At 60.3% G+C, this 229985-nt stretch carries 216 protein-coding genes, 7 tRNA genes and 3 pseudogenes (1 of these 226 running past the window's edge); 109 read left to right on the top strand and 117 right to left on the bottom strand.

Translation table 11 applies throughout. The features are described 5' to 3' along the window. The 10 genes from AC19YS_RS12850 to AC19YS_RS12805 form a co-directional block, all read left to right on the top strand. Positions 1-510 carry the 3' portion of a KpsF/GutQ family sugar-phosphate isomerase gene (locus AC19YS_RS12850; RefSeq protein WP_106578683.1) on the top strand. Its footprint begins 465 nt before the window's first position, so 510 of the gene's 975 nt are visible here — the last part of the coding sequence; its start codon lies beyond the left edge, outside the window; the stop codon is at positions 508-510. Continuing rightward, positions 511-1035 (top strand): KdsC family phosphatase, encoded by a 525-nt coding sequence (locus AC19YS_RS12845; protein WP_106578682.1) that lies wholly within the window; start codon positions 511-513, stop codon positions 1033-1035. 8 nt (positions 1036-1043) lie between these two features. Further along, positions 1044-1616 (top strand): LPS export ABC transporter periplasmic protein LptC, encoded by a 573-nt coding sequence (lptC, locus tag AC19YS_RS12840; protein WP_200624376.1) that lies wholly within the window; start codon positions 1044-1046, stop codon positions 1614-1616. Continuing rightward, entirely contained in the window at positions 1603-2178 is a 576-nt protein-coding gene (gene lptA / locus AC19YS_RS12835) for a lipopolysaccharide transport periplasmic protein LptA (protein ID WP_119736616.1), read from the top strand. The genes lptC and lptA overlap by 14 nt, the downstream gene beginning before the upstream one ends. Continuing rightward, positions 2178-2903, top strand: coding sequence for an LPS export ABC transporter ATP-binding protein (gene lptB, locus AC19YS_RS12830; RefSeq protein WP_016974288.1), 726 nt, complete (start codon positions 2178-2180; stop codon positions 2901-2903). Before lptA ends, lptB begins: the two co-directional genes overlap by 1 nt. 184 nt (positions 2904-3087) lie before the next feature. After that, complete coding sequence (locus tag AC19YS_RS12825) at positions 3088-4581, top strand: RNA polymerase factor sigma-54 (RefSeq protein WP_106578679.1); 1494 nt, start codon at positions 3088-3090, stop codon at positions 4579-4581. Between the two features lie 75 nt (positions 4582-4656). After that, a complete protein-coding gene (gene hpf, locus AC19YS_RS12820) occupies positions 4657-4962 on the top strand; it encodes a ribosome hibernation-promoting factor, HPF/YfiA family (RefSeq protein WP_106578678.1) in 306 nt (101 codons plus the stop codon). A gap of 9 nt (positions 4963-4971) precedes the next feature. After that, positions 4972-5436: a PTS IIA-like nitrogen regulatory protein PtsN gene (gene ptsN, locus AC19YS_RS12815; RefSeq protein WP_058419319.1), complete on the top strand. Its 465-nt coding sequence runs from the start codon at positions 4972-4974 to the stop codon at positions 5434-5436. 2 nt (positions 5437-5438) lie between these two features. After that, on the top strand, positions 5439-6296 hold the full coding sequence (gene rapZ / locus AC19YS_RS12810) for an RNase adapter RapZ (protein WP_106578677.1): 858 nt from the start codon (positions 5439-5441) through the stop codon (positions 6294-6296). 16 nt (positions 6297-6312) lie between these two features. Then, positions 6313-6585: an HPr family phosphocarrier protein gene (locus AC19YS_RS12805; protein WP_106578676.1), complete on the top strand. Its 273-nt coding sequence runs from the start codon at positions 6313-6315 to the stop codon at positions 6583-6585. A 97-nt stretch (positions 6586-6682) separates the two neighbouring features. Here the strand turns inward: AC19YS_RS12805 and AC19YS_RS12800 are convergent, their stop codons facing one another. The 6 genes from AC19YS_RS12800 to pmbA all read right to left on the bottom strand — a co-directional run bounded on the left by AC19YS_RS12800 (position 6683) and on the right by pmbA (position 11950). After that, on the bottom strand, positions 6683-7576 hold the full coding sequence (locus AC19YS_RS12800) for a ZIP family metal transporter (RefSeq protein WP_200624375.1): 894 nt from the start codon (positions 7574-7576) through the stop codon (positions 6683-6685). A 32-nt stretch (positions 7577-7608) separates the two neighbouring features. Then, complete coding sequence (locus AC19YS_RS12795; protein WP_106578674.1) at positions 7609-8220, bottom strand: superoxide dismutase; 612 nt, start codon at positions 8218-8220, stop codon at positions 7609-7611. Between the two features lies 1 nt (position 8221). Then, the gene (locus AC19YS_RS12790; protein WP_124416444.1) at positions 8222-8665 is read right to left on the bottom strand and encodes a DUF2753 family protein; all 444 of its coding nucleotides are present in this window, start codon (positions 8663-8665) and stop codon (positions 8222-8224) included. Between the two features lie 27 nt (positions 8666-8692). Beyond that, positions 8693-10069: a class II fumarate hydratase gene (locus AC19YS_RS12785; RefSeq protein WP_200624374.1), complete on the bottom strand. Its 1377-nt coding sequence runs from the start codon at positions 10067-10069 to the stop codon at positions 8693-8695. Further along, positions 10062-10457, bottom strand: coding sequence for a FagA protein (locus AC19YS_RS12780; RefSeq protein WP_119736607.1), 396 nt, complete (start codon positions 10455-10457; stop codon positions 10062-10064). Before AC19YS_RS12780 ends, AC19YS_RS12785 begins: the two co-directional genes overlap by 8 nt. 146 nt (positions 10458-10603) lie before the next feature. Continuing rightward, positions 10604-11950: a metalloprotease PmbA gene (gene pmbA / locus AC19YS_RS12775; RefSeq protein ID WP_200624373.1), complete on the bottom strand. Its 1347-nt coding sequence runs from the start codon at positions 11948-11950 to the stop codon at positions 10604-10606. Between the two features lie 108 nt (positions 11951-12058). Here pmbA and yjgA point away from each other — a divergent pair, with 108 nt between their 5' ends. Next, a complete protein-coding gene (gene yjgA / locus AC19YS_RS12770; protein WP_083360139.1) occupies positions 12059-12580 on the top strand; it encodes a ribosome biogenesis factor YjgA in 522 nt (173 codons plus the stop codon). A gap of 45 nt (positions 12581-12625) precedes the next feature. Here yjgA and tldD read toward each other — a convergent pair whose 3' ends face one another. The 8 genes from tldD to mreB all read right to left on the bottom strand — a co-directional run bounded on the left by tldD (position 12626) and on the right by mreB (position 23848). Beyond that, positions 12626-14068 carry a metalloprotease TldD gene (gene tldD, locus AC19YS_RS12765; protein ID WP_106578669.1) on the bottom strand — a complete coding sequence of 481 codons (1443 nt, stop codon included), beginning with the start codon at positions 14066-14068 and terminating at the stop codon, positions 12626-12628. 16 nt (positions 14069-14084) lie between these two features. Beyond that, positions 14085-14933 (bottom strand): carbon-nitrogen hydrolase family protein, encoded by an 849-nt coding sequence (locus tag AC19YS_RS12760; RefSeq protein ID WP_367242486.1) that lies wholly within the window; start codon positions 14931-14933, stop codon positions 14085-14087. Between the two features lie 48 nt (positions 14934-14981). Next, complete coding sequence (locus AC19YS_RS12755) at positions 14982-18797, bottom strand: YhdP family protein (RefSeq protein WP_500601858.1); 3816 nt, start codon at positions 18795-18797, stop codon at positions 14982-14984. A 76-nt stretch (positions 18798-18873) separates the two neighbouring features. Beyond that, entirely contained in the window at positions 18874-20331 is a 1458-nt protein-coding gene (gene rng, locus AC19YS_RS12750) for a ribonuclease G (protein WP_448193057.1), read from the bottom strand. A 70-nt stretch (positions 20332-20401) separates the two neighbouring features. Beyond that, positions 20402-20998: a Maf family protein gene (locus AC19YS_RS12745; protein ID WP_200624370.1), complete on the bottom strand. Its 597-nt coding sequence runs from the start codon at positions 20996-20998 to the stop codon at positions 20402-20404. Between the two features lie 51 nt (positions 20999-21049). Next, positions 21050-21538, bottom strand: coding sequence for a rod shape-determining protein MreD (mreD, locus tag AC19YS_RS12740; RefSeq protein ID WP_128588513.1), 489 nt, complete (start codon positions 21536-21538; stop codon positions 21050-21052). Continuing rightward, positions 21538-22671, bottom strand: a complete 1134-nt coding sequence (mreC, locus tag AC19YS_RS12735; protein ID WP_200624398.1) for a rod shape-determining protein MreC — start codon at positions 22669-22671, stop codon at positions 21538-21540. Before mreC ends, mreD begins: the two co-directional genes overlap by 1 nt. A 139-nt stretch (positions 22672-22810) precedes the next feature. Further along, positions 22811-23848, bottom strand: a complete 1038-nt coding sequence (gene mreB, locus AC19YS_RS12730; protein WP_002555108.1) for a rod shape-determining protein MreB — start codon at positions 23846-23848, stop codon at positions 22811-22813. A 210-nt stretch (positions 23849-24058) separates the two neighbouring features. On the opposite strand from mreB, the gene gatC reads away from it, so the two are divergent. From gatC to AC19YS_RS12700, 6 genes are all read left to right on the top strand, one after another. Beyond that, positions 24059-24346, top strand: a complete 288-nt coding sequence (gene gatC, locus AC19YS_RS12725; protein ID WP_003171764.1) for an Asp-tRNA(Asn)/Glu-tRNA(Gln) amidotransferase subunit GatC — start codon at positions 24059-24061, stop codon at positions 24344-24346. Between the two features lie 16 nt (positions 24347-24362). Further along, positions 24363-25814, top strand: coding sequence for an Asp-tRNA(Asn)/Glu-tRNA(Gln) amidotransferase subunit GatA (gene gatA / locus AC19YS_RS12720; RefSeq protein WP_124416437.1), 1452 nt, complete (start codon positions 24363-24365; stop codon positions 25812-25814). 10 nt (positions 25815-25824) lie between these two features. Next, positions 25825-27270: an Asp-tRNA(Asn)/Glu-tRNA(Gln) amidotransferase subunit GatB gene (gene gatB / locus AC19YS_RS12715; RefSeq protein ID WP_124416436.1), complete on the top strand. Its 1446-nt coding sequence runs from the start codon at positions 25825-25827 to the stop codon at positions 27268-27270. Positions 27271-27429: 159 nt separating this feature from the next. Continuing rightward, positions 27430-27801 (top strand): septal ring lytic transglycosylase RlpA family protein, encoded by a 372-nt coding sequence (locus tag AC19YS_RS12710; RefSeq protein ID WP_500601857.1) that lies wholly within the window; start codon positions 27430-27432, stop codon positions 27799-27801. 58 nt (positions 27802-27859) lie between these two features. Beyond that, the gene (locus AC19YS_RS12705; protein ID WP_500602037.1) at positions 27860-28906 is read left to right on the top strand and encodes a calcium/sodium antiporter; all 1047 of its coding nucleotides are present in this window, start codon (positions 27860-27862) and stop codon (positions 28904-28906) included. Continuing rightward, complete coding sequence (locus AC19YS_RS12700) at positions 28903-29286, top strand: carboxymuconolactone decarboxylase family protein (RefSeq protein WP_106578660.1); 384 nt, start codon at positions 28903-28905, stop codon at positions 29284-29286. Before AC19YS_RS12705 ends, AC19YS_RS12700 begins: the two co-directional genes overlap by 4 nt. Before the next feature lie 109 nt (positions 29287-29395). On the opposite strand, the gene AC19YS_RS12695 is transcribed toward AC19YS_RS12700, so the two are convergent. The 5 genes from AC19YS_RS12695 to kdgD form a co-directional block, all read right to left on the bottom strand. Further along, positions 29396-30337, bottom strand: coding sequence for an AEC family transporter (locus tag AC19YS_RS12695; protein WP_500601854.1), 942 nt, complete (start codon positions 30335-30337; stop codon positions 29396-29398). Between the two features lie 228 nt (positions 30338-30565). Further along, on the bottom strand, positions 30566-32119 hold the full coding sequence (gene garD / locus AC19YS_RS12690; protein ID WP_179606341.1) for a galactarate dehydratase: 1554 nt from the start codon (positions 32117-32119) through the stop codon (positions 30566-30568). An 11-nt stretch (positions 32120-32130) separates the two neighbouring features. Beyond that, positions 32131-33498, bottom strand: coding sequence for an MFS transporter (locus tag AC19YS_RS12685; protein ID WP_500601852.1), 1368 nt, complete (start codon positions 33496-33498; stop codon positions 32131-32133). 186 nt (positions 33499-33684) lie between these two features. Further along, positions 33685-35130 (bottom strand): aldehyde dehydrogenase family protein, encoded by a 1446-nt coding sequence (locus AC19YS_RS12680; protein ID WP_017138260.1) that lies wholly within the window; start codon positions 35128-35130, stop codon positions 33685-33687. Positions 35131-35184: 54 nt separating this feature from the next. Then, complete coding sequence (gene kdgD, locus AC19YS_RS12675; protein ID WP_064450699.1) at positions 35185-36096, bottom strand: 5-dehydro-4-deoxyglucarate dehydratase; 912 nt, start codon at positions 36094-36096, stop codon at positions 35185-35187. A gap of 233 nt (positions 36097-36329) precedes the next feature. On the opposite strand from kdgD, the gene AC19YS_RS12670 reads away from it, so the two are divergent. Continuing rightward, positions 36330-37487 (top strand): phospholipase, encoded by a 1158-nt coding sequence (locus AC19YS_RS12670; RefSeq protein WP_500601851.1) that lies wholly within the window; start codon positions 36330-36332, stop codon positions 37485-37487. Positions 37488-37650: 163 nt separating this feature from the next. Here the strand turns inward: AC19YS_RS12670 and AC19YS_RS12665 are convergent, their stop codons facing one another. From AC19YS_RS12665 to rplM, 8 genes are all read right to left on the bottom strand, one after another. Next, the gene (locus tag AC19YS_RS12665; RefSeq protein ID WP_106578653.1) at positions 37651-38400 is read right to left on the bottom strand and encodes a FadR/GntR family transcriptional regulator; all 750 of its coding nucleotides are present in this window, start codon (positions 38398-38400) and stop codon (positions 37651-37653) included. Positions 38401-38558: 158 nt separating this feature from the next. After that, positions 38559-38978, bottom strand: coding sequence for a ClpXP protease specificity-enhancing factor (locus AC19YS_RS12660; RefSeq protein ID WP_106578652.1), 420 nt, complete (start codon positions 38976-38978; stop codon positions 38559-38561). Between the two features lie 17 nt (positions 38979-38995). Next, positions 38996-39613 carry a glutathione S-transferase N-terminal domain-containing protein gene (locus tag AC19YS_RS12655; protein ID WP_106578651.1) on the bottom strand — a complete coding sequence of 206 codons (618 nt, stop codon included), beginning with the start codon at positions 39611-39613 and terminating at the stop codon, positions 38996-38998. Between the two features lie 149 nt (positions 39614-39762). Then, the gene (locus AC19YS_RS12650; protein ID WP_106578650.1) at positions 39763-40542 is read right to left on the bottom strand and encodes a cytochrome c1; all 780 of its coding nucleotides are present in this window, start codon (positions 40540-40542) and stop codon (positions 39763-39765) included. Then, positions 40542-41753 carry a cytochrome b gene (locus AC19YS_RS12645; protein WP_106578649.1) on the bottom strand — a complete coding sequence of 404 codons (1212 nt, stop codon included), beginning with the start codon at positions 41751-41753 and terminating at the stop codon, positions 40542-40544. Before AC19YS_RS12645 ends, AC19YS_RS12650 begins: the two co-directional genes overlap by 1 nt. Beyond that, entirely contained in the window at positions 41753-42349 is a 597-nt protein-coding gene (petA, locus tag AC19YS_RS12640) for a ubiquinol-cytochrome c reductase iron-sulfur subunit (RefSeq protein WP_003216040.1), read from the bottom strand. The genes AC19YS_RS12645 and petA overlap by 1 nt, the downstream gene beginning before the upstream one ends. 265 nt (positions 42350-42614) lie before the next feature. Then, on the bottom strand, positions 42615-43007 hold the full coding sequence (gene rpsI, locus AC19YS_RS12635; protein WP_003171743.1) for a 30S ribosomal protein S9: 393 nt from the start codon (positions 43005-43007) through the stop codon (positions 42615-42617). 14 nt (positions 43008-43021) lie between these two features. After that, complete coding sequence (gene rplM / locus AC19YS_RS12630; RefSeq protein ID WP_003171742.1) at positions 43022-43450, bottom strand: 50S ribosomal protein L13; 429 nt, start codon at positions 43448-43450, stop codon at positions 43022-43024. A 248-nt stretch (positions 43451-43698) separates the two neighbouring features. Here rplM and AC19YS_RS12625 point away from each other — a divergent pair, with 248 nt between their 5' ends. After that, positions 43699-44739, top strand: a complete 1041-nt coding sequence (locus AC19YS_RS12625; protein ID WP_106578648.1) for an NADP(H)-dependent aldo-keto reductase — start codon at positions 43699-43701, stop codon at positions 44737-44739. Between the two features lie 162 nt (positions 44740-44901). Here AC19YS_RS12625 and AC19YS_RS12620 read toward each other — a convergent pair whose 3' ends face one another. Further along, a complete protein-coding gene (locus tag AC19YS_RS12620) occupies positions 44902-46038 on the bottom strand; it encodes an acyl-CoA dehydrogenase family protein (RefSeq protein WP_200624365.1) in 1137 nt (378 codons plus the stop codon). Positions 46039-46282: 244 nt separating this feature from the next. Here AC19YS_RS12620 and AC19YS_RS12615 point away from each other — a divergent pair, with 244 nt between their 5' ends. After that, positions 46283-47179, top strand: a complete 897-nt coding sequence (locus tag AC19YS_RS12615; RefSeq protein WP_177410109.1) for a GlxA family transcriptional regulator — start codon at positions 46283-46285, stop codon at positions 47177-47179. A 130-nt stretch (positions 47180-47309) separates the two neighbouring features. On the opposite strand, the gene zapE is transcribed toward AC19YS_RS12615, so the two are convergent. The 3 genes from zapE to AC19YS_RS12600 all read right to left on the bottom strand — a co-directional run bounded on the left by zapE (position 47310) and on the right by AC19YS_RS12600 (position 50493). Continuing rightward, entirely contained in the window at positions 47310-48404 is a 1095-nt protein-coding gene (gene zapE, locus AC19YS_RS12610) for a cell division protein ZapE (protein WP_106578645.1), read from the bottom strand. Between the two features lie 79 nt (positions 48405-48483). Beyond that, positions 48484-49839 (bottom strand): tryptophan--tRNA ligase, encoded by a 1356-nt coding sequence (locus AC19YS_RS12605; RefSeq protein WP_500601847.1) that lies wholly within the window; start codon positions 49837-49839, stop codon positions 48484-48486. Between the two features lie 24 nt (positions 49840-49863). Beyond that, on the bottom strand, positions 49864-50493 hold the full coding sequence (locus tag AC19YS_RS12600; RefSeq protein WP_500601845.1) for an alpha/beta hydrolase: 630 nt from the start codon (positions 50491-50493) through the stop codon (positions 49864-49866). 147 nt (positions 50494-50640) lie between these two features. On the opposite strand from AC19YS_RS12600, the gene AC19YS_RS12595 reads away from it, so the two are divergent. Continuing rightward, positions 50641-51078 carry a Z-ring associated ZapG family protein gene (locus tag AC19YS_RS12595; RefSeq protein WP_106578642.1) on the top strand — a complete coding sequence of 146 codons (438 nt, stop codon included), beginning with the start codon at positions 50641-50643 and terminating at the stop codon, positions 51076-51078. Between the two features lie 191 nt (positions 51079-51269). On the opposite strand, the gene AC19YS_RS12590 is transcribed toward AC19YS_RS12595, so the two are convergent. From AC19YS_RS12590 to AC19YS_RS12580, 3 genes are all read right to left on the bottom strand, one after another. Further along, complete coding sequence (locus tag AC19YS_RS12590) at positions 51270-52994, bottom strand: ABC transporter ATP-binding protein/permease (RefSeq protein WP_200624364.1); 1725 nt, start codon at positions 52992-52994, stop codon at positions 51270-51272. Between the two features lie 99 nt (positions 52995-53093). Next, positions 53094-53654, bottom strand: coding sequence for a response regulator transcription factor (locus tag AC19YS_RS12585; RefSeq protein WP_003171731.1), 561 nt, complete (start codon positions 53652-53654; stop codon positions 53094-53096). After that, positions 53647-54909, bottom strand: a complete 1263-nt coding sequence (locus tag AC19YS_RS12580; protein ID WP_214247678.1) for an ATP-binding protein — start codon at positions 54907-54909, stop codon at positions 53647-53649. Before AC19YS_RS12580 ends, AC19YS_RS12585 begins: the two co-directional genes overlap by 8 nt. A gap of 218 nt (positions 54910-55127) precedes the next feature. Here AC19YS_RS12580 and AC19YS_RS12575 point away from each other — a divergent pair, with 218 nt between their 5' ends. The 11 genes from AC19YS_RS12575 (at position 55128) to AC19YS_RS12525 (ending at position 69931) form a co-directional block, all read left to right on the top strand. Then, positions 55128-55847 (top strand): SIMPL domain-containing protein, encoded by a 720-nt coding sequence (locus tag AC19YS_RS12575; RefSeq protein WP_500601843.1) that lies wholly within the window; start codon positions 55128-55130, stop codon positions 55845-55847. 90 nt (positions 55848-55937) lie between these two features. Further along, positions 55938-57539: an ABC transporter substrate-binding protein gene (locus AC19YS_RS12570; RefSeq protein WP_367242492.1), complete on the top strand. Its 1602-nt coding sequence runs from the start codon at positions 55938-55940 to the stop codon at positions 57537-57539. 258 nt (positions 57540-57797) lie between these two features. Beyond that, a complete protein-coding gene (locus AC19YS_RS12565; protein WP_106578637.1) occupies positions 57798-59426 on the top strand; it encodes an ABC transporter substrate-binding protein in 1629 nt (542 codons plus the stop codon). A 365-nt stretch (positions 59427-59791) separates the two neighbouring features. After that, complete coding sequence (locus AC19YS_RS12560) at positions 59792-61336, top strand: ABC transporter substrate-binding protein (RefSeq protein WP_371924155.1); 1545 nt, start codon at positions 59792-59794, stop codon at positions 61334-61336. A 170-nt stretch (positions 61337-61506) separates the two neighbouring features. Beyond that, entirely contained in the window at positions 61507-62901 is a 1395-nt protein-coding gene (locus tag AC19YS_RS12555; RefSeq protein ID WP_106578635.1) for an OprD family porin, read from the top strand. Between the two features lie 80 nt (positions 62902-62981). Next, positions 62982-64580, top strand: a complete 1599-nt coding sequence (locus tag AC19YS_RS12550) for an ABC transporter substrate-binding protein (protein ID WP_500601840.1) — start codon at positions 62982-62984, stop codon at positions 64578-64580. A gap of 76 nt (positions 64581-64656) precedes the next feature. Continuing rightward, positions 64657-65667 carry an ABC transporter permease subunit gene (locus tag AC19YS_RS12545; RefSeq protein ID WP_500601838.1) on the top strand — a complete coding sequence of 337 codons (1011 nt, stop codon included), beginning with the start codon at positions 64657-64659 and terminating at the stop codon, positions 65665-65667. Between the two features lie 10 nt (positions 65668-65677). Further along, complete coding sequence (locus AC19YS_RS12540) at positions 65678-66589, top strand: ABC transporter permease subunit (protein ID WP_106578633.1); 912 nt, start codon at positions 65678-65680, stop codon at positions 66587-66589. A gap of 10 nt (positions 66590-66599) precedes the next feature. Beyond that, a complete protein-coding gene (locus tag AC19YS_RS12535) occupies positions 66600-67568 on the top strand; it encodes an ABC transporter ATP-binding protein (protein ID WP_106578632.1) in 969 nt (322 codons plus the stop codon). Continuing rightward, on the top strand, positions 67568-68539 hold the full coding sequence (locus AC19YS_RS12530) for a peptide ABC transporter ATP-binding protein (RefSeq protein ID WP_106578631.1): 972 nt from the start codon (positions 67568-67570) through the stop codon (positions 68537-68539). Before AC19YS_RS12535 ends, AC19YS_RS12530 begins: the two co-directional genes overlap by 1 nt. Before the next feature lie 255 nt (positions 68540-68794). Beyond that, complete coding sequence (locus AC19YS_RS12525; RefSeq protein ID WP_124416421.1) at positions 68795-69931, top strand: hypothetical protein; 1137 nt, start codon at positions 68795-68797, stop codon at positions 69929-69931. 83 nt (positions 69932-70014) lie between these two features. Here AC19YS_RS12525 and AC19YS_RS12520 read toward each other — a convergent pair whose 3' ends face one another. The 3 genes from AC19YS_RS12520 to AC19YS_RS12510 form a co-directional block, all read right to left on the bottom strand. After that, positions 70015-70275 (bottom strand): hypothetical protein, encoded by a 261-nt coding sequence (locus tag AC19YS_RS12520; RefSeq protein WP_448201582.1) that lies wholly within the window; start codon positions 70273-70275, stop codon positions 70015-70017. A gap of 97 nt (positions 70276-70372) precedes the next feature. Beyond that, a complete protein-coding gene (locus AC19YS_RS12515) occupies positions 70373-70630 on the bottom strand; it encodes a hypothetical protein (RefSeq protein WP_106578628.1) in 258 nt (85 codons plus the stop codon). Between the two features lie 254 nt (positions 70631-70884). Continuing rightward, complete coding sequence (locus AC19YS_RS12510) at positions 70885-72468, bottom strand: peptide chain release factor 3 (RefSeq protein WP_106578627.1); 1584 nt, start codon at positions 72466-72468, stop codon at positions 70885-70887. Between the two features lie 332 nt (positions 72469-72800). On the opposite strand from AC19YS_RS12510, the gene AC19YS_RS12505 reads away from it, so the two are divergent. From AC19YS_RS12505 to AC19YS_RS12485, 5 genes are all read left to right on the top strand, one after another. Further along, positions 72801-73517, top strand: a complete 717-nt coding sequence (locus AC19YS_RS12505) for an ABC transporter permease (protein ID WP_025856261.1) — start codon at positions 72801-72803, stop codon at positions 73515-73517. Between the two features lie 20 nt (positions 73518-73537). Next, the gene (locus AC19YS_RS12500; protein WP_124416419.1) at positions 73538-74434 is read left to right on the top strand and encodes a glycine betaine ABC transporter substrate-binding protein; all 897 of its coding nucleotides are present in this window, start codon (positions 73538-73540) and stop codon (positions 74432-74434) included. A gap of 11 nt (positions 74435-74445) precedes the next feature. Further along, positions 74446-75099 carry an ABC transporter permease gene (locus tag AC19YS_RS12495; protein ID WP_027604864.1) on the top strand — a complete coding sequence of 218 codons (654 nt, stop codon included), beginning with the start codon at positions 74446-74448 and terminating at the stop codon, positions 75097-75099. Beyond that, positions 75096-76253, top strand: a complete 1158-nt coding sequence (locus AC19YS_RS12490; RefSeq protein ID WP_053131666.1) for an osmoprotectant ABC transporter ATP-binding protein OsmV — start codon at positions 75096-75098, stop codon at positions 76251-76253. The genes AC19YS_RS12495 and AC19YS_RS12490 overlap by 4 nt, the downstream gene beginning before the upstream one ends. A gap of 477 nt (positions 76254-76730) precedes the next feature. Continuing rightward, complete coding sequence (locus tag AC19YS_RS12485; protein WP_017138295.1) at positions 76731-77894, top strand: type III PLP-dependent enzyme; 1164 nt, start codon at positions 76731-76733, stop codon at positions 77892-77894. 49 nt (positions 77895-77943) lie between these two features. On the opposite strand, the gene AC19YS_RS12480 is transcribed toward AC19YS_RS12485, so the two are convergent. Together AC19YS_RS12480 and AC19YS_RS12475 are read right to left on the bottom strand one after the other, a co-directional pair. Continuing rightward, positions 77944-78693: a tetratricopeptide repeat protein gene (locus tag AC19YS_RS12480; protein WP_500601835.1), complete on the bottom strand. Its 750-nt coding sequence runs from the start codon at positions 78691-78693 to the stop codon at positions 77944-77946. A 1-nt stretch (position 78694) separates the two neighbouring features. Next, the gene (locus tag AC19YS_RS12475; RefSeq protein ID WP_106578624.1) at positions 78695-79375 is read right to left on the bottom strand and encodes a Fe2+-dependent dioxygenase; all 681 of its coding nucleotides are present in this window, start codon (positions 79373-79375) and stop codon (positions 78695-78697) included. Positions 79376-79582: 207 nt separating this feature from the next. Here AC19YS_RS12475 and AC19YS_RS12470 point away from each other — a divergent pair, with 207 nt between their 5' ends. Next, positions 79583-81868 (top strand): TonB-dependent siderophore receptor, encoded by a 2286-nt coding sequence (locus tag AC19YS_RS12470; RefSeq protein ID WP_179678198.1) that lies wholly within the window; start codon positions 79583-79585, stop codon positions 81866-81868. A gap of 136 nt (positions 81869-82004) precedes the next feature. Then, positions 82005-84530 (top strand): PepSY domain-containing protein, encoded by a 2526-nt coding sequence (locus AC19YS_RS12465; RefSeq protein ID WP_500601833.1) that lies wholly within the window; start codon positions 82005-82007, stop codon positions 84528-84530. 133 nt (positions 84531-84663) lie between these two features. Here the strand turns inward: AC19YS_RS12465 and AC19YS_RS12460 are convergent, their stop codons facing one another. The 4 genes from AC19YS_RS12460 to ptsP all read right to left on the bottom strand — a co-directional run bounded on the left by AC19YS_RS12460 (position 84664) and on the right by ptsP (position 91926). Then, complete coding sequence (locus AC19YS_RS12460; RefSeq protein WP_179678200.1) at positions 84664-86205, bottom strand: alkaline phosphatase D family protein; 1542 nt, start codon at positions 86203-86205, stop codon at positions 84664-84666. Between the two features lie 193 nt (positions 86206-86398). Further along, positions 86399-88114: a PTS fructose-like transporter subunit IIB gene (locus tag AC19YS_RS12455; RefSeq protein WP_500601830.1), complete on the bottom strand. Its 1716-nt coding sequence runs from the start codon at positions 88112-88114 to the stop codon at positions 86399-86401. An 11-nt stretch (positions 88115-88125) separates the two neighbouring features. Further along, a complete protein-coding gene (gene pfkB / locus AC19YS_RS12450; protein ID WP_200624357.1) occupies positions 88126-89067 on the bottom strand; it encodes a 1-phosphofructokinase in 942 nt (313 codons plus the stop codon). Then, the gene (gene ptsP / locus AC19YS_RS12445; protein WP_200624356.1) at positions 89068-91926 is read right to left on the bottom strand and encodes a phosphoenolpyruvate--protein phosphotransferase; all 2859 of its coding nucleotides are present in this window, start codon (positions 91924-91926) and stop codon (positions 89068-89070) included. Between the two features lie 294 nt (positions 91927-92220). Here ptsP and cra point away from each other — a divergent pair, with 294 nt between their 5' ends. Together cra and AC19YS_RS12435 are read left to right on the top strand one after the other, a co-directional pair. Continuing rightward, positions 92221-93216: a catabolite repressor/activator gene (cra, locus tag AC19YS_RS12440; RefSeq protein ID WP_200624355.1), complete on the top strand. Its 996-nt coding sequence runs from the start codon at positions 92221-92223 to the stop codon at positions 93214-93216. 2 nt (positions 93217-93218) lie between these two features. Continuing rightward, positions 93219-93995, top strand: coding sequence for a TatD family hydrolase (locus tag AC19YS_RS12435; protein ID WP_200624354.1), 777 nt, complete (start codon positions 93219-93221; stop codon positions 93993-93995). On the opposite strand, the gene AC19YS_RS12430 is transcribed toward AC19YS_RS12435, so the two are convergent. The 5 genes from AC19YS_RS12430 to AC19YS_RS12410 all read right to left on the bottom strand — a co-directional run bounded on the left by AC19YS_RS12430 (position 93942) and on the right by AC19YS_RS12410 (position 100335). Next, entirely contained in the window at positions 93942-94370 is a 429-nt protein-coding gene (locus AC19YS_RS12430; RefSeq protein WP_124416411.1) for a hypothetical protein, read from the bottom strand. The genes AC19YS_RS12435 and AC19YS_RS12430 overlap by 54 nt on opposite strands. A gap of 127 nt (positions 94371-94497) precedes the next feature. Beyond that, a complete protein-coding gene (locus AC19YS_RS12425) occupies positions 94498-95202 on the bottom strand; it encodes a methyl-accepting chemotaxis protein (RefSeq protein WP_372239722.1) in 705 nt (234 codons plus the stop codon). 1518 nt (positions 95203-96720) lie between these two features. Continuing rightward, positions 96721-97557 carry a regulatory signaling modulator protein AmpE gene (gene ampE / locus AC19YS_RS12420; RefSeq protein WP_200624353.1) on the bottom strand — a complete coding sequence of 279 codons (837 nt, stop codon included), beginning with the start codon at positions 97555-97557 and terminating at the stop codon, positions 96721-96723. Beyond that, complete coding sequence (gene ampD, locus AC19YS_RS12415; protein ID WP_200624352.1) at positions 97554-98117, bottom strand: 1,6-anhydro-N-acetylmuramyl-L-alanine amidase AmpD; 564 nt, start codon at positions 98115-98117, stop codon at positions 97554-97556. The genes ampE and ampD overlap by 4 nt, the downstream gene beginning before the upstream one ends. A gap of 61 nt (positions 98118-98178) precedes the next feature. After that, complete coding sequence (locus AC19YS_RS12410; protein ID WP_200624351.1) at positions 98179-100335, bottom strand: DUF1631 domain-containing protein; 2157 nt, start codon at positions 100333-100335, stop codon at positions 98179-98181. A 246-nt stretch (positions 100336-100581) separates the two neighbouring features. Between AC19YS_RS12410 and nadC the strand changes: the two genes are divergently transcribed. After that, positions 100582-101430, top strand: coding sequence for a carboxylating nicotinate-nucleotide diphosphorylase (nadC, locus tag AC19YS_RS12405; protein WP_106578610.1), 849 nt, complete (start codon positions 100582-100584; stop codon positions 101428-101430). Between the two features lie 43 nt (positions 101431-101473). Here nadC and AC19YS_RS12400 read toward each other — a convergent pair whose 3' ends face one another. The 3 genes from AC19YS_RS12400 to AC19YS_RS12390 all read right to left on the bottom strand — a co-directional run bounded on the left by AC19YS_RS12400 (position 101474) and on the right by AC19YS_RS12390 (position 102483). After that, positions 101474-101779 (bottom strand): DUF6388 family protein, encoded by a 306-nt coding sequence (locus AC19YS_RS12400; protein ID WP_106578609.1) that lies wholly within the window; start codon positions 101777-101779, stop codon positions 101474-101476. 153 nt (positions 101780-101932) lie between these two features. After that, positions 101933-102005 (bottom strand) — tRNA-Thr (locus AC19YS_RS12395). A gap of 64 nt (positions 102006-102069) precedes the next feature. After that, positions 102070-102483, bottom strand: a complete 414-nt coding sequence (locus AC19YS_RS12390) for a pilin (RefSeq protein ID WP_106578608.1) — start codon at positions 102481-102483, stop codon at positions 102070-102072. A 203-nt stretch (positions 102484-102686) separates the two neighbouring features. Here AC19YS_RS12390 and AC19YS_RS12385 point away from each other — a divergent pair, with 203 nt between their 5' ends. The 4 genes from AC19YS_RS12385 to yacG are packed head-to-tail and all read left to right on the top strand — an operon-like array spanning position 102687 to position 105575. Then, positions 102687-103895, top strand: a complete 1209-nt coding sequence (locus AC19YS_RS12385) for a type II secretion system F family protein (protein WP_200624350.1) — start codon at positions 102687-102689, stop codon at positions 103893-103895. Then, entirely contained in the window at positions 103892-104758 is an 867-nt protein-coding gene (locus AC19YS_RS12380; RefSeq protein WP_200624349.1) for a prepilin peptidase, read from the top strand. The genes AC19YS_RS12385 and AC19YS_RS12380 overlap by 4 nt, the downstream gene beginning before the upstream one ends. Next, entirely contained in the window at positions 104755-105378 is a 624-nt protein-coding gene (gene coaE, locus AC19YS_RS12375; RefSeq protein ID WP_200624348.1) for a dephospho-CoA kinase, read from the top strand. The genes AC19YS_RS12380 and coaE overlap by 4 nt, the downstream gene beginning before the upstream one ends. Continuing rightward, a complete protein-coding gene (gene yacG, locus AC19YS_RS12370; RefSeq protein WP_106578604.1) occupies positions 105375-105575 on the top strand; it encodes a DNA gyrase inhibitor YacG in 201 nt (66 codons plus the stop codon). The genes coaE and yacG overlap by 4 nt, the downstream gene beginning before the upstream one ends. Here yacG and AC19YS_RS12365 read toward each other — a convergent pair. The 3 genes from AC19YS_RS12365 to AC19YS_RS12355 all read right to left on the bottom strand — a co-directional run bounded on the left by AC19YS_RS12365 (position 105572) and on the right by AC19YS_RS12355 (position 107007). After that, complete coding sequence (locus tag AC19YS_RS12365; protein ID WP_003171680.1) at positions 105572-105787, bottom strand: hypothetical protein; 216 nt, start codon at positions 105785-105787, stop codon at positions 105572-105574. The genes yacG and AC19YS_RS12365 overlap by 4 nt on opposite strands. 66 nt (positions 105788-105853) lie before the next feature. Continuing rightward, entirely contained in the window at positions 105854-106543 is a 690-nt protein-coding gene (locus tag AC19YS_RS12360) for an energy-coupling factor ABC transporter permease (RefSeq protein ID WP_200624347.1), read from the bottom strand. After that, entirely contained in the window at positions 106540-107007 is a 468-nt protein-coding gene (locus AC19YS_RS12355; protein WP_124416405.1) for an FAD/FMN-containing dehydrogenase, read from the bottom strand. Before AC19YS_RS12355 ends, AC19YS_RS12360 begins: the two co-directional genes overlap by 4 nt. Before the next feature lie 100 nt (positions 107008-107107). Here AC19YS_RS12355 and AC19YS_RS12350 point away from each other — a divergent pair, with 100 nt between their 5' ends. The 3 genes from AC19YS_RS12350 to AC19YS_RS12340 all read left to right on the top strand — a co-directional run bounded on the left by AC19YS_RS12350 (position 107108) and on the right by AC19YS_RS12340 (position 109359). Continuing rightward, positions 107108-107737 (top strand): DUF1780 domain-containing protein, encoded by a 630-nt coding sequence (locus AC19YS_RS12350; protein WP_106578601.1) that lies wholly within the window; start codon positions 107108-107110, stop codon positions 107735-107737. A gap of 89 nt (positions 107738-107826) precedes the next feature. Beyond that, complete coding sequence (locus AC19YS_RS12345; RefSeq protein WP_064450648.1) at positions 107827-108000, top strand: DUF3094 family protein; 174 nt, start codon at positions 107827-107829, stop codon at positions 107998-108000. 60 nt (positions 108001-108060) lie between these two features. After that, positions 108061-109359, top strand: coding sequence for an NAD(P)/FAD-dependent oxidoreductase (locus AC19YS_RS12340; RefSeq protein ID WP_106578600.1), 1299 nt, complete (start codon positions 108061-108063; stop codon positions 109357-109359). A 58-nt stretch (positions 109360-109417) separates the two neighbouring features. Here the strand turns inward: AC19YS_RS12340 and AC19YS_RS12335 are convergent, their stop codons facing one another. The 9 genes from AC19YS_RS12335 to rluD form a co-directional block, all read right to left on the bottom strand. Continuing rightward, a complete protein-coding gene (locus tag AC19YS_RS12335) occupies positions 109418-110305 on the bottom strand; it encodes a LysR family transcriptional regulator (protein WP_200624346.1) in 888 nt (295 codons plus the stop codon). A gap of 31 nt (positions 110306-110336) precedes the next feature. After that, a complete protein-coding gene (locus AC19YS_RS12330; RefSeq protein ID WP_200624396.1) occupies positions 110337-111071 on the bottom strand; it encodes a cysteine hydrolase family protein in 735 nt (244 codons plus the stop codon). 166 nt (positions 111072-111237) lie between these two features. Further along, a tRNA-Pro gene (locus AC19YS_RS12325) sits at positions 111238-111314 on the bottom strand. Positions 111315-111408: 94 nt separating this feature from the next. Next, positions 111409-111484: transfer RNA gene (locus AC19YS_RS12320), tRNA-Lys, on the bottom strand. A gap of 5 nt (positions 111485-111489) precedes the next feature. Beyond that, positions 111490-111566: transfer RNA gene (locus tag AC19YS_RS12315), tRNA-Pro, on the bottom strand. 10 nt (positions 111567-111576) lie between these two features. After that, positions 111577-111652, bottom strand: a tRNA-Asn gene (locus AC19YS_RS12310). 302 nt (positions 111653-111954) lie between these two features. Further along, positions 111955-114519 carry an ATP-dependent chaperone ClpB gene (gene clpB / locus AC19YS_RS12305; protein ID WP_119736524.1) on the bottom strand — a complete coding sequence of 855 codons (2565 nt, stop codon included), beginning with the start codon at positions 114517-114519 and terminating at the stop codon, positions 111955-111957. Positions 114520-114689: 170 nt separating this feature from the next. Beyond that, positions 114690-115415: a peptidoglycan editing factor PgeF gene (gene pgeF, locus AC19YS_RS12300; protein ID WP_200624345.1), complete on the bottom strand. Its 726-nt coding sequence runs from the start codon at positions 115413-115415 to the stop codon at positions 114690-114692. Further along, entirely contained in the window at positions 115412-116374 is a 963-nt protein-coding gene (gene rluD / locus AC19YS_RS12295) for a 23S rRNA pseudouridine(1911/1915/1917) synthase RluD (RefSeq protein ID WP_005784662.1), read from the bottom strand. The genes pgeF (AC19YS_RS12300) and rluD overlap by 4 nt, the downstream gene beginning before the upstream one ends. A 149-nt stretch (positions 116375-116523) precedes the next feature. Here rluD and AC19YS_RS12290 point away from each other — a divergent pair, with 149 nt between their 5' ends. Together AC19YS_RS12290 and AC19YS_RS12285 are read left to right on the top strand one after the other, a co-directional pair. After that, the gene (locus tag AC19YS_RS12290) at positions 116524-117549 is read left to right on the top strand and encodes an outer membrane protein assembly factor BamD (protein ID WP_106578596.1); all 1026 of its coding nucleotides are present in this window, start codon (positions 116524-116526) and stop codon (positions 117547-117549) included. A gap of 125 nt (positions 117550-117674) precedes the next feature. Next, the gene (locus AC19YS_RS12285; RefSeq protein WP_119736520.1) at positions 117675-117908 is read left to right on the top strand and encodes a PP0621 family protein; all 234 of its coding nucleotides are present in this window, start codon (positions 117675-117677) and stop codon (positions 117906-117908) included. On the opposite strand, the gene thiO is transcribed toward AC19YS_RS12285, so the two are convergent. The 5 genes from thiO to pilV form a co-directional block, all read right to left on the bottom strand. Further along, positions 117895-119004 (bottom strand): glycine oxidase ThiO, encoded by a 1110-nt coding sequence (gene thiO, locus AC19YS_RS12280; protein WP_200624344.1) that lies wholly within the window; start codon positions 119002-119004, stop codon positions 117895-117897. The two genes, AC19YS_RS12285 and thiO, sit on opposite strands and share 14 nt — an antisense overlap. Positions 119005-119066: 62 nt before the next feature. Beyond that, the gene (locus AC19YS_RS12275; RefSeq protein ID WP_179606295.1) at positions 119067-119468 is read right to left on the bottom strand and encodes a type IV pilin protein; all 402 of its coding nucleotides are present in this window, start codon (positions 119466-119468) and stop codon (positions 119067-119069) included. 11 nt (positions 119469-119479) lie between these two features. Beyond that, entirely contained in the window at positions 119480-119971 is a 492-nt protein-coding gene (locus AC19YS_RS12270) for a pilus assembly PilX family protein (RefSeq protein ID WP_179606293.1), read from the bottom strand. Positions 119972-120017: 46 nt separating this feature from the next. Then, positions 120018-120725, bottom strand: coding sequence for a PilW family protein (locus tag AC19YS_RS12265; RefSeq protein ID WP_119736514.1), 708 nt, complete (start codon positions 120723-120725; stop codon positions 120018-120020). Next, positions 120722-121207, bottom strand: a complete 486-nt coding sequence (gene pilV / locus AC19YS_RS12260; RefSeq protein WP_106578591.1) for a type IV pilus modification protein PilV — start codon at positions 121205-121207, stop codon at positions 120722-120724. Before pilV ends, AC19YS_RS12265 begins: the two co-directional genes overlap by 4 nt. Before the next feature lie 206 nt (positions 121208-121413). Here pilV and AC19YS_RS12255 point away from each other — a divergent pair, with 206 nt between their 5' ends. After that, the gene (locus tag AC19YS_RS12255; RefSeq protein WP_179678213.1) at positions 121414-121995 is read left to right on the top strand and encodes a GspH/FimT family pseudopilin; all 582 of its coding nucleotides are present in this window, start codon (positions 121414-121416) and stop codon (positions 121993-121995) included. Here AC19YS_RS12255 and ispH read toward each other — a convergent pair. From ispH to murJ, 6 genes are all read right to left on the bottom strand, one after another. Next, positions 121949-122896 carry a 4-hydroxy-3-methylbut-2-enyl diphosphate reductase gene (ispH, locus tag AC19YS_RS12250; protein WP_106578589.1) on the bottom strand — a complete coding sequence of 316 codons (948 nt, stop codon included), beginning with the start codon at positions 122894-122896 and terminating at the stop codon, positions 121949-121951. The genes AC19YS_RS12255 and ispH overlap by 47 nt on opposite strands. 183 nt (positions 122897-123079) lie before the next feature. Then, on the bottom strand, positions 123080-123517 hold the full coding sequence (gene fkpB, locus AC19YS_RS12245; RefSeq protein ID WP_010213263.1) for an FKBP-type peptidyl-prolyl cis-trans isomerase: 438 nt from the start codon (positions 123515-123517) through the stop codon (positions 123080-123082). Between the two features lie 7 nt (positions 123518-123524). After that, entirely contained in the window at positions 123525-124034 is a 510-nt protein-coding gene (lspA, locus tag AC19YS_RS12240; RefSeq protein WP_106578588.1) for a signal peptidase II, read from the bottom strand. Beyond that, positions 124027-126858, bottom strand: coding sequence for an isoleucine--tRNA ligase (gene ileS, locus AC19YS_RS12235; RefSeq protein WP_200624343.1), 2832 nt, complete (start codon positions 126856-126858; stop codon positions 124027-124029). The genes lspA and ileS overlap by 8 nt, the downstream gene beginning before the upstream one ends. 14 nt (positions 126859-126872) lie before the next feature. Continuing rightward, positions 126873-127811 carry a bifunctional riboflavin kinase/FAD synthetase gene (gene ribF / locus AC19YS_RS12230; protein WP_064450635.1) on the bottom strand — a complete coding sequence of 313 codons (939 nt, stop codon included), beginning with the start codon at positions 127809-127811 and terminating at the stop codon, positions 126873-126875. 119 nt (positions 127812-127930) lie between these two features. Then, positions 127931-129469, bottom strand: a complete 1539-nt coding sequence (murJ, locus tag AC19YS_RS12225) for a murein biosynthesis integral membrane protein MurJ (RefSeq protein WP_200624342.1) — start codon at positions 129467-129469, stop codon at positions 127931-127933. A 253-nt stretch (positions 129470-129722) separates the two neighbouring features. Here murJ and rpsT point away from each other — a divergent pair, with 253 nt between their 5' ends. Next, positions 129723-130001: a 30S ribosomal protein S20 gene (gene rpsT / locus AC19YS_RS12220; protein ID WP_003171647.1), complete on the top strand. Its 279-nt coding sequence runs from the start codon at positions 129723-129725 to the stop codon at positions 129999-130001. A gap of 218 nt (positions 130002-130219) precedes the next feature. Here the strand turns inward: rpsT and AC19YS_RS12215 are convergent, their stop codons facing one another. Beyond that, positions 130220-130705 carry an FKBP-type peptidyl-prolyl cis-trans isomerase gene (locus AC19YS_RS12215; RefSeq protein ID WP_003188398.1) on the bottom strand — a complete coding sequence of 162 codons (486 nt, stop codon included), beginning with the start codon at positions 130703-130705 and terminating at the stop codon, positions 130220-130222. Here AC19YS_RS12215 and AC19YS_RS12210 point away from each other — a divergent pair. The 3 genes from AC19YS_RS12210 (at position 130704) to yihG (ending at position 134073) form a co-directional block, all read left to right on the top strand. Continuing rightward, positions 130704-130994: a DUF3565 domain-containing protein gene (locus tag AC19YS_RS12210; RefSeq protein ID WP_106578584.1), complete on the top strand. Its 291-nt coding sequence runs from the start codon at positions 130704-130706 to the stop codon at positions 130992-130994. The two genes, AC19YS_RS12215 and AC19YS_RS12210, sit on opposite strands and share 2 nt — an antisense overlap. A gap of 79 nt (positions 130995-131073) precedes the next feature. Further along, the gene (pta, locus tag AC19YS_RS12205; RefSeq protein ID WP_200624341.1) at positions 131074-133173 is read left to right on the top strand and encodes a phosphate acetyltransferase; all 2100 of its coding nucleotides are present in this window, start codon (positions 131074-131076) and stop codon (positions 133171-133173) included. Continuing rightward, entirely contained in the window at positions 133174-134073 is a 900-nt protein-coding gene (gene yihG, locus AC19YS_RS12200) for a 1-acylglycerol-3-phosphate O-acyltransferase, YihG family (RefSeq protein ID WP_124416398.1), read from the top strand. Positions 134074-134250: 177 nt separating this feature from the next. Here the strand turns inward: yihG and cysN are convergent, their stop codons facing one another. The 3 genes from cysN to AC19YS_RS12185 all read right to left on the bottom strand — a co-directional run bounded on the left by cysN (position 134251) and on the right by AC19YS_RS12185 (position 138108). After that, complete coding sequence (cysN, locus tag AC19YS_RS12195) at positions 134251-136149, bottom strand: sulfate adenylyltransferase subunit CysN (RefSeq protein ID WP_106578581.1); 1899 nt, start codon at positions 136147-136149, stop codon at positions 134251-134253. A 13-nt stretch (positions 136150-136162) separates the two neighbouring features. After that, positions 136163-137080 (bottom strand): sulfate adenylyltransferase subunit CysD, encoded by a 918-nt coding sequence (cysD, locus tag AC19YS_RS12190; RefSeq protein WP_017137614.1) that lies wholly within the window; start codon positions 137078-137080, stop codon positions 136163-136165. 269 nt (positions 137081-137349) lie between these two features. Next, complete coding sequence (locus tag AC19YS_RS12185; RefSeq protein WP_119736499.1) at positions 137350-138108, bottom strand: Nif3-like dinuclear metal center hexameric protein; 759 nt, start codon at positions 138106-138108, stop codon at positions 137350-137352. A gap of 102 nt (positions 138109-138210) precedes the next feature. Here AC19YS_RS12185 and algW point away from each other — a divergent pair, with 102 nt between their 5' ends. From algW to AC19YS_RS12170, 3 genes and pseudogenes are all read left to right on the top strand, one after another. Continuing rightward, positions 138211-139365 carry a Do family serine endopeptidase AlgW gene (gene algW, locus AC19YS_RS12180; RefSeq protein ID WP_106578579.1) on the top strand — a complete coding sequence of 385 codons (1155 nt, stop codon included), beginning with the start codon at positions 138211-138213 and terminating at the stop codon, positions 139363-139365. Positions 139366-139473: 108 nt separating this feature from the next. Continuing rightward, positions 139474-141585: pseudogene (locus AC19YS_RS12175) on the top strand (TonB-dependent siderophore receptor). Between the two features lie 12 nt (positions 141586-141597). After that, entirely contained in the window at positions 141598-142317 is a 720-nt protein-coding gene (locus AC19YS_RS12170) for a DUF4198 domain-containing protein (RefSeq protein WP_200624339.1), read from the top strand. 132 nt (positions 142318-142449) lie between these two features. Here the strand turns inward: AC19YS_RS12170 and hemH are convergent, their stop codons facing one another. Continuing rightward, the gene (gene hemH, locus AC19YS_RS12165; RefSeq protein ID WP_500601820.1) at positions 142450-143475 is read right to left on the bottom strand and encodes a ferrochelatase; all 1026 of its coding nucleotides are present in this window, start codon (positions 143473-143475) and stop codon (positions 142450-142452) included. Positions 143476-143489: 14 nt separating this feature from the next. Beyond that, positions 143490-144389, bottom strand: coding sequence for a TIGR01777 family oxidoreductase (locus AC19YS_RS12160; protein WP_500601819.1), 900 nt, complete (start codon positions 144387-144389; stop codon positions 143490-143492). 211 nt (positions 144390-144600) lie between these two features. On the opposite strand from AC19YS_RS12160, the gene AC19YS_RS12155 reads away from it, so the two are divergent. From AC19YS_RS12155 to AC19YS_RS12100, 12 genes are all read left to right on the top strand, one after another. Beyond that, the gene (locus tag AC19YS_RS12155) at positions 144601-145587 is read left to right on the top strand and encodes an NAD(P)/FAD-dependent oxidoreductase (RefSeq protein ID WP_119736490.1); all 987 of its coding nucleotides are present in this window, start codon (positions 144601-144603) and stop codon (positions 145585-145587) included. Then, positions 145584-145799, top strand: coding sequence for a TIGR02450 family Trp-rich protein (locus tag AC19YS_RS12150; RefSeq protein WP_106578573.1), 216 nt, complete (start codon positions 145584-145586; stop codon positions 145797-145799). Before AC19YS_RS12155 ends, AC19YS_RS12150 begins: the two co-directional genes overlap by 4 nt. A gap of 112 nt (positions 145800-145911) precedes the next feature. After that, positions 145912-146871 carry a YbgA family protein gene (locus tag AC19YS_RS12145; RefSeq protein WP_500601817.1) on the top strand — a complete coding sequence of 320 codons (960 nt, stop codon included), beginning with the start codon at positions 145912-145914 and terminating at the stop codon, positions 146869-146871. A gap of 17 nt (positions 146872-146888) precedes the next feature. Continuing rightward, positions 146889-147818, top strand: coding sequence for a MerR family transcriptional regulator (locus AC19YS_RS12140; protein ID WP_119736484.1), 930 nt, complete (start codon positions 146889-146891; stop codon positions 147816-147818). Further along, complete coding sequence (phrB, locus tag AC19YS_RS12135) at positions 147819-149261, top strand: deoxyribodipyrimidine photo-lyase (protein WP_500601815.1); 1443 nt, start codon at positions 147819-147821, stop codon at positions 149259-149261. Next, positions 149254-149676 (top strand): nuclear transport factor 2 family protein, encoded by a 423-nt coding sequence (locus AC19YS_RS12130; RefSeq protein ID WP_119736480.1) that lies wholly within the window; start codon positions 149254-149256, stop codon positions 149674-149676. The genes phrB and AC19YS_RS12130 overlap by 8 nt, the downstream gene beginning before the upstream one ends. Further along, on the top strand, positions 149673-150455 hold the full coding sequence (locus AC19YS_RS12125) for an SDR family NAD(P)-dependent oxidoreductase (RefSeq protein ID WP_106578568.1): 783 nt from the start codon (positions 149673-149675) through the stop codon (positions 150453-150455). The genes AC19YS_RS12130 and AC19YS_RS12125 overlap by 4 nt, the downstream gene beginning before the upstream one ends. Beyond that, a complete protein-coding gene (locus AC19YS_RS12120; RefSeq protein WP_500601812.1) occupies positions 150452-151699 on the top strand; it encodes an NAD(P)/FAD-dependent oxidoreductase in 1248 nt (415 codons plus the stop codon). Before AC19YS_RS12125 ends, AC19YS_RS12120 begins: the two co-directional genes overlap by 4 nt. Beyond that, complete coding sequence (locus AC19YS_RS12115; RefSeq protein ID WP_124416390.1) at positions 151696-152505, top strand: DUF1365 domain-containing protein; 810 nt, start codon at positions 151696-151698, stop codon at positions 152503-152505. The genes AC19YS_RS12120 and AC19YS_RS12115 overlap by 4 nt, the downstream gene beginning before the upstream one ends. Further along, a complete protein-coding gene (locus AC19YS_RS12110; protein ID WP_500601810.1) occupies positions 152492-153763 on the top strand; it encodes a class I SAM-dependent methyltransferase in 1272 nt (423 codons plus the stop codon). Before AC19YS_RS12115 ends, AC19YS_RS12110 begins: the two co-directional genes overlap by 14 nt. After that, the gene (locus AC19YS_RS12105) at positions 153756-154247 is read left to right on the top strand and encodes a DUF2878 domain-containing protein (protein ID WP_500601808.1); all 492 of its coding nucleotides are present in this window, start codon (positions 153756-153758) and stop codon (positions 154245-154247) included. The genes AC19YS_RS12110 and AC19YS_RS12105 overlap by 8 nt, the downstream gene beginning before the upstream one ends. A gap of 54 nt (positions 154248-154301) precedes the next feature. Then, positions 154302-154607, top strand: a complete 306-nt coding sequence (locus AC19YS_RS12100) for a YkgJ family cysteine cluster protein (protein ID WP_016977069.1) — start codon at positions 154302-154304, stop codon at positions 154605-154607. A 147-nt stretch (positions 154608-154754) separates the two neighbouring features. Here AC19YS_RS12100 and AC19YS_RS12095 read toward each other — a convergent pair whose 3' ends face one another. The 6 genes from AC19YS_RS12095 to hemA all read right to left on the bottom strand — a co-directional run bounded on the left by AC19YS_RS12095 (position 154755) and on the right by hemA (position 160120). Further along, entirely contained in the window at positions 154755-155273 is a 519-nt protein-coding gene (locus AC19YS_RS12095; RefSeq protein WP_106578563.1) for an acyloxyacyl hydrolase, read from the bottom strand. Positions 155274-155384: 111 nt separating this feature from the next. After that, positions 155385-156179, bottom strand: a complete 795-nt coding sequence (gene murI / locus AC19YS_RS12090; RefSeq protein ID WP_500601806.1) for a glutamate racemase — start codon at positions 156177-156179, stop codon at positions 155385-155387. Beyond that, positions 156172-156927 (bottom strand): molybdopterin-synthase adenylyltransferase MoeB, encoded by a 756-nt coding sequence (gene moeB / locus AC19YS_RS12085; protein ID WP_214247702.1) that lies wholly within the window; start codon positions 156925-156927, stop codon positions 156172-156174. The genes murI and moeB overlap by 8 nt, the downstream gene beginning before the upstream one ends. Beyond that, complete coding sequence (prmC, locus tag AC19YS_RS12080) at positions 156921-157751, bottom strand: peptide chain release factor N(5)-glutamine methyltransferase (protein ID WP_500601804.1); 831 nt, start codon at positions 157749-157751, stop codon at positions 156921-156923. The genes moeB and prmC overlap by 7 nt, the downstream gene beginning before the upstream one ends. Next, positions 157752-158834, bottom strand: a complete 1083-nt coding sequence (prfA, locus tag AC19YS_RS12075) for a peptide chain release factor 1 (protein ID WP_169368178.1) — start codon at positions 158832-158834, stop codon at positions 157752-157754. Then, positions 158831-160120: a glutamyl-tRNA reductase gene (hemA, locus tag AC19YS_RS12070; protein WP_169368177.1), complete on the bottom strand. Its 1290-nt coding sequence runs from the start codon at positions 160118-160120 to the stop codon at positions 158831-158833. The genes prfA and hemA overlap by 4 nt, the downstream gene beginning before the upstream one ends. A gap of 182 nt (positions 160121-160302) precedes the next feature. Between hemA and AC19YS_RS12065 the strand changes: the two genes are divergently transcribed. The 17 genes from AC19YS_RS12065 (at position 160303) to hrpT (ending at position 174183) form a co-directional block, all read left to right on the top strand. Then, entirely contained in the window at positions 160303-162027 is a 1725-nt protein-coding gene (locus AC19YS_RS12065) for a tetratricopeptide repeat protein (RefSeq protein ID WP_106578557.1), read from the top strand. A gap of 4 nt (positions 162028-162031) precedes the next feature. Next, complete coding sequence (gene lolB, locus AC19YS_RS12060; RefSeq protein WP_500601803.1) at positions 162032-162649, top strand: lipoprotein insertase outer membrane protein LolB; 618 nt, start codon at positions 162032-162034, stop codon at positions 162647-162649. Between the two features lie 50 nt (positions 162650-162699). Continuing rightward, positions 162700-163503 (top strand): 4-(cytidine 5'-diphospho)-2-C-methyl-D-erythritol kinase, encoded by an 804-nt coding sequence (gene ispE, locus AC19YS_RS12055; protein ID WP_367242561.1) that lies wholly within the window; start codon positions 162700-162702, stop codon positions 163501-163503. Between the two features lie 36 nt (positions 163504-163539). After that, positions 163540-163614, top strand: a tRNA-Gln gene (locus AC19YS_RS12050). Positions 163615-163660: 46 nt separating this feature from the next. Then, on the top strand, positions 163661-164602 hold the full coding sequence (locus tag AC19YS_RS12045) for a ribose-phosphate pyrophosphokinase (protein WP_003208392.1): 942 nt from the start codon (positions 163661-163663) through the stop codon (positions 164600-164602). A gap of 138 nt (positions 164603-164740) precedes the next feature. Next, positions 164741-165343: a 50S ribosomal protein L25/general stress protein Ctc gene (locus AC19YS_RS12040; RefSeq protein WP_106578554.1), complete on the top strand. Its 603-nt coding sequence runs from the start codon at positions 164741-164743 to the stop codon at positions 165341-165343. Positions 165344-165511: 168 nt separating this feature from the next. Beyond that, entirely contained in the window at positions 165512-166096 is a 585-nt protein-coding gene (pth, locus tag AC19YS_RS12035) for an aminoacyl-tRNA hydrolase (RefSeq protein WP_010213318.1), read from the top strand. Between the two features lie 21 nt (positions 166097-166117). Further along, positions 166118-167218: a redox-regulated ATPase YchF gene (gene ychF, locus AC19YS_RS12030; RefSeq protein ID WP_101266309.1), complete on the top strand. Its 1101-nt coding sequence runs from the start codon at positions 166118-166120 to the stop codon at positions 167216-167218. 304 nt (positions 167219-167522) lie between these two features. Beyond that, positions 167523-168437 carry a sigma 54-interacting transcriptional regulator gene (locus tag AC19YS_RS12025; RefSeq protein ID WP_500601801.1) on the top strand — a complete coding sequence of 305 codons (915 nt, stop codon included), beginning with the start codon at positions 167523-167525 and terminating at the stop codon, positions 168435-168437. Positions 168438-168693: 256 nt separating this feature from the next. Further along, entirely contained in the window at positions 168694-168861 is a 168-nt protein-coding gene (locus tag AC19YS_RS12020; protein ID WP_157986803.1) for a hypothetical protein, read from the top strand. 85 nt (positions 168862-168946) lie between these two features. Beyond that, complete coding sequence (locus AC19YS_RS12015) at positions 168947-169312, top strand: hypothetical protein (RefSeq protein ID WP_500601799.1); 366 nt, start codon at positions 168947-168949, stop codon at positions 169310-169312. A gap of 4 nt (positions 169313-169316) precedes the next feature. Beyond that, positions 169317-170102 carry a type III secretion system inner membrane ring lipoprotein SctJ gene (gene sctJ / locus AC19YS_RS12010; protein WP_124416385.1) on the top strand — a complete coding sequence of 262 codons (786 nt, stop codon included), beginning with the start codon at positions 169317-169319 and terminating at the stop codon, positions 170100-170102. Further along, on the top strand, positions 170095-170676 hold the full coding sequence (locus AC19YS_RS12005) for a type III secretion protein (protein ID WP_500601797.1): 582 nt from the start codon (positions 170095-170097) through the stop codon (positions 170674-170676). The genes sctJ and AC19YS_RS12005 overlap by 8 nt, the downstream gene beginning before the upstream one ends. Then, positions 170654-171259, top strand: coding sequence for a type III secretion system stator protein SctL (sctL, locus tag AC19YS_RS12000; protein ID WP_500601795.1), 606 nt, complete (start codon positions 170654-170656; stop codon positions 171257-171259). The genes AC19YS_RS12005 and sctL overlap by 23 nt, the downstream gene beginning before the upstream one ends. Positions 171260-171350: 91 nt before the next feature. After that, complete coding sequence (locus AC19YS_RS11995; RefSeq protein ID WP_200624324.1) at positions 171351-171584, top strand: hypothetical protein; 234 nt, start codon at positions 171351-171353, stop codon at positions 171582-171584. A 263-nt stretch (positions 171585-171847) separates the two neighbouring features. After that, complete coding sequence (sctC, locus tag AC19YS_RS11990; protein WP_367242524.1) at positions 171848-173983, top strand: type III secretion system outer membrane ring subunit SctC; 2136 nt, start codon at positions 171848-171850, stop codon at positions 173981-173983. After that, positions 173980-174183, top strand: coding sequence for an HrpT family type III secretion system protein (gene hrpT, locus AC19YS_RS11985; RefSeq protein ID WP_119736448.1), 204 nt, complete (start codon positions 173980-173982; stop codon positions 174181-174183). The genes sctC and hrpT overlap by 4 nt, the downstream gene beginning before the upstream one ends. A 93-nt stretch (positions 174184-174276) precedes the next feature. On the opposite strand, the gene sctU is transcribed toward hrpT, so the two are convergent. From sctU to AC19YS_RS11930, 11 genes are read right to left on the bottom strand one after another with little or no spacing between them, the layout of a single operon-like run. Continuing rightward, entirely contained in the window at positions 174277-175374 is a 1098-nt protein-coding gene (sctU, locus tag AC19YS_RS11980) for a type III secretion system export apparatus subunit SctU (protein ID WP_500601792.1), read from the bottom strand. Beyond that, positions 175371-176159 (bottom strand): type III secretion system export apparatus subunit SctT, encoded by a 789-nt coding sequence (gene sctT, locus AC19YS_RS11975; RefSeq protein WP_500602032.1) that lies wholly within the window; start codon positions 176157-176159, stop codon positions 175371-175373. The genes sctU and sctT overlap by 4 nt, the downstream gene beginning before the upstream one ends. Before the next feature lie 10 nt (positions 176160-176169). Next, a complete protein-coding gene (gene sctS / locus AC19YS_RS11970) occupies positions 176170-176433 on the bottom strand; it encodes a type III secretion system export apparatus subunit SctS (RefSeq protein ID WP_058411467.1) in 264 nt (87 codons plus the stop codon). Between the two features lie 7 nt (positions 176434-176440). Further along, positions 176441-177094: a type III secretion system export apparatus subunit SctR gene (sctR, locus tag AC19YS_RS11965; RefSeq protein ID WP_200624322.1), complete on the bottom strand. Its 654-nt coding sequence runs from the start codon at positions 177092-177094 to the stop codon at positions 176441-176443. Next, positions 177091-178104 carry a FliM/FliN family flagellar motor switch protein gene (locus tag AC19YS_RS11960; RefSeq protein WP_200624321.1) on the bottom strand — a complete coding sequence of 338 codons (1014 nt, stop codon included), beginning with the start codon at positions 178102-178104 and terminating at the stop codon, positions 177091-177093. The genes sctR and AC19YS_RS11960 overlap by 4 nt, the downstream gene beginning before the upstream one ends. Then, positions 178101-178559 carry a type III secretion system HrpP C-terminal domain-containing protein gene (locus AC19YS_RS11955; protein ID WP_200624320.1) on the bottom strand — a complete coding sequence of 153 codons (459 nt, stop codon included), beginning with the start codon at positions 178557-178559 and terminating at the stop codon, positions 178101-178103. Before AC19YS_RS11955 ends, AC19YS_RS11960 begins: the two co-directional genes overlap by 4 nt. Next, positions 178531-178968 (bottom strand): type III secretion system stalk subunit SctO, encoded by a 438-nt coding sequence (sctO, locus tag AC19YS_RS11950; protein ID WP_106578541.1) that lies wholly within the window; start codon positions 178966-178968, stop codon positions 178531-178533. Before sctO ends, AC19YS_RS11955 begins: the two co-directional genes overlap by 29 nt. Continuing rightward, a complete protein-coding gene (locus AC19YS_RS11945; protein ID WP_106578540.1) occupies positions 178955-180313 on the bottom strand; it encodes a FliI/YscN family ATPase in 1359 nt (452 codons plus the stop codon). Before AC19YS_RS11945 ends, sctO begins: the two co-directional genes overlap by 14 nt. Beyond that, positions 180310-181197: an FHA domain-containing protein gene (locus tag AC19YS_RS11940; protein ID WP_200624319.1), complete on the bottom strand. Its 888-nt coding sequence runs from the start codon at positions 181195-181197 to the stop codon at positions 180310-180312. Before AC19YS_RS11940 ends, AC19YS_RS11945 begins: the two co-directional genes overlap by 4 nt. A 37-nt stretch (positions 181198-181234) precedes the next feature. Further along, the gene (gene sctV, locus AC19YS_RS11935; RefSeq protein WP_106578538.1) at positions 181235-183328 is read right to left on the bottom strand and encodes a type III secretion system export apparatus subunit SctV; all 2094 of its coding nucleotides are present in this window, start codon (positions 183326-183328) and stop codon (positions 181235-181237) included. Beyond that, a complete protein-coding gene (locus AC19YS_RS11930; RefSeq protein ID WP_169368168.1) occupies positions 183325-184380 on the bottom strand; it encodes a TyeA family type III secretion system gatekeeper subunit in 1056 nt (351 codons plus the stop codon). Before AC19YS_RS11930 ends, sctV begins: the two co-directional genes overlap by 4 nt. Positions 184381-184642: 262 nt before the next feature. Between AC19YS_RS11930 and AC19YS_RS11925 the strand changes: the two genes are divergently transcribed. The 7 genes from AC19YS_RS11925 (at position 184643) to pgeF (AC19YS_RS11895) (ending at position 190692) form a co-directional block, all read left to right on the top strand. Next, positions 184643-185194 (top strand): RNA polymerase sigma factor, encoded by a 552-nt coding sequence (locus AC19YS_RS11925; protein WP_106578536.1) that lies wholly within the window; start codon positions 184643-184645, stop codon positions 185192-185194. 442 nt (positions 185195-185636) lie between these two features. Next, positions 185637-185713: transfer RNA gene (locus tag AC19YS_RS11920), tRNA-Met, on the top strand. A 95-nt stretch (positions 185714-185808) separates the two neighbouring features. Then, the gene (locus AC19YS_RS11915; protein WP_256586983.1) at positions 185809-186372 is read left to right on the top strand and encodes a GNAT family N-acetyltransferase; all 564 of its coding nucleotides are present in this window, start codon (positions 185809-185811) and stop codon (positions 186370-186372) included. Continuing rightward, positions 186372-187205: an EamA family transporter gene (locus tag AC19YS_RS11910; RefSeq protein ID WP_500601788.1), complete on the top strand. Its 834-nt coding sequence runs from the start codon at positions 186372-186374 to the stop codon at positions 187203-187205. The genes AC19YS_RS11915 and AC19YS_RS11910 overlap by 1 nt, the downstream gene beginning before the upstream one ends. 95 nt (positions 187206-187300) lie before the next feature. Further along, the gene (locus tag AC19YS_RS11905) at positions 187301-188080 is read left to right on the top strand and encodes a PhzF family phenazine biosynthesis protein (protein ID WP_106578534.1); all 780 of its coding nucleotides are present in this window, start codon (positions 187301-187303) and stop codon (positions 188078-188080) included. A 36-nt stretch (positions 188081-188116) separates the two neighbouring features. Continuing rightward, positions 188117-189946, top strand: a complete 1830-nt coding sequence (gene ggt / locus AC19YS_RS11900; RefSeq protein ID WP_500601787.1) for a gamma-glutamyltransferase — start codon at positions 188117-188119, stop codon at positions 189944-189946. Positions 189947-189969: 23 nt separating this feature from the next. Then, positions 189970-190692 (top strand): peptidoglycan editing factor PgeF, encoded by a 723-nt coding sequence (gene pgeF / locus AC19YS_RS11895; protein ID WP_500601785.1) that lies wholly within the window; start codon positions 189970-189972, stop codon positions 190690-190692. A gap of 212 nt (positions 190693-190904) precedes the next feature. Here the strand turns inward: pgeF (AC19YS_RS11895) and ddlA are convergent, their stop codons facing one another. The 4 genes from ddlA to AC19YS_RS11875 all read right to left on the bottom strand — a co-directional run bounded on the left by ddlA (position 190905) and on the right by AC19YS_RS11875 (position 193495). Further along, positions 190905-191999: a D-alanine--D-alanine ligase gene (gene ddlA, locus AC19YS_RS11890; RefSeq protein ID WP_200624315.1), complete on the bottom strand. Its 1095-nt coding sequence runs from the start codon at positions 191997-191999 to the stop codon at positions 190905-190907. Between the two features lie 44 nt (positions 192000-192043). Then, entirely contained in the window at positions 192044-192682 is a 639-nt protein-coding gene (locus AC19YS_RS11885) for a LysE family transporter (protein WP_200624314.1), read from the bottom strand. Between the two features lie 30 nt (positions 192683-192712). Further along, positions 192713-192931, bottom strand: a complete 219-nt coding sequence (locus tag AC19YS_RS11880) for a helix-turn-helix domain-containing protein (RefSeq protein WP_106578529.1) — start codon at positions 192929-192931, stop codon at positions 192713-192715. Positions 192932-193051: 120 nt separating this feature from the next. Next, positions 193052-193495, bottom strand: coding sequence for a DUF2975 domain-containing protein (locus tag AC19YS_RS11875; RefSeq protein WP_500601783.1), 444 nt, complete (start codon positions 193493-193495; stop codon positions 193052-193054). A 194-nt stretch (positions 193496-193689) separates the two neighbouring features. Between AC19YS_RS11875 and AC19YS_RS11870 the strand changes: the two genes are divergently transcribed. After that, positions 193690-194499 carry an AraC family transcriptional regulator gene (locus AC19YS_RS11870; protein ID WP_106578527.1) on the top strand — a complete coding sequence of 270 codons (810 nt, stop codon included), beginning with the start codon at positions 193690-193692 and terminating at the stop codon, positions 194497-194499. Positions 194500-194621: 122 nt separating this feature from the next. On the opposite strand, the gene AC19YS_RS11865 is transcribed toward AC19YS_RS11870, so the two are convergent. Then, a complete protein-coding gene (locus AC19YS_RS11865; RefSeq protein WP_179610142.1) occupies positions 194622-195965 on the bottom strand; it encodes an MFS transporter in 1344 nt (447 codons plus the stop codon). A 121-nt stretch (positions 195966-196086) separates the two neighbouring features. Here AC19YS_RS11865 and AC19YS_RS11860 point away from each other — a divergent pair, with 121 nt between their 5' ends. Beyond that, positions 196087-196971, top strand: a complete 885-nt coding sequence (locus tag AC19YS_RS11860) for a LysR family transcriptional regulator (RefSeq protein WP_500601781.1) — start codon at positions 196087-196089, stop codon at positions 196969-196971. A gap of 3 nt (positions 196972-196974) precedes the next feature. On the opposite strand, the gene AC19YS_RS11855 is transcribed toward AC19YS_RS11860, so the two are convergent. The 4 genes and pseudogenes from AC19YS_RS11855 to AC19YS_RS11840 form a co-directional block, all read right to left on the bottom strand. After that, complete coding sequence (locus AC19YS_RS11855; RefSeq protein ID WP_448193016.1) at positions 196975-197550, bottom strand: flavin reductase family protein; 576 nt, start codon at positions 197548-197550, stop codon at positions 196975-196977. A 60-nt stretch (positions 197551-197610) separates the two neighbouring features. Then, positions 197611-198042, bottom strand: a pseudogene (locus AC19YS_RS11850) (methyl-accepting chemotaxis protein); the annotation flags it as partial. A 108-nt stretch (positions 198043-198150) separates the two neighbouring features. After that, positions 198151-198837, bottom strand: a pseudogene (locus tag AC19YS_RS11845) (PAS domain-containing protein); the annotation flags it as partial. A gap of 195 nt (positions 198838-199032) precedes the next feature. Continuing rightward, positions 199033-199365, bottom strand: a complete 333-nt coding sequence (locus AC19YS_RS11840; RefSeq protein WP_106578522.1) for a DUF2790 domain-containing protein — start codon at positions 199363-199365, stop codon at positions 199033-199035. 226 nt (positions 199366-199591) lie between these two features. Between AC19YS_RS11840 and AC19YS_RS11835 the strand changes: the two genes are divergently transcribed. The 3 genes from AC19YS_RS11835 (at position 199592) to AC19YS_RS11825 (ending at position 203324) form a co-directional block, all read left to right on the top strand. Further along, positions 199592-200911: an OprD family porin gene (locus tag AC19YS_RS11835; RefSeq protein WP_200624312.1), complete on the top strand. Its 1320-nt coding sequence runs from the start codon at positions 199592-199594 to the stop codon at positions 200909-200911. Between the two features lie 356 nt (positions 200912-201267). After that, complete coding sequence (locus AC19YS_RS11830) at positions 201268-201942, top strand: response regulator transcription factor PcoR (RefSeq protein ID WP_119736387.1); 675 nt, start codon at positions 201268-201270, stop codon at positions 201940-201942. Further along, on the top strand, positions 201939-203324 hold the full coding sequence (locus AC19YS_RS11825; RefSeq protein WP_200624311.1) for a heavy metal sensor histidine kinase: 1386 nt from the start codon (positions 201939-201941) through the stop codon (positions 203322-203324). The genes AC19YS_RS11830 and AC19YS_RS11825 overlap by 4 nt, the downstream gene beginning before the upstream one ends. A gap of 183 nt (positions 203325-203507) precedes the next feature. On the opposite strand, the gene AC19YS_RS11820 is transcribed toward AC19YS_RS11825, so the two are convergent. From AC19YS_RS11820 to AC19YS_RS11805, 4 genes are all read right to left on the bottom strand, one after another. Next, positions 203508-206642: a CusA/CzcA family heavy metal efflux RND transporter gene (locus AC19YS_RS11820; RefSeq protein WP_500601778.1), complete on the bottom strand. Its 3135-nt coding sequence runs from the start codon at positions 206640-206642 to the stop codon at positions 203508-203510. Positions 206643-206660: 18 nt separating this feature from the next. Next, positions 206661-207767: an efflux RND transporter periplasmic adaptor subunit gene (locus tag AC19YS_RS11815; protein WP_200624309.1), complete on the bottom strand. Its 1107-nt coding sequence runs from the start codon at positions 207765-207767 to the stop codon at positions 206661-206663. Positions 207768-207785: 18 nt separating this feature from the next. Then, the gene (locus AC19YS_RS11810) at positions 207786-209006 is read right to left on the bottom strand and encodes a TolC family protein (RefSeq protein ID WP_500601776.1); all 1221 of its coding nucleotides are present in this window, start codon (positions 209004-209006) and stop codon (positions 207786-207788) included. 110 nt (positions 209007-209116) lie between these two features. Continuing rightward, the gene (locus AC19YS_RS11805) at positions 209117-210022 is read right to left on the bottom strand and encodes a cation diffusion facilitator family transporter (protein WP_106578516.1); all 906 of its coding nucleotides are present in this window, start codon (positions 210020-210022) and stop codon (positions 209117-209119) included. Between the two features lie 216 nt (positions 210023-210238). On the opposite strand from AC19YS_RS11805, the gene AC19YS_RS11800 reads away from it, so the two are divergent. Then, complete coding sequence (locus AC19YS_RS11800; RefSeq protein ID WP_106578515.1) at positions 210239-211609, top strand: GntT/GntP/DsdX family permease; 1371 nt, start codon at positions 210239-210241, stop codon at positions 211607-211609. Between the two features lie 3 nt (positions 211610-211612). Here AC19YS_RS11800 and AC19YS_RS11795 read toward each other — a convergent pair whose 3' ends face one another. Further along, on the bottom strand, positions 211613-212902 hold the full coding sequence (locus AC19YS_RS11795; RefSeq protein WP_500601774.1) for an MFS transporter: 1290 nt from the start codon (positions 212900-212902) through the stop codon (positions 211613-211615). 185 nt (positions 212903-213087) lie between these two features. On the opposite strand from AC19YS_RS11795, the gene AC19YS_RS11790 reads away from it, so the two are divergent. From AC19YS_RS11790 to AC19YS_RS11775, 4 genes are all read left to right on the top strand, one after another. Continuing rightward, the gene (locus AC19YS_RS11790) at positions 213088-214506 is read left to right on the top strand and encodes a short-chain fatty acid transporter (RefSeq protein WP_106578513.1); all 1419 of its coding nucleotides are present in this window, start codon (positions 213088-213090) and stop codon (positions 214504-214506) included. Between the two features lie 203 nt (positions 214507-214709). Then, on the top strand, positions 214710-216410 hold the full coding sequence (locus AC19YS_RS11785) for an acid phosphatase (protein WP_500601773.1): 1701 nt from the start codon (positions 214710-214712) through the stop codon (positions 216408-216410). Between the two features lie 122 nt (positions 216411-216532). Continuing rightward, complete coding sequence (locus tag AC19YS_RS11780) at positions 216533-217702, top strand: hypothetical protein (protein ID WP_200624304.1); 1170 nt, start codon at positions 216533-216535, stop codon at positions 217700-217702. Between the two features lie 144 nt (positions 217703-217846). Further along, positions 217847-218371: an SET domain-containing protein gene (locus tag AC19YS_RS11775; RefSeq protein ID WP_200624303.1), complete on the top strand. Its 525-nt coding sequence runs from the start codon at positions 217847-217849 to the stop codon at positions 218369-218371. Here AC19YS_RS11775 and can read toward each other — a convergent pair. Continuing rightward, the gene (gene can, locus AC19YS_RS11770; RefSeq protein WP_010213394.1) at positions 218368-219012 is read right to left on the bottom strand and encodes a carbonate dehydratase; all 645 of its coding nucleotides are present in this window, start codon (positions 219010-219012) and stop codon (positions 218368-218370) included. The two genes, AC19YS_RS11775 and can, sit on opposite strands and share 4 nt — an antisense overlap. Positions 219013-219151: 139 nt before the next feature. Here can and AC19YS_RS11765 point away from each other — a divergent pair, with 139 nt between their 5' ends. After that, on the top strand, positions 219152-219556 hold the full coding sequence (locus tag AC19YS_RS11765) for a serine kinase/phosphatase (protein ID WP_119736368.1): 405 nt from the start codon (positions 219152-219154) through the stop codon (positions 219554-219556). Between the two features lie 119 nt (positions 219557-219675). On the opposite strand, the gene rimI is transcribed toward AC19YS_RS11765, so the two are convergent. Both rimI and AC19YS_RS11755 read right to left on the bottom strand, forming a co-directional pair. Beyond that, positions 219676-220128 carry a ribosomal protein S18-alanine N-acetyltransferase gene (rimI, locus tag AC19YS_RS11760; RefSeq protein WP_003188286.1) on the bottom strand — a complete coding sequence of 151 codons (453 nt, stop codon included), beginning with the start codon at positions 220126-220128 and terminating at the stop codon, positions 219676-219678. Continuing rightward, complete coding sequence (locus AC19YS_RS11755; RefSeq protein ID WP_500602030.1) at positions 220121-220864, bottom strand: energy transducer TonB; 744 nt, start codon at positions 220862-220864, stop codon at positions 220121-220123. Before AC19YS_RS11755 ends, rimI begins: the two co-directional genes overlap by 8 nt. Positions 220865-221051: 187 nt before the next feature. On the opposite strand from AC19YS_RS11755, the gene mksB reads away from it, so the two are divergent. The 3 genes from mksB to mksF are packed head-to-tail and all read left to right on the top strand — an operon-like array spanning position 221052 to position 225863. Further along, positions 221052-222329 carry an Mks condensin complex protein MksB gene (gene mksB, locus AC19YS_RS11750; protein ID WP_106578507.1) on the top strand — a complete coding sequence of 426 codons (1278 nt, stop codon included), beginning with the start codon at positions 221052-221054 and terminating at the stop codon, positions 222327-222329. Beyond that, positions 222319-223026: an Mks condensin complex protein MksE gene (gene mksE, locus AC19YS_RS11745; protein WP_106578506.1), complete on the top strand. Its 708-nt coding sequence runs from the start codon at positions 222319-222321 to the stop codon at positions 223024-223026. The genes mksB and mksE overlap by 11 nt, the downstream gene beginning before the upstream one ends. Then, on the top strand, positions 223023-225863 hold the full coding sequence (mksF, locus tag AC19YS_RS11740) for an Mks condensin complex protein MksF (protein WP_106578505.1): 2841 nt from the start codon (positions 223023-223025) through the stop codon (positions 225861-225863). The genes mksE and mksF overlap by 4 nt, the downstream gene beginning before the upstream one ends. 171 nt (positions 225864-226034) lie before the next feature. On the opposite strand, the gene AC19YS_RS11735 is transcribed toward mksF, so the two are convergent. Genes AC19YS_RS11735 through AC19YS_RS11725 form a run of 3 tightly spaced genes read right to left on the bottom strand, consistent with a single transcriptional unit; the run spans position 226035 to position 229600 of the window. Continuing rightward, positions 226035-228338, bottom strand: a complete 2304-nt coding sequence (locus tag AC19YS_RS11735; RefSeq protein WP_106578504.1) for a PqiB family protein — start codon at positions 228336-228338, stop codon at positions 226035-226037. After that, positions 228331-228954, bottom strand: coding sequence for a paraquat-inducible protein A (locus AC19YS_RS11730; RefSeq protein WP_200624302.1), 624 nt, complete (start codon positions 228952-228954; stop codon positions 228331-228333). Before AC19YS_RS11730 ends, AC19YS_RS11735 begins: the two co-directional genes overlap by 8 nt. Next, a complete protein-coding gene (locus AC19YS_RS11725) occupies positions 228941-229600 on the bottom strand; it encodes a paraquat-inducible protein A (protein WP_145165466.1) in 660 nt (219 codons plus the stop codon). The genes AC19YS_RS11730 and AC19YS_RS11725 overlap by 14 nt, the downstream gene beginning before the upstream one ends. Positions 229601-229985: the final 385 nt, after the last annotated feature.

Raw genomic sequence — 229985 nt, 5'->3', positions numbered from 1 at the left:
ACGTCCTCGACTACCGCTGCCCTGGTGATGGGCGATGCCTTGGCCGTGGCGCTCTTGGAAGCCCGCGGCTTTACCGCTGAAGATTTCGCGTTTTCGCATCCAGGCGGCGCTCTCGGCCGTCGCTTGCTGCTGAAAGTGGAAAACGTCATGCATTCGGGCGATGAACTGCCCCACGTCCAGCGCGGCACCCTGCTAAAGGACGCGCTGATGGAAATGACCCTCAAACGCCTGGGCATGACTGTCATTCTGGAGTCCGACGGGCGTCTGGCCGGCGTTTTCACTGACGGTGACCTGCGCCGTACGCTGGACCGCAATCTCGACATTCAAACGGCGACGATCGATGAAGTCATGACCCCTCACGGCAAGACCGCACGCCCGGAAATGCTCGCGGCCGAAGCGTTGAAGATCATGGAAGACCACAAGATTCTTGCGCTGGTAGTCGTCGACGGCGACGATCACCCGGTTGGCGCCCTGAACATGCACGACTTGCTGCGTGCGGGAGTGATGTAAATGACCAGCGACCTGCTGCAACGCGGTAAACACATCAAACTGGCGATTTTCGACGTCGATGGCGTGCTGACCGACGGCCGCCTGTACTTCCTCGAAGATGGCAGTGAATTCAAGACGTTCAACACCCTCGACGGCCAAGGCATCAAAATGTTGATGGCCGCGGGCGTGCAAACTGCGATTATCAGCGGTCGAAAAACACCGGTTGTGGAACGCCGTGCACAAAACCTGGGTATTCCTCACCTGTATCAGGGCCGTGAGGATAAACTGGTGGTTCTGGACGAGCTTCTTGGCCAACTCAACCTAAGCTATGAGCAGGTCGCCTACTTGGGCGATGACCTGCCCGACCTCCCGGTTATCCGCCGCGTAGGTCTGGGCATGGCCGTTGCCAATGCGGCGACCTTTGTTCGCGAGCACGCCCATGGCATCACCACGGCCCGTGGCGGCGAAGGTGCCGCCCGCGAGTTCTGTGAATTGATCCTGCGTGCCCAGGGCAGCCTTGAAGCGGCACATGCCGCCTACTTATAGAGCGTTTTATGCTGAGCAAAAAGATTCGCAATTTCCTGCTGTTCGGGATCATCGCCGCGCTGTTTCTGGCGGTAGGCTACTGGAATATCAGCCCCGAACGCTTTCTCGACAAGCCTGTCGGGCAGGTTGACACAGGCGCTATCGACTATTACGCAACCAACGCCTACAGCGTACAGTTCCTGCCGGATGGCAAGGTTCAGTATGAAATGACCTCGGACAAAGTCGAGCACTTGAAGTCGTCCGAAGTCACGTTGCTGACCAACCCGGACATGAACTTGTACCGCGGCACTGAGTTCCCTTGGCATGTCACCAGCAAGCATGGCGAAGTCAACCCGGACGGCACTCAGGTAGAACTGATCGACTCGGTACGTGTTGCACGTACTGACGATAAGAACCGCGACACTATTATTACCAGCAGTCGCATGACCGTTTTCCCACAACAGCAATATGCGCAGACCGAGCAAGACGTTAGAATCGACGGCGCTGGCGGTGTATCGACTGGCAAGGGAATGAAAGCGTATTTGAAAGAAAGCAGGATACACCTGCTATCGAACGTAAGAGGACAGTATGAGGCTCGTTAAAACCCTCCCTATTTTGCTCGGTCTGGGCGCAGCACTGGGAAGCGTGAGCGCCTGGGCTCTGCCGAACGATAGCCAGCAACCGATCCACATTCAGGCTGACGATGCACAGCTGGATGACAAGCAAGGCGTTGCAACCTACACCGGCGCCGTGATCATCACCCAAGGTTCGATGAAGATTACCGGCAACACGGTGACGCTCACGCGTACGCCTGCGGGTGACATCGACGTGGTGACTTCGGTGGGTAACCTGGCCTATTTCGAACAGAAGCAGGCTGCTGCAGATCCTGCTCCGATGAAGGGCTACGGCAAGACCATCCAGTATCACGCCCAGCAGAACCGTATCATCCTGATCGATCAGGCCAGGGTTGTGAGCAGCGACGGCAATACCACGGACGGTGAGAAAATCACCTATGACACCGTGAAGCAGATCGCTCAGGCTGGTCGTGCCACCGGCGCGAAGATCGGCACGCCGAAGCCGCGTATCGACATGGTTATCCAGCCCAAGCAGAAAGACGCTGCCGCTCAGCCTGCGGCTAAACCCGCTGCGAAGAAGGCAAACTAATGGCAACCCTCAAAGCCCAGCATCTGGCCAAGGCTTACAAAAGCCGTCAGGTCGTGCGCGACGTCAGCCTGTCGATCGACAGTGGCCAGATCGTCGGCCTGCTCGGCCCTAACGGTGCCGGCAAAACCACATGCTTCTATATGATCGTCGGGCTGGTCCAGGCGGATCAGGGCCGTGTATTGATCGACGACCTCGACGTGAGTCACCAGCCAATGCACGGTCGCGCACGCGCAGGTATCGGCTATCTCCCCCAGGAGGCGTCGATCTTTCGCAAACTGTCGGTGTCGGACAACATCATGGCGATCCTCGAGACCCGCAAGGAACTCGACCGTGACGGCCGCCGCAAGGAGCTGGAAAGCCTGCTTCAGGAATTCCACATCAACCACATTCGCGACAACCTCGGCATGAGCCTGTCCGGTGGTGAGCGCCGTCGCGTGGAAATCGCACGTGCACTGGCAACCGCACCGAAGTTCATCCTGCTGGACGAACCGTTTGCCGGCGTTGACCCGATCTCGGTCGGCGACATCAAACAGATCATCCATCACCTCAAAGCCAAGGGCATCGGCGTGTTGATCACTGACCACAACGTCCGTGAAACCCTCGATATCTGTGAGACGGCTTATATCGTCAACGATGGCCAACTGATCGCCGAAGGCGATTCCGCCACCATCCTGGCTAACGAACTGGTCAAGGAAGTGTACCTGGGCCACGAGTTCCGCCTGTAAGCATCGTGGTGTCACGGCTGTTCGCCAAGGCGCGCGGGAGTCAATAAAAACCTCGTTTTTTTATTGTTACCGCGCTCTAGGCAAAGCCCCCGACATCAGGCATATAATTTGCTTATGTTTGGCGCTCACGCGCCCTGTCGTGGATGGCGCATTGCGCCGGCGAATAAGGTGTTAAGCCCCTGCCATGAAACCATCGCTAGTCCTGAGAATGGGCCAGCAGCTGACGATGACACCGCAGCTGCAACAGGCCATCCGCCTGCTCCAATTGTCGACCCTGGACCTGCAACAGGAAATCCAGGAGGCCCTGGAGTCCAATCCGATGCTCGAACGCCAGGAAGAAGGCGACGACTTCGATAATGCAGACCCGCTGGCCGACAACATCGAGCAAAAACCCAACTCCGACGTGCAGGAACCCTCCTACCAGGAAACCGCCCCAACGGTGGATAACCTTGAGGAAGGCGAATGGAACGAACGCATTCCCAACGACCTCCCCGTGGATACCGCGTGGGAAGACGTTTACCAGACCAGCGCCAGCAGCCTGCCCAGCAATGACGATGACGAATGGGATTTCACCACCCGCACGTCCGCTGGCGAAAGCCTGCAAAGCCATTTGTTGTGGCAACTTAACCTCGCGCCGATGTCCGACACCGATCGCCTGATCGCTGTCACCCTGATCGACTGCATTAATAACCAGGGCTACCTGGACGAAACCCTTGATGAAATTCTCGAGGCCTTCGACCCGGAACTGGACATCGAGCTGGACGAAATCGAAGCCGTCCTTCACCGCATTCAACAGTTTGAGCCCGCCGGCATTGGCGCCCGCACCCTCAGCGAGTGCCTGCTGCTGCAATTGCGTCAACTGCCCGCCAAGACACCTTGGCTCGCCGAGGCCCAGCGCCTGGTCACCGACTACATCGACCTGCTGGGCAGCCGCGACTACAGCCAGTTGATGCGCCGCATGAAGCTCAAGGAAGACGACCTGCGCCAGGTCATCGAGCTGGTACAGAGCCTCAATCCGCGCCCCGGCTCGCAAATCGAGTCCAGCGAAGCCGAATACGTCGTTCCCGACGTGATCGTGCGCAAGGACAACGAACGCTGGCTGGTGGAGCTTAACCAGGAATCGGTGCCACGTTTGCGCGTCAACCCACAATACGCAGGCTTTGTGCGCCGCGCCGACACCAGTGCCGACAACACCTTCATGCGCAACCAGTTGCAGGAAGCGCGCTGGTTCATCAAGAGCCTGCAAAGCCGCAACGAAACCCTGATGAAAGTGGCCACCCAGATCGTCGAGCACCAGCGCGGCTTCCTGGAATATGGCGACGAGGCAATGAAACCGTTGGTGCTGCATGACATCGCCGAGGCGGTAGGCATGCACGAATCAACGATTTCCCGGGTGACCACGCAGAAGTTCATGCATACCCCACGGGGTATTTATGAGTTGAAATACTTTTTCTCCAGCCATGTCAGTACCTCCGAAGGCGGCGAATGCTCGTCCACGGCGATCCGCGCGATCATCAAAAAACTGGTTGCTGCGGAAAATCAGAAAAAGCCGTTGAGTGACAGCAAGATCGCTGGTTTACTGGAGGCACAAGGCATTCAGGTCGCCCGTCGAACCGTCGCCAAGTACCGCGAGTCCCTCGGGATCGCGCCTTCCAGCGAGCGTAAGCGTTTGATGTGACGGGCGGGCCATAGCGTTCCAGTGGCGGGTATTCCTACCCGCCGCTTTATGCACTGGCAACGAAGGAGAAGCTGTATGCAAGTCAACATCAGTGGACACCAACTAGAAGTTACCAAGCCCCTGCGTGAGTACACCGAGAGCAAGCTGAACAAGCTTGCGGGGCATTTTGACAAGATCACCAACGTGCAGGTCATCATGGAGGTCGACAAGCTCAAGCAAAAAATCGAGGCCACCCTGCACGTACCGAATGCGAAGCTAGTCGCCAATGCGGAGCATGAAGACATGTACGCAGCGATTGACTCGCTCTACGACAAGCTGGACCGCCAACTCATAAAGCATAAGGAAAAGTATCTGCACCTGATGCAAGGTACAGGTCGTTAACTCTCCCCCATGATCCAACTTGAAACCATCCTGACCCCCGGCCGTTCACTCGTGAACGCGCCGGGCGGCAGCAAGAAGAAAGCCCTCGAACACATCGCTAACCTGATCAGCCGTGAAGTGCCTGAGCTGGATGAGCAAGTTGTGTTCAAGGCTCTGATTGACCGTGAAAAGCTGGGTTCGACCGGTTTTGGTAACGGCATCGCCATTCCTCACTGCCGCCTTGAAGGCTGTACTTCGCCCGTAAGTGCACTTTTACACCTGCAAGAAAAAATCGATTTTGATGCCATCGACGGCGCCCCGGTTGACCTGCTGTTCGTGCTGCTGGTCCCGCAGGCCGCCACCGATGCACACCTGGAGCTGCTCCGGCAGATCGCCAGCATGCTCGACCGCAAGGAAGTACGCGACAAACTGCGCAGTGCCAGCAGCAACGAGGCGCTCTATCAGGTTGTCCTGGATGAACAAAACAGGCAGTAATCATGCGTTTGATCATCGTCAGCGGCCGCTCCGGCTCGGGTAAAAGCACCGCACTCAATGTCCTTGAAGACAACGGCTTCTATTGCATCGACAACCTGCCCGCCGGCCTGCTGCCGGAATTGGCCGAGCGTGCGCTGATTCATACTGAGTTGGCGCAGCCGTTGGTTGCCGTTTCAATTGATGCCCGTAATCTGCCCAGCCACCTCTCGCGCTTTCCTGAATTGCTCGAAGAAGTGCGGGCCAAGCACATCAATTGCGACGTGCTGTACCTGGATGCCGACGAAGAGACGCTGCTCAAGCGCTTCTCTGAAACCCGTCGACGCCATCCTCTGAGCAGCCCTCACCGCTCGCTGGCCGAGGCCATTGAGGACGAGACCACGCTGCTGGGACCGATCATCGACCTCGCCGATCTCAAGATCAACACCACCGGCCTGAACTTGTATCAGCTGCGCGACGCCATCAAGCTACGCCTGCTGAATCAACCAGAGCCTGGCACGGCATTTCTCGTCGAGTCGTTTGGCTTCAAACGAGGCATGCCGGTCGATGCCGACCTGGTGTTCGACGTTCGCTGCCTGCCCAACCCTTACTGGAAGCCGGAGCTGCGTGATCAGTCCGGGCTGGATCAGCCGGTGGCCGAGTACCTGGCTGCGCAACCGGATGTCGAAGAGATGTTCCAGGACATTTCCAGCTACCTGCTTAAATGGTTGCCACGTTTTGCCGCGAGTAATCGTGCCTATGTCACTATCGCCATCGGCTGCACCGGCGGCCATCATCGTTCTGTCTACCTGACTGAACGCCTGGGCCAGGTGCTGCAACAAACCCTCAAGAACGTCCAGGTTCGCCACCGCGACCTTAGCTGAAAGGAACACCTGCGCGATGCCCGCTTTGGAAATCGAAATCATCAACAAGCTGGGCCTGCACGCTCGCGCTTCCGCCAAATTCGTCGGTGTGGCCGGGCAGTTCCCCTGTCAGATCCGGGCTGGGCGCACGCCCGAATCCATGGTCGACGGCAAGAGCATCATGGCCATGATGATGCTGGCTGCCGGCAAGGGCACCAGGATTCACTTAAAGACTGAGGGTGAGCAAGAACAGGAAGCGATGGACGCTCTGGTAAAGCTGATCAATAACTTCTTTGACGAAGGCGAATAACCGCGTCTAGGCACTCGGCTTGTTGGCAGGACGCCCTCAAGCCTTACCTTCACCGGGCGACCGTCACCAAGCCTGGCCTGTGAAAGTGGGCTGAGGTTTATCCCAGAGCAGTATCCATCACCATCATCAAACAGAACCCGATGCACAGCCCCAGGCTGGCAAGCTTTTCGTGACCATTGCGGCGCGATTCGGGAATCACTTCGTGCGTCACCACGAGCAACATCGCCCCAGCTGCCAGCGCGAGCCCCAGCGGCAACAAAATTTCCGCCAGGCTCACCAGCCAGGCGCAGAGCACCGCAAAGACCGGTTCGACCAACCCTGACGCAGCGCCGATCAGGAACGCTTTGGTCCGCGACATCCCTGCCCCGGCCAAGACCAGTGCAATCACTAGACCTTCCGGAACATCCTGCAGGGCGATGCCCATGGCCAGGCTGTCGGCATCCGGCATGCCGCCACCCGCGGAAACACCTACGGCCATGCCCTCCGGAATGTTGTGGGCAATGATGGCAAACACGAACAACCAAATGCGCGGTGGAATCACCGGCCTGTCCGGCGTGCCCACCAGCATTTCCGGGCTGGCGCCGGAGACCTTGCGGTCAACCAGGTACAACCCGAACGCACCGAGCATGATGCCGAAGCTGATCAAACCACTGGCTCCCCAAGGCGATAAACCAAGACCTTCAGCGGCCGCAATACCCGGCACGATCAGCGAAAAGGCCGTCGCCGCCAACATCACACCGGCGCCAAATCCCAGCAAGGTATCGCTGAGCGCCACCGGCATCCGACGAATCACCAGCACCGGGACTGCGCCCAGTGCCGTGCCAAGCGCGCAGATTGCCCCGCCCTGCAAGGCACGCAGGATGCGCGGTTCCAGATCCAGCCAGGCCAGCCCGTGGGCCACCAGCAATGCAGTACCTGCCAATAGCAGCAGCGAACCAAACGCATAGCGAAACATTCGTCCGCTGCTGATCGCCAGTGTTTCAGTGCCCATAGTCGGCCTTAGATCTTGTTATTGGATGAATATCAGGCCAAGGCGGCCTGGTAGCGTGCGGCGACTTCCGGCCAGTTGATGACGCTGTAGAAGGCGTTGATGTATTCCGGGCGGCGGTTCTGGTAGAGCAAGTAGTAGGCGTGCTCCCAGACGTCCAGGCCGAGGATCGGCGTGTTGCCGTTCATCAGTGGGCTGTCCTGGTTGCCGCTGCTCTCGACCACCAGAGTCTTTTGTGGCGTGACGCTCAACCAGGCCCAGCCGCTGCCGAATCGGGTCAAGGCCGCCTTGGTGAACGCTTCCTTGAAACTGTCGAAGCCGCCCAGTTGGGTCTCGATCGCTGTGCCTAGTGCGCCCTCGGGTTTGCCGCCGCCTTTGGGCGACATCACCGCCCAGAACAACGAATGGTTAGCGTGACCGCCACCTTGGTTGATCACCGCGGCGCGAAGTTTTTCCGGCAGTTGCTGGACGCTCGAGACCAGCTTTTCAACCGGCCAGCCCGCAAACTCGGTGCCCTCGACCGCTGCATTCAGGTTGTTGATGTAGGTCTGGTGATGCTTGGTGTAGTGGATTTCCATGGTCTGCGCATCGATATGCGGCTCCAGGGCATCATAGGCGTAGGGCAAAGCAGGCAAGGTGTAGGACATATCAATGTGCTCCGTAGTAGGGACTGTTGCGGGTCGACGCTTGCGGTTGAGCCGCAGTGCCACCCAGCAAGCGATGGGTCCGCGGGTATTCGCCGTGATCACTGATGAAGTTCAACAGTTCGACGTAGGTCTTGCTGCTCTGGCGCAGCGCCGCCTCGCGCAATTGCGGGCTCAGGCGCGAGTCCTGCATGGTCTGCAACAGGCGTTGGTGGATAGCGCACAGGTATTCCGCGCTCTCCTCGGGCTGGTTCAGGCGCAGGTGCAAGTCCGCCAGGTTGTGGTGGGAGATGACGCAAGCCGCCACTGCTTCGTCGGCATCCGCCCAGCGCTCGAATAACACTTGAGCCAAGGCCAGGGCTTGCAAATAAGCCTCGCGAGCGTCAACCAATTCGCCCTGCATAAAGCAGCGATTGGCTCGTTCGATCGTGCGTTTCCAGTGCTCCATGGTGAGCCTCCAAAGCAGAGTCGGTGATTACACGCCGCCGGCCGTGAGCTTTTCAGGATCCAGCAGGATCTCGAGTTGGCTACGTGACAAGTCGGTGTGCTCAAGGGCGACATCCATTACCGGGCGGCCTTGCTGGTAGGCCTTCTTGGCAATTTCAGCGGCTTTTTGGTAACCAATGATCGGGTTGAGGGCCGTGACCAGGATCGGGTTGCGCGACAGCGCTTCCTTGAGCTTGGCCTCGTTGACTTTGAAGCTGGCGATGGCCTTGTCCGCCAGCAATCGGCTGGAATTAGCCAGCAGTTCGAGGCTGCTGAGCAGGTTTTGGGCAATGATCGGCAGCATCACGTTGAGTTCAAAGTTGCCGGACTGGCCCGCAACAGTGATCACGGTGTCATTGCCGATGACTTGCGCAGCAACCATGGCAGTCGCTTCGGGGATCACCGGATTGACCTTGCCAGGCATGATCGAAGAGCCCGGCTGCAAGCCTTCCAGTTCGATTTCTCCCAGGCCTGCGAGCGGTCCGGAGTTCATCCAGCGCAAGTCGTTGGCAATTTTCATCAGCGAAACGGCGGTGGTTTTCAACTGGCCGGAGACGGCCACGGCGGTGTCCTGCGAGCCAATCAACGCGAACAGGTTCTTGCCCGGTGTGAATTTCACGCCGGTCAGAGTGCTCAGTTGCTGGCTGAAACGCGCAGCGAATTCCGGGTGTGCGTTGATCCCGGTGCCGACCGCCGTGCCGCCCTGAGCCAGGGCTTGCAAGCTCGGCAGCAAGTCCTGCAGGTGACCGATATTGGCTTTGAGTTGTTGTGCCCAGCCGTTGAGCACTTGGCTCATACGCACCGGCATGGCGTCCATCAAGTGGGTGCGTCCGGTTTTGATGAACGGGTGGACCTCCTCGGCCTTGCGTTCGATCACCTGCACCAAGTGCAGCAAGGCCGGCAGCGTTTGCTCGTGCAGCACCAATGCGGCGCTGACGTGAATGGTGGTGGGGATGATGTCGTTGCTGCTTTGGCCGCAGTTCACGTGGTCATTGGGGTTGACCGCCTCGCCCAGCAAACGGCTGGCGAGGGTCGCGATCACTTCGTTGGCGTTCATGTTGGAGCTGGTGCCGGAACCGGTCTGGAAGATATCCACCGGAAAGTGCGGCATGTAATCACCTTCCAGCAAACCCTGGGCGGCATCGACGATGGCTTTGCCTTGCCCTTCGCTGATCTGTTTGAGGTCGACGTTGACCTTGGCCGCGGCGGCCTTGGCCAGAATCAGGGCGCGAATGAATTGCGCTGGCATACGCAGGTTGCTGATCGGGAAGTTGTTCACCGCGCGCTGGGTTTGCGCGCCATACAAGGCCCCGGCAGGCACTTGCAGTTCGCCCATGCTGTCGCGTTCGATACGGGTGTTACTCATCGGAAGATCCTTGCACCAGGTCAGAAACGGAAAGGGAGGGCAGCAATTCGCAGGTCGCCAATTGCCAGGCAAAGGTCTGCCAGCGCTTGAGGCGGCAGGCACAGTGAGAGAGTTTTTCCAGGTCACGCAGCGGGCGCCACGCCTGGTCCAGGCACATGGATCGCCAATGCCAGGGCAAGGCGACATCGCTGGCGGTGTCGATCAACAAACGGAATGAGGTTTCAGCGATCGTCCACGGATGGGTCGCGGTGCAGCACGCCAGGTATCGACCCTCATTGAGGTAATGTTCGATCAGGCGAGGTTCATTGGGATCGAGGCCGCAGCGAATCTGACGACTCATCCAGCGCCAGCTTTCCAGGTACGGATCCTCATGCAGGACAGAACTCATGATCCACACTCATTCGGTAATGATATTTATTATTAAATGATATTGAGAATCAAAACAAGGGTGGCACGTAAATTCAGCCGTGACGCGAGCATAAAAAAGGCGCGCCATCTGTAGGATGGCGCGCCTTTATTTGAGACGTTGAGTGTTTAGCTGCCGGCGACGGTCATCCGCTCGATCAACACCGACCCCGTGCGAATATTGCTGCGCAACTCCAAATCGTTACCGACGGCAACGATCTGCTTGAACATGTCGCGCATGTTGCCGGCGATAGTCACTTCCTGGACAGCGAACTGAATCTCGCCGTTTTCCACCCAGAAACCGGCGGCGCCGCGGGAATAGTCACCTGTCACCATATTCAGGCCACTGCCCATCAATTCAGTCACCAGCAGGCCGCGGCCCATGCGACGCAGCAGCGCAGCCTGGTCTTCATCGCCATGGGTCACGAACAGGTTGTGCACGCCTCCCGAGTTGGCCGTGCTCGGCAGACCCAGCTTGCGACCGGCGTAAGTGCCCAACACGTACGAGACCAGCTCGCCCTTCTCGACGAACGGCTTGGCATAGGTCGCCAGGCCGTCACCGTCAAAGGCGGAACTGCCCATGGCACGCATCAGATGAGGACGCTCATCGATGGTCAGCCACTCAGGGAACAACTTCTGGCCGATTGCACCCTCGAGGAACGAGGACTTGCGGTACAGGTTCCCACCGGAAATCGCCCCCAGGAAGCTGCCAAACAGGCCGCCGGCAAGTTCGGCCGAGAACAGCACCGGCACTTCACATGTCGGCACCGGACGCGCGCCCAAACGGCTCGCCGCGCGCTGTGCAGCGCGCTGACCAATACTGACCGGGTTCGCCAGCAATTCACCCTGGCGGCTCACGTCGTACCAATAATCACGCTGCATCTGGCCATCGGCTTCGGCGATCATCACGCAGCTCAAGCTATGGCGAGTGGAGGCGTAACCGCCGATAAAACCGTGGCTGTTACCGTAAACACGGCAACCCTGATGGGTGCTGAGGGTGGTGCCATCAGCATTCTTGATACGGGGATCGGCATCAAATGCCGCGGCTTCGCAGATCAGCGCTTGCTCGATAGCCTGCTCAGGCGTGATGTTCCAGGCGTGAAAGAGATCAAAATCCTTCAAGTCCTTGGCCATAAGCGCTTTGTCGGCCAAGCCCGAGCTTTCATCTTCGGACGTGTGCTTGGCAATCGCCAATGCAGCAGCGACAGTTTCGCGTATCGCTTCCGGCCCGCTGGCTGACGTACTCGCCGAGCCTTTGCGCTGCCCCGAATACAAGGTGATACCAAAACCCTGATCACGATTGAATTCGACAGTTTCCACTTCCCGCTGGCGCACCGACGTCGACAGCCCCTGCTCCAGCGAGACGGCCACTTCACAGGCACTGGCACCCTGGCGCTTGGCTTCGGCAAGGATCTGCTCGACTTGTTCCTGCAGTGCCGGTAACGCTTGCGGACCGACGCTTTGGGCTGCACTCATGGTTTTCTCCACTCAAATTCTGCTTTCGGTTAAGGCCATCGAGCGACCGGGCCGGACAAGCGGCCCCCGACTGGTTATCATGGCGGCGTTTCTTTGCGGACTGCCACCATGGTTGATTCTTACGACGACTCCCTCGATGGGGAGAAAAGCAAAACCCAGGTCAAACGCGAGCTGCATGCTCTGGTTGACCTTGGCGAGCGCCTTACAACGCTCAAGCCGGATTTGGTTGCAAAACTGCCACTGACCGACGAAATGCGCCGGGCCCTGGCGGATGCGCCGAAGCACACCGCGAATATCGCGCGTAAACGGCACATCATGTTTATCGGCAAATTGATGCGCGATCAGGACACCGACGCCATTTTGACTTTGCTCGATCAACTCGATGCCTCCACTCGCCAGTACAACGAACGCTTCCATAACCTGGAACGTTGGCGTGACCGCCTGATTTCGGGCGATGACGCTGTACTGGAGAAATTTGTGGTGGACTACCCGGACGCGGACCGCCAGCAACTGCGCTCCCTGATCCGTCAGGCCCAGCACGAACTGGCGCAAAACAAGGCTCCGGCCACCAGCCGTAAAATTTTCAAGTACATCCGTGAGCTGGACGAGACTCAACGCGGCCTGCGCTGATCCTCTTCCCCGGGTGGCGTTCTGCGCCACCCGAAGCTCCACCGCTTACGACCCCGTGCCACCCACGGTGATCGCATCAATCTTCAACGTTGGCTGGCCAACGCCGACCGGCACCGACTGCCCATCCTTGCCACACGTCCCCACGCCGCTGTCCAGCGACAGGTCGTTACCGACCATCGACACCTTGCTCATGGCTTCCGGCCCGTTACCAATCAACGTCGCCCCTTTGACCGGCGCGGTAATCTTGCCGTCTTCGATCAGGTACGCCTCGCTGGTGGAGAACACAAACTTGCCGCTGGTGATATCCACCTGGCCGCCGCCGAGGTTGGCGCAGTAGATCCCGCGTTTGACCGAGGCGATGATTTCCGCCGGATCGCTTTCGCCACCGAGCATGTAGGTGTTGGTCATACGTGGCATCGGCAAGTGCGCGTAGGACTCGCGACGGCCGTTACCGGTGCGCGCCACGCCCATCAGGCGCGCATTGAGTTTGTCCTGCATGTAGCCCTTGAGCACACCGTTTTCAATCAGCGTGGTGCACTCGGTCGGCGTGCCTTCGTCGTCAACGCTCAACGAACCACGGCGACCCGCCAAGGTGCCGTCATCGACGATGGTGCACAGCTTGGACGCGACCATCTCGCCCATGCGCCCACTGTAGGCCGAACTGCCCTTGCGGTTGAAGTCACCCTCCAGGCCGTGGCCCACCGCTTCGTGCAGCAAAACCCCGGACCAACCCGAACCCAATACCACCGGCAAGGTACCGGCCGGTGCAGGAATGGCTTCCAGGTTAACCAGCGCCTGGCGCAGCGCCTCGCGGGCGTAGCCCATGGCGCGGTCATCGGAAAGGAAATACCGGTAGTCGGTACGCCCGCCGCCGCCATGGCCACCGCGCTCGCGGCGACCATTCTGCTCGACGATCACACTGACATTAAACCGTACCAGCGGCCGTACATCCGCCGCCAGCCCACCATCGGTGGACGCCACCAGAATGCGTTCCCACACACCGGCCATGCTCACAGTCACTTGCTGTATGCGCGGGTCGAGGGCACGGGTGGCGGCGTCGATACGCTTGAGCAAATCGACCTTTTCCGCACGACTGATCACTTCCAGAGGGTTATCCGGCGCGTACAACTGCGCCACGTCCTGAGTACTGAACGCCTGCACCGTGCCGTTCTGGCCCGCGCGGGAAATCGAGCGCGCTGCGCGTGCCGCCAGACCCAGTGCCTCAAGAGTGATGGCATTACTGTAGGCAAACCCGGTCTTTTCACCGGATTGCGCACGCACGCCCACGCCTTGGTCAAGGTTGAAACTGCCTTCTTTGACGATGCCGTCTTCGAGGGCCCATGACTCGGAAATCTGCCCCTGGAAATACAGGTCCGCCGCGTCGATGCCTGGCCCGGCCAAGTCGCCGAGCACGGTTTGCAAGCTTTCGATGGTCACGCCACCGGGTGCCAGGAGGTGTTCACTGACTGAGGACAACAACTCGCTCATAGGTTTGGCCTTAAATTCATCGTTCCGAAGCAGGTCGCTGCGCGCCCTGCGAGAAAAAGCGCCGATGGTTGACCACCGGCATGCGCGTCCGTATCGACGCTTGTTCACTGCTATCGCGTTCGGCCAACAACACCGCTTCGCCTTGATCCTGTTGTGTCAGCACGCGCCCCCAAGGGTCGACAATCGCTGCGTGGCCAAAGGTTTCCCGTGGGCCTGGGTGTACGCCGCCCTGAGCAGCTGCCAGCAAGTAGCACTGGGTTTCAATGGCTCGCGCCCGAATCAGCACATCCCAATGTGCAGCGCCCGTCACCGCGGTAAAGGCCGAGGGCGCGGTAATCAATTCAGCCCCCGCCGCGCGCAATTCGCTGTACAGCTCGGGGAACCTCAAGTCGTAGCACACCGTCAGGCCCAATCGCCCCACCGGCGTGTCCGCTACCACTACATTGCTCCCGAAAGCATAGTCGTCAGATTCGCGATAACGACCCCGCGCATCTGCTACATCCACATCGAACAAGTGCAGCTTGTCGTAACGGGCAACGATTTCGCCCTGATCATCGATGAGCAGCGAGCAAGCGTTGGACTTGGCGTTGGGTTGGTCCTTGGGCGGCAACGGCAAAGTACCGGCCACTATCCATAAGGTGAGGTCGCGAGCGGTCTGTTTCAACCACGGCAGGATCGGGCCTTCGCCCAAAGCTTCGGCGCGGCCGAGATCGGCTACGTCACGGCGGCCCATGGCGGCGAAGTTTTCCGGCAGTACCGCCAGCTTCGCACCGCCCGCCGCCGCTTGCTCCAGCAAGCGCCTGGCCTGGGCCAGGTTGGCCAGAACATCGCTCTGGCTGACCATTTGAATTACCGCAAAGGACATAGGCCGACACTCCGTAAAGGGCATGCGGCCATGCTACTCCACAGCCTCTCAGTTTGGTTTTTCAAATGGCTTGTCGAAGGTGATTTTTGGATCCTTCCAAGGCCCTTGCACCTTGTACTGCACGCTGGCGAAGCGCGAAACACGATCGCCAATCAACTTGTCGATCAGGAATAACGCGCCACCAATGGCCGGTGCCCCGACAATCAAAGCGGCAATCGGCAGGTTATTGGTCACCGGCAACGTGACCAGCAGCTTGGCGTCGACGCGGTCGGCTACCAGGTCCAGCGTGCCATTGAGCTCCAGGTTGGTGGAAGGCCCGGTCATGGTGATGGGCTCACGCGTCACAAACACGCCATTGCTGGCCGCGAGCAAGCCTTTGACCCGGTCATAGCTCAAGCCTTTGCCAAGCAAGTCCGAGAAGTCCAGACGCAAGCGGCGCCCGATGGAGTTGAAGTTCAGCAAGCCAAATACCCGCAGAGCCTGCGCGCCACCTTCGACCTCAACGAACTGGCCTTTACGGAACGCTGCATCCAGGCTACCGGAGAAGCGCTTGGGACCGACCCAAGCCGGTGAGCCCGGCCAGCGACCGTCCACATCCAGATGGAAGTCCTCACTGGTTACCGTCGGCGCAAACCCCCAGCCTTTGAGCACATCGGCGATGTTCTTGCCGTCCAGGCGACCTTTGTACCAACTGCTGCTGTTACCCGGTGCGCCTTCCCAACCACCAGCGCCGTTGAGCTGCATGCCTTTGAGGCCAAGGTCCAGATTGTTAAAGGCCAGGCCTTTGGCCGTCGGCCGTACTTTCAGTGACCAGGCGCCCACCAAGTCCGGCCCCTGGAACAGTTGATTGATGGAGATATCCAGCGCTGGAATGTCCTTGGGGTCGACGTCCGCCAACGGGTCCGGCGCGTTTTCGTCGGCCTGTGCTTTCGGATCCACCGCCGGCAATTTCACGTACTGCAGGTTGATTGCAATAGGCGCGCCCTTGGCATCCGGAAGGTTCACAGCACCTTTGGCTTGCTGACTGTCGAACTGCAACCCCCATGCGGACGGTTTGCGATCGAGTTGCAGGTTGACCTGGTCAAATTGGGTACCAAAACCGCTCAACTTGCCCACCTTGAAATCAGCACCGCTGAGCAGTTGCTTGGCATTGCCGCCTGGGTCATTGCCGGCGTAACGGTCGACCAGTTTCTTCCAAGGGTCTATATCCAGCTCCGACAGCACGCCACGAATGCGCAGGCCTTTGGCAGCAGGCAGCACGGCATCGCCGTCCCCCAGAAACAACTCCCCGCGCCCCTCATTGAATTTGTCTGGAGGCGACGCAAAGGTGAAGCTCGCCAGCTCGCCATAATCGAACCAGTACCGGCGCTCAGCCCCCTGCAAGGTCATGCGGAACACGCTGTCGCGCCCCTGGCTGGCGGGCATGCCGAACGGTGCGGGCAGGTCGACCGCTACGCCTTTCATGTTGGAACTGACCATCAGTTGGCTGTCGGCACCGTCCAGTGTCACTTGCAATTGGTAGGGGATATCGCCGGACACCGGCAGCGGCTGGCTAATTTTCAACCAATCCGTCAAGCGCTTAACCGTGACCTGCCCTTTGGCGGTGATACGCGTGCTGATATTGCCTGGTTTGCCATCGGCAATGATCTGCGCGGTGATCGGACGATCAAACGCCTGGGCGGAGATGTTCTGGCCACTCAGCCCCTTGGTGCTGTCGAAGCGGAAATCGCCCTTGAGCTGGCTCAAGTCCAGAGTCGGCTCGGCCAATTGCAGGCGGGACTTGTCGGTCTGAAAATCCACCACAATCTTGGGTTCGGTGCCTTTGACCAGCGGAATATCCAGGTCCAGCTTGCCTTGCAGGTCGCCCTCGCCTTTCCAGCCGGCAAACGTCGAGCCGGTGCCGATCGGCGCTTCCTGAAGGATCTTCAAGCCATCCCCCAGGCCACCCGCGAATCCACCGGTGATCAGCAGATGGCTGTCTTTACCGGCTGGCGCGTGAGGAATATTGACGTAGACGTCCTTGACCTTGGTATCGAGCAATTGGCCCTTGCTCGCCAGGATGCGCACGCCGCTCTCCTCGACAAACACTTCGCCATTGACCTTGCTCACATGCGGCCAGCCTGGCTGGAACGCCAGTTCGGCATCGTGCACCTTGAAAAACAGGCTGATATTGCGTGCAGCCGGCAGTGCGTCATGGTTCAGCGAACCTTGGTACTGGAAGAAACCTTGGTCAACCGCGCCTTTGAGGATCGCTGTGCGCAACCACTCATCCAGCGACGGGCTCAATACCGCCGGCAAATACTTGGGTGTAAAACGGCCATCGCCATCGACCATGCCGACCCGCAGGTCCATATAGTCTTCCTGGCTGTGATCGAAATGCAGGCGAATCAGGAAGTCTGCCGCAACCTTGCCTTCCTCGCCGAGCACCTTGATGTAGGGGGCGATCAGGGTGAAACCTTCTTTATCCAGCTTCCACGTCAGGCGTGCATTGGCCTGGATGTACTGCCACGGCTTGGCAAAGATCGGGTACAGGTGCAAGGAGAAGTCCTTGCTGTCCATGCGCAACTCACCGTGCCCCAGGTCGCCGCTGATACTGCCGGACACGTTGCGCGCAGCCGGCGCGCCGAAGTAGGCATCAAACCCGATGCGCTCGAGGTTGGCGGCAAAGCTGACCTTCTGATCGCTCGTGTCCTGGGGACGGAAATCCACCAGCACGTTGCGCAGCATGCCAGTGGCCTTGAGGTGTTCGACGGCTTTTGCAAAGCCTTCCGGCAGGGGCGCCAAGGCATTCAGCAGCGGCGTAATGGGCGTGAGGTCAAGGCGGTCGGCCTGAAGTTTCCAGACCTCCAGATCCTTGTCGGTAGCCAGGCTCTGCTGCAATTGCAGGCGCGACTCCCAGCGCGTGTCACCGATGTTCATTGCCAACGAGTCAAACAGCACATTGAGGCCGCTCTGACTGCGTTGCAGGTAAGCCGTGAGGGCAAGGTTTTCGATATGGACCGGCCTGCGGTCGGCGTAGCTGCCTTTCAGCTGGGGTGAGTTGAGACGCGCCACCGCGCTTTGCACGGTGCCTTTGGCCCAGGTCAGCCAGAATTCGCCGCCGGCCTTGAACTGCGTGACTTTCCATTGCTGGGTCAGCCTGCCGGGTATCCATTTGGCCCAGTCGCTTTGCGGAAGGCTCAGGTAAGCCTGGACCTCACCGTCTTTCCAAGCGCTGGCGCGAATACGTGTACGCAGGTTTACAGCCAGTGGCTGGCCATCCGGCAGGGTCAGGCGGGCATCGAGGCGCTGGCGAGTGGCGCCGGTGTGGAGGCTGAGGCCCACGTAAGTCAGGGTCAGCGGCGCCTGGCCGAACGGTTGCAGCGTGACCTGGCTATCGAGCAGCGACACGCGCTTGACCATCTGCATGCGCGTCAGCAACTGCTCAGGGTCCAACGGCTGATCGTCCTGTACCGGCAGGCCCTGGAGCGCCCAGTGGCCGTCCTTGTCTTCCTTGACGCTCAACTGCAGCCCGCTGACTTCCAGGTGGGCTATGCGCACCTCGCGGGCCATCAGGCTGGCCCAGAGATCCGGCACCACTTCAACCTGGTCCAGGCGCAAGGCACTGCTGCCCTCGCCGACCATCACGTCGTGAGCCAGCAACACGGGGGCGAAACCGCTCCAGCGGCCTTCCAGGCTGCCGATTTGCACGGGCATGTCCACCGCAGCCTGAGCCTTGGCTTCGATTTCGGCGCGGTATTCAGCCACCAGCGGGGTCAATTCACGACCCAGGCTCACGTACACCGCAGCCAACACCAGCACCAAGGCACACAGGCCCAGGCCCCAACGGGTCAAAGCGGCAAAAAAGCGTATCAGACGCTCCATGTCAGGCGACCCTCAAAGCAGTTGACGGACGGCAGATCAAGGTCTGCCGTTCTCGAAGAAATTAAGCGATTGGGGATCAGAGCAGCACCACGTCATATTGTTCCTGGGAATACATGGTTTCGACCTGGAAGCGAATCGTGCGCCCGATAAAACCCTCCAGCTCGGCGACGTTACCAGACTCTTCATCGAGTAACCGATCGACGACTTTCTGGTTGGCGAGCACTCTATAACCTTCGGCCTGATAGGCGCGTGCCTCCCGTAGGATTTCGCGGAAAATCTCGTAGCAAACCGTTTCCGGGGTCTTCAGCTTGCCGCGCCCCTGGCAGCTGCTGCAGGGTTCGCAGAGCACTTGCTCAAGGCTTTCGCGGGTGCGCTTGCGGGTCATCTGCACCAGGCCCAGCTCGGTGATGCCGATGATGTTGGTCTTGGCGTGATCGCGCTCCAGTTGCTTCTCGAGGGTACGCAGCACCTGGCGCTGGTGCTCTTCGTCTTCCATGTCGATGAAGTCAATGATGATGATGCCGCCCAGGTTGCGCAGGCGCAGTTGGCGGGCAATCGCGGTGGCGGCTTCAAGGTTGGTCTTGAAGATGGTCTCTTCGAGATTGCGGTGGCCGACAAACGCGCCGGTATTGACGTCGATGGTGGTCATGGCCTCTGCCGGGTCCACGACCAGATAGCCGCCGGATTTGAGCGGTACTTTGCGCTCCAGGGCTTTCTGGATTTCGTCTTCGACACCATAAAGATCGAAGATCGGCCGCTCGCCGGGGTAATGCTCCAGGCGATCGGCAATTTCCGGCATCAATTCGGCGACAAATTGTGTGGTGCGCTGGAAGGTTTCCCGCGAGTCGATGCGAATTTTCTCGATTTTCGGGCTGACCAAATCGCGCAATGTACGCAGCGCGAGGCCAAGGTCTTCATAGATCACGCTCGGCGCGCCAATGGTTTTGATCTGTGCGCCGATCTGGTCCCACAGGCGCCGCAGGTATCGGATATCCATGAGGATTTCATCGGCGCCGGCGCCTTCTGCGGCCGTGCGCAGGATGAAACCACCCGCTTCCTTGATGCCCTCGGCAGCCACACAATCGCTGACCACCTTTTTAAGGCGCTCACGCTCGGATTCGTCCTCGATTTTCAAGGAAATACCGACATGCGCAGTGCGCGGCATGTACACGAGGTAACGCGAAGGAATCGACAGTTGAGTAGTCAGCCGCGCGCCCTTGGAACCGATCGGGTCCTTGGTGACCTGCACCACCAGGCTCTGCCCTTCGTGTACCAGCGCGCTGATGCTTTCAACCGCCGGGCCTTCGCGCAGCGAAATTTCCGATGCATGGATAAACGCGGCACGGTCCAGGCCAATGTCGACAAATGCCGCCTGCATGCCTGGCAACACGCGCACCACTTTGCCTTTATAGATATTGCCGACAATGCCGCGCTTCTGGGTGCGCTCGACGTGCACTTCTTGCAGAACACCGTTCTCTACCACCGCCACGCGCGATTCCATCGGCGTGATATTGATCAGAATCTCTTCACTCATGGCTGGGTCTCGTTCAGGCGTTTTCACAATAGTGACCGATCGCTTAAGGCTTGGCGCTGGGATACGGCGTTCAGCGCGCGGTAAGGTTTTGCCAACAGGGTATGCCGAATTGACCAAGCAGTTGCGCGGTTTCGCACACGGGCAGGCCTACCACGGCGGAATAGCTGCCATTGAGCCCGGCTACAAACACCGATCCCAGCCCCTGGATAGCATAGCCGCCTGCCTTGTCCTGAGGTTCGCCGCTGTGCCAGTAGGTTGTAGCCTCCTCGACAGAAATAGCGCGAAAACGTACCCGGCTGCTTACACATCGAGTTTCGCTGCGCTCGCCGTCGGTGACAGCAATGGCGGTGAGGACGTCATGCTCGCGTCCCGACAGGGCCATCAACATCGCCAGGGCGTCGGCCTGGTCCACCGGTTTGCCAAGGATCTGACCATCAACGATCACGGCCGTGTCGGCGCCCAGCACGCAGGCGCCGGCAGTCTTTTCAAGCGCAGCAAAACCCGCCGTGGCCTTGCCGTGCGCAAGGCGCTCGACGTAGGCAACGGCGGATTCGTTTGTATGAGGAGTTTCATCAATGGCGGCGCTGACCACGGTGAAAGGCACACCGATCTGCGTCAACAGTTCACGCCGCCTTGGGGAGCCCGAGGCCAGATAAAGCGAATTCATTGCAGACTCTCCCTGTAGGGTTCGATAACCAGGCAGAGCCTCGCAATCCATTCAATTGATTTTATAGCGGCGACGTAAACCACGCAGACCGAAGCTGACCCAAGGCCACAGCAACGCACTGACCAGGGCCGGCAATACCAGGGCCAGGGTCGGCTGGCGGTTACCGGTCAATGCGCTGAGCCACAGTTGCACCAACTGCGCCAGGCCGAAGATCACCAGAATCACCAGGCACTGCTGCCACATCGGGAACATGCGCAACCGCTGCTGCAATGACAGCACCAGGAAAGTAATCAGGGTCAGGATCAGCGCGTTCTGGCCAAGCAAGGTGCCATAGAGCACGTCCTCCGCCAAGCCCAGGCACATCGCTGTGACCATGCCTACCTTATGCGGCAAGGTCAGCGACCAGAACGCCAGGAGCAAGGCGAGCCAGAGCGGTCGCAGGATTTCCATGAATTGCGGCAACGGCGAAACGCTGAGCAGCAAGCCGATGGCGAAAGTCAGCCAGACGATCCAGCCATTGTGCGAATGCGTACCGGCCATTATTCCTCCCTCTGCCGCGTGGTTGCCGGCGCTGCGGCCGCTGGTCGGGTTGCCGGCGTGGCAGGCGGTTTAGCCGCTGTGGCGGCCGGCGTAGTGGCCGGTGGCTTGGTCGCAGCCGGTTTGGCTGGGCGGGCGCTGTGGGCCGCAGGTTTGACAGGCGTCGCCACTGGCGCGACCGGGGTCGCGGCAGGTGCAGGTGGCCCCACAAAGGCTGGTTTTGGCACCGTGGCAGGAATGACCGGCGCGGTGCCGTTCTGCTTGTCTTCTGCTTCCTGCGCCTGGGCAGCGTCGTTGGCACGCTCTTCGGGCGTACGGTTGTCGCTGAATACCAGCAGCAGGTAACGGCTGCGGTTCAAGGCAGCCGTCGGGACCGCGCGCACAATGGCGAACGGCTGGCCGGAATCGTGGATGACTTCCTTGACCGTCGCTACCGGGTAACCCGCGGGGAACCGCTGACCCAGGCCGGAACTGACCAACAGGTCGCCTTCCTTGATGTCGGCAGTGTCGGCCACATGACGCAACTCAAGACGCTCCGGGTTACCGGTACCGCTGGCAATCGCACGCAAGCCGTTGCGGTTGACCTGCACCGGAATGCTGTGGGTGGTGTCCGTCAGCAGTAACACGCGCGACGTGTAGGGCATCAATTCGACCACCTGGCCCATCAGGCCACGGGCGTCGAGCACCGGTTGGCCCAGGACCACGCCGTCGCGCTCACCCTTGTTGATGATGATGCGATGGGTGAAGGGATTGGGGTCCATGCCGATCAACTCGGCCACTTCGACCTTCTCGTTGACCAATGCCGAAGAGTTAAGCAACTCGCGCAGCCGAACGTTCTGCTCGGTGAGGGCCGCCAGCTTTTGCATGCGCCCCTGCAAGAGCAGGTTTTCGGTCTTGAGTTTTTCGTTCTCGGCGACAAGCTCAGTGCGGCTGCCGAACTGGCTGGCCACGCCCTGATAAAGCCGTTGCGGCAGGTCGGTGATCCAGTAAGTCTGCATCAACACCAGCGACATCTGGCTACGCACGGGCTTGAGCAGTGCAAAGCGGGCATCGACCACCATCAGCGCGACCGAAAGCACGACCAGCACTAATAAGCGCACGCCCAATGAGGGGCCTTTGGCGAAAAGCGGTTTAATAAGCCGCTCCTCCCGGGCAAATGTTCTCTTTATTCATACGGCATCAAACCGGCCTGGATGCAGATTGAAGAAGATAAACGCCAACAGGCAGCACTGCAAAGTGCTGCCTGTGGGCGAAGCATGAACCATTCCGGCAATCTTATTCGCTGGAAAGCAGGTCCATGGTGTGTTTATCCATCATTTCCAGTGCACGGCCACCGCCACGGGCGACGCAGGTCAGCGGGTCTTCGGCGACGATCACCGGCAGGCCTGTTTCCTGGGCCAGCAGCTTGTCGAGGTCGCGCAGCAAGGCGCCACCACCGGTCAGCACCAGGCCACGCTCGGCGATGTCGGAAGCCAGCTCCGGAGGCGATTGCTCCAGGGCGCTCTTCACTGCCTGAACGATGGTGGCCAGGGACTCTTGCAGAGCTTCCAGCACTTCATTGGAGTTCAGGGTGAAAGCACGTGGAACGCCTTCGGCCAGGTTGCGACCGCGAACATCAACTTCGCGAACTTCGCCGCCAGGGTAAGCGGTGCCGATTTCCTGCTTGATGCGCTCGGCGGTGGATTCGCCGATCAAGCTGCCGTAGTTACGACGCACATAGGTAATGATCGCTTCATCGAAACGGTCGCCGCCTACGCGCACGGATTCGGCATACACCACACCGTTCAGGGAAATCAGGGCGATTTCAGTGGTACCACCACCGATATCCACCACCATCGAACCGCGCGCTTCTTCGACCGGCAGGCCGGCGCCGATAGCGGCAGCCATAGGCTCTTCGATCAGGAATACTTCGCGGGCACCGGCGCCAAGGGCCGATTCACGGATGGCGCGACGCTCAACCTGGGTGGACTTGCACGGAACGCAGATCAGCACACGAGGGCTGGGCTGCAGGAAACTGTTTTCGTGAACCTTGTTGATGAAGTACTGCAGCATCTTCTCGCAGACGCTGAAGTCGGCGATCACGCCGTCTTTCATCGGACGAATGGCAGCGATGTTGCCTGGTGTTCGGCCGAGCATGCGCTTGGCCTCGGTGCCAACGGCAACGACACTTTTCTGATTACCATGGGTCCGAATGGCCACAACCGATGGCTCATTCAGAACGATACCGCGCTCGCGCACGTAAATAAGGGTGTTGGCAGTGCCCAGGTCAATGGAAAGATCGCTGGAAAACATGCCACGCAGTTTCTTGAACATGGGGAAAGGACCCTAGGCAACGCGTGGGTAAAAAAGTGCGGCAAACTCTAACAACGACAGGGATTTTGGGCAAGGCGCCAATGTGCTAAATTGGCCGACTTTCTGTGCACCAACCCCCACAATCGCGGCCATATGACCGTAGAAATGCGGTAGTGTTCCGACAATCTAACACACGGACGCCCTCCGTTCTGTTTTCCACTGGAGAATCCCATGGCGCTTGAACGCTCCGACGTGGAAAAAATCGCTCATCTGGCCTCGCTTGGCCTGAATGAAGCCGATCTTCCACAGACCACCGCAGCCCTGAACAGCATTCTCGGGCTGGTTGACCAAATGCAGGCCGTCAATACCGACGGCATCGAGCCCCTGGCTCACCCGCTGGAAGCCAGCCAGCGCCTGCGCGCAGACGTTGTGACCGAGCGAAATAATCGCGAGGCCTACCAGTCCATCGCGCCAGCGGTCGAAAACGGCCTGTACCTGGTTCCGAAAGTCATCGACTAAAGGGAAAGAGCCTTTCATGCATCACATGACTCTGGCCGAGATCGCCCGCGGTCTCGCCGACAAAAAGTTTTCTTCCGAAGAGCTGACCAAAACCCTGCTTGCGCGTATCGCCGAGCTTGATCCGAAGGTCAACAGCTTCATCAGCCTCACCGAAGAGCTGGCCCTGAGCCAGGCCAAGGCCGCCGACGTACGTCGCGCCAACGGTGAGAATGGCGCCCTGCTGGGCGCACCAATCGCCCACAAAGACCTGTTCTGCACCCAGGGCATTCGCACCAGTTGCGGCTCGAAGATGCTCGACAACTTCAAGGCGCCCTACGATGCCACGGTCGTGTCCAAGCTGGCCGCCGCGGGCGCCGTGACCCTGGGCAAGACCAATATGGACGAATTCGCCATGGGTTCTGCCAACGAGTCCAGCTACTACGGCGCAGTGAAAAACCCGTGGAACCTGGAGCACGTGCCAGGCGGCTCGTCCGGTGGTTCGGCTGCCGCGGTTGCCGCGCGCTTTCTGCCGGCGGCTACCGCTACCGACACCGGCGGCTCGATCCGTCAGCCCGCCGCGTTCACCAACCTCACCGGTTTGAAGCCGACCTACGGGCGTGTTTCCCGTTGGGGCATGATCGCCTACGCCTCCAGCCTGGATCAGGGCGGCCCGCTGGCACGCACGGCTGAAGACTGCGCGATTTTGTTACAAGGTATGGCCGGGTTTGATAAGCAGGACTCCACCAGCATCGACGAACCGGTGCCGGACTACAGCGCCAGCCTCAATACCTCGCTCAAAGGCCTGCGTATTGGCGTGCCGAAAGAGTATTTCAGCGCCGGCCTCGACCCGCGTATCGCCGAACTGGTGCACAACAGCGTCAAGACGCTGGAACAGCTCGGCGCCGTGATCAAGGAAATCAGCCTGCCGAACAACCAGCACGCGATTCCTGCCTACTACGTGATCGCGCCGGCAGAAGCCTCTTCCAACCTGTCGCGTTTCGACGGCGTGCGCTTCGGCTATCGCTGTGAAAACCCGAAAGGCCTCGAAGACCTGTACAAACGCTCGCGCGGCGAAGGCTTTGGCGCCGAAGTCCAACGTCGGATCATGGTCGGTGCCTACGCCCTGTCCGCCGGCTACTACGACGCGTACTACCTCAAGGCGCAAAAAATCCGTCGCCTGGTCAAGAACGACTTCATGGCTGCCTTCGAAGAAGTCGACGTGATCCTCGGCCCAACCACGCCGAACCCGGCCTGGAAGCTCGGCGCCAAGACCGGCGACCCGATCGCCGAGTACCTGGAAGACCTGTACACCATCACCGCCAACCTCGCGGGCTTGCCGGGCTTGTCGATGCCGGCTGGTTTCGTCGATGGCCTGCCGGTCGGCGTGCAGTTGCTCGCCCCGTACTTCCAGGAAGGCCGCCTGCTCAATGTGGCGCACCAGTACCAGTTGAACACCGACTGGCACACTCGCACCCCAACCGGCTTCTGAGGAGAACACTATGCAATGGGAAGTTGTGATCGGGCTGGAGATTCATACCCAGCTCGCCACCCAATCGAAGATTTTCTCCGGTAGTGCCACCACGTTCGGCGCAGAGCCCAACACCCAGGCCAGCCTGGTAGACCTGGGCATGCCCGGCGTGCTGCCGGTGCTGAACCAGGAAGCAGTGCGCATGGCGGTGATGTTCGGCCTGGCGATTGACGCCGAGATCGGCCAGCACAACGTGTTCGCGCGCAAGAACTACTTCTACCCGGACCTGCCCAAGGGCTACCAGATCAGCCAGATGGAATTGCCGATTGTCGGCAAGGGCTACCTGGACATTCCGCTGGAAGACGGCACCATCAAACGGGTCGGCGTGACCCGCGCGCACCTGGAAGAAGACGCCGGCAAGAGCCTGCACGAAGAATTCCCGGGCGCTACCGGTATCGACTTGAACCGTGCCGGCACGCCATTGCTGGAAATCGTGTCCGAGCCGGACATGCGCAGCGCCAAGGAAGCCGTGGCCTACGTCAAGACCATACACGCGCTGGTGCGTTACCTGGGCATCTGCGACGGCAACATGGCCGAAGGCTCGCTGCGTTGCGACTGCAACGTGTCGATCCGTCCTAAGGGCCAGGTCGAGTTCGGCACCCGCTGCGAGATCAAGAACGTCAACTCGTTCCGCTTCATCGAAAAAGCCATCAACAGCGAAGTGCGTCGCCAGATCGAACTGATCGAAGACGGCGGTAAGGTGATCCAGCAGACTCGCCTGTACGACCCGAACAAAGACGAAACCCGCGCCATGCGCAGCAAAGAGGAAGCCAACGACTACCGTTACTTCCCCGACCCGGACCTGTTGCCGGTGGTGCTTGAAGACTCGTTCCTCAATGACATCCGCGCCACCCTGCCGGAATTGCCGCAGCACAAACGCGAGCGCTTCCAGGCGCAGTTCGGCCTGTCGGTCTACGATGCCAGCGTGTTGGCCTCTAGCCGCGAACAAGCCAACTACTTCGAAAAAGTCGTGAGCATCGCCGGCGACGCCAAGCTGGCGGCCAACTGGGTGATGGTTGAGCTGGGCAGCCTGTTGAACAAACAGGGCCTGGAAATCGACGAAGCGCCGGTGACCGCCGAGCAACTGGGCGGCATGCTGCTGCGCATCAAGGACAACACCATCTCCGGCAAAATCGCCAAGACCGTGTTTGAAGCGATGGCCGCAGGCGAAGGCAGCGCCGATGAGATCATCGAGAAGCGCGGCCTCAAGCAAGTCACCGACAGCGGCGCGATTTCGGCCGTTCTCGATGAAATGCTGGCTGCCAACGCCGAACAGGTCGAGCAATACCGCGCCGCAGACGAAGCCAAGCGCGGCAAAATGTTCGGCTTCTTTGTCGGCCAGGCGATGAAAGCCTCCAAAGGCAAAGCCAACCCGCAACAGGTGAACGAACTGCTGAAAAGCAAGCTCGAAGGCTGATTCGCGGTGAAATGGTCCGGGCGGGATTTCATGCCCAACTCGGACCCCATGTGGGAGCTGGCTTGCCTGCGATAGCAGCGCCTCGGTGCAACTGCAACACCGAGGTGCCTGTATCGCAGGCAAGCCAGCTCCCACATTTACAATGGGGACTTACTTAACGTGAAGCGTCTACTCGCCCTGCTGGGCCTGTTCTCCATGTTGGCCGGTTGCGCCAGCGGCCTCATCGACCCCAACGGCTACGACGAAACCGGCACCGCCTCCTATTACGGCGCCAAGCACCATGGCAACAAGACTGCCAGCGGTGAACCCTTCAACCAGAACACCCTGACCGCCGCCCATCGGCGCCTGCCCTTCGGCACCCAGGTCAAGGTGACCAACCTTAACAACAACAGATTCGTGGTCGTGCGCGTCAACGATCGCGGCCCGCATACCCGTGGGCGCCTGATCGACGTTTCACGCAAGGCTGCCGAACAACTCGGTATGCTGGGCAGCGGCACTGCACGGGTTCGCGTGCAGGCGCTGAACAACTGATAAAGGAGCCCTGGCCATTTTCGGATTAACCGCCCTCTCGCCCTGGAGCCTGATCGAACTGATCACTGGCCTGGTGTTGCTGATCGTCGGCGCCGAAATTCTGGTGCGCGCCGCCGTGCGCCTGGCGGCCAGCCTCAAGGTACGGCCACTGATTATCGGCTTGAGCATCGTCGCTTTCGGCAGCAGTGCGCCGCAGATGACCGTGAGCCTGCAGGCCACCCTGGCCGGCAATACCGATATCGCCGTGGGCAGCGTCATCGGCAGCAGTATCTTCAACACCCTCGTCACCCTGGGCCTGGCTGCGTTGATCATTCCGCTGCGCGTCTCGCGGCAGCTGGTGCGGCTGGACATCCCGGTGATGATTTTCGCCGGCCTCTTGGTATTTACCCTGGCCGGCAATGAAGAACTGACACCGCTCGACGGCCTTTTCTTACTGGTTGCGCTGATAGCCTACCTCGGTGTTTTGCACTACCAGACCCGCCATTCCCGCCGTCCACGCACGCTGGACACGGTGGCCCGCGCGCCCTGGCTCAGCAGCGCATTGTTGATGCTGGGCGGGTTGTTGATTCTGGTGCTGGCCGGGCATTTGCTGCTGGGTGCAGCGGTGGATGTGGCAAGCGACCTGGGCCTGTCCGAACGCATCATCGGCCTGACGCTGATCGGTGTTGGCACCTCGCTGCCGTGCCTGGCCACCTCGCTGATTGCCGCGTTGCGCGGCGAGCGCGAGATTGCCGTGGGCAACGTGATCGGCAGCAACCTGTTCAACCTGCTTGGCGTACTAGGGTTCACCGCGCTGGTGGCGCCCTCGCCGTTATCGGTGTCGCCCAACGCACTGGATTTCGACTTGCCGGTGATGCTCGGCGTGGTGGTGTTGTGCCTGCCGGTGTTCTACAGCGGCTACCGCGTCACCCGCGCTGAAGGCCTGGTGTTTCTGGGGTTGTATCTGGCGTATGGGCTGCATGTGGTGTCGTTCACCTTCGGCATGCCGCTGGCCACCCGGCTTGAACAATTGATGCTGCATTACGTCCTGCCAGCGCTGGTCGCGTTTGTGTTGTTCACCTCGCTGCAAGCCTGGCGCCGCCAACACAAGAGGGAATCGCAATGACCGAACAGAAAAAGTCCGGGGTTGAAATGCGTCGCCAGGTCATGGGCGATGTGTTCGTCGACCGCGCCCTGGGCAATGCCACCGAGTTCACCCAGCCGCTGCAGGATTTCGTCAATGAGCATGCATGGGGCAGCGTGTGGAACCGCGAAGGTTTGCCGTTGAAGACGCGCAGCCTGATCACCCTCGCCGCCCTCACCGCCCTCAAATGCCCGCAGGAACTCAAGGGCCACGTGCGCGGCGCGCTGAACAATGGCTGCACAGTGGAAGAGATTCGCGAAGCACTGCTGCATTGCGCGGTGTATGCCGGCGTGCCGGCGGCGATTGATGCGTTTCGGGCGGCGCAGGAAGTGATTGAGGCGTATCAGGCGGATAAGCCGTGACGGCTGGATAGTCAGCGCAGGCAAGCCAGCGCCCACCTTTGATTGCATTCACCGATCAAACTGTGGGAACTGGCTTGCCTGCGACTGGCCCTCAACCCCAGCACAACATTCAGATCCAACCACCGGCCTGCAACACAAAAATCCCGATATTGGTGGTCACCGCCGCCATCAAGGTCGTAATCACAATAATCGCCGCCGCCAGCTCATGATTGCCCTCGGCCGCCCTGGCCATGACAAAACTCGCCGCCGCGGTCGGTGCGCCAAAGTACAAAAACAGAATCCCCAGCTCCGGCCCCCTAAAGCCCAGCAGCCATGCGCCCAGCGTCGCAAAAAGCGGCAGGCCGATCATCTTCACCAGGCTGGCACTCAGAGCCATGCTTCCGCTTTTGCGCAAGGCCGCCAGCGACAAGGTGCCGCCGATGCAGATCAATGCCAGCGGCAAGGTCATGTCCGCCAGGTACTGCCCGGACGACTCCAGCCACCCCGGCAGGCCGATCTTGAAAGTCGCGAACGGTGCGGCCGCAATCACGCTGATGATCAGCGGGTTGGCCACCACGCTTTTGAAGATGCTCCACGGGTCGGACTTGATCACCGGGCTGTACACCGCCAGCACGATGGTCGACAGGGTGTTGTAGAACAGGATCACCAGCGCCGCGAGGATCGCGCCAAGGGAAATGCCGTAGTCACCATACATGCTGGCCGCCAGCGCCAGGCCGATCACGCCGTTGTTACCGCGAAACGCACCCTGGGTGTAGATACCGCGGTCGACGCGCGGGCAACGATAAATCGCCCAGCCCCACGCAAGCGCAAAGCTCAGCAACGTGGCCAGCGCAAAGTAGATCAGCAGACCCGGCTTGAGCGCCGAGTGCAGGTCGGCGTGCAGGATGCCCAGGAACAGCAGCGCCGGCATGGTGACGTTGAAGACAAGGGAGGAAGCGGTGTGGATAAAGTTGTCGTTGATCCAGTTGATGCGCTTGAGCAGCACACCCAGAAACAGCATGGCAAACACCGGCGCGGTGATGGTGAGGGTGGTGAGGAAGATAGCCAGCATGCCGGGAAGAACCTTGGTGGGTGTCGTCAGGTGGCTAATGATAAGCCATGCGGCCGTGCGGCGTCTGGTAGGCCGCCTTCGGGGGCAAGCCCCCTCCCACAGTTGAAGGTATTCACCCATCAACTGTGGGAGCTGGCTTGCCTGCGACAGCGGAGTGTCAGCAACCGATGGGCTGACTGACACACTGCAGTCGCCGGCAAGCCAGCTCCTACAGGGGCCGCGTCGGTCTCAGGTGATAGGCGCCGGGTTGAACAACGTAATGTCGTTATGCAGCTTATGCCGCTCCGCCCACGTCTGCTTCTTGCCGCTGGCCACATCCAGGTAGAAGTGAAACAACTCCCAGCCCAATTCCTCAATGCTCGCACGCCCGGTGGCGATGCGTCCGGCGTCGATATCGATCAGGTCCGGCCAGCGCTGCGCCAATTCCGTACGCGTCGAGACCTTCACCACCGGCGCCATCGCCAGCCCATACGGCGTGCCACGCCCGGTGGTGAACACGTGCAGGTTCATCCCGGCCGCCAGTTGCAAGGTGCCGCAGACAAAATCACTGGCTGGCGTGGCGCAAAAGATCAGGCCCTTGCCTTTGAAGCGCTCGCCCGGGCCGAGCACGCCGTTGATCGCGCTGCTGCCCGACTTGACGATCGAGCCCAGGGACTTCTCGACGATATTCGACAACCCACCCTTCTTGTTGCCCGGCGTGGTGTTCGCGCTACGGTCCGCCTCGCCTTTGGCCAGGTAGCGGTCGTACCAGTCCATTTCCCTGACCAGCGCTTGGGCCACTTCTTTGCTCTGGGCACGAGCGGTCAGCAGGTAAATGGCGTCACGCACTTCAGTCACTTCGGAAAACATCACCGTCGCCCCGGCCCGCAACAGCAGGTCCGAGGCAAACCCCAGCGCCGGGTTGGCGGTAATACCCGAAAACGCATCACTGCCGCCGCACTGCATGCCCAGAATCAGCTCCGACGCCGGCACGGTCTCGCGGCGACGCAGGTCGAGTTTCTTCAAGCGCACTTCGGCCAGCGCCATGATCTGCTCGATCATCTCGGTAAAGCCATGGCTGGAATCCTGCAGCCGATACAGCCACGGCTCGCTCAAGTCGACGGAGCTGTCGTTGTCGTGCATCACCTGCCCGGCCTGCAGCTTCTCGCAGCCCAGGCTAATCACCAGCGCTTCGCCGCCCAGGTTCGGGTTGCGCGCCAGGTTGCGCACGGTGCGGATCGGGATGTAAGCATCCGTCGCAGTGATCGCCACGCCGCAGCCGTAGCTGTGGGTCAGTGCCACCACGTCATCAACGTTCGGGTATTTGGGCAGCAATTCATCCTTGATGCGCTTGACCGCATGGTCCAGCACACCGGTGACGCACTGCACCGTGGTGGTGATGCCCAGAATATTGCGCGTGCCCACGGTGCCGTCGGCGTTGCGGTAACCCTCAAACGTAAAGCCTTCCAGCGGCGCCTGGGTTTCAGGCACCTCGGTGGACAGCGGCAGGCTGTCCAGCGGCGGCGCGGTGGGCATGCGCAGTTGATCTTCCTGCACCCAGCTGCCACGTGGAATCGGCGCCAGGGCGTAACCAATGGTCTGCCCGTAGCGAATAATCTGACCGCCTTCGGGGATGTCTTCCAGCGTCACCTTGTGGCTCTGCGGAATGAAATCCACGGTCACCAGGCCGTCCGGGAACTCGGTCCCGGCCGGTACGCCTTGATCGTTGACCACGATTACTACGTTGTCGCGCTCGTGCAAACGGATCGAGCGCGGCGAGTCGGCATGTTCAATCAACTGCATTACATCGCCCCTCAGGAATGCGCTTGGGTAAATTGGGTCAGCTCAGGCCCTTTGCTGCTGGGCGGCTCTTTGAGTACCACACGCTTGATCGGGCCGACGATCACCAGGTAGCTGAACACCGCCAGCAAGGCGTTGGCGCCGACGAACACCAGGGCCCACTTGAACGAGCCAGTGGTGGCAATGATGTAGCCGATCACAATCGGTGTGCTGATGGAGGCCAGGTTGCCAAACATATTGAACAGACCGCCACTGAGGCCGGCGATTTGTTTCGGTGAGGTGTCAGACACTACCGCCCAACCCAGTGCGCCAACGCCTTTACCGAAGAAGGCCAACGCCATGAAGCCCACCACCATCCATTCGATATCCACGTAGTTGCACGCCACGATGCTGCACGACACCAGCAACCCGCCAATGATCGGCGCCTTGCGCGCAAACGTCAGGGAATGGCCTTTGCGCAGCAGGTAATCGGAAATCAAACCACCCAACACCCCGCCGATAAACCCGCAGATGGCCGGCAACGAGGCAATGAAGCCCGCCTTGAGGATGGTCATGCCACGCTGCTGCACCAGGTACACCGGGAACCAGGTCAGGAAGAAATAGGTGATGCCATTGATGCAGTACTGGCCCAGGTACACACCGAGCATCATGCGGTTGGTCAGCAGCTGGCGGATGTAGTCCCACTTCGGACCGTCGGTTTTCTGGCCCCTGGTCTTTTCCTGGTCCATGTCGACCATCGCACCGTTCTCGGAGATGTACTTGAGTTCAGCGTCGTTGATCATCGGGTGCTGGCGCGGGCTGTGGATAATTTTCAGCCAGATCAGCGAGAACAGCACGCCAATCCCGCCCATCACGATAAACACGTGCTGCCAGCCAAAGGTGTAGACGATCCAGCCCATCAGCGGCGCGAACAGCACCGTGGCGAAGTACTGCGCCGAGTTGAAAATCGCCGAGGCCGTACCGCGTTCGGCCGTGGGGAACCAGCCGGCCACAATGCGCGCATTGCCGGGGAATGACGGCGCTTCCGCCAGGCCCACCAGAAAGCGCAGCATAAACAGCGCGACGATCGCGGTGGAGACGCCAAACTCACCGACATAGCCTTGCAGGATGGTGAACAGCGACCAGGTGAAGATGCTCAGGGCATAGACTTTTTTCGAGCCGAACCGATCCAGCAACCAGCCGCCGGGGATTTGCCCGGCCACGTAGGCCCAACCGAATGCGGAGAAGATATAACCGAGGGTGACCGCGCTGATACCGAGGTCTTTTTGCAGGCTGGAGCCGGCGATGGCGATAGTGGCCCGGTCGGCGTAGTTGATCGTGGTCACCAGAAACAGCATGAGCAGGATCAAATAGCGGACGTGGGTCGGCTTGGTCGCTTGCATGAAGATGTACTCCCACTAATTATTTTTTTTGCGGGTAAGCATTTCTGTTTTAAGTGCAGGAACCGCTTTCTGTGAGAGCTGGCTTGCCTGCGATGGCGGTGTATCGGTCAACATCTCTGTGACTGATGTACCGCTATCGCAGGCGAGCCAGCTCCCACACAAGCCGGTTCCCACAGGTGTTGCGTGTTACGAACCGATGTAGCTGGTCTTCACCACGGTGTAGAACTCTTGCGCATAGCGACCTTGCTCGCGCGAACCATACGAGGAGCCCTTACGGCCACCGAACGGCACGTGGTAATCCACACCGGCAGTCGGCAGGTTGACCATCACCATCCCGGCCTGGGAGTGGCGCTTGAAGTGGTTGGCGTACTTGAGCGAAGTGGTGGCAATGCCCGCCGACAGGCCGAATTCGGTGTCGTTGGCCATGGCCAGCGCCGCCTCGTAATCCGCTACGCGCACCACGTTGGCTACTGGGCCGAATATCTCTTCACGGCTGATGCGCATGGCGGCTTCGCTGTCGGCAAACAGCGTCGGCGCCAGGTAGTAGCCTTCGGTGTCGCAGGTCACCAGGCCGCCACCGCTGACCAGCCGCGCACCTTCGCTTTGGCCGATGTCGATGTACTTCATGTCCTGGTCCAACTGGGCCTGGGAAACCACCGGGCCGATGTCGGTGCCGCTTTTCAGTGCGTGGCCAACTTTGATCGACTTCATGCGCTCGGCCATGGCCGCGACGAACTGGTCGTGAATACCGGCGGTGACGATCAAGCGGCTGGAGGCAGTGCAACGCTGGCCGGTGGAGTAGAACGCGCTCTGTACCGACAGCTCGACGGCCTGCTTGAGGTCGGCGTCGTCGAGGATGATCTGCGGGTTCTTGCCGCCCATTTCCAACTGCACTTTGGCCTGGCGCGACACGCAGCTGACGGCGATCTGACGGCCCACGCCGACCGAACCGGTAAAGCTGATGCCGTCGACTTTCGGGCTGTTGACCAACACGTCGCCAACCACACGGCCGCTGCCCATCACTAGGTTGAACACACCGGCGGGGAAGCCGGCGCGGGAAATGATTTCGGCCAGCGCCCAGGCGCAGCCCGGCACCAGTTCGGCCGGTTTGATCACCACGCAGTTGCCGTAGGCCAGGGCCGGGGCGATTTTCCAGGCGGGGATCGCAATCGGAAAGTTCCACGGGGTGATCAAGCCGACCACACCCAGGGCTTCGCGGGTGACTTCCACATTGACGCCTGGGCGCACCGATGGCACGTAGTCACCGGACAGGCGCAGGCATTCACCGGCGAAGAACTTGAAAATGTTACCGGCGCGGGTCACTTCGCCGATGGCTTCGGGCAGGGTCTTGCCCTCTTCACGGGCCAACAAGGTGCCGAGTTCTTCACGGCGGGCGAGGATTTCACTGCCGACTTTATCCAGCGCATCGTGGCGAGCCTGGATGCCGGAGGTCGACCAGGCCGGGAAGGCGGCGCGGGCGGCATCGATGGCGGCGTTGACTTGAGCTACGTCGGCTTTGGCGTATTCGCCAATGACATCGGACAACTCCGACGGATTGATGTTGTTGCAGTAGTCGGCACCGGCCACCCACTCGCCGTTGATGTAGTTCTCAAAACGTTTGGCTTGGGACACAAATCTTCTCCTGACGCAAAAGGCCGCTGATCTCTCAGCGGCCTTGTTGATGAGTTACTGCGGACCTTGCTTGTCGATCAGCGCGGCCAGGGCTTCGTATTCTTCCGGCAGCAGGTCGGTCAGCGGCGTGCGCACCGGGCCTGCGTCGTAGCCGGCGATTTTTGCACCGGCCTTGACGATGCTGACGGCGTAACCCGCCTTACGGTTGCGGATGTCGAGGTAAGGCAGGAAGAAGTTGTCGATGATCTTGCCGACGGTGGCGTGATCGTCCTTGGCAATCGCGTGGTAGAAATCCATCGCGGTTTTCGGGATGAAGTTGAACACCGCCGAGGAGTACACCGGCACGCCCAGGGCCTTGTAGGCAGCGGCGTAAACCTCCGCAGTCGGCAGGCCGCCGAGGTAGCTGAAACGGTCACCCAGGCGACGGCGGATCGACACCATCAACTCAATGTCACCCAGGCCGTCTTTGTAGCCGATCAGGTTCGGGCAGCGTTCGGCCAGGCGTTCCAGCAGAGGCGCTGTCAGGCGGCAAACGTTGCGGTTGTAGACCACCACGCCGATCTTGACCGACTTGCACACCGCTTCCACGTGGGCGGCGACGCCGTCCTGGCTGGCTTCGGTCAGGTAGTGCGGCAGCAACAGCAAGCCTTTGGCACCGAGGCGTTCAGCTTCTTGGGCGTACTCGATGGCCTGACGGGTCGAACCACCCACACCAGCAAGAATCGGCACGCTGGTGGCGCAGGTATCAACAGCGGTCTTCACCACTTGGGAATATTCGCTGGCAGCCAGGGAGAAAAACTCACCGGTGCCGCCGGCGGCGAACAAGGCGGTGGCGCCGTACGGGGCGAGCCATTCCAGACGCTTGATGTAGCCGGCCTGGTGGAAGTCACCCTGCGCATTGAAATCGGTCACGGGGAAAGACAGCAGACCGTGGGAGAGGATGGACTTCAGTTCTTGTGGATTCATTATTCGAACACCCTGGGCGAAGACTTTCTGTCGAAAGGTTATTGTTGGTTTGTTGATGTCGTACGTCATCGTACAACTATAAAAGGATTCGTCAACTGCAATTCATCGGGCTTCATGCGGCTCTGCGTTTAAACGCGTTTTCTTGACGTGGGAAATTAATCCTCTATGCTCCGATTAACTGTATATACATACAGTTATTACGGAAGATTCCTACGACATAGCAAGGAGCTAACATGTCAGGTCTTGAACTCGCAGCACCCGAGAAAAACCCACCTACCCTGCGCTTCGAAGGCGGTGAGCACACTGCCATCGGCGATGACACCCTGTTGCGTTTCGTCAAGGACGCCCCGGCGATTCCCGCACACCAGGTCGAGTTGCACCTGCCCAACGGGCTGGCACTCACCTATGGCCAGGTGATCGCACTGGGCGGCGACTTCTCTGGCATTCCTGGCCAGCCGATCAGCGACGGCGCGTCCGCGGCCGATCGCGCGCAGCGCTTTCTTGCAGCGTTCAATTCGCTGGCGGTGCTGCCAGCCTCGCGGGAAGAGGCCGGGAAAATTCTTGCGGTGATGCAAAAGGAGATCAACGCAGTGAACCAGGCGATCAAGGACGGCAAACAACCGCATGAAGCCTATGACGCGCTGGGTGATACGTTGTCCGAGGAATGGAACCGCATCACTGGCGGCGGCAGTGCCGTTTCGGCATTGATTCCGCTGGGGCGCTACCTGAAATTGGCCGCAGATAACGCTGACCACTTTGGCGAATGGGCGCTGTCAGCGTATTTGGCTGGCCATACGGCGGCACTGCAACAGGCGGTCGTGGCCCATCAAACCGGCACCGATCAGGCACTGGAACTGGCCTACGCCATGAACGGCTTTGCTGATCACTTTTTGACCGATCTGTTTTCCGCTGGCCACCTGCGCGTGCCGCGCAAGCAATTGGCGGCGGTGGTGACGCCTGGCGAACTGGGCTCGCTGATCAGCCGCTTCATGCACGATGAGGACAGCAAGTTCGGGCTCAAGGTGCGCAACGCCAAGGGCGATCAATGGCACGCCTATGGGGATAAACGCTATTTCGATGCCATCGACGCGGACAATCGGGCGATGGTCAAACGGGCGGTACAGGCCTCGGCCGATGAGGTCTTCGAGACCTTTATCAGCGGTGTGGCGCCCTCCCCGGCCAACTTCAAGGCGCCGCTGTATGTGCCGGATTTGAACGCCGCGCAGAACCCGGCGAATAACTTTTCGCCGCTGTTCAAGATGGAAGGCGACAAGGTGCTGCGCCGCAAGGACGTGAATGACCTGAACGACAAACACTGGACCAATGATTGGTGGGGTTGGAGCACCTACCTGTTGCTCAAGGACTACAAGCCCAATCAGCCGGCTGATTAAGTAGACGCAAACCTCCAGGCCAAGGAGATCAAGATGTGGGAACGGGCTTGCTCGCGAAGGCGTTTTTTCAGTTGATGCATGTGCAGACTGACACACCGCATTCGCGAACAAGCCCGCTCCCACACTTGGATCGATTGACTCCCGACACCACTTGGTTGCCCGGTTAGCCGCGCTGCGCTTCTGCCTCTTCGTGGGCATGGCGCAGTCGCTCTCGGCTGTTGGTCAAATGCAAGCGCATGGCGGCGCGTGCAGCGTCCGAATCCTGGCGGGCAATTGCCTCATAAATCTCTTCGTGCTCGCGGCTCAGGCGACCCATGTAGTGCTGCTGATCGTCATGGGCCAGGCGTGCTGAATTCAGGCGCGTACGCGGAATGATGCTGGTGCCCAGGTGGGTCATGATGTCGGTGAAATAGCGGTTGCCGGTGGACAGCGCAATTTCCAGGTGAAACGCGAAATCTGACGCCACCGCATCGCCGGCGTGGGCCGCGCTTTCATTCAGGGCATCGAGCGCCGCACGCATGGCGGCCAGTTGCTCATCGCTGCGACGTAACGCGGCAAGGCCGGCGGACTCCACTTCCAGGCTGATCCGCAGCTCCAGAATCGCCAACACATCGCGCAGCGTGACCACCGTGGCCGGGTCAATCCGGAAACCGCTCGGGCTTGGCGTGTCCAACACAAAGGTACCGATACCGTGACGGGTTTCCACCTGCCCCGCCGCCTGTAAACGTGAGATGGCTTCACGCACGACCGTACGACTGACGCCATGGGCTTCCATGATTGCCGACTCGGTGGGCAACTTATCGCCACGTTTGAGTTGACCGTCGCGGATCTGCTCAGACAACACCGTGACCAATTCCTGGGCAAGGCTGCGGCGCTTGCGGGGAAGACGAGGGGCGGTGTTGGCGTTTTCCATGATGATCCATCTTTCTCGGCGAACTTGAGCCCGCATCATAGCCCATGGCGGTTGTACGATCACCGTTGTGTCGCGACTTTCATCCACATCCTTCGCGCAAAAAAATGCCCCGACGCGTGTCGAGGCATTTTTCAGGCTCATCCGAGGGTAAAAGCCGCTTACTTCACCACTTTCAGGCTCGGCCGGCCGCTCGGACGCGGTGGCTCGGAGTCTGGCGGTGGTACATCATCACCGCCTTCGCCTTCGATCGATTCGTCGTCCTCGAAAGGCGACTCCAGATCAAACACCATGCCTTGGCCATTCTCACGGGCATAGATCCCGAGAATCGCGCCAATCGGCACGAACAGCGTATGGGGCACGCCGCCAAAACGCCCTTCGAAGCTGACAGCCTCGTTGTCCATGTGCAGGTGGCGCACGGCACTGGGTGATACGTTCAGCACAATCTGGCCGTCACTGGCAAAGCCTTGAGGCACGTCAACCTTGGGAAATTCGGAGTTGACCAGCATGTGCGGGGTGCAATCGTTGTCCACAATCCACTCATAGAGCGCGCGAACCAAATAGGGTCGACTGGAGTTCATCAGCGGCTCCTTAAGCCTTAGCGCATATCGCGTTCGACACCAGACAGACTCGCCTGGAAAGCCTCACGCGCAAACTGGCGCTCCATGTAATCAAGCAACGGCTTGGCCGGCCGTGGCAGTTCAATGCCCAGGATCGGCAAGCGCCAGAGTATGGGTAATAGGCAGCAATCCACCAAGCTTTGTTCCTCGCTGAGGAAAAAAGGTTTGTCGGCGAACAGCGGCGAAACGCCGGTCAGGCTCTCACGCAATTCCTTGCGCGCCTGCACCCGAACGGCTTCTTTACTGCGTGAATCCAGAATCACATCCACCAGCCCGCACCAGTCACGCTGGATCCGATGGATCAGCAGGCGGCTGTTGGCACGCGCCACCGGGTACACCGGCAGCAAAGGGGGATGCGGGTAACGCTCATCCAGGTATTCCATCACCACGGTTGACTCCCACAACGCCAGGTCACGATCGACCAGGGTGGGCAAGCTGCCGTAAGGGTTCACTTCGATCAGTTTCGGCGGATGACGTCCCACCTCCACACTGATGATCTCTGCGCTGACACCCTTCTCTGCGAGCACGATGCGTACTCGGTGGGAATAGTGGTCGGCGGGGTCGGAGTAACAGGCCAACCGGTTGGTCACGCCCATGGCGGTCCTCCTCGCTTGTTGAAATTATCGAAAGCTCAAAAACGAGCGCGCCCAGAGAGCATCTCTGTAGTGCCTGGTTCAACCAGACCGCTACGTGTTCAGAGATGCCGCTGGGCGCGCAAGATTAACAGCAATTGCTTACGGTTGGATCAATGCACATCCTTCCAGTATTCGCGTTTAAGCAGATAGGCGAATACGAAGAAGAAGGCCAGGTACAGCAATACATAGGTACCGATGCGCTGATGTTGCAGTTTGACCGGGTTGGCCGAGTAGGCCAGGAAGGTCACCAGATTCTTGACCTTCTCGTCAAACTGCTCTTCGTTCAGCGTACCGGTCTTGGGCACTATGGTCAGTTGATCACACGCTTCATGCGTCAGAGGCGTGCCGGTCAACGGATCATATTGCTTCTTGCCGTCTTCAACGACCTGAACCTGCTTGCATCCTACCACTTGGCGACCCTGCAGGCCGACCAGAACGTTAGGCATACCGACGTTCGGGAAGACTTTGTTGTTCACCCCCCAAGGGCGCGTCGGGTCTTCGTAGAAGGATTTAAGGTAGCCGTACAGCCAATCGGTACCCCGCACGCGCGCCACCAGGGTCAGGTCAGGCGGTGCGGCACCGAACCAGGCCTTGGCGTCGGCAGGCTGCATGCCGATGTTCATGTGGTCGCCAATCTTGGCGCCGGTGAACACCAGTTTCTCCAGCATCAGCTCATGCGGGATACCGAGGTCATCGGCAACTCGCTCATAGCGCTGGAACTTGGCACTGTGGCAGCCCATGCAGTAGTTGGCGAAGGTACGCGCGCCATCTTGCATTGCAGCTTTGTCAGAGACGTCGATATCGACTTTTTCCAGTTCCGGGCCATGCTCGGCCGCGAAGGACAGTAGCGGCAGTGCCGCAAGCATCAAAGCAACGAATAACTTTTTCATCAGCCAGTCACCCTTTCCGGAACCGGTTTGGTCTTCTCGAGCCGGGTGTAGAACGGCATCAGAATGAAGTAGGCGAAGTACAGGAAGGTGCAGACCTGCGACAGCAACGTCAGCGAAGGCGTCGGTGCCTGGACGCCGGTCCAGCCCAGCAGCATGAACGCGATGCAGAACACCACCAGCCAGATTCGGCTCAACCAGCCTTTGTAGCGCATCGACTTGACCGGGCTGCGGTCAAGCCACGGCAGGACGAACAACAGCGCAATCGACGCCCCCATGGCAACAACGCCCATGAGTTTGTCTGGAATCGCCCGCAAGATCGCGTAGAACGGCGTGAAGTACCAGACCGGTGCAATGTGCTCAGGCGTCTTGAAGGCGTTGGCCTGTTCGAAGTTAGGCTTCTCGAGGAAATACCCGCCCATCTCCGGGAAAAAGAACACGATCGAGCAGAAGATGAACAAGAACACCACCACGCCGACAATGTCTTTGACGGTGTAGTACGGGTGGAACGGGATGCCGTCGAGCGGGATGCCGTTTTCGTCTTTATGCTTCTTGATGTCGACGCCATCGGGGTTGTTCGACCCCACTTCGTGCAGCGCCAGGATGTGCAGCACCACAAGGCCCAGAATCACGATCGGCAGGGCCACAACGTGCAAGGCGAAGAAGCGGTTCAAGGTGATGCCGGAGATCAGGTAGTCACCACGAATCCACTGAGTCAGGTCGTTGCCAATGACTGGGATCGCGCCGAACAGCGAGATGATCACCTGAGCGCCCCAGTACGACATCTGACCCCATGGCAGCAGGTAACCCATGAAGGCCTCGGCCATCAGCGCCAGATAGATCAGCATGCCAAACACCCACACCAGCTCGCGGGGTTTTTGGTATGACCCGTAGAGCAAGCCACGGAACATGTGCATGTAGACCACGATGAAGAACGCCGAGGCGCCGGTGGAGTGAAGCAAACGCAGGATCGAGCCGTACTCGACGTCGCGCATGATCCCTTCAACGGACGCAAAGGCCTCTTCAGCCGAGGGTGTGTAGCTCATCGTCAGCCAGACGCCGGTGACGAGTTGGTTGACCAGCACCAACAGTGCCAGGGAGCCGAAGAAGTAGAAGAAGTTGAAGTTTTTTGGTGCGTAATATTTGCTGAGATGGTCTTCCCACATTTTGGTAGCGGGGAAGCGCGCATCCACCCAATCCATGAACTTGCTCATCAGGCTTTCTCCCCCTCGTCGACGCCAATGACAATGACACTGTCAGTCTCGTAGTGATGTGGCGGAACTGGCAGGTTCAGTGGTGCGGGTTGTGACTTGTAGACGCGGCCGGCCAGGTCGTAGTGAGAGCCATGGCAAGGGCAGAAGTAACCACCCACCCAGTCTTTGCCCAGGTCGGCAGGAGCAACTTCAGGGCGGAAGGTAGGCGAGCAGCCGAGGTGGGTGCAGATACCGATCAGCAGCAGAATCTCTGGCTTGATCGAACGGATTTCCTTATCGACGTAGGCGGGTTGGTCGGAATTCTTCGAGTCGGGATCAGACAGCTGACCTTCGATTTTTTTCAGATTCCCCAGGATTTCCTCAGTACGACGAACGATGAAGACCGGCTGACCGCGCCACTCAGCAATCATCTGCTGGCCTGGGTCGATCTTGCTGACATTCACCTTCACCGGTGCACCTGCGGCTTTCGCCTTGGCACTGGGAAACCATGACCCCACGAACGGGACCGCAGCCCCCACCGCTCCTGCAGCACCCACCACGGATGTGGCTGCTACCAAGAAGCGACGCCGGCCTGCATTCACGCCGTCATTGCTCATTCAGTCCTCTCCCATCAGCTTTTTGGCCTGTTAAATCAGGCGTCTACTAAGTGTTGAATCTTTACTTATAAAAATTTTGCCGAATGGTAATGAAAAGCCCCACGTATGACAAGGGAATTGCCCGGGGCTCCCTCTCCAGGCCTTGTAGTATAGGGGGTCTACGGATGTGGCAAGTTGTCACGGCGAAATTTGTGCATAAATCGCAGGCAATAAAAAACGCCCAGCTCCGTGAGGAGTTGGACGTTTTTGTGGAACGTAAAGCGAATTAACGCTTCGAGTACTGCGGACGCTTACGCGCTTTACGCAGACCGACTTTCTTACGTTCAACTTCACGAGCATCGCGAGTTACGAAGCCAGCTTTGCGCAGTGCGCCACGCAGGGTTTCGTCGTACTGCATCAGAGCGCGAGTGATACCGTGGCGGATTGCGCCAGCTTGACCACTTACACCGCCACCGATAACGGTGACGTAGATGTCGAACTTTTCAACAGTCTCGGTCAGTTCCAGCGGCTGACGAACTACCATGCGGGCAGTTTCGCGACCGAAGAAGTTGTCCAGAGTGCGGTTGTTGATCGAGATGTTACCAGTGCCCGGACGCAGGAAAACGCGTGCGGTTGCGGTTTTGCGACGGCCAGTGCCGTAATTTTGAGTCGCCGACATAATGAACTATTCCGTTAAAACTTCAGTTCTTGGGGCTGCTGAGCAGCATGAGGGTGTACAGCGCCCGCATAGACTTTCAGCTTGCGAAACATATCGCGACCCAGTGGGCCCTTCGGCAGCATGCCTTTGACCGCGATTTCGATCGGGGCTTCAGGCTTCTTGGAAATCAGGCCTTCAAAGTTCGAAGACTTGATACCGCCTGGGAAACCGGAGTGACGGTAGTACATTTTGTCTTGCGCTTTGTTGCCGGTAACACGTACCTGCTCAGCGTTGATGATCACGATGTAGTCACCGGTGTCAACGTGAGGGGTGTACTCAGGCTTGTGCTTGCCACGCAGACGGCTGGCGACTTCAGTGGCCAGACGACCCAGGGTCTGACCAGCGGCGTCGACGACAAACCAGTCGCGCTGAACTGTTTCCGGTTTTGCAGTAAAAGTTGTCATTCTTTAATAGCCTCAGGGGCCGCCCTGTAAATTAGACGGCGGATCTTACTGAATAGTGCGTACTTTGACAAGTCAAAGGCAGCCGGATACAGACGCTATCGGGGGCTCGGGTCGGCGCGTCCGTTCAACGGCAAGATTCTTCGGCAGGCGGCGCATCACTTCCACTGCAGAAAGAGGTGGGCAATTATGCAGATTGCGAAAAAAAATTCAACCTGCTTTTATGATTGTTTTCCCCGAAGGAGTACCCGATGGATTATCGACAGCTGGGCCGAACCGATCTGAACGTAAGCGCGATAGCCTTGGGCACCATGACCTGGGGTGAGCAGAACAGCGAGGCAGAGGCCTTCGCGCAGATCGAACGGGCCAAGGCCGCGGGGATCAACTTCCTCGACACGGCGGAAATGTACCCGGTGCCGCCCAAGGCCGACACCTATGCCACCACCGAGCGTTACATCGGTAATTACTTCAAAAGCCGCGGCGACCGTGCCGACTGGATCCTCGCCAGCAAGATCGCCGGCCCCGGCAACACCATCGACTACATCCGCGATGGCCACCTGCGCCACAACCGCAAGCACATTGTCGAAGCGCTGGACGCCAGCCTCAAGCGCCTGCAAACCGACTGGATCGACCTCTACCAGCTGCACTGGCCGGAACGCAGCACCAACTTCTTCGGCCAACTGAGCTACAAGCACAAGGACGAAGACGACCTCACCCCGCTGGAAGAAACCCTCGAAGCACTGGACGAGCAGGTAAAAGCCGGCAAGATCCGCCACATCGGCCTGTCCAACGAAACCCCGTGGGGCACCATGAAGTTCCTCGCCCTGGCCGAAGCCCGTGGCTGGACCCGCGCGGTGTCGATCCAGAACCCCTACAACCTGCTCAACCGCAGCTTTGAAGTGGGCCTGGCGGAAGTGGCAATTCGTGAACAGTGCGGGCTGCTGGCGTATTCGCCCCTGGCGTTCGGCATGCTCAGCGGCAAGTACGAGAACGGCGCACGCCCGGCCAAGGCACGCCTGACCGAGTACAGCCGTTTCAGCCGCTACTTCAACCCGCAGTCCGAAGCCGCGTGCAGCCGTTATGTGGCGCTGGCGCGTGAACACGGCCTGGACCCGGCGCAAATGGCCTTGGCGTTCGTGACGCAACAGCCGTTTGTGACCAGCAACATCATTGGTGCGACGTCTTTGGAGCAACTGGATAGCAACATTGCCAGCGCTGACCTGACGCTGTCCAAAGAGGTATTGGAAGGGATCGAAGCGATTCAGAAGGATCATCCGAACCCTGCGCCTTGATTGATCCCTTGTGGCGAGGGGGCTTGCCCCCGTGGGGCTGCGCAGCGGCCCCAAGCAAGACCGCCTGATTCTTTCAGTAAGATTGAGGTGTGAGGTTTGGGGCTGCTGCGCAGCCCAACGCGGGGCAAGCCCGCTCGCCACAACAGCCCTTACCCCCCAGGATCAAAGCGCTCGCGCAATAATCTCCTTCATGATTTCGTTAGTCCCCGCATAAATCCGCTGCACCCGCGCATCCGCCCAGGCCCGTGCGATCGGGTATTCCCACATGAAGCCGTAGCCGCCGTGCAACTGCACACACTCGTCGAGCACCTTGCATTGCAGGTCCGTGGCCCAGTACTTGGCCATCGCTGCGGTAGGCACGTCGAGCTTGCCTTCCAGGTGCAACGCCATGCACTGGTCGACAAACACGCGACCGATCTGAATCTCCGTCGCCATCTCCGCCAACTTGAACCGAGTGTTCTGGAAATCGGCAATAGCCTTGCCGAACGCCTTGCGCTCGCGCGTGTATTCCAAGGTCCATTGCAGCGCCGCCTCCGCCGATGAGAGCGCACCAATCGCCACGGTCAAACGCTCCTGCGGCAACTCCTGCATCAAATAGGCGAAGCCCATGCCCGCCTGCCCCAGCAGGTTGCCCTTGGGCACGCGCACGTCCTGGAAAAACAGCTCCGAGGTGTCCTGGGCCTTCATGCCTACCTTCTCCAGGCGCTTGCCCTTGTCGAAGCCCGGCGTGTCGGCTTCCACCACAAACAGGCTGGTGCCCTTGGCGCCGGCCTTGGGATCGGTCTTGGCCACGACGATCACCAGCTCGGCGAGAAAGCCATTGGTGATGAAGGTCTTTGAGCCATTGATCACGTACTCATCGCCGTCTAGCACCGCAGTGGTCTTCACGCCCTGCAAGTCGGAACCCGCCCCTGGCTCGGTCATGGCGATAGCCGTCACCATTTCACCGGAAATCAATTTGGGCAGGTATTTCTGTTTCAGCGCCTCACTGCCGTAATGCAGGATGTACGGCGCGACGATGTCTGAATGCAGCGAGAAACCGATGCCCGTCAAACCCAGGCGGCTGACCTCTTCGATCACCACCGCGCTGTAGAGAAAGTCGGCGCCCAGGCCGCCATACGCTTCCGGCAAATGGGAGCAGAGCATCCCCGCCTCCCCCGCCTTGCTCCACAACGCACGGTCGATATAGCCCTGTTTCTCCCATTGCCCATGGAACGGCGCGGCGTGTTTTTCAAGGAAGGTGCGCACGCTCTCGCGAAAGAGCTCGTGCTCCGAGCTGAACAAGGTTCTGGGGATCATGGGTCACCTGCGTGGATTGTCGGACAAAGACCAGACCACAGAGCCTATGCCGCGAAGCCGTCACGGGACACTGGACACATGCGACAAAAAATAAGACGATCCAGCCGTCTGGTGACCACTTTCCCCTATAAGAATAAATGAAATTATGTCTAACCAAATCTCCACGCCCCTGCGGCGCGTCAGCATTTTGGCCATTGATCGGGTATTCGCTTCCACCCTCATGCAAGCCAAGGATTTCTTCCATCTGGCCAGCCTGCGTTATGGCAAACAACAAGGCCTGGGCCTGACCCCGGCGTTTGAAACGCGTCTGGTCAGCCCCGACGGGCAATCGGTGCGCAGCTTCAGTGATGTGATCATGCCGGTGGACGGCGGCCTGGAAGACGCCGACATCATCGTGCTACCGGCCTTCTGGGACGACTTCGACGCGCTGTGCACCCGCTACCCGCAAGTGCTGCCCTGGCTGCGCCAGCAACACGCCCGCGGCGCTGTACTCTGCGGTGAGGCCACCGGTGTGTTCTGGCTGGCCGAGGCCGGATTGCTGGATGGCAAGGAAGCGACCACTTACTGGCGTTTCTTCAATGCCTTCAGCGAACGCTTCCCCAAGGTGCAGCTCAACCAGGACAAGCACCTGACCGACGCCGACAACGTGTATTGCGCCGGCGGCACCACCTCGGCGTGCGACCTTTATATCTACCTGATCGAGCGCTTCTGCGGCGCTAACATCGCCCAGGCCGTGGCCCGCGACATCCTCTACGAAGTGCAACGCAGCTACGCACCGGGCCGCATTGGTTTTGGTGGGCAGAAGCTGCACCAGGACGTGATCATCCTGCAGATCCAGCACTGGCTAGAAGAGCACTTTGCCGACAAGTTCCGCTTCGAAGACGTCGCTCGGGAACACGGCATGAGCATCCGCAACTTCATGCGCCGTTTCCAGACCGCTACCGGCGACAAGCCGCTGCATTACCTGCAACGCCTGCGCATCGAGACCGCCAAAGGCTTGCTCTCGGGCAGCCGCAAAAGCATCAAGACCATCAGCTATGAGGTGGGTTACGACGATGCGAGTTTCTTTGCGCGGCTGTTCAGGCAGCACACGGAACTGTCGCCTAACCAATACCGGCAGCAGTTCCAGCAAGCCGCCTAACCCAGATTAAACGCGGTAAAAAATGTGGGAGCGGGCTTGCTCGCGAAGACGGTGTGTCAGTCAACACTTCCAGTGACTGGCACTCCGTCTTCGCGAGCAAGCCCGCTCCCACATTTGAAATACTTCGTTCTTACGGCTTATGCCCGCGCGACAGGAACTCGTGGGATTGCATTTCCAACAAGCGGCTCAATGTGCGCTGGAATTCAAAGTTCAAGCGACCGCCAGTGTAGAGGTCCTTGAGCTCGACTTCGGCCGAGATGATCAGCTTGACGTTGCGGTCGTAGAACTCGTCGACCATGTTGATAAACCGGCGCGCGATGTCGTCGGTGGTGACGCTCATCTGTTCCACGCCGCTCAGGATCACCGCGTGGAAAATCTTGCCCAGTTCGATGTAGTCGTTCTGACTGCGTGGGCCGTCGCACAGCTGGCGGAACTCGAACCAGGCCACGTCATCGCAGGTGCGCAGCGCGATGATTTCGCGGTTCTCGATCATCAGCTTGTCGTTTTCGACCGCCTTGGTGCATTCCGGCGTGAGCGCGCGGAAGCTTTTTTTCAGGCTGTCGAGCGCGGCATCGTTCAGCGGGTAGTGGTAAAGCTCCGCTTGCTCAAGGTGACGCAGGCGATAGTCGACGCCGCTGTCGACGTTGACGATCTCGGTGTTCTGCTTGATCAGCGCGATGGCCGGCAGGAAGCGCGCGCGTTGCAGACCGTCCTTGTACAAACCGTCGGGCACGATGTTCGAGGTCGCAACCAGGGTCACGCCGTTCTTGAACAGCTCTTCCATCAGGGTGCCGAGGATCATGGCATCGGTGATGTCGGAGACGAAGAATTCGTCGAAACAAATCACCCGCGCCTCATCGGAGAAACGCTTGGCGATGATGGTCAGCGGGTTTTTCTCGCCCGGCAGCGTCTTCATTTCTTCGTGCACGCGCTTCATGAAGCGGTGGAAGTGCGTACGCACCTTTTCCTTGAACGGCAGCGCTTCGAAGAAGGTGTCGACCAGGTAAGTCTTGCCGCGGCCCACGCCACCCCAGAAGTACAAGCCTTTGACCGGCGTATGGTCTTTCTTGCCAAACAGCTTGCTGAACATCCCTGGCTTGTTTTGCGAGGCCGCGACCAGGTCGTCGTACAGGCGCTGCAAATGACGCACCGCATTTTCCTGCGCGGCGTCATGGAAGAACTCAGGGCGTTTCAGATCAGCTTGATATCGTTCTAGGGGCGTCATAATTTCGTTAGCAAGGCAACAAAAACGGGCCGTCACTGTAACGACGGCCCTGGATAATGGCAATCAACCCTTGGTCGGGTTAATCCTCGGTTGGGGTCAACGCAACGCGCAGCTCGGCGATGGCTGCATCGCGCGACGTTTCGTCGGCGAACGCGGCACTGTCAGCCACCACCGCGCCTTCCAGCCATACGCTGAAACTCAGGGCCTCAGTGCGTACATCCAGCGCGTCACCGTTTTGCAGTTGCTTGGTCACAGCACCAGCCGCTTTGCCGTCGGCAAAATTGCGCGACAGCAGCAGTTGCTCGCCATCGGCCGATAGCAGGCGGAAGCGGAAGCTGCCGTCGTCTTCGCGAAAGCTCACAAAGCGCGCGGCTTTGGCGGCTTTCTTCTTGGCAGCCACCGGCGCGGCGGCCTGATTGACGAACGAGCGCAAGCCAACCGCCTCACGCAGCTCGGCCAGGAACGGCGCCGCCACGGCGCGGGCTTTCTTGGCGCCGATCAGCAACAGGTCTTCCATGTCCGAGGGGCGCGACATCAGGTGGTGATAACGCTCGCGCGCCTCACCCAGTTGGCCGTCGAGCAGTTGGAACAGACGATTCTTCGCCTCGCCCCAGCCCAGGCCTTGCAGCAGTTCGGCACGGAACTCTTCTTCCTGGGCCTTGGTTGCAAACGCCTGGAACAGGGTGAACAGGTGCGAGTTGTTCGGGTCCTTGGCTTCGCCAGGCGCGCGCGAGTCGGTGACGATCCGCGAGATCGCATCCTTCATGTCCTTGGCGCTGGTGAACAACGGGATGGTGTTGTCGTAGCTTTTGGACATCTTGCGGCCATCAAGGCCCGGCAAGGTGGCGACGCTTTCTTCGATCAACGCCTCGGGCATGGTGAAGAATTCTTTACCGTTGCCAAACATGTGGTTGAAGCGCTGGCCGATGTCGCGGGCCATTTCCACGTGCTGGATCTGGTCGCGGCCGACCGGCACCTTGTGCGCGTTGAACATCAGGATGTCCGCCGCCATCAGCACCGGATAGCTGTACAAGCCCATGGTGATGCCCGCGTCCGGGTCTTCGCCGGTTTCCACGTTTTTATCCACCGAGGCCTTGTAGGCGTGGGCGCGGTTGAGCAGGCCCTTGGCGGCGACGCACGTCAGCAGCCAGGTCAGTTCAGGAATTTCCGGGATGTCGGACTGGCGATAGAACGTCACCCGGTTCACATCCAGGCCACCGGCCAGCCAGGTCGCGGCAATTTCCATGCGCGAGCGCTGGATGCGCTGCGGGTCATCGCATTTGATCAGGGCGTGGTAGTCGGCCAGGAAGTAGAAGGAATCGGCATTGGCATCCTGGCTGGCGAGGATCGCCGGGCGGATCGCACCGGCGTAGTTGCCCAGGTGCGGCGTGCCGGTGGTGGTAATGCCGGTGAGGATACGGGTACGAGTCGTCATGGGTAATCGCTTATCAGACTGCTATCAATTCGAGAGACGCGGCAGCACCAGATCCTTGAGATCGGTCAGCTTGCCATGAAAAAAGTGTCCGCATTCTGCCACTTTCAGCAGCTCATGGGGGCGTTTCAGGGCGGCGGACCAGTCGTAGACCAGTTGCGGGTCGACCACTTCATCGGTTTGCGGCTGGATCAAAGTCAATGGGCAGCCTTGGGGCAGCACGTCGGTGTCGCGCAAGCGCATCACGGCGGCGGCCACCATGAACAGGTGCGCCAGCTTTTCACCCTTGGCTTCCAGACGGCCGCCGAGGCTGGCAGCCACGTAGCCACCGAAGGAAAACCCGAGCAACGTGATCGGCAGGTCGGGGTGTTTTTCTCGCAGCCAGGTCGCGGCCGCTTCGGCGTCGTCCACCTCACCGGTGGCCATTTCGTGGGTACCGGCGCTGGCACCGACGCCACGGTAATTGAAACGTAAAGTAATCAAACCGGCATCGCGAGCGGTGCGTTGCAGGGTCGAGACAACTTTATTGAGCATGGTCCCGCCCTGCACCGGGTTAGGGTGGCAGATCAGCGCCAGGCCACGTGGCTCGGGGTGATCCAGGTACAGGGCTTCCAATTGGCCAACCGGGCCATCGATCAAAACGGGGGTTTCACGCATGAGCAAGGAATGAACTCCGTGACCTCACAAAGGGTCGACTCGTCTAGCTAAAAGTCTGTGCATGGCATCATTGCGAGCTTAATCGCGGTATACAGCGCAGGTCCGAGCCGTTAACGTAAAGCAAAGCCGTTTATAGAGGAAGGACTCGTGGAACACTCGCTCTTAGTTTGGTTGTTGCCGACTCTCGCCTTGGTTGCCGGTGTCGCCATTGGATTCCTGGTTGCCCGCCTGCTGCCAAATGCCGCGCCTAACCGCACGCAGCGTCAGCTGGATGACATTCAGGAACGTTTTGACAGTTATCAGAACGAGGTTGTTACCCACTTCAACAGCACCGCGACCCTGGTCAAGAAGCTCACCCAGAGCTACCAGGACGTACAGGATCATCTCGCCGATGGCGCTAACCGCCTGGCCCTCGACGACATCACCCGTCAGCGTCTGCTGGCCGCGCTGCATTCCGATGCACCGCAAGCGCCACGGGAGCGCCTGACGCCTCCGCGGGAAAACCAGGAGCCACCACGGGACTACGCGCCAAAAACGCCGGACGCCCCGGGCATGCTGGATGAGCATTACGGCTTGAAGAAGTAAGTCTTCTCCAAGCAACAAAAAGCCCGGCTGATCGATGATCAGCCGGGCTTTTTGTTGGGCTTCACTTTCCATGACACTGGAGATTCACCGTGGGAGCGGGCTTGCTCGCGAAGGCGGTGGGTGAGTCAGCACATCGCTAACCGACAGACCGTATTCGCGAGCAAGCCCGCTCCCACACTGACCGCACGACCTCAAGCCGGTTGCTGCTCCTGCAACAACCCACCGTCAATGCGTACATGCCGCCCATGGAAGCGCTTGAGGCTGCTGCGATGGCCGACGCTGACGATGCTCAGTCCCGGCAACTCGTCAATCAATGCTTGATACAACGTGGCCTCGTCTTCTTCATCCATCGCCGAGGTGGCTTCATCCATGTACAGCCATTGCGGCGCGAACAACAACGCACGAGCAAACGCCAGACGCTGCTGCTCACCCGGCGAGAGCATGCGTTGCCAGTGATTGGCTTCGTCCAGGCGCGCAACCAGATGCGGCAGGCGGCACGTTTCCAGGACCTGTGCATAACGTTCGGCCGGGTACGCGCTGTCGTCTTGTGGATAACTCAACACAGCCTTCAGCGTGCCAATGGGCAAGTAAGGCTTTTGCGGCAGGAACAGGTAACGCGCAGCCGGCAGGCGAATGCTGCCGTGGCCTGCGGGCCAGAGGTGGCCCATTGCGCGCAGCAGCGTACTCTTGCCGCTACCTGAGCGCCCACTGAGCATCACGCGCTGGCCCGGCTCTACGGTCATGTCGGCGTCGGTCAGCAAGTGACGACCGTCAGCCAAATCCATGCCCAGGTTTTTCACCACCAGGCGCTCGCCCTCGGAGTGCACGTCGATGGCAGGCACACGCTGCTCGTTGTCACTCATGGCCTGATGGAAGCTGAGCAGACGATCGCTGGTCGCGCGCCACGAAGCCAGCTCCGAATACGCGTTGATAAACCAGCTGAAGTTCTCTTGCACGTTGCCGAACGCCGAGTTGATTTGCATCAGCTCGCCCAGCTCGATCTTGCCGGTGAAGTAGCGTGGCGCGGCGACAATGAAGGGAAAGATGATCGCAATCTGGCTGTAGCCAGCGGTGAAAAAGGTCAGGCGCTTGGACACTTTCATGATGTCCCAGAAGTTGTGCCAGACCTTGCCAAAGCGTGCGCTCAGGCGCTGGTTCTCATTCGGCTCGCCGTTGTACAAGGCGATGCTCTCGGCGTTCTCACGCACACGCACCATGGAGAAACGCAGGTCTGCTTCGAAGCGTTGTTGTTGGTTGCTCAGGCCGATCAAACGACGGCCGATCAGGTGGGTCAGCCAGCTACCGACGCCTGCGTAGACCAATGCGCACCAGAACATATAGCCGGGAATGGTGAAGCCAAATACCTCAATGCTGCCCGACACGCCCCACAGGATGATCGAGAACGACACCAGGCTGACCACATTACGCAGCAGGCCCAGACCAAGGCTCAAGGTGCTGGAGGTGAAGTTGTTGAGGTCTTCGGAAATCCGCTGGTCCGGGTTATCGGTGTAACCGCCCTGCTCCAGCTGGTAGTAATTCTTGTTGGCAAGCCAACGAGCGAAATGCTTTTCGGTGAGCCAGGCACGCCAGCGGATCGTCAGCATCTGGGTCAGGTAAAGGCGATAGACCGCGCCGAGAATCGCTACGGCGGCGATCCCGCCGAAATAGCCGATCAACTGCCAGAAGGCGGCGGTGTCCTTCTTTTCCAGCGCGTTGTAGAAGTCTTTATACCAGTGGTTGATCCACACGGAGATCGCCACGCTGAACAGCGACAGGCCAATCACTGCAGCCAGCAACAACCAGGCCTTGCCCTTCTCTTCGCTGCGCCAATAGGGCGTGATCATCGCCCAGGTTCGGCGAAAGAAGTGCCCACGCACCGCGTCGTTGACCGCGGAGTACTCAGCGTTCTGATTCATCGTTCAGGCTCGGTAGGAAAAAGTGACAGGCGTTTGAACCGATCATAGACGATCGGTTCAGGGCTCCGTGCAGCCTGAAGCAGATTGTTCAGACTTTGTTCAGCGCCGTACCGGGCGCTTCTGCAGCTTGCGTTGCAGGGTACGCCGGTGCATGCCCAGGGCGCGGGCAGTGGCGGAGATATTGCCTTCATGCTCGGTCAGCACACGCTGGATGTGCTCCCACTGCAGACGGTCCACCGACATCGGGTTTTCCGGCACCAGGGTGTCGAGGTCGGCATGCTCGGAGAGCAACGCGGCCAGCACGTCGTCGGCGTCCGCCGGCTTGCACAAATAATTGCAGGCACCGCGCTTGATGGCCTCGACGGCGGTGGCGATGCTCGAGTAACCGGTGAGGATTACCACACGCATTTCGGGGTCGAGTTCCAGCAACTTGGGCAGCAGCACCAGGCCGGAGTCGCCGTCCATTTTCAGGTCGAGCGCGGCGTAGTCCGGCAAATCGGCCTGGGCGATGGTCAGGCCTTCTTCGGCCGAGCCTGCGGTGCTCACGCGAAAACCACGGCGGCTCATGGCGCGCGCCATCACGCGGGTAAAGGTGGCGTCGTCATCTACCAGCAGCAGGTGCGGCAGTTCTTCGCCTTCGACTTGGATCTCGTCACTCATCGATATCTCCTCGTGCGACACGGGGCAGGCGCAGCTCGGTGAGCGTGCCACCTTCCTCATGACTATAGAGTTTCACTGAGCCGCCCGCGCGGGTCACGCTGGCCTTGCTCAAAAACAGGCCGAGGCCGAAGCCTTTGCCCTTGGTGGTAAAGAAAGGTTTGCCGATCTGCTCGGCAATGGCCAACGGCACGCCCGCGCCGTGGTCACGAATGCTGATGGTCACGTTTTCCGCGTCCCAGTCCAACTGCACGCCCAACCCTTCAGGGCAGGCATCGGCGGCGTTGTTCAGCAGGTTGAGCAACGCCTGCGTCAGGTCTGGCGGCGGCGCCATGCGCGGCACGCTGCCCTGGCCCAGCAGGTTGAAACGGTAACTGGCTTCGGGGCGCATCAGGTGCCAGCGGTTCAGGGCTTCGTCGAGCCACTGGGTCACGTCCTGCATCTCCACCGCCAGGCGGCGATTGGCCTCGGCGGCGCGTACCAGTTGCTGCAAGGTCTGCTTGCACTGCTTGACCTGTTCCTGCAACACGCTCAGGTCGTCTTGCAGCGCCGGGTCGTGATGGTCCTGGGTCATTTCGTTGAGCAGTACGCTCATGGTCGCCAGCGGTGTGCCCAACTCATGGGCGGCGCCGGCGGCCTGGGTGGCGACGGCCAGCAACTGCTGGTCACGCAGGCCTTCTTCACGGCGAATGGCGCGCAGTTCCTCCTGACGGCGCAGCTCTTCGGCCATGCGCGCGGCGAAAAACGTGATAACCGCAGCAGACAGCGCAAAGCTCAGCCACATCCCGTAGATCTGCAGATTTTCCCGAGCGATAGGGAAGGTCTTGAGGGGGTAAAACTGCGCCAACAGCAAGGTGTACAGCGTCAGCGCGATGCCCGACAGCACCACCGAATAGCGCCATGGCAACGTCACGGCGGCAATGGTCAGCGGCACCAGGTAGTAAGAAACGAACGGGTTGGTGGAACCACCGGAGAAATAAAGCAACACACTGTGGATAAACAGGTCGCAGGCCAACTGCAGCGCGTATTCCAGCTCTGTCACCGGCCACGTGGTGCGCAGCCGAATGGCGGTGAACACACACAGCACGATGGAAAAACCCAGGGTCACGGCCAACTGCAGCCACGGCAGCGGCAGCAGGTCGAACCAATACGCGAGCCCGACGGAGCCGGCCTGTGCGGCCAGTACCAAGGTACGAATGAACGTCAGGCGCCAGAGGTTCTGGCGGGTGGCGGAAGTCAGTTTTACGGCGGCGAGCATGAGCTCTCCCGGTGAGCGCTGCAGGCGGATCGGCAGGAGTATAAACGAAGCAGACCCGCTGGCACGGCGCGTGTGGCTCTTTGACGCAGGCCGGGCAGATGACCGTTCGTCGGCACTCGGCCACTTGTAGCGAATGTGTAAACCCGAAGAACCCGATAGCACCGTCTACAGTCTTACCGAACACGGCTATCCCAACACGACCCTCTCAAGGAGCTTCCATGTCTCGTTTCACTCGCAGCGCAGCTGTCCTCACTCTCAGCGCCAGCGCCCTGGCCAGCCTGTCGGCCATGGCCGCCGATGAACTGCATTACAACCAGATCTCCCTGCGTGCCGAAGTCAGCCAGGAAGTGGCTCGCGACAAGATGATCGTCACCCTTTATACCGAGTCACAAAACACCGACCCGGCCAAGCTCGCCGCCGAAATCACCACCACCCTGAACAAGGCCCTGGGCGAAGCTCGCGAAGTCAAAGGCGTGACCCTGCGCCAGGGCAGCCGCAACAGCTACCCGATCTACGACAACAAGAACCAGAAGATCACCGGCTGGCGCGAGCGTGCCGAACTGCGCCTGGAAAGCGCGGACTTCCCGGCGCTGTCCAAGCTCACCGGCGATTTGCTGAACACGCTGAAAATGGAAAACATGGACTTCGCCATTGCCGACGCCACGCGCAAGTCCAGCGAAGATGCACTGCTTAAAGACGCCGTCGCCGCCTTCAAGGCGCGTGCGCAACTGGCCACCGATGCACTGGGCGGCAAGGGCTACAAGGTCGTCAACCTGAACTTCAACACCAATGGCTACCCAATGCCTTACGCCCGCAACGGCGGGATGATGATGATGAAAGCGGCCATGGCGGATTCGGCACCTACCCCGCAAGTGGAAGCCGGCACCAGCCAGGTCAACATGAGCGCAGACGGCGTGATCGAAGTACAGATGCAGTGACCTCTACCTGACAAACCTGAACGGCGGTAACCTCGGTTGCCGCCGTTTTCGTTTGGGCGGCTGTATAGGCCTGCCACTTCAGGAGTTTCCATGGAAAGAACTGCTTTCAAACCGCTACTCCTGGCTGCAAGCCTGCTGGCGTTCATGCCGATGGCCCAGGCGGCCAGCACCCTGGTCTACTGCTCTGAAGCCAGCCCTGCCGGCTTCGACCCCAGTCAGTACACCAGCGGCACCGATTTTGATGCCTCCGCCGAAACCGTGTTCAACCGCTTGACCCAGTTCAAGCGTGGCGGCACCGAAGTCGAACCCGGCCTGGCAACGCGCTGGGAGGTATCCAATGACGGCCTGAGCTACACCTTCCATCTGCGCGATGGCGTCAAGTTCCACACCACCGACTACTTCACCCCTACCCGCGACTTCAACGCGGATGACGTGCTGTTTACCTTCAACCGCCTGCTGGATGCCGATAGCCCATTTCGTAAGGCTTACCCGTCCGAGTCGCCGTACTTCACCGACATGGGGTTGAACACCACGATCAAAAACGTCGAAAAACTCGACGATCACACCGTGCGTTTCAACCTGAATAATGTCGATGCCTCGTTCGTGCAGAACCTGGCCATGAGTTTTGCCTCGGTGCAGTCAGCCGAATACGCCGCCCAGCTGTTGAAAGAGGGCAAGGCTGAAGACATCAACCAGAAACCCGTCGGCACCGGGCCGTTTGTGTTCAAGCGCTACCAGAAAGACTCGCAGATCCGTTACGTCGCCAATAAACAGTATTGGAAACCCGAGGATGTGAAGCTCGACAACCTGGTGTTTGCCATCACTCCGGACGCTGCTTCGCGCTTGCAGAAGCTCAAGGCCGGCGAGTGCCAGGTCAGCGGTTACCCACGCCCGGCCGATATCGAGGTGATGAAACAGGACCCCAACCTGCGTGTGCTGCAACAAGCCGGTTTCAACCTGGGCTTTCTTGCTTACAACGTGACTCACCCGCCGCTTGACCAACTCAAAGTGCGCCAGGCCCTGGATATGGCCATCGACAAACCGGCGATTATCAAGGCCGTGTACCAAAGCGCCGGGCAATTGGCGCAGAACGCATTGCCACCCGCACAGTGGTCTTATGACCCCACCATCAAGGACGCTCCCTACGACCCGACCAAGGCGCGGGCGCTACTAAAAGAAGCAGGGGTTGCACCAGGTACCACCATCAATCTTTGGGCGATGACCGTGCAGCGCGCCTCCAATCCAAACGCGCGAATGTCGGCGCAGATGATTCAGCAGGATTGGGAAAAGGTGGGTATCAAAGCCAACATAGTCAGCTACGAATGGGGCGAATACATCAAACGCGCGAAAAATGGCGAACATGACGCGATGATTTACGGCTGGACCGGGGACAACGGCGACCCGGATAACTGGCTCGGCGTGCTCTACAGTTGTGCCGCGGTCAAAGGCAGCAACTACGCCAAATGGTGTAACCCGGCCTACGACAAACTTGTGCAGCAAGCCAAAGTCAGCAGTGACCGCGACCAGCGCATCAAGTGGTATCAACAGGCACAAAAAATCCTTAAGGAACAAGTACCTATAACGCCTATCGCAAACTCGACGGTTTTCCAGCCAATTCGAAAAGAAGTGCAGGACTTCAAGATCAGTCCTTTTGGCCTGACGCCGTTTTATGGTGTCAGTCTAGATAAGTAACAGCTGCGCCCCAACCGAGTGCGCCAGACGCCTCGGTTGGGCTTTTTTGGTGCGTCAAATGCACCGAAAAAACCCTCTATATATATGCATTTATGTACAAACTTTCATAAATGCGACATTCCTGTACGTTCGTACCACTGTTTGGCCCTCACGACGGTTCAGCATCTTGCAATGGGTATGGCCCCTGCATAAGTATCCGCAGGCCGACTCACGAGGTCGCCCTCAACACCAAAAATGACAACAAATCATGAGGCCAACATGCTTAAACACGCAGTCCTTCCGCTTTTAGTTAGCGCTGGCCTTATGGCCGCAGCCCCTTTCGCCCAAGCGGCGACTAACCTGGTGTTCTGCTCCGAAGGGAGCCCGGCCGGTTTTGACCCAGGCCAGTACACCACCGGAACAGACTTCGATGCCTCGGCCGAAACCGTGTTCAACCGCCTGAGCCAATTTGAACGTGGCGGCACCGCCGTTGTTCCTGGCCTGGCCACCAGTTGGGACGTTTCCCCGGATGGCCTGACGTATACCTTCCACCTTCGTGAAGGCGTCAAGTTCCACACCACTCCGTACTTCAAGCCGACTCGTGAATTCAATGCCGATGACGTGCTGTTCACGTTCAATCGCATGATCAACAAGGACGATCCGTTCCGTAAAGCCTATCCAACCGAGTTCCCGTACTTCTCGGACATGGAAATGGACAAGAACATCAAGAACATCGAAAAAGTTGATGACCACACCGTCAAGTTCACCCTTGGCACCGTGGACGCGGCTTTCATCCAGAACCTGGCAATGAGTTTCGCGTCGATCCAGTCGGCCGAATACGCTGCCCAGCTGTTGAAGGAAGGCAAAGCCAGCGACATCAACCAGAAGCCAATCGGCACCGGTCCGTTCGTTTTCAAAAGCTACCAGAAAGACTCCAACATCCGCTTTACCGGCAACAAGGACTACTGGAAGCCTGAAGACGTCAAGGTTGATAACCTGATCTTCTCGATCTCCACTGACGCCTCGGTACGCATTCAAAAACTCAAGAAGAATGAGTGCCAGATCACGGCCTATCCTCGCCCAGCGGACATCAAGCCACTGGAAGCGGACAAGGACATGAAGATGCCGCACCAGGCGGGTTTCAACCTGGGTTATATCGCTTACAACGTCATGCCTGTGCTTAAGGGCCAGACCACGCCAAACCCATTGGCAGACCTGCGCGTTCGCCAGGCGCTGGACATGTCGGTCAACAAGCAGCAGATCATCGACTCCGTGTATCAGGGCGCAGGCCAACTGGCCGTCAACGCCATGCCGCCGACCCAATGGTCGTATGACACCACCATCAAAGACGCCAAGTACGACCCGGCCAAAGCCAAGGAACTGCTCAAGGAAGCCGGTATCAAGGAAGGCACCGAGATCACCTTGTGGGCCATGCCGGTTCAGCGTCCGTACAACCCGAACGCCAAACTGATGGCTGAGATGCTGCAGAGCGACTGGAAACAGATCGGCCTGAAGGTCAACATCGTCAGCTACGAGTGGGGCGAGTACATCAAGCGCTCCAAAGGCGGCGAGAACCAGGCGATGATCATCGGCTGGAGCGGTGACAATGGTGACCCGGACAACTGGTTGGGTACCCTCTTCGCCTCCTCGGCCTTGAACGGTAACAACTTCTCCAAGTTCACCAACAAGCAGTATGACGACCTGATCAGTCAGGCCAAGTCGACCACTGATGTGGCCAAGCGCACCGAACTGTACAAGCAGGCGCAACAACTCCTGAAACATGAATTGCCTTACACACCTATCGCGCACTCGACGGTGTATCAACCCATGCGCAACACCGTGCAGGACTTCAAGATCAGCCCGTTTGGCTTGAACTCCTTCTACGGCGTGAGCGTAAGCGGCAAGTAAGGATTAATAACGGCGACGTTTCATAACGTCGCCGTTATTGCATCCGCCTGGACCGTAGGAATCAGACCACCTTTGCAACCGTTACCGTCCTACGGCAACGAACTGCGATAGGTGCGTCTGTTGCCTACAAGGTCAATCCGTTTTGGCGCATTTACTGCGAAGTCCACGGCCCATACCGTCGTACGACAGCAGAGGCACCAATATCGGAAAGGCACCTGCCGTATGTGGGATCAGTGATGTCTCCCAGGCTTCGAGCCTGGGTGATTGCTCGCTGATGACAACTACAAACAAGGATCGGGATCGTCATGCGCCATACCACTGTTCTATCCGCAATTTTTGGCACCAGCCTGCTGGCTGTGGCCACGATGGGCCAAGCCGCCGACAAGAAGAGCCTGGTGTTCTGCTCTGAAGGCAGCCCGGCCGGGTTTGACACCGCGCAGTACACCACCGCCACCGACAACGATGCGGCCGAGCCGCTGTACAACCGCTTGGTTGAGTTCGAAAAAGGCGCGACCAATGTGGTACCTGGGTTGGCAACCAAGTGGGATATTTCCGAAGACGGCCTGACCTACACCTTTCACTTGCGTGAAGGGGTGAAATTCCACAGCAACAAGGAATTCAAGCCGACGCGCGACTTCAACGCCGACGACGTGCTGTTCACCTTCAACCGCATGCTTGACCCCGACCACCCGTTTCGCAAGGCCTACCCCACCGAGTTTCCGTACTTCAACGGGATGAGCCTGAACAAGAACATTGCCAAGGTCGAGAAAACCGACCCGCACACCGTGGTGATGACCTTGAATACGGTCGACGCTGCGTTCGTTCAAAACATCGCCATGAGCTTTGCCTCGATTCTGTCGGCCGAGTACGCCGAGCAGTTGCTCAAGGAAGGCAAGCCCAGCGACATCAACCAGAAGCCGATCGGCACTGGTCCGTTTGTGTTCCAGCGTTATCAGAAAGACTCGCAGATCCGTTACGTGGGTAACAAACAGTACTGGGACCCAAGCCGGGTCAAGCTGGACCAGCTGATCTTCGCCATCAACACCGATGCGTCGGTGCGGGTACAGAAGCTCAAGGCCGGTGAATGCCAGATCACGCTGCACCCGCGCCCGGCCGACGTCGACGCCCTCAAGGCCGACCCGAACCTGCAACTGCTGACCAAACCCGGCTTCAACCTGGGTTACATCGCCTACAACGTGCGCCACAAACCCTTCGACCAGCTCGAAGTGCGTCAGGCGCTGGACATGGCGGTGAACAAGCAAAGCATCCTCAACGCCGTGTACCAGGGCGCCGGCCAACTGGCAGTCAACGCCATGCCGCCGACCCAGTGGTCCTACGACGACACCATCAAGGACGCTGCCTACAACCCGGAAAAAGCCAAGGAATTGCTCAAGGCCGCCGGCGTCAAGGAAGGTACCGAGATCACCCTGTGGGCGATGCCGGTGCAACGGCCTTACAACCCCAATGCCAAGCTGATGGCCGAAATGCTGCAAAGCGATTGGGCCAAGATCGGCCTCAAGGTCAAGATCGTCAGCTACGAATGGGGCGAGTACATCAAGCGCACCAAGAACGGTGAGCACGACATCAGCCTGATCGGCTGGACCGGCGACAACGGTGACCCGGACAACTGGCTGGGCACTCTTTACAGCTGCGACGCCATCGGCGGGAACAACTACTCCATGTGGTGTGACCCGGCGTACGACAAGCTGATCAAGCAAGCCAAGGTCGTGACCGACCGCGAACAAAGGACTGTTCTATACAAACAGGCGCAGCAACTGCTCAAGCAGCAGGTGCCGATCACGCCCGTCGCCCACTCGACGGTCAACCAGCCGTTAAGCGCCAAAGTCGAAGGTTTTAAAGTGAGCCCCTTCGGCCGCAACGTGTTCTCGGGCGTCAGTATCAACCCATAAAAAAATAACCGGATTGCAGGGAGCGACGTTGGCTCCCTGGCAAACGTGCAGCCTTTTGTTGGGAAATTTCCTACGGCAAACGTTTGCAAAGGCTTGAACGAGTTACACACCCAATAGCCGGTTCACCTAAAAAGACCGGCATTAAAAAGAGAACCAAAGGAGCTCCACCCATGAAACTGAGCAGCAAAGCGCTTCTGGCCCTGGCCATCAGCAGCATCACGGCGACCGCCTTCGCTGAAACCCAGAGCCAGGACTTCGTTCCGACCACATTGGCCGGCACCAGCGCCCAAAGCGAGGCCAAAGGCTTTATCGACGGTCAAAGCCTGGGCGGTACTACCCGTAACTGGTTTTCCAACGAGCAGCGTTTCCGTGGTAGCAAGTTCACTTACCAGAAGCACGGCGAGGCTCGCACCGACGCCTACCGTACCAACTGGCTGCAAGGCACCATCCTTAACTACTCCTCGGGCTTCACCCAAGGCACTGTTGGGGTAGCAACCGAAGTAGCGGGTTACAACGTCATCGCGCTCGACCAGAGCAAGCGTGACATCAAGGGCGGTTCCAACCGTACCCTGGCCGACTCCGACGGCGATGCCGTAGGCCAGTGGAGCAAACTGGGCCTGGCCAACGTCAAGTTCCGTGTGTCCAACACCACCTTGACCGCCGGTCGCCAGAACTTCAGCAGCGGCATTATCGACACCATCGGCAACCGTGCACTGCCGTCGAGCTTTGAAGGTTTTGCCCTCAACAGCGAAGAGTTCAGCAACCTGTCGTTCCAGGGCGCTTACTTCGACCGCGTGTCGCCACGTACCGAACAGAGCCTGTCGAAATTCCGCAGCGAATACGGCAATGGCCAGGAAGCGGATCACGTCTACACCGCCGGTGTGAACTACCAGCCGTTCAAGAGCCTGAAAACCAGCTTCTTCGGCGCTCAAGTCAAAGACTTCTGGAACCAGTACTACTTCGGCGCAACCCATGAACTGGGTGACAGCCAGCAACTGAGCCTGACCACCGGCCTGAACTACTACAAAACCGTCGACGAAGGCAAAAAGTTGATGGGCAAGATCGACAACGACACTTACTCGCTGTCGCTCGGCCTGACTCACCAGGCTCACAGCCTGACCTTCTCGTACCAGGAAGTGAACGGTAACGAGTACTTCGACTACCTGCACGAAACCAACGGCATCTACCTGGCCAACTCCCTGACGTCCGACTTCAACGGCCCGAACGAGAAATCCTTCCAGATCGCCTACGGCATCAACATGGCCGAATACGGCGTGCCAGGCCTGAAGTTCAACATCTACTCGGCTCGCGGCTGGGGCATCGACGGCACTCACTACACCGGCGACGGCGGCGTGAAAGGCTTTGCTTACAACGGTATCCAGACCCAAGACGGCGAGAAACACCAGGAATACGGCGTAGGTACTTCGTACGCCATCCAAAGCGGCGCACTCAAGGCCACCACCATTCGTGGTACCTACGTGACTCACCGCGCCAGCGCCAACCAGGCTGACGGCAACCTGCGTGAGTTCCGCCTGGTCACCACCATCCCGTTCAACATTCTTTAATTAGCGCCAGGTAAACGGCGGGCTCAGGACGAGCCCGCTGTCTACGCTTGTCTGGTTCACTCGATTGCAGAGGGCTCTGAATGAAAATGCTCCCGTTACAAGCTGCCATTGCCGCTGCGCTATTGAGCGTTGCGATCGGCGTTTCGGCCAAACCGTTGGTGGTCTGCACCGAAGCCAGCCCGGAAGGTTTTGACCCGGTCCTGTACACCACCGCCGTCACCGCTGACGCCGCGGCAGAAACCATGTTCAACCGCCTGGTGGACTTCAAGCCCGGCACCACCGAAGTCGTGCCTGCCCTGGCCAAAGACCTGCCGGAAATCAGTGCCGATGGCCTGACCTACACGTTCCACCTGCGTGACGACATCAAGTTCCACACCACCGATTACTTCAAACCCACGCGCAACATGAATGCCGACGACGTGCTTTGGAGCTTCCAGCGCCAGCTGGACCCGAATCACCCGTGGCACAACAAGTCCAACGTGGGCTACCCGTACTTTGAAAGCATGGGCTTCAAGGAACTGCTCAAGAGCGTAGAGAAGACCGATGACCACACCGTGGTCTTCACCCTGACCCGTCCTGAAGCACCGTTCCTGTCCGACCTGGCCATGGCGTTTTCCTCGATTCACTCCGCCGAATACGCCGACCAGTTGCTCAAGTCCGGCAAGACCGATGACCTGAACGCCAAGCCCATCGGCACCGGCCCGTTCATCTTCAACCGTTACGCCAAAGACGCCCAGGTGCGCTTCAAGGCCAACCCGGACTACTTCCGTGGCAAGCCGCCGGCTGACCCGTTGATCCTGGCCATCACTACCGACAGCAACGTGCGCCTGCAAAAGCTCAAGGCCAACGAATGCCAGATCGCGCTGTACCCCAAGCCCGATGATGTGCCGAGCGCCAAGGCTGATCCCAACCTGAAAGTCGCGGAACTGGCGGCGATGACCACCAGCTACACCGCCTTGAACACCACCCACAAGTACATGAGCGACGCGCGCGTGCGCCACGCGATCAACATCGCGTTCGACAAACAAGGCTACAACGAGTCCCTGTACGGCAAAGGCAACGCTGTCGACGCCACCGGCCCGTACCCGCCAACGCTGCTGGGCTTTAGCGACAAGCTGAAAAACCCACCGCGTGACCTGGACAAGGCCCGCGCCCTGCTCAAGGAAGCCGGCGTACCGGAAGGCACTGAGTTCACCCTGTTCACCCGTAACGGCGGCGGCCCGACCAACCCCAACCCGATGCTCGGCGCCCAGCGCATGCAGGCGGATCTGGCGCAGATCGGCCTGAAAGTGAACATCAAGGTCATGGAATGGGGCGAAATGCTCAAGCGCGCCAAAAACGGTGAGCACGACATGGTGTCCGCCGGTTGGGCGGGGGATAACGGGGACCCGGATAACTTCCTCACACCAAACCTGAGTTGCGATGCAGCCAAAAACGGCGAAAACTACGCCCGCTGGTGTAACAAAGAGTTTCAAGACTTGATCGACAAGGCACGCGCTATCGCTGAACCGGCCCAGCGCGCTGCACTCTATGAACAAGCACTGGACGTTTTCGAGAAGGACCAACCGTGGATTCCCATGGCTTACCCGAAAATGTTCACCGCCATGCGCAAAAACGTCGAGGGTTATACCCAAAGCCCTCTGACGACCAATAACTTCGCCACCACCCAGGTGAAGTAATAAGAGAAGACGCTCGGCACCGTCGCCATTGACGGTGCCGAACCTGCCTAACCGGCTGATTGAGGTACACAACAAGATGTTTAGTTTTATTGCCCGCCGATTGGGGTTATTGATCCCCACGTTTTTCGGCATCACGTTGCTGACGTTTGCGTTGATTCGCATGATCCCCGGCGACCCTGTCGAAGTCATGATGGGCGAACGACGAGTCGACCCCGAGATGCACGCACAGGCAATGGAACGCCTCGGCCTTAACAAGCCGCTGTACGCGCAATACCTGGACTACGTAGGCAAACTCGCCCACGGCGACCTCGGTGAGTCACTGCGCACGCGCACCAGCGTGTGGACCGAATTCACCGCCCTCTTCCCTGCGACCCTGGAACTGTCCGTGGCCGCCCTGTTGTTCGCCGGTGTCCTGGGCCTGTTGGCCGGGGTGATCGCGGCCTTGAAACGAGGATCCCTGTTCGACCATGGGGTGATGGGCATCTCCCTCGCGGGATATTCGATGCCGATCTTCTGGTGGGGCCTGATCCTGATCATGTTCTTCTCGGTTAGCCTGGGCTGGACCCCGGTTTCCGGGCGTATCGACCTGCTCTACGACATCGAGCCGCGCACCGGTTTCATGCTGATCGACACGCTGCTGGCTGACGAGCCCGATGCGTTCTTCGACGCCCTGCACCACTTGATCCTGCCGGCCATCGTGCTCGGCACCATCCCGCTGGCGGTGATCGCGCGGATGACCCGTTCGTCGATGCTCGAAGTCCTGCGCGAAGACTACATCCGTACCGCCAAGGCCAAAGGCCTGTCGCCGGCGCGCGTGGTATTTGTCCACGGCCTGCGTAACGCGCTGATCCCGGTACTCACCGTGGTCGGCCTGCAAGTGGGCACGCTGCTGGCCGGTGCGGTCCTGACCGAAACCATCTTCTCGTGGCCCGGCATCGGCAAATGGCTGATCGAAGCCATTGGCGCACGGGACTATCCCGTGGTGCAAAACGGCATCCTGTTAATCGCCTGCCTGGTGATTCTGGTGAACTTCGTGGTGGATATCCTCTACGGCTTCGCCAACCCACGCATCCGTCACCAGCGCTGAGATCATGACCATGACCACACCTACTTCCGCGGTAGCAGTCGATCAAAGCCTGCTGTACCCGTCCCCGTACAAAGAATTCTGGCAAGCCTTTTCCAAGAACAAAGGCGCCGTTGCCGGCCTGCTGTTCATGTTGCTGGTGGTGTTTTGCGCGATCTTCGCCCCTTGGGTTGCGCCGCATAACCCAAGCGAGCAATACCGCGACTTCCTGCTCACCCCTCCAGCCTGGCTGGAGGGCGGGCAGATGCAGTTCCTGCTCGGCACCGACGAACTGGGCCGTGACCTGCTCTCGCGCCTGATCCAGGGTTCGCGCCTGTCCTTGCTGATCGGCTTGTCGTCGGTCGTGATGTCGCTGATCCCGGGCATCCTGCTGGGTCTGTTCGCCGGGTTCTTCCCGCGCATGCTCGGCCCAACCATCATGCGCTTGATGGACATCATGCTGGCCCTGCCGTCGCTGCTGCTGGCTGTCGCCATTGTCGCAATCCTCGGCCCTGGCCTGATCAACACCGTGATCGCCATTGCGATCGTGTCGCTGCCCTCGTATGTGCGTCTGACCCGTGCTGCGGTGATGGGCGAACTGAACCGCGACTACGTGACTGCCGCCCGCCTCGCTGGCGCCGGCCTGCCACGCCTGATGTTCATCACCGTGCTGCCCAACTGCATGGCGCCGCTGATCGTACAGGCCACCTTGAGCTTCTCCTCGGCGATTCTCGATGCCGCGGCCCTGGGCTTCCTAGGCCTTGGCGTACAACCGCCAACCCCTGAGTGGGGCACCATGCTGGCTTCGGCCCGTGACTACATCGAACGCGCCTGGTGGGTCGTGAGCCTGCCGGGTTTGACCATTTTGCTCAGCGTGCTGGCAATCAACTTGATGGGTGACGGCCTGCGCGATGCGCTGGACCCGAAACTCAAGAACGCCGCCTGAGGAGATTCCCATGTCACTGTTAGAAATCAAGAATCTCAACGTACGCTTCGGCGACGCGACCGCCGTGCCGGTGGTCGATGGCCTCGACATTTCCGTCGACAAGGGCGAAGTACTGGCGATCGTTGGCGAGTCGGGCTCGGGTAAATCCGTGACCATGATGGCGCTGATGGGCCTGATCGAGCACCCCGGCATCGTCACCGCCGACGCCCTGAACTTTGATGGCAAAGACATGCTCAAGCTGAGCAACCGTCAGCGCCGCCAAATCGTCGGCAAAGACCTGGCGATGGTGTTCCAGGACCCGATGACCGCGCTGAACCCCAGCTACACCGTGGGTTTCCAGATCGAAGAAGTGCTGCGCCTGCACCTGAAAATGTCCGGCAAGCAAGCGCGCAAACGTGCGATCGAACTGCTCGAAAAAGTGGAAATTCCGGGCGCGGCCAGCCGTATGGATGCCTACCCGCACCAACTGTCCGGCGGTATGAGCCAACGTGTCGCAATCGCAATGGCGATTGCCGGCGAGCCGAAACTGCTGATCGCTGACGAACCGACCACTGCGCTGGACGTGACCATTCAGGCGCAGATCATGGAGCTGCTGCTGGCCCTGCAGAAAGAGCAGAACATGGGCCTGGTGCTGATCACCCACGACCTGGCCGTGGTGGCTGAAACCGCACAGCGCGTGTGCGTGATGTACGCCGGCCAGGCCGTGGAAGTCGGCCAGGTGCCGCAACTGTTCGACATCCCGGCGCACCCGTACAGCGAAGCGCTGCTCAAGGCGATCCCCGAGCACAGCCTGGGCGCCACGCGCCTGGCCACGCTGCCGGGTATCGTTCCCGGTCGTTATGACCGCCCGCAGGGTTGCCTGCTGTCGCCACGTTGCCCGTATGTGCAGGAATCCTGCCGTGCCCAGCGGCCTGGCCTTGACCCGAAAAGCAACAGCCTCGCGCGCTGCTTCTACCCCTTGAACCAGGAGGTGGCGTAATGGCCGTCGTTCTTACCGCCCGCGACCTGACCCGTCACTACGAAGTCTCCCGTGGCCTGTTCAAGGGCCACGCGCTGGTACGCGCGCTTAATGGTGTGTCGTTTGAACTGGAAGCCGGCAAGACCCTCGCCGTAGTAGGCGAGTCGGGTTGCGGCAAATCCACCCTGGCCCGCGCGCTGACGCTGATTGAAGAGCCGTCGTCCGGCTCGTTGAAAATCGCCGGCCAGGAAGTCGCCGGTGCCGACAAGGCCCAGCGCAAGCAATTGCGCAAAGACGTGCAGATGGTGTTCCAGAGCCCGTACGCCTCGCTGAACCCTCGGCAGAAAGTCGGTGATCAACTCGGCGAGCCGCTGTTGATCAACACCAACCTGTCCGCCGCCGAACGCCGCGAAAAAGTGCAGGCGATGATGAAGCAAGTGGGCCTGCGCCCCGAGCATTATCAGCGCTACCCGCACATGTTCTCCGGTGGCCAGCGCCAGCGTATTGCCCTGGCACGCGCCATGATGCTGCAACCCAAAGTGCTGGTGGCGGATGAACCGACCTCGGCACTCGACGTATCGATCCAGGCCCAGGTACTTAACCTGTTCATGGACCTGCAGCAGGAATTCAACACCGCCTACGTGTTCATTTCCCACAACTTGGCAGTGGTGCAACACGTTGCCGACGACGTGATGGTGATGTACCTCGGCCGCCCGGTGGAAGTCGGCCCCAAGGAAGACATCTACGCTCGTCCGCTGCACCCGTACACCCAGGCGCTGCTGTCGGCCACCCCGACCATCCATCCAGACCCGAACAAGCCGAAGATCAAGATCGTCGGCGAACTGCCCAACCCGCTGAACCCGCCATCCGGCTGCGCGTTCCACAAGCGCTGCCCGTACGCGACAGCGCGTTGCAGCAGCGAGGAGCCGCTGTTGCGGCCGCTGGATAACCGCCAAGTGGCTTGCCACTACGCGGAGCAGTTCGTGGCCTGAGCCTGCGTGCAACAAAAATGCCCTGGCGATAACGCCAGGGCATGACAGGTGTTCTACAAGCCCTTCCCATCAGGTTGCGCATCAGCCTGTTGGGAGGGGCTTTTTTTTGGGCTGATCACCAGCCACTTTTGATCACCAAATCCCCTTCAGTATTCGAAACCAATCTAACTGCCTGTCAGTTCTCACAGTAGCCAGCCACGGCCTTTTGCATTGTTATCAGCTCACCCCCTTTATCCAATGGACGGGTAATCGCTCATGACAACATTCACTGTTTTTTTCTGCGGCACTGGCTCAACCAAGTTTGACGATACTCACGCCAGTTATTGGAACGGTGAGTTGATTTCCACGCTGGCGCAAAACACTCAAAGCGTCAGTAAGGAGTTTGCCGAATGGATCGTTATCGACGGCCCCGGCAGCGGCAACTTGCAAGCCGATGAAATGTTCTCCGAGTCTGGCAATTATCTTCAGTTAAAGGGCACCGCCCTGGGCTCTGGCTGGGAAGAAAATGTGGCTCACGCGGTTAACATCATGAAGGGCACGTTTACCTGGCAGCGCGAAAAACTGACTGAGGAAAACTACACCCAACTGCAAAAAGCCGGCATTCCAATTGAAGACGTCAAAGTCACCGGCAGTTGGTATTGGCGCACTTACGATTACGGTACGCGCAAAGTAACGCAGCAGCAGTTGCAAGAGCAGATCATCAAGACCTTTCGAAAAGACGGGATCATTCCCACGCGCGTCAACCTGGTCGGTTGGAGCCGCGGCGGGATCAGCTGCCACATGCTGGCCAATGCCATGCTCAATGACAGCGTCTTGAAGAATGTGCCGGTCAATATCTTCGCTGTCGACCCGGTTCCCGGGCTCTTGAACTTCCAGAGCAGTCGAGTAACGCTCGGCAGCAATGTTAAAGAGTACGTCGGTTTTTACGCCAGGGACGAGCGATCCTCCGGATTCGCGTGTGTCGTACCCGCCTTTGATACAAACACCCATGTTCATATCTATCCAATGCCCGGGCGCCACGCGACCTTGGTGGGTAATGCAGCCCCCGACGGAAACCAGGGTGCAAAGGTATATGCCGAACCCGGCGAGATTGTTCGTCACTTTGCAGAAACTTGCCTGACGCGATGGGGGGTGCGCCTGGAAAAGAAACTCAACCTCACGCCCGGCCAGATTAATGACCGTCTTACCAAAATGAATAATGATTTGAGCGGGTACGTGGCGATGCGAAATACGGTTTACACCACCCGTACGTCTACAGCCGGTGAACGCAGCATTACCAAGGGCAGCAGTGATATGAAATTCACCGCAGCGAGCAGTACCGATTACCTGCCAGGACAGGGACTTTCAATAGACAAGATAGTGAACAGCGACTACTTCAACGATATCGCATGATTCAAAGGGAGCGGGTTTAACGGTATACAGCCCTCCCGTCAGGCGGTGCATACCTGACGGGATGGACTGTGCTTCAGGCCGACTCAGGTATCGCTGTCACCTTGATCGCCATCATCGTCATCCGGGGCTTGCTGGTCGTCATCATCCTTGGAACCGCCTTGGTCCTCATCGCCTGGCTCGGCTTCCGACTTGGCCAGTTGCAGTCCCTTGCCCTGCGCTGTCTGCACCGCCGAAAAGCCCGTCTGACTGCCCTGCACCGGGTTATGCGCCCAGGCCGTCGACATCCCCAACGACAACAGCACCAGCACTTTTATCAACAGCACTACACGTTGAAAAATACTCATGGTCGATTTCCGTCCAGTCAGTAGATGAATCCTGCACGACAGCGTTTTACCGTCGCCAGGTTAGAAGCTAGTCCCAATGCCGGGTTTGCGCCAGGCTTCAGGTATCGCCATCGTCGTAGGTGTCGCTGTCCTCTCCTTCGTTATAGGGGTTTTCAGCATCCTCCTTAGGCGCGGGTTGGGCTTGGGGTTGCCAACTGCCGGAGTTGACCTCGTTCTGCTTTTTCTTGGTCACCGGGCCGGTGTCTTTCCATTGGGGCGTGCCGGTGTCGGCCAGCGCCGAGGTGCATGCCAAGGCGGTGGACACACCCAGGGTGCCAAAAAGCACCAACCAGATAGCCCGTTGAGTTATACGCAAGGTAGCCTCCAGATCCGTCGGTGAATGGGTGAATTATTTGAAACGCTAGACCGGATGCGGATATCTCGCCAATTCATCGCCTTGTGGAGATCAAAATGTGGGAGCGGGCTTGCTCGCGAATGCGGTGTCAGTCACTGAATATGTTGACTGATACACCGCATTCGCGAGCAAGCCCGCTCCCACACTTAGAATATCGGCGCCCACAAAAAAGGGCGAAGCCATGACAGCTTCGCCCTTTTTGTGCCGCTCAGACCTTAATGGTGCTCACGGGTCGCGCGGAATTTCACATCCGGCCAGCGCTCTTCCATCAACGCCAGGTTCACCCGGGTCGGGGCCAGGTAGGTCAGGTGACCACCGCCGTCCACTGCCAGGTTTTCCACAGCCTTGTTGGAGAACTCTTCCAGCTTCTTCTTATCGCTGCAATCGATCCAGCGCGCGGAGTACACGGTGATTGGCTCGTAGGAGCATTCGACCTTGTATTCCTCTTTCAGGCGGCTGGCGACCACATCGAACTGCAGCACGCCGACGGCACCGAGGATGATGTCGTTGCTGCGCTCGGGGAAGAACACCTGGGTGGCGCCCTCTTCCGCCAGTTGCTGCAGGCCCTGGCGCAGTTGCTTGGATTTGAGCGGGTCGCGCAGGCGTACGCGGCGGAACAGTTCCGGGGCGAAGTGCGGGATACCGGTGAAGCCCAGCACTTCGCCCTCGGTGAAGGTGTCGCCGATCTGGATGGTGCCGTGGTTGTGCAAGCCAATGATGTCGCCGGCGTAGGCTTCTTCGAGCTGTTCACGCTCGGAGGAGAAGAACGTCAGGGCATCGCCGATGCGCAGGTCCTTGCCGGTGCGCACGTGGCGCATCTTCATGCCTTTTTCGTATTTGCCGGAGCAGATACGCATGAAGGCGATACGGTCGCGGTGCTTGGGGTCCATGTTCGCCTGGATCTTGAACACAAAGCCGGTGAATTTTTCTTCAACCGGTTCCACCGTGCGCTCATTGGCAACCCGGGCCAAAGGTTTCGGCGCCCAGTTCACGACGGCGTCGAGTACGTGGTCGACACCGAAGTTGCCCAACGCCGTACCGAAGAACACCGGCGTCAGTTGGCCGTCGAGGAATTCCTGCTGGTTGAACGCGTGGCAGGCGCCCTGCACCAGTTCCAGTTGATCGACGAAGCGGTCGTACTCGTCACCCAGGTGGGCGCGGGCTTCGTCGGAGTCGAGCTTCTCGATGATTTTCACATCGGTGCGCTCGTGGCCGTGGCCGGCGGTGTAGACAATGATGTAGTCGTCGGCCAGGTGGTACACACCCTTGAAGTCGCGGTAGCAACCGATCGGCCAGGTGATCGGCGCAGCCTTGATCTTCAGGACGGCTTCGATTTCATCGAGCAATTCGATCGGGTCGCGAATATCGCGGTCGAGTTTGTTGATGAAGCTGACGATCGGCGTGTCTCGCAGGCGGCACACGTCCATCAGCGCGATGGTACGTGGCTCAACGCCCTTACCGCCGTCGAGGACCATCAAGGCCGAGTCCACCGCCGTCAGGGTGCGGTAGGTATCTTCGGAGAAGTCTTCGTGGCCCGGGGTGTCGAGCAGGTTGACCATGTGGTCGCGATACGGGAACTGCATGACCGACGTGGTAATGGAAATACCCCGTTGTTTTTCCATTTCCATCCAGTCGGAGGTGGCATGGCGGTCCGATTTGCGGGATTTCACCGTGCCGGCCACTGCGATTGCCTTGCCCATCAGCAGGAGCTTCTCGGTGATGGTGGTTTTACCGGCATCGGGGTGGGAAATAATGGCGAAAGTGCGGCGTTTCGCGACTTCGGCGGCCTGGTGGGTCATGGGAAATCGCCTGGCAGGTGAGTCAAAAAAGGGCGGCGAGTATAGCGCAAACCCAGGGAGCCAGACCACCGTTCACCCGATTGGGGGTGGCTAAATGCTGCCAAGTGTGGAACCTTTTAAAAGGTCGAGACGTCCACTCCCCTGCTACCGCACTCGTACCAGGGGCTGAAAAATCAGCAAGTTAGCCTGACGAGGCTGCGCTCATGGCTTGACCTCATGCCGTCTAACCGGCATTGGCAAGCTGCATTTCGCGACCACATTCGCCGACAGCCAGGAATGGCATTGCCGCTCGGAAATGTGGACGCCGACAGAAGAAAAAAAGGAGTCCGCCTGTGGCTATTCGCTATGGCAAAGGGCTGATAGGAGGAGCGGTTGTCGTCGCTCTCCTGGCCCTGCTGGTCCACTGGATCGGCATCAACACGATCGAACTGTACCGCGACGATTTGTTGTTTTACCTGCAAGCACACCTGATCCTCGTTCTTGTCTCCATGCTGGCCGCCCTCGTTGTAGGCATCCCCGCCGGTATCCTGCTCAGCCGACCGAACATGGTCGGGCGCGCAGAACGCTTCATGCAGATCTTCAACATCGGCAACACCGTCCCGCCCCTGGCCGTACTGGCCATCGCCCTCGGCGTCCTCGGCATCGGCAGTGGCCCGGCCATCTTCGCGTTGTTCCTCGCCTCGTTGCTGCCCATTGTGCGCAACACCTACGAAGGCCTCAAAAACGTTCAAGGCTCGTTGAAAGAAGCCGCCACCGGCATCGGCATGACGCCGCGCCAGGTGCTGTTTCGCGTGGAATTGCCCAACGCCGTGCCGATCATCATCGGCGGTGTGCGCGTGGCCCTGGCGATCAACGTCGGCACCGCACCGCTGGCGTTCCTGATTGGTGCCAACAGCCTGGGCAGCCTGATCTTCCCCGGCATCGCCCTGAACAATCAGCCGCAACTGCTGCTCGGCGCCGCGTGCACCGCGCTGCTGGCATTGCTGCTTGACGGTCTGGTGACCATGGCCAGCCGCCTCTGGCTGGAACGCGGGTTGCGTCCGTCTTAAGGCTTGGCAAAGGAATCGACATGAAAAAGTTAAGCTTGATATTAGGCTGCGTCCTGCTGTTGGCAGGTGTTGCGCAAGCCGCCGAAAAACCCGTCATCCGCATCGGCGCCCGCGTGTTCACTGAACAGACGCTGCTCGCCGAAATCACCTCCCAGTACCTGCGCACCAAGGGTTACGACACCCGCGTGACCGGCGGCCTAGGCAGCAACCTGGCGCGCAGTGCCCAGGAAAGCGGGCAGCTGGACCTGATCTGGGAATACACCGGCGTGTCGCTGGTGGCCTACAACCATGTGGACGAGAAACTCGACAGCGAACAGTCCTACGCCCGAGTTAAAGAACTCGATGCGAAAAAAGGCCTGGTCTGGCTCTCCCCGTCGAAATTCAGCAACACCTACGCATTGGCGTTGCCGGAAAACGTGGCCAAGGAATTCCCGCAGATCAACAGCATCAGCGACCTGACCCAAGCCCTGGCCGAGAAAACCAAAGGCACGCGCCTGGTGGCCCTGGACACCGAGTTCGCCAACCGTTCCGACGGCATGGCCGGCATGGTCAAGCTGTATGACATGAACCTCACGCGCAAAAACACCCGGCAGATGGACGCCGGCCTGGTCTACACCGCGCTGCGTAATGGCCAGGTGTTTGCCGGGTTGGTCTACACAACCGACGGTCGCCTGAACGCCTTCAAATTGAAGCTGCTGGAAGACGACAAACACTACTTCCCGGACTACACCGCCGCGCCGGTGGTGCGTCAGGATTATCTCAACGCTCACCCTGAACTGGCCGCCGACCTGAAACCACTGGCCGCGCTGTTCGACGACGCAACCATGCGCCAGCTGAACGCGCGGGTCGACGTTGACCATGAAAGCCCGTCCGCCGTGGCCGCAGACTTCCTGCGCCAACATCCCATCAGCCAATAAGAGGAGAAGACATGGAATTTCTGAACGCCTTTTCCCATCTTGATTGGGCCCAGGTCCTGCACCTGACCTGGCAGCACATCACCCTGGTCGGCATTGCCGTCATTCTGGCAATCGTCGTGGGCGTGCCGCTGGGCGTGTTGATGACGCGCTTCCCGACCCTGGCCGGCCCGCTGCAAGCCAGCGCCACCGTGCTGCTGACCGTGCCGTCGATCGCGCTGTTCGGCCTGCTGCTGCCCTTCTACTCCAAGTTCGGCCAGGGCCTGGGGCCAATGCCGGCGATCACCGCGGTGTTCCTCTACTCGCTGCTGCCGATCATGCGTAACACCTACCTGGCCCTGACGGGCGTGGAACCGGGCATTCGCGAAGCCGCCAAAGGCATCGGCATGACCTTCGGCCAGCGCCTGCGCATGGTTGAACTGCCCATCGCCGTGCCGGTGATCCTCGCCGGTGTGCGCACCGCCGTGGTGATGAACATTGGTGTGATGACCATTGCCGCCACCATCGGCGCCGGTGGTCTGGGTGTACTTATTCTGGCTTCCATCAGCCGCAGCGACATGTCGATGCTGATCGTTGGCGCCGTGCTGGTCAGTCTTCTGGCCATCTTCGCCGACCTGCTTCTGCAATGGCTGCAACGCTCGCTGACTCCAAAAGGACTGCTCAAATGATCGAACTTCAAAACCTGACCAAGACTTTTCAAAGCAACGGCAAAACCGTATCTGCCGTGAACGACGTAAGCCTGACCGTCAATGAAGGCGAGATTTGCGTGTTCCTCGGCCCATCGGGTTGCGGCAAAAGCACCACGCTGAAAATGATCAACCGCCTGATCAAGCCCACCTCGGGCAAGATCCTGATCAACGGCGAAGACACCACCGACCTGGATGAGGTGACCTTGCGTCGCAACATCGGTTACGTGATCCAGCAGATCGGCCTGTTCCCGAACATGACCATCGAGGAAAACATCGTGGTGGTGCCCAAGCTGCTCGGCTGGGACAAGCAGAAATGCCACGACCGCGCCCGCGAGTTGATGAGCATGATCAAGCTGGAACCCAAGCAATACCTGCATCGCTACCCGCGTGAACTGTCGGGCGGCCAGCAACAGCGCATCGGTGTGATCCGTGCGCTGGCGGCCGATGCACCGCTGCTGCTGATGGACGAGCCGTTCGGCGCGGTCGACCCGATCAACCGCGAGATGATCCAGAACGAATTCTTCGAGATGCAGCGCGCGCTGAACAAGACCGTGATCATGGTCAGCCACGACATCGACGAAGCGATCAAGCTGGGCGACAAGATCGCGATCTTCCGTGCCGGCAAGCTGCTGCAGATCGACCACCCGGACACGCTGCTGGCGCATCCGGCTGACGAGTTCGTGAGCAATTTCGTCGGCCAGGACAGCACCCTCAAGCGCCTGCTGCTGGTGAAAGCCGAAGACGCGGCGGACAACGCCCCGTCGGTGAGCCCGGAAACCCCGGTGGCCGAGGCGCTGGAGCTGATGGACGAAACGGACCGTCGCTACGTGGTGGTCACCTGTGCCGAGAACAAGGCGCTGGGTTATGTACGACGTCGCGACCTGCACCGTCAGACCGGTACGTGCGGCCAGTACCTGCGCGAGTTCAACGCCACGGCGGCGTACGACGAGCACCTGCGCATCCTGTTGTCGCGCATGTATGAGTTCAACCGCTCGTGGTTGCCGGTGATGGACGCGGAGCGCGTGTTCCTCGGTGAAGTGACCCAGGAGTCGATTGCCGAGTACTTGAGTTCCGGTAAGTCGCGTGGGGGCAAGACCAGTATTGTTTCCCCTGCCGAGACTGCGCTGGCCTGACCTGAAATAACACAGCGCAACAGGTGGGAGGGGGCTTGCGCCCGATAGCGGTGGATCAGTGACTGATGAAGTGACTGACACACCGCCATCGGGGGCAAGCCCCCTCCCACATTTGCCCGTTGGTGAGTCAGGGAAATCCCACCGATTTGGCCCTCCCGGGGAACATCAATCCGTCACACCGGTCGGTTACATAAGTAGCTGCACGAGGTCCTGCGACGAACGCGTGCAAAAACGCGACATTTTTAGTTGATCTATGGCCCCTCACGTCCTAAAGTTCGCGCCGAACGTCCATGCTGGAAACGATCCATCCGGCTCAAGTACTGACGACGAGACAGCAAGGCCAAGGGAAGCGGTTATTCCCGTGGCCTTTTTGCTTTCGGCGACATGCCTTGGGAAGTAGGCGAACCAAAGTGGGGATACGGAGGACGTTCATTTGCACCCATTGATCAAATTAGTTTGCCCTTAGGAGTTCCCAGCATGTCGATCAACGTCGAAGATTATTTCGCGCGCGCCACTTTTGACAAAATGAAGGCGTTCGCCGACAAGCAAGAAACCCCGTTCGTGGTGATCGACACCGCGATGATCAGCCAGGCCTACGATGACCTGCGCGCCGGTTTCGAATTCGCCAAAGTCTATTACGCGGTCAAGGCCAACCCTGCCGTCGAGATCATCGACCTGTTGAAAGACAAGGGTTCGAGCTTCGACATCGCCTCGATCTACGAGCTGGACAAGGTCATGGACCGTGGCGTCAGCCCCGACCGTATCAGCTACGGCAACACCATCAAAAAATCCAAGGACATTCGCTACTTCTTTGATAAGGGCGTGCGTCTGTTCTCCACCGACTCCGAAGCCGACCTGCGCAACATCGCCAAGGCCGCGCCGGGCTCGAAAGTCTATGTGCGTATCCTCACCGAAGGCTCGACCACGGCTGACTGGCCTTTGTCGCGCAAATTCGGCTGCCAGACCGACATGGCCATGGACCTGCTGATCCTCGCCCGTGACCTGGGCCTGGTGCCATACGGCATCTCTTTCCACGTCGGCTCGCAGCAGCGCGACATCAGCGTGTGGGACGCGGCGATTGCCAAGGTCAAAGTGATCTTCGAACGCCTGAAGGAAGAAGACGGCATCCACCTCAAGCTGATCAACATGGGCGGTGGCTTCCCGGCCAACTACATCACCCGCACCAACAGCCTGGAAACCTACGCCGAAGAAATCATCCGCTTCCTCAAGGAAGATTTCGGCGACGACCTGCCGGAAATCATCCTGGAGCCGGGCCGTTCGTTGATCGCCAACGCCGGCATCCTGGTCAGCGAAGTGGTGTTGGTTGCGCGTAAATCCCGCACCGCCGTCGAGCGTTGGGTATACACCGACGTGGGCAAATTCTCCGGCCTGATCGAAACCATGGACGAAGCCATCAAGTTTCCGATCTGGACCGAGAAGAAAGGCGAGATGGAAGAAGTGGTCATCGCCGGCCCTACCTGCGACAGCGCCGACATCATGTACGAGAACTACAAGTACGGCCTGCCGCTGAACCTGGCGATTGGTGACCGTTTGTACTGGCTGTCGACCGGTGCGTACACCACCAGCTACAGCGCCGTGGAATTCAATGGCTTCCCACCGTTGAAGTCTTACTACGTGTAAGCAATTCGCACACAAAAAACCCATGACATGTCATGGGTTTTTTTATCGGTTAGCAAAGGCTCGCGGCGCGCTGTTGGTAGGCCTCGGCCATTGCACGAATCTGTGGGTCAGTGGCTGCGGCCAACGCAGCGTGGGCCGTTCGCAAAAACTTCAGATTGCCGCCCGCCAGCGCCTTGCGCAGCCCCGCCAATGCCTCGTCGATTCGGCCTCGGTCAGCCAATATCGCGGCATAACTGAACTGCCCGCGAAAATCCCCGCCTTCGGCTGAGCGCCGATACCACTCGACGGCCGCCTCAAAATCCCTCGGGCAATAGTGGCCGTCTTCCAAATAACGCCCCACAAGGTTCATCGACTTGGCGTGGCCCTGCTCTGCAGCCAGCCGATAAAACCCCAGCGCTTGCGGTCGGTCTTCGTCGACACCACGACCGGTGGCCAGCAGGTTGGCATAGTTGTATTGGCCCCAGTCCAACCCGGCCTCTGCCGCCAGGCGATACTCCCGCGCAGCTGCCACCTCATCTACGGCGCAGCCCCAGCCATGTTCCAGGCAACGCCCGGCCATATTGCGTGCCATCAACTGCCCGCCGTTGGCGGCGATCTGGGACCAGCGCAGCGCCAGCGCTTCATCGCGCGCAATGCCGCGCCCTTCCAGCAGGATTTGTCCCAGCAAGGCCTGGGCATCAACCACGCCCGCCTTGGCTGCCATCAAAATAGCCTGGGCGGCGCGCACCGGGGAATCGTCGAGCATGCTTTGCAGTTGCTCGACGTTGAGCACTTCTTCACGGCGCAATAAAAAGCCCACGTCAGACCTCGACCCAGCGGCGCAACAGGTTGTGGTACGTGCCGGTGAGCTGGATCAGCGCTGGATGGTCAGGAACATCGCGGGTCAGTTGCTGGATGGCGCCGTCCATCTCGAACAGCAAGGTGCGCTGGCTGTCTTCACGCACCAGGCTTTGGGTCCAGAAGAACGAAGCGTAACGCGCGCCACGGGTTACGGCGTTGACTTTGTGCAGGCTCGAACCTGGGTACAGCACCATGTCGCCGGCCGGCAGTTTGACCCGCTGCAGACCAAAGGTGTCCTGGATCTCCAGCTCGCCACCGTCGTATTCATCCGGATCACTGAAAAACAGCGTGGACGACAGATCGGTCCGGACCCGTTCATGGCTGCCCCGCGCCTGGCGCACGGCGTTGTCGATGTGGAAGTCGAAACTGCCACCGGCCGTGTAGCAATTGAGCAAAGGCGGGAAGACCTTGTGCGGTAACGCCGCTGACATAAACAGCGGGTTTTTCCACAAACGCTCGAGCATCGCCGCGCCAATTTCCTTGGCCAGCGGGTGGCCCTCGGGCAATTGCAGGTTGTGTTTGGCTTTGGCGGACTGATGCCCGGCGGTGATTTTACCGTCGGCCCACTCGGTGTTTTCCAAGGCTTGGCGAATGCGCAGCACCTCCTCGCGAGAGAACAGGCCGGGAATGTGCAGCAGCATGGGGCGGTACCTGAAGGCAGAGAGGCGCCAATGGTATTGATTCTTATCCGCCCTGTAAAACGCGGGAGACGAACGAGTTCGTAAAAACCGTAAGCAAAAAGTGTAAAGAATGTAAATTCAGTGCGAATAGTAATGTATCGCAATTGATAGAAACTCTTGTTGACCCTATATTCCGCGGCCTTACAACCTTGGGGAAGGGACACGTCAATGTCGCGCACACTGCTAAAAACATCAGCCAGTTCACCACGCATGCTGGCTTCGGCCATCGGCGTCGCACTCAGCGCCAGCTCTGCCGCCCAATTGGCGCAAGCGGCCGAAAGCACCGAACACAAAGGCGAGCGCAACAGCATCTCCCTGGGCGCCACCAGTATTACCGGCCAGGAGCAGGACAACACGTCCTACCAGGTGGAAAAAGCCGCTTCGCAAAAGTACACCGCGCCACTGGTAGACACCCCGCGCTCGGTGACCGTGGTGCCGCAACAAGTGCTCAAGGACACCGCCGCCACCTCGTTGCAGGACGCCTTGCGCACTGTACCGGGCATTACTTTCGGTGCCGGTGAAGGCGGCAACCCTCAGGGCGACCGTCCGTTCATTCGCGGTTTTGATGCCCAGGGCGACACTTACCTGGACGGCGTGCGCGACACCGGCGGCCAGAGCCGCGAGATCTTCGACATCGAATCGATTGAAGTCAGCAAAGGCCCGAACTCCTCGTTTGGCGGTCGGGGTTCGGCTGGCGGCAGCATCAACCTGGTGAGTAAAACGCCACAGGCGCGCGACTTCACCAACGGTGGTTTCACCTACGGCTCCGACCAGACCCGCCGCTACGTGCTCGACGTGAACCGCCAGTTCCTCGACAACGCCGCGTTCCGCTTGAACCTGATGAGCCACGAGCAGAACGTGGCTGGCCGCGATGTCATCGACTATGACCGCTGGGGTGTAGCGCCGTCGCTGACCTTCGGCCTGGGCACGCCGACGCGCGTCAACTTCAGCTACTACCACATGGAAAGCAACGACCTGCCGGACTCGGGCATTCCCTACGGCTACAGCTCGCCGACCGCCACTGCCCACGGGCACGACAAACCCACCGATGGCGGCGACAGCAACAACTTCTACGGCTTGAAAGACCGCGACTTCCGCAAGACCCGCGCCGATATCAGCACGTTCTCCATCGAGCACGACCTGAACGACGACATGACGCTGAAAAACACCCTGCGCCATGGCAGCACCGGCCAGGACTACGTGCTCACTCAGCCGGACGACAGCCAGCGCAACGTCAGCCGTTTCGGCACCGTGTGGCGCCGTGCCAACACGCGAGTGTCGACCACCGACACCACCACCAACCAAACCGACCTGTTCGGCAGTTTCCAACTGGCGGGCATGAAGCACTCGTACTCCACCGGCCTGGAATTCACCGGCGAAGAAACCCGCGTCAGCGGCTACACGGTCAGCCCGAACGCCAACCCGACCTGCACCGTGGCCAAAGGCAGCCTGGGCGGGCAGTGCACCTCGCTGAGCAACCCGACGCCGGATGACGCCTGGACCGGCAGCGTCGCGCGCAACTACTACGGCACCAACACCAAGGCCACCAGCCGCGCCGCCTACGTGTTCGATACCCTTGAGCTGGACCCGAAATGGCTGTTGAACCTCGGCCTGCGCTACGACACCTTCGACACCGAAGCCAACACCAACGCCGCCGCGGGGCGCAGCAAAATCAAGGACGACAGCCAGTTCTTCAACTGGCAGGCGGGCCTGGTCTGGAAGCCGCTGGAGAACGGCAGCATTTACACCTCCTACGCCACCTCGGCATCGCCTGCCGGCGGCATGGTCGGTGAAGGCCAGGAAACCAACGGCTTCGTCACCGGCATCAACACCAGCGACCTGAAACCCGAAGAGACCGTCAACTACGAACTGGGCACCAAGTGGGACCTGTTCCACAACCGCCTGTCCCTGACCGGCGCGATCTTCCGTACCGAGAAGAAAAACACGCGCATTCTGGTGGACTCCAACACCTACGAAACCGCGGGCGAATCGCGAGTGGACGGCATCGAACTGTCCGCCAGCGGCAAGCTCACCGAACAATGGCAAGTGTTCGCCGGCTACAGCTACCTGAAAAGCGAGCTGGTTGACCCCGGCAAAAACGGCAACCGCCAGGGTGTCGTCACCGCCGGTTCCAACAAGGGCAACCAAATGCCCAACACGCCGAAAAACACCTTCAGCCTGTGGACCACCTATGACATCACGCCAAAGCTGACCATCGGCGGCGGCGCGTTCTACGTCGACCAGGTTTACGGCGACGCGGCCAACACCGTTTACGTGCCGTCGTACACGCGCTACGACGCCATGGCCAGCTACAAGCTGACCAAGAACGTCGACCTGCAACTGAACGTGCAAAACCTGACCGACAAGACCTACTACGACAAAGCTTACGCGGCGCACTTCGCCAACCAGGCGGCCGGTCGTACGGCGTTGTTGACCACCAGTTTCCACTTCTAAACGCGGCCAACTTCTGGCCCAAAGCCCCACGCATCGGATGCGTGGGGCTTTTGCGTGTAAAACAGAATATTTCTCGTTAGCCCACGGCATAATGCGCGCCGTGACTTATATATCCAGATGAGCGAGGCGGTCCGACGTGTTGAAGAAAACCCTGTTCCAGTTGCACTGGTTCTTCGGCATTACCGCCGGGCTGGTGCTGGCATTGATGGGGATCACCGGGGCTGCGGTCTCGTTTCAGGATGAAATTCTGCGCGCGCTCAATCCGACCGTCTTAAGCGTCGAAAAACGCGAAGCCGGCGTGCTGCCGCCTGCCGAACTGGTGCGCAAGCTGGAGGCCACCGAAGGCAAGACCGTGTCGATGTTGTGGGTAGAAAGCGACAGCGGCAACGCCGCGCGCGTGTTCTTCACCGCACCACCGGGCGAGCGGCGTGGCCAGATGCGCTACTTCGACCCGTACACCGGCAACTACATGGGCGACGCCGTCGGCCAGGACCTGTTCGGTTTCATCTTGCAGCTGCACCGCTTCCTGGCGGCTGGCGATACCGGCCGGCAAATCACCGGTGCCTGCACGCTGATCCTGGTGTTCTTCTGCCTGTCGGGCCTGTACCTGCGCTGGCCGCGCCAGGTGGCAAGCTGGCGCGCCTGGCTGACGCTGGACTGGCGCAAAAAGGGCCGCAGTTTCAACTGGGACCTGCACTCGGTGTTCGGCACCTGGTGCCTGCTGTTTTACCTATTGGCCGCGCTCACCGGCCTGTATTGGTCGTATGACTGGTACAACCAGGGCGTAACCAAACTGCTCTCCGACGCCCCGCAAAATGAACGCATGCGCAAACGCGGCCCGCCGCCCGAAGGCCCGGCACCCGTGGCCAACTACGACGCGATCTGGAGCAGCATCTACGCCAACGCCGGCCCCGGCTTGAGCGCCTACAACATCCGTATGCCGGCCGTCGCCGGGCAGCCGGCCATTGTGTATTACCTGCTCAAAACATCGCCGCACGACCGCGCGCTGAACCAGATCAACCTCGACCCGGCCACCGGCGAGGTCAAGTCCCATGACCGCTACGCGAGCAAGACCTTCAAGTCGCAATTGCTCACCAGTGTCTACGCACTGCACACCGGCAGCTACTTCGGGCTGGTAGGCCGCATCATCCTGACCGTCAGTGCGCTGTGCATGCCGCTGTTCTTTATTACCGGCTGGCTGCTCTACCTCGACCGCCGCCGCAAAAAACGCCAGGTCCGCGATGCCCGCAAAGGCCTCGGCGCCAACCACAGCGACGCCCCGGCGTGGCTGATCGGCTTTGCCAGCCAAAGCGGCTTTGCCGAACAGCTTGCATGGCAGACAGCCGGGCAATTACAGGCCGCCGGCCTGCCGGTGAAGGTGCAGCCGTTGGGCAGTGTCAGCCAGCAAGACCTGTGTGAGTCAGAACATGCACTGTTTGTAGTCAGCACCTTCGGCGACGGCGAAGCGCCCGACAGCGCCCGTGGTTTCGAGCGCAGCGTGCTCGGCCAGGACCTGTCGCTCAAAGGCCTTAACTACTCGGTGCTGGCCCTGGGTGACCGCCAGTACGAACACTTCTGCGGCTTTGCCCGGCGCCTGCATTTCTGGCTGACCCATCAAGGCGGCAACCCGTTGTTCGCGCCTGTGGAAGTCGACAGCGGCGACACCGAAGCGCTGCTGACCTGGCAACAGCAACTGGGCCAGCTCACCGGGCATGCGCCGGCATCCGCCTGGCAGACCGCCCAGTACGAAAACTGGACCCTGACCCGACGCACCCTGCTCAACCGCGACAGCGTCGGCTCGGACATTTACTTGCTCGGCCTCACACCGCCTTCGTCACACACCTGGCTGGCCGGCGACCTGGTGGAAATACTGCCGCGCAATTGCCCGTGGGCCATCGAACACTTCCTTGCCGGCCTGGGCCTGGCCGGCAGCGACGGCGTGTTGATCGACGGCCTTGCGCAAACCCTCAACCAAGCCCTGGCCACCCGCCAACTGCCGGACAACCGCGCGCACTTGGTCGGCCTGCACGCCCAGGCACTGGTGAACGCCCTGGTGCCCCTGGGCATGCGCGAATACTCCATCGCCTCGATTGCCAGCGACGGCGTGCTGGAGTTGATCGTGCGCCAGGAACGTCACCCCGACGGCAGCCTGGGCCTGGGTTCCGGCTGGCTGACCGAACACGCCGCCCTCGGCTCAAGCATCAGCCTGCGCCTGCGTCGCAACAGTGGTTTCCACCTGCCAGAGGCGCCAGTGCCACTGATCCTTTTGGGCAACGGCACCGGCCTTGCCGGCCTGCGCAGCTTGCTCAAGGCGCGCATTGCCGCTGGTCAGCAGCGCAACTGGCTGCTGTTTGGCGAGCGCAATATCGCCCACGACTACCTGTGCCAGGACGAGCTGCAAGGCTGGCTGGCCAGCGGCGATCTGGCCCTGCTGGACCTCGCGTTTTCACGCGACCAGCCAGAAAAAATCTACGTACAGGATCGCCTGCGCGAGTCAGCGGACGTGCTGCGTCGATGGCTGGCAGACGGCGCGGCCATTTATGTCTGCGGCAGTTTGCAGGGCATGGCGACGGGCGTGGACCAGGTGCTGCATGAGGTGCTGGGCAGCGAAGCAGTCGAGCGCCTGATCGAGCAAGGGCGCTATCGCCGGGATGTGTACTAAGCCCTCATAAACACCGAGGATCAAAATGTGGGAGCTGGCTTGCCTGCGATGCAGGCACCTCGGTGTATCAGTGACACCAGGGTGATGCAATCGCAGGCAAGCCAGCTCCCACCGTTTTTAAGTGCATTTCAGATCAGGCCGGCTGCAGTTTTTGCTCAAACACAGAGACCCCATCCAAGTCGCGCAAAATCACCGTCAACTCCGCCGTCTGCCCATCAATCTGCACCTCACCAAAAAACTGAAACCCGGCCAGCGGCGAGGTGTTCTGCGCAGGCGGCGCCTTCTCGAACACCACCTGCGGGCCAAAGGTTTTATCCAACGGGTTGGGCCCAAAACTCCCTGCATTCAAAGGCCCGGCCACAAACTCCCAGAACGGCTCGAAATCCTGAAACGCCGCCCGGTCGGGGTGGTAATGGTGCGCCGCGCAGTAGTGCACATCCGCCGTCAGCCACACATGGTTACGCACCTGCTGGGCACGCAAAAACCCCAACAGTTCGGCAATCTCCAGCTCACGGCCCTGGGCCGGGCCAGGGTCGCCGTTGGCAATCGCTTCCCAGCGCGGCACGCCAGGGCTGACCTCGCCGTCAGGCACGCCAAGGCCGATGGGCATGTCGGCGGCGATGACCTTCCATTGCGCCGTTGAGGCCTTGAGTTCGCGCTTGAGCCAGTCCAGTTGCTCACGGCCCATGAACGGTTTTTCGCCTCCCAGGTTGTCGTCGTTGGGGCCACGGTAACTGCGCATGTCCAGTACGAACACATCCAGCAACGGGCCGTAACTGAGCTTGCGATAGATCCGCCCACCGCCATCGGCGCTTTGCCGACGCATCGGTGAATACTCCAGCCAGGCCTGACGTGCGCGGCCGACCAACGTGTTGATGTCCCTGGTCTGATAGCGCTCATCGAGTTGCTTGCTCGGCGACCAGTTATTCACCACCTCGTGATCGTCCCACTGCCAGATCTGCGGCACCTCGGCGTTGAAGCGGCGCACGTTTTCGTCGAGCAGGTTGTAGCGGTAATTGCCGCGGTACTCATCCAGGGTTTCGGCGACTTTGCTCTTGGCTTCGGTGGTGATGTTGCGCCAGATGCGCCCGTCTTCAACGCTCAACTGCGCCGGCACCGGGCCGTCGGCGTAGATGGTGTCGCCGCTGTGAATAAAGAAGTCCGGCAGGCGCAGGCGCATCGCTTCGTAGATGCGCATGCCGCCAATGTCCGGGTTGATACCAAAGCCCTGGCCGACGGTGTCGCCGCTCCACACAAAACGGATGTCACGGCGTTGTTGCGGCACGCTGCGCAGGTGGCCGAACCACGGCTCACTGGCGACGCCGGTCTGGGCGTCTTCAAAATGCACGCGGTAAAAGATCGCCTGGTCGACCGGTAACCCGGTGAGTTCGACGCGGGCGGTAAAGTCGGTGCGGCTGTCGGCCAGTGGCGAGATGAATTTTCGCGGGTTGCTGAACACGCTGCGGGTGTCCCATTCCACCACCATCTTGGCCGGGCGGTCGCTGCGGCTCCAGATCATCGCGCGGTCGCCCAGCAGGTCGCCGGACTGCACGCCATCGGTGAGTTGCGGCCGGTCCTTGACCGACGCGATCACCGCCGGCGCCAGGCCCGGCAGCAGCAGGCCGGCGCCGACGGCTTGCATCACGCGGCGACGGCCGAGATCGAAGTGGCTCATGCAGGTGCCCTCTTGAGTATCAAAAGGTCAACTAAAGCACGCGGGGATGAAGCGGATGTGACACCGACTCGGCAACTCTGAAGCGCCAAATGTGGGAGCGGGCTTGCTCGCGAAAGCGCAGTGTCAACCAACGACTGCATTGACCGGCACACTGCTTTCGCGAGCAAGCCCGCTCCCACATTTTTGACCGGTGTCAGGCCTTTCCTGCAGCTACGGTGAGTTCCACCGCCTCAGGGCGCTTGATCAGCGCATACACCAACCCAGTCAGCAGGCTGCCGGCAACAATCGCCAGCAAGTACAACAGGGCATGGTTCATCGCATTCGGAATGACCAGCACAAACAGGCCACCATGAGGCGCCGCCAGTTTGCAGCCAAAATACATCGACAGCGCGCCGGTCAAGGCGCCACCGGCGATGCTGGCCGGGATCACGCGCAGCGGGTCTTTGGCCGCAAACGGAATCGCGCCTTCGGAAATAAAGCACAGGCCCAGAATCATCGCGGCCTTGCCGGCTTCGCGTTCGGTCTGGGCGAACTTGCGCCGCGCCAGGAACGTGGCGATGCCCATGCCAATCGGCGGCACCATGCCTGCGGCCATGGTCGCGGCCATCGGCGCGCCGCTGGAAGCGGCCAGCAAGCCGACGGAAAACGCATACGCCGCCTTGTTGATCGGCCCACCCAAATCGACGCACATCATGCCGCCCAGGAGGATGCCCAGCAGCACCGCATTGGTGGTGCCCATGGTGCTGAGAAAGTCGGTCAGGCTGGTGAGCAGCCGTGCGACCGGCGGGCCGACCAGATAAATCATCGCAAGGCCGGTGAACAAACTCGCCAGCAATGGAATGATCAGGATCGGCTTGAGCGCCTCCAGGCTCTGCGGCAATTTCACCGCGCGGGTGATCAACTTGACGCAATAACCCGCGAGGAAACCGGCGAAAATCCCGCCTATAAACCCCGCGCCCAGCGTGCCCGCGAGCAGGCCGCCAATCATGCCCGGCGCGAGGCCGGGGCGGTCGGCAATCGAGTAGGCGATATAGCCCGCCAGCAGCGGCACCATCAGCATAAAGGCCTGATCGCCGACGGTTTTGAGTGCCGCCGCCAAGGTGCCTTTTTCTTCAAAGGCATGAATGCCGAACACAAACGACAAGGCGATCAGGAGCCCGCCGGCCACCACCATCGGCAACATGAACGACACACCGGTGAGCAGGTGTTTGTACACGCCGGTCTTTTCCGATTTTTTCGCCACCGCGCTGCCGGCCGCACTTTCCACTGCGCCTTCGGCCAAGGCTTTGTTGAGCGTGGCTTCGGATTGCTTGAGGGCAATGCCGGTGCCGCAGCGGTAAATCTTCTTGCCGGCGAAGCGCTCGGTGGCCACTTCAATGTCGGCCGCCAGCAACACCACGTCGGCATTGGCGATAGCCTCCGGGCTCAAAGGCGTGCGCGCGCCCACCGAGCCTTGGGTCTCAACCTGCAAGTCGTAGCCCAGGCGCTTGGCGGTTTGCTGCAAGGCTTCGGCAGCCATAAAGGTGTGCGCTACGCCGGTGGGGCAGGCAGTGACCGCGACGATACGCGGCGCGGTGCTGGCTGCCTGCTGCGTCGCCACATAGACCTCAGCCTCTGCGGCGCCGCGACGCAATACTGCGTCTACATCCGCCAACGCCTGGGCCGGCGTGCTCTGGAACACGCGCTTGCCGACAAACCGCTGCATCTCCACCGGCGTGCTGCTGACCAGCAACACCCAATCGGCGTCATCGAGCGTGGCCTGGGACAACTGGCGCTCCGGGTGCTGCACGTCCACCACTTCGACGCTGGTGTGCAAGCCCTGGCGCTGCGCGGCAGCGTCCAACAAGCGGGCGCACAGCACACTGGTGACCATGCCGTTCGGGCAGGCGGTAACAATGGCTAATTTCATCACAAACCCTCTTATTGTTCTGTCAGCGCGCGCACATGGACGCCGCTTTCGAGACGCGCCAACTGCGCGTCATCGCTGATGCCAAACCCGATCTGTGTGACGGCCATCGCGGCAATTGCCGTGGCGCGCCGCAAGGTGGTTTGCGGCAGATCAACCCTGAGCAAACCGTGAAGCATCCCGGCCAGCAGCGAATCGCCGGCGCCCACCGTACTGGCGACGCTGACCTTGGGCGGCGTGGCGTGCAGCGCGGTGCCCGGGCTGAACCAGTTCACGCCGTCGGCACCGTGGGACACCACCACATGTTCCACGCCTTGAGCGTGCAACCGCTCGGCGGCCTGGGCCTGTTGCGCGATGGAGTCCGTGGCGCAATCCAAGGCCTCGGCCAACTCTTCAGTGTTGGGCTTGATCAGCCACGGGCCCGCCTGCAAACCGGCGCGCAAGGCTTCGCCGCTGGTGTCGAGGGCGACTTTCAAACCGAGGCTTTTCAGGTGTACCAGCAAGCCCTGAAACCACTGCGCGCTGATGCCGCGCGGCAAACTGCCGGCAACCACCACCGCGTCGTGCCCCGGCGCAATCAGCGTCAGTTGATTGAGCAACGCCTGCTGGGCCTGCTCACTGACCTGCGGTCCCGGTGCATTGACGTCGGTAACCCGGCCGTCCTGCTCGGCGATCTTGATGTTGCTGCGGGTTTCGCCCGGTACGCGAATAAACGCGTCGGTAAAACCACGCCGAGCGATCAACGCCTCGAAGGCTTGCGGATTGTCCTCACCGAGAAAGCCGCCGACGGTGACGTGATGACCAAGGTCCGCCAACACTTGGGCGACATTCACACCTTTGCCGGCGGCGTGGGTCAGCAGGGTTTCGCTGCGGTTGACCGCCCCCGGCTCCAGGCGTGCCAGGCGTACGGTAAGGTCCAACGCCGGGTTCAGCGTCAGGGTCAGAATCTTTGCCATTTACACGGCCTCCACTAGGGCTCGCACTTGCGCGGGCGAACCCACCGCAAGGGCTTTTTGCGCCAGGCTCTGGGCCTCGCTCAGACTGAATTCGCGTACCCGCGCCTTCACTTCAGGAATGCTGCGGGCCGACACGCTCAACTCGTCCACTCCCAGCCCGATCAGCACCGGCACTGCCAGCGGGTCCGCCGCCAATTCGCCGCAAACGCCGACCCACTTGCCATGGGCGTGGGCAGCACGCACGGTGATGTCGATCAGTTGCAACACCGCCGGGTGCAGGCCGTCGGCCTGGGCCGACAGCGTCGGATGGCCGCGATCGATAGCCAGCGTGTACTGGGTCAGGTCGTTGGTGCCTACGCTGAAAAAGTCGACTTCCTTGGCGAGTACCGGCGCGAGCAAGGCGGCGGACGGCACTTCGATCATGATGCCCAGCTGCAAGTCGGCGACCGGAATTTCCAGGCGCAGGCGCTCGGTCATGTCCCGGGCCGCGCGCCATTCATCGACGCTGCCGACCATGGGGAACATGATGCGCAGCGGTCGGTTGTCCGCCGAGCGCAGCAGCGCACGCAATTGCGCTTCCATGATCTGTGGGCGTTGCAAGGTCAGGCGAATACCACGCACACCGAGGAAGGGGTTTTCTTCCTGGGCGATCGGCCAATACGGCAGCGGTTTATCACCCCCAACATCGAGGGTGCGCACCACCAGCGGGCGACCGCCCAGGCCGTCGAGTACGCGGCGGTATTCGGCCTCCTGAGTGGCTTCATCCGGCGCTTGTGGATGAGCCATGAAAATCAGCTCGGTGCGCAGCAGGCCGATGCCTTCGGCGCCCTGCTCCACCGCGCCGGCAACACCGGCGCTCTCGCCGATATTGGCGAACACTTCCACGGCGTGACCGTCACGGGTCAACGCCGGTTCGTGGCGCTGCGCCGAAGCCGCTTGCAGGCGCTGCTCGCGGGTGTCGCGCTCAACGCCAGCGCGTTGCAAGGTGGTGGCATCGGGGTCGACATGCAGGCGACCGCGCTGGCCATCGAGCAACAACGACGTGCCGGACGCGAGCAGCAACACCGCCGCGCCCGCGCCTACCAAGGCGGGAATGCCCAGGGCCCGCGCGACGATGGCGCTGTGCGCCGTGGCGCCGCCACGCGCGGTGAGAATGCCGGCGACACGGGCCGGGTCCAGACGCGCGACGTCGGAGGGGCCGACTTCGTCCATCACTAAAATGTAGGGTTCGCTCGGCTCCTGGGCGGTTTCAACGCCGCACAATTGCGCCAGTACCCGACGGCCGATGTCGCGCAGGTCGGCGGCACGCTCGGCGAGCAAGGCATCCTGCAACGACTCCTGCTGTTTGGCGGCGGCCTCGATCACACTCATCCACGCCGCTTCGGCGCTCTCGCCCTGCTTGAGGCGGGTGTCGACTTCGTCGGTCAGTTCCGGGTCGTCGAGCATTTCCTGGTGGGTGATGAAGATCTCGCGGATGGCTTTGGCCTGGCTGCGTTCGATCAGGCCCTGGATATCGCGGCGCACATCGGCCAGGGCGCTCTGCAGGCGCTGGCGCTCAATGGCCGAGGACTCGCCGCGAAGGGGGTAATCGAAGACGTGCTGAATCTGGATATGTGCAGGCCCGATGGCAATGCCCGGCGCGGCAGCGATGGCCTGGATCTGGCTGCCGGCTGCGGGCGCGCTGATGGCCGGTTCGCTGTCGACGGTGGCGGGCTGGGCACTTACGGTCGGCAGTGGCTCGACCTCTTCGCCCAGACCCTCTTCTACCGCCGCGAGCAACGCAGGCAATGCATCGCCGGCAATTGTCGGTTCAGCGACAAACTCCAGCACCTGGCCGCGACGGGCGCCAAGGCTCAGCAACTTGCTCAAACTTTTCACCGACACGGCGCCCACCGGGCCATCCACCAGGCGCACGCGAATATCGCCGTCAAAACCTTTCGCCAATTGCGCGAGGATCTTCGCCGGCCGCGCATGCAAGCCATGGGCGTTGGCCAGGGTGACGCGCACGCTGGGCCAGTCAGGCGGCAGTTCGCCGCCGAGCACTTCGAGCACCGCGCGGCTGCTGGTGGCACGGCCGAGTTCCTGGCCGCGCCCTTCAATGAGCAACGCACACAGGCGTTCGAGCAAACTCTGGTGCGCTTCGCCGAGGCTGGCCAGGCAAAACAAACCGTTGAGCGGCTGGCCGAGGTAACGCATGGGTTTGTCCGGCGTGACGAACGCAAGGCCGGGACGCTTGACCGTCTGCTCGCTGTGCAACCACCACAGGCCATCGCCCAGCGGCAACGCGTCGACCTGCTGCAACACGGCAGCAAAACCATTGCTCACGCAATCAGCCTGGCGCAGCAGACGTGCGCCTCGCCAGACAAGCTCTTCGAAGTCATCGGCGGACACGCCAAGGCTGATCATTTGCGCGTCCAGCGCCAGTTCCTGCGGCGCGCCTTGCAGCAGCTTCAGTAAGGCGTCAGCCGAACCGGCACGGCGCAGCGCCTGGCCCAGATCGGTTTCACCGAGGGCGCGGGTCAGCAATTGCAGCAAACGCAAGTGTTCATCGGATTTGGCGGCAATGCCGATGGCCAGGTAGACGATCTGGCCATCACCCCAGTCCACCCCTTCGGGGAACTGCAGCAGGCGCACGCCGGTGGAAAAAACCTGGTCGCGGGTTTCGGGGGTGCCGTGAGGGATGGCAATGCCTTGGCCGAGAAAGGTCGAGCCTTGGGCTTCACGCGCTTGCAAGCCACTGAGGTAACCCTCGGCGACCAGGCCGTCGGCCACCAGTTTGTCAGCGAGCAGGTGCAAGGCAGCAGATTTATCCACAGCCACCTGGCCCATGGATATCTGCTCTACAGTGAGCTCAAGCATGCCGTTCTCCTAGTTAGTGCGGTGGGCGCACTAGGTATTGTTTTGAATAAATCAGCGGGGCTGCGTTCAAAAATAGCTGACTGAGTGGTCAATTGGCAGTAGCCACTAAGTAGCGAACGTCGTAAAAATACGCTGGCTGAAACGTTTAATCTAGAATTTATGGCAGATTACGCGCTAATTATGCAAGCTTGAAGCGCCACTCGGCGCTTGAGCTCGGCCAATAGTCGTGTGCAGTAATCGGTTACGATTGGACAAAATGTCGGGGCAAGCTCTAAAAAACAAGGAAATCCCGGTTTGAAACTCAGTGATATCGCACGTCTGGCCGGTGTGTCCGTGACCACCGCAAGCTACGTCATCAATGACAAGGCCGCGCAACAACGCATCAGCAGCGCAACCGTCGAACGGGTGCGCGCGGTGGTTGAAGCCCATGGCTTTACCCCAAACCCTCAGGCGGCCGGGCTGCGCAGTCGGCACACGCGCACCTTGGGCTTTATCCTGCCGGACCTGGAAAACCCCAGTTACGCACGGATCGCCAAATTATTGGAACAAGGCGCACGGGCGCGCGGCTATCAGTTGCTGATCGCCAGCTCCGACGATGAGGCCGAGAGCGAGCGCCAATTGCTGCAGCTGTTCCGCGCGCGGCGCTGCGATGCGCTGTTTGTGGCCAGTTGCCTGCCGGCCAGCGATGACAGCTACCGTGAGCTGCAAGCTAAAGGGCTGCCAGTGATTGCGATCGACCGGGTGATGGAAACGGAGCAGTTTTGCTCGGTAGTCAGTGATGACCGCCAGGCCTGCCAGCAGTTGACCAGCAGCCTGCTGCAACCGTTGCCCAAACAGATCGTGCTGATCGGTGCGCGTCCCGAGCTGGGCATCAGCCAGGAGCGCGCCGCCGGTTTTCATGAAGCGCTGAAAGGCTTCACGGGTGAGGTCATCGTCGAACAGGGCGAGGCCTTCAGCCGAGATTGCGGCCGACAGCTGATGGAGCAACTTCTGCAACAACTGGGGCATTTGCCTGACGCGGTGGTGACCACTTCGTACGTGCTGCTGCAAGGTGTGTTCGACGCGCTGCAGGACTTCCCGCTCAAATCCCGGCCGCTGCGCCTGGGCACTTTTGGTGACACCCAGTTGCTGGACTTCCTGCCGCTGCCGGTCAACGCCATGGCCCAGCAACATCAGCTGATTGCCGACACCGCCCTGCGCCTGGCGTTGGCCGCCATCGAGGAAGAACAGTACCAGCCGGGCGTGCACGCCATCGGCCGGACCTTCAAGCAGCGTATTCACGAGACTTGAGCGTGGAGCTGATCGACACCCATACCCACCTGGACTTCCCGGACTTCGACCATGATCGCCGGCAAGTCCTCGCCCACAGTCGCCAACTCGGCGTGCAGCGCATGGTGGTGTTGGGCGTGTATCAGCAAAACTGGCAACGGCTGTGGGATCTGGTGCAGGAAGACGAAGGCTTGTTCGCCGCCTTCGGCCTGCACCCGGTGTACCTCGATGAGCATCGCCCCGCCGACCTGACAGAGCTGGGCGACTGGCTGACGCGCTTGAAGGGCCACCGGCAACTGTGCGCCGTCGGTGAAATCGGCCTGGATTACTTTCTCCAACAGCTGGACCGCGAGCGCCAGCAGCGCCTGTTTGAAGCGCAGCTGAAACTGGCGGTGGACTTCCAGCTCCCGGCGTTGCTGCACGTACGCCGCAGCCATGCAGCAGTGATCGCTACCCTCAAGCGCATTCGCCTGCCACGCGGCGGCATCATCCATGCGTTTGCCGGCAGTTTTGAGGAAGCCCGCGAGTACATCAAGCTGGGTTTCAAACTCGGCCTGGGCGGTGCCGCCACGTGGCCGCAGGCGCTGCGCATGCACAAAGTACTCGCGCGATTGCCCCTAGACGCGGTGGTGCTGGAAACCGACTCGCCCGACATGGCGCCCGCCATGTACCCAGGCCAGCGCAACAGCCCGCAACACCTGCCGGACATCTGCGCCGACTTGGCCGAACGCATGGCGATCAGCCCATTACTGCTGGCCGAGACGAGCACACGCAATGCGCGCGAGCTGTTCAACTGGTAGCGGTTTGACCGCCTGTAAGTTCAATGTCAGCCGTTGCCGATGGCGGGCGTAACGCAACACGAGAAAGTGCATCAGCACCGCCACCAGCGAAACGTTGAGCTGCCCGACAACGCTGAGCAACCCGACCCACTCAGCCACCAGCGCCACAATCAGCACCGAGCAGGTCAATACCACCATGCTCGGGGCCACCATGGCCCAGTGGTCCAGCGCCTTGAACTGGCGCAACTGCCTGGGGCATATCAACTGCAGGGTGCGTTGGCAATAGGGGCATTCGAAGGGCTCGTGGATGGCAATCGCATTCACTTGCCAGGGCTTGAGTTCAAACGTGATGTCGCAATGGGCGCAATGCCCTTTGATCCCCATGGCAGTGGCCATCGCTGTGCCTCCCTTGAACCGTGACGGGTTGAAACAAATTCTCACCCATTCAGGCATTCAAAAAAGGCACACACAGAAATCAGGACGGGCACCACGGCCTCCAAAGACCAAGTCCTACGCGCCTGCCCTACACACGAAACGCGCCGATCAATTGCTTCAATTCGACGACTTGCACCGACAGCAGCCGACTGGCCGTTTCGGTCTGATGCGCGCCCTCGGCGGCATGCTCGCCCGCACGATTGATGGCAACGATGTTCTGGTCGATATCGTGGGCAACGGCGGTTTGCTGCTCCACGGCCGCGGCAATCTGCTGGTTCTGATCGACGATCATACCGACGGCGCCCAGGATATTTTCCAGGGCTTGCTGGACCTTTTCCGACTGCCCCACGGTGCCATTGGCCATGGCATGGCTAGTGCCCATGGCCTTGACGGCCGCGCCGACACCGCTGTGCAGTCGGCTGATCATCTGTTCGATTTCTTCAGTGGACTGCTGGGTGCGTCGGGCCAGGGTGCGCACCTCGTCGGCCACCACGGCAAAACCGCGGCCCTGCTCGCCGGCGCGCGCCGCCTCAATCGCGGCATTCAGCGCCAGCAGGTTGGTTTGTTCGGCGATGCTCTTGATCACCTCGAGCACGCCACTGATCGACTGGCTGTCGGTGGCCAATTGGTTGATGACCTGCACTGACGCCTCTATCTCTGACGCCAGGCTCGCGATGCTGCCCTGCTGGGATTGCACCAGGCCCCGGCCGCTGACGGTTTCGTCGTTGACGCTGTGGGCACTGCTGACCGCCGCCGCCGCACTGCGCGCCACTTCCTGGGCGGTGGACGACATCTGGTTCATGGCCGTCGCCACCTGCTCGATCTGGCTGCGCTGCCCGGAAACCGCCTGGTTGCTGTGGGCCGACACGGCTTGCACTTGACCGGCTTGCAACTCGACCTGGCTGACGGTGTGACCGACGCGCTCGATCAAGTCATGAATCCTGGCCACCGTGCCGTTGAATACCTGGCCCAACTCCCCGAGTTCGTCGCGGCTGTGGGCAACAAAGCTGACGGTCATGTCGCCGCCCGCGACCTTGTCCATCATCGCCCCCAGGCGACGCAACGTGGTGCGGGTCGACGCATAGAAACCGGCATACAAATAAAAGATCAGCACAAACACCGCCACCAGCGCCGAGATCAGCACCACCATGTGCGTGCGTTTTTGAGCCAGACGCTGCTCAAGTTGCCGTTCGAGAAACGTCAGGGTCGCTTCATTGAGTTGGTAGGTTTGAGCCATCAACTGGCTGACGCTTTGATAAAAACCCTGCCACGGCGCATCGAGGGTTTCGGCCATCACCACCTGCTCTTCAAACAACTCGCTGCCGTGCTTGAGACTCGCGCTGCTGGCCGTCGCCAGAGGGTCGAGCGCCGTATGCGCGGCGGTGCTGGCGCCCAGTGCGTCCTGCAACTTCAGGGCGTACTCGGCCTGGAGTTTTTCCAGTTGCTGCAGCAGTTCATCAAAGCGCGTACTGGATGATGAATTCAGAAACCCCTGGCCCAAGGAGTACGCGCCCATGGCCCGCCCTTCACCCAGGGTTTGGGTGACTTGCGGGGTCACGCTGGTGACCAGGTCGCTGAGTTGGCGCAAATCGCCCTGAGGGTCACGGCTCAAGCCGGACTGGCTGGCGATGATCTGGCTGAGCATCTGGGCCTTGTTGAGCAATTTGCCAATCAGCGCGCTTTTGCTCAGCAGCGAGGTTTCCTGTTGCTGAGCGTTGAATGCGGCGATCATCTCGTCGCGCTTGCCATCAAAAACACGCGTGTGCTCAGGGTCGCCGGTCATCGCGTTGAGGCCTTGCAGGCGGCTCAACACGCTCTGTTCCAACGCACTGATCTTGCCCTCCAGATCACCGGCCTTGCCGGACTGCCCCAGCACCGCGTTGATCTGCACCTGGTTATTGAGGGTTTCCAGGTCACGGCGCAGCGCCAGGCTGCGGCCGAGCAGATCGAGGCTTTGCAGTTCGATGCGAGTGCCCTGCCATTGCGACCAGGAATCACGCACCAGGAAATAGTTGGTGGCCAGCATCGGCAGCAGGAACAGCACGCTGATCAGGCTGAATTTCATGCCGAAACTCAAGCGGTTCATCAGCGCGATGGCGGGATAGAGCAAGCTCTTCACAGGTGAACTCCCTTTCTATTATTTTTATTGAGGCGCAGGGGCGCACCGGCAGATAGCCACTATTTGGCGCTCTGTCTGTATAGCTCAATTTGAAAGGGAGTTTTGTAACGTAAGGTTAACGAGCTGTGGTAAGCGGTTTTTTGTGGCGTGGCAGCAAAGTCCCTCGCCACAAAAACCCGGTCGTCTGGCCAGCTACGGCAGTACGGTCCAGATCGCAAACCCGGCATACCACAGCACCGCCGCGCGCAGCAGCAGTTCCCACAGCCGATCCAGGCTGTTGATACCCTCAGGCCCCACCACGGGCGGTGGGATTTCAGCCGCCGCCAGGCCGACTTTTTCTACCAGTTGTGCAGCGCTGATGTCCCAGCTCAACAACTCATGCAACATCACGCGCCCAACCGCGACAAAGTTACCCACCAGGGCAAAACTTGCCGCCAGAAGGCGCACCGGCACCCAGTCAAACGCGTGACGCAATTGCCCGGCACGCTCGGCGACCTGCGGGTTCTGGCTGTATTCGCTGGCCAATGCCAATAGGCGATACGCCAACGCCGCCACCGGCCCCAACAGGAAGTACCAGAAGATCACTGCAAAAAAGCTTTGATAGGCCTGCCATAGCAAATGGCCTTGAAGGCGCTCCAGCAGTTGCTCGCCATTGTCAGCCACCACCTTCAGGTCTCGTTCGGCCACATGCTCGGCGGCCTGCAGGTCACCGCGTCGCCATGCATCGCGAAATGGCCCAAGCCCAGCCAGCAGATCGCCGCGCCCGAGGCTGTAAATCACCACCAGCAGATGCACCGGCAGCGCCAGCAGGCCATAAGCCACGGGTTCCAGCACCAACAGCAACAACGCCAGCAAGGCCACCGGCAGTAACACCAGCAGGACAAGAATCAGCCAGGGCCGCTTCCCCATACGCGGGCTGGATTCCAGCTTGGCCAGCTCACGCAACCATCCACCGTCGCGTTGTAACCGCTGACGCAAGGCCGAGAACTTCTCGATCCAGACCGCCAACACCAACACCAGGAAACTCATCGTGCGTGTCCTCCATCCTGCAGGGCGCTGCGAAAGCGCGTCCAATCAAAAGCCGGGCCCGGGTCGGTCTTGCGACCCGGTGCGATATCACTGTGACCACAAATACGCTGCCGGGTGATGTCTGGATAAGCCGCCAGCAGCTGTCGTGTGAGGTCAATCAGCGAAACATACTGAGCCTCGGTAAACGGTAGCTCGTCCGTCCCTTCCAGCTCGATTCCCAGGGAAAAGTCATTACACACCTCGCGCCCCTCGAAGCTCGATATCCCGGCATGCCAGGCGCGGTCCAGGCACGACACAAATTGCGTCACGCTGCCGTCGCGCTCAATCAGAAAATGCGCAGACACCCGTAGGTCGGCAATGCCTTCAAAGTAAGGATGTTGCGTGACATCCAGGCGATTCTGGAAAAACTCATGCACCTTGCCAGTGGCAAACTGTGCCGGTGGCAGGCTGATGTTATGCAGCACCAACAGTGAGATCTCGCCGGCGGGGCGCTCGTTGAAGTTGGGCGAAGGGCAATGGCGAATGCCCTGGCACCAACCGCTGGTGGGGTCCAACTGCATACGGGTTCCTTGATTGAGACGAGGTGTTACCAGTATGCCGCGTTCAGGCCTGCGGTTGCGATCACTTGCCGCGATTGAGTTGACGCAGGTTGCCCACCACACACGCCAACGCGCGGTCGAACAGCAGCCCGTCGTCCAGGGTACGCAGGGCTCCGCGCTTGAACGCCATGGCCAACTGGTCGGCACTTTTCTCCAGGACTTTGAGCCCGGTGCGGCTGACAAAAATGTAGCTGTTGGCCGGCGCCATGATCGCCGTCAACTTGCAGCGCAACGCTGTGGTTTCGTCCTGCTGGAACTCAAACCAGCCACCAACGCGCAGCTGGTGAGCCTTGAGCAGGTCCGGGTCATCGCTCGGCAAGGGTTGCAGTGAATCAGGCAACCCGACACTGAACGAAAACGGCTCACGCACTTTGATCAGCGCGTCGATGCATTCGCCTTCGGCAGACTGAACATGCATGGCTTGCAACTGAACAAAAAACTCACGGGTGCTGAAAGGGTCGAACGCCGCGCTGGTCAAGCCGTTGCGCAACGCCGTGAGCAGCCCGGGCAGTTGCTCCAGCAGGTGCCGGCCGGCCTCGGTGTCTGTCTGCAGACCCACACTCCAGATCAACTCGTCCATGGTGCGCACGCCCGCCTGCCACTGCACCGATTGTTCGCCGTGCTTGAGGCTGGCCAACAACAGCACCTGGCTCCACGCCTGTTGCAGAAAGCGCACCACCGATTGCGGCAAGACCTTGCCGAGCAAGCGCCGATTGAGCAGATCGGCCACACGTTCACGTGCGGCTTGCGTGCGTATGCGCCCTTCTTCGGCCTCACGGGTGTGTTGTTCAAGCAGCGCGCTACGGCGTTGTTCATCCGAGGTGAACGCAGTGAACTGCGCCAGCAGTTGGGAAAAAATCGTCAGGTCTTCGACGAAGTCATTCAACAAACACTGCACCACTTGCTCAATATGCAGGTACAGGCTGTCGCGCTGATAGTCATCGTGCGGGCTCCAGCCCATGGCAGCCGAGGCGATTTCATTAAGCAGTCGACGTGCCGGGTGGCTGGCGCGGCTGAAGAGGCTCTTGTCCAGCACCGCCACTTTCAACATCGGAATCTGCAAGCGCGCGATCAAGCCCTTGAACGCATCAGGCACGGTGCGATCGTTGAGGATGAACTCGAACAGCAAGGCGACCAGATTGATCACATCTTCATCGGCGCCTTCCACCACACGCGACTTGCCACTCTTGACGCTGACGCGGGTCAACAGTTGTTCAAGCTGGTTACGCAGGTCGAAATCGTCTTCGGCCTCAGGTTCTGGCACATATTGTTGCAAGTGCGAGAGCAGGCGCAGCAGGTCGCGCGAGGCAATGGGTTGCGGTTCGGCGCAGGCTTCCAGGGTAGGCGCCACGCTGCCACGCACCGCCGCCAACAAAACCTGCAGGGCGGCGAAGGCTTGCTGGCCGTTCTCATCCTGGGGCGGGTCGATGGTTGGCGGGTTGCCTTCACGCTGCTGGTCACGGGCGGCACGCCCGCCAGGCCGACGCGAGGGTACCGCCTTGAGTTCGGGCAAAACCCCGGTGGCGACCAGCAACTGATTGGCTTCGCCGAACAATTGGTCGGCGTCACTGAGCACGTACTTTTCAAACAGTTTGAGCATGATCAGCTTGACGCGAATCTCTACGCCCAGGCTGCGCCCCGCGCGCAGAAAGAACTCACACAGCAGCGCCGGACCCAACGGGTTGTCGCGCTCGCTCAGAGGCTTGCCAAGCAATGCACTCAGGCGCGCGGTCAGTTGGCCCAGCGCCAGGCCATCGCGATGTCGCACCCGGCCGAGCATGGCCTCCAGCGCAACGGCCTTTTCCAGTTCGTCGCTGGACGTGCCGCGCGCCGCCTCATACGACACCACCGGCACCAAATGCGGCTCGCCTGGCTCTGCATGGCCCAGACTGGCGAAAGCGGCAAACAGCTGCTCCATGAACACGCGTTCAAAATTTTTGCGCTTGAGGCGCAAGTCACGCATCGCTTCAAAGAAGATGTGATGGTCAACGTTACTGCGAGCCTTGTCGGCCATTTCGAACAGCGTGTCATCGGCGTTATCGAACAGTTCCTGCAGACCTTGCTGCAACTGTTGAGCAGCCTTGTCGCGAACCTGCAGCAACACCACCGGCAGGCGCGCAAGCGGCGATGGCGTGGCGTGCGCCTTGTTGATTGGCACCACCTTTCCGTCAATGTGCATCCTGGCCTCCTGAAACGGCGGTGTTGGGGTGGGGAACTATCAGCTACAGGCCCCGATGGGGGCTGCGAAAACCGGTTATCACCAGGACGTCAAAGCTATGACGCCAATTGTAAGGCGCGGGATTATCTTGCAAATGAGGGTAGTTGCGCCAGCAAACTCTGCCATTGCTGTGTAAATGAGTGTTGAGTCTGGGTTCACAGCCGCGCTGCCCCTATAATCCGAGGCACTTTGTTTGTGGAGCCTGTTATGCCGAATCTCCGTCTTGCCGACCTCACCGCCGAAATCGAAGCCAACGTGCGCCGTGCACTGCTGGAAGATATCGGCAGCGGCGACATCACTGCGCAACTGATTCCGGCCGAACGGCTGGCGAAGGCTACGATCATCACCCGCGACGCGGCCGTCATCGCCGGTACGGCCTGGGTCGATGCAGTGTTCCGCCAGCTTGATCCGCGGGTCGCGGTGCATTGGCAGGTTGCCGACGGTGAGCGTGTCAGCCCCAACCAGGCGCTGTTCCACCTTGAGGGCCCTGCCCGCTCACTGCTCAGCGGCGAACGCTGCGCGCTGAATTTTCTGCAGATGCTGTCAGGCGTTGCCACGCGCGCTCAGTACCTGGCGGATTTCGTCGCCACGACTCAGGTCAAGCTGCTGGACACCCGCAAAACCCTGCCGGGCCTGCGCCTGGCGCAGAAATACGCGGTGACCTGCGGCGGTTGTCATAACCACCGCATCGGGTTGTATGACGCATTCCTGATCAAGGAAAACCATATCGCGGCGTGCGGCGGGATTGCGCAGGCGATTACCGCCGCGCACAAGATCGCGCCGGGCAAGCCGGTGGAAATCGAAGTGGAAAGCCTGCAGGAACTGCGCGAAGCGCTGGCGGCGGGCGCCGACATCATCATGCTCGACGAATTGAGCCTGGATGACATGCGTGAGGCCGTGCGCCTGAATGCGGGCAAGGCCAAGCTGGAGGCCAGCGGCGGGATCAATGAAACCACGCTGCTGCCCATCGCCCAAACCGGAGTGGACTACATCTCCATCGGCGCAATGACCAAGGATGTGAAGGCGGTGGACTTGTCGATGCGGCTGAGCATCTGACGTTTTAATGCAGGCGCCGGCAAGCCGGCGCCTGCACAGTGTTTCAGATCGCGAGATTGTTCATCCCGCAATACTCGTTCCAGTCGACACCCAGCACCTCGGCGGCCTCCTTGTGCAAGGCCAGACGTGCGGCCTCGAACTCTTCCGGCGTCGAGGTGTACTTGAGGGTCAATTCCCATGGCTGCAGGCCCTGGGCTTCGGCCTCATCCTCAAATGACCATTGGATCTGGTCCCTTTGATCATCGGCGCTCAGGTCCTTGATCTCATCCAGCAGTTCCGGCGACTCCGCAACGTACTTTTTGAGGGCTGCTTCGTGCCGCGCTTCCTGGGTCATTTCTGGTGTGGTCATGTTGTTCTCTTAGATCGAGGAATGGGGATGCATCTGGGTCATCAAGGTTGCGCAGATACGAAAGAGCAAGCATGAATGCCGGCTCGTCTGGCCTTCAGAACCATTCTGGGATCATCTGAAAACAGTGTTGCCTTTTAAAACAGTGTTGCCTTGTGCCCGAGACAGGAATCGAACCTGCGACCTTCGCGTTACGAGTGCGCTGCTCTACCGGCTGAGCTACACGGGCGGTGGGCTAAAGCTAGCACCGCATTGGGCAGGCGGCAACTAACTCGCCTACCGCCCGACGGCCGTCAAGCCCCGTCGGCGCCGCAGCCTTTGGCAACGTATTGCGCTTCAGCCGTGGTCGCGCACGTCCAGCCCGTGGTGGCGCTGCGCGTCAACGTGATGGTCTTGCCCAGCACGGGCGCAGGCGCATCAAGAATTTCACAGCGAATGGAGCCTGCGCCGGTGGCCACATCGCCTGCCACGTCGATCTTGCAATTGGCAGTGGGACTGGTGCCGCCGATCAAGGCCAGGGTCGGTACGGTGCCCTGGTTGAGGGTGTCCTCGAAACCTGCCTTCAGCGCGGAAACTTCAGCCAACCCCGCGGTGAACTTGGCCTTGGCCTGGTACTTGGTATACATGGGCAAACCGATAGTGGCCAAAATGCCGATGATTGCCACGACGATCAACAGCTCAATCAAGGTAAAGCCTTTCTGACGCATCACATTCACTCTCCAGAATAAAAAACGCTCACAAGGCGCGTCCTGCGCCCCGCATTGTGCAACGGCGCCAGTGTACTCATCCACGCACGACCAATCGCCTGCAAGACGCACAATCTGACATTTTATCCTTCGCCGCCAGCCTGTCCGAATCCCTCACCTGACTAAGCTATAAATCTTCAACGACCTGTGTGCGGAAACGTGACATGAATGACGCTGCAACGATCTACGCCTGGGAAGGCATCAACCGCAAAGGACGCAGAGTCTGCGGGCAAACCACAGGCCAGAACCTGGCGCTGATCAAGGCACAACTGCGCGAGCAAGGGATTTGCCCCGGCCGCATCCGCAAGAAAACCCCACGCCTGCCAAGCTTCGCCCCGCCGATAAAACCCGCCGATATTGCCCTGTTCACCCGCCAGCTGGCGACATTACTGAAGGCAGGCATACCGCTGTTGCAGGCGTTCGACATCATTGGCGAAGGCTTCGACAACCGCCTGATGCGCCAGCTCATCAGGGGCTTGAAACAGGAAATCGCTGCCGGCAACAACCTGGCGGCCGCGCTGAAAAAACAACCGCGCTATTTCGATGACCTGTATTGCCACCTGATTGCCGCCGGCGAGCACGCCGGCGCCCTGGAAACGCTGCTGGAGCGCGTTGCCATCCATCTGGAAAAAAGCCAGCAGCTCAAGGCGCGCATCAAGAAGGCCATGACCTACCCCATCGCCGTCATTGTGATTGCAGGCCTGGTCAGCACGGTCTTGCTGATCCACGTGGTGCCGCAGTTCCAGAACCTGTTTGCCGGGGTCGATGGCACACTGCCGGGCTTCACCCTGAGTGTCATAGCCTTGTCCGAGTTCCTGCAGCATGCCTGGTGGATGGTGGCACTGGGCCTGGCCGCGACATTTATCGGGCTGCGCCACGCCTACCGCGAATCTGCCGGGCTTCGTCACTGGCTGGACCTTGGTTTGTTGAACGCGCCACTGGCAGGCACACTGGTGAAAAAAACCGCGGTTGCCCGCTACGCCCGCACACTCTCAACGACCTTCGCCGCGGGCGTGCCGTTGGTGCAGGCGCTGGATTGCGTGGCGGGAGCGGTGGGAAATGGGTTGTTCAAACAGGCGATCGAGCATATGCGTCACGATGTATCCACTGGCATGCAGTTGCACCAATCCATGGCCAACTGCCGCCTGTTTCCCAGTATGGCAATCCAGATGACGGCCATCGGGGAAGAATCGGGAACCCTGGACCGCATGCTGGAAAAAGTCGCCAATCACTACGAGGCCGATGTGCAAAACCTGGTCGATAACCTCACCAGCCTGATGGAGCCCCTGATCATGGTGGTATTGGGCGGTATCGTTGGCGCACTGGTGATAGCCATGTACCTGCCAGTGTTCCAGTTGGGGTCGGCATTTTGAACCCGTTGCTGAATGAACAACCGTGGCTTTTTGTCGGGCTGGCACTGGTGCTGGGCCTGATTGTCGGCAGTTTCCTCAATGTGCTGGTGTGGCGCCTGCCGAAAATGCTCGAGCGCGAATGGCGCGCCCAGGCCCAGGAGGTGCTCGGCTTGCCTGCTGACCCTGCGGGCCCGGCTTACAACCTGGTGCGCCCTCACTCCTGCTGCCCCCGGTGCAATCATCCGATTCGCGCGTGGGAAAATATTCCGCTGCTCAGTTACCTGCTGCTCAAGGGGCGTTGTGCCCATTGTCGTGAACCTATCAGTGCCCGCTACCCGTTCACCGAACTTGCCAGCGCGCTGGTCACGGCGGCGGTAGCCTGGCATTTCGGCTTCGGCTGGCAAGCCGGTGCAGTGATGCTGCTGAGCTGGGGGTTGCTGGCGATGAGCCTGATCGATGTGGATCATCAACTGCTGCCCGACGCTCTGGTGTTGCCGCTGTTATGGCTGGGGCTGATTCTCAACAGCGTGGGCTTGCTGGCAACGCTGCCGGATGCGCTTTGGGGGGCGGTCATCGGATACATGAGCCTGTGGACGGTGTTCTGGCTGTTCAAGATGATCACCGGCAAGGACGGCATGGGCTATGGCGACTTCAAGTTATTGGCCTTGCTCGGCGCCTGGGGTGGCTGGCAGATTCTGCCGATGACACTGCTGATGTCTTCGTTGCTCGGGGTGCTTGCAGGGCTGATCCTGCTGCGCTTGCGCAAGCCCCAGGGGTCGGCACCGATGCCGTTTGGTCCGTGTCTGGCGATTGCCGGCTGGATTGCATTGCTCTGGGGTGGTCAAATAACCGACTTCTATTTGCAGTCTGTCGGTTTCAAATGACCACTTCTGTCGCAACACCCTGGATTCTTGGCCTCACCGGCGGCATCGGTAGCGGCAAAAGCGCGGCCGCTCAGCACTTCATGGATTTGGGCATCGACCTGGTCGACGCCGACCATGCCGCGCGCTGGGTGGTTGAGCCCGGCCGCCCGGCATTGAAGCAAATCACCGAGCACTTCGGTGCAGGCGTGCTGTTACCCGACGGCCAGCTGGACCGCGCCGCGTTGCGCAAACTGATTTTTGAGGTGCCGCAAGAACGCCGCTGGCTGGAAGCCTTGCTGCACCCGCTGATTGGCGAGGAGATTCGCAGCCACCTGGCGCGCGCGCGGTCGCCTTACGCGATCCTGGTGTCACCGCTGCTGATCGAGTCCGGCCAGTACAGCATGACCCAGCGCATCCTGGTGATTGACGTGCCGCAATCACTGCAAATTCAGCGTACCCTGCAGCGCGACGGCATCAGCGAACAGCAGGTGCAGGCGATTCTGAAGGCCCAGTCCAGCCGTGAAGACCGCCTGAACCATGCCGATGACGTGCTGGTCAATGACCAGGACCTCGCCTGGCTGCACAGCGAGGTCGAGCGACTGCACCACTTTTACCTTACTTTGTGTGGAGGCCGATCATGAGCCAACCTATGACCGTCGACTGCCCAACCTGCGGTGCACCCGTGGAATGGAAAACAGACAACCTCAATCGGCCGTTTTGCTCGGACCGTTGCAAACTCATCGACCTGGGCGCCTGGGCATCAGAGGAGCACAAGATTCCGGTCAGCCCGGATGCCGAAGACGACCTGTTCTCCGAAGACTTTCAGCCTAAGCACTAAGGCCGCATAAAGGCGTATTCCTGCTGGTCGTCGAGGTTCTCTGCAAGGTATTGCAGCTCGTCGGCCAGGTCTTCGAAACTGCGCACACCTTTACTCTGCTGCACCACGGCGCTGAGCATGGCGCGCAAGGTCAAGCCTGGGTCGAAACCGATTTCCTGTGCGGCGTCCTGACTTCTGCGCAACTCCTGCCGTGCCCATTCATACACACTCATGCCCTGCGCTCCTTCAAGAATTTCGCAGAGCATGGGCCTGTGTGGCCGCCCGGGATTTGATCTGGGTCAACGCCGCGAATCGTCGTCCTTCCCTGGCGCAGAGAGGTAGCGCGTACGGTTGAAGGTCTCAAGCCACTCCGGGCAAAACACCACCAGGGCGCTGATGACCATGCCGTTGATAAAGGCTTCGGGGAAGATGATCAGCCACAGGTAGCCGATGAAGTCTTCCAGCCACTCCGGCATCGCAAAACGCCCGTCAAACCACAGCAACCCCAGCGCAGCCAGCAAACAGAGCAGCGCCGACAGTGCGGCGGCGAAAAAGCCCGAGCAGAAGATATACACAAAGGGATTGCGGGGTTGGGCGCGCTCTACCAGCACTGCACAGCCTTCCGTGACCAGCACCGGCAACACGATCAGCAGCAGGCCATTGACCCCGACGGCGGCCAAGTCCTGACGCCCCAGCAGCACCAGCCCGAACTGCGCCGCCAACCCGCCGACGATTGCCAGAGGCCAGTCGAGCAGCAGGGTCACGGCGGTCATGCCGATAAAGTGGTAGGAAACGCCCGTATCGAAATCCCGCCGCACCAGCCACAACATGAACAGCGCGAACACCGTACCAAACAGCAGATGCTGACGCCGCCGGTCGGCGAACAGCTCGACCCATGGCGAGCGCAGGATTGCCCACATCACCACGGGCGCATACAACAGCCAGCCGATGCTGAGGGTTTCCGGCGCCAGCACGGCGGCACTGATCACGGCTTCACCTGCTCCAGTGCCTGGCGCAGCTCGTCGGCGGAGCTGTATTCGTGCTGCGCAATCAACTTGCCGCTATCGAGTTGCAGCCACAGCACTTTATCCACAGCCCCAGGGTAACGCGGGGCAATACGCGCATCACGGTCCAGCATGACCCGGTAGTTGTAGGCCTGCATCGCCGGCACGGCGAACAGCTTGGCGATGAGCCGGGGCATGCGCTGGATATCGGCGATGAACACCGCGTGGCGCGCCTCGAGGTAGCCCTTGGGCTGACCTTGCAGCGCGGCATCTACCTGCTTGGCGGCGTCCATGCTGCGGGCTACCAGCAAAATCTGCGCCTGGTCATCCAGGGTGTAGGCCTGGTCGAACTGGTCGAGCAGGGTCCATGGCGCCACGCGCTCACCCACCTCAACGGCTTGGGCCCACAACGGTAAAAGGCTCAGCAACAGCACCACGAAAAACTTCACCGCAGACTCCTTGATTCGAATGAGGGTCGAGTAGCCAGTCTACACCGGCCGTTTAAAGCAAGACTTCCTGCGGTCATCATTTGGACGCTAAGCTGCAAATATGGATGACTCAGATTACTTGCGCCTGCTCACCGTAGCGGCCGAACAAGCCAATGCGTTCCTGTCCAATGCCCGCAAATGGGAGCGTGAGCGTTGGGTCTGCCAGCGCCTGCTGCAAGGCTTGAATGTGCCCTACCGGGCCGAGGAGTTTCATGCCGCCGGTCAAGAACCGCCGGATGTGTTGTTTCGCGACGCCTGTTTCGAGGTGTTTTTTGTATTGGATGAAGGCCGGCGCCTGAACGACGAATGGCGCGATGAGTTGCTGCGCCGACGCAGCGCGTTTTCCCTGAGCCAGTTGGTCCGGCGCGAAGCCAAGCCGCGGCGTATCCCCGCCCATGAATTCCTGTTGCGCCTGGCGCCGACGCTGCGCAAAAAAGCGCATAACTATAAAGAACGCGGCATTGACCTGGGCGAGCTGGACCTCATCGCCTTCACCAGCCTCAAGCGCGAAGTGCTGGACCTCAACAGCCATTTTCCGCCCCCCACCGAATACTTGCGCCAGGGCTGGCGCTCGCTGTCGCTGGTCGGGCCGACCTTTGCCCGGGTACTGTTCGCTCATCCTGATGCCCCGGATTTCTTGCGCAACAACTTGGGCCGCAGCATAGTATTCGACGTGGGCATCAGCCTGTGACGCGGGCACAGGCTACGCTTGTGGCGACACCGCCAATCTGCTGACTGTAACGTGGCGCCCTTTTGCAACGTCTACCTGACGAGGCCTTTATGACCAGCCGCCTGAACCCCGATGACCAACAGCATGTCGAAGAGTACCTGCAACTCTCCCAGAACCGAGTCGAGCGCAAGCCTTTCCGGCCGTGGCTGCTCCTTGGTGTGGTGCTGGTGGCGGTGATCGGGCTCGGTCTGCTGAGCCGCCTTTTGAGTTACCTGACGCTATGAGCTGCCTGGCGCTCGCGGGGGTAACTGCTCCGATTTCTTTTAGCCTTGCGAGATATTCCCATGACCCATCGTATTATTATTGTCGGCGGCGGCGCCGGCGGCCTGGAGTTGGCTACCCGCCTGGGTAAGACCCTGGGCAAGCGCGGCACCGCCAGCGTTACGCTGGTGGACGCCAACCTGACCCACATCTGGAAGCCACTGCTGCACGAAGTGGCTGCCGGCTCGCTGAACTCTTCTGAAGACGAACTCAATTATGTTGCCCAGGCCAAATGGAACCACTTCGAGTTCCAGCTGGGGCGCATGAGCGGACTTGACCGTGAACAGAAAAAGATTCAGCTGGCCGCCACCCTTGACGAAGAAGGCCGCGAACTGGTGCCTGCGCGCGTGCTGGGCTATGACAGCCTGGTGATCGCAGTCGGCAGTACCACCAATGATTTCGGCACCGAGGGCGCAGCGCAACACTGCCTGTTCCTCGACACACGCAAGCAGGCCGAGCGTTTCCACCAGCAGTTGCTCAACCACTACCTGCGCGCCCATGCCGGGCAGACCGATACCATTGAACAGATCAGCGTTGCCATCGTCGGCGCCGGCGCCACCGGCGTTGAGCTGGCCGCCGAGCTGCATAACGCCGCCCACGAGCTGGCAGCGTACGGCCTGGACAAGATCAAACCGGAAAACATGCACATCACCCTGATCGAAGCCGGCCCGCGGGTATTGCCCGCGTTGCCGGAACGAATTGGCGGGCCGGTGCATAAAACCCTGGAGAAACTCGGGGTCACCGTGCTGACCAATTCGGCGGTCAGTGAAGTGACGGCCGACGCCCTGATCACCAGCAGCGGCCAGGTCATTCCGGCCAGCTTGAAAGTGTGGGCCGCCGGGATTCGCGCGCCGGGCTTCCTCAAGGACATCGACGGTCTGGAAACCAACCGCATCAACCAATTGCAGGTGTTACCGACGCTGCAGACCACCCGCGACGAAAATATCTTCGCCTTTGGCGACTGCGCCGCCTGCCCGCAACCAGGCACCGACCGCAATGTACCGCCCCGCGCACAAGCCGCTCACCAGCAGGCTTCGTTGCTGGCCAAGTCGCTGAAACTGCGGATTGAAGGCAAGGACCTGCCGTCCTACAAGTACACCGACTATGGCTCGCTGATCTCGCTGTCACGTTTCTCGGCGGTGGGTAACTTGATGGGCAACCTGACCGGCAGCGTGATGCTGGAAGGCTGGCTGGCGCGGATGTTCTATGTATCGCTGTACCGCATGCACCAGATGGCGTTGTACGGTTTCTTCCGCACGGCCATGCTGATGCTCGGCAGCAAGATCGGGCGCGGAACCGAGCCAAGGCTCAAGCTGCACTGATTGACTGAACGGCAGAAAAAAATCCCCCTATCTCACGATAGGGGGATTTTTTATTGGGCTAAATCTGCTGGTAGAACTCAGCCATGTAATCGACAAACGCCCGCACCTTCGGCGCCAAGTGCCGGGACTGTGGATAAAGGGCGTAATAGTGCCGCTCGCCCAATGAATAATTGGGCAGAATTCGCACAAGCTGACCGTGCGCCAAGTCGCTGTGCACAGTGGCCTGGGTGAAACACGCAATACCCGCCCCCGCCAACGTGGCCGCGTGCAACGCACTGATGGTGTTGGTGCTGAACCGCCCCGAGGGGGTGACCGTAACCACCGCGCCACGCGCCGCGTTCAGTTGCCAATCCGACGAAGCCCCAATGAAAGTCAGCAAGTGATGGTTGTTGAGCTCCTGCGCCGAACGCGGCAACCCATGGCGGCCGATGTAGCTCGGCGACGCGACCAGAACCTGGCTGGACAGGGTCAACGTGCGGGCAATCAATGACGTGTCTGCCAGGGCGCTGGCAATGCGTATCGCGACATCAAACCCGTCGGCCACCAGGTCGACGAACTGATCATCACAGCACAGCTGCAGCTCAATATCCGGATACCGTCGTTGAAAACCCGGTAGCCAGTGCGGCAGATCCAGTGTGCCCACCACCAGCGGCACACTGACCCTCAGCAGGCCTTCGGGGCGCTGGTGCCCGTGGGCGATGGCCTGGGATGCAGCGTCGAGACGATCAAGGATATCCACGCACGCGACGTAGTACTGCTCCCCGGCCGCCGTCAGACTGAAGCGTCGCGTGTTGCGGTTGATCAGTTGAGCGCCCAGCTCAATCTCCAATTGCTGCAATTGCCGGGAAATCGTCGAATGCGTGGTCTCCAGGCGCTCTGCGGCTGCAGAAAAACCCTTGGCTTCGACGATGCACCGAAAGGCGCGCATGGCAGATAACTGGTTCATGAAGCAGGCGATCCCAAGGTGGTCAGGGGAATCAGTTAACCGGCAAAGCGATAATTTGCGAGGTGGTCAGCACCGAACCGAAGGTGTCTTCGATTTCAGCCAGTGCCGAGTTGTGCAACTCATCCTTGGTTACCGAACGGCCATCGGCGCGGGTAATAGCCCGGGTGGCACTGGCATCGGATGCTACCACAACGTCATAGCCCAACGGCGCGGCGTCACGGGCGGCGCCGGCGACACAGGCGTGAGTCATCAGGCCACTGATAATCAGGGTTTTGACGCCGGCTTTCTTCAATTGCGCATCCAGGTCGGTGCTGGCAAACACGCTGACCGTGGTCTTCTGCACGAGCTTGTCTTGTGCACGAGGCTTCATCAGCGGGTGAAAATCGACGGTCTTGCCATTCTTGGCGAAGACCGCCGCGTCGTCCGGGGCAATGTGCTGCACGTGAATGACCGGGATGCTTTCCTTGTCGGCAAACCTGATCAGACGCTGGGTGTTTTCCAGGGCTTTCATGCCGTCAGGGATCGGCATGCGGCCGGTGAAGTATTCATTCTGGAAGTCGATGATCAGCAAAGCGGTGGTTTTCGGGTCAAGACGGTCGGTCGGCTTTGCCCCCAACATCGCGCGAATGGTCGGCTGCGGGTGTGCGGTTGTTTCAGCGGCGACAGCGTAAGGGCCGAGGCCCACCATCATACCGAGGCCAACGAGCGTGGACTTGAGTACGGCAGATAGCGAACGGACAGGGAGAGCGGTTGGAGTGAGGATCATCATGCAGATTCCTTGAGGCGAGTGAATTGACGAGGCCCAGTCTAGGAGGCCGCGATCAGTGCACCAACGCACCCATCAGCACAATATCTGTTTGGAATTCGCACAAGTGAGGCCAAACAACAGGCAAAAAAAATCCCCGTATCTTTCGATACGAGGATTTTTAATATGGTCGGGGTAAGGGGATTCGAACTCCTGACATCCTGCTCCCAAAGCAGGCGCGCTACCGGACTGCGCTATACCCCGGTAAAAAAAAGGCGACCTTTCAGTCGCCTTCTGCGACCAGGGCTTTTGACCTCTGATCTTAAGATCTGATCCCAGCGTTAACTGGTCTCAAAAATGGTGGGTCGTGTGGGATTCGAACCTACGACCAATTGGTTAAAAGCCAACTGCTCTACCAACTGAGCTAACGACCCAAAAATGGTCGGGGTAAGGGGATTCGAACTCCTGACATCCTGCTCCCAAAGCAGGCGCGCTACCGGACTGCGCTATACCCCGGTTTTGAAATTGGCTCCGTGACCAGGACTCGAACCTGGGACCCAATGATTAACAGTCATTTGCTCTACCGACTGAGCTATCACGGAACTACATATTTCAAATGTGTAACTTTACTGCGTTGAAACGTTCTCTTCGGCTTGTCCGTATCGCTACGTTCATGTCTCTGAGGCGCGCTATTCTACAATCTTAAAAACCCCTGTCAACCCTTTAAATTGCTTTTAAGACAATGATTTGCGCTTCTTTCTGATTTCTTCTTGGGGAGAAGAAACCCGTGGGCTGACGTTGCTGCGGGGCGCACTTTACAAGCCTTTGCCTTACAGTTCAACGCCCTATCGAAAAAAAAGGCCCCGCAATGCGGGGCCTCCTCTTATAGCCATACAGGCTGGGCTCAGTGGAAGACGATTTCGTCGTTTTCCACAGTCGCCGTGACACTGGTGCCCGGCATGAAGCTGCCCGACAGGATCAACTGCGCCAATGGGTTCTCGATCCAGCGCTGGATCGCACGTTTCAGTGGCCGTGCGCCATACACCGGGTCGTAACCCACCGCGATCAGCTTGTCCAACGCCTCGCTGCTCAGCTCCAGGTCGAGCTCGCGCTCGGCCAGGCGGCCACGCAGGCGCCCCAACTGGATCTCGGTGATGCCCGCAATCTGATCCCGCGCCAGAGGCTCGAAGATCACCACTTCATCGACCCGGTTGATAAATTCCGGACGGAAATGAGAGGTCAGCGCATCCATCACCGCGGCGCGCTGGCCTTCGCGATCACCCACCAACTCCTGAATCTGCGCCGAGCCCAGGTTGGAGGTCATCACGATCACCGTATTACGGAAGTCCACGGTACGCCCGTGGCTGTCCGTCAGACGGCCGTCTTCCAGCACCTGCAGCAGGATGTTAAACACATCCGGGTGGGCCTTCTCGACCTCGTCCAGCAGGATCACCGAGTAAGGCTTGCGACGCACGGCTTCGGTCAGGTAACCGCCCTCTTCGTAGCCCACATAGCCTGGTGGGGCGCCGATCAAGCGAGCCACCGAGTGCTTCTCCATGAATTCGGACATATCGATCCGCACCATGGCCTCTTCGGTATCAAAGAGGAACTCGGCCAAAGCCTTGCACAGCTCGGTCTTACCCACGCCAGTTGGGCCGAGGAACATGAACGAGCCACTCGGACGGTTCGGGTCGGACAAGCCGGCCCGGGAACGCCGTACCGCGTTGGACACAGCCACCACGGCCTCTTCCTGGCCGATGACGCGCTGGTGCAACAGGCTTTCCATCTTCAGCAGCTTGTCGCGCTCGCCTTCAAGCATTTTCGACACCGGGATACCGGTCCACTTCGAAACGACTTCGGCGATTTCCTCCTCGGTCACCTTGCTGCGCAACAATTGGTTCTCGGGCTTACCGTGCTGGTCGACCATTTGCAGGCTGCGCTCCAGGTCCGGGATCACCCCGTACTGCAACTCGGCCATGCGATTCAGGTCACCTTTACGGCGCGCGGCTTCCAGTTCCTGCCGAGACTGCTCGATCTTTTGCTGAATCTGCGCAGAACCCTGCACCTCGGCTTTTTCCGAGGTCCAGATTTCCTCGAGGTCTGAATATTCACGCTCCAGACGCACGATTTCTTCCTGGAGTTTTTCCAGGCGTTTCTTCGCAGCCTCGTCTTCTTCTTTCTTCAGGGCCTGGGATTCAACCTTCAGTTGAATCAGGCGCCGATCCAGACGGTCGAGCACTTCAGGCTTGGAGTCGATCTCCATGCGAATACGGCTGGCCGCTTCGTCGATCAGGTCGATGGCCTTGTCCGGCAACTGGCGGTCAGTGATGTAGCGATGGCTCAATTTGGCAGCCGCAATAATCGCCCCGTCAGTGATCGCCACCTTGTGGTGGACCTCATAGCGTTCTTTCAGGCCACGCAGGATCGCGATGGTGTCTTCTTCGCTGGGTTCTTCCACCAGCACTTTCTGGAAACGACGCTCAAGGGCCGCGTCTTTCTCGATGTACTGGCGGTACTCGTTCAGCGTGGTAGCGCCAACGCAATGCAGCTCACCGCGCGCCAAGGCTGGCTTGAGCATGTTGCCGGCATCCATCGAGCCCTCGCCTTTACCGGCGCCGACCATGGTGTGCAGTTCGTCGATGAACAGAATGATCTGCCCTTCCTGCTTCGACAGTTCATTAAGCAGGGATTTCAGGCGCTCTTCGAACTCGCCACGGAACTTGGCGCCGGCGATCAGCGAGCCCATGTCCAAAGACAGCAGACGTTTGCCTTTAAGACCGTCCGGCACTTCACCATTAATGATGCGCTGGGCCAGGCCTTCGGCAATCGCGGTTTTACCCACGCCAGGCTCACCAATCAGCACCGGGTTGTTCTTGGTGCGGCGCTGCAGCACCTGGATGGTGCGACGAATTTCGTCATCACGGCCGATCACCGGGTCAAGCTTGCCTTCTTCGGCGCGCTTGGTCAGGTCGACAGTGTATTTGTCCAGGGCCTGGCGCGACTCCTCGTGGTTGGGGTCATTCACCGCCTCGCCGCCACGCAGGTTGTTGATGGCGTTTTCCAGGGCCTTTTTGCTCACGCCCTGGCCCAGCAACAACTTGCCAAGCTTGCTGTTGTCGTCCATCGCCGCGAGCAGTACCAGTTCGCTGGAGATGAACTGATCACCTTTTTGCTGAGCCAGGCGATCTGCCTGGTTAAGCAGGCGCGCCAGGTCCTGCGACATGTTCACGTCGCCGGTAGGGTTTTGGATTTTTGGCAGTTGGTCGAGCTCTTTGCTCAACTCTTTGCGCAGGCTGTTGACGTCAAAGCCCACCTGCATCAGCAAGGGCTTGATAGAACCACCTTGCTGTTCCAGAAGCGCCTGCATCAAGTGCGCAGGCTCAATCGCCGGATGGTCGAGGCCGACCGCCAGGGATTGGGAGTCTGATAGAGCTAACTGCAATTTGCTGGTTAAACGATCAATACGCATTAGTCACCTTCCTTTTGAGCAGGCCGGAGCTATTTGCGAGCGAGCTTGCTCGCGAGTAACGCATCCTGAATGAAGAAACCTGCCAGATACCCCTATAGATGGGGTAGATTCTGCAAGATTCAAGCGGGTTATCGTTGATGTGGATCAGCATTGATCCAAGTCAAGAGAGTCTAGCGCTCAAGCCAGATAAGGGAGGCAAATCGACCCGTGCGGGGGCTGCGACGGTAAGAAAAGAAGCGCGGGTCAGTCACGGTGCAATAACCGCCACCATAAACAGCGGTGATTCCACGCGCGGCGAGCCGCAGACGCGCCAACTGGTAAATGTCAGCCATGTACTTGCCGGGGTTGTGGCTTGGCACGAAGGCTTCAGCGGTGATCGGCAGTTGCTGCATGAAGGTTTCGCGCACTTCCGGGCCGACTTCAAAGGCTTGTGGGCCAATGGCAGGGCCCAGCCAGACCAACACATCGGCTGGCTCGCAGCCCAGGCTTTCGAAAGCGGCTTCAAGCACACCCGCTGCCAGCCCACGCCAACCGGCATGGGCGGCCGCCACGCGAGTACCGGCGCGGTTGCAGAACAACGCGGGCAAACAATCGGCAGTCATGGATGTGCAGGCGATACCAGGCGTGCTGGTCCAACTGCCATCGGCTTCGGCGATGCGCGAGGGGTCAGCCTCGACCACGGTCACGCCGTGGACTTGGCGCAGCCAAACAGGCTGAATATCAAAGGCGTCGGTCAGACGACGGCGATTCTCAAGGACGGCTTCAAGGTTGTCCTCGACATGGTCGCCCAGGTTGAGGCTGTCGAACGGCGCCAGACTGACGCCGCCCGCACGGGTGGTGACGCAGGCTTTAACCTGAGCCGGCGCTGGCCAGTCAGGAATCAGCCAGTCATTCATCCGATAAACGCCTCGCGATCCTGCTTGAGCAACGACAACAACCAGACCAGATCGTCTGGAAGAGGCGATTCCCAGCTCATCCGCTTACCGCTCGTCGGATGATCAAGCTCCAGGAAACGTGCATGCAGCGCCTGACGCGGGAAGGATTTCAGCGATTCAACCATGGTCTGACTCGCCGCCGGCGGAATACGGAAGCGACCGCCGTAGGCCGGATCTCCGACCAACGGGAAGTTAATGTGCGCCATGTGTACGCGAATCTGGTGCGTACGACCGGTTTCCAGCTTGACCCGCACGTGAGTGTGGGACCGGAAACGCTCCAGCACACGGTAGTGGCTGACGGCCTGCTTGCCGCCTTCCATTACCGCCATACGCTGGCGCTGCTGGCCGTGGCGACCGATAGGGGCGTTGATCTTGCCACCCGCCACCACCACGCCAATCACAATGCACTCGTAGATGCGGCTGACGCTACGGCTCTGCAACTGTGTGACCAGCTGCGTCTGGGCCTGGATGGTCTTGGCCACCACCATCAAGCCGGTGGTGTCCTTGTCCAGGCGGTGCACGATGCCGCAGCGCGGGACATTGATGATGTCCGGCACGTGGTGCAGCAAGGCATTGAGCAAGGTGCCATCAGCGTGCCCGGCGGCCGGGTGAACCACCAGGCCTGCGGGTTTATTGATGACCAGGATGTCGTCGTCTTCATAGACGATGTCCAGCTCGATGTCTTGGGCGACCCATTCTCCCTGTGCTTCCTGCTCGGCAGTCAGCTCAAGAATCGCACCGCCATGGACTATGTCTCGCGGGCGGATAACCGCTCCATCCACAGTCAGGCGGCCGTCTTTGATCCAGGCGGAAAGGCGCGAGCGCGAGTGCTCAGCGAATAATTGTGCGGCGACTTGATCGAGGCGTTGGCCGCCCAATTCGGACGGCACCTCTGCGCGAAGTTCAATTTTATCGGACATGCTCAGACTAGGCGTGGCACAGCCTTTGGTTTCGGCTGCGCGCTTGTGGTTAAATACGGCGTCTTTTGCCCCGAGGCTTTCAACGGGGCGCTCATCATAACAGGACGGCCCCGCCCAAGACAGCGGCCGTCATAGGGACGCAAGCCGCCATGCAAGTGAAACACCTGCTGCTGATCGCCATCCTCGCCATGACTGCTGCTTGCTCGTCAACAAAGGAAGTCGTCGACGAAAACCTGAGCGAAGTCGAGCTGTATCAATTAGCTCAAAAAGACTTGGACAATAATAGCTACACCAGTGCCACAGCCAAGCTGAAGGCCCTGGAGTCGCGCTATCCGTTCGGGCGCTACGCCGACCAGGCACAGCTCGAGCTGATCTACGCCAACTACAAAAACGCCGAGCCGGAAGCTGCCAAGTCCGCCGCCGAGCGTTTTATCCGCCTGCACCCGCAGCACCCGAACGTGGACTACGCCTACTACATGAAGGGCCTGACCTCGTTCGACCAGGACGTGGGCCTGCTGGCGCGCTTCCTGCCGCTGGACATGACCAAGCGTGACCCCGGCGCTGCCCGCGACTCGTACAACGAGTTTGCCCAGCTGACCAGCCGCTACCCAAACAGCCGCTACGCGCCGGATGCCAAGCAGCGCATGATCTACCTGCGCAACCTGCTGGCGTCCTACGAGATTCACGTGGCTGACTACTACCTGACCCGTCAGGCATACGTGGCTGCCGCCAACCGCGGTCGCTATGTAGTAGAAAACTTCCAGGAAACCCCTTCCGTGGGTGATGGCCTGGCGGTGATGACCGAGGCTTACCAGGCATTGCACCTGGATGCATTGGCAGCCACCAGCCTGGAAACCCTGAAGCTCAACTACCCAGACTCGCCAAGCTTGAAAGACGGCCAGTTTGTGCCGCGGGTTGCCGAAACGGACAACCGCTCGTGGCTGAGCAAGTACACCCTGGGCCTGATCAGCTCCCGTCCACCCTTGCCGCCGGGCGAAACCCGCGCCAACCAGGACGTGATCAAGCAGTTCCAGGACGCCAAGGAAGCGATTCCTTCGGAGCTCAAGCCGCATGACGAGAATGGCGATGTGATCGAAGAGCAAGAGCCGCAGGCCCTTGGCAACAACGAAGATCGTTCGTGGTTCAGCTACATGACGTTCGGCGTATTCGACTGATTACACTCAGCGTCATCAAGAAGGAGCCTTTCGAGGCTCCTTTTTTATTACCCGGCGTTATTGCGCTGTGCGCCTGCCACGACCTTGGCTAAACTGGCGCATTCCTTGTCGAGAAACTGCCCATCATGCTTCGTCTACTGTTCTGGATTGCCGTCATTGCTGCCGCGGTATGGTTCTGGCGCAAATTCAAAAGCCCGGCCGCCAGGCAGCAACGTGCCAGCGAGCCGGACGCAGCCCTGATGGTGCGCTGCGCCCACTGCGGCGTGCACTTGCCGCAGGATCGCGCGCTGAGTTCACGCCAGGAGTGGTATTGCAGTCAGCCACACCTGGAACAAGGGCCGAAGTCTATCCAGCGTTGATTCGACCTGCGGGCGCATAAGGGGCCGGGTCAATGATCGGCGTACGCCCCAGCAACAAGTCGGCAAACAACTGGCAGGATGCCGGGGCAAGCACCAAGCCATTGCGGTAGTGCCCGCAATTGAGCCACAACCCTTTGAAGCCAGGGACTTCACCGATATAAGGGATACCTTCCGGTGAGCCGGGCCGCAAACCGGCCCAATGCCCCACGACCTCGGCGTCCGCCAGGGCTGGAATCAACTCCACCGCCGAAGCCTTGAGGCTTTCCAGCGCCGAGTCGGTCGGGGTCTTGTCGAATCCTTCGTGTTCAAGCGTGCTCCCGATCAGAATGTGCCCATCACGCCGTGGGATCGCATAACGCCCTTTGGCCAGAACCATGCTCGAGAGGAAATTCGAGGCGCATTTGTACAAAATCATTTGGCCTTTGACCGGTTCTACCGGCAGCGCCAAGCCCAATTTGCCGAGCAACTCGCCGCTCCAGGCACCCGCAGCCAACACTATCTGGTCGCCAAGGATCGGTCCCGCAGCGGTATTCACGCCCACTACGGCTTCGCCTTCAAGTACAAAACCCTGTACTTCGCACTGCTCATGAAGGGTCACACCGGGTAGCGCCAACAGCGCCGCCTTGAGGGATTTGACCAGGCGCGGGTTGCGAACATTGGCCACGTCCGCCATATAGATTGCCTGGGAATACCCGCCGCCCAGTACCGGCACCGCATCGTGCGCAGCCGACACATCCACTTTGCTCAGCGGCCGCCCCTCGCGGGCAGCCCAGGCCAACGCCTGGGCCTCGTCTTCCAGGTCCAGCCAGTACAGGCCCGTGGTGTGAACCTCTGGATCAACACCCGTGGCCGCAAACAGACGTTCGGCCAATTGCGGATAAAAATCCTGGGACCAATGCGCCAGTGCAGTGACCGCAGGGCTATAGCGCCACGGGTACAACGGCGACACGATCCCGCCGCCCGCCCAGGAGGACTCCTGGCCAAGCCCGGAGCGCTCCAGCAGTATGACGGACTGCCCTTGGGTGGCCAGGTTGAACGCCGTCAACAACCCGATTACTCCGCCACCGACAATCACCACTTGCTGTTGCTTAGCCATCATTTGATCCAGCCGATAAAAAGGGAAAAGCGCACCCGGCGCCCACTCATCCAGCACTCTCATCATTGCCCCCAGCATGCCTTGCGCGACATTCCAGGTGCCGCGCCCGGGTTGCTGCGCACGCCGGAGCTGGTCAGGCTGAATTCAGCACAAGGGTCACCTGCCATGACTGAGCCAACGGCAGGCGTGGCCACCAGGGTGAAGTCCTGAGGGTTCAATGCAGCGCCGATTCTATAGCGATCATTGCCCGCACTGACGCCGTTTGCATCAATAAAAGTACCGTTGCGCGTGTAAAAGCGTTCCAGGTAATGGACTTGCTCGGATAACAACGCAACGATTTCTGCGCGATAGGCTTTTTTTACATGGCCGGTATACGCCGGATAAGCGATCCCGGCCAGAGATGCGATGATCGCTACAGCGATCAACAACTCGATCAGGGTAAAACCGTGGCAATCCTTGCCCATTGATACGCTCCTTATTGAAGTTGCCGCCATAAAATCCGACGAAATCTCGACCCTGCTTCTTCGTTGACCTGCGCATATACCGTCTCCAGAACGGTGCGCGATTGGCCACTGACGCCCACCGCCGTCACCCGGTATAACCTGGCAGATGTGTACGGAGGTAAACCCGCCAGCCCTGTGCCCTGCCCCAACGCTTGAATGCCATACACGCCGCCCTTCAAGGCAACCCAAGTGACCGCTGAAACAGAACGCTGCCCGGCGCCAACCACAGCAAAAGACGCCTGTGGCGGTGCGCAGGCGCTGATCGACTGACATAACGGCAACGCCGAACCCGCACGCCGGACCATGGATTCCCCCAACCTCAGACCGCTTTCGGCACTTTGAAAGGATTGATTGCGATGCCAGACGCCGGCGGCAATCCTTTGCTGGGACACAGCCCCTTGCATCGAGGCCAAGCCAATCAGTGACAACACCAGCAAAAACACCAGACTGATCAAGAGGACCATGCCCGTCTGCCGTGGATGGAAGCCGTGACAACTGCGCATGATCGCTCTACTCCAACCTGTTGCGCAGCGCTGCCACGACGCTGTAGGCCTGATCCTGAACGCGCCCCGACGGGTCTCTCAGCGTCATCCGGATACGCACGCTGCGTATCAGCGATTCGTCGGCCGGGGTGGGGTCATAGCGCACAACGCGAGCCGAGCCGGGCTTGGCTGCCACACCGAAACTGAGGTCGAACGCCTCTACGTTATCCACCAGAACCGCCTTGGCCGGCGCAGCCGGTGTACTGACCTTCAGTTGGCCCGCTTCAAAGGTGTAGGTGAGCTGGCGTATCGCAAACCGGGTCTGGCCTGGCGCGGGCGTCGGCGAGTTGCCCGCATAAGCCTGGGCCGTGGTCATGCAGTCGGAAAGTACCGTCCAGTCTGGCCTGCCACCCTCTCCACTTGCATCCGCGGTGACTAACGTCAGTGACTTCGCGCTGCCCGAGGTGCTCCAGCCGATCGGTCGATCAAAGGCCGCCGGCGCATTATCGATAGCGGCCGTCGCCAGGCAGCCAAACACACCCGCCTGGCGAATATCCTGAGTCATCTTGCCCAGCACAAACCGCGCATCATCCTGCAGCAACATGGCTGCCTGCTGGCTGGCGTGGGTGGTTCGAACACTGATGACGACTTGGCTGACCCCGAGTATCAGCACCAACCCGACGGACAGCGCCAGCAACAACTCCACCAGGCTGAATCCTCGTGCAAAGCGATTCATTGCGCGACCCCAGACTCGCCGGCAATGCGACTGGTAAGGGTAAAGGTTTCCCGAGCGCCGCTGCGGTTCGCGCCCCTGGCGTCGTCCCAACTGATACTGACGGTCACCTCGCTGCCACTGACCACGACGGAGCCTTTTGCACTCGCTCCGGCAAACCCGACGATATTCGCTTCGAAGTCATGCAGGTCCAGGTCACGCACGCTGGCGCTGGCCGTACCGAGCGGTGCGCCTTCGGTTCGGCTCCATGAATAGTCGGCGCCCGAGTTGGCGCGAACCCGGTCCAGCATGTCGTAGGCAATGAAACTGGCCTGGCTGATCATCCTTGAGCTGTCGGTGTATTTAAGTGCGTTGAGCTGGATGACCGCCGCGCCCAGCAACCCGACCGCAAGAATCAGCACGGCCACCAGCACCTCGATCAGCGTCATACCGGATTGGTGGCGAGGTAAGACGCAGGCAAATTTAATGTGCGGACAAACAAGCATCACCGTCGTCATCCCTGTCGAAGGCCGGAGAAAAGCAGGAAAAACCTGCTGTGCGGCCCAAGACTAGCGTCGGTTTTCGGCTGGCGCTGCCGCCGGAACAAAGGGAAATACTTTGGACATAAAGGCCACCACTCCACGCCAGGAACGGGCGGCTATACCTATGCCTGTCACCTGAAACAGTGAACCCGTCCATGGAGGGACAACACATGACGCAACGCGGATTCACCCTGGTCGAGCTTCTGCTGAGCCTGTTGCTGAGCGGTATCCTGGCAAATCTCGCAGTACCCGGTTTCAAAGGCTTGCTTGAGTCGCAGCAACGACAAACAGCTGCGCAGGCCTTGGCCAGCGGCATGCGTTATGCGCGCACCGAGGCCATTACACGCAATCGTGCGGTGATCATTCACGCGCGGGATGAAAACTGGAGCCAGGGATGGCGAGTAATACTGGACGCAAGCGGACGCGGCCACCTGGACGAGAACAATCCGGTGCTGCTGGAACGACAGGACAGCGGGCACGTAGCGATTGTTGGCAATGGGCCCGTGAAAAGCGAGGTCCGCTTCAGCGGATTGGGCGAGCCGATTTTTTCAGCAGGAGGGTTCCGTGCAGGCACGGTGCACGTGTGCGACGCGGATCAGGCGCAAAGCCTGTTTCAGGTGGTCCTTGCCCCCAGCGGGCGCATCAGCCTGCGCAGTGACACCACTGAGCAGGCGTTATGCCGGAAAGACTCCGGCACCTTGGCACTCACAGCAGCGAGCGAACCCGCAGCTCCTTGGGCATGGAGAACGTGATGTTCTCTTCACGACCAGCCAATTCATCGGCACCGGTGGCACCCCATGCCTGCAATTGCTGGATCACACCGCGCACCAGTACTTCCGGAGCCGACGCGCCCGCGGTAATGCCGATACGCTCGACACCGTCGAACCAGCTGCGCTGCATGTCTTCAGCGCCGTCGATCAGGTAGGCCGGCGTGGCCATGCGCTCGGCCAGTTCGCGCAAGCGGTTGGAGTTGGAACTGTTGGGGCTGCCGACCACCAGCACGACGTCGCACTCATCGGCCAGTTGCTTGACCGCATCTTGACGGTTTTGTGTGGCATAGCAGATATCGTCTTTGCGCGGACCACCGATGGCCGGGAATCGCGTGCGCAAGGCATCGATTACACGGCTGGTATCGTCCATCGACAAGGTGGTCTGCGTGACAAAGGCCAGCCGTTCAGGGTTTTGCACCTGCAAGTTGGCAACGTCCTTTTCGTCTTCGACCAGGTAAATGGCGCCGCCATTGCTGGCGTCGTACTGGCCCATGGTGCCTTCGACTTCCGGGTGGCCGGCATGGCCGATCAGGATGCATTCACGGCCGTCACGGCTGTAGCGCGCGACTTCGATGTGCACCTTGGTCACCAGGGGGCAGGTGGCGTCGAATACCTTAAGGCCGCGGCCGGCAGCCTCAGTACGCACGGCCTGGGAAACACCGTGCGCGCTGAAGATGACGATAACGTCGTCCGGCACCTGCTCGAGCTCTTCGACAAAGATGGCACCGCGTGCGCGCAGGTCTTCAACCACAAATTTGTTGTGGACGACTTCATGACGCACGTAAATCGGCGGCCCGAAGACTTCCAGAGCGCGATTGACGATTTCGATCGCGCGGTCCACACCGGCGCAAAAGCCACGGGGGTTGGCGAGTTTGATTTGCATGCTGTGCCTCGTGTCTTGCAGGGCAAGAAATAGGATCAACTCAACTCTACGAGAGTGAGCCCCTGTGGCAGCCGGGCTTGCCCGCGATGCAGACGACCGGGTGTATCACGTACACCGAGGTGATGCTATCGCAGGCAAGCCAGCTCCCACATAAGCCAGCCCCCGAGGAGCCAGCGTCGTTGATCAGAGCGCTTTAACGTCGATGATTTCAACGTCAAACGTCAAGGTTTTACCGGCCAACGGGTGGTTAAAGTCGATGGTCACTTGCGCGTCATCGAAGGTTTTCACCACTCCAGGCAGCTCGGTATTGGCCGCATCATTGAAGATCACCAACAGGCCTTCCGACAGGTCCATGTCCTGGAACTGCGAACGCGGGATGATCTGCACGTTTTGCGGGTTGGGCTGGCCAAAGGCGTTTTCCGGCAGGATCTGCAGGGTACGCTTGTCGCCGGCCTTGAAACCGAACAGCGCCGCTTCAAAGCCCGGCAGCAGGTTGCCGTCGCCGACCTTGAAGGTCGCCGGGGCTTTGTCGAACGTGCTGTCGACCGTGTCGCCATTCTCCAGGCGCAGTGCAAAGTGCAAAGTGACTTCCGTGTTCTGGCCGATGCGTTGCTCAGCCAATACCTGATCAGTCATTGACGGTCTCTCCGGTTTTCTTGCTTTTGAACATGTCCAACGCCAGCATGATCGCACCGACGGTGATGGCGCTGTCGGCAAAGTTGAACGCCGGGAAATACCAGCGGTTCTGCCAATGCACCAGGATAAAGTCGATCACATGGCCCAGGGCAATGCGGTCGTACAGGTTGCCCAGCGCGCCGCCCAGCACCAGGGCCAGGGCGATGGCGAGCCAGGTGTCATCGCGACCCAGGCGCTTAAGCCAGACCACCAAGACTGCACTGACCACTACTGCGATCAACGCGAACAGCCAGCGCTGCCAGCCGGAGCTGTCAGCGAGGAAGCTGAAGGCAGCGCCGGTGTTGTAGGCCAGGGTCCAGCTGAAGTAGTCAGGGATGACCACGATTTGCTGGTACATCTGCAAGGCGCCTTCGAAGTGAGCCTTGCTGAGCTGGTCAATGACCAGCACCAGCACGCTCAGTACGAGCCAGCCCAGACGTCCGAAACGGCTGGTGTTAGGCATAGTGGCGAACCTCGCCAGCACCGCTGATGTTGTCGACGCAACGACCGCAGATTTCCGGATGCTCAGGGTTCACGCCAACGTCTTCACGGCAGTGCCAGCAACGGGCGCACTTAGGGAAGGCCGACTTGACCACTTTGAGCTTGAGGCCCGGTACTTCGGTGGCCACAGCGTCTGCAGGTGCCTGAGCAAACGGTGCCAGGCTGGCAGTCGAGGTGATCAGCACAAAGCGCAGTTCGTTGCTCAGCTTGGCCAGGTCGGCGCTCAGGCCTTCCTCGGCAAACAGGGTGACTTCGGCTTGCAGGTTGCCACCGACGGCCTTGGCCGCACGCTGAACTTCCAGCTCCTTGTTCACTGCCACTTTGACGGCCATCACGCCTTCCCAGTACTCGCGGCCGAGTTCGAAGTCGGCCGGCAGTTCGGTCAAGCCTTCGTACCAGGTGTTGAGCATTACCGATTCGTTACGCTCACCCGGCAGGTATTCCCACAGCTCGTCGGCGGTGAAGGCCAGGATCGGCGCGATCCAGCGCACCAGCGCTTCAGAGATGTGGTACAGCGCGGTCTGCGCCGAACGGCGTGCCTTGCTGTTGGCGCCGGTGGTGTACTGGCGGTCCTTGATGATGTCGAGGTAGAAACCACCCAGCTCCTGCACGCAGAAGTTGTGGATCTTGGAGTACACGTTCCAGAAGCGGTATTCGCCGTAGTTTTCCTGCAGCTCACGCTGCAGCAACAGGGTACGGTCCACGGCCCAACGGTCCAGGGCGAGCATGTCCTCGGCCGGCAGGATGTCGGTAGCCGGGTTGAAACCGGTCAGGTTCGACAGCAGGAAGCGTGCGGTATTACGGATACGGCGGTAGGCATCGGCGCTACGGGCCAGGATCTGATCCGACACGGCGATTTCGCCCGAATAATCGGTCGACGCTACCCACAGACGCATGATGTCGGCGCCCAAGGTTTCATTGATCTTTTTCGGCTCGATCACGTTTTTCAGCGACTTGGACATCTTGCGGCCCGTCTCGTCGACGGTGAAGCCGTGGGTCAACAGTTCGCGGTATGGCGCGTGGTTGTCGATGGCGCAGCCGGTCAACAAGGAGGAGTGAAACCAGCCGCGGTGTTGGTCCGAACCTTCCAGGTACAGGTCGGCACGCGGGCCGGTCTCGTGGCCCATCGGGTGCGAGCCGCGCAGTACGTGCCAGTGGGTGGTGCCGGAGTCAAACCACACGTCGAGGGTGTCGCTGATCTTGTCGTACTGTGGCGCTTCATCGCCCAGCAGCTCGGCGGCGTCCAGCTTGAACCAGGCCTCGATGCCTTCCTGCTCAACACGCAGGGCGACTTCTTCCATCAGTTCGACGGTACGTGGGTGCAGCTCGCCGCTTTCCTTGTTGAGGAAGAACGGAATCGGCACGCCCCAGTTACGCTGGCGGGAGATGCACCAGTCCGGGCGGTTGGCGATCATCGAGTGCAGGCGCGCCTGGCCCCAGGCCGGGACGAACTTGGTGTCTTCGATGGCTTTGAGCGAGCGCACACGCAGGGTGTCGCCGCTGACCGGCTCTTTGTCCATGCCGATGAACCACTGCGCGGTGGCGCGGTAGATCAGCGGGCTCTTGTGACGCCAGCAATGCATGTAGCTGTGCTTGATGGTCTCGGTTTGCATCAGCGCACCGACTTCACGCAGCTTGTCGATGATCGGCTGGTCGGCCTTGAAGATGAACTGGCCGCCGAAGAACTCCAGCGACGACGCGTACACGCCATTGCTCTGCACCGGGTTGATGATGTCATCGTTGACCATGCCGTACTTCTTGCAGATAACGAAGTCGTCCACGCCATAAGCGGGCGAGCAGTGAACCACGCCCGTACCCGAACCCAGCTCAACGTAGTCAGCCAGGTACACCGGCGACAGGCGGTCGTAGAACGGGTGACGGAAGTTGATCAATTCCAGCGATGTGCCAGTGGTGGTGGCGATCACCGCACCTTGCAGCTCGTAACGCGCCAGGCAGGCTTCGACCATTTCTTCAGCGAGCACCAGCAGGCGATCACCGACGTCCACCAGGGCGTAGGTGAATTCCGGGTGCACGTTGAGCGCCTGGTTGGCCGGGATGGTCCACGGGGTGGTGGTCCAGATTACGATGGCAGCCGGCTTGCTCAGACTCGCCAGGCCAAAGGCCTCGGCCAGCTTGGCGTCGTCGGCAATCGGGAAGGCCACGTCGATGGTCGACGACTTCTTCTCTTCGTACTCGACTTCCGCTTCGGCCAGGGCCGAACCGCAGTCGAAGCACCAGTTCACGGGCTTAAGGCCCTTGAACACGAAACCGCCCTTGACGATTTCGGCCAAGGCGCGGATTTCCCCGGCCTCGTTCTTGAAGTTCATGGTTTTGTAGGGGTTGTCCCACTCGCCCAATACGCCCAGGCGGATGAATTCGGACTTCTGCCCTTCGATCTGCTCGGTGGCGTAGGCACGGCACAGTTCGCGGGTTTTATCCGCGCCCAGGTTCTTGCCGTAGGTCACTTCGACTTTGTGCTCGATCGGCAGGCCGTGGCAGTCCCAGCCCGGAACATAAGGTGCGTCGAAACCCGACAGGGTTTTGGAGCGCAGGATCATGTCCTTGAGAATTTTGTTCAGCGCATGACCGATATGAATCGTGCCGTTGGCATAAGGAGGGCCGTCGTGCAGGACGAATTTCGGACGATCCTTGCCAATTTCGCGCAACTTTCCGTACAGGCCAATACTGTCCCAGCGCTGCAGGATCTGCGGTTCGCGCTGTGGCAGGCCGGCCTTCATTGGGAAGGCGGTGTCCGGAAGGTTTAGCGTGGCTTTATAGTCGGTCATTTAAGGCTCTTCGGTTAGCGATGGGCGCTAGGTGCGGCTAGTGCACGGGCGGCGGCGACATCCGCATTGATCGCCGTTTTCAACGCCTCAAGCGAGGCGAAACGCTGCTCTTCACGCAGCTTCTGGTGGAAAACCACCGTCAAACGCCGGTCATACAAATCACCGGCAAAATCCAAAAGGTGAACTTCCAGGTGGGCCTTGCCATCACCTGCAACCGTGGGCCTGACGCCTATGTTGGCGACTCCCGGCCACGATTGGCCGTCGATGTCGACGCTCACCAGGTAAACCCCGGTCAGTGGCACACGACGGCGCTTGAGTTGCACGTTGGCGGTTGGCGTACCGAGTTGGCGCGCCAGCTTCTGACCGTGCAATACCCGCCCGGCAATGCGGAACGGGCGGCCGAGCAAACGCTCGGCCAAGGCGAAGTCGGCAGCGGCCAGCGCATTACGCACCTGGGTACTGCTCACGCGCAGGCCGTCCAGTTCGACGGTTTGCGCGGCTTCGACGGTAAAACCTTGATTCACACCGGCGTGCTGCAGGAAGTCGAAATCCCCGACGCGGTCGCAACCGAAACGGAAGTCATCGCCGACCTCCAGATGCTGTACGCCCAGGCCATCCACCAGGATACGGTCGACGAACTCGGCGGCGCTGAGGCTTTGCAGACGCTGGTTGAAGGCCAGACAAAGGACGCGGTCCACGCCCTCTTCGGCCAGCAGCTGCAGCTTGTCGCGCAAACGCGCCAGGCGTGCCGGTGCCGTTTCCGGGGTAAAGAATTCCCGTGGCTGCGGCTCAAAAATCACCACGCAGCTGGGCACGCCCAACTCGACAGCGCGTTCACGCAGCCGGCCCAGGATAGCCTGGTGGCCACGGTGAACACCGTCAAAGTTGCCAATAGTGGCGACGCAGCCCCGATGCTCGGGGCGCAGGTTGTGGAGACCTCGAACCAGCTGCATAACGCGCTTCTTGCTCATAAAGTGGTCGATTATAACCACACCCGGCCCCGGACGACAGGCAACAGCGCAGGCCAAATGGATCGAATCGATAAAACAATCGTTTTATCGCGGCAAAGTCTCTATCCCAGGGACTTGCGATTGAAATCACGCAGACGAAAGCCTTGCAGCAGCAACATCCCGAAGTACACCACCACGCCGGCAACCACCAAAATGCCCAGGCGCATGAAGCGCTCCAGCATATGGCCTTGGTCCCAGGCGGGCATAAAGTGCATCAGGCCCAGCAACACGGCCGACATGGTCGCCACCGCCACGAGCAGCTTGAGGGCGAACATCCCCCAGCCTGGTTGAGGCTGATACATCTGTTGTTTGCGCAGTTGGTAAAACAACAGGCCGGCATTGATGCAAGCACCAGCGCTGATGGCCAGGGCCAGGCCGGCGTGAGCCAGCGGGCCGATGAATACCAGGTTAAGCAGTTGAGTGACGATCAGGGTGAAGATTGCGATCTTGACCGGTGTGCGGATGTTTTGCTGGGCGTAGAACCCCGGCGCCAGCACCTTGATCACAATAATGCCGAGCAACCCAACGGAGTAGGCGACCAGCGCACGCTGGGTCATCGAGGCATCAAACGCGCTGAATTGGCCGTATTGAAACAGCGACACGGTCAGCGGTTCGGCCAGGATGCCCAAGGCCAGAGAGCACGGCAGTACCAGCATAAAACACAGGCGCAGGCCCCAATCGAGGATCCGCGAATACTCCTGGCGGTCCTTGCTCGCATAGGTGCGCGACAAGGTTGGCAGCAAAATGGTGCCCAGGGCCACGCCGAGCACGCCGGACGGCAGCTCCATCAGACGGTCGGCGTAGTACATCCAGGACACTGAGCCTGAAACCAGCAGCGAGGCAAACGCGGTATTGATGATCAGCGAAATCTGGCTGACAGAGACCCCGAGGATCGCCGGCAACATATTGCGCATCACGCGCCAGACGCCAGTGTCCTTGAGGTTCAGGCGCGGCAGCACGAGCATGCCGATCTTTTTCAGGTGCGGCAGCTGGTACAGCAATTGCGCCAGGCCACCCGCCAGCACGGCCCAGCCCAGGGCCATCACCGGCGGGTCGAAGTACGGCGTCAGGAACAGCGCGAAAATAATCATGCTGACGTTCAGCAGCGTTGGCACGAAGGCTGGCACCGAGAAACGGTTCCAAGTGTTGAGGATCGCCCCGGCCAGGGACGACAGGGAAATCAGCAATATATAAGGAAAGGTCACTCGCAGCAGATCAGTGGTCAGCGCGAATTTTTCCGGGGTATTGGCAAAACCCGGCGCCGTGGCCCAGATCACCCAGGGCGCGGCAAGCATGCCGGCGATGGTGACCAGCATCAGCACCAGGGTCAGCAGGCCCGAAACGTACGCGATAAAGGTGCGGGTGGCTTCTCCGCCCTGCTGGGTTTTGTACTCGGCCAGGATTGGCACGAACGCCTGGGAAAATGCTCCCTCGGCGAAGATCCGTCGCAGCAGGTTGGGCAATTTAAAGGCAATAAAGAACGCATCCGTGGCCATGCTGGCGCCAAAAATGCGCGCCAGCAGGGTGTCACGCACGAACCCCAAAACCCGGGAGATCATCGTGATAGAGCTGACGGCAGCCAACGATTTGAGCAGATTCATTGAAAGAGTTTGCGCCTATAGATAAAGAGCAGGCGAACAAAGCGCCCACTTATGCGATACTGCGCGCCTGCAACAGCACAGAGCCAAAGCTCGCGAGTTTACAGGTCAAGCGCCGGAAATAAATCACCCGCCTCTTCAGATCGACCACTCAGCAGTTCGCATCAGCCGCCCTTGACAACCCATCAAGTCATCGGCATGATTCGCGGCCTATTTTGTTTGCTATTTCCTAAAAAGTCTTTCGAGGAGCTCGACGGTGGCCAACACACCTTCCGCCAAAAAACGTGCAAAACAGGCTGAGAAGCGTCGCAGCCACAACGCCAGCCTGCGTTCCATGGTTCGTACCTACATCAAGAATGTAGTTAAAGCCATCGACACCAAAGACGCTGAAAAAGCCCAAGCTGCTTACGTTCTGGCCGTGCCAGTTATCGACCGTATGGCCGATAAAGGCATCATCCACAAGAACAAGGCCGCTCGTCATAAGAGCCGCCTGAATGGCCACATCAAGGCTCTGAACGTCGCTGCAGCAGCCTAAGTGGTAAAAACTGCCACGTAGCCCAGGTTGCGTAACAGTTAAGAAATGCCCCGTACCGAAAGGTGCGGGGCATTTTTGTTTGCTTGCAGAATCACCACAGTTCTCCTTGTGGGAGCGGGCAAGCCCGCTCCCACATTTGGACTGGGGTACATTTTCAAGGCAAAAAAAACGCCCCGAACCAGTCGGGGCGTTTTTGCTACCTATTGATCAAACCGCAATCAATGGTGATGACCGCCTTCACCGTGAACGTGGCCGTGGGCCACTTCTTCTTGGGAAGCGTCGCGGATGGCAACGATCTTCACTTGGAAGTTCAGGCGCTGGCCAGCCAGAGGGTGGTTACCGTCAACAGTCACGTCATCGCCGTCCAGATCGCGGATGGTGACGATCTGCATTTGGCCGTCCGGTGCGGAAGCGTGGAACTGCATGCCCACTTCCAGCTCGTCAACGCCTTCGAACATGCTGCGGCTCAAAGTGCTGACCAGTTCGGCGGAGTATTCGCCGTAGGCATCTTCAGGTTCTACGGCGACGGTCAGTTCGTCACCGACGTTCTTGCCTTCCAGAGCCTTTTCCAGGCCCGGGATGATGTTACCTGCGCCTTGCAGGTAGACCAGCGGCGCGCCGCCGGCGGAGCTGTCGATGACCTCACCAGCGTCGTTGGTCAGGGTATAGTCGATGGAGACAGCCTTGTTAGCGGCGATCGTCATGGGGCGAGACCTTTTGCATAAGAATGAAGAACGGACAAGTCTAAACAAGGATTTGCCCGAAAGCGAACACAACCCGGACAGACGGGGCCGATCAACGGCATCCTTCATCCTCGGATTCCACCAGGATGACGACCGGCACTGGGTCGCCGAGCTGTCCTGCGGCCACACCCAGCACCTGCGCCACCAACCGCCATGGCAGTCGCGCGCCTGGGTCCTGGATCCTGCGCAACGCCTTGAAAAAATAGGCCAACCCTTTGCGTGTGGCTGGTGTGCGCAAGCGCTCGAATAACGATAACCTTGGCGTCTGATTCCCGGTAGGTGCTCAACCATAGAGCGCCACCGAAGCCATGCACCTCCAGAGAATTCGCATGCAGACTTTTTTTATCGCGCCCACCGATTTTGGTGTGGGTCTGACCTCCATCAGCCTTGGGCTGGTGCGTACCCTTGAACGGGCCGGGCTGAAAGTCGGCTTCTTCAAACCCATTGCCCAACCTCACCCGGGCGACACCGGCCCCGAGCGCTCCACCGAGCTGGTGGCCCGCACCCACGGCCTGAAACCGCCACAACCGCTGGGCCTGGCCCACGTAGAACGGATGCTCGGCGACGGCCAGCTGGACGAGCTGCTGGAAGAAATCATCACCCTTTACCAGCAAGCCGCCGTGGGCAAGGACGTGTTGATCGTCGAAGGCATGGTGCCAACCCGCAGCGCCAGCTATGCGGCGCGGGTCAATCTGCACCTGGCCAAGAGCCTGGATGCGGAAGTAATCCTGGTCTCGGCGCCGGAAAACGAAGTACTCACCGAACTCTCTGGCCGGGTGGAGCTGCAGGCGCAACTGTTCGGCGGCCCAAAAGACCCGAAAGTGCTGGGCGTGATTCTCAACAAAGTACGCACCGACGAAAGCATGGAAGCGTTCTCGGCGCGCCTCAAAGAGCATTCGCCACTGTTGCGCAGCGGCGATTTCCGCCTGCTCGGCTGCATCCCGTACCAGCCCGAACTCAACGCGCCGCGCACCCGCGACGTGGCCGACCTGATGGGCGCCCAAATCCTCAACGCCGGCGACTACGAAACCCGGCGCATGACCAAAATCATCATCTGCGCGCGCACCATGCGTAACACCGTGGAGCTGCTCAAGCCCGGCGTGCTGGTGGTGACCCCAGGCGACCGCGACGACATCATCCTCGCCGTCAGCCTGGCCGCGATCAACGGCGTGCCGCTGGCCGGCCTGCTGCTGACCAGCGACACCCTGCCCGACCCTCGCATCATGGACCTGTGCCGGGGCGCGTTCCAGGCCGGGCTGCCGGTGTTGTCGGTGAGCACCGGTTCCTATGACACCGCCAACCAACTCAACAGCCTCAACAAAGAAATCCCGATTGATGACCGCGAGCGCGCAGAAATCATCACCGATTTCGTCGCCAGCCACCTCGATGCACGCTGGCTGCACCAGCGTTGCGGCACGCCACGGGAGATGCGCCTGTCGCCGGCCGTGTTCCGCTATCAGCTGATCCAGCGCGCCCAGGCCGCTAACAAACGCATCGTGTTGCCCGAAGGCAGCGAGCCGTTGACCGTGCAAGCTGCCGCCATCTGCCAGGCCCGCGGCATTGCCCGTTGCGTGCTGCTGGCCAAACCGGCGGATGTGGAAGCGGTGGCCCGCGCCCACGGCATCGAGCTGCCCGAAGGCCTGGAGATTCTCGACCCGGACCTGATTCGCCAGCGTTATGTCGAACCGATGGTCGCGCTGCGCAAGAGCAAGAGCCTCAACGCGCCGATGGCCGAGCAGCAACTGGAAGACACAGTGGTGATTGCCACCATGATGCTCGCGCTGGACGAAGTGGATGGCCTGGTCTCCGGCGTCATCCACTCCACCGCCAACACCATCCGCCCTGCCCTGCAGCTGATTAAAACGGCGCCTGGCTGCACCCTGGTGTCGTCGGTGTTCTTCATGCTGTTCCCCGAGCAGGTGCTGGTCTACGGCGACTGTGTGATGAACCCACACCCGAGCGCGGAGGAATTGGCGGAAATCGCCTTGCAAAGCGCCGACTCGGCCGCCGCGTTCGGCATTACGCCGCGCGTGGCGATGATCAGCTATTCCAGCGGCGATTCGGCCAGTGGCGAAGAAGTGGAGAAAGTCCGCGAAGCCACCCTGCTCGCCCACGAACAACAAAGCTCGCTGCTGATCGACGGGCCGTTGCAGTACGACGCCGCCGCCAACGAAACTGTGGCCCGGCAGTTGGCGCCCAACAGCCTGGTCGCTGGCAAGGCCACGGTGTTTGTGTTCCCGGACCTGAACACCGGCAACACCACGCACAAGGCCGTGCAACGCAGCGCCGATTGCGTAAGCCTGGGGCCGATGCTGCAAGGCCTGCGCAAACCGGTGAACGACCTGCCGCGCGGCGCTCAGGTCGACGACATCGTGTACACCATCGCCCTGACTGCGATTCAAGCCGCCAACCGACCTATGGATATTTAAATGCTGGATTTTCTACCTGCCGCCGTGCGCGGGGTGATCGCGTCCTTGTTGTTGGCGCTGAACACGATCTTGCTGTGCTCGTTTCTGTTTATCGTCGCGCTGTTCAAGGCGCTGCCATTTGCCAAGCGCTTCAGCGAATGGCTGATGAACCACACCCACGAAGCCTGGGTCACCAATAACAAAGGCTGGATGAACCTGGTACGGCGCACGCGCTGGCACCTGACCGGCCTTGAGGGGCTGGACTACGAGCACTCGTACCTGGTGACCAGTAACCACCAGAGCTGGGTGGACATCATGGTGTTGCAGTACGTGCTCAATCGGCGGATTCGCCCGCTGAAGTTCTTCCTCAAGCAGGAACTGATCTGGGTGCCGGTGATAGGCCTGGCGTGGTGGGCGCTGGGCTTTCCGTTCATGAAGCGCTACACCAAGGCTTACCTCGAGAAACACCCGGAAAAGAAAGGCAAAGACCTGGAAACCACGCGCAAAACCTGTGCGAAATTTCGCGACAACCCGGTGGGCATTTTCAACTTTGCCGAAGGCACACGTTTTACGCCGGGCAAGCATGCCCAGCAGAAATCTCCATTTCGCTACCTGCTCAAGCCTAAAGCCGGCGGGATTGCGTTTGTGCTGGACGCCATGGGCGAGCAATTGAAGTCACTGGTGAACGTGACTATTCACTACCCTGCCGGGCGCCCAGGCTATTGGGATTTGCTCTGCGGGAATGTGAAGGACGTGGTGGTGCACTTTGAAGAAGTGCAGATTCCGGCCGGGTTTATCGGCAAGAATTATGAGCAGGATGGGGAGTACCGGTTGGCATTTCAGGGCTGGATCAACCAGCTGTGGGAAGACAAGGATGCGCTGCTGGACAAACTGCACACAGACTTCCCAGAGCGCCACTGATCAAAATGAGGGAGCGGGCTTGCTCGCGAATACGGTGGGTCAGCCCCACATGTATTGACTGACACTGCGCGTTCGCGAGCAAGCCCGCTCCCACAGTTGACCGAGTTGTTTTCAAGACTCCATGAAAAAGCCCGCCACCGAGTCATCGGTGGCGGGCTTTTTTGTGGCGGCGAGGGTTTAGATCGCGCCGCGTTGACGCAACAGTTCCAGCACTTGCTTGACGCTGTCTTCCAACGACAAAGCCTGAGTGTCGATGACCAGGTCGGCATTCAATGGCACATCGTACGGGAAGGACTCGCCAGGGATGTTATCCCCACCCGCTGCGTACAGGCCTTGTGGATCACGCTCGGCGCACACCAGCGGCGACGCTTGCACGTACACGGTGAGCAGGCGGTCGGCACCGATCAGCGCCTTGGCCTGTTCGCGGCCCTCGGCATCCGGGGCAACGAACGCGGCCAGGGTCAGCAGACCGGCTTCGTTGAACTGGCGCGCCACGTGAGCGGCGCGACGCCAGTTTTCAGTACGGCCGATTCGATCCTGCGGCAACCCTTTGTTCAGGTCGTGACGCAGGTTCTGGCCATCCAGTACAAACACCGCACGGCCCATGTCGAACAGCTTGCGCTCAACCGCGTAGGCCAAGGTGCTCTTGCCCGCGCCCGACAGGCCGCTGAACAACACGGTGGCCGGCTGCTGGCCGAAACGCAGAGCGCGCTCTTCAGTGGCGACATGAGCAAGGCTGCCGTGTTGCGCCGAACCGCCATGGTTGACCGGCGGCGCGATAATCATGCCTGCGGCCACAGTGCCGTTGGTCAAACGGTCAATGACGATAAACGCACCCGTGGTGCGGTTGCTGTCGTAACCGTCCAGCGCAATGGCGGCGTCGAGGCTGACCTTGACCCGGCCAATTTCGTTCAGTTGCAGCGAACTCGCCGGGCCTTCGGCCAGGGTGTTCACGTCCACACGGTGCACAATGCTGGTGATGGAACCCGGCACGTAGCTGGTCGCGCGTTTGATGTCGTATTTCTTACCCGGCAGCATTGGCTCTTCGGCCATCCACACCAGCATGGCGTCGAAGGCGTCGGTCACTTGCGGCACGTTGTCGGCATGCACCAGCAGGTCGCCACGGGAGATGTCGATCTCGTCTTCCATGGTCAGGGTCACGGCCTGGCCCGGGCCTGCGTGCTCCAGCTCACCCTCGAAGGTGACGATGGATTTGACGCGGCTGCTCTTGCCCGACGGCAGCACCACGACTTCGTCGCCCTTGTGCACAATGCCGCTGGCCAGGGTGCCGGCGAAACCACGGAAGTTCAGGTTCGGACGGTTGACGTACTGCACCGGGAAACGCAGGTCGGTGTAGTTGCGGTCGTTGGCGATCTCGACGGTTTCGAGAATCTCCATCAGCGACTGGCCGGTGTACCAGGGCGAACGCTCGCTCTTGTTCACCACGTTGTCGCCCTTGAGCGCCGACATCGGCACGAAGGCCAGGGTGCTTGGCTTGAACGCGATACCGTCGGCAAACTTCAGGTAATCGGCCTTGATCTGCTCGAAGATGCTCTGGTCAAAGCCGTTGATGTCCATCTTGTTGATGGCCACTACGATATGTTTGATGCCCAGCAACGAGGCGATGAAGCTGTGGCGACGGGTCTGAGTCTGCACGCCATAACGCGCGTCGATCAGAATGATCGCCAGGTCACAGGTGGAGGCGCCGGTGGCCATGTTGCGGGTGTACTGCTCATGGCCGGGAGTGTCGGCGATGATGAATTTGCGCTTGGCGGTAGAAAAATAGCGGTAGGCCACGTCGATGGTGATGCCCTGCTCGCGCTCGGCCTGCAGGCCGTCGACCAGTAAGGCCAGGTCGATGTCATCGCCGGTGGTACCGGATTTCTTCGAATCGCGGGTGATGGCTTCCAGGTGATCTTCGTAGATCATCTTGGAGTCGTGCAGCAGGCGCCCGATCAGGGTGCTCTTGCCGTCGTCGACGTTGCCACAGGTCAGGAAGCGCAACATTTCCTTGCGCTCGTGCTGGCCCAGGTAGGCGAGGATGTCCTCGCTGATCAAATCAGATTGATGCGACATTGGTGACAGCCCCTTAGAAATAACCCTGACGTTTTTTATCTTCCATCGAGCCTGCGCCATCGTGGTCGATGACACGGCCCTGGCGCTCGGAAGTTCGCGTCAGGAGCATTTCCTGAATGATGTCCGTCAGCGTCTCGGCTTCGGACTCCACCGCGCCCGTCAACGGGTAGCAGCCAAGGGTACGGAAACGTACTTTCTTTTTGACGATTCGGGCTTTGTCTTCGTCGGACAGGTGCTCGAGGATGCGGTCGTCGTCGATCATGATCAACGTGCCGTTCTTTTCGATCACGTCGCGCTCGGCGGCGAAGTACAGCGGCACAATCGGAATGCCTTCCAGGTAGATGTACTGCCAGATGTCCAGCTCGGTCCAGTTGGACAGCGGGAACACACGGATCGACTCCCCCTTGTTGACGTTGCCGTTGTAGACGTTCCACAGCTCCGGGCGCTGGTTTTTCGGGTCCCAGCGGTGCTTGCTGTCGCGGAACGAGTACACGCGCTCTTTGGCGCGGGATTTCTCTTCATCGCGACGGGCACCGCCGAAGGCTGCGTCGAAACCATGCTTGTCCAGGGCCTGCTTGAGGCCTTCGGTTTTCATGATGTCGGTGTGCTTGGCGCTGCCGTGGGTGAACGGGTTGATGCCCTGCGCCACGCCGTCCGGGTTGACGTGGGTGATCAGGTCCAGGCCAAGCTCTTCGACCATTTTGTCGCGAAACTTGTACATCTCCTGGAATTTCCAGCGGGTGTCGACGTGCATCACCGGGAACGGCAGCTTGCCCGGAAAGAAGGCCTTGCGCGCCAGGTGCAGCATCACGGCGGAGTCTTTACCGATCGAGTAGAGCATCACCGGGTTGTCGAACTCGGCGGCGACCTCGCGGATGATGTGGATGCTTTCCGCCTCCAGCTGTTTCAGATGCGTCAGTTTGTCGACCATGGCTACTCACGGAAAAACGATCTTATGGACGGCCAGCGGGCCGTGTTCGAGCGGGGCATGCTAGCACAGCACCTTCTTCTATTCAGGGAGCCGGCTAGATCGAAACGGTATATGAATATGCCGCTGGGTTTGGCCCAACTCGGTCGAATGTGGGAGCGGACTTTTTGTGGGAGCTGGCTTGCCTGCGATACAGGCACCTCGGTCAGTCAGGCAAATGGCGGTGATGCTATCGCAGGCAAGCCAGCTCCCACAGGGGCCTGCTGTGAGGCTCAGATCGGGTTGGGGCAATCGATGAACAGATGCTCCAAGGCAAAACGCCGCGCCAGGTAATCGCCCAACGCCTGCACGCCATAACGCTCAGTGGCGTGGTGGCCGGCAGCGATAAAGCTGATGTCGTTTTCCCGCGCGCTGTGAAAGGTTTGCTCGGACGCCTCGCCGCTCAGGTACAAGTCGACGCCAGCGGCAATCGCGTCGTCGATGTAACCCTGACCGCCGCCCGTGCACCAACCGACGCGGCGGATCATTTCGCTGCCTTCGATCAGCAGCGGCTCACGGCCCATCACATCCTGCACACGGCGAGCAAAGTCGCGAGGCGACAGGGGCTCGGCGAGGGAACCGACCAAGCCGACGATTTTGGGGTTGCTCGGGTCCAGCGGGCCTTCGACGGTAATGTCCAGCTGGCGGGCGAGTTGCACGTTATTGCCCACGTCCGCGTGCAGGTCCAACGGCAGGTGGTAGGCGAGCAGGCTGATGTCGTGCTTGAGCAGGGTTTTCAGGCGGCGCTGTTTCATGCCGGTGATGCACGGGTTTTCGCCCTTCCAGAAATAACCGTGGTGCACCAGCACCAGGTCGGCCTGGGCTTCGACCGCGGCATCCAGCAGCGCCTGGCTTGCGGTCACGCCGCTGACGATGCGCATCACCTGCGGACGGCCCTCGACCTGCAGGCCATTGGGGCAATAATCGGCAATTTTTGCGCTGCCAAGGTAGCGGTCCGCTTCCTCGACGAGGGTGGTAAGGGGGACGGCCATAAAAGACTCCTAAATATCCCGTTCCGAGGCGCTCGCAGCCTCGTATAATGCGCGACATTATGGGCGCTCTCCCGCCCCCTGCAACCTGTCAGGACTTACTTGATGCTCAAGGCACTGCGTTTTTTTGGATGGCCATTGTTGGCTGGCGTGCTGATCGCGATGCTGATTATTCAGCGTTATCCCCAGTGGGTGGGCCTACCCAGCCTTGATGTGAACCTGCAACAGGCTCCGCAAACCAGTTCGGTGGTGCAAGGTCCGGTGACTTATGCGGACGCTGTGGTCATCGCCGCGCCCGCCGTGGTCAACCTGTACACCACCAAGGTCATCAACAAACCGGCACATCCGCTGTTTGAAGACCCGCAATTTCGCCGCTATTTCGGCGACAACGGCCCCAAGCAGCGCCGCATGGAATCCAGCCTGGGTTCCGGGGTGATCATGAGCCCCGAAGGCTACATCCTCACCAACAACCACGTGACCACGGGTGCCGACCAGATCGTCGTGGCCCTGCGCGACGGGCGCGAAACCCTGGCCCGTGTGGTTGGCAGCGACCCGGAAACCGACCTCGCGGTGCTGAAGATCGATTTGAAAAGCCTGCCCTCGATCACCATCGGCCGCTCTGAAGGGCTGCGCGTCGGTGACGTGGCACTGGCGATCGGCAACCCGTTTGGCGTCGGCCAGACGGTGACCATGGGCATCATCAGCGCCACCGGGCGTAATCAGTTGGGGCTCAACAGCTACGAAGACTTTATCCAGACCGACGCGGCGATCAACCCGGGCAACTCCGGCGGCGCCTTGGTGGATGCCAATGGCAACCTGACCGGCATCAATACGGCGATTTTCTCCAAATCCGGCGGCTCCCAGGGCATCGGTTTTGCGATCCCGGTGAAGCTGGCCATGGAAGTGATGAAGTCGATCATCGAGCACGGCCAGGTGATTCGTGGCTGGCTGGGCATCGAAGTACAGCCGCTGACCAAGGAATTGGCTGAGTCGTTCGGTTTGACCGGACGCCCTGGCATCGTGGTCGCCGGGATCTTCCGCGACGGCCCGGCCCAGAAAGCCGGCCTGCAACTGGGCGATGTGATCCTGAGCATTGATGGCGAACCGGCCGGTGATGGCCGCAAGTCGATGAACCAGGTCGCGCGGATCAAGCCGACCGACAAGGTGGCAATCCAGGTAATGCGCAACGGCAAAGAGATCAAACTGCTTGCAGAAATCGGCCTGCGTCCACCGCCGGCGCCGGTGAAAGAAGAGGAATAACGGGATTGGGAGCCCGTTCGCGGGCTCCTGTAACCTAATATTTCAAAAGAAATCCATTCTCATTAGGCATGTTATATTGTTTCAATATAGACATTGGAACGCTCTATCATGCCGCCTCGTAGATTTACCCCACTGGCTGGTCTGGCCTTGGGATTGCTGCTCGACCCCGCCTACGCCGAAGACAACTACATCAAAGACAACACTGTCGAACTGGACGCCATCAGCGTCACCGGCGACGCCTATGAATCTGCCACGGGCCCTGTCAAAGGCTATCGCGCCACCCGCTCTGCCAGCGCGACCAAAACTGACACGGCCCTGCGTGACATCCCACAATCGATCAGCGTGATTCCCGCCACGGTGCTCAACGACTTGGGCAGCACCAGCGTGGAACGCGCCCTGGAATTTGCCGGCGGCGTGTCCAGGCAAAACAACTTCGGCGGCCTGACGCTTTACGAGTACAGCGTGCGCGGCTTCACTACTTCGCAGTTCTACCAGGATGGTTTCAGCGCCAACCGTGGCTACCCGAGCACGCCAGACGCGGCCAATATCGAGCGCATTGAAGTGCTCAAAGGCCCTGCCGCCAGCCTCTACGGGCGTGGCGATCCCGGCGGTACCGTCAACATCGTCAGCAAAAAACCCCAACCGCAAGCCTTCACCACCGTGCAAACCAGTGCCGGCAGCTGGGACCGCTACCGCACAGCCCTTGATGTGAACACGCCACTGGACAGCGACGGCCGCATGCTGTCGCGCGTGAACCTGGCGGTGGAAGACAATCACAGCTTTCGCGATCACGTTGACGCCAAGCGCGTATTCGTCGCGCCATCTTTCAGCTGGCAATTGGACCCGGACACCCGCCTGCTTGTGGAAAGCGAGTTCGTGCGCCACAGCTCAACCTTCGACCGTGGCATCGTTGCGCCCCATGGCATGTCCCGCTCGACCTTCCTCGGCGAGCCCAACGACGGCAACATCCGCAACCACAACAACCGCCTCCAGGCCGCCGTGGAACACCACCTCAACGACGCCTGGCAAGTGCGCCTCGCCAGCCACTACAAACAGGGCAGCCTGTGGGGCGACGCCTCGGAAAGCCGCGCGCTGAATGCCGACGGCCACACCGTCAACCGCCGCTATCGCGAACGCTCCACCGGTTGGCATGACAGCATTACCCAGCTCGAACTGCGCGGCCTGTTCGACATCGGCAGTTGGCAGCATGAACTGCTGATCGGCAGCGAATACGAGGATTACCGCAAAAAAGAACGCGTGACGGCGATTGCCGGCAGCCTCTACCCCATCGACATCTATAAACCGATCTATGGCCAGGCCAAACCCAACGGCGCGCGCTCCGGCACCGACGTCTTCGAACAGGTGAAGAGCCAGGCACTGAACCTGCAGGACCAGATCGTCTTCACCGACCGCCTGCGCGGCATGCTCGGTGCGCGCTTCGAACACGTCGAACAAAGCACCGATGACTTCACCCGCAACCACGCCAAGAGCCGGCAAACCCATGATGCCCTGACCCCGCGCGCCGGCTTGCTCTACCAGCTCACGCCGCAAGTCGGCGTGTTCGCCAACGCGTCAACGTCGTTCAAACCGAACAACGGCCTGGATGCCGGCGGTAAATCCTTCGAGCCAGAAGAAGGCGTCGGTTAAGAAATTGGGCTCAAGAGCGAGCTGTTCGACGATCGCCTGAGCACCACCCTCGCCGCCTTCCACATTGAAAAGAAAAATGTCCTCGCCCTCGACCCCGCCACCGATACCCAGCGCGCCATGGGCAAGGCGCGCAGCCAGGGTGTTGACCTGCAACTGAGTGGGCAAGTGACCGACGCCGTACGCGTCATCGGCGCCTTCGCCTACATCGACGCCGAAGTGACCAAGGGTGACAAAGCCATCCCTACCGGCAGCCGAATTCTCGGCGTGGCCAAGCGCAGCGCCAGCCTGCTGGGCGTGTATGAATTCCAGAATGGCGTGTTACGCGGCTCGGACCTGGGCGCAGCGTTCACCTACGTCGGTGACCGCTCCGGCGAGGCTGGCAGCCGTTTCGAACTGCCTGCTTACCACACCGTCGACCTGCTGGCGCATTACAAAGCCAGCGACAGCGTCACCGTGGGCCTGAACCTCAACAACCTATTCGACGAAAAGTACTACGAGCGCTCCTACAGCAACTACTGGGTCACGCCCGGTGAGCCGCGCAACGTCACCGTCAGCCTGACCCTCAACCTGTAAAAGGACGCTCCCATGCAAGCCTTAAAATCCCTGGCCGTGCTCGGCCTGCTGTGTGCCAGCCAAGTTTCTGCCCACGGCCTGTGGACCGAACAGCGGCGCGGCAATATCGAAGTGATCTACGGCCACGGCGCCGAGGACAACGCCTTCAAGGCCGAGAAAATCAGCGGCGCCTGGGCGTATGACGCCAGCGCCAAGATGATTCCGGTCACCGTAGAACGCCTTGCCGACCACGCGCGCCTCAAGCCGCTCAAATCGCCCGCCGTTTTAGCCGTGGCGTTGGATAACGGCATGTGGTCGCAGACGCCGGACAAGAAGTGGATCAACCAGGGCCGCAGCCATGTGCCGGGAGCGATTGCATCGACCCAGACCTTCAAATACAGCCTGGCGATTTATCAGCCGGGGGCAAAGTTGCCGAAGCTGGATCAGATCAAGCTGCTGATCCTGCCTGAAGTGGACCCGCTGACTGTAGGACCTGGCCGGTCACTGCCGGTACGGGTGCTATTGGATGGCAAGCCTGCGGCGGGGATCAAGCTGGTGGGCGACTACCGCAATGCACCGAACACCTTGAGCACCGAGACCGACAAAGACGGTCGCGCCCAGGTGCTGGTGCGTAACGAAGGGTTGAATGTGATCGCGGCGCAGGTGGAGATCCCGCTCAAGGACAATGCCGATGTGGCGACGCGCGGGCTGTTCAGTTCGCTGACGTTCCTGGGTGAGCCGCATCACGAATAAGCCCTAAAAAACACTGTGGGAGCGGGCTCGCTCGCGAAGGCGTTGGCACAGTCAATACAGTCGTTGACTGACAATGCGCATTCGCGGGCAAGCCCGCTCCCACAGTTGATCTCCATCGTTTCGACAAACGGGTTAGAGTGCCAGCGGCGCTCTTTCACACAACGTGTTCAGCGCCGCAGCCCACTGCGGGTCATCATTGAGGCACGGCACCAACACCAACTCCTCGCCGCCTGCTTCGCGGAACTGCTCCAACCCACGATCCCCAATCTCTTCCAGCGTCTCAATGCAATCGGCAACAAACGCCGGGCACATCACCAGCAGCTTTTTCACGCCTTGCTGGGCCAGGGCTTCCAGGCGGGCTTCGGTGTAGGGTTCGATCCATTTTGCCCGGCCCAGGCGCGACTGGAATGCCACCGACCACTTGCCATCCGGCAGGCCCATGCGCGCGGCAAATTCCCGTGCAACGCTGAAGCATTGCGCGCGATAGCAGGTGGCAAGCACCTCGGGCGACGCGTTCTGGCAGCAGTTTGCATCCTTGAAACAATGCGCGCCGGTGGGGTCGAGCTTCTTGAGATGACGCTCGGGCAGGCCGTGAAAACTCAGGAGCAAATGATCGTAATCCTGCTCGACGTACGGCCGGGCGCTCGCAACCAGTGCCTCGAGGTATTCCGGCTGATCGTAAAAGGGCTGCAGGATCGAAAACTGCACGTTGAGCTTTTTGTCGCGCACCACACGCTTGGCTTCTTCAATCACGGTGGTCACGGTGCTGTCGGCAAACTGCGGGTACAACGGCGCCAGGGTGACTTTCTTGATCCCCTGGGCGGCCAGGCGCGTCAGCGTCGTTTCAAGCGACGGTTCGCCATAACGCATCGCCAGCTCCACCGGGCCCTGCGTCCACTGCGCGGTCATTTGCTGCTGCAAACGCCGACTCAGGACTACCAGCGGTGACCCCTCGTCCCACCAGATCGACGCGTAGGCATGCGCCGACTGCTCGGGGCGCTTGATCAGGATCAGCGACACCAGCAACCGCCGCACCGGCCACGGCAGGTCGATCACGTAAGGGTCCATCAGGAACTGATTGAGGTAGCTGCGCACATCGGCCACCGAAGTGGAGGCCGGTGAACCCAGGTTGACCAGTAACAACGCGTGATCCGTCATGCAACATCCTATCTCTAGAGGCGGCTGGACAAGTCTTCCAGGGCCGCGTGCAACTCAGTGAACTGAAAAGTGAAACCGGCCGCCAACAGCCGTTCGGGTACAGCTTTTTGCCCGCCGAGCAACAACCCGGACAACTCACCCAGCCCGACCTTCAATGCAAACGCCGGCATCGGCATGAACGCGGGACGGTGCAGCACCTGGCCCAGGGTCTTGGCGAATTCGCGGTTGCGCACCGGGTGTGGCGCGCAGGCATTATAAGGACCGCTGGCGTCCGCCTTGTGCAGAAGAAAATCAATCAGGGCGATTTGATCTTTGATATGAACCCACGGCATCCACTGCCGACCATCGCCGATCGGCCCGCCCAGCGCCAGCTTGAACGGCAGCAACAGCCGCGACAAAAAGCCGCCCTTCGCCGCCAGCACGAGGCCGGTGCGCACCAGCACCACGCGGATGCCCATGGCTTCGGCGCGCAGGGCCGTTTCTTCCCAGGCGATACACAGCTGGCTCGGGAAGTCGTCCTGCACCGGGCCGCTGGCCTCGGTCAATTCGCGCTCGCCGCCGTCGCCGTACCAGCCGACCGCCGAACCGGAAATCAGCACCTGCGGTTTTTGCGCCTGGCCTTCCATCCACGCCAATAGCGTTTCGGTGAGACTGATGCGGCTGCTCCACAACAAGGCCTTGCGCTTTTTGGTCCAGGGCCGATCAGCAATGGGCGCGCCGGCCAGATTGACCACCGCATCCACGCTGCCGATCACGTCTTGCAAGCGGCCAACGGCCAACACTTGCGCACCGCACCACTTGGCAACGGTGTCCGGTTCACGGCTCCAAACGGTCAAGCGATGCCCTTGGGCAAGCCAGCGTTGGCACAGCTGGCGACCGATCAAGCCGGTACCGCCGGTCAGCAAAATATGCATGGGACACTCCTCATGTAACGTTCGCCGCCGATCACTGGTCTATTTTATAAGCAGGGATCAATTGCAATCGGGCGTGGCTCTTGGTTGAGCCTTAGCTTTAACCATAGGCCACGCCGTAAGAACAGGTACGCCAAAACTTATACCAAAAAACAATATTGTACAGCTATTGGTGTCGGCGTAGTCTGTACCCAACGGTAAAACGAGGCCTCCCATGACTGTTCCCATCGCGATCATCGGCACCGGCATCGCCGGTCTCTCCGCCGCCCGAGCGTTACGAGACGCGGGGCACGCTGTACAACTCTTCGATAAAAGCCGCGGCAGCGGCGGCCGCATGTCCAGCAAGCGCAGCGATGCCGGCGCGTTGGACATGGGTGCGCAATACTTCACCGCCCGCGACCGGCGCTTCGTCAACGAAGTGCAACGCTGGCAAAGCAACGGCTGGGCCGAGCAGTGGAAACCCCAGCTGTACAACTTCAAGTCCGGTCAGCTCACGCCCTCTCCCGACGAGCAAATCCGCTGGGTCGGTACGCCGCGCATGAGTGCTATCACCCGTGCGCTGCTGGATGATTTGCCGGTGGAATTCGGTTGCCGCATCACCGAAGTGTTCCAGGGCAAACAGCACTGGAACCTGCTGGACGCCGACGGCGGCAATCACGGTCCGTTCAGTCACGTCGTGATTGCCACGCCGGCGCCCCAGGCCACCGCGCTGCTCGCCGCAGCACCGAAGCTGGCGGGTGCCGCTGCGGGTGTGAAAATGGACCCGACCTGGGCCATCGCGCTGGCTTTCGATAAACCTCTGGATACACCAATGGAAGGCTGTTTCGTCCAGGACAGCCCGCTTGACTGGCTCGCGCGCAACCGCAGCAAACCGGGGCGCGATACCGCCCTCGACACGTGGGTGCTGCACGCCACCAGCGCGTGGAGCAAGGCGCACCTGGACTTGCCCAAAGAAGCCGTGATCGAACACCTGCACGGCGCCTTCGCAGAGCTGCTGCACAGTGCCATGCCCGCGCCTTCTTTCAGCCTGGCGCATCGCTGGCTGTACGCGCGACCCTCCAGCGCGCATGAATTCGGGGTACTGGCCGATGCTGACCTGGGCTTGTATGTGTGCGGCGACTGGTGCCTGTCCGGCCGGGTCGAAGGCGCTTGGCTCAGCGGCCAGGAAGCGGCGCGACGTTTGATCGAGCACCTGCAATGAACCGCATCAATCCCGCCAAACTGCTGCTGTCGAAGTGGACAGCAGCTCGTCCTCGCAACAAGGAGAAACACTTCTTGGTCACAGAATTGTTCCGTGACGAGGAAGGCACTGTGCTGGAAATCGAGCTGCAAGCCGTCATGACTCGCCGTGCTGAACGCTTGGCCTGGCAAACGTTGCAAAATGCCGAAGACTGGCGAATTGGCTGGAAGTAGTTCGCCTGAAAATACTTGTACAAAATATTTGACTTGTACAGCATCAAACCTATGATGAGATTTAGTTGTACAGACTCAAGAGTTTGTACAGGAATCTCGGAGAGGTTTGAACATGTCCAGCACTGGAAAACCGAAGATCGCCATCAGCGCGTGCCTGTTAGGCGAGAACGTGCGCTTCAATGGCGGACACAAACAATCCCTGCTGTGCAGCCAGACGCTCGCTGACTACTTCGACTTCGTGCCGCTGTGCCCTGAAGTTGCAATCGGCCTGAGCATCCCCCGCGAACCGATCCGCCTGGTGGGCGACCCTGCCCAGCCGCAGGCCGTCGGCACGGTGCGCCGTGAACTCAACGTTACGCAGCCACTGGACGAATACGGCCAGCAGATGGCGCTGGAACACACCGACCTGTGTGGCTACATCTTCATGCAGAAGTCGCCGTCGTGTGGCCTGGAACGGGTCAAGGTCTACCGTGAAAACGGCACACCTGTCGACGGCGGCGGGCGCGGCATCTACGCGCAGGCGTTCTGCGCACGCCACCCCAACCTGCCGGTGGAAGAAGACGGTCGGCTGAATGACCCGGTGTTGCGGGAAAACTTCCTGACCCGCGTCTTCGTGTACGCCAGCTGGCAACAACTGCTGGCCGAGGGCCTGACCCGCCACCGCCTGCTGGCATTTCACTCGCGCTACAAATACCTGCTGATGGCCCACAGCCCGGCGCATTACAAAAGCCTCGGCCACCTGCTGGGCAGCATGGGCAAGGACACCCGTCTCGACGAACTGGCCGCCGGCTATTTCAGCGAACTGATGACCGGCCTGAAAAAATGCGCCACCCGCGGCACTCACACCAATGTGCTGCAACACATCAGCGGCTACCTCAAACAGGCCATCAGCGCCGACGACAAGCAGGAAATGCAAACCGTCATCGGCCAGTACCGTACCGGCATCGTACCGCTGGTGGTGCCATTGACCCTGCTCAAACACCACTTCCGCCAACACCCGGACCGTTACATCGCGCAGCAGGCCTACCTGCAACCGCACCCTGAAAACCTCAGCCTGCGTAATGCGATCTGACCCATGAAAAGTACATTATGAAAGCTGACCTGCAAGACGAACCCGGCGAAGACATCGCCCAAGCCCTCCAGGACGGTTGGCTGCCCATTCGCGAAGTGGCGCGCCAGACCGGCGTCAACGCCGTGACCCTGCGCGCCTGGGAACGCCGCTACGGCCTGATCGTGCCCCAGCGCACGCCCAAGGGCCACCGGCTGTTCAGCGCCGAACACGTGCAACGCATCCACACCATCCTGACCTGGCTCAACCGCGGCGTGCCGGTCAGCCAGGTCAAAGGCTTGATCGACTCGGCCCAAGCCAGCCCCGACACCGTCGAAAACGAATGGCACGCCCTGCGCCAGAACCTGGTGAACGCCATCAGCGCGTTGGCCGAGCGCCGGGTCGACGATGCGTTCAACCAAGCCATGGCGTTGTACCCGCCTCGTACCCTGTGCGAGCAGTTGCTGCTGCCGCTGCTCCAGGAACTCGAACAACGCTGGCAAGGCCAGTTCGGCGCGCAAATGGAGCGGGTATTTTTCCTGTCATGGCTGCGCAGCAAGTTCGGTGCGCGCATCTATCACAACAATCGCCAGCTGCAAGGCGCCCCGCTGCTGCTGGTCAACCACTCGGACTTGCCGCTGGAGCCGCACGTGTGGCTCAGCGCCTGGCTGGCCAGCAGCGCCGATTGCCCAGTGGAAGTCTTCGATTGGCCGTTGCCGGTCGGTGAGTTGGCGTTAGCGGTGGAGCACCTGCAACCGCGGGCCGTGCTGCTGTATTCGAGCAAGGCCCTGCAGGTGTCGACGCTCACCAAACTGCTGGGCGGCGTCGATTGCCCGACGCTGATTGCCGGACCAACGGTATGCATCCACCAGGCCGAGTTGGCCGTATTAACCCGTGAAACCCCTGAATTGTTCGTGGCCGAAGACCCGTTGTCGGCCCACTTGATTCTGATCCAGCGTGGACTTCTTTAAATGCATTTGATCTGGCTGCGCACCGACTTGCGCGTACACGACAACACCGCCCTGGCCGCCGCCTGCCAGCGAGGCCCGGTTGCGGCCGTGTACCTGATCACTCCCGAACAGTGGCTGGCCCACGATGACGCGCCGTGCAAAGTCGACTTCTGGCTGCGCAACCTGCAGCACTTGAGCCAGGCGCTCGGCGAGCTGAACATTCCCCTGCTGATCCGCACCACCGCGACCTGGGACCAGGCGCCCGCCGTACTGGGCACGCTGTGTCGGGAGCTGTCGGTCGAGTCGGTCCACGTCAATGAGGAATACGGCATCCACGAAACCCGCCGCGATGCCGCCGTGGCCCAGGCTCTGGAAACCCAGGGCGTGATGTTCCACAGCTACCTGGACCAATTGTTCTTCCAGCCCGGCAGCGTGCTGACCAAAACCGGCACGTACTTTCAGGTCTTCAGCCAGTTCCGCAAAGTCTGCTACAGCCGCCTGCACAGCGCCCTTCCCCGCGTGGTGGCGACACCCAACGCCCAGGCGCCGATCAAGCTGAAAAGCGATCCGATACCTGCACAGGTCGAAGGGTTCGAGCCGCCCAGCGAAGCTTTGCGCGCGCTCTGGCCGGCCGGTGAAGACGAAGCACGCCGCCGTCTCGACGCTTTCGCTGATCAACAAATCAGCTACTACAAAGATGAGCGCGACTTCCCGGCCAAACCCGGCACCAGCCAACTGTCCGCCTACCTTGCCGCCGGCGTAGTCTCGCCCCGCCAGTGCCTGCATGCCGCCTTGCAAACCAACCAGGGCGAGTTTGAAAGTGGCGATATCGGCGCGATCACGTGGATCAACGAGCTGCTCTGGCGCGAGTTCTACAAGCATATTCTGGTCGGCTATCCACGAGTGTCGCGCCACCGCGCTTTCCGTCCCGAGACCGAAGCGGTGGCCTGGCGCGATGCGCCCAAGGATCTAGCCGCCTGGCAGCAAGCGCGCACCGGCTTGCCGATCATCGACGCCGCCATGCGCCAGTTGCTCGAAACCGGCTGGATGCATAATCGCCTGCGCATGGTGGTCGCGATGTTCCTGACCAAGAACCTGCTGATCGACTGGCGCGAAGGCGAGCGCTTCTTCATGCGCCACCTGATCGACGGCGACCTGGCCGCCAACAACGGCGGCTGGCAGTGGAGCTCCTCCACCGGCACCGACTCGGCGCCGTATTTCCGGATTTTCAGCCCGCTGAGCCAGTCGGAAAAATTCGACAGCGAAGGCGTGTTCATCAAGCACTGGCTGCCGGAACTGGCGGCGCTGAACAAGAAGGAAGTGCACAACCCCGAGGCGGTCGGCGGCCTGTTTGGCGTGGCCGACTACCCACGCGCTATCGTCGACCTGAAAAAGTCCCGCGAGCGCGCCCTGGCTGCCTTCCGCGGCCTGCCCTCGCGCCAGGGAGTTGCCGAACATGAGTGACTTCCTGCACCGGTTCGCCCAGGCCTTTGCGACGCTGGACAAGCACAACCTGCACCTGCTCGACAGCCTCTACAGCAAGGACATCGCCTTCACCGACCCGCTGCATGAAGTGCACGGGCTGACGGCGCTGCACCGCTACTTCACCGAGCTGTATGGCAATGTGAGCCAGCTGCGTTTTGACTTTCACGGCTTCGACCAAGTGGCCGAAGGCGAAGGCTACCTGCGCTGGAAGATGAGTTTTTGCCACCCGCGCCTGAACAGCGGCAAGGTGATCCGGGTTGAAGGCTGCTCACACCTGATGTGGCGCGACAAGGTGTACCGGCACCGGGATTATTTCGATGCAGGCGCTCTGCTCTACGAACACCTGCCAGTACTCGGCCGCGTCGTCAGTTGGCTGAAAAGGAGAATGGGATGAGCCTTACACCGCCTCGCCGATATTGGCTGACCGGCGCCAGCAGTGGCATCGGCGCGTCGCTGGCCGTCGAGCTGCTCAACAGCGGCGCCCACGTGGCCCTCAGCTCACGCACGAAAGGCCCGCTGGAAGCCCTCGCCCAACGTTATCCAGGCCAAGTGCTGGTGGTGGCTGGCGACCTGACCAACAGCCAGACCGTGCGTGAGATCGGCGAGCACATCGGCGTGGTCTGGGGCTCCGTCGATACGGTGATTCTCAACGCTGGCACCTGTGAATATGTCGATGCCAAGCAATTTGATGCATCGATTGTCGAGTACGTGGTGCGCACCAACTTGCTGGCCAGCAGCTATTGCATCGAAGCTGCGCTGCCGCTGTTGCGCGCCGGGCATTCCCCGCACCTGGTCGGCGTGGCCAGCGCTGTCACCTACCTGCCCATGCCCCGCGCCGAAGCCTATGGTGCGTCCAAGGCCGGGCTGCGCTACCTGTTCGAATCCCTGCGCATCAGCCTGTCGCCGGAGAACATTGACGTCACGGTGATCAGCCCGGGCTTTGTCGACACCCCGCTGACCGAACGCAACGACTTCCCGATGCCCCTGAGCTGGTCCGCCGACAAGGCCGCGCGGCACATCTTCGCCAAGCTGGCAAAACGTCCGCTGGAAATTGCCTTTCCCGCCATGTTTATCGCCACTTTGTGGCCGCTGTCGAAGCTGCCCAACCGTGCGCAACTGATCATCGGTAAACGCATGTTGCGCAGCCCGCCACCGAAGAAGGACGACCTGTGAAGATCGCCATTATCGGCAGCGGCATCGCCGGGCTGACCAGCGCTTACCTGCTCAGCCGTCGCCACGACATCACGGTGTTCGAAGCGGGCGAGCGCATCGGCGGGCATACCCACACGGTCGACGTCACGGTTGAGGGTAAACGCTACGCGGTGGACACCGGGTTTATCGTGTTCAACGACTGGACCTACCCCAACTTCATTCGCTTGCTGGGGCAGATTGGCGTCACCTTCAAACCCACCGAAATGAGTTTTTCGGTGTGCGACCAAAGCGCCGGATTCGAGTACAACGGCAACAACCTCAACAGCCTGTTTGCCCAACGCCGCAATATCCTGTCGCCAGGGTTCTGGGGCATGTTGCGCGACATTCTGCGCTTCAATCGCCAGGCACCGCTGGACCTGCAGGAACAGCGCATCAGCGCCGAGATGACCCTGGGCGATTACCTCGAAGCCGGCGGCTACGGCCCACGCTTTATCCGCCATTACATCGTGCCGATGGGCGCGGCGATCTGGTCGATGTCCCTGGCTGACATGCTCGGCTTTCCGTTGCAGTTCTTTGTGCGCTTTTTCAAGAACCACGGTTTGCTCTCGGTGAACAACCGGCCGCAGTGGTGCGTAATCGAGGGCGGGTCGAGCAGCTACATCGAACCGCTGACGCGCAGCTTTAGCGAACAGGTGCGCCTTAATTGCCCGGTGCATAACGTCGAGCGTACCGACGACGGCGTTGTGATCCACAGCGCCGCCGGCAGCGAGACCTTTGACCGGGTCGTGCTGGCCTGCCACAGCGACCAGGCCCTGGCCTTGCTGGCCGACCCCAGCACGGCTGAACAGGAAATCCTCGGCGCGCTGCCTTACGCCGACAACGATGTGGTGCTGCACACCGACACGCGCCTGCTGCCGGACCGCAAGCTCGCCTGGGCCAGCTGGAATTATCGGCTGACCGGCGATACCCAAACCCAGGCCGCCGTCACTTACGACATGAACATTCTGCAAGGCATCGACAGCGCCACCACCTTTTGCGTCAGCCTTAACCAGACGCCAATGATCAACCCGCTGAAGATCCTCGCGCGCTTCACCTACGCGCACCCGCAATACAGCCTCGCGGCGGTCGCGGCCCAAGCGCGCTGGGAAGAATTGGCGGGCACGCGCAACACCTTTTTTTGCGGCGCCTACTGGGCCAATGGTTTCCACGAAGACGGCGTGGTCAGCGGATTGCGCGTGGCTCAAGCCTTTGGAGAAACCCTGTGAACAGCGCCCTGTACAGCGGCTGGATCGCCCATCGCCGGTTTGCGCCCAAGGCTCACGCCTTTCGCTACCGCATCGGCCTGCTGTACCTGGATTTAAGCGAACAGGACGAAGTGCTCGGGCTGTCGCCCCTGGCCGGCGCCGGCCGCCTGGCGCCCTTCGGCTTTCGCCAGCAGGATTACCTGCGTGAATTCACGCGCCACGGCATGAGCTTGAGCGATGCCGTGCGCCAGGAAGTTGGCAAGGCACTGGGGCGCGAGCCCCAGGGCGTTATCTGCCTACTGACCCAGGCTCGCAGTTGGGGCCTGGCTTTTAACCCGGTGAGTTTCTTCTACTGCTTCGAGGCCGATGGGCAACTGGCCGCGATCCTGTGTGAAGTGACCAACACCCCATGGCGCGAGCGTTATCACTACGTGCTGCCGGCCCAGGCGCTCGGCGCCGATGAGCATCAGCACTTCGCCGTGGCCAAGGCCTTCCATGTGTCGCCGTTTTTGCCGCGCGACCTGGAATACCGCATGAGTTTCAGCCCGCCCGCCGCCAAGCTCGGCGTGCACATGGCCGACTGGCAAGGTGAGCTGAAGGTTTTCGACGCCACGCTGAGCCTGCACAAGGAGGCGTTGAACCGCGCCAGCCTGCATCGCTACCTGTGGCGCTTCCCGTGGATGACCGCCAAGACGTGCCTGGCAATTTACTGGCAGGCCATGCGCCTGTTGCTCAAACGCACACCGATTTTTTCCCATCAGGCCGCCGATGGCGCCTCTCGCACCGCAGTCGGGTATACCAAGGATCGCCGCCATGAAATCCCCTAGCTTATCGGTCAAGACCAATCGCCTGAACGTCAACAGCATGACCAGCGCATTGCTGCGCAAGGCCGTGCTGCGCCAACTCAGCCAACTGCGCCACGGCCAACTGGTGGTGATCGAGGATGGCGAACGCCAAGTGTTCGGCGCCCGCGAAGCGCACCTGCTGGGGGAAATCCAGATCCTCGACTCGGCAGTGTGGGGTCTGGTGGCGGCCAACGGCTCGATCGGCGCCGGCGAGGCGTTTATCCACGGTTACTGGACCAGCCCGGACTTGACCGCCGTGGTGCGCGTGATGGTCAGCAACCTTGAGGTGCTCGACGCCATGGAAGGTGGCCTGGCGCGCCTGGCACGCCCCTTCACTCAAGGCCTGCACTGGCTCAACCGCAATACGCGCAAGGGCTCGCAGAAAAACATCGCCGCCCACTATGACCTGGGCAACGACCTGTTCGAAGAATTCCTCGACCCGACCATGATGTACTCGGCGGCGCAATTTCTGACGCCCGATGACACCCTGGAACAGGCGCAATTGAACAAGCTGGAGCGCATCTGCCAAAAGCTTGCACTCAAGCCCACCGACCATCTGCTCGAAATCGGCACCGGCTGGGGCAGCATGGCGCTGTACGCAGCGCAGCACTATGGCTGCAAAGTCACCACCACCACCTTGTCCAAAGAGCAGTTTGCCTACACCCAAAAGCGCATCGAGGCCCTGGGACTGCAGGACCAGGTGACCCTGTTGTTGCAGGACTACCGCGACCTGACCGGTCAATACGACAAGTTGGTGTCCATCGAGATGATCGAAGCGGTGGGCCATCGCTTCCTGCCGACCTACTTCAAGCAGTGCGCGCATTTGCTCAAGAGCGACGGCCTGATGCTGCTGCAAGCCATCACCATTCGCGAGCAGCGTTTTGAGCAGGCCAAGAACAGCGTCGATTTCATCCAGCGCTATATTTTCCCCGGCGGCGCCCTGCCCTGCGTGCAAAACATGCTGCACATCGTCAGCCGCGACACCGACATGAACCTGCTGCACATGGAAGACTTCGGCCTGCACTACGCAAAAACCCTGCGCCTGTGGCATGAGAACTTCCGCCGCGCCCATGGCCGACTCGCCGAGTTGGGCTACGATGAATACTTCCTGCGCTTGTGGGAATTCTATTTGTGCTACTGCGAAGGTGGGTTCATGGAACGTACGATAGGCACCGCGCAGTTGCTGCTGGCAAAACCTGCGGCAATCAACCCACCCTTGCTCGGGCGCTTCAGTGCTTAAATCGCTGGCGAACGCCGTACTGTTCCAGTGCGGCTGGTTTGCCTGTGTGCTGGGGGGCGACAGCGGATGGTTGCTGGTGGTCGGTGCAGTGCTGGCCATCCACCTGCTGTGGATAAGTTCATGGTCGCGGGAAGGCCGGGTGATCCTCGCCGTCACGCTGCTGGGCACTGTGGTGGATACCGCATTGCGCACCTTTGGCGTCTTTCACTTCAGTTTTCCGGGGCCGCTGATTCCGTTTTGGCTGGTGCTGCTGTGGGCGTTGCTCGCCACCACGCTACGCCATTGCCTGGCCTGGAGTGCCCAGCCCTGGTGGCGCGCCAGCGTGTTGGGCGCAGTCGGCGGGCCGTTGTCTTATTACGCGGGCAGCCAATTGGCCGGCGTGAGTTTCGGTTACGGCACGGCGCCAACCCTGGTCGGCCTGGCGCTGCTTTGGGCGCTGGTGTTCCCGGTGCTGCACTGGATCGCCCGACAACTGGGGCACTGACGTCCGTCAGAGCTTTTACACCTACCTGACACGCTTGCCTTACACTGCGCGCCTATGACCAACATCCCCCACACTCAAATCACCGAACCCGCCGTCACTTGCTCGACGTGCGCGGCCTGCTGCTGCCAATTGGAAGTGATGCTGATCACCGACACCGGCGTGCCGGAGCGCTATATCGATACCGACGACTGGGGCGGCGAAGTGATGCTGCGTCTGGATGATGGCTGGTGTGCGGCGCTGGACCGGGACACCATGATGTGCACGATTTACGAGCGACGGCCGCTGATCTGCCGGGAGTTCGAGATGGGTGCGCCGGAATGCCTGACCGAGCGTGAAGGAATTGCGACGGCGTATCGCTAGCGCTGAACGTTACGAGGATTAAATGTGGGAGCGGGCTTGCTCGCGAAGGCGGTGTATCAGTCAATTATTCAGTGACTGACACCCACCCTTCGTGAACAAGCCCGCTCCCGCATTTGGTTTTGCAGGGTTCTGGAAAACTGCGCTGGTTTACAGCGGCATGGTGTAGTGCAACGCGTAGCTTTCTACGCCGTCGTTATTGCTGCTGATGCCCGCGTTGGAATAGTGCGTGGCACGAATGCCCACCTCATGCCCACCGGTAAAACGCAAACCAAAGCCCAGGCGGTCCTCAAACTGGAAGGACTGGCCGATGTTGTTGTCTTCAAGGCGCGTGCGCGAGAATGCCGCCACCCCGATGCCGGCCTCGATGTAAGGTTTTACCGATGCCCCGGCAAACTCATACACAAACACTGGCGAGAACGACAGGCTGCTGGCGCCTGCACGTTTGTCGCCTTCCCAATAGGTGTAAGCGCCGCTCCAGTAGCCGGTCAGCCGGCCGGTATCGCTCTGCCACCAGCTTTTATCCCAATCCGATGTCAGCCCCAACCGATAGGTCATGGTCGAATCGCTGGTGCTCCCCACACCAAATTCCAGGCCAGCGGCCTGGGCCGAAACAGAGTGTCCTACCACGGCGGCCGCAATCGCAGCCAAACAGAACAAGCGCTTCATAAGAAACAGTCCTTGAGAACGAAGTTGTATGGTTTTGTACAAGCTAACTCGCTATAGAAGCGCGCGCATAGCCAGAAGTTCAGCGTCTAACCCCGGTATTTCACGAATTTTTCACGCGTCGAAGCTTCGCACAACTCCGGGATGCTTCCATAGTGTCGGTAGGATATTTCTTAAATGATCGACATTACCGCTCGTCCAGAACCGGGCCCGCTCAGGGTTGCCGCTGGCCAACAGGTCACGCTCGCCCAGCAAACGCTTGAGCTGGCGTGCCACGGCAGCGCCGGTATCGATCAGGATGATGCTTTGGGGAAGCATCTGCGCCAGAAGCGGCTTGAGGAAGGGATAGTGGGTGCAGCCCAGGATAATCGTGTCACAACCGGCGCTGAGCAGCGGTTCGACATAGCCGCGCAACATCTGGCGCAGCTCGGGGCTGTCGAGGTCGCCGCTTTCAATCAACTCCACCAGGCCCGGGCACGGCTGGGTGATCACACGCACGTCGGTGGCGAAGCGATCAAGCAAAGCGGCGAACTTGGCACTTTGCAGGGTGCCGGTGGTGGCGAGTACACCGACCACGCCGCTGCGAGTGGCGGCGGCGGCGGGTTTGACGGCGGGCTCCATGCCTACCAGAGGCCAGTCCGGATAGTCCTCGCGCAAATCGGCGACGGCGGCGACGGTCGCCGTGTTGCAGGCAATCACAAACGCCTTGGCGCCTTGCTCGCGGAAAAATTCGGCGACACGCCGGGAGCGTTCAAGAATGAATGCCGGGGTTTTCTCGCCGTAGGGGATATGCCCGCAATCAGCCACGTACAGCAGCGTTTCATGGGGCAATAACTGCTGAATTTCGTCCAGCACGGTCAAGCCGCCGATGCCGGAATCGAACACACCGATGGGCGCGCTCTTAACCATGCTGCGTCCCGCAGACACTGCAACCGGGGTCGCGCTTGACGCGCAATTCGCGAAACCGCGTGGTCAACGCATCAATCAGCAACAAGCGGCCCACCAACGGCTCACCGAAACCGGCCAGCAATTTCAAGGCTTCCAGGGCTTGCAGGCTGCCGACCACGCCAACCAACGGACCGACGACGCCGGCTTCGCTGCAGGTCAGTTCAGTGTCGCTGCCGTGCCCGTACAAACAGTGGTAGCAGGGGCTGTCGGCGCGACGCGGGTCGAACACCGACAACTGCCCTTCGAGGCGAATCGCTGCGCCGCTGATCAATGGCTTGGCGGCAGCAACACAGGCAGCGTTCACCGCTTCACGGGTGGAAAAGTTGTCGCTGCAATCGAGTACCACGTCCACCGCCGCTACTGCCGCGGCCAGTGAATCGGCATCCAGCGCTGCGCGGTGAGCACGCAGTTTGACTTCAGGGTTGATCGCCGCAAGACGACGCAGGGCCGAATCGACCTTGGTCTGCCCGACGCTGTCGGTGTCGTGGATGATCTGGCGTTGCAGGTTGGTCAGGTCGACGGTGTCGAAGTCGGCCAGGTGCAGCTCGCCCACACCGGCAGCGGCGAGGTACAGCGCGACAGGCGCGCCCAAACCGCCCAGGCCGACAATCAGGGCGCGGGCGTTTTTGAGGCGCAATTGGCCTTCGATGTCGACATGTTGCAACAGAATCTGTCGGCTATAGCGCAATAGCTCCTGATCGGTCAGCACGGCCGGCGTCCCAGGGTGATGCGCTCGTGGCCGCCGAGGTCAAGGCGGCTGTGTACCTCTTCAAAGCCTGCGCCAAGCAACAGATCACGTACGGCCGCCGCCTGATCGTAGCCATGTTCGAGTAACAGCCAGCCAGCCGCATTCAAGTGGGCTGGAGATTGGGCAATGATCAACCGCAAGTCATCCAGGCCATCATGCCCCGCCACCAGCGCGCTGGCCGGTTCAAACCGCACGTCGCCGGCCACCAGATGGGGATCGTTATCGGCAATGTACGGCGGGTTGCTGATGATCAGGTCGAAGGTTTGGCCTTGCAGGGCGCTGAACCAATGGCTGCTCAACACCGTGGCGTTTTTCAGGTGCAGGCGCTGGCGATTGCGTTCAGCCAGGGCCACGGCTTCGAGCACGCGGTCGACCGCCGTAACCTGCCAGGCCGGACGTTCGCTGGCCAGGGCCAGGGCGATGGCGCCGCTGCCGGTGCCCAGGTCCAGAACCCTGGCAGGCGTGGCGGGCAACAGTTCCAGCGCGGCCTCCACCAGCAGCTCGGTTTCCGGACGCGGGATCAGCGTGTGAGGCGCGACCTCCAGGTCCAGCTTCCAGAAGCCTTGCTGGCCGAGGATATACGCCACCGGCTCACCGGCCCGACGACGTTGCAAATAGTCAGCAAAGGTCAGCGCATGTTCGCTGCTGACGATTTTTTCCGGCCAGGTGTGCAGGTAGCTGCGCGATTTACCCAAGGCTGCGGCCAACAACAACTCCACATCCAACCGCGCAGTGGGCGAGTCGGGCAGGTCGGCGGCGCGCAGCAGGCTGGCAATGATGGTCATTTATTCACCTATCGCCGCCAATTGGTCGGCCTGGTATTCGGCGAGCAACGGTTCGATTACCGCATCCACACCGCCGGCGAGAATCTCGTCGAGGGAGTAAAGCGTGAGGTTGACCCGGTGGTCGGTGACCCGGCCCTGGGCAAAGTTGTAGGTACGGATGCGCTCGGAGCGGTCGCCCGAACCCACCAGCAATTTGCGCTCGCTGGCAATCGCGTTGGCGGCGGCGCTGGTCTGCTGGTCGTTGAGCTTGGCCGACAGCCAGGACATGGCCCGCGCACGGTTCTTGTGCTGGGAACGCTCTTCCTGGCACTCCACCACAATGCCCGACGGCAAGTGCGTGATGCGGATCGCCGAGTCGGTCTTGTTGACGTGCTGACCACCAGCGCCCGATGAGCGGTAGGTGTCGACACGCAAATCCGCCGGATTGATCTCGATGGCTTCCTGCTCGTCCGGCTCGGGCAACACGGCCACGGTGCACGCCGAGGTGTGGATACGGCCTTGGGACTCCGTTGCCGGAACCCGCTGCACGCGGTGCGCGCCGGATTCAAATTTCAGTTTGCCGTAGACGTTGTCGCCTTCAACCCGGGCGATGACTTCTTTATAGCCACCGTGTTCGCCTTCGTTTTCGGACAGGATCTCGACGCGCCAGCCACGGCGCTCGGCGTAGCGCGAGTACATGCGGAACAGGTCGCCAGAGAAGATCGCCGCCTCGTCGCCACCGGTGCCGGCGCGGATTTCGAGGAACACGTTGCGCCCGTCGTTGGGGTCCTTGGGCAGCAGCATGCGCTGCAGGTCGCCTTCCAGCTCGGCCAGCTTTTCCTTGGCCTCACGGACTTCTTCAACGGCCATTTCGCGCATGTCCGGGTCGCTGTCCTTGAGCAGCGCCTGGGCGCCTTCGAGGTCGGCCTGCACTTTCATCAGGTGTTTGTAGGTGGCCACAATGGGCTCAACTTCGGCGTATTCCTTGGAATAGGCGCGGAACTTGGCCTGATCGGAGATGACCTCGCCATCGCCGAGCAAGGCGGTCAGTTCTTCGAAACGGTCCTGGAGCACGTCCAGTTTATTGAGCAGTGACGCTTTCATTGCGGTTTTTTATCCGAAGAGCTATCTGACGCGCCCTCACCGAGGGCAAAGAGTTCCTGGGCCATGGCCAGCGCATCGAGGCGGCCTTCGGCGGTAAGCTTTTTCAACTGAACGCTGGGAGCGTGAAGCAACTTGTTGGTCAAGCCACGCGCCAGTTGCATCAGCACCTCTTCGGCGCTGCTGCCGTTGGCCAGCAGACGCTGGGCCTTGACCAATTCCTCGTCACGCAGGCGTTCGCCCTGCTGACGATACGCCTTGAGCACGTCGACCGCTGCCAGTTCGCGCAGGCGTACCATGAAGTCTTCAGCGCCGGTGCTGACCATTTCCTCGGCGGCCTGGGCGGCGCCCTGGCGACTCTTGAGGTTTTCGGCAACCACTTCGTGCAGATCGTCGACGCTGTAAAGGTAAACGTCGTCCAACTCGCCGACTTCCGGCTCGATATCGCGGGGAACGGCGATATCCACCATGAAGATCGGTTTGTGCTTGCGCAGCTTCAGCGCGCTCTCGACCGCGCCTTTGCCAAGAATCGGCAACTGACTGGCGGTGGAGCTGATGACGATATCGCTGCGCACCAGTTCAGCCGGGATATCCGACAGCAGCACCGCATGGGCGCCAAACTGCTCGGCAAGAATGCTCGCGCGTTCCAGGGTTCGGTTGGCGACCACAATGCGCTTTACACCCAGGTCGTGCAGATGACGCGCCACCAGGGTAATGGTTTCCCCGGCGCCGATCAGCAGGGCCTGGCTGCGCTGCAAGTCGCTGAAAATTTGTTTGGCCAGGCTGACGGCGGCAAACGCCACGGACACCGGGTTTTCACCGATGGCGGTGTCGGTGCGCACCTGCTTGGCCGAGTTGAAGGTGGCCTGGAACAGCCGCCCCAACAGTGGCCCCACGGTGCCGGCCTCGCGGGCCACGGCATAGGCAGATTTCATCTGGCCAAGGATCTGCGGTTCGCCCAACACCAGCGAGTCGAGCCCTGAGGCGACGCGCATCATGTGACGAACTGCCGCATCCTCTTCGTGCACATACGCACTGGCGCGCAGGTCATCGAGGCTTAAATGGTGATAATCGGCCAGCCAGCGCAGCACCCCATCCGCTGAAAGATGTTCCTGCTCTATATAAAGCTCACTGCGATTGCAGGTCGAAAGGATCGCAGCTTCGCGGCTGTCGGTGAGCCGGCAGAGCTGCTGCAAGGCCTCAACCAACTGCTCTGGCGTAAACGCCACGCGCTCGCGCACGTCTACGGAAGCAGTCTTGTGGTTAATACCGAGTGCGAGGAAGGCCATTCAATATCGCTGATGATGTCGGGAAGCCGACAATTGTCCTACTTCGAATGATTCAGAACAACCACCGTAGGCTATTGTCCTAATGCCTTGTGTCTATAAAGGCGCCAACTGAGACTCGGTTATGTTTGGCCGAAGGCTTGTGTCATGATGATCCGACCGCAGGTTAGTCGTCCTCTTCCTATATGAATAGATCTTCCGCGTTGCTCCTTGCTTTTGTCTTCCTCAGCGGCTGCCAGGCCTTGGCACCCGTGTCGCCGGACGGTACGCCGCCGGTTGAAGACAGCACCCCCGCCCCTGAAAAGCCCAAGGTTTATTCCTCGTTCAATGAAGAAACGATCTACAGCCTGCTGACCGCCGAACTCGCCGGCCAGCGCAATCGTTTCGATATTGCCCTGGATAACTACGTGACCCAGGCCATCAACACTCAGGATCCGGGTATTTCGGAGCGTGCGTTTCGCATCGCCGAATACCTGGGCGCTGACCAGGCTGCGCTGGACACCTCGCTGATCTGGGCGAGAAACGCACCGGACGACCTGGAAGCGCAGCGGGCCGCGGCCATTCAACTGGCGCGCGCGGGGCGCTATGACGACTCCATGGTCTATATGGAGAAAGTCCTGCTGGGCAAGGGCGACACGCATTTCGACTTCCTCGCGCTGTCGGCTGCCGACACCGACCAGGACACGCGCAATGGCCTGATGAAGAGTTTCGACCGCCTGCTGCAAAAGCACCCGAAAAACAGCCAGCTGATTTTCGGCAAGGCGTTGCTGCTGCAACAGGACGATGAAGCCGACGCCGCACTCAAGCTGTTGGAGCAGAACCCGCCGGAAGACGGCGAGATCGCACCGATTTTGCTGCGTGCGCGCTTGCTGCAGAACCTCAATCGCGGCAAGGAAGCGATTCCTCTGCTGGAAAAGAGCATCAAGAAGTATCCGGACGACAAGCGCCTGCGCCTGACTTATGCGCGCACGCTGGTTGAGCAGGACCGCATGGAAGACGCCAAAGTGCAGTTCGCCAATCTGGTCCAGCAATACCCGGACGACGATGAATTGCGCTACTCCCTGGCACTGGTGTGCCTGGAGGCCAAGGCCTGGGACGAGGCCAAGGGCTATCTGGAAGAACTGATCCAACGCGAAAGCCATGTGGATTCGGCGCACCTGAACCTCGGCCGTATCGCTGAAGAGCGCAACGACCCGCAGGCGGCCCTGCTTGAGTACGCTCAGGTCGGCCCTGGCAACGACTACCTGCCGGCCCAATTGCGCCAAGCTGACATCCTGATGAGCAACGGCCGCACCGACGAGGCGGAAAAACGCCTGGCCGCAGCGCGCGATGCCGAACCGGACTACGCGATCCAGCTGTACCTGATCCAGGCCGAAACCTTGTCGGCCAACAAGCAGGGCGAACGCGCCTGGAAGCTGCTGCAACAGGCCTTGTTGCAATACCCCGACGATTTGAATCTGCTGTATACCCGCGCCATGCAGGCGGAAAAACGCAATGACTTGGCGCAGATGGAAAAAGACCTGCGCCTGATCATCAAGCGTGACCCGGACAACGCCATGGCGCTGAACGCCCTGGGTTACACCTTGTCCGACCGTACGACGCGCTACGCCGAAGCCAAGGTGCTGATCGAGCAAGCCCACAAGCTCAACCCGGAAGACCCGGCCGTACTCGACAGCCTGGGCTGGGTCAATTACCGCCTGGGCAACCTGGACGAAGCCGAACGCTTGCTGCGCCAGGCACTGGAACGCTTCCCCGACCAGGAAGTGGCCGCCCACCTTGGCGAAGTGCTGTGGGCCAATGGCAAGCAGCGCGAAGCGCGACAAATCTGGGAAAAATTCCTCAAGGAACAACCCGAAAGCCCCATCCTGCGCGGCACCATCAAGCGCCTGACCGGATCCGAGACCCTTTAAGCTTATGTTCTTGCGCCACGTAATTGTTTTCAGCTTCATCGCCCTGCTCGCCGGTTGCGCGGGTTTCGGCGCTCGCGAATCCGTTGAAGGCCAGGGCAACCCGGCGCAATGGAAACAACACAAGGATCAGCTCAGCAGCATTGATGGCTGGCAGATCGAAGGCAAGGTCGGGGTTCGCGCGCCAAAAGATTCCGGCAGCGGCACGTTGTACTGGCTGCAGCGCCAGGACTATTACGATATTCGCCTGTCCGGCCCACTGGGCCGCGGCGCGGCTCGCCTGACGGGACGCCCGGGGCAAGTCAGCCTGGAAGTGGCCAACCAGGGACGCTATGAAGCGGCGTCGCCGGAAGAATTGCTGGAGCAGCAAATAGGCTGGAAGCTGCCCGTTTCGCACCTGGTGTGGTGGGTTCGCGGTTTGCCCGCGCCGGACAGCAAAAGTCGCCTGAGCCTCAATGGCGACAGTCGGCTGGCCACGCTGGAGCAAGACGGCTGGCAGGTGGAGTACCTCAGCTACGTGCAACAGAGCGGTTATTGGCTGCCCGAGCGCATCAAGCTGCATGGCACCGACCTTGACGTCACACTGGTGATCAAGGACTGGCAACCGCGCAAGCTGGGGCAATAAACGTGACTGTTACAACGCTGACGCTGCCCTCCCCCGCCAAACTCAACTTGATGCTGCACATTCTGGGTCGCCGTGAAGACGGCTACCACGAGCTGCAGACGCTGTTTCAATTTCTGGACTACGGCGATGAACTGACCTTCGCCGTACGCGATGATGGCGTGATTCAGCTGCACACCGAATTCGCAGGCGTGCCCCACGACAGCAACCTGATTGTGAAGGCCGCAAAAAAACTTCAGGAACAATCCGGTTGCCCCCTGGGCATCGACATCTGGATCGATAAAATTTTGCCCATGGGCGGTGGCATCGGCGGTGGCAGCTCAAATGCCGCGACGACGCTGCTCGGCCTCAATCACTTGTGGCAACTGGGTTGGGACCACGATCGCTTGGCTACGCTGGGCCTGACGCTGGGCGCTGACGTCCCGGTTTTCGTGCGTGGGCAGGCCGCTTTTGCCGAGGGCGTGGGGGAGAAACTCACCCCGGAATACCCCGAAGAGCCGTGGTATGTCGTGCTTGTTCCGCAAGTATCTGTAAGTACAGCAGAAATTTTTTCAGATCCACTGTTGACACGTAACTCTCCTCCCATTAAAGTGCGCCCCGTTCCCAAGGGAAACAGTCGAAATGACTGCTTACCGGTTGTAGCAAGGCGTTATCCAGAGGTACGTAACGCTTTGAATTTGTTAGGTAAATTTACCGAAGCAAAATTAACCGGAACTGGAAGTTGTGTGTTTGGGGGCTTCCCAAGCAAAGCTGAAGCTGATAAAGTCTCGGCCCTTCTTACAGAGACCCTTACAGGGTTTGTAGCAAAGGGAAGCAACGTTTCGATGTTGCATCGCAAGCTGCAAAGTCTGCTCTAAAGGAACCGAGTACTGGGTACTCGTTGCAACAGATACAGGGGCGTCGCCAAGCGGTAAGGCAGCAGGTTTTGATCCTGCCATGCGTTGGTTCGAATCCAGCCGCCCCTGCCATTTTCTAATACTCATCCAGGTTACCCTCAGCCTCTAGGTACTGCGCGTGTCCAAGATGATGGTCTTTACGGGGAATGCCAACCCCGATCTGGCTCGACGTGTCGTACGTCAGCTGCATATCCCTCTCGGTGACATCTCTGTCGGTAAATTCTCCGACGGTGAAATTACAGCCGAGATCAATGAAAACGTCCGCGGTAAAGATGTCTTCATTATTCAGCCGACCTGCGCTCCGACCAACGATAACCTGATGGAACTCGTCGTGATGGCTGATGCCTTCCGCCGCTCCTCAGCGACTCGAATCACAGCTGTAATCCCTTACTTTGGTTATGCCCGTCAGGATCGCCGTCCGCGTTCCGCACGTGTGGCTATCAGCGCGAAAGTCGTTGCTGACATGCTGACCGTGGTAGGCATCGACCGTGTTCTCACGGTTGACCTGCACGCTGACCAAATTCAAGGGTTCTTCGATATCCCGGTAGATAACATCTACGGCTCCCCAGTACTGGTGGATGACATCGAAGACCAGCGCTTTGAAAACCTGATGATCGTGTCCCCGGACATTGGTGGCGTCGTGCGTGCACGGGCTGTTGCCAAATCCCTGGGCGTTGACCTCGGGATCATCGACAAACGCCGTGAGAAAGCCAATCACTCTGAAGTGATGCATATCATCGGTGATGTCGAAGGGCGTACCTGTATTCTGGTTGATGACATGGTCGACACCGCCGGCACACTGTGCCACGCGGCGAAAGCCTTGAAAGAGCACGGTGCCGCAAAAGTCTTCGCCTACTGCACACACCCTGTGCTGTCGGGCCGAGCAATCGAGAACATCGAGAACTCCATGCTGGACGAACTGGTGGTGACTAACACCATCCCGTTGTCCGCAGCAGCTCAAGCCTGTTCGCGTATCCGTCAATTGGATATCGCACCGGTAGTTGCCGAGGCGGTTCGCCGCATCAGCAACGAAGAATCGATCAGCGCGATGTTCCGTTAAGGTTCACGCCTTAGCGACATCAACCTGACGAAAAGCGCCCCGCCCCAGCATACTGTTGGGGCGGGGCTTTTTTGCCCATATCGCCTTTAGCGCTGGTCGCAAACGCTGGGGCGAATGTGGTTATTTTGGAGATACAACATGAACGATTTTACTTTGAATGCTGAACTGCGTTCCGACCTGGGGAAAGGTGCGAGCCGCCGCCTGCGTCGTCTCGCAAGCCTGGTTCCAGCTGTAGTTTACGGTGGCGAAAAAGCCCCTGAATCCATCAGCATGCTGGCTAAAGAAATCGCCAAACTGCTCGAAAACGATGCTGCTTACAGCCACGTTATCGAACTGAACGTTGGCGGCACCAAGCAAAACGTGATCATCAAAGCTCTGCAACGTCACCCGGCCAAAGGCCACGTGCTGCACGCTGACTTTGTACGCGTTGTAGCCGGTCAGAAACTGACCGCTATCGTTCCAGTGCACTTCGTTGGCGAAGAAGCTCCGGTCAAGAAAGGCGGCGAGATCTCGCACGTCCTGAACGAAATCGAAGTGACCTGCCTGCCGAAAGACCTGCCTGAGTTCATCGAAGTCGACCTGTCGGCTCTGGAAATCGGCGCAATCGTTCACCTGTCCGACCTCAAGGCCCCTAAAGGCGTTGAATTTGTCGCACTGGCTCACGGTGATGACAAAGCTGTTGCCAACGTTCACGCTCCACGCGTTGCTCCAGAAGCTGAAGAAGAAGGCGCTGCAGAGTAATTCACTCTGTATTGCCGGAGCTTGAGGAAACATCGCGGACCGAAACGTAGCGAGAAAGCGGGCGATAACGCGGCGTTTACTCTTGAGTAAATGATCTCTTGTCGTCCACTTTCGCCGCACGCAGGTTGCGGCGATGTTATCCACAACTCCAAAGGAAGGGCCCCTGTCGTGACTGCCATTAAACTGATCGTTGGCCTGGGAAATCCAGGCGCCGAATACGAACAGACCCGGCATAACGCGGGGGCCCTTTTTGTTGAGCGTATCGCCCACGCCCAAGGCGTAAACCTGGTGGCCGATCGCAAATATTTTGGCCTGACCGGACGCTTTTCGCATCAAGGTCAGGATGTTCGTCTGCTGATTCCCACTACCTACATGAACCGCAGCGGCCAAGCCGTCGCGGCGCTTGCGGGCTTCTTCCGGATCAAACCCGAAGAAATCCTGGTGGCCCATGACGAACTGGACCTGCCACCCGGCGTTGCCAAACTCAAATTAGGCGGCGGGCATGGCGGGCACAATGGCCTGCGCGACATCATCGCGCAGCTGGGCAATCAGAATAATTTTTACCGTCTGCGGCTCGGCATTGGCCACCCAGGCGTTGCCAGTATGGTTTCAAATTTCGTCCTGGGTCGTGCGCCACGCGCCGAACAGGAAAAACTCGATGCCAGCATCGACTTTGCCCTCGGCGTGCTGCCGGATATCTTCGCCGGTGAATGGAACCGTGCGATGAAAAACCTGCACAGCCAGAAGGCCTGACTCTTACCGAGGGGAAACACCATGGGATTCAATTGCGGCATCGTCGGCCTGCCCAACGTCGGCAAATCCACCCTGTTCAACGCCTTGACCAAGTCCGGTATTGCGGCGGAGAACTTCCCCTTCTGCACCATCGAACCCAACAGCGGTATCGTGGCCATGCCGGACCCGCGCCTGCAGGAGTTGGCGGCTATCGTCAATCCAAAGCGCATCCTGCCGACCACCATGGAATTCGTCGACATCGCAGGCCTGGTGGCCGGCGCGTCGAAAGGTGAAGGCCTGGGCAACAAGTTCCTGGCCAACATCCGTGAAACCGATGCCATCGCCCACGTGGTCCGCTGCTTTGAAGACGAGAACGTGATTCACGTCTCCAACAGCGTCGACCCGAAACGCGACATCGAGATCATCGACCTGGAACTGATCTTCGCCGACCTCGACAGCTGCGAGAAACAACTGCAGAAAGTCGCGCGTAACGCCAAGGGCGGCGACAAGGATGCCGTGGTTCAGAAAGGCCTGCTGGAGCAATTGATCGCTCACTTCACCCTGGGCAAGCCAGCGCGCAGCCTGATGAAGAGCATGAATGCCGATGAAAAAGCGGTGATCAAAGGCTTCCACCTGCTGACCACCAAGCCGGTGATGTACATCGCCAACGTCGCTGAAGACGGCTTTGAGAACAACCCATTGCTCGACGTGGTCAAGGCCATCGCCGAGGAAGAAGGCGCGATCGTGGTGCCGGTGTGCAACAAGATCGAGGCCGAAATTGCCGAGCTGGATGACGGCGAAGAAAAAGACATGTTCCTCGAGGCGCTGGGCCTGGAAGAGCCTGGCTTGAACCGTGTGATCCGCGCCGGCTACGAAATGCTGCACTTGCAGACTTACTTCACCGCCGGTGTCGAAGAAGTCCGCGCCTGGACCGTCAAAGTCGGCGCTACCGCGCCACAGGCTGCCGGCGTGATCCACACCGACTTCGAAAAAGGCTTTATCCGTGCCGAAGTCATCGCCTACAACGACTTCATTCAGTACAAGGGTGAAGCCGGTACCAAGGAAGCCGGTAAGTGGCGTCTTGAAGGCAAGGAATACATCGTCAAAGATGGCGACGTGATGCACTTCCGTTTCAACGTATAAGTAACCTTGCGGTAATTGCCGCAAACAAAAAAGCCGATGCATTGCATCGGCTTTTTTGTGGGTAACTACTTATGGACGCTCATCCGAACAACCTGTCGCTTAAGAATTATCCTATTAACCCTCGGCATTTTACCAACTACACACCCCAGCAAAATAATCCCCAAACCTATCTCATTTCTCCTACGTCTTGCGCGTAAGTTCCTACTTCAGAACCACAACAAAATAACTATAATTCGCGACCTGCTGGCCTTTGCCTGTCGACCGTTGCCTGAATGATGCACAGTGATAATGGAGCACTTACTTGATGTCGGATGCCTACCATAGGGAAGTTGAAACGGACATCTCAATCAGTGACAGCTCAGGTATTGAAAACACCCTTAACAGCACAGCGTCACTCAATATCGACATTCTGCTACTCGGTGAAACCGGCACCGGGAAAGACACTTTGGCCCAACGGGTCCATCGCTTGTCGGGGCGGCGCGGTAACTTCATTGCCGTGAACTGCGCCGCTATCCCGGAAAGCCTCGCGGAGAGCCAATTGTTCGGGGTCAACAGCGGCGCCTATACCGGGGCCGTGCAATCGCGGGCCGGCTTTGTCGAGGCGGCTCATTTGGGCACCTTGTACCTCGATGAGGTCGACAGCATGCCATTGAGCCTGCAGGCCAAACTGCTGCGGGTGCTGGAGTCGCGGGGCGTGGAGCGTCTAGGTTCAACCCGCTTCATCCCGGTGGACATGCGCGTTATTGCCTCGGCTCAACAGTCACTGCACCACATGGTCGAATTGGGCACCTTCAGGCGTGACCTGTACTTTCGCCTGAATGTGGTCAGCCTCGAACTTCCGGCCTTGCGCCACCAGCGGGAGCGCATCATTCCGCTGTTCATGAAGATGGTCCGGGAAGAAGCCGAGCACTTCAAATGCACCGTACCGACTGTTCCCGGCCAGCTGTTGCAACAACTGCTGTGCCACGCCTGGCTGGGCAATATTCGCGAATTACGTTCGTCCGCCAAGCGCTTCGTGCTGGGCCTGCCACCGTTCTCTACGCCCATGAGCAACCCGCACGACGGAAAGCTGAGCCTGAAGGAACGCCTGCAACAAATCGAAAAAGCACTGATTGAAGAGTCGTTGCGGCGCAATGATCATTGCGTCGATATCACCGCATTTGAATTAGGCGTCGCCAAACGCACGCTCTACCACCGAATCAAACAACTCGACCTATAACCGAAACAGTGCACTTGACGCAGTGCGGCAAAACTTACCCACTCGCACCTCCTCGGGCACTTTAGCGCATACATAGCATCAAGCATTACAACAATGACTTCTCAACAAACAGCACTGGAAATAATTTTAAACATATAAATACTGGAACGCTTTATTTCCTTGCACCACTTATAAGTGGGTGACGTCACAGCCACTCAACACGCGACGGTAGCTAACACTCGCTATCAGACTTCATTTGAAATCAAGAAGGTGATCTATGTCCTCAATCTCAGGTATTGGTGGTTCCAGCGCGGGTAACCAGGCGCAACTGGACGCAATCAACGCAGATAAAGAAAGGAAAGTCGTCGAAGAGGCCAAGAAGACTGCTGAACAAGAACTGACTACAGCGAAAGCGGGCCGCATTAAGTCTTTGCGATTCGCTTAAGTCAGCGCGACCTCCTCTGCCCAGGTCGAGGAGGTTTTCATCGTCACGACGCACGTAACACTCGATACGTTCGATGGAGATTCACATGTACATCACCACCCCTGGGCAATCGGAAAACAGCAGCACTCTCCCTCAAGCCGAGGCGCCTGGCGCGATCAACCGGGCGTCTGACATCAACTTTTTCAACGCCCAACTCAGCCAGACCGAGCAGCCCGTTAAAGGCATCGTGCCTGCCGTGGCGTCCCCTGCTCAGTCGTGGGACGCGACAGCCTCGGACACTTTATCCAGACGCGTATCCAAAGGCTTTCGTGACGCGAGCCTGAACAAAAAGACCAAGGACGCGAACGAGTTCCCCCAGGCGCTCGCCGAAGCGCACATCGACGTGATGTCACGCGTCAAGGTCATTGGCGCCGTCGCGAAAGGCGTCGACAAAATTTCAAGCATGGGATAGCTGCATGTACCGCCGCCTAACCGCCCCATTCTTGTTTTCATTAGCGTTGATGCTGTCCGGTTGCGGTGACAGCGTAGAGCTTCATCGCAATATTTCTGAGCAGGAAGCCAACGAAGTCATCGCGGAGCTGGCAGACAAGCAAATCCGGGCCCAGAAGGTGCCCGGCAAAGACGGGGTCGCTGTTCGGGTCAAGGCAAGTGACATCAGCCGAGCTGTGCGTACCCTGGATGCGGCGGGGCTGCCCAAAACGGCCCGCTCGACGCTGGGGGATATCTTTCGCAAGGAAGGCGTCATCTCCACCCCGCTGGAAGAGCGCGCACGCTACATCTACGCGCTGTCCCAGGAACTGGAATCGACCTTATCCAACATAGACGGTGTGATCGTCGCGCGTGTGCATGTGGTACTGCCTGAGCGCGTCGCGCCAGGCGAGCCGGTACAGCCGGCGTCCGCCTCGGTTTTCATCAAGCACGACCCGCGACTGGACCCGGACAATATCAATCCGCGCGTGCGCAGACTGGTGGCCAGCAGCATCCCGGGCATGGCCTCGGCCATAGACAACACGACAAAACTGACCGTCATTTTTGTACCGGCCACCGCCTACACCGAGCAGCAACAGCTGACCTACCTCGGCCCTTTTCTGGTGCCCGAGCAAGACCTTGGTTTCTGGCGCGCCAGCCTGATTGCGCCGCTGATCATCGCTCTGTCAGCAGGCATTGCCTGGCTGTTCTGGCGCCGCAGAAAAGTCTTCACACCCACCCCGCAAACCGCGCCGGCACACGCCCATGAGTGACGACCTCAGCTGGGTAACATGGTGGGCTTTCCCCTGGAAAAACGCCCACATCGACTGGCTCACGCAAACGGGTTTTGTGGAAACCGCAGCGCTTTCACGCGCCTATCATCGCCGCGTGAGCAGCCTGTTCGACATCGCGCCCGAGCTTGCCCCTCCCACGTCTCCAGCCCTCCTCCAATGGGTATTGAGCAGCGCGCAACAACGCGACCTCGCACTGACACTGGTTAATGAGGTGTACAACGCGCCCCACGACAGCCGGTTGAATCAAGAGCAGCTGCTGTGGTGCCAGCGCCTGGCCAAGGCACTGCCCACGGGCTCAACAGCGGTGGACGTCGACGACCCATTGCACTACCTGCGCGCGTGGGTCGCGCCCAATGTCTGGCAGCGGCTACGCCTGAATTTTGCTCGCCCAAGGGTGCTCACGTTAGAGCAGCATCCTCGACTGGCAGACACACACGGCCGGTTGGATACCCTGTGGAAAGCCACGATCTGGCGCGCAACCTCCACCGCTGTCGATGATGCGCCGCCCGCCCCTCGCGAGAACCCCGACCATGTTTTGCGCCCACACGATTGAGCTGAACACCCCCGCCCACGAACTGCCCACGGCCCTGATCCCCAGGGAAATGCTGTCTGAATACACCCAGGCCCGTCAGCTGTTGGAACACGCAGAAACTCAAGCACAAACGCGCATCAGCCAGGCCCAGGCGCAATGCGAAAAAATACTCGAAAGTGCCAGTGATGAGTTCTGGCAACGCGCCAATGCCCAGCTGCACCGCTGGGAGTCAGAGCGCCAGGCAATGCTGGCAAGTTTGGAACAGGTCGCCAGCTCAGTCATCAGCGCGGCCATTCGAACCCTGCTGGAGGAGACTGTGCCTGTTCAACGCCTCACAACACTGCTCAACAAACTGCTGGAGGCTCAACTGCCCACCGTTGAGGCGCACCTGGTGTGCAATCCGCTGGACCGTGAACACGTCGAGCTATGGCTCAATCTTCACAGCAGCGTGCCCTGGACGCTTCGAGTCGAAGACGGGATCGCCGCCCAGTCGCTGCTGCTTGAGACGGAAGATGGCGGGTTTCACATCAACTGGGCGCATGCCCTGGACAACCTGGTGGCGATTCCACCCTTGGCCAAATCAAGTGACAACGTTGCTGGGTAAACGCAGTTCTTTTTAACCACACAGGCCTGTTGTTGGAACTGGTGAGCAATCTGCCGCCACACAGGGATACACACCCACTGGAGATAACGCCATGAATACTGACTCACGCGTACTCAGCAGTCTCTACAGGCAGCAATCGCAAGCCGAAAAAAACCTCGACCAGATCAGCGCCGACATTCCGTACAGCGAAAGAAGCGAAGACAGCGCGCGACTCTTCGAACAACTCATTGAAGAAAAGTCCGCCCTGGTTAACAACTTTGCCGTGAGTTCGACCTACCTCAGTTACAAGCACGAAACGGTTAAATCGGCCATCAATGTCGTTTAGTGGCTGGTGGCAAACGCTGACTGACGGCTTGGGTGGTCGTGAACAGAACAGGCGGCGACTTGAACCGCAAGTCAGCCCTCGCCCGGGTTCGGGCCATACGCCATCTCCGGTGGGTGCAATGCCCGCCACTTGATAGCAAACCCTTGAAGTACCTCTCAACCAACGTGACACCTGGCGCAGCGCAACGGCGCGCCTGACAACGGCTGGGCGCAAATTCGGCCCACTTCATTACGACGCTTTCGCACTGAAACAGAGAACCTGTCATGTATAGCAAGATCAACAAGCACACTGGCTTGCGTTTAAACTCGCCCGCGGCTCTGGCAAAACGCGCCCACTGGCGTTGTTTGCTTGCGCTGCCCTTGTTGTTGGCGCCGCTGCACAGCCCCCTCGCCGCCATCCCATCCGAATGGAAAAACACCGCCTACGCCTATGAAGCCGAGCATAAGCCCCTGCGGGATGTGCTGGAGGACTTCGCCCAGACGTTTGGCACGCAACTGCAAGTCGACGGTCTGCTGGAGGGCATCGTAAATGGCAAGATACGCGCCAATACTCCGCAGTCGTTACTCGACAGGCTGGGCGTTGAACACCGTTTTCAATGGTACTTGTACAACAACACCCTCTATATCAGCACCCTGGACCTGCAAGAGTCCGCGCGCCTGGAGGTTTCTTCCGAGACCGTCGCCGACCTCAAGCGGGCCCTGACCGATATCGGCTTGCTCGACAGTCGTTTCGGCTGGGGTGAACTGCCCGATGACGGGGTGGTGCTGGTCTCTGGCCCCAAGCGCTACATCGAACAGATCAAGCAATTCAGCAGCCAGCGTAAATCACCCGACGAAAAACAAAGCGTGCTCAGCTACCCGCTGAAATTCGCCAACGCGGGAGATCGCCAGATCGATTACCGCGGCGAAAAAATAGTCATCCCTGGCGTTGCCAGCATGCTGCGGGGCTTATTGGAGCCGCGGGCGACGTCATCCCTGTCGACGCTTACCCCGCGCCCCTTTGCCTCACAGCCCTCGCCCATCACGCCGAACTTTGCGCGGTTGAGCAATCCCATGCTCGGGCAAATGTTCGGCCAGACAGCGGACCCAGGCCAGTTGGCCTCTGGCGCCACGCTCACCCCGCGCGCTCCGGTGTCGGCAGGCAAAATCCGCGTAGAGGCCGACGTGCGCAACAACGCCGTCCTGATCTACGACCTCCCGGAACGGCAGGTCATGTACCGAGAGCTGATTACCCAGCTCGACGTGGCGCGCAAAATGGTGGAAATCGACGCAATCATCCTCGACATAGAGCGCTCTCAACTGCGCGAATTCGGGGTCAACTGGGGCAACAGCCATTTCAGCAGCGACATGAGAATGGCCCCTGGGAGTTCATCGCAGCTGTCGATCGAAAACCGTGACCGCTTCTTTGCCAAGATACGCGCCCTGGAGCAGCGCGGCCTGGCAACCATGGTGTCCAACCCCTCGGTGCTCACCCTGGAAAACCAGCCCTCGGTCATTGACTTCAACCGCACCCAATACCTGACCGCAGGCACGGAGGTCGCGACGATCCTGCCGATAACGGTCGGTACCAGCCTGCAAGTGATACCCAGGGTGATTACCACCCGTGGCACTCATCAGGTGCACCTCATGGTGGATATCGAGGACGGCAACTTCGATGAATCCAACCCGGATCGCATCGGCCCCGACGTGCGTCGGGGCAATGTCAGCACCCAGGCAGTAATGGCGGAAAAACGCTCGCTGGTGGTCGGTGGTTTCCATGTCACCGAAAGCACCGACAAGCGCAACAAGGTTCCACTGCTGGGCGACATACCGTTGCTGGGCAAGGCGCTGTTTTCCTCCAGCGAACGCCAGAACAACCGCCGCGAGCGTTTGTTCATCCTGACGCCACGCGTCATCGGCGATCAGGCGGACCCTTCACGGTATTTGCCGCAGGAAGATCAAGTGGAGCTGCAGGCCGCACTCAAGCCCCTGGCCAGGCGTTACGCCGAACACCCGCCGGTTATCAAGCGCAGTGACATCACCAGCACCCTGGCCAATCTGGTGACCGGGCAAGTGCCCCTGGCCTTTAAGGCGGCACCGATGCCATTGGGCCTGGACACCTTGTGCAACACCCGCGATCTACTGGCCATGAACACCGAGCGCAGCCAGTGGTACGCCGGCCCGCAGTTCAATGTGGCGGTGGTGGTGGTGCGCAATCAGATCAAGCGCAATGTGCGTATCGACGAAAAGGAGTGCAGCAATTCGCAGACCCTGGCCGTCACGGTATGGCCACGTGCCTGGCTCAAACCGGGTGAAGAAGCCGAGGTCTTTATCGCCATGCGCCCGGTGGTGAAGGATGAACACATCGGCGTGCCCCGCCCGTCCTTGATCACTCCCACTCAGAAGAAGGTCGCCCCATGAAACGCCACCTGTTGTGCATCACCCTGATCGGCACCGTGCTGCTCATCGCCGGCTGCGCTCCCACGTGCAAAGGCGACTCCTGCTCACGCCCGCAATCGACCAAAGATACGTTGGTAATCTGGTGGCCGCCGCAGATGCGCGTCGAGCCCGGCCCTTCGGGAGAGCGCGCGGATTACCAGACAATTTCGCTGGAACGATGAGTGTTCCGCGATCAACGCCGGCTGTTGCCGGGCCGTCAGGTGAGCAGCGCGGCGGCTCACCTGCCCCTGGCTTCCGCAGGTTCGGTGCGCTGATCAGCGCACCTCCAGCGCCGGCAACTCCAGGGTTTCGCGCTTGGCTTCATCATCCAGCTCACGCAACGTGCGATAGATCAGCGCCACCGCCTGCAGGGTGTCGCGGGGGATGCTCGCGCCCAGTTTGTTCGTGTAGAGCGTGCGCGCCAGCCACACGCACTGAATCACCGGCACCTCAGCGGCCTTGGCCTGGTGGATCAGTTCGCGCGCCGCGTCATCCGTGCCTTTGCATACCAGCATGGGCAGCGGCGTCTCACCCGGGCGGTAGTACAGCGCCACGGCAAAATGCGTGGGGTTGACCACCAGCATATCGGCCTCTTCCAGCTTGGGCAGCTTGACCTTCGGTTCCTCCTGGGCCAGTTGCTGGGCCAATGAACGGCGCTGCCCCTTCACATGCGGGTCACCCTCCATGTCTTTGTACTCTTTGACGACCTCGACCTGGGTCATGCGCATGCGCTTGGCGAAGAAGTGTTTTTGCAACGCCAGGTCGATAAGCGCCATCACCAGCAAAAGCCCCAGGCAGGCATGCAACAAGTGACGGAACAGAATGATCAACGCCAGGATGTAGGTTTGCAGGTCACTGCTGGCCAGGTTAATCAGCGCGCCCAAAGAAGGTTTGATCACCACGTACAAAATCACGCCCAGTAGCACTGCCTTGGTAATGCTCATCAACAGGTTCATGACCGATTGCGCGGAAAACATCTGTTTGAGCTGCTTGAGGGGATTGATCCGATTGAAATCGAGCTTCAAGGTCTCGGGAGCAAACAGAAATCCGAACTGCATCCAACTGCTGATCAGCTTCGCGGCAATTGCCAATCCGGCCATCAACAGGGCGAACGCGAAAAACATCATCAACCCTTCAAACAACACCGTCTCCAGCGCCCGCGTAAACGGCTGAGCCATACTCGACATTGGCAACACCATCAGTTGCTGAAAGCGCTGCAAACTGGTTTCGGCGGTGAACAACGCAACCTCGCTGATGGCCGTCAGCGCCAGCAGCTTGCTGACATCCTGGCTTTGGGAAACCTGACCTTTCTTGCGTTGATCGCGCAGTTTCTTGGCTGAGGCCGGGTGCTTCTTTTCACCGGAGTCACTCATGCCGTCGAGACCTGGAACATCAGCCCGAGTGACTGTTTAAGATCGCCAAGCACATTCAAGCGCCCAACGATCAGGTCCTGCAGCAACGCAAAGTACAGCAACAGAATCCCGATACCCGCCAGGCATTTGACCGGCGGCGCTAGCGTGCTCACCTGCAGCTGCTGGCTGTAGACGCCCAATAGCGCGATACCGAACTCCAGAAACATCAGCACCGCAATGAACGGCGCAGCGTAGAGCATCATGTGGGTAAAGGTATCGCCGAGCAGCCCCAGGAAAATACTGAAACCATTGACTGCCGGCAGCGGCACCCAAGCGGTGGCCGGCCATAGCAGGTAACTGTCCCAGATCACTTGGGTAAGCACGCTCAGGCCCAGGACTGCGATCAACAAGTAAATCACCAGCTGTTTGAACAGATGCCCCACAGGCGTTGCATCCGGCCCCAATGACGGGTTGAGCTGGCCACCCGCCAGGGCGCCACGCTGGTTATCCAGCAGCGCGCCAACCGACTCGAACATCCAGAAAGGCATGGCCAACAAGACCCCCAGCAAAAAGCCCAGGGCGACCTCCTTGAGCATCAGCCCGATGATCATCAGCGCCGAATAGTCCTGGCCCGCCAGTACCGCATGGATGCCGGGAGCCGGAATGAACGCCATGACCATCACGATCACGTGCCGGGGCATGCCGCGCAGATGCTGGAAACAGAACGCCGGCACCAGGATCGCGCAGGGATAGATGCGCGCCATGGCCACCAGCAGACTTGGCAGATATTCAAGATAAAGCAGCACGTGCATGCCCTCAGTTCAGTGCCGAGCGAGCGATCATGTCGAACATCAGATTGATCAGTTGAATCAGCTCCACGCCAATCCAGCGCCCCGTCAATATCAGCGTGATGCCCACCGCAACCAGCTTGATGCCAAAGGGCAGGGTCTGATCCTGTATCTGCATCAGGGCTTGCACCAGCGACGTCAGCACGCCGACGATCACCGCCACAATCAGCGGTGGTGCCGACAACACCACCACCAGCAGCATGCCCTGCTTGAACAGTACGATCGGTTCCATGGGGCACTCAAAGGTAGGAAAGGAAAAGGCTGTCGAGCAATCGCGACCATCCGGAGACCATGACGAACAACAGCAGTTTGAGCGGCAGGGAAATGGTCATGGGCGAGACCATTTGCATCCCCAGCGCCAAGAGCAGGTTGGACACAATCAGATCGATGACGATGAACGGAATGTAGATGAGGAAGCCGATCTCGAACCCGGCCTGCAACTGCGACAGCACAAAGGAGGGGATCAACAGGATCAGGTCATCGCGCTGGGTGCTTTGCGCCATTTCAGGTGGCCACATACGCGCGCTGTTTTCGTGCATATGGGTCAACACATCCGGATCGGTGTTGCGCTTCATAAACGCACGCAGCGGCTGTATGGCGACAAGACCCGTCTGTTGAAGGGTCTGCACGGTGCTCATGTCCAGGGGCGCGCCCTTGAGGTTTTCGGCGACCTGGTAACCCACCGGGGCCATGATAAACAGCGTAGCGGCCAGCGCTATGCCATTGATCGCCATGCTCGGGGGCACCTGCTGAACGCCGATAGCGTTGCGGGTAATCATCAGCACAATGACGATCTTCAAGAACGCGGTGCAGATGATCAGCAGCATCGGCAGCAGCGACAACGCTCCGAAAAACAAAGCCAGGACGACCGGGTCAACGCCCTGGAATATCATCGGGAAAACACCACGCGAGACACTTGCAAGCCGAGTCGCCCATCCACTTCCACCAGTTGCCCCTGGCCAATGGGCCGCTCGCCGTAATACAGGCCGGCCATGCCCGGGGCGTACCCGGTGATGCCCAGCACCGCACCGGGAGCAAGATTGCGCAACTCGCCCAGGGTCAGGCTCAGAACACCACAGCGCACCGTCAGCGCCATACTCAATTCGTCAAAGGGCTCACGGCCAAAGACATCCTCCACCGGTTGGTCCTGTTCAGGCCCCGGGTATTCTTCCACTACAAAGTGCTCGTCCATGGACGCTTCCTCAATCGCAAAAAGGTTCAGGCACAACGGCCCGGATTCATCGTCAATACGCCCTTGCAGATGGCGACGCCCAATACGCACGTGGCCACGGCCCTGCGCATCAAAAAACGCCTGTTCAGGCATCAGCACGTCCCCCGCACGCACGCTGCGCAACTGCCCGACGGGCAAGTTCAAGCGGCCCACGGTCACGGCGATTGCCAGGGGAAACGATGCGGGTAATGAGCTGGCCGTGGACCGCCAAGCGCCCGCCGCACACATCGCCAGCAAGCTCTGCGGGGCCAGCCACAGGTAACCGGCGACCTTGGAGGCCCCCAACATCACGGTGAAGCGGCAACCAAAGCCCAACGTTTTGGGTGCAGGCAGCAAGCGCAGATAACCGAACAACGCCACTACTTGCGGGCTGAGGTGATGCTGGAACAATTCCCAGAACCACGACGTCGAGTCATTGCCGGCTTCTGCCAGGGTGACCGGGCATTCGCCCATCAGGCTGAACATCGCCTCGGGTTCCGAGAACCCCAGTACACCGACGGCACTCTCGAAACACACCGGGCTTCGCCCTTCAGGCGCGCGGCCGGGCTCGAGCACAAACGCCCCCTGCTGATCGCCGACCTGGAACGGCATGCGTAATCCGCGCGCCAGCCGATGCAACGCCGCAACCCTTGCCGCCTCAACCAGGGGCGGTGTCACCGCCAACATGATCATGCGGGCCCCGTGCTGTTGATGTGGATATCGACTGGCTGGCCCAACGCCTCGGTCAGCCTGTCCTGATAACGTTTTTGCACCGTGGCGAGCCAATGCGCCGTGCGCGGTTCTTCGGCGTCCAACTCGACGTTCCACGCGCCCGACTGCCGCTGCACACTGGCGTTGATTCGCCCCAGCCGTGGCAGGTAAAGCACCGCCAGCAACGGCCATTGCGTGCCGCCTTGAACGCGAAGCGCCAACTGCCCCGCCAACGCCTCAATCATCAATTTATCCGTCGCCACACTTTGCGCTGGCAGACTGGAAACGTAGCCGCCCTGGCCATCGTCCTTGGCAAACAGTTGCGCGAAGGCGTGCACATGAACCCACGGCACAACGGCCTCAACGCTTCTCTCACGGTCGTCCCTGGGATCGCGCACGCGCGGCCGCTCAGACCTGCTCACAGGCAATCGTTTCATGACGCTCCTGCACCAGTAACTGGGATAATTCCGAGAGTTTTTCGACCTCGCGCAAATACTGGCTGGCCTGCTTTTGCATGCTGTCGATATGCACCACTTGCTGTTCCTGCTGCCCCTGTAACGCTTGTAACTGCGCCTCTTCACGCTGCGTGCTGGCGGACAATGAGCGCTCTTGGGTATTCCACGACTTGAGTTCCTGAAACGAGAGCACGTGCCCTTGATGCTTGCTCAATAGCTGCGCCGCTTCCTCGGCTTCCTGCAGGCGAGTGTCCTCAAGGCGCTGCTGCGCCTGCTCAACGTGCAACTGCAGTGCGCGCTGATGCCTTTTAGCCTCACCCAATGCGCGCTCAGCCCGGTCCGCGCGGTGTTTGCGCAGACGCCTCAGGGTTTCCAGCTCAGAAAGGAACATAGGCGGTCAGCTCCGTCAGTTGATCCAGGGTCGCCGCCATCGGTGAAGGCTCACGCAAGTCCTGGCGCAAAAAGCCATCCACCGCCGAACGGCTGTCCACCGCCAAGTCGGTCAGGGCATCATTGCCGGCCTGGTATTCACCCAGCTTGAGCATCAGCTCGATCTGCTGATACGCCGACAACAAACGGCGCAGCCCGGTCCCCGCCTGGATGTGCTCAGGGGTGGCGACATTGCTCAGAATTCGCGAAAGGCTGGCCAGCACATCGACCGCCGGGTAGTGACCGCGCTCGGCCAACTTGCGCGACAGCACAATATGGCCGTCCAGCAGCGAGCGAACTTCGTCGGCCACGGGGTCACTCATGGAGTCCTGTTCGATCAGCACGGTGTAGATTGCGGTGATAACGCCGTCGCGGGTCAACCCGGCGCGCTCCACCAAACGCGGCAGCAAGCTGTACACCGAAGGCGGCAAGCCCCCGCGCCCCAAGGGCTCACCGGCTGCCAGGCCGATTTCTCGCTGCGCGCGGGCAAAACGCGTCAAGGAGTCGATCAGCAGCAACACCCGCTTGCCTTTGCGTCGATAGCCCTCAGCCAGCGCCGTTGCGGTGAACGCCGCGCGGGCGCGTTCCATGCTTGACCGGTCGGATGTCGCACACACCAGCACGGCCTTGGCGCGCAACTGATCATCCAGTTCATGGTCGAGAAATTCGCGCAGTTCCCGGCCGCGCTCACCAATCAGGCCGAACACAATCACATCGCACTCGACGTTACGGGCAATCTCCGCGAGCAAGGTGGTCTTGCCACAGCCGGCACCGGCAAACAGGCCCACGCGCTGACCTTCGCCAAGCGTCAACAGACCATCGATCGAGCGCACCCCAGTCGCCAGGGCCCGGTGGATCCTCGGCCGTTCGGTCGGCAACGGCGCCTCACACAGCACCATGCTCGCATCGGGGCTGTCGGTGTCAGCGAAGGCATTGGGGCCAACGCCAGTAATCGGCCGCCCGAACCCATCGAGCACCTGGCCCAGCAACGCATCACTGACGCGCACTCGATGCGAGACACCCAGACGCTGCACACTGGCGCCCACGCGCACGCCTTCAAGGTTGCCCAAGGCACTGAGCACGGCATCCTGCTGATCGAAGCCGATGATTTCCGCCAGCATGTAGTCGTCGGCAGATTTCTCGACCTGGCACAAGTCGCCAATACGCGCGCTTGGCAACCGGCATTGCAACAACATGCCGTTGACGCGCTGAACCCGACCGCGCAGGGTCACCGGCATCAGGTTGGCCAGTGCCTGGGCCTGGCGCTGCTGCCAGGCATCGAGACGTGCATTCAGTTCTTCGTTCACCAGCGCACCTCATAACGCCGCGCGCCATCGAACACCACTTTGCTGTTGTCGATCAGCACCAGGCGCAGGCCGTCCACTTCATCACCGACAAACACCCGGCTGCCCTCTTCCAGGACGACGTGGCCATTGGGGCCGCCGACGATCTGCACGATCTTGAACGGCAGCGCGCCGTCGCTGACACGCACACGGCTGATCACCGGCACCGCGCTGTCGAACAGCTCGACAAAACGGCTGAGCATGCGCGACACCAGCTCCACATCGTCCTGCGACACGTCGCCGTTGAGCGCGACCTGGCCATTGATCACTTGCAGGCTGACCCGTTGGCTCAATTCGCGCTCATTGAGCATCTTCAGCAACTGCTGGCGCACTTCAAACGGCGTCGCCAACTCGTGTTTGACCACCATAGGCGGCATCAATGAGGCTTGGGCCTCACGCTCACCCGTGGACGCGATGCCCACCACCACGACGATGATCGCAACCACCAGCGCCACGCTGATCAGGCGCTTTTGCTGCGCGTGCGAGATGGACGAAAGTTGCAGCGCCCGCGGCGCTTCAGGGGCCGGCGGCGCTGGGGCGGGTGCCTCGGGCCATGGCTGATCGGCCCAGGTGACGCACAGCCGCACAGCCCCGACTGAAAACGGTACGTTCAGCACCAGGCTCGCAATCTGGGCCAGCACCTGCCCTTCATCACCTTGCAGCAGCCCGGCTTCGGCCTGCACTGACCAGTTTGCGTTGATCAGCCGCAACCGCGCGTGCTGCTCGGCGATGCCAGGATCATTCAGCATCAGATCGGCGTCAGGGTGAGCGCCGATGCTCCATTGCTCGCCAAAAAGCGGCAACGCGGCGCCCTGGCGCAGACCATTGAGCACCCGTAACTCAAACATTATCGAGCGCTCCGGCGCGTTGAGCCCGACTGGAGATTCATGCCAGCGCACCGCGCGCCAGCTCATCCTGGGTCAGATCAAAACGCCCCAGCACTTTCACCTTGGAGGTGCTTCCCAACTCGGCGAAGGACAGCACCGGCACATGGTTGAACTCTTCCAGAAGCAGGGTGCGCAAGGGACTGCGCAGGTCTTGTGCCACCAACATCACACTTTTGCTTTTGGCGCGTAAGGTGAAGGCCTGGTTGAGGAGGTTGATCAACGCGGCGCTGCTTTCGTTATCAAGCGCAAAGAAAACCCCGGTCTGCGTCTGACGCAACGCCTCGCGCAGGATGTTTTCGGTATGGGGCGACAGCAGCCAGGCGTGCAGGCCGTCTTCCTCGCTGTACTGGTGGAAAATCTGCGCCTTGAGGGCAATGCGCGCGTAGTCAGCCAGCGCTTCGGGCTCGCGCTCATGCTGGCCGTACTCGATCAGCGACTCGACAATCAGCCGCACGGCACGCAGTGGCACCCCTTCGCTGGCCAGGCGTTGCAGGACCGCCGAAAACCGCGAGAGCGGCATGATGCGTTGCAGTTCCTGCACGAGCTCCGGCTGGTTGTGCTCAAGCCAACTGAGGATCGATTTACTCTCCTGAATCCCCAGGAACTGCGGCCCGCTGAGCATCATCGCCTGCCTCATGCGCTCAATGATCAGGCTCGTCGCGGTGAAGCGCTCCAGCTGCGGGTCATCGAGCAGCGGATCATCGGGCGCCAACCACAGCCAATCCTGTTCATCGCGGTCGGCCTTGCCCGGTATTGCGTGCTCGGGTTCAACCGCCAGCGCCTTGCGTTCCACGGCCAGATGGTTGACGACCGAGGCCTTGACCATCGGTACTTCGTGCACACAAAAGCGCATTTCATCGGCGGCCAGGGCGTCATCAAGTTCGACTTCAAACGGCGGCAAGGTCAAACCGATATTGGCCACCAGCGTGTTTCGGGCCTGGCGTATCCCATGGATAAGCTCGGTGACCTCAGGGGTTCCGCGCAAAACCGGGGAAAACTGCAGCAAGTACGGTCGCGACGGATCAAACCCGCGCAAGTCTTCATCACCGTTCTGCTCCGGGCGCACGGCGTCAGCCGCTTCGGCGGCCGGCTGTTCTAGTCGTTGACGCTGGCGCATCAAGTAATAACCCAGGCCGCCGGTGACCATCGAAATCAGGATAAACACCAGGGTAGGCATGCCGGGCACCGCAGCAAACGCGAGCATCCCCACCGATGCAATCATCCAACTCTTGGGTTCGCTGGTCATTTGCCGGGCAATTTCGGCGCCCATGTTACTGATACCCTTGCGCCCGTCCGGAGCCACGCGGGTGATGATCATGCCGGCGGTCAGGGAGATCAGCAGCGCCGGAATCTGCGCGATCAGGCCATCACCGATGGTCAGCACCGAATACAGCCGTATCGACTCGGCAGCGCTCAAGTCGTGTTGAAACATGCCCGTGGTGAAGCCACCCAACAGGTTGACCACAACGATGATCAAACCGGCGACGGCATCGCCCTTGACGAATTTCATCGCACCGTCCATGGCACCGAACAGTTGGCTCTCGCGGGACAACTGCTCACGTTTGTCCCGCGCTTGCGTGCCGTCGATCAGCCCGGCACGCAGGTCACTGTCGATGGACATCTGTTTACCCGGCATCGCGTCCAGGCTGAACCGCGCCGCCACCTCGGCGACCCGTTCCGAACCCTTGGTGATGACCAGAAAGTTGACCAGGGTCAGGATCAGAAAGATCACCATCCCCACCGCCAGATTGCCGCCCACGACGAAATTGCCGAAGGCCTCGACGATGTCGCCGGCGTCCTGTTCCAGCAGAATCAAGCGCGTCGTGGCGATCGACAGCGCCAGACGGAACATGGTGGTCAGCAGCAAAATCGATGGGAACGACGAGAACGCCAAGGGGCCTGGCAAATACAGCGCGAGCACGATCAACAGACAGGATATGCAAATGTTCAGCGCGATCAGAATGTCCACCAGCCAGGTGGGCAACGGCACGATAAAAATAAACACGATGCCCAGGATCACCACTGCGCCCAGGACTTCGGCACGTTGGGCCATTTTGAGCAGTACAGCGTTGATGGCTGACAGTGCAGTCACGCCGACGCCCCCAGGTCACCGGCAAACTTGATCGGGCCGCGCTCGATCCGCTCCAGTTCCCCCATCACGGCCAAAAAGCTGTCCAGCGCGCCCTGGCGGGTTCGACTGTCAGGCCACAAGGCCAAAGGCAATTGCCGGACCAGAGGGTAAAGCGCGTTGAGAACAATCACTTGCCGGGGGCTCGGGCCACTGCCCAGATCATGCCCAAGTCGCAGGATTTCGCCCGCATCGATGCCGCTGCCGGCATACCCCAGCAGGCGCTGCAAAAGACTGACGGCGTCGTAGCCGATGCCCAGGCGCTGGATCAACGCGTGGCAACCGGCCAACACGGTGCTCAGTTGCCCACAGCTTTGCAGCGCCAGCAACAAGGTGCGCAAACGCGGCGTGGTCATTGACGAAACCAGAACCGCGATGTCATCAGCCAAGGCTTTACGCATGCTGATGAGCCTGACGGAAAATGTATCGCCGCCGTATACGCCCAACAGCGCCTGCATCATCGTCGCCAGGGATTGGCGCGTGGCCACGCTGGCGTAATAAAGCGCGCGCAGCGCTTGGCGCTCCTGCGGATCACCACCGGCCTCCATCAACGCCGTGGCGAATTTGAGGCCAGCCTGGATCTCCCCTTTAAAGCCCACCGCCAGCATGCCAATAGCATCCCGCGCCAAGGCAGCTTCGGTCGGGCGCACATCATTGTCCGCCTGGGCTTCCAGATGTTTGAGCACCACGTAGGCGCGTGCGGGGTCGCCCTCGGCGAGCTCTACCAGCTTGTCGACACTGGGATGCTGCTGCAATTGGTGCCTGAACCGCCGCGAAATAGTCGCCAGGGACTCCTGAGCAGGATGGCCCAGCTGTTCATAAAGTTGCGCAAGCTGCTCGGTGGGGGGCACACGAATCGACATCGCGCGCTGAGCGCGGTTGTTGGCAATCACTTCCTGGTCGAAGAGCGAAGCAAGCTCATCAACCTTCGCGGGTGCGGGCGTGGAAACAGGCGCAACGGCGGATTGATCCAGGCGCTGGGCAGAGGGCGCATCTTTAGGGGATTCGACTTTCATAAGCATGCCAAGACGGGAAGAGTGTGTCCCTATGTGGCAATGCCTACCGATACGGTTCCATCAGAACGCGGCTATCGAGAGGTTTGACAAGACCGGCACAAACCCTCGGCGCTTTTTGCAAACTACTGCGCAATATCTCTCCATTTCAAGATATTTACCTTTAATAATCAGCTAGTTGCGATCTTTTTCCATTTGGCACACCCAGTGCTAAAGGGGTTTCCATCGAACTTATTTCGATAGCGTCTACCCTGAGGAAAAAAACGTGAATATCCCAATTGAAGCTTTAGCGCACCTGGTTGGCAGCTCGCCTCAATTCATGCTCCAACTGACGGACGACCAACAGAAAAAACTCCGGCGTTTTATTCATAAACGCGTACTCAACCCCGAAGATGCAGACGACATACTGCAACTGACTTACCTGGAAGCCTGGCGCAACAGGGAGCGCTTCAGTGGTCAGGCGAGCCTCAGTACCTGGATGTGCGGGATTGCTCAGAACCTGGTACGCAACCACTTCCGCCGCCTGTACGCCAAGCCTGTGCACTGCGAATTCGATGAGTCGCTGTGGCATGGGCAGGAGGAAACCAAGAACCTGGATTGGCAGTTCGAGATCAACCGCCGACTGGAGAAAACCCTGACCGCCATCGACCACCTGCCCACAGAAATGCGCAAGACGTTGTACGCCTCACTGGAGACCGACGGCAGCTACCAGGACACCGCCGACGTATTGGACATACCCATCGGCACCGTTCGCTCACGCTTGTCACGCGCGCGTGAACACCTCAAGCGCGTCACGCATAACCCGTCGCAACCGTAAGGCCCTCTAGAGGGTAATTGTTGGGCGGCAGGGATATCTGCCCAACCGAATTTTGCTTCTCTCGTCCACGGCGACGCGATCGCCAACCGCCCGAACACCCCATCCCCTACCGACTGCCTCAGCGCCGATAACAACCTCAGCGGCGAAGACGTCCAGCCCTACCTTTCCCACCCGATGCTCAGCGCTTGCGCTACCGTTCTCGACTGCGGCACGCTCTTGCAACGCCACGATCGACGCCGGATGGCATCTGCAGAAAATCACCACGACCGTGAAGGGTCGCTCAATTGAAAGCCCGCGCCCCCACGCGGCCCGACAGGCGGACGAATGACAAGCCACTCGTCGCCAGAGCTGGCGATTCCGGTTAAACAATTGAAAGCGTAGAAAAAATTTCGATAAAAGTGCTTGACGCATTCCCGTTCTACGCGAATAATGCGCGCCACTTGGCTACATAGCTCAGTTGGTTAGAGCATAGCATTCATAATGCTGGGGTCCGGGGTTCAAGTCCCTGTGTAGCCACCAAGTACTAAAAACGGCTTACCGAAAGGTAAGCCGTTTTTTTATGCCTGAATAAAAACCCTCAGGCATACTCGCCCCCAACCACAAGGAGGCGATTGGTGAACACGCACTTCCCCACCCACGGCATTGCCACCGAACGGCTGATACTGCAAGCCGCCCAGCCGTCTCACGCTCGCGCCCTGCACACCTACCTGCTGCAAAACCGCGCTTACCTGCAACCCTGGGAGCCCACACGCGACGATGACTTCTTTGCACTCGACGCCATCACTCAACGCCTCGAAACCATGGCCGAAAAGACCGCCAGCGGCGAAGCGCTGCACCTGCTGATACGGCGCGACGGCCAGATCATCGGCGCCTGCAATTTCACCCATATCGTGCGCGGTGCGTTTCAAGCCTGCCACCTGGGCTATGCGCTGGACGAATCGGCTCAGGGCCAGGGCCTGATGCACGAAGCGCTGAAGGCTGCGATTGCCTATGGGTTCGATGCCATGAAACTGCATCGAATCATGGCCAACTACCGCCCCGAAAATGCACGCAGTGCACGCCTGCTGGAACGGCTGGGGTTTGAGCGCGAGGGTCAAGCGCGGGCCTATCTCAAGATTAACGGCGTGTGGGCGGATCACGTGTTGACGTCGCTGATCAACCACGCAGAGAGCGACTGATGAGCCTCAGCGTATTCGCCATCATCCTTTTGGGCGCCGCGCTCCACGCCACCTGGAACGCCGTGGTCAAAGGCGGCGCCGACAAGCTGTTGACCACCTGCATGATCGCCTCCGTCGCCTCGTTGATCGCGTTGGCCGCCACCCCGTTTCTGCCGCTGCCGGCAAGAGAGAGCTGGCCGTTCATCGGCGCGTCGGTGATTCTCCAAGTGCTGTATTTCGTGCTGGTGGCCTCGACTTACCGCATTGCCGACATGAGCCAGACCTACCCGATCATGCGCGGCACAGCGCCGCTGCTGGTGGCGACGGTCAGCGTGTTTGTGTTGGCCGAGCCGCTCTCGACCTCCGCCTGGCTTGGCATTGCGGTGATCTCACTGGGCATCTTGAGCATGGCCCTGGCGCCTTCTTCAGGGCCAAGAAAAGGCTTGGTTCTGGCGCTGATCAACGCCGGCGTGATCGCCAGCTACACCCTTATCGACGGCTTGGGCGTGCGCAAGTCCGGTGCGCCTGTGGCCTACACGCTGTGGATTTTCCTGCTGACCGGCGTCCCGCTGGCGACGTGGGCGCTAGCTTCGCGGCGCACGCTGTTCTGTGATTACCTCGCGCGTAACTGGCGCTTGGGCGTCGTCGGCGGCGTGGGCACGATCGCCTCGTATGGCCTGGCGCTGTGGGCCATGACCGCAGCCCCCATCGCGACCGTGTCGGCCCTGCGCGAAACGTCGATCCTGTTTGGCGTGGTGATCTCGGCCTGGGTGCTCAAAGAGCGCCTGACCCGCGTGCGCATCCTGGCTGCGTGTGTGATCGCCGCAGGGGCGATGGTGTTGCGCCTGGGATGAGCGAGACTCATGCGCTCAAAAAAACTCCGCATCTGTATTTTGACGCTTTAAAGACCCACTGTTAGTGTCCAGCCTCCCTACTCGGAGTGCCCTCGATGAAACTGGATATCTATCAAGTCGATGCTTTCAGCCAACACCCCTTCGGCGGCAACCCGGCGGCAGTCTGTCCGCTCACCGAGTGGCTGCCCGACGAGCAACTGCAGAATATCGCGGCTGAAAACAACCTCTCCGAAACCGCCTACTTCGTACCCCGTGGCGATTTCTATGAGTTGCGCTGGTTCACCCCGGAGGTCGAAGTGGACCTGTGTGGCCATGCCACGCTGGCCGCAGCCTGGGTGCTGATTCATCAATTGGCGGATGCACCGCACGTCTTGCGCTTTGCCACCCGCAGCGGCGAGCTTCGCGTGACGCGCAATGGCGACGAACTGGCGATGGACTTCCCGGCCAAACAGCCCCAGCGCTGCGAGCCGCCAAGCGGCATGTTGAGCGCATTGGGGATTGAGCATGCCGAGGTGTTTGCCACCGACGACTACCTCGTGCTGGTCGACGACGAAGCTCAAGTAGCCGCCCTGACGCCGGACTTCGCGCGCCTCAAGGGCCTGCCCAAACGCGGGATTGCAGTGACAGCCAAAAGCACGCGGTTTGATTTTGTATCCCGTTGGTTCGGCCCCAACGTGGGTGTCAATGAAGACCCGGTCACAGGTTCGGCGCACACCTCGCTGGCGCCCTTCTGGGCCGAGCGTTTGGGTAAGTCGCAGTTGACCGCCGAACAAGGCGGCAAGCGCCGTGGGCAACTGCGTTGCGAGCTCAAGGACGACCGCGTGATTATCTCCGGCCACGCGGTGCTCTACCTGCAAGGCACGATATACCTGTAAAAAGCCGTAACCCAAGGACAACAGATCATTCTCAAAATGAACGGAGTTCAGCGCGTGTTTTCGATTTCCCGCCGTCAACTGTCAATGATTGCCGCCGCCCTCGCCCTGGCTGGCTGCCATACCGCCGTCAATGAACAACCGCCCGCGCCGGAGCTGGGTTCGGGTTATCGCACCGACCTCACCACCCGCCACGCCGAGCGCCATATGGCCGCCGCCGCCAACCCGCTGGCTGCCGAAGCCGGGCGCGAAATGCTGCGCCAGGGCGGCTCGGCCATCGACGCGGCGATTGCGATGCAGGCCGTGTTGACCCTGGTGGAGCCGCAATCATCCGGCATCGGCGGCGGCGCGTTCATCATGCTGTGGGACGGCAAAACCGTGCACGCGTATGACGGCCGCGAGACGGCGCCCGCGGGAGCTACCGAACGCTTGTTCCTTAAAGCCGACGGCACGCCGATGGCATTTCCCGAGGCGCAGATTGGCGGGCGTTCGGTTGGCACGCCAGGCGTGTTGCGCGCGCTGGAGATGGCACACAAAAAGACCGGCCACCTGCAATGGGCCAAGCTGTTTGAACCGGCGATTCGGCTGTCCGAGCAAGGCTTCGCGATTTCCCCGCGCCTGCACGCGCTGATCGCTGCCGACCGTTACATCGCGCAATCGCCCGAGATGGCGGCGTATTTTCTGAATACCGACGGCACGCCTAAAGCTGCCGGCACGCTGTTGAAAAACCCGGCGTTGGCCAACGTGTTCAAGCGCATCGCCAAGGAAGGTCCGGACGCGTTGTACCAGGGGCCGATTGCCGATGAGATCGCACGCAAGGTCCAGGGCAACCGCAACGCGGGCAGCCTGTCGCAGGCGGACCTCAAGGGCTACACCGCCAAGGAGCGCACGCCGCTGTGCACCGACTACAAGCGCTATCAGGTGTGCGGCATGCCACCGCCGTCGTCGGGCGGGATTGCTGTCGCGCAGATCCTCGGTACGTTGCAGGCATTGGAAACCCGCGACCCGCGCTTGGCCATCGCACCGATGAAGCCGGTCAAAAGCACATCGCCTGCCGGCCTTGAGCCCACACCTGAAGCCGTGCACCTGCTGGCCGAAGCCGGTCGCCTGGCCTTCGCCGACCGTGGGTTGTACGTGGCCGACGCCGACTTCGTGCCGGTGCCGACCGCAGGCCTGATTGCCCCGGACTACCTGGCCAAACGCGCCACACTGATCGGCGACCGCAGCATGGGCATCGCCAAGCCAGGCACGCCTGCGGGCATCCAGGTGGCGTACGCGCCGGACCGCTCGCCCTTGCGCATCTCGACCTCGCAAGTGGTGGCGGTGGATGACCTGGGCGGCGCCGTGTCGATGACCACCACGGTGGAAGCGGCGTTTGGTTCACACGTCATGGTTCAGGGCTTTTTGCTGAACAACCAGATGACTGACTTCTCGTTCATCCCCGAAGAAAACGGCCAGCCGGTGGCCAACCGCGTCGAGCCGGGCAAACGTCCGCGCTCGGCCATGGCGCCGACGCTGGTGTTCGACCGCCAGAGCGGCGAGTTGCTGGCCACCGTCGGATCGCCGGGCGGTTCGCAGATCATCGAGTATGTGAGCAAATCCCTGGTGGCGATGCTCGACTGGAACCTCGACCCGCAAGCGGCCATCAGCTTGCCCAACTTTGGTAGCCGTAACGGCGCCACCGAGCTTGAGGCCGGGATGTTCAGCCCCGAGTTGAAGCAGGCGCTGAGAGACAAAGGCCATGCACTGAGCGAGATTGATATGACCAGCGGCGTGCAGGCCATCGTTCGCACGCCAGACGCCCAGGGTAAGGCGTCGCTGAGCGGCGGCGCCGACCCTCGGCGCGAAGGCGAAGCGGTCGGCGACTGACTTTATTGAGCGGAGAGAGCCCCTTGCAACAGGCAAACAATCTCGGCGCCATCCCCGGCGTCGACCACGGTTTTTGTTCGATCAATGATCCATTGCGGCCGGACGGGGTGTTCATCTGCAAGCAGGTGCACAGTGCTTCGGTGATCCAATGGCAGGCGGAACAGGTGGCCAATACCATTGAGGCAGACGGCGTGTTCACGCACACGTCTGCGCCAATTGCAGTTATCACCGCTGACTGCCTGCCCATTCTTATCGCCGCACACAGTGGTGATCGGGTTGCCGCCGTGCATGGCGGCTGGAAGGGTCTGCAAGGGGGGATCATCGCCAACGCGGTGAAACAATTGGCTGCCGAGGGCATTGCCGTTGACCAGTTGCGGGTGGCGATCGGGCCGTCGATCAAGCCGTGTTGTTATGAAGTGAGCGCCGAGTTTATCGCGCAATTTCAGGCGAGCCAGGGCCACGTGTGGCGTGACGGTCAGGCGCCATGGTGCTTCGAGCAACCGACGCCACGGCTGTCACCGCAGATTGCACCGCCCCACGCGCGGCAAGCGGGAAGTGCGTGGTTCGACTTGAGTGGTTACGGGGTGATGCTGTTGCAAGCGGCGGGCCTTGAGCGTGAGCACATCGACGTCAGCGAGGTGTGCACATATTGCACATCACCAACCTTCGCCAGCTACCGCAGGAGAACTCACCACCCTGAGGAGCCAAAGACGCTGATCTATTCGTGGATCGCCCGCAAATCCTGAAAAGCCCCTGACCCTGCGATGGTTGGCAGGCTCGTTATGGCAAGCAGGCCTGTTGTAGCGAGCGGGCTTGCCCCGCGTTGGGCTGCGCAGCAGCCCCCTCAGACTTACCCTGTGGTCTCAGACAGAAACGAGCAGCCTAATTATGGGGCTGCTGCGCAGCCCAACGCGGGGCCAGCCCGCTCGCCACAGCGTTCGTCCCGCCCCAACGATTATCAGCGGCTGATCTTCAGCCCCTTGCGCCCCGCATGTCGCTCCAGCGCCAACTCAATCAAGCGGCTTACCAACTCGCTGTAACTCATGCCCGCCGCCTGCCACAGCTTGGGGTACATGCTGATGCGGGTGAAGCCGGGCAGTGAGTTGATTTCGTTGATCAGCACTTCGCCGTCGTCGGTGAGGAACACGTCGACTCGCGCCAACCCGGCGCAGCCCAGTACCTCAAACGCTTCAATGGCGAGTTGGCGAATACGCTCACTGGCCTCAAGGCTGATATCAGCCGGCACCACCACTTGGGCGGCCTGGGCGTCGATGTATTTGCTGTCGTAGGAATAGAAACCGCTGCCCACCACGATCTCGCCGCAACCGCTGGCGACAGGGTTGTCGTTGCCCAGCACGGCGCATTCAATTTCACGCCCCTGGACAGCGGACTCCACCAACACTTTTTCATCGAAGCCCAAGGCCAGTTCGACCGCGGCATGGTACTCGGCCTCATTGGTGACTTTACTCACGCCCACCGAGGAACCCTGGTTGGCGGGTTTGACGAACATCGGCAAGCCAAGCTTGTTCACTGCTGTATCAAAAGCGCTGCGCGCCGCGTTGCGACGCGTCAGGGTGATGAACGGGGTAACGGCAATACCGGCATCGCGCAGCAGGCGTTTGCTGATGTCCTTGTCCATGCACACCGCCGAGCCCAGCACGTCGGAGCCCACGAAAGGCAGGTCCGCCATGCGCAGCAGGCCTTGCAGGCAGCCGTCTTCGCCAAGGGTGCCGTGGACGATAGGGAAGATCACATCGATGTGTTCGAGCAGACTTTGCCCGGAGGTTTCCACCACTTGCTGGCTGGTCTTGCCCGGCACCACCGCCAGTTCGCGGTTGGACTGGTTGAGAGCGATCAGGGCCGGGTTTTCCTGGTTGATCAGGAAGTTCGAGGTTTCGTTCAGGTGCCAGTGGCCGGCCTTGTCGATGCCGATCAGAACCGGCTCGAAGCGCGAGCGGTCCAGTGCATCGACGATGTTGCGCGCCGACTGCAGCGAGACCTCGTGCTCGGCCGAACGGCCACCAAAAATAATACCTACCCGCACCTTGCTCATGACTCGGCCTCACTGTTGAAAGTAAGGCTTCTTACCATGAGCGGTCAGCGATTCGCTACCAGATGTGCGCCGAACAACAGGTAGCACCCACCGGCAAACCGGTCGAGCCACTTGCGTGAACGGCTGTAGAGATTGGCCATGCGCTCGCTGGAAAACACCAGGGCTACGCTGGTGTACCAACTGAATGACAAGGTGGCCATGGTAATCACCGCCAGGGCCAACAATGTCGGCGACGGTGAAGGCGGCATGGTCGAAGCGAAGGCCGTGGCGACGAACAGCGCGGCCTTGGGGTTGGACAAGTTGCCCAGCAGACCGAAGCGCCAGGCAAAGAACAGCGAGCGCGTGGGTTCGTCGGGCAACACTGTCTGGCTCGCGGTTGGCGCCGAACGCTTGAACAGTTTCAGCCCCAGGTAGATCAGGTAGCAGCCACCGATGATCTTGAATGCCAGATAGAGCATGGGCGCCGCAGTGAACAGCGACTTGATGCCCAAACCGCCCGCCAGCCCCCAGATCACCGTGCCCGTGGCCACTCCGGCAGACGCCACCACGCCATGCCGACGCGAACAGCTCGCCGCCAGTTGGGCAGTATTGAAGAAGTTCGGCCCCGGCGTCACCACCGCGACGGCCCAAAGCAGCCCCAGCGACAACAACGGCGCGACATACGGCAGGTCGGAGAACAGCATGGGGCGATCCCTCTTGGTAAATGGTTAAACCTATTCGCCCGCAGGTTCAGGCGTGTGCACCAGCAGGTCGCCAGGCTGGCAGTCCAGGTAGGCACAGATCGCATCCAGCGTACCCAGCCGTATGCCCTTGACCTTGCCTTGTTTGAGCAACGACAGGTTCTGTTCGGTAATCCCGATGGCGGCTGCCAGGTCTTTGGATTTGACCTTGCGCCGGGCAAGCATAACGTCCAGTTCAATCACAATGGGCATTTCGATCTCAAACAAAAGTGCGGTTTTCAGAATCCACTTCGCTGGCCTGCCACAGGATACGCGCGATTACTGCGATACAGGCAGCGAGAAACAACGCGACGAAGCTCGGCGGGGTCAGACTCAAGGTGAAAAATCGCTGGCCCAACGGCTCGTCGAGACCCAAAGGCCCAGCAACGGCTCGCATACAAAGTCCAGCAGTACCCACAGGGCAACGGCGCGACCGACTTTGCCCAGGTGCTGCGCCGCCGCGCTGGAGAAATACTCGCCCCGCGCGTAGTTGCGAAACAGCTGGCGCAGATGGTTCAAGCCCGACACCAAGGCCACCAGCGGGATGCTGGAAAGAACAATCCCGCCGAGTTTTTGCCACCACGGGAGCAGCGCGATTTGCACGCCGCTGTCCTGAATCCGGTCACTCAAGGAAAAGCTGAGGCCCAGGCCATCGGCGGAAGAACCCAGCACCGGAAACAGCCAGACGCCAGTGTTGAGCACCAGCATGACGACAATCAGCAAGAGCGTAAGCAGCGACATGTGCTGGCTGAGTTGAGCCAGACGTTGGGTATTCATAAGCAACCTCGATCAATGAGTGAGGCCGCAAAAATAATAGATAATTATCGTAAAACAATCATTTATTAACCCAGATCAACATTTACGCTGGCGAATACCTCCTCTCAAGCACGCACAATCGTTCAAGACCTCGACAGACACGGCACGCCAGACTGGGTTAACGTGTTTCCCACCTCTATTTGTGACAAGTCACCATGGGCCAACCCACTTCCACCCTCGATTGGTTGCACCGCGCCCCACACGCCAGCGGCCTGGACCGTATCGAAGCGTATTTTGCCGGCTTTGCATTCGACCCGCATCGCCATGACACCTACGCCATCGGGCGCACCTTGTTTGGCGTGCAGAGCTACCACTACCGTGGCTGCATGACCCACAGCCTGCCCGGCACGACCATGGTGATTCACCCCGACGAATCCCATGACGGCCGCGCCAGCAGCGTGGAAGGCTTCAAGTACCGCATGATTTATGTGGAGCCGGCGCTGATCCAGCAGATTCTCGGCGGCCGGCCGTTGCCGTTTATCCACAACGGCTTGTCGACTGACCCACGGCTGTTCCGCGCCAGCGAGGTGTTGCTGCAAAGCCTGGACTGCCCGATTGACCCGATGCAGGAACAGGACGCGCTGTACGACCTGGCGCAAGCCCTGAGCGCGGCTTCGGGGGTGATCATCAGCCGTAAATCCTTCGATTACGTCGCCGCCGAGCGCGCGCGGGAATTTATCCACAGCGCCTTGGGCCGCAGCATCACCCTGGATGAAATGGCCGACCATTGCGGCCGTGATCGGTGGGCGCTGTCGCGGGATTTTCGCTTGTTGTTCGGCACCAGTCCCTATCGGTACCTGACCATGCGACGGTTGGACCTGGTGCGCGGCTTGCTGGCCCAGGGCCAATCGCTGGTGGACGCGGCGCTGACCGCCGGTTTCACCGACCAGAGCCATATGACTCGACAGTTTCGCAGCACCTACGGCATGCCGCCGTCGCGCTGGGTGAAGATGCTCGGGCGCTGAAATGCCCAACTTGAAATACGATCAAAATGTGGGAGCGGGCTTGCTCGCGAAAGCGCAGTGTCAGTCGACTTATGAGCGACTGACCCACCGCCTTCGCGAGCAAGCCCGCTCCCACATGGGTTCTATGTTGTTTCCACTATCGCATTCGGCTCGGGCGCTTGCGTTTTGAGCCGCAGCGCCAACACCGCGCCGACCAAGGCAATTGCCGCGCTCCACCACAGCGCCAGCTCGATCCCGCCCGCATTCGCCACCGACACCAGCACCGCCAGGCCCAACGCCCCGCCGATCTGCTGGCTGGTAGACGCCATCCCCGCCGCCACGCCCTGCTCACCAGGCCGAATACCCAGCCCCGCCGCCACCCACATCGCTGTCCAGGTCATGCCCTGCCCGATGCTCAAAATGAAGATGCCCGGCAACAGCGACCAAAACCCTACGCCCGTCGGCAACGCCCAACACACCAGTGCAATGCCCACCGCGCCCGCCAGTTGCCCGCTGACCAAGGTGTTGCGCAACCCCAACCTGGCCAGCGAACGCTCTGCCAACCAGATGCCGAACGTGCACACCAGGGTCGCCGGTAAAAACGCCAAACCGGCCTGCAATACGCTGTAGCCATAGACCTGCTGGTAATACAGCGCCAGGAAGTAGTACTGCACGCCAAAGCTGCTCATGAACACCGCCGTGAGCACCATCGCCATGCGCAGTTCGCGGTAGGCGAACAAACGCAGCGGCATCAGCGGATCGCTGCCGCGGTGCTCGATCCACGCGAACAACCCAAGCAATGCCAGCGCCAAGGCGATGCAGCCCAGCGTCTGCGGCGCCGACCAGCCCCACTCGGGGCCTTGCACCAGCGCGAACACCAGCAACGTGCCGCCGACGGTCACCGTCAAGGCGCCGACGATGTCGAATTTGCGCCCACGTACACGCTCGCCATCGGCTGGAATCCAGTAACGCGCCGCCCACGCGCAGCCGCCCGCCAACGGCACATTCACCAGAAACACCGCCTCCCATCCCCACACCTGAGTCAGCACGCCGCCCAGTAATGCGCCGAGTGCCAGCCCCGCTGCCGAGGCTGCACTCCACACCGCAAACGCCCGATTGCGTGCAGGGCCTTCGGCATAGTGCGTGTTGATCAACGCCAACGTGGCCGGGAACAACAATGCCCCGCCCACACCTTGCACCGCCCGCGCCAGCACCAGCAACACCGCGCTGCCGCCGAGCACCGCCGCCAGGGAGGCCAGCGCATACAGCGACTGGCCCACCCGGTAAAAACGGCGCTTGCCAAGCAAGTCCGTCGCCCTGCCACCCAGCAACAGAAAGCCACCAAACGCCACGCTGTAGGCGCTCACCACCCATTGCAATTGCTGCGCGGAAAAATCCAGGTGCGCGCCAATCTGCGGCAGGGCGACAAACACAATGGTGGCATCCAGGGCGATGATCAGTTGTGCGGTGGCCAGCAATAAAAGCATCCAGCCAGAGGGTCGAGAGGGAGACATCACAGCGTCCAGTCCGAAAATAAGAGGTGCCAGTTTCTTTCATGCCCGACAGATGATAAATAGCGCTATCACTCTTTCAGTAATGACTTTAATCATGGATCTGAACGCTGTTCGACTCTTGGTCCGCGTGGCCGAAACCCGCAGCTTTACCCGCGCGGCCGGCGAATTGGGGCTGACGCAGTCCGGGCTGTCCCGCGCCATCTCGCGCCTGGAAAGCCAGCTGGGTGTGCGCTTGCTGCAACGCAACACGCGCAGCGTCAGCCTTACGCCCGACGGTCAGATGCTGTACGAGCGCAGCGCGCCGTTACTGGCAGAACTGGCTGAAACCGAAAAGCTGATGCTCGACCGACGCAGCAGCCCGGCCGGCCTGTTGAAAATCAGCACACCGTCGTTGTTCGGTCGCAAGGTGGTGATGCCGGTGATCGGCGAACTGACATTGCGCCATCCCCAATTGCGCATCGAAGCGGTGATGACTGACCGGCTGGTGGATATCGTCGACGAAGGTTTCGACGCCCTGTTGCGCACGGGCGAGATCCAGGATCAACGCCTGATCGCCCGTGCCCTGCCGCCGCTACGCTGGGTCACGGTGGCCTCGCCGGCTTATCTGGCGCGTTGCGGCACGCCGCAAACGGTGGACGAGCTCAAGGACCACAGCTGCCTCACTGTGCGTAACTTGCGCAGCGGACGCATGGTGGATTGGCAGTTCATGAGCGAGGGCAAAGTGCAGGACGTGAGCGTCGAGGGGCGGCTTATTTTCGACAGCGGCGATGCGCTGGTAGACGGCGCGGTGGGGGGGTTCGGCATCGCCCAGGTGATGGATTTTGCGGTGCGCGAGGCCATGGCCGCCGGGCGCCTGGTGCCGTTGCTGGAAGACGTGGCCGGGCGCAGTCGCGCGATCTCACTGGTCTATCCGCCGTCCCGGCAGTATTCGCCCAAGCTGATGGCGTTTGCCCAGGCACTGGCAAACGCCCGCTGGTAAAGCCTACAACTGGCGCCCGACCACCGGCTCGCCGATGCTCAGGAAATTTCCGCCCGCGACATGGTGCAAGGTGCGCAATTCGTCATGGCCTTCGAAATGCCAGTGCCCGTCGCTGAACACGCGCGCGTCTGCATAGGCCGCGACGACTTCGCCGAGGAATAAATCGTAGGTCTGTTGGTGGTGAGGCTCGGGCAGCAGGCGGCATTCCAGCCACGCTACGCAACCTTCCAGCAGCGGCGCTTCGGTGTGTTCAGCGCTGAATGTCTGCAAGCCATAGGTGGCGAATTTGTCGGTGTCTGCGCCCGTGGTGTTGCCGACCGTCTGCACCAGATCGGCCTGGGCCACGCAAGGCACCTGCAGCACAAAGGTGCCGGCGGCTTCCAGCAGCTGGCGGGTCCAGGTGGCCTTGTCGAGCACCACGGCGACCTTCGGCGGCTCGAAATCAAGCGGCATGGCCCAGGCAGCGGCCATGATATTGCGCTTGCCATCGTGGGCCGCGCTCACCAATACGGTCGGCCCGTGATTGAGCAAACGGTAGGCCTTGGACAAAGGTACGGGACGACGGTGGGTAGGGCTCATGGAGGGACGGCTCTTCAAGCAAGAAAAAACCTACGATACCTCAAGCACAAGCCCTGCGGGTCAGCTCGACAGCTGATTGGCAAACTGCCCGACCGCGCTCACCACTTTTTGTGCACCGTCCTGGATTTCCACAATCACCGTGCCCGCCTCGGCCGCCAGGGCCAAGCCTTGCTCGGCCTGCAAACGGCCCTCGTTCATCAAGGACACCGCATCGCGGGCCATGTCCTGGTTCTGACGAACCACGCCGACGATTTCCTCGGTGGCCTTGCTGGTGCGCGAGGCCAACTGACGCACTTCATCGGCCACCACCGCAAAGCCACGGCCCTGCTCGCCGGCCCGCGCCGCTTCGATGGCCGCGTTGAGCGCCAGCAAGTTGGTTTGCTCAGCGATGCCGCTGATGGTCTTGACGATGGTGCCGATCACTTGGGACTGAGCGTTCAGCGCCTCGATGCCATCACCGGCCTGCTGCATGTGCCTGGCCAGATCACGCATGACATCCACCGCCTGCGTCACGACAGTGGTGCCGCGCTGGGCACTGTTGTCGGTTTGCAGCGAGGTGCTGTAGGCGATGTTTGCGGCTTCGGCCACGGCCTGTTCCTGGTTGACCTGGTCGGTGATCACCGTGGCGAACTTGACCACTTTGTAAAGGCGGTCATTGGCATCCAGCACCGGGTTGTAGGTCGCCTCCAGCCACACCACACGGCCATGGCTGTCGACCCGTTTGAAGCGCGCCGCCACAAACTCACCGGCGTTCAAACGTTTCCAGAAATGCTGGTACTCGGCGCTGTTGTATTCCTCCGGTTCGCAGAACATACGGTGATGTTTGCCCTGGATCTGCGCCAGGCTGTAGCCCATGCCACCGAGGAACCGGTCGTTCGCGGTCAGCACATGGCCGCCGAGGTCGAACTCGATCACTGCAGTGGAACGCACCAGCGCGGTGATCAGGTTCTCATGCTCGCGCGACCCCTCGATGGTGCGGGTGAGGTCGCTGGAGTAAATCGAAAAATGCTTGATGCGCCCGTCAGAACTGCGCACCGGTTGCAGGATCGAGCGCAACCATGCCTCTTTGCCGTTGCCGCGCATCAGGCGCACGGTGCCGGCGAAGTGTTCGCCGCGCACCAGGGCATTGCGAAAGCGCTGCTGGAATTCGTCCTGGCGCAGGTGCGTGGGCACCAGCTCGTCTATGTGCCGCCCCACAATGTTGGAGGCCTGGTACGACAGCTCTTGCAGGAAGTTGGCATTTGCCCACTCCACCCGGCCTTCGGCGTCCAGCGTCAGGCACAGCATTTCGCTTTCCAGGCTCTCCTTGACCTGTTGCAAGCTGGACAACTCTTCGCGAAGAGCCGACAGCTCCTGCTTCAAACGGGTGTTGAACATGGGGCACCGATGGTCATTTGGGGAGATGGATCTGACCTGCATCGGCGCTGACGAGGTTTTCTGAAGCGCTTTTTTGTGGCGCGCCCAACTGTTTTTTTGGATCCATTAACTGCCGTTGTTTCGGCAAACACCCATCACCTTGTATTCCACCGTATTGAGCTTGCCGCTGGAGTCTTCATAGGTCATGCGTGAAGGCACGGCATTGCACGAACTGATCGGCGGCGTAACGTTGACGACCTTGGCAATATCCAGCGCCATGCCATAGCGATACGCCTGCACCTGGGGTGCTGGCTGGCCGTTTTTTTGCGCGTAAGCCGCCATGGCTTTTTGATTACGCTCCATCATCAGCGCAAACGTGCGGTCGCCTCCGCCTTCGGCCATCGCACTCAGTGACAGGACTGCAGCTAATACACCCAAGCCAATTTTATAAAATGTCATTACAGGTTCCTCGGTTGATAAGTTCAGTCACGAGACTAATCAACCAACCCTGTCGCCATGTTCACCAAAACATTACTTATCTGTTAGATCGCGGTGAGCTTCCAGAATTGTAATGTTCGCGCCACCTGACCGTTATCCACTGTTTGCAACTATCAGCCCGGGCCAGATCAATAAAAACGCCCCTACCTATAAGAAGCTGAAAACTGCCAACACCCAGGAGCGAAACATGAGCATTGCTTACTACACCCTTCCCTTTTCATTGATTGTTGCACTGCCTCTGGCAGCCGGGGCGGTGGAAGACACGCCCGATGGTTTTATCCAAGGCAGCAGCGTAACCGTGCTGGCGCGCAACTTTTACTTCAATCGCGATGACCGCAAGGGCCAGTCCAGCCCGACCGGCAATGGGTATTCCGAAGCCTGGGCGCAGGGTCTGATCGGCAAATTCGAATCCGGCTTTACTCAAGGCACCGTAGGCTTTGGCCTGGATGCGTTTGCCATGTACGGCCTGAAACTCGACTCGGGCACCGGTCGCAGCGGCGGCAAGGGTTCGTTCGGCGTGCTGCCGGTGGACAGCGACAATCACCCCGAAGGCAGCTACAGCAAAGTCGGCGGCGCGGCGAAATGGCGCGTGCTGGACACGGTTATCAAGGCCGGCGATGTGTTCCCGCTCACGCCGGTGGTGGCCTACGGCGATTCGCGGTTGTTGCCGGAAAGCTTTCGCGGCGTCACCGCGCAGAACACCAGCCTTGAGGGCTTGAGCCTGCAAGGCGGACGCCTGAGCGGCATGAGCCAGCCAAGCGAAAGCGGGATGAACAAGGGCTTCGCGACCTTCTACGCGGGCAAGGTCGACTCACCCTGGATCGGCTATTTCGGGGGGGAGTACGCCGTCAACAAACACCTGAACGTGAGCCTCTACAGCAGCCGACTGAAGGACGCCTGGGACCAGTACTACGTCGGCAGTGCCGCCAGTTACCCACTGACCGACGACGTGTCGTTATTCGGCGATTTCAACTATTACAAGGCCGTGGACGAAGGCAAACAGCTGCTGGGCAAATTCGACAACACCATCTGGAGTGCCAGGCTCGGGGTAAAGGTCGGTGCTCACAGCGTGGCCCTCTCGCACCAGCGCAACAACGGCGATGACGACTTTGATTACCTGCGCCAATCGGACTCGATTTTCCTCAATAACTCGATCCAGTACAGCGACTTCAATTCGCCCAAGGAGCGTTCGTGGATGGCCCGTTACGACCTCGACATGCAGGCGTTCGGTATACCTGGCCTGTCGTTCATGACCCGTTATGCCAAAGGCACCGGCGCCGATTACAGCCACGCCAACGCGGTGTACATGCGCCGCGATGCATCCGGCAACCCGCTGACAGATCAACGCCGCTGGGAAAGGGATGTCGAGGCCGAGTACGTGGTGCAAAGCGGCAGCCTGAAAGATTTGTCGTTGCGCTTGCGCCAGGCCACCGTGCGCTCCAGTGCGTTTGAGTCAGACCTGGAAGAAGTTCGCTTGATTGCGCAATACCCATTGGTCGCACTTTGAACAATCGCCCAGTCGAGTGCTTACATTCGTTCGCGCTTGACTAACATCTGTTCACAAATTGCTATCTATCAAAACTGTAACATTGGCCCCAGCTTCCCGTTAAGTTGAACTTCCTATACTCGCTTCAGCTTGTCAGCACCGAGCAACATTCGTCTCTGAAGCTTTTTTTAGCTCCTTTGGAAAGAGATGATTTTTTAACGCCCCTCTGGGGCGTTTTTTTTGCGCGCAGGCTTAGTCGCGACCCATTGCCGCAGTTGACCCTGAAGCTGCTTCACACTTCAGAATTTTCCTACTCACAACACACCCAATTCCATAGGGAAATGGAACCCTTCTCTTTCAGTAAAAGGTAAATCCCCATGCGTATCCTTGTGGTTGAGGACGAGCAAAAAACCGCTGACTACCTGCAGCAAGGCCTGAATGAAAGTGGCTACGTCGTGGACTGCGCGTCCAATGGCATTGATGGCCTGCACCTGGCTGAGCAGCACGCCTATGAGTTGGTGATTCTTGACGTCAACCTGCCGGGCAAGGATGGCTGGGAAGTGCTGGAGCAATTGCGCCGCAACGGCACCCAGCGCGTGATGATGCTGACCGCCCGCGGGCGGCTGGCCGACAAGATCAAGGGCCTGGACATGGGCGCCGATGACTACCTGGTCAAACCCTTCGAGTTTCCCGAATTGCTGGCGCGGGTACGCACCCTGCTGCGGCGCAGCGAGCACATCCCACAGCCGGAAGTGTTCAGCGTGTCGGACCTGGAACTGGACCCCCGCCGCCATCGCGCGTACCGCGGCACACGGCGCATTGACTTGACCACCAAGGAGTTCGCACTGCTGCAGGTGCTGATGCGCCAGACCGGTGAAGTGCTGACGCGCACGCAGATCATTTCGCTGGTGTGGGACATGAATTTCGACTGTGACACCAACGTCGTGGAAGTCTCCATCAGCCGCCTGCGGGCCAAGGTGGACGATCAGAGCGAGGTCAAGCTGATCCACACCATTCGCGGCGTGGGTTACGTGCTGGAAGCACGGCCATGAAAACCGGCAGTTTGTCGATGCGTCTGGGGTTGACGGTCAGCCTCATGGGCGCGGGCCTGGTGCTGTTGCTGGCGACGTTGGCGTATCTCGCCCTGACCCACGAACTGGAAAAACTGGCGCGCAAAGGCCTGGAAAGCAAGATGGAACAGATCCAGCACAGCCTGTCTCAAGGCCTCGACGCCCACGCCATCCGGGCGCGCCCGCATTCGCTGATGGACCTGGTGATCGGCCATGACAATTTTTACCTCACTATCGTCGGCACCGCGCCCGATGAAACGGTGTTGCTGAGCATCGGTGCCAAGCCTCAGGAGCCGCTGCTGACAAACTTCACACCGCGAGAAACGCTCGGCTACCTCAATTGGGCCGACAGCAATGGCAACCAGGTGCTCAGCGCCTCCAGCCTGATGCGCCTGGCCAGCGGCGAACGCGTACGCGTGCTGTTGTCGCTGGACCGCATGGACGATCAGGCGCTGCTCAGTGCCTACCTGCGCGCCACCGTGATCGCCTTGCCCATGTTGTTGATGCTGATCGGCATGGGCGCCTGGTGGCTGGTGCAGCGCGGGCTTGCGCCGTTGAAGCAGTTCAGCCATGTGGCGGCCAAAGTCACCACCCAGGACCTGACCCATCGCTTGTCCGTCGACAACCTGCCCAAGGAGCTGGGCGAATTGGCGCAAGGCTTCAATGTGATGCTCAACCGCCTGGACGCCGGGGTGCAGCAACTGTCGCAATTCTCCGACGACCTTGCTCACGAATTGCGTGCACCGCTGACCAACCTGATGGGCAAAGCCCAGCTCACGTTATCGCGCCAACGCCCACCGGACGAATACAAAGCAGTGCTGGAATCCAACACCGAAGAGCTGGAGCGCCTGGCACGCATCGTTTCCGACATGTTGTTCCTCGCCCAGGTCAGCCACCCGGCAGCGCGAGCTTCGTTTACCGCAGTATCGCTGGCGGACGAAGCTCATCGGGTCATGGATTTATTCGCCCTGAGTGCCGAAGACAAACAACTGGCCCTGACCCTCAGCGGCGAGGCCCTGGTGAACGGCGATCGCCTGATGATTCAACGCGCGCTCTCCAACCTGCTTTCCAATGCGATCCGCCACAGCCCAGCGGGCGCGCATATCTCATTGCGCGTGGAGGCTTACGGCAACAGCGTGTCGTTGTCTGTGAGCAACCCAGGCCCGGGGATTGAAGCGCACCACCTGCCGCACCTGTTCGAACGGTTCTACCGTGTCGACAGCAGCCGCGCGCGCACCGAGGGCGGCACCGGCCTGGGACTGGCCATCGTGCGATCGATCATGACCCTGCACCAGGGGCAAACCGACGTGCGCAGTTCGCCCGGCGCTTTCACCGTGTTTCGCCTGGTGTTTCCTCAGGTATAAGCCCTTCAAGGCTGAGCGGGCTTGTTGTGGCGAGCGGGCTTGCCCCGCGTTGGGCTGCGCAGCAGCCCCCATCAGGCCCACCTCGGTATCCCTGATATACCGTGGCGAAAGATTTGGGGCGGCTTCGCCACCCAACGCGGGGCAAGCCCGCTCGCCACAACATGCCCGCTCACCCCACCCGCATCATTCCTCCTTGCGGTGCGCCCACTGATACAACGCCGGCAACACCAGCAAGGTCAGCAACGTAGAGGAAATAATCCCGCCGATCACCACCGTCGCCAGCGGGCGCTGTACTTCGGCGCCGGTGCCGGTGGCCAAGGCCATGGGGATAAACCCCAGGGATGCCACCAGCGCAGTCATCAACACCGGGCGTAAACGTGTGAGCGCCCCTTCATGGATCGCCACCGACAGTGGACGCCCTTCCTCACGCAGGTTGCGAATGAAGGCAATCATCACCAGCCCGTTAAGCACCGCCACCCCCGACAACGCAATAAACCCCACCCCCGCCGAGATCGACAACGGAATATCGCGCAGCCACAGCGCCATGATCCCACCGGTCAACGCGAACGGAATCCCGGTAAACACCAGCAAGCCATCCTTGAGGTTGTTGAACATCATGAACAACAGCCCAAACACCAGCAGCAACGCCACCGGCACCACGATACGCAAGCGCTCGGAGGCCTCCTTGAGCTGTTCGAACTGGCCGCCCCAGGTGGTCCAGTAACCCGCCGGGACCTTCACCTGAGTGCTGATGGCAGACTCGGCCTCTTCGACGAACGAACCGATATCACGCCCGCGCACATTGGCGCTGACAATCACCAGGCGCTTGCCGTTCTCACGGCTGATCTGGTTCGGGCCCAGCACCAGGTCCAGGCTGGCGACCTGGGACAAGGCAATAAAACCCAACTGGCCCGAGGCGTTGCTGGCCAGCGCCGGCACCGGGATCAACAGCCGCGACAAGCCGTCGATATCGGTGCGCAGCGCATCGGATAAACGCACGACCATGTCGAAGCGGCGGTCACCCTCGTACAGCGTGCCGGCCTGGCGCCCACCCACGGCGACGGCGATGGTGTCCTGCACGTCGCCCACGTTCAGGCCAAACCGCGCGGCCTTGTCGCGATCAATATTGATGGTCAGTACCGGCAGGCCAGCGGTCTGCTCGACCTTCACTTCCGAGGCGCCATCAAGCGTCTGCAAGGTCTCGGCGATTTCTGCGGCGGTCTTGTTGAGCACTGCCATGTCGTCGCCAAACACCTTCACCGCCACGTCACTGCGCACCCCGGAAATCAACTCGTTGAAGCGCAACTGGATCGGCTGCGACAGCTCATACGCACTGCCCGGCACAATCGCACTGGCGCGCTGGATATCTTCGATCAGCGCCTCGCGGGATTTCGCTGGATCAGGCCACTGGTCCTTGGGCTTGAGCATCACATAGCTGTCGGAAATATTCGGCGGCATCGGGTCGGAAGCGATTTCCGCGGTACCGGTGCGAGCAAAGACTCGCTCGATTTCCGGCACCTGGGCCATCAAGGTTTTTTCCAGCTGCTGCTGCATCTGCACCGATTGCGTGAGGCTGGTGCCGGGTACGCGCAGGGCCTGTTGAGCGAAGTCGCCTTCACTGAGGCTGGGGATAAATTCGCTGCCCATGCGGCTGGCCACCACGCCCGAAGCGACGATGGTCAGCACCGCCAGGCCGAACACCAGCGGGCGGCGCGTCATGACCCAATCCAGCACCGGCGCATAGGCCCGACGCGCCGTGCGCATCACCAGGTTTTCCTCTTCCTTGACCTTGCCGGTGACAAACAGCGCAATCGCGGCCGGCACAAAGGTCACCGACAGAATCATCGCACCGAGCAAAGCGATGACCACAGTGAACGCCATTGGGTGGAACATCTTCCCGGCCACCCCGGTGAGGGCGAAGATCGGCAGGTACACCACCATGATGATCAGTTGCCCGAAGATCAGTGCGCGCCGCGCTTGCTTGGCCGCAGCGAACACTTCGTGCAGGCGCTCGCTGCGGGTCAGCAAGCGGCCATGGCGCTGCTGCGCATGGGCCAGCCGGCGAATGGCGTTTTCGACGATCACCACCGCGCCGTCGACAATAATCCCGAAGTCCAGCGCGCCAAGGCTCATCAGGTTGGCACTGACTTTGTTGGTAAACATGCCGGTAAAGGTGAACAGCATCGCCAGCGGAATCACCATCGCGGTGATCAACGCCGCGCGGATATTGCCTAGGAACAGAAACAGCACCGCGACCACCAGCAGCGCACCTTCGAAGAGGTTTTTCTTCACCGTGGCGATGGCTTTTTCGACCAGGTTGGTGCGGTCATAAACGGTCACGGCAACCACGCCCTGGGGCAGCGAACGGTTGATCTCTTCGAGTTTTTTCGCCACCGCCTGGGACACGGTGCGGCTGTTTTCACCGATCAGCATGAACACCGTGCCCAGCACCACTTCACGGCCATTTTCGGTGGCGGCGCCGGTGCGCAGCTCACGGCCGATGTCGACTTGCGCCACATTGCGCACGCGGATCGGCGTACCGTCCGACGTGGTGATCACGATGTTGGCAATGTCATCGATCGACGCCACTTGCCCCGGTGCGCGAATCAACAGCTGCTCGCCGCTGCGCTCGATGTAACCGGCGCCAACGTTGGCATTGTTGCGCTCAAGCGCGGTGACCAAATCGGTCAGCGTCAGGTTGTAGGCCGCCAAGCGTTTTGGGTCCGGCGCGATCTGGTATTCCTTGGCAAAGCCGCCGATGGTGTTGATCTCGGCCACACCCGGCACGTTGCGCAGCTGTGGCTTGATGATCCAGTCCTGGATCACGCGCAGGTCGGTCGGCGAGTAAGGCGTGCCATCTTCCTTGAGCGCGCCGTCATCGGCTTCGACGGTCCACAGGAAAATCTCCCCGAGGCCAGTGGAAATCGGCCCCATCGCGGTTTCGATGCCGGCGGGCAATTGCTCGCGGGCCACCTGCAGGCGCTCGTTGACCAATTGGCGGGCGAAGAACAGGTCAGTGCCGTCTTTGAAGATCACCGTGACCTGGGACAGGCCGGAGCGCGACAACGAACGCGTCTGCTGCAAACCCGGCAGGCCGGCCATGGCGGTTTCGATAGGAAAGGTAATGCGCTGCTCGGTTTCCAACGGCGAGAAGCCGGCCGCCGCCGAGTTGATCTGCACCTGCACATTGGTGATGTCGGGCACCGCGTCGATGGGCAACTTCTGATAACTGGCGATGCCGACACCGGCCATCAACAGCACCGCCAGCAGCACGATGATGCGCTGCTCGATGGCAAATTGGATAAGGCGCTCAAACATGGGGAATCACTCGCAGGATCAATGGGCGTGCTCGGCCGAGCCTTTACCCAGTTCGGACTTGAGGATGAAGCTGCCTTCGGTCGCCACTTGCGCACCGGCTTCCAGGCCGTGGCGCACCTCGACGTAGCCGTTTTCACTCACGCCCAGTTCGAGGTGGCGGGTGATGAAACCGTCCGCCGTGCGCACGAATACCGAGGGTTTTTCCTCGACTGTCTGGATGGCGGTTTGCGGCACGGTGACCTTGGCCTGGTAGGTGTCGGTGGCCAGTTGCACAGTCACAAACAACCCTGGGCGCCAGGCATCGTCGGGGTTGGGCACAGTCACGCGCACGGTAGCGGTGCGCGTCTGCTCGCCGAGCAGGTTGCCGACGTAGGCCACGGTGCCTTGAACGTCGGTGCCCATTTCCGTGGAGCTGACCTTCACCGGTTTACCGACGCGCACCTTGTTCAGGTCCTTGGGAAACACGCCGAACGTGACCCACACCTGGGACAAATCCGAGAGCGTGAAGGCGTTGCTGGTTTCGCCTACCACTTCGCCCACGCCCAGGTGTTTTTCCACCACCACACCGGCGAATGGCGCGCGCAGCTCGTAGCGATTACCGCCGGCCAGTACGGCGCTGCCGCTGAGTGCCGTCATCTTCTGACGCGCGTTGTTCAGTGCGATTTCCGCTTCCTGCAAGGTCTGGCGCGCCAGCAGGTAATCCTGCTCGGCGGAGATTTCGTCCTTCCACAGCTGGCGCTCACGCTCAAAGGTGGTACGCGCCAGCTCGACGCGTCGCTCGCTGGCGGCCAACTCGCTGCGCTGGTCGGAAATCTGCTGGCTGGCGATCACGGCCAACACCTCGCCCTTTTTCACCGACTGGCCAAGGTTGACCTTTACCGCCTCCACCACACCGGCCGCACGCGGCACGATGTGCGAGGTACGGTCCTCGTCAAAACGCACTTCTCCCGGCAGCGTCAGCAGCGTGCTGATCGCCCGCGGTTGGGCTTGGGCGAGCTGAATACCGGCCGCCTGGATCTGTTGCTCGGTGAGTTCGAGTTTGCCTTCCTCCTCCTCGGCCTGTGCAAAACCAGACAGCATCAGGCTCAGGGCGACGGCGAGCGCCACACCGTGTTTAGGCTTCATAAAAGACTCCAGAAAAGATCAAAACCGGGCGAGGTCGCCGTAAATACGTTCTATGCGCACCCAGGCGTCGGTCGCCTGAGCGGTCGCCACCAGGTATTGGGTGCGGGCTGCGATCAAGGTGCGCTGGGCGTCGAGCACGTCGAGGAAGTTGAACTTGCCCATCTCGAAGCCACGGGTGGCGTTGTCCACCGCGCTCTGGGCGGCGGGCAGGATGTGTTGGTTGAATGCGCGCACTTCGGTATCGGCGGTTTGCCACAGGTCCAGCGCCTGGCGGGTTTCGGTGCGCAGGCGCAGTTCGACCGCGTTACGCAAGTCGCGGGCTTGGTCGGCACGGCGGCTGGCGGCGAGCACATTGCCCTGGTTGCGGTTGAACAGCGGGATCGGCATCGACACGCCCACCAGGTTCACGCGTTCACGCACGCTGGCGTCGTACTGGCTGCCGATGGACACATCGAGGTCGGGAATCCGCTGGGCCTTTTCCAGGCCCACGCTGGCTTCGCTTTGAATAATGTGCAGGTCGGCCAGGCGCAGTTCGGTGGTTTGCTCAAGCCGCGCGAGCAATTGCGCGGCGGCCGGCAAGGGCGGTGCGGATTGGCTTTGCGCGGCCACGTCCTCAAAGTCAGGCGTGGCGCTGCCGGTGCTGGCGGCCAGGCGCCGATAGGCATCGCTGAGGCCGATTTGCGCGCGGTTCAATTCCAGGCGGATCTGCGACACCTGCACCTGTGCGCGCGTGGTTTCCACCGGCGATGATTTGCCGGCGGTGACGCGACCTTTGGCGACCACCAGGCCACGCTCGGCCAGGGCCATCGAGCGTTGCGCCAAGTCGAGGCGCTGCTGGGCACGCAAAGCACTGTAGTAACTGTCGATTACGTCGGCGCGCAGGCCATTGCGACGCTGCTCCAGGGTCAGCGCCGCGGCGTCCTGGGCGCGCGTCGCGACGTCAATGCGCGCGCCACGTTTGCCGCCCAGTTCCAGGGTCTGGCTAAGTTTGAGGGTGGTCGTGCGCGTGTTGCGGCGAGTGTCTTCGGCATCCCAGGAAGCCACCGGGTTGGGGATCAAGCCGGCCTGCTGGCGACCGCCCTGGGCAATGTCGATTTCCCATTGCGCAGCGGCCAGGTCAGGGTTGTTGGCGAAGGCGGCTTGCAGGGCTGCATCCAGAGAGAGGGTTTGCGCCTGGGCAGCGCCTGCGGCCACCCACAACGCTGCTGCCCCCAAAAATGTTCTAACGGAAAGTGCCATAACGAAAGTTCCACGCCCATGAAGTCGCTGAGATTTCCCAGCGGGGGGCAATGTAGCTTTCGGTACTTATCAGGGCCGTGGGCGAAACATTACAAATCCGTTAGCCGGGCTCAGGCATGCACCTCGTCATGCTCGTCGTGCACAAAACCTTCGCCTTCCACCTGGATCGTGGCGTGGGAAATATCGAATTGTTCGTGCAGCAATTCCGTCACCTGACTAAGGATTTTTTGCTCCGTGTTCAGCGCAGCATCCGCCACCAAGTGCGTGCTCAGCACATTCTTGCCACTGGTCAGGGCCCAGATATGCAGGTCGTGCACGTCCTTGACCCCCGGCACACCGCGAATGGCCTGCTCGACCTGATCGATATCGATGCCGTCCGGCACGCCCTGCAGCAGCACGTTCATGCTTTCCTTTAGCAGCGTCCAGGTGCGCGGCAACACCCAGAAACCAATCGCCGCCGCCACCACCGAGTCAACCCAGCCCCAGCCGGTGAACATGATCACCACCGCCGCGATCATCACGCCGATGGAACCGAGCATGTCGCTCCAGACCTCCAGATATGCGCCCTTCACATTCAGGCTTTCACCGCTGGCGGCACTGAGCAGTTTCATCGAGATGAGGTTGACGATCAGCCCCAAAAACGCAATCACCAGCATGCCGGTTGACTGGATCTCAGCCGGTGCCTGCAGCCGTTGATAGGCCTCATACAGAATGTAAAACGCCACGCCAAACAACAGCAGCGCATTGAACGCCGCCGCGAGGATCTCGAAACGCGCGTAGCCAAAGGTGCGCTTGCGGTCGGCCGCGCGCTTGGCGACCTGGATGGCCACCAGAGAAATCGCCAGCGCCAGGGCGTCGGTCATCATGTGCGCGGCGTCGGACAACAGCGCCAGGCTACCGGTGATAAACGCGCCGATCACCTCAGCAATCATGAAGCTGCTGGTCAGCCCCAGGGCGATCCATAGAAGACGCTCGTGACCGGCACGTACCTGGCCGTGGTTATGTCCTGCGCTCATGAAAATTCCTCAATAGGTGGGGTTCGTTGATCATAGTGCTATAGGCCAGATCCCCGCGCAGGGGTTGCAAATTTGTCATCTGCGCGACAGCTCGTCGTTATATCGCGCGCACCAAAATCGCACATGGACGCTCTGCAACAGTTCTATCAGGTATGCTTTTCGAGCAGGAAACAAAAAGAAACAAATTAGCCAACCTGTTCGATAAGGAGTCCCGTTTTGGAGTTATCGACTGCCGCGTGGATGGTTCACGACACCCGTCTCATGTTCTGCGTTCTGCTGGCCATCGCCAGCATCATTGTGTTGATCAGCGCGACCAAGCTGCCGCCATTTTTATCGATTCTGATCGGTACGTTTATCGCCGGCGTCGGCGCGGGGTTGCCGCCGGAAGAAGTCGCCAAGGCCTTCAGCAAAGGCGCCGGGGCGATCCTCGGTGAGGCCGGCATCATCATTGCTCTGGGCTCGATGCTCGGTGCGTTAATGGCCGAATCCGGCGCCGCCGACCGTATCGCTACCACCTTGCTCGGGCTGGGCAAAGGCAAGTCGTTGCCTTGGGTGATGGCATTGGTGGCGATGGTGATTGGCTTGCCGCTGTTCTTCGAAGTCGGGCTGGTGATGATGGTGCCGATCATCTTTGTAATGGCCAAACGTTCGAATCAGCCGCTGTTGAAAATCGCCATTCCGGCGCTGGCGGGCATGACCACCTTGCACGCCCTGATGCCACCGCACCCGGGGCCGCTGATTGCGGTGAGCGCATTGCACGCCGACTTGGGCCTGACCATGTTGCTGGGCTTCTGCCTGGCGGTGCCAGCAGTGATTCTCGCGGGCCCGCTGTATGGCAACTGGCTGTCCAAGCGCATGCAGGTGGATGAACCGGCCGACATCGGCGCGCTGTTCAGCGCACCGCCCAAGGCACCGCGCCAGCCGAGTTTCGGGGTGTCGTTACTGATCATTTTGTTGCCGGTGATTTTGATGCTCGGCAGCACCTTGGCCAAAGTTGCGATGGCGCCGGAAAACCCGCTGGCACTGACCTTGAAGTTTCTCGGTGAACCGCTGATCGCCCTCGGCCTGGCTGTCATCGCCGCCGTGATCTGCCTGGGATGGGCCGCCGGCATGCCACGCGCCGAGGTCGGCAATACGCTGCGCAAAGCCCTCGCGCCCATCGCCGTGTTGCTGTTGACCATCGGCGCCGGCGGCGGCCTCAAGCAAACGTTGCTGGATGCCGGCGTTAGCCAGACCATCAGTAAAGTCGCCGAAGGCGCGCACATGCCGTATCTGCTGCTGGCCTGGTTGATTGCCGTGGCCCTGCGCCAGGCCACCGGTTCGGCGACCGTCGCCACGACAACCACGGCGGGCATTCTCGCGCCGATGATGGCGGGTTTGGCGGCGACACAGAGTTCACTGGTGGCGCTGGCGATTGGTGCCGGCTCGGTGTTCTTCTGTCACGTCAACGACGCCGGGTTCTGGATGGTGCGCGAGTACTTTGGCTTGCAATTGAAGCAGACGATCTGGGTGTGGTCGGTGCTGCAAACCATCGTTTCCGTGGTCGGCCTGGTCGGCACGCTGTTGCTCTGGCACTTTCTGACCTGAGCCTCAGGTAACCAAGGTGTGGCGTTTGGCAAACAGCGCCACACTCGCCACCCCGACCGCGCCCATCACCACGCAATAGCCCACGCAAATCCACGGGCGCGTGGGCATCAGCGCGATCAGCAACAACGGCGTGGTACTCGCCCACAACGCGTAGGCAATGTTGTAGGTGAAGGAAATCCCCGACACTCGCACATGCGCCGGAAACAGGCCGACCATCACCGACGGCACCGCGCCCACCACGCCACAACTCAAGCCCGCCACGGCGTACGCCGCGCCCAGCCACACGCCGCCGTTGATGAGGCTCGCGTACAGCAGCGCAATCCCCACTGGCAGCAACAGGCTGTAGACCAGCACCGCGCGCCAGGCGCCGATGCGGTCCACCAGCAGGCCGGCGAGGACGCAGCCGATATTCAGAAAAACAATACCCAGCGCGCTCAAGGCGAAGGTGTGGCTGGGGCTCATGCCGAAGGTTTTTTGCATCAGGGTCGGGGTGATGACGACCAGCACCACCACGGCCGAGGTGAGCACGCAGGTGAGGATCATGGCCGGCAGCAACACGGCGCGATGGTCGCGCAGCACGGTGCGCAGCGGCAGTTCGGCGGCCGCCTGGCGGCGGGCCTGCATTTCGAGGAACACCGGAGTTTCACTGAGCCAGCGGCGCAGCCACACGCCGATCACGCCGAATACGCCACCGAGCAGGAACGGGAAGCGCCAGGCGTAATCGAGGATTTCGGCTGGGGTGAAGACTTGCGCCAGCAGCGTTGCAGTGAGTGCGCCCAGCAGGTAGCCGAAGGTCAGGCCGGCTTGCAGGAAACCCAGCGCGTAGCCGCGATGATGACGCGGTGCGTGCTCGGCAACGAAGGTCCAGGCGCTGGGTACTTCGCCGCCCACTGCGGCGCCTTGCAGCACGCGCAGCACCAGCAGGATCAGCGGGGCGAAATAGCCGATTTGCGCGTAGGTCGGCATGACCCCGATCAGCAGGCACGGCAACGCCATCATCAGGATGCTCAGGCTGAACACGCGCTTGCGCCCCAGGTGGTCAGCAAAGTGCGCCATCAGGATGCCGCCCAGCGGGCGCGCCAGGTAGCCGGTCACGAAAATGCCGAAGCTTTGCAGCAGGCGCAGCCACTCGGGCATTTCGGGCGGGAAAAACAGTTGGCTGAGGGTCAGCGCAAAGAATACGAAGATGATGAAATCGTAGATTTCCAGGGCGCCACCAAGGGCGGCCAGGCCCAGGGTTTTGTAGTCGGAGCGGGAAAAACGCTGCGCCTGTGGGGAAAAGGTGGCAGTCATGTGCAAGCTCGGCAGACAAACAAAATGGCGTGCAGGTTATGAGTTGAGTCCGGTGATGGCAATCGCGACGGATATATTTGTTTTACTCATGGATCGATGAAGATAACTGCATTCCCATATCAATGGCCGTAGCGGAACATGCCGTAAAACTGCCAACACCATAATAAATACAAGAGGAATGACTCGTGGCCGATGCTATCGAAGAAAGCCGCTATGCCCGATTTGCCCTGCGTTGCTCCAACTTTGCCGAACGCTGGTTTCCGGATTCCTGGGTGTTTGCCGCCCTCGCGGTGATCATCGTCGCCGTGGCAACCCTGGGCATGGGCGCCGCACCCACCGAAGCCGCCAAAGCCTTTGGTGACGGGTTCTGGAGCCTGATCCCATTCACCATGCAGATGGCCTTTGTGGTGATCGGCGGTTACGTGGTGGCCAGTTCGCCACCGGCGGTGAAACTGATTGACCGCCTGGCACGTATCCCCAAAAACGGCCGCTCGGCGGTGGCCTGGGTTGCATTGATTTCCATGGTCGCGTCCCTGCTCAACTGGGGCTTGTCGCTGGTGTTCGGCGGGTTGCTGGTGCGCGCACTGGCCCGCCGCACGGATTTACGCATGGATTACCGCGCAGCCGGTGCTGCGGCCTACCTGGGCCTGGGCGCGGTGTGGGCGCTGGGGCTGTCGTCGTCGGCCGCGCAATTGCAGGCCAACCCGGCCAGCCTGCCGCCGTCGATCCTGTCGATTACGGGGGTGATCCCCTTCACCGACACGATTTTCCTGTGGCAATCCGGGGTGATGTTGCTGGCGCTGATCGTGGTCTCGTTGATCATCGCCTACGCCACCGCGCCCGGCCCGAACAGCGCCCGTGATGCAAAGGCCTGCGGCGTCGACCCGGCGTTCAACCTGCCTAAGCTTCAAGCGCCTACCCGCCCGGGCGAATGGCTGGAACATAGCCCGCTGCTGACTATTCTGCTGGCGTTGCTGGCAGCCGGTTGGCTGTTCCATGAGTTTTCGACCAAGCCGGCGATCAGTGCAATTTCGGGGCTCAACACCTATAACTTCCTGTTCATCATGGTCGGCGCACTGCTGCACTGGCGCCCGCGCAGCTTCCTCGATGCAGTGGCGCGCGCCGTACCGACCACCACCGGCGTGCTGATCCAGTTTCCGCTGTATGGCTCCATCGCGGCGCTGATGACGGTAGTCAAGGGCGGCGACGGCCAAACCCTGGCGCACCATATCTCGACCTTTTTCACCTCAATTGCTTCACACGACACCTACGCGCTGTTGATGGGCGTGTACTCGGCGGTGCTGGGCTTCTTTATTCCGTCGGGCGGCGGCAAGTGGATCATTGAAGCGCCTTACGTGATGCAAGTGGCCAACGACCTGCAATACCACCTGGGCTGGGCAGTGCAGATCTACAACGCGGCCGAGGCGCTGCCAAACCTGATCAACCCGTTCTATATGCTGCCGCTGCTGGGCGTGTTGGGGCTCAAGGCGCGGGATTTGATCGGGTTTTCGTTTGTGCAGTTGCTGGTGCACACGCCGCTGGTGTTGTTCCTGTTGTGGGCGTTGGGGACGACGTTGAAGTATTTGCCACCCGTCATGCCATAACAGGGTCAGGGTGGAAGCGGGCTTGCTGGCAAAAATGCGCGGCGTCAGTGAACGAAACGGTTGGCCGACACTGCGCTTTGGCGAGCAAGCCGCTGCCCTATCTCGATCTGCGGCTTTAACCCGGCTGTCTTCTTTTCGTCACATTGCGTTGCTACCGTCCTGCGAAATATCTTGAAACAACCACCGCGCAGGGACTCCCAGCAATGAGTGACGAGCACGAAGACCGCCCTTCCCCCGATTCCATCGCCCAACCGCCGGTAGACACCAGCCGCCGGCGTTTCCTGGGGGGCGCGGCAGTGCTGGGGGTCGGCGCGACCTTGAGTGCCTGCGGCCACACCGGTGAAACACCGAGCACACCGGTGACGCGACCGCTCACACCTCAAGAGCTGGACAAGGCCTTGCACGACCAGGTGAAAACCGTGGTGGTGATTTATGCCGAAAACCGCAGCTTCAACAATTTGTTTGCTGATTTCCCTGGCGTGGAAAAACCACTCTCGGCACTCTCCGGCGCCGAGGCCCAGCAACGCGACCGCGACGGCAGCCTGCTGACCAGCCTGCCGCCAACCTGGGGCGGTGTGTTGCAAGTCGGCCCGCAAAGTGTCGATGGGGTGACCTACCCCAGCGAAGTGCAATTCCAGGAAAACCTGCCCAACGCACCGTTTGCCCTCAAAGGCCCGAACGGCGAAGACCTGCCTTTGAGCCTGGTCACGCGCGATTTGTGGCACGTGTTCTACCAGAACCAGATGCAGATCAACGGCGGTAAGAACGACAACTTTGTGGCCTGGGGCGATTCCGGTGGCCTGGTGATGGGCCATTACGCCCAGAGCCGTTATTCCTTGCGCCTGTGGGATGTGGCCAAGGAGTTTGTGCTGTGCGACAACTTCTTTCAGGGTGCATTTGGTGGCTCGTTTCTTAACCACCAGTACCTGATCAGCGCCACGGCGCCGTTTTATCCAAACGCCGCGCAGTCGGTGGCCAAGGCGCAGATTGCCACGCTGCAAAGCGATGACCCTGCCGACCCGCGCCTCAAGCCGCTGGACAAGTCACCCGCCAGCGCCATGACCGGCCCACCGCAGTTTGGCCCCAGCGCACTGACGCCGGACGGCTACGGCGTGAACACCCTCGCCCCGCCGTACTGGCCGACCTGGATCCGCGACCCGCAAAACCCGGATTACTCCAAACCCGACCTGCCCAACGTGCTCGTGCCGCAAACCCACGAACACATCGGCGACAAGCTGTCGAAAAAGAACGTCGACTGGGCCTGGTACGCCGGGGCGTGGCAAGCGACCCTCGACCAGTTCAAGGATTCGGGCGGCATCCCGAAAATCCCCAACTTTCAGTATCACCACCAGCCGTTCAACTACTTCAAGCAACAAGGGCCAGAAAACCGCGCCGAGCGTGATAAACGCCTGCGCGATGGCGGCTTGGGTGATGAGGCCAGCACCAACAAATTCTTCGCCGACGCCCAGGCCGGCAAGCTGCCTGCCGTGAGCTTCTATAAGCCTCAGGGCAACCTCAACATGCACGCCGGTTACGCCGACGTAGCCTCGGGCGATCGCCATATCGCTCGCGCCTTGAAAGTGCTGCAGGAAAGCCCGCAGTGGAAAAACATGGTGGTGGTGGTGACCGTCGATGAAAACGGCGGCTGGTGGGACCACGTGGCGCCGCCCAAAGGCGACCGCTGGGGCCCGGGCACGCGAATTCCAGCGCTGGTGGTGTCGCCGTTTGCGCGCAAAAGCACCGTGGACCACACGGTTTACGACACGGCATCGATCCTGCGTTTGATCACCAGGGTGTTCCAGCTGGAGAAACTGGACGGCCTCAAGCAGCGCGACGAAGCGATGATTTCCCGCGGCCAGACGCCCATGGGCGATTTGAGCAACGCATTGCAATTCAAGGTGTAGGTTTTCTTATCCAATAGCGACACGCCTGGCGATTTAGCACGCGGTTTTCCTGGTCAGCCGCTACTGTGTGGAGGTGGGCTTTCACCCCGCGCAGACGGGCTTTCGCTGACAAGGAACCAACTATGTTCAAACCGACCAGGCTGTCCTTCACCTTGGTCGCACTGCTGGCCAGTGCGGTCGTACACGCCGATATCGAAGTACCACTGGGCAGCACGCAACGCGTCACCCAATTGTTCGCGTTTCCCAATAATTGCAACGTGATCTGCTTTCGGCCATGGACGCTGGAGCAGACCGCCGAGCACTACCTGAACCAGAGCTTGCAGCGCGACGGGTACAGCCGCGCCAAAGTCAGCGTGAAAACCCATGACGGCGAGGTCGTGGCGACCTTCAGCGGCGTACCCGACCACTACGGCCAGCCCCTCACCACGCTGCTCAACACCGCAGACCTGGCCTACCAAGGCGCCAGCAAGCTCAACACCGACGGCAAATGGGCCTACAACTGGTACCTGTTCCTGCCGCTGGGCATGGCCCTGGAAAACCGCAAAAGCATCGAGCTGCTGCACTTCCCGCCGGATTACTCGCTGACCCAGGCCCAGGATTACCTGGAATCGGCCACCACCGATCGCTGGGCCACGTTGCTCACCGACAACGGCATCCCGGCCACCGAAACCCCGGCCTACCAGACCATCATCGATATCGCCCCCATCGCCGCGCCGTCCAACGCGGGCAAGGACCTGGAAACGGTTTACAGCTATTTCACCGACTATCAGACCCGCATGGTCAAGGAGCTGAGCCTGCACGCCAACGGCTCATTGCCGATGGTGGCGTTCGGTGCGCCGGTGCGCAGCTGGATCAAACAACAGTACGGTCAGACGGTGGCGGTGCTGGGCCTGGCGCAGATCAGCCCGACCGAAGGCAAACCCGTGTCGGTGCTGGGCGCCAACCACCCCAGCTACATCTGGTACGCGGCAGACCCTGCCACCTACGACGGCAATGAACAAAAAGCCGACGAAGCCGGCTTGAAGGTGATGGGCCAGGATTTGAGCGCTGCCTGCTGGCAAGCCGGCATCGGGCAGAAGCCCGCCAGCGATCCGAATGTGTTGCTAAAGGCGTGCATGAACACCTGGCAGGTCACGCGCAAGGAGCAGACCTGTGAGCTGTTTTACACCTCGGTACGCAACCTGACCCCGGAACAGGCCAACGCCAAATGCGCCACGCCTGCGATCAAGGCCCAGTTGAAACAGCTCAAAGGCGTGGTGCCGGCAGCGTCGCTCACCGCGCCAGCGCTATAAAACGCACAAACAAAACGGTTTCTACTGTCAGATTTGACAGTAGAAATCGAATTCAACTTGGGCGAGTCTGGGGCCGCACACATTCGCTGCAAGACTGGCCGTCAGACAACTCAGTAGGTCGATGCAGCCTAAGCCAGGAGAGTTATGAAAACTCAAGCCATGGATAAGGCTAAAACCAGCACAAAGGACTGTCTTTACCCTTTCAAAACCCTGCTTTTTGAACCGGGCTATCCTTCGACCGAGCAATTCCAGCCCATTCAGGACGCTAACGGATTGCCTGCCGGGGTCAAGGCTCGCATCGCCTTCGACAGCCGTGTGCGCATCGCCAAGGTTTCCGGCTACGCCGTGGGGGAGCGGCGCCCGCATACGCTGCAGCTGTCACCCCGTATCCACCTGTATGACTCCTGGTTCTGCGGCCTGTTGATGCACTCCTGCGACCCGAATGTGTTTTTCGACACCACAGACCTGGAGCTCTGGACCATACAGCCGATCGCTCCCGGCACCTTGCTGACGCTGGATTACGCCAGTACCGAGGACGCGCTGCCCCAGCAGTTCGCTTGCCTGTGCGGCGAGCTGAACTGCCGGGGCTGGATCACCGGCAACCAGGAGCCGTTAAACAGCGAAGGTCAGGCGTTCATGGCCCGGTGGCGTGAACGCAAAAGACCTTAGGCTTCGCCCAACGGGCGCAGGCGGTATTGCGGCGGCAGCTGCTCAAAACCACTGATGGTGGTGTTCAAGCTTTTCCAGCGGCCATCCTTGATGCCATAGATGCAGCCATGAATCGACAGGCTCTGCCCACGGTGCCAGGCGTTTTGCACAATGCTGGTGTGGCCGACGTTGGCCACTTGCTGAATCACGTTCAGCTCGCAAAGGCGATCGACGCGCTCTTCTTCGGTCGGCAGCTGGGCCAGCAGGTCACGGTTTTCGTAATAAAGATCACGAATAGTCCTCAGCCAGCCGTCGATCAGGCCGAACTGGCGGTCCTGCATCGAGGCGCGCACACCGCCGCAGCCATAGTGGCCGGTGACGAGGATGTGTTTGACCTTGAGCACATCGACTGCGTACTGGATCACCGACAGGCAATTGAGGTCGGTGTGCAGCACCACGTTGGCGACGTTGCGGTGCACGAACAGATCACCCGGCAACATGCCGACGATCTCGTTGGCCGGTACGCGGGCGTCGGAGCAACCGATCCACAGGTATTCCGGGGTTTGCTGGCGGGCAAGCTTGGCGAAGAATTCGGGATCTTCCTGTTTGATCGCGTCCGCCCAGCGTTCGTTGTTATCAAGCAGGTCTTGTAGTTCGTTCATCAGGGAAAGCCTCAGGAATGATGCGCAGCTGTGTGACAGACAACCGCTCGTCCGGGTCACGCCAAGCCGTAATTAGCTTGAATCTTTAGGGCGCCGTGCCTGTCCACACACTATAAGCCCCACAGTATGAGGATTGGCCATGACTGAATCACGACGTCCCTACGGCGCTACGCAGCCGGAACCGATTGACGATAACGAAGACCGCATGGGCTCGATGCGCGAGCTGGATTTTGACGAGGACGGACCGACCGCGGAAATCGGCGATGAGATCCCGGCAGGCGAGCGCGAGCACCTGATGCCCGACGAACGGGTACGCGAAGCCGGAATGACCGGGGCCTCTACGCAGGACCATGAGCCGACCGACGACGATATGAGCCCCGAAACCCTTATCCATGAGGACGGTGCGCGGGATGCGCGGGAGGAAGGCGAGGATAACCCGGCGGATTACGATCTAAGCATCGTCGATGAAGATGAGATCGGCGGCGGCAACGGGCTGGATGAGGCTGAGCTGGCCGACATCGACCCGGTCGACGGCAACCGCTGATACAGCGCGGTTCAACATGTGGGAGCGGGCTTGCTCGCGAATGCGATTGGTCAGTCAGTAAATCTTTGACTGATGCACCGTATTCGCGAGCAAGCCCGCTCCCACATTGGCCTGTGTATTCAGTCCACTAACGTGCAGGCCATCACAACGGCATCTTCGCGGCCACCCACGGCGGGGTAGTAATCGCGCCGACGGCCGATTTCGTTGAAACCGTAACGTTCGTACAGGCGAAACGCCCCCGTATTGCTGTCGCGTACTTCCAGGAAGCACTCGCGGGCATTGGCGGCATAAGCGCGGGACATCAAGTGTTCCAGCAACGCCAGGCCCAAACCCCGGCCCTGGTTTTCCGGCTTGACGGTAATGTTCAGCAGATGCGCTTCATCGAGGATGATCTGCACCACGCCGTGGCCTACCTGCTGCTCACCTTCAAACATCAACCAGATCTGGTACTTGCCCAAGCCGTCGAGAAAAATCCCGCGGGTCCAGGGATGGCTGAACGCCGCGTATTCAATCTTCAGTACAGCGTCGAGGTCCGCCTCGGTCATTGGGCGGAAAGATAAAGCTTCACTCATCGGTACTTTTCCAGCGCGCCATCAGCCGGCGCATGGCTTGCCATACATCAGCCTTACGCTGTGGCTCTTCCATTAATAATTCCAGGCCCGGCAGGGCCCACACCGACCCAAGGCCGTCGACCTGCAGTTCACGGTACCAGGCCTCGGCATTCGCCTCGCCGGCAAACCGCACGGCGGGCAGGCCGATCAACCACAGGCACACGCACGGCTCGTCTTCGAGGCGCGCCGAAACAAAACCTTGCACAAAATCCCGCGCGGCTTCCGGGCCCTGGTCCATGTTGCCACGCACCAGCAGCGGCCAGCGCACCGGGTCGCCGACGATTTTCGGGCTGTCGGGCAGGCCGGCAGCACGCAGCATGTCCTTGAGCAGCATGTAAGCCGGGTCGCGCGTCTGGAAGCGCTCGCCTGTGGGTAACTCCACCAATAGCAGACAACGCCCGGCCCGCAGCAATTGCAGGGCAAAGCGCGGCGGCGGCACCACCGGCGCCTTGGCCACCGGCGCAACCGTTTCGGCCACCACCGGCTTGGCCATTGGCGCCGGGCGCGGCACTTCGACCTTCACCCGCTCGACGACAGGGCGCGATTCAGGCGTGGGCTTGACCACGGCCACCGGCGCAGCCGCCTCTTCCCCCGACACGTCGAACGCCTCATAAGGCTCAAGCGCCTGCAGCAGCTCGGGCCGCGATGGGGCGGCAAACGGCAGTTCGGTGCGGGGCAGCCAGTTGACCACCTGCATGGCGGTCAAGTAAGCGCGACGTCGGGACTCGATAAGCACAGCTCGGCCACTTGTGGATAACTAAAGAGCGGGGATTCTACCGCTGTTCGGTAACAATCGCCCACTGTGCACTGACCGGCTGTGGATAAATCCCGCGCCTGATGCAGTACAATCGCGACTTTTAATCGCCAACCAGCCGGCCATTCCCATGATCGAACCCAAGCGCGTCCTGCGCGCCCTCGCCGAACACTGGGCCTTACTTGAGCCACTGTGCGAACACTTCGACCAAGGCACCTTGAGCCTTGGCGAACTGCGCGCGCAACTGGCCGCCCAACAACTGGACAGCACGCCCCAGGACATCACCAGCCTGCTGGACGTGTGGATTCGCCTGGATATCCTGGTGCCTGTCGCCAAGAGCCCGAACCGTTTCGAGCTCAACGCACAGATCCACGATTTCCTGGCCTATCTTCGCAAGGAGCACCGGCTTGGCCTGTGCCTGGAAATTGAAGCCTACCTGCGCCACCTCGAGCGCCTGGCCGGCTACATTCAGGACGCCTTCGACATCCGGGATGGCCACGACCTGGCCCGCCAACTGCGCCTGTTGGACATGCGCGTACGCGATGTATTGAAAAAACTCGCCAACGACGAGCAAGCCCTCGCGGCCGTGGCCGACCGCGCCAAGACCAGCGACCGGCAGATTCCGTTGCGCCAGCGGTATGCCGAAGTGCTGGCGACCTGGGACGAATACGTCGAGCCGATGATCCAGCTGGTGAACGCCGACGGCGCCTTTGAACAAGGCGTGCGCAAGGTCGAAAACGTGCTGTTGCGCATGCTCACCGAGCAACAACGCCTCGGCCACCTGGTCGATGACGACATGCTGCTGCGCACCCACGCGCGCATCCTCGAAATGCAGACCAGCGCCCAGCTGACCTTGCGTCATGCGCGCGAACTGCTGCTGCCGTTGCGTGAAGAAGCACGCCGGCACAACGCCGTGACCCGTGGCGCCGCGCTGGCCTTGTCGGCCATCCGCCGTAAAGGTCTGGACGCCGTGCCGCAAGCGGCGATGCCGATGTTCACGCGACCGCAAAGCACCTTTCTCGGCAGTGCCAGCCAGGTCGAGGCCTATGTGTACGCGCTGGCGAATTTCGAGCCGAAACCGGCGCGTTTCCCCAAGGCGCACAAATCCCACAAGGGCGACGCCCAGCGTGCACCGCGCACGGTCAAGGAAATGCTCGAGCGCTGCGAAGACGCGCTGCCGATGCCAGACCTGATGACCTGGCTGCTGGAGCAGGAACCGGACGGTGCCACCGACGAATTGTTGTACTGGTTCTCGCGGCTCTCGCGTGAAAAACGCTTCAAGCGCGAACGCCTGGAACGCCGCGACTACCACACACACGAGCACCAGGTCAGCCTGCGCTCCTTCGCCCTGCTCCCGGCCGGCACCGATGCCGCCGAGCATTCTGCGAGTACACCTCATGCATCTTGATCTATCCGAACTGTCCCAGCTGGCGCCGATCTTTCGCGAGCTGTTCAAGGGTTACCACGTCAGCCGCCGCGACCCGGAGCTGTACGCACAGCTGTCGAACTTCCAGGACCAGTACCGCACGCTGTTCAAGGCGTTGGGCTTTGAGCTGGTGTGCGATACACGCGGCTTCTATTACTTTGTGCCGGACTCGGCGATTGCCAGCGCGCAAGTGAACAAGACTGCCCAACGCCTGGCGCTATTCACCTTCATCCTTGTCGAGCACCTGGCCGACCAGGGCCGCGACCCGATCGCCGTGCTCGACGGCGGCAGCCTGGGCCGCGACGAATTGCCGTCGTTGCTGGAGAAGTACCGCGATCTGTTTATCCAGGCCGAAGTGCAGACCCAGGAAGAACTTGAAGAAAAAATCATGCGCCGCATGACGCAGCTGGGTTTTGCCAGCGAAGACAACGGTGTGTATCGCTTCCTGCCGCCGATGCACCGTTTCCTCGACGTGTGCCTGTCGGTGCAGCAGGACCGCGACCTCGCCGCCAGTGTGCACAGCGTGCTGCCTCTGCCGGCGCCGGTGATCATCGACGAAGACAGCGATGAAAAACTGCTCAAGACCGACGACCCGCTGGACTTGAGCGACTTTGACGAAGACAGCGAAGAAGACGCCCTGGCCCGCGCCATTGCCGAAGAACAGGAGACCGACGCATGAGCAAGGAACGTTACGGCATCCGCCGCTTCGCCCTATTGAACACCGCCGGTTACAGTTTGGGCCTGTTCCCGCTGGAAGAACCGTTGTCGGTGTACGGCGCGAACAACCTGGGTAAATCCGCCTCGATCAACGCCCTGCAGTTCCCGATTCTGGCGCGCATGTCGGACATGAGTTTCGGCAAGTACACCCTGGAGCAATCGCGGCGCTTCTACTTTGCCACCGACACCAGCTACATCCTCGTGGAAGTCTCGCTGCCCCACGGCCCGCACGTGATCGGCGTGGTCGGGCGTGGCCCGGGCGGTGGTTTCGGGCACCAGTTCTTTGCCTACGCCGGCAAGCTGGACCTGGCGCATTACCAGAAAAACGACACTTGCCTGCGTCAGAAAGAGCTGTTCACCAACCTTGAGCGCGAAGGCCTGAAAGCCTACGAGCTAAAGCCGGACGAACTGCGCCGTTTGCTGGTGGGCGGCCACACTTCGATCCCGCTGGACCTGACCCTGATTCCGCTGCGCTCCACCAGCGAGCAGAGCCTGAAAACCTTCCGCGCGCTGTTTATCAACCTGCTGCACATGCGCGAAATCACCGCGGCCAAGCTCAAGCAATTGTTCCTGGATGCCTTTGAACACAGCCTGCGTTCCGGCAGCGTGGACTACATCGCGGCGTGCGAAGAAGCGTTCCGTGATGTACGACGCATGGAGCAGGATTACAACTCGCTGGTGGCTGCCGGCCCGTTGGTTGAGGCGTTGGCCAATGGCGTTCGGCAGCGCGATGTTCTGCGCGGCAAACTGCATCGCCTGTCGCCCTTGCTGGATTCGTTGCTGGGCACCTGGTCGGACTACGCCAGCGCGCGCAAGGAAGAGCTGACGATCCAGGCCGAGCATTACCGCAATGAGCAGGACGCGCTGCAAAACGATCAGCGCGGTGGCACCCAGGAGCTGATGCGTCTGGAGCGGGAAATCAGCGGCATCCAGCGTTGGCTGGGCGAGCTGTCAGTGCTCAAGCATCGCTTCGCCCTGGTGGATGACGTCAAGGTGCTGGAGCAGCAGCTGCTGGCGGCCAAGGATGCTCACGATGAATTGGCCGGCGCCCTGGCGCAGTCGCGGCAGTTCAGCGCCGAGGATTTGGACGAGCGCTTGCGCGATCTGGAAAAACGCTTGAAGTCGGTCAAGCAGCAGCTCGACCACGCGGACAACAACAGCTACGCCAAACTGCGCGAAGAGTTTTCGCAGCAGGATGTCGAGCGTCTGATGCGCCTGTTCAACAGCTCGTTGTTCAGCCTGCCATTGGGCGAGCACGGCATTACGCTGGATGAGGACGGCCAGTGGGTCAAATCCCTGGAGCAGATCCTCGACGGCTTCAAAGGCGAGCGTTTCGAAGTGCCTGGGCTGTCCATCGACATCTCGCACATTGAGCCACCGGCGTTGCAGGCCCTGGCGGACCGCGCGGCGTTGCGCGACCAGAAAGAGCGCCTGGAAAAAGAACTCAAGCAACTCAAGACCCAGCAGGCCGTAGCCTCCGACCGCGCAGCCAGCAAGACCCAGACTGAAGCGCTGTACCAGCAAGTGCTGGATGCGCAGAAAGCGTTGGAGGACTTCCGTCGCGCCCAGACCCTGAGCGCTGAAGAAGGCGAGAAGCTGGAAAACCTGGCGCAAATGGAAGCCGCCCAGGATGAGTTGAAGCGCTCCAGCGACGCCTTCACCGAACGCGTGCAGCAGCTGTCGGCCAAGCTGCAATTGGTTGGGCGTCAGATTGGCGATATGGAAGCCAAGCAACGCACCCTGGATGACGCGTTGCGCCGTCGCCAGCTGCTACCGGCAGACTTGCCGTTCGGCACGCCGTTCATGGACCCGGTCGATGACTCCATGGATAACCTGCTGCCGCTGCTCAATGACTATCAGGACAGCTGGCAGGGTTTGCTGCGCGCCGACGGCCAGATCGAAGCCTTGTATGCGCAGGTTCGCCTTAAAGGCGTGGCCAAGTTTGACAGCGAGGATGACGTTGAACGTCGCCTGCAACTGCTGATCAACGCGTATGCGCACCGCACTGACGAAGCCCTGACCTTGGGCAAGGCGCGCCGTGCAGCCGTCACCGATATTGCGCGCACCCTGCGCAATATCCGCAGCGACTACGACAGCCTGGAACACCAGTTGGCCTTGTTCAACCGCGAGATCAACAAGCGCCAGGTGTCCAACCTGCAAAGCTTCCGCATTGTGCTGGCGCCGAACAAGGAAGCCCTCAAGCATATCGACCAGATCATCCACAGTGCCGGTCAGTATGAAGAAGGCGAGACGTTGTCGGTGTTTGACCTCAGCCAGAGCGCCGAGCAGGACAACAAGAACGAAGAGGCCAAGGAATATCTGGCCCGCCTTGTGGCCGCCAACCATAACCAGTTGGGCCTCAAGGACCTGTTCGAGCTGGCGTTCGAGATCACCAAGGTGCATGGCCAGCCGGTGATTCACACCGACATCGACGGCGCGGCATCCAACGGCACCACCATGACCATCAAGGCGCTGACCAACATGTACTTGTTGCTGCACTTGATGGACCGTGATCAGGCCGGGCGCGTGCGTTTGCCGTACTACCTCGATGAGGCAGCGGACATCGATGAGAAGAACCAGGCGGCGCTGCTGGAAACCAGTTTGCAGCTGGGTTTTGTGCCGATTCTGGCCAGTGTGAAGCCGCAGGTGTCCGCCCAGGTGGCGATCGACCTGGAAGGTGGCAGCGGGCCGAACGGCATCTACATTGATGAGGCGGACTGGAAGTACATCCGTCGTCACGATGCAGTGAAGGCGACCGTGAATGTGCAGGCGGATGAGCCGGAGCTGGATGAGGTTTGAGCCACTGAGCTGAAATGCAAAAAGGCCCCTGGGTGAGCACCCAGGGGCCTTTTTTTTCGCCGGTTATGGCCTCTTCGCGGGCAAGCCCGCTCCCACAGGTGACCGCATTTCTACAGGATAAATGCGCTTGAATATGGGAGCCGGGCTTGCGCGCGATGGCCGCGCCTCGGTTTACTTGCCGAGCGAAATCTTAGGCGCCCACGTCAGCCATTCATCTTCAAACTTGTCGAACAGCGGGAAGGTCTGCTGCGGCCGGGCAGCATTGCCCATGCGCTCGCCGTCTGGCGTGGCGAACGCGATACCGCCGGCGACCAGTGTCTCCAGGGATTCAGTGCGCACTGTCGCGCCTTTGAACAAGCCGAAGTCGAGACCGAAACCGCTGGTGTTCCAGAAGCGGCTGCCACTGCGCACCAGTGGCGCGTACTTGGGCTCGATCAAGATATGGATCAGCACGCGGTCGGCGGTTTGACCCAGCTCGTAGCCGGTGACTTTGCCGACGGTGACCTCACGGTAGGTGACCGGCACGCCTTCCTTCAACGAGCCACGGCGTGCGGCGCTGAGTACCAGGCTCAGGCCTTCCTCCTGACGGGCCGCCTCCGGTGGCTTGTCCAACGCGACGAAGCTCTTTTGTGGGCCGGCGTTTTTCGCAGATGGCTGCACCTCGATGTATTGGCCCGTGACCAGGGTTTCCAGGTTCGAGGTTTTCATCAGGCCCAACTCAGGCTTGACCACCCAGAACTGGCTGCCGGCGCGGGCGATCCGATCCGCCACTTGGGTGATGCGCGCGCTGAGCAACACCGACTGCATGTCGGCACTGAGGTCGACGCTTTCAATCTTGCCCACGTCCAGGCCTTTGAAGCGTACCGCGGTGCCGGGGCGAAGGCCGTCGGCACGATCGACCTTGATGGTCACCAGCGTACCGTGTTGATTGGCGGCCTCGCGATCGGCAAACAGACGGAAGCGCGGGATACGTTTTTTCAGCGGCACGTTCGGTTCCGGGGTTTCGAAGGCAATACCGCCGGCCATCAAGCTGGCCAGGGATTCACTCTTGACCTGGATGCCCCCGGTGAGCCCGCCTGTCAGCGTCACGCCGCTGGCATTCCAGAAGCGCGTCGAACCGTTGACCAGGTTTTCGTATTCCTTCTCGATGTGGACACCGATCACCAATTGCTTGTTCTTGCGCGAGAACTGGTAGCTCTGTACCGAACCCACCTTGACCTGTTTGTAGAGGATCGGGCTGCCGACATCCAGCGAGCCTAGGCTGTCGGTGAACAACACCATGTGCAGGCCGGGGGAGCGCAGGTCCAACGGTGGTGCCTTGGCCCGAGCGACGAATTCGCGCTGCGGCGCACTGCCTTTGTCGCCAGGGCGAATGGCGATGTAGTTACCTTTAACCAACGCTTCCAGGCCGGTGATACCGGCAAGCGAGATGGACGGTTTGACCACCCAGAACTGGGTGTCTTGCACCAGGTAGTCTTCGGCAAGCGGGTCGAGGGTGAGCTCGGCATTGGCGCTGGACAGGTCAGGGTCAATCTTCAGGGTCTTCAGGCTACCGACCTGAATACCTTTGTACATGACCGGTGTGCGCCCGGCCTGCAGGCCTTCGAAGTCGGTGAGTTTGACCTTGACCTTGAGACCGGCCGCCGCTGCGTCGAAGTCTTCGTACAAGCGAAACGGCAGGCTTGGATCGGTGGGAGGGCTGTCCTTGCGGTTCTCGGGTGTAGCGAAAGCGATGCCGCCGGCAACGATGCTCGAGAGCGACTCGCTGCGCACCTTCACGCCGGAGAGGTTGGCGTCGATGCTGATGCCGCTGGCGTTCCAAAAGCGCGTATGTTTGCGCACCAGGCTGGCGTAAGTGGGCTCGATGTAGACCTTGATCTCGACCGTACTCTGGTCTTCGGACAGCAGGTAGCTTTTGACCTGGCCAACCTGAATCTGCTTGTAGAACACCGGGCTGCCACGGTTGAGCGAGCCCAGGCGATCGGCCTTGATGGTCAGGTGCAAGCCGGGCTTGGCGTCGGATAAAGGCGGCTCTTCGGAAAGGGCCTTGAATTTGCGCGACGGCTCGCCGTCGCCAGGGCTGGCCGCAATGTAGTTACCCGAGACCAGGGTTTCCAGACCGGTGATACCGGCGAGGCTGACGCTGGGTTTGACCAGCCAGAAACGGGTGTTGGTCTTGAGGTATTGCTCCACATCCTTGTTCATCTCGATGGTGGCGATCACCCCGCGATTGTTGCCCTCGTCATCCAGGGCCAGGGTCTTGACCTTGCCCACGGGCATGCCTTTGTAGACCACTTCGGTCTTGTTGGCCTGGATGCCTTCGCCACTTTCAAAGCGCACCTGGATCTCGATGCCTTGTTGGGAATAGGCACGCCATCCCAGCCAACCACCGATGATCAGGGCTATCAGGGGCAACACCCAAATGGCCGACCAGTTGGAGGCCGGGCGGGTTTTAGCTTTTGGCAAATCACTCATGGTCGTCGTCCGACTCCGTGTTGTCCCAAATCAGTCGGGGATCAAAAGTTACTGCGGCAAGCATCGTCAAGATCACCACACTGGCGAACGCTGCAGCACCGAGATTAGCCTCGACACTGGCAAGTCGCCCAAAGTTAACAACCGCTACCAGGATGGCGATCACGAAGATATCCAGCATGGACCAGCGGCCAATGAATTCGATGAAGCGGTACATGATAATCCGTTGTTGCGCGGACAGCGGCTGGCGACGCTGCACCGAGAACAACAGCAGGCCAATGCCCACCAGCTTGAATGTCGGTACAAGAATACTGGCAATAAACACCACAGCAGCGATAGGGAACATGCCGTGCTGCACCAACTGGATCACGCCGGCCATGATGGTACTTGGATCGCCCTGGCCAAGGGAGTTGATGGTCATGATTGGTAACAGGTTGGCGGGGATATACAGGATCGCCGCCGTGATCAGTAACGCCCAGGTACGCGTAAGGCTGTTGGGACGACGGGCGTGGACCAGCGCACCGCAACGGGTGCAGAGCTGCTCATCGGTGTCGGCTTCTTGCTTGTTCAGCTCATAGCATTCGGTACAAATCAGAATGCCTGCATCAATCGCCCGCATGATCATCCTCTCCTGACAACGCTTGCCAGATCTGGTGGGGCGACATCACCACCTCAAGCAGCACCTGAACCATTAATAGACTGACGAAACAGATAAGCCCCAGGCCGACCGTGATGGAGGCCATGTCGGCGAGTTTGACGATCGCCACGAGCACGCCCATCAGGTAGACCTCCAACATTCCCCAGTCTTTCAAGTGATGGTAAATGCGGTAGAGCAACAACCCATAGCTGCGGCCGATCTTCCAGCGAATGCTCAGCAGCACAGCCAATTGGCAGAGCAATTTGAGCAATGGGATGCCCATGCTGCACAGAAACACGACTGCGGCGACGCCTTGCATGCCGGTATCGAACAGACCTACAACGCCGCTCCAAACGGTATCCTCTGAGGACTGCCCGAGTAGATTGAGCTGCATGATGGGTAAAAAGTTCGCGGGGATATACAGCAAAAGTGCGGCGATTACCAAGGCGAGGCTGCGCTCAACGACATTGTAGCGGTGAGCATAGAGCTCATAACCGCAGCGTGGGCATTGAGCCTTTTCGCCTCGAGCGAGCGTGGGCTTGCGCATCAGCAAGTCGCACTCATGGCATGCCACCAGATCGTCCAGGGGTAAATCCGACACCGCTGGGGTATCAACCGGATCGGGCATAGTTAGGGCTCGAACTCTAAAAAAGGTTAGGTGCCTATTCTAATGGTCTGGTTCAGAAATAACTGTGCAAATTTGTCGGACGGATTGAACCGCTGGTCAAGCGGGCCGTCGCGGCATGCGGCGCAATAATGGGAGGACGTAGCGTTTGCTGATATTGGCGATTTCGGGGAGAAGGTTGGGCTTTTGCGATGATCGGGTTATTCAGGGAATGCGCGTTTTGTTGGTGCACTTCGTTCGCAAGTACGCTTGCACTTGCGCTTTTCGACCGCCCAAAACAAAGCCCCTGTTTGCGTTAGCAAACAGGGGCTTTGGAATTTAATCTTGACGATGACCTACTCTCACATGGGGAAACCCCACACTACCATCGGCGATGCATCGTTTCACT

It is taken from the genome of Pseudomonas sp. MF08831 (genome assembly GCF_059862645.1).
Note: the sequence above shows the minus strand (reverse complement) of the source record. Positions and strands in the feature narration are given on the sequence as shown.

What these genes read in the sequence shown, in the direction of transcription:
- AC19YS_RS12845 (WP_106578682.1), top strand. Translation starts at nt 511, where the DNA reads ATGACCAGCGACCTGCTGCAACGCGGTAAACACATCAAACTGGCGATT.
- lptC (WP_200624376.1), top strand. Translation starts at nt 1,044, where the DNA reads ATGCTGAGCAAAAAGATTCGCAATTTCCTGCTGTTCGGGATCATCGCC.
- lptA (WP_119736616.1), top strand. Translation starts at nt 1,603, where the DNA reads ATGAGGCTCGTTAAAACCCTCCCTATTTTGCTCGGTCTGGGCGCAGCA.
- lptB (WP_016974288.1), top strand. Translation starts at nt 2,178, where the DNA reads ATGGCAACCCTCAAAGCCCAGCATCTGGCCAAGGCTTACAAAAGCCGT.
- AC19YS_RS12825 (WP_106578679.1), top strand. Translation starts at nt 3,088, where the DNA reads ATGAAACCATCGCTAGTCCTGAGAATGGGCCAGCAGCTGACGATGACA.
- hpf (WP_106578678.1), top strand. Translation starts at nt 4,657, where the DNA reads ATGCAAGTCAACATCAGTGGACACCAACTAGAAGTTACCAAGCCCCTG.
- ptsN (WP_058419319.1), top strand. Translation starts at nt 4,972, where the DNA reads ATGATCCAACTTGAAACCATCCTGACCCCCGGCCGTTCACTCGTGAAC.
- rapZ (WP_106578677.1), top strand. Translation starts at nt 5,439, where the DNA reads ATGCGTTTGATCATCGTCAGCGGCCGCTCCGGCTCGGGTAAAAGCACC.
- AC19YS_RS12805 (WP_106578676.1), top strand. Translation starts at nt 6,313, where the DNA reads ATGCCCGCTTTGGAAATCGAAATCATCAACAAGCTGGGCCTGCACGCT.
- AC19YS_RS12800 (WP_200624375.1), bottom strand. Translation starts at nt 7,576, where the DNA reads ATGGGCACTGAAACACTGGCGATCAGCAGCGGACGAATGTTTCGCTAT.
- AC19YS_RS12795 (WP_106578674.1), bottom strand. Translation starts at nt 8,220, where the DNA reads ATGTCCTACACCTTGCCTGCTTTGCCCTACGCCTATGATGCCCTGGAG.
- AC19YS_RS12790 (WP_124416444.1), bottom strand. Translation starts at nt 8,665, where the DNA reads ATGGAGCACTGGAAACGCACGATCGAACGAGCCAATCGCTGCTTTATG.
- AC19YS_RS12785 (WP_200624374.1), bottom strand. Translation starts at nt 10,069, where the DNA reads ATGAGTAACACCCGTATCGAACGCGACAGCATGGGCGAACTGCAAGTG.
- AC19YS_RS12780 (WP_119736607.1), bottom strand. Translation starts at nt 10,457, where the DNA reads ATGAGTTCTGTCCTGCATGAGGATCCGTACCTGGAAAGCTGGCGCTGG.
- pmbA (WP_200624373.1), bottom strand. Translation starts at nt 11,950, where the DNA reads ATGAGTGCAGCCCAAAGCGTCGGTCCGCAAGCGTTACCGGCACTGCAG.
- yjgA (WP_083360139.1), top strand. Translation starts at nt 12,059, where the DNA reads ATGGTTGATTCTTACGACGACTCCCTCGATGGGGAGAAAAGCAAAACC.
- tldD (WP_106578669.1), bottom strand. Translation starts at nt 14,068, where the DNA reads ATGAGCGAGTTGTTGTCCTCAGTCAGTGAACACCTCCTGGCACCCGGT.
- AC19YS_RS12760 (WP_367242486.1), bottom strand. Translation starts at nt 14,933, where the DNA reads ATGTCCTTTGCGGTAATTCAAATGGTCAGCCAGAGCGATGTTCTGGCC.
- AC19YS_RS12755 (WP_500601858.1), bottom strand. Translation starts at nt 18,797, where the DNA reads ATGGAGCGTCTGATACGCTTTTTTGCCGCTTTGACCCGTTGGGGCCTG.
- rng (WP_448193057.1), bottom strand. Translation starts at nt 20,331, where the DNA reads ATGAGTGAAGAGATTCTGATCAATATCACGCCGATGGAATCGCGCGTG.
- AC19YS_RS12745 (WP_200624370.1), bottom strand. Translation starts at nt 20,998, where the DNA reads ATGAATTCGCTTTATCTGGCCTCGGGCTCCCCAAGGCGGCGTGAACTG.
- mreD (WP_128588513.1), bottom strand. Translation starts at nt 21,538, where the DNA reads ATGGCCGGTACGCATTCGCACAATGGCTGGATCGTCTGGCTGACTTTC.
- mreB (WP_002555108.1), bottom strand. Translation starts at nt 23,848, where the DNA reads ATGTTCAAGAAACTGCGTGGCATGTTTTCCAGCGATCTTTCCATTGAC.
- gatC (WP_003171764.1), top strand. Translation starts at nt 24,059, where the DNA reads ATGGCGCTTGAACGCTCCGACGTGGAAAAAATCGCTCATCTGGCCTCG.
- gatA (WP_124416437.1), top strand. Translation starts at nt 24,363, where the DNA reads ATGCATCACATGACTCTGGCCGAGATCGCCCGCGGTCTCGCCGACAAA.
- gatB (WP_124416436.1), top strand. Translation starts at nt 25,825, where the DNA reads ATGCAATGGGAAGTTGTGATCGGGCTGGAGATTCATACCCAGCTCGCC.
- AC19YS_RS12700 (WP_106578660.1), top strand. Translation starts at nt 28,903, where the DNA reads ATGACCGAACAGAAAAAGTCCGGGGTTGAAATGCGTCGCCAGGTCATG.
- AC19YS_RS12695 (WP_500601854.1), bottom strand. Translation starts at nt 30,337, where the DNA reads ATGCTGGCTATCTTCCTCACCACCCTCACCATCACCGCGCCGGTGTTT.
- garD (WP_179606341.1), bottom strand. Translation starts at nt 32,119, where the DNA reads ATGCAGTTGATTGAACATGCCGACTCGCCGCGCTCGATCCGTTTGCAC.
- AC19YS_RS12685 (WP_500601852.1), bottom strand. Translation starts at nt 33,498, where the DNA reads ATGCAAGCGACCAAGCCGACCCACGTCCGCTATTTGATCCTGCTCATG.
- kdgD (WP_064450699.1), bottom strand. Translation starts at nt 36,096, where the DNA reads ATGAATCCACAAGAACTGAAGTCCATCCTCTCCCACGGTCTGCTGTCT.
- AC19YS_RS12670 (WP_500601851.1), top strand. Translation starts at nt 36,330, where the DNA reads ATGTCAGGTCTTGAACTCGCAGCACCCGAGAAAAACCCACCTACCCTG.
- AC19YS_RS12665 (WP_106578653.1), bottom strand. Translation starts at nt 38,400, where the DNA reads ATGGAAAACGCCAACACCGCCCCTCGTCTTCCCCGCAAGCGCCGCAGC.
- AC19YS_RS12660 (WP_106578652.1), bottom strand. Translation starts at nt 38,978, where the DNA reads ATGAACTCCAGTCGACCCTATTTGGTTCGCGCGCTCTATGAGTGGATT.
- AC19YS_RS12655 (WP_106578651.1), bottom strand. Translation starts at nt 39,613, where the DNA reads ATGGGCGTGACCAACCGGTTGGCCTGTTACTCCGACCCCGCCGACCAC.
- AC19YS_RS12650 (WP_106578650.1), bottom strand. Translation starts at nt 40,542, where the DNA reads ATGAAAAAGTTATTCGTTGCTTTGATGCTTGCGGCACTGCCGCTACTG.
- AC19YS_RS12645 (WP_106578649.1), bottom strand. Translation starts at nt 41,753, where the DNA reads ATGAGCAAGTTCATGGATTGGGTGGATGCGCGCTTCCCCGCTACCAAA.
- petA (WP_003216040.1), bottom strand. Translation starts at nt 42,349, where the DNA reads ATGAGCAATGACGGCGTGAATGCAGGCCGGCGTCGCTTCTTGGTAGCA.
- rpsI (WP_003171743.1), bottom strand. Translation starts at nt 43,007, where the DNA reads ATGTCGGCGACTCAAAATTACGGCACTGGCCGTCGCAAAACCGCAACC.
- rplM (WP_003171742.1), bottom strand. Translation starts at nt 43,450, where the DNA reads ATGACAACTTTTACTGCAAAACCGGAAACAGTTCAGCGCGACTGGTTT.
- AC19YS_RS12625 (WP_106578648.1), top strand. Translation starts at nt 43,699, where the DNA reads ATGGATTATCGACAGCTGGGCCGAACCGATCTGAACGTAAGCGCGATA.
- AC19YS_RS12620 (WP_200624365.1), bottom strand. Translation starts at nt 46,038, where the DNA reads ATGATCCCCAGAACCTTGTTCAGCTCGGAGCACGAGCTCTTTCGCGAG.
- zapE (WP_106578645.1), bottom strand. Translation starts at nt 48,404, where the DNA reads ATGACGCCCCTAGAACGATATCAAGCTGATCTGAAACGCCCTGAGTTC.
- AC19YS_RS12605 (WP_500601847.1), bottom strand. Translation starts at nt 49,839, where the DNA reads ATGACGACTCGTACCCGTATCCTCACCGGCATTACCACCACCGGCACG.
- AC19YS_RS12600 (WP_500601845.1), bottom strand. Translation starts at nt 50,493, where the DNA reads ATGCGTGAAACCCCCGTTTTGATCGATGGCCCGGTTGGCCAATTGGAA.
- AC19YS_RS12590 (WP_200624364.1), bottom strand. Translation starts at nt 52,994, where the DNA reads ATGAATCAGAACGCTGAGTACTCCGCGGTCAACGACGCGGTGCGTGGG.
- AC19YS_RS12585 (WP_003171731.1), bottom strand. Translation starts at nt 53,654, where the DNA reads ATGAGTGACGAGATCCAAGTCGAAGGCGAAGAACTGCCGCACCTGCTG.
- AC19YS_RS12580 (WP_214247678.1), bottom strand. Translation starts at nt 54,909, where the DNA reads ATGCTCGCCGCCGTAAAACTGACTTCCGCCACCCGCCAGAACCTCTGG.
- AC19YS_RS12575 (WP_500601843.1), top strand. Translation starts at nt 55,128, where the DNA reads ATGTCTCGTTTCACTCGCAGCGCAGCTGTCCTCACTCTCAGCGCCAGC.
- AC19YS_RS12570 (WP_367242492.1), top strand. Translation starts at nt 55,938, where the DNA reads ATGGAAAGAACTGCTTTCAAACCGCTACTCCTGGCTGCAAGCCTGCTG.
- AC19YS_RS12565 (WP_106578637.1), top strand. Translation starts at nt 57,798, where the DNA reads ATGCTTAAACACGCAGTCCTTCCGCTTTTAGTTAGCGCTGGCCTTATG.
- AC19YS_RS12560 (WP_371924155.1), top strand. Translation starts at nt 59,792, where the DNA reads ATGGGCCAAGCCGCCGACAAGAAGAGCCTGGTGTTCTGCTCTGAAGGC.
- AC19YS_RS12555 (WP_106578635.1), top strand. Translation starts at nt 61,507, where the DNA reads ATGAAACTGAGCAGCAAAGCGCTTCTGGCCCTGGCCATCAGCAGCATC.
- AC19YS_RS12550 (WP_500601840.1), top strand. Translation starts at nt 62,982, where the DNA reads ATGAAAATGCTCCCGTTACAAGCTGCCATTGCCGCTGCGCTATTGAGC.
- AC19YS_RS12545 (WP_500601838.1), top strand. Translation starts at nt 64,657, where the DNA reads ATGTTTAGTTTTATTGCCCGCCGATTGGGGTTATTGATCCCCACGTTT.
- AC19YS_RS12540 (WP_106578633.1), top strand. Translation starts at nt 65,678, where the DNA reads ATGACCACACCTACTTCCGCGGTAGCAGTCGATCAAAGCCTGCTGTAC.
- AC19YS_RS12535 (WP_106578632.1), top strand. Translation starts at nt 66,600, where the DNA reads ATGTCACTGTTAGAAATCAAGAATCTCAACGTACGCTTCGGCGACGCG.
- AC19YS_RS12530 (WP_106578631.1), top strand. Translation starts at nt 67,568, where the DNA reads ATGGCCGTCGTTCTTACCGCCCGCGACCTGACCCGTCACTACGAAGTC.
- AC19YS_RS12525 (WP_124416421.1), top strand. Translation starts at nt 68,795, where the DNA reads ATGACAACATTCACTGTTTTTTTCTGCGGCACTGGCTCAACCAAGTTT.
- AC19YS_RS12520 (WP_448201582.1), bottom strand. Translation starts at nt 70,275, where the DNA reads ATGAGTATTTTTCAACGTGTAGTGCTGTTGATAAAAGTGCTGGTGCTG.
- AC19YS_RS12510 (WP_106578627.1), bottom strand. Translation starts at nt 72,468, where the DNA reads ATGACCCACCAGGCCGCCGAAGTCGCGAAACGCCGCACTTTCGCCATT.
- AC19YS_RS12500 (WP_124416419.1), top strand. Translation starts at nt 73,538, where the DNA reads ATGAAAAAGTTAAGCTTGATATTAGGCTGCGTCCTGCTGTTGGCAGGT.
- AC19YS_RS12495 (WP_027604864.1), top strand. Translation starts at nt 74,446, where the DNA reads ATGGAATTTCTGAACGCCTTTTCCCATCTTGATTGGGCCCAGGTCCTG.
- AC19YS_RS12490 (WP_053131666.1), top strand. Translation starts at nt 75,096, where the DNA reads ATGATCGAACTTCAAAACCTGACCAAGACTTTTCAAAGCAACGGCAAA.
- AC19YS_RS12485 (WP_017138295.1), top strand. Translation starts at nt 76,731, where the DNA reads ATGTCGATCAACGTCGAAGATTATTTCGCGCGCGCCACTTTTGACAAA.
- AC19YS_RS12475 (WP_106578624.1), bottom strand. Translation starts at nt 79,375, where the DNA reads ATGCTGCTGCACATTCCCGGCCTGTTCTCTCGCGAGGAGGTGCTGCGC.
- AC19YS_RS12470 (WP_179678198.1), top strand. Translation starts at nt 79,583, where the DNA reads ATGTCGCGCACACTGCTAAAAACATCAGCCAGTTCACCACGCATGCTG.
- AC19YS_RS12460 (WP_179678200.1), bottom strand. Translation starts at nt 86,205, where the DNA reads ATGAGCCACTTCGATCTCGGCCGTCGCCGCGTGATGCAAGCCGTCGGC.
- AC19YS_RS12455 (WP_500601830.1), bottom strand. Translation starts at nt 88,114, where the DNA reads ATGAAATTAGCCATTGTTACCGCCTGCCCGAACGGCATGGTCACCAGT.
- pfkB (WP_200624357.1), bottom strand. Translation starts at nt 89,067, where the DNA reads ATGGCAAAGATTCTGACCCTGACGCTGAACCCGGCGTTGGACCTTACC.
- ptsP (WP_200624356.1), bottom strand. Translation starts at nt 91,926, where the DNA reads ATGCTTGAGCTCACTGTAGAGCAGATATCCATGGGCCAGGTGGCTGTG.
- AC19YS_RS12430 (WP_124416411.1), bottom strand. Translation starts at nt 94,370, where the DNA reads ATGGCCACTGCCATGGGGATCAAAGGGCATTGCGCCCATTGCGACATC.
- AC19YS_RS12425 (WP_372239722.1), bottom strand. Translation starts at nt 95,202, where the DNA reads ATGTCGTCCACCGCCCAGGAAGTGGCGCGCAGTGCGGCGGCGGCGGTC.
- ampE (WP_200624353.1), bottom strand. Translation starts at nt 97,557, where the DNA reads ATGAGTTTCCTGGTGTTGGTGTTGGCGGTCTGGATCGAGAAGTTCTCG.
- ampD (WP_200624352.1), bottom strand. Translation starts at nt 98,117, where the DNA reads ATGCAGTTGGACCCCACCAGCGGTTGGTGCCAGGGCATTCGCCATTGC.
- AC19YS_RS12410 (WP_200624351.1), bottom strand. Translation starts at nt 100,335, where the DNA reads ATGCACATTGACGGAAAGGTGGTGCCAATCAACAAGGCGCACGCCACG.
- nadC (WP_106578610.1), top strand. Translation starts at nt 100,582, where the DNA reads ATGCCGAATCTCCGTCTTGCCGACCTCACCGCCGAAATCGAAGCCAAC.
- AC19YS_RS12400 (WP_106578609.1), bottom strand. Translation starts at nt 101,779, where the DNA reads ATGACCACACCAGAAATGACCCAGGAAGCGCGGCACGAAGCAGCCCTC.
- AC19YS_RS12390 (WP_106578608.1), bottom strand. Translation starts at nt 102,483, where the DNA reads ATGCGTCAGAAAGGCTTTACCTTGATTGAGCTGTTGATCGTCGTGGCA.
- AC19YS_RS12385 (WP_200624350.1), top strand. Translation starts at nt 102,687, where the DNA reads ATGAATGACGCTGCAACGATCTACGCCTGGGAAGGCATCAACCGCAAA.
- coaE (WP_200624348.1), top strand. Translation starts at nt 104,755, where the DNA reads ATGACCACTTCTGTCGCAACACCCTGGATTCTTGGCCTCACCGGCGGC.
- yacG (WP_106578604.1), top strand. Translation starts at nt 105,375, where the DNA reads ATGAGCCAACCTATGACCGTCGACTGCCCAACCTGCGGTGCACCCGTG.
- AC19YS_RS12365 (WP_003171680.1), bottom strand. Translation starts at nt 105,787, where the DNA reads ATGAGTGTGTATGAATGGGCACGGCAGGAGTTGCGCAGAAGTCAGGAC.
- AC19YS_RS12350 (WP_106578601.1), top strand. Translation starts at nt 107,108, where the DNA reads ATGGATGACTCAGATTACTTGCGCCTGCTCACCGTAGCGGCCGAACAA.
- AC19YS_RS12345 (WP_064450648.1), top strand. Translation starts at nt 107,827, where the DNA reads ATGACCAGCCGCCTGAACCCCGATGACCAACAGCATGTCGAAGAGTAC.
- AC19YS_RS12340 (WP_106578600.1), top strand. Translation starts at nt 108,061, where the DNA reads ATGACCCATCGTATTATTATTGTCGGCGGCGGCGCCGGCGGCCTGGAG.
- AC19YS_RS12335 (WP_200624346.1), bottom strand. Translation starts at nt 110,305, where the DNA reads ATGAACCAGTTATCTGCCATGCGCGCCTTTCGGTGCATCGTCGAAGCC.
- AC19YS_RS12330 (WP_200624396.1), bottom strand. Translation starts at nt 111,071, where the DNA reads ATGATCCTCACTCCAACCGCTCTCCCTGTCCGTTCGCTATCTGCCGTA.
- clpB (WP_119736524.1), bottom strand. Translation starts at nt 114,519, where the DNA reads ATGCGTATTGATCGTTTAACCAGCAAATTGCAGTTAGCTCTATCAGAC.
- pgeF (WP_200624345.1), bottom strand. Translation starts at nt 115,415, where the DNA reads ATGAATGACTGGCTGATTCCTGACTGGCCAGCGCCGGCTCAGGTTAAA.
- rluD (WP_005784662.1), bottom strand. Translation starts at nt 116,374, where the DNA reads ATGTCCGATAAAATTGAACTTCGCGCAGAGGTGCCGTCCGAATTGGGC.
- AC19YS_RS12290 (WP_106578596.1), top strand. Translation starts at nt 116,524, where the DNA reads ATGCAAGTGAAACACCTGCTGCTGATCGCCATCCTCGCCATGACTGCT.
- AC19YS_RS12285 (WP_119736520.1), top strand. Translation starts at nt 117,675, where the DNA reads ATGCTTCGTCTACTGTTCTGGATTGCCGTCATTGCTGCCGCGGTATGG.
- thiO (WP_200624344.1), bottom strand. Translation starts at nt 119,004, where the DNA reads ATGGCTAAGCAACAGCAAGTGGTGATTGTCGGTGGCGGAGTAATCGGG.
- AC19YS_RS12275 (WP_179606295.1), bottom strand. Translation starts at nt 119,468, where the DNA reads ATGGGCAAGGATTGCCACGGTTTTACCCTGATCGAGTTGTTGATCGCT.
- AC19YS_RS12270 (WP_179606293.1), bottom strand. Translation starts at nt 119,971, where the DNA reads ATGGTCCTCTTGATCAGTCTGGTGTTTTTGCTGGTGTTGTCACTGATT.
- AC19YS_RS12265 (WP_119736514.1), bottom strand. Translation starts at nt 120,725, where the DNA reads ATGAATCGCTTTGCACGAGGATTCAGCCTGGTGGAGTTGTTGCTGGCG.
- pilV (WP_106578591.1), bottom strand. Translation starts at nt 121,207, where the DNA reads ATGCTTGTTTGTCCGCACATTAAATTTGCCTGCGTCTTACCTCGCCAC.
- AC19YS_RS12255 (WP_179678213.1), top strand. Translation starts at nt 121,414, where the DNA reads ATGACGCAACGCGGATTCACCCTGGTCGAGCTTCTGCTGAGCCTGTTG.
- ispH (WP_106578589.1), bottom strand. Translation starts at nt 122,896, where the DNA reads ATGCAAATCAAACTCGCCAACCCCCGTGGCTTTTGCGCCGGTGTGGAC.
- lspA (WP_106578588.1), bottom strand. Translation starts at nt 124,034, where the DNA reads ATGCCTAACACCAGCCGTTTCGGACGTCTGGGCTGGCTCGTACTGAGC.
- ileS (WP_200624343.1), bottom strand. Translation starts at nt 126,858, where the DNA reads ATGACCGACTATAAAGCCACGCTAAACCTTCCGGACACCGCCTTCCCA.
- ribF (WP_064450635.1), bottom strand. Translation starts at nt 127,811, where the DNA reads ATGCAGCTGGTTCGAGGTCTCCACAACCTGCGCCCCGAGCATCGGGGC.
- murJ (WP_200624342.1), bottom strand. Translation starts at nt 129,469, where the DNA reads ATGAATCTGCTCAAATCGTTGGCTGCCGTCAGCTCTATCACGATGATC.
- AC19YS_RS12210 (WP_106578584.1), top strand. Translation starts at nt 130,704, where the DNA reads ATGGGGCGAGACCTTTTGCATAAGAATGAAGAACGGACAAGTCTAAAC.
- AC19YS_RS12215 (WP_003188398.1), bottom strand. Translation starts at nt 130,705, where the DNA reads ATGACGATCGCCGCTAACAAGGCTGTCTCCATCGACTATACCCTGACC.
- pta (WP_200624341.1), top strand. Translation starts at nt 131,074, where the DNA reads ATGCAGACTTTTTTTATCGCGCCCACCGATTTTGGTGTGGGTCTGACC.
- yihG (WP_124416398.1), top strand. Translation starts at nt 133,174, where the DNA reads ATGCTGGATTTTCTACCTGCCGCCGTGCGCGGGGTGATCGCGTCCTTG.
- cysN (WP_106578581.1), bottom strand. Translation starts at nt 136,149, where the DNA reads ATGTCGCATCAATCTGATTTGATCAGCGAGGACATCCTCGCCTACCTG.
- cysD (WP_017137614.1), bottom strand. Translation starts at nt 137,080, where the DNA reads ATGGTCGACAAACTGACGCATCTGAAACAGCTGGAGGCGGAAAGCATC.
- AC19YS_RS12185 (WP_119736499.1), bottom strand. Translation starts at nt 138,108, where the DNA reads ATGGCCGTCCCCCTTACCACCCTCGTCGAGGAAGCGGACCGCTACCTT.
- algW (WP_106578579.1), top strand. Translation starts at nt 138,211, where the DNA reads ATGCTCAAGGCACTGCGTTTTTTTGGATGGCCATTGTTGGCTGGCGTG.
- AC19YS_RS12170 (WP_200624339.1), top strand. Translation starts at nt 141,598, where the DNA reads ATGCAAGCCTTAAAATCCCTGGCCGTGCTCGGCCTGCTGTGTGCCAGC.
- hemH (WP_500601820.1), bottom strand. Translation starts at nt 143,475, where the DNA reads ATGACGGATCACGCGTTGTTACTGGTCAACCTGGGTTCACCGGCCTCC.
- AC19YS_RS12160 (WP_500601819.1), bottom strand. Translation starts at nt 144,389, where the DNA reads ATGCATATTTTGCTGACCGGCGGTACCGGCTTGATCGGTCGCCAGCTG.
- AC19YS_RS12155 (WP_119736490.1), top strand. Translation starts at nt 144,601, where the DNA reads ATGACTGTTCCCATCGCGATCATCGGCACCGGCATCGCCGGTCTCTCC.
- AC19YS_RS12150 (WP_106578573.1), top strand. Translation starts at nt 145,584, where the DNA reads ATGAACCGCATCAATCCCGCCAAACTGCTGCTGTCGAAGTGGACAGCA.
- AC19YS_RS12145 (WP_500601817.1), top strand. Translation starts at nt 145,912, where the DNA reads ATGTCCAGCACTGGAAAACCGAAGATCGCCATCAGCGCGTGCCTGTTA.
- AC19YS_RS12140 (WP_119736484.1), top strand. Translation starts at nt 146,889, where the DNA reads ATGAAAGCTGACCTGCAAGACGAACCCGGCGAAGACATCGCCCAAGCC.
- phrB (WP_500601815.1), top strand. Translation starts at nt 147,819, where the DNA reads ATGCATTTGATCTGGCTGCGCACCGACTTGCGCGTACACGACAACACC.
- AC19YS_RS12130 (WP_119736480.1), top strand. Translation starts at nt 149,254, where the DNA reads ATGAGTGACTTCCTGCACCGGTTCGCCCAGGCCTTTGCGACGCTGGAC.
- AC19YS_RS12125 (WP_106578568.1), top strand. Translation starts at nt 149,673, where the DNA reads ATGAGCCTTACACCGCCTCGCCGATATTGGCTGACCGGCGCCAGCAGT.
- AC19YS_RS12110 (WP_500601810.1), top strand. Translation starts at nt 152,492, where the DNA reads ATGAAATCCCCTAGCTTATCGGTCAAGACCAATCGCCTGAACGTCAAC.
- AC19YS_RS12100 (WP_016977069.1), top strand. Translation starts at nt 154,302, where the DNA reads ATGACCAACATCCCCCACACTCAAATCACCGAACCCGCCGTCACTTGC.
- AC19YS_RS12095 (WP_106578563.1), bottom strand. Translation starts at nt 155,273, where the DNA reads ATGAAGCGCTTGTTCTGTTTGGCTGCGATTGCGGCCGCCGTGGTAGGA.
- murI (WP_500601806.1), bottom strand. Translation starts at nt 156,179, where the DNA reads ATGGTTAAGAGCGCGCCCATCGGTGTGTTCGATTCCGGCATCGGCGGC.
- prmC (WP_500601804.1), bottom strand. Translation starts at nt 157,751, where the DNA reads ATGACCATCATTGCCAGCCTGCTGCGCGCCGCCGACCTGCCCGACTCG.
- prfA (WP_169368178.1), bottom strand. Translation starts at nt 158,834, where the DNA reads ATGAAAGCGTCACTGCTCAATAAACTGGACGTGCTCCAGGACCGTTTC.
- hemA (WP_169368177.1), bottom strand. Translation starts at nt 160,120, where the DNA reads ATGGCCTTCCTCGCACTCGGTATTAACCACAAGACTGCTTCCGTAGAC.
- AC19YS_RS12065 (WP_106578557.1), top strand. Translation starts at nt 160,303, where the DNA reads ATGAATAGATCTTCCGCGTTGCTCCTTGCTTTTGTCTTCCTCAGCGGC.
- lolB (WP_500601803.1), top strand. Translation starts at nt 162,032, where the DNA reads ATGTTCTTGCGCCACGTAATTGTTTTCAGCTTCATCGCCCTGCTCGCC.
- ispE (WP_367242561.1), top strand. Translation starts at nt 162,700, where the DNA reads ATGCTGCACATTCTGGGTCGCCGTGAAGACGGCTACCACGAGCTGCAG.
- AC19YS_RS12040 (WP_106578554.1), top strand. Translation starts at nt 164,741, where the DNA reads ATGAACGATTTTACTTTGAATGCTGAACTGCGTTCCGACCTGGGGAAA.
- ychF (WP_101266309.1), top strand. Translation starts at nt 166,118, where the DNA reads ATGGGATTCAATTGCGGCATCGTCGGCCTGCCCAACGTCGGCAAATCC.
- AC19YS_RS12025 (WP_500601801.1), top strand. Translation starts at nt 167,523, where the DNA reads ATGTCGGATGCCTACCATAGGGAAGTTGAAACGGACATCTCAATCAGT.
- AC19YS_RS12020 (WP_157986803.1), top strand. Translation starts at nt 168,694, where the DNA reads ATGTCCTCAATCTCAGGTATTGGTGGTTCCAGCGCGGGTAACCAGGCG.
- AC19YS_RS12015 (WP_500601799.1), top strand. Translation starts at nt 168,947, where the DNA reads ATGTACATCACCACCCCTGGGCAATCGGAAAACAGCAGCACTCTCCCT.
- sctJ (WP_124416385.1), top strand. Translation starts at nt 169,317, where the DNA reads ATGTACCGCCGCCTAACCGCCCCATTCTTGTTTTCATTAGCGTTGATG.
- AC19YS_RS12005 (WP_500601797.1), top strand. Translation starts at nt 170,095, where the DNA reads ATGAGTGACGACCTCAGCTGGGTAACATGGTGGGCTTTCCCCTGGAAA.
- sctL (WP_500601795.1), top strand. Translation starts at nt 170,654, where the DNA reads ATGTTTTGCGCCCACACGATTGAGCTGAACACCCCCGCCCACGAACTG.
- AC19YS_RS11995 (WP_200624324.1), top strand. Translation starts at nt 171,351, where the DNA reads ATGAATACTGACTCACGCGTACTCAGCAGTCTCTACAGGCAGCAATCG.
- sctC (WP_367242524.1), top strand. Translation starts at nt 171,848, where the DNA reads ATGTATAGCAAGATCAACAAGCACACTGGCTTGCGTTTAAACTCGCCC.
- hrpT (WP_119736448.1), top strand. Translation starts at nt 173,980, where the DNA reads ATGAAACGCCACCTGTTGTGCATCACCCTGATCGGCACCGTGCTGCTC.
- sctU (WP_500601792.1), bottom strand. Translation starts at nt 175,374, where the DNA reads ATGAGTGACTCCGGTGAAAAGAAGCACCCGGCCTCAGCCAAGAAACTG.
- sctS (WP_058411467.1), bottom strand. Translation starts at nt 176,433, where the DNA reads ATGGAACCGATCGTACTGTTCAAGCAGGGCATGCTGCTGGTGGTGGTG.
- sctR (WP_200624322.1), bottom strand. Translation starts at nt 177,094, where the DNA reads ATGATATTCCAGGGCGTTGACCCGGTCGTCCTGGCTTTGTTTTTCGGA.
- AC19YS_RS11960 (WP_200624321.1), bottom strand. Translation starts at nt 178,104, where the DNA reads ATGATCATGTTGGCGGTGACACCGCCCCTGGTTGAGGCGGCAAGGGTT.
- AC19YS_RS11955 (WP_200624320.1), bottom strand. Translation starts at nt 178,559, where the DNA reads ATGAAACGATTGCCTGTGAGCAGGTCTGAGCGGCCGCGCGTGCGCGAT.
- sctO (WP_106578541.1), bottom strand. Translation starts at nt 178,968, where the DNA reads ATGTTCCTTTCTGAGCTGGAAACCCTGAGGCGTCTGCGCAAACACCGC.
- AC19YS_RS11940 (WP_200624319.1), bottom strand. Translation starts at nt 181,197, where the DNA reads ATGTTTGAGTTACGGGTGCTCAATGGTCTGCGCCAGGGCGCCGCGTTG.
- AC19YS_RS11930 (WP_169368168.1), bottom strand. Translation starts at nt 184,380, where the DNA reads ATGAAAGTCGAATCCCCTAAAGATGCGCCCTCTGCCCAGCGCCTGGAT.
- AC19YS_RS11910 (WP_500601788.1), top strand. Translation starts at nt 186,372, where the DNA reads ATGAGCCTCAGCGTATTCGCCATCATCCTTTTGGGCGCCGCGCTCCAC.
- AC19YS_RS11905 (WP_106578534.1), top strand. Translation starts at nt 187,301, where the DNA reads ATGAAACTGGATATCTATCAAGTCGATGCTTTCAGCCAACACCCCTTC.
- ggt (WP_500601787.1), top strand. Translation starts at nt 188,117, where the DNA reads ATGAACGGAGTTCAGCGCGTGTTTTCGATTTCCCGCCGTCAACTGTCA.
- ddlA (WP_200624315.1), bottom strand. Translation starts at nt 191,999, where the DNA reads ATGAGCAAGGTGCGGGTAGGTATTATTTTTGGTGGCCGTTCGGCCGAG.
- AC19YS_RS11885 (WP_200624314.1), bottom strand. Translation starts at nt 192,682, where the DNA reads ATGCTGTTCTCCGACCTGCCGTATGTCGCGCCGTTGTTGTCGCTGGGG.
- AC19YS_RS11880 (WP_106578529.1), bottom strand. Translation starts at nt 192,931, where the DNA reads ATGCCCATTGTGATTGAACTGGACGTTATGCTTGCCCGGCGCAAGGTC.
- AC19YS_RS11875 (WP_500601783.1), bottom strand. Translation starts at nt 193,495, where the DNA reads ATGAATACCCAACGTCTGGCTCAACTCAGCCAGCACATGTCGCTGCTT.
- AC19YS_RS11870 (WP_106578527.1), top strand. Translation starts at nt 193,690, where the DNA reads ATGGGCCAACCCACTTCCACCCTCGATTGGTTGCACCGCGCCCCACAC.
- AC19YS_RS11865 (WP_179610142.1), bottom strand. Translation starts at nt 195,965, where the DNA reads ATGCTTTTATTGCTGGCCACCGCACAACTGATCATCGCCCTGGATGCC.
- AC19YS_RS11860 (WP_500601781.1), top strand. Translation starts at nt 196,087, where the DNA reads ATGGATCTGAACGCTGTTCGACTCTTGGTCCGCGTGGCCGAAACCCGC.
- AC19YS_RS11855 (WP_448193016.1), bottom strand. Translation starts at nt 197,550, where the DNA reads ATGAGCCCTACCCACCGTCGTCCCGTACCTTTGTCCAAGGCCTACCGT.
- AC19YS_RS11840 (WP_106578522.1), bottom strand. Translation starts at nt 199,365, where the DNA reads ATGACATTTTATAAAATTGGCTTGGGTGTATTAGCTGCAGTCCTGTCA.
- AC19YS_RS11835 (WP_200624312.1), top strand. Translation starts at nt 199,592, where the DNA reads ATGAGCATTGCTTACTACACCCTTCCCTTTTCATTGATTGTTGCACTG.
- AC19YS_RS11830 (WP_119736387.1), top strand. Translation starts at nt 201,268, where the DNA reads ATGCGTATCCTTGTGGTTGAGGACGAGCAAAAAACCGCTGACTACCTG.
- AC19YS_RS11825 (WP_200624311.1), top strand. Translation starts at nt 201,939, where the DNA reads ATGAAAACCGGCAGTTTGTCGATGCGTCTGGGGTTGACGGTCAGCCTC.
- AC19YS_RS11820 (WP_500601778.1), bottom strand. Translation starts at nt 206,642, where the DNA reads ATGTTTGAGCGCCTTATCCAATTTGCCATCGAGCAGCGCATCATCGTG.
- AC19YS_RS11815 (WP_200624309.1), bottom strand. Translation starts at nt 207,767, where the DNA reads ATGAAGCCTAAACACGGTGTGGCGCTCGCCGTCGCCCTGAGCCTGATG.
- AC19YS_RS11810 (WP_500601776.1), bottom strand. Translation starts at nt 209,006, where the DNA reads ATGGCACTTTCCGTTAGAACATTTTTGGGGGCAGCAGCGTTGTGGGTG.
- AC19YS_RS11805 (WP_106578516.1), bottom strand. Translation starts at nt 210,022, where the DNA reads ATGAGCGCAGGACATAACCACGGCCAGGTACGTGCCGGTCACGAGCGT.
- AC19YS_RS11795 (WP_500601774.1), bottom strand. Translation starts at nt 212,902, where the DNA reads ATGACTGCCACCTTTTCCCCACAGGCGCAGCGTTTTTCCCGCTCCGAC.
- AC19YS_RS11785 (WP_500601773.1), top strand. Translation starts at nt 214,710, where the DNA reads ATGAGTGACGAGCACGAAGACCGCCCTTCCCCCGATTCCATCGCCCAA.
- AC19YS_RS11780 (WP_200624304.1), top strand. Translation starts at nt 216,533, where the DNA reads ATGTTCAAACCGACCAGGCTGTCCTTCACCTTGGTCGCACTGCTGGCC.
- AC19YS_RS11775 (WP_200624303.1), top strand. Translation starts at nt 217,847, where the DNA reads ATGAAAACTCAAGCCATGGATAAGGCTAAAACCAGCACAAAGGACTGT.
- can (WP_010213394.1), bottom strand. Translation starts at nt 219,012, where the DNA reads ATGAACGAACTACAAGACCTGCTTGATAACAACGAACGCTGGGCGGAC.
- AC19YS_RS11765 (WP_119736368.1), top strand. Translation starts at nt 219,152, where the DNA reads ATGACTGAATCACGACGTCCCTACGGCGCTACGCAGCCGGAACCGATT.
- rimI (WP_003188286.1), bottom strand. Translation starts at nt 220,128, where the DNA reads ATGAGTGAAGCTTTATCTTTCCGCCCAATGACCGAGGCGGACCTCGAC.
- AC19YS_RS11755 (WP_500602030.1), bottom strand. Translation starts at nt 220,864, where the DNA reads ATGCAGGTGGTCAACTGGCTGCCCCGCACCGAACTGCCGTTTGCCGCC.
- mksB (WP_106578507.1), top strand. Translation starts at nt 221,052, where the DNA reads ATGATCGAACCCAAGCGCGTCCTGCGCGCCCTCGCCGAACACTGGGCC.
- mksE (WP_106578506.1), top strand. Translation starts at nt 222,319, where the DNA reads ATGCATCTTGATCTATCCGAACTGTCCCAGCTGGCGCCGATCTTTCGC.
- mksF (WP_106578505.1), top strand. Translation starts at nt 223,023, where the DNA reads ATGAGCAAGGAACGTTACGGCATCCGCCGCTTCGCCCTATTGAACACC.
- AC19YS_RS11735 (WP_106578504.1), bottom strand. Translation starts at nt 228,338, where the DNA reads ATGAGTGATTTGCCAAAAGCTAAAACCCGCCCGGCCTCCAACTGGTCG.
- AC19YS_RS11730 (WP_200624302.1), bottom strand. Translation starts at nt 228,954, where the DNA reads ATGCGGGCGATTGATGCAGGCATTCTGATTTGTACCGAATGCTATGAG.
- AC19YS_RS11725 (WP_145165466.1), bottom strand. Translation starts at nt 229,600, where the DNA reads ATGCCCGATCCGGTTGATACCCCAGCGGTGTCGGATTTACCCCTGGAC.